230 protein-coding genes, 1 tRNA gene, 6 pseudogenes and 1 riboswitch (1 of these 238 running past the window's edge) are annotated in these 222689 nt (G+C 71.8%); of the genes and pseudogenes, 130 read left to right on the top strand and 107 right to left on the bottom strand.

From position 1 onward, the window contains the following. Both ACFYMM_RS20265 and ACFYMM_RS20260 read left to right on the top strand, forming a co-directional pair. Positions 1-534, top strand: partial view of a sigma-70 family RNA polymerase sigma factor gene (locus ACFYMM_RS20265; protein ID WP_388388350.1) — the 3' portion only. 63 nt of this gene lie to the left of the window's left edge; 534 of the gene's 597 nt are visible here — the last part of the coding sequence; its start codon lies off the left edge, out of view; its stop codon occupies positions 532-534. Further along, positions 531-1964 (top strand): zf-HC2 domain-containing protein, encoded by a 1434-nt coding sequence (locus ACFYMM_RS20260; RefSeq protein ID WP_388388348.1) that lies wholly within the window; start codon positions 531-533, stop codon positions 1962-1964. Before ACFYMM_RS20265 ends, ACFYMM_RS20260 begins: the two co-directional genes overlap by 4 nt. 11 nt (positions 1965-1975) lie before the next feature. Here ACFYMM_RS20260 and purU read toward each other — a convergent pair whose 3' ends face one another. Both purU and ACFYMM_RS20250 read right to left on the bottom strand, forming a co-directional pair. Next, a complete protein-coding gene (purU, locus tag ACFYMM_RS20255; protein ID WP_388388346.1) occupies positions 1976-2857 on the bottom strand; it encodes a formyltetrahydrofolate deformylase in 882 nt (293 codons plus the stop codon). 130 nt (positions 2858-2987) lie between these two features. Then, the gene (locus tag ACFYMM_RS20250) at positions 2988-3488 is read right to left on the bottom strand and encodes a hypothetical protein (protein WP_388388344.1); all 501 of its coding nucleotides are present in this window, start codon (positions 3486-3488) and stop codon (positions 2988-2990) included. Between the two features lie 117 nt (positions 3489-3605). On the opposite strand from ACFYMM_RS20250, the gene ACFYMM_RS20245 reads away from it, so the two are divergent. Next, positions 3606-4916, top strand: coding sequence for an ABC transporter substrate-binding protein (locus tag ACFYMM_RS20245; protein WP_388388341.1), 1311 nt, complete (start codon positions 3606-3608; stop codon positions 4914-4916). Positions 4917-4929: 13 nt separating this feature from the next. Here ACFYMM_RS20245 and ACFYMM_RS20240 read toward each other — a convergent pair whose 3' ends face one another. After that, complete coding sequence (locus tag ACFYMM_RS20240) at positions 4930-6531, bottom strand: hypothetical protein (RefSeq protein ID WP_388388339.1); 1602 nt, start codon at positions 6529-6531, stop codon at positions 4930-4932. Positions 6532-6673: 142 nt separating this feature from the next. Continuing rightward, positions 6674-8059, bottom strand: a complete 1386-nt coding sequence (locus ACFYMM_RS20235; protein ID WP_388388337.1) for a transcriptional regulator — start codon at positions 8057-8059, stop codon at positions 6674-6676. 284 nt (positions 8060-8343) lie between these two features. Between ACFYMM_RS20235 and ACFYMM_RS20230 the strand changes: the two genes are divergently transcribed. From ACFYMM_RS20230 to ACFYMM_RS20220, 3 genes are read left to right on the top strand one after another with little or no spacing between them, the layout of a single operon-like run. Next, a complete protein-coding gene (locus tag ACFYMM_RS20230) occupies positions 8344-9009 on the top strand; it encodes a bifunctional DNA primase/polymerase (protein ID WP_388388335.1) in 666 nt (221 codons plus the stop codon). 34 nt (positions 9010-9043) lie between these two features. Then, positions 9044-9817: an ABC transporter ATP-binding protein gene (locus ACFYMM_RS20225; protein ID WP_388388333.1), complete on the top strand. Its 774-nt coding sequence runs from the start codon at positions 9044-9046 to the stop codon at positions 9815-9817. Further along, on the top strand, positions 9814-11400 hold the full coding sequence (locus ACFYMM_RS20220) for a transporter (protein WP_388388331.1): 1587 nt from the start codon (positions 9814-9816) through the stop codon (positions 11398-11400). The genes ACFYMM_RS20225 and ACFYMM_RS20220 overlap by 4 nt, the downstream gene beginning before the upstream one ends. Positions 11401-11468: 68 nt before the next feature. On the opposite strand, the gene ACFYMM_RS20215 is transcribed toward ACFYMM_RS20220, so the two are convergent. Further along, positions 11469-12569: a citrate synthase 2 gene (locus ACFYMM_RS20215; RefSeq protein WP_388388329.1), complete on the bottom strand. Its 1101-nt coding sequence runs from the start codon at positions 12567-12569 to the stop codon at positions 11469-11471. Between the two features lie 119 nt (positions 12570-12688). Between ACFYMM_RS20215 and pdxH the strand changes: the two genes are divergently transcribed. The 4 genes and pseudogenes from pdxH (at position 12689) to ACFYMM_RS20195 (ending at position 17018) form a co-directional block, all read left to right on the top strand. After that, a complete protein-coding gene (gene pdxH, locus ACFYMM_RS20210; RefSeq protein ID WP_388388327.1) occupies positions 12689-13363 on the top strand; it encodes a pyridoxamine 5'-phosphate oxidase in 675 nt (224 codons plus the stop codon). Positions 13364-13724: 361 nt separating this feature from the next. After that, a complete protein-coding gene (locus tag ACFYMM_RS20205) occupies positions 13725-14876 on the top strand; it encodes a glutathione-independent formaldehyde dehydrogenase (RefSeq protein ID WP_388388324.1) in 1152 nt (383 codons plus the stop codon). 119 nt (positions 14877-14995) lie between these two features. Beyond that, positions 14996-15452 (top strand): annotated as a pseudogene (locus ACFYMM_RS20200) (GNAT family N-acetyltransferase). 132 nt (positions 15453-15584) lie between these two features. Beyond that, positions 15585-17018 (top strand): PAS domain-containing protein, encoded by a 1434-nt coding sequence (locus ACFYMM_RS20195; RefSeq protein ID WP_388388323.1) that lies wholly within the window; start codon positions 15585-15587, stop codon positions 17016-17018. 70 nt (positions 17019-17088) lie between these two features. Here ACFYMM_RS20195 and ACFYMM_RS20190 read toward each other — a convergent pair whose 3' ends face one another. Further along, on the bottom strand, positions 17089-17844 hold the full coding sequence (locus ACFYMM_RS20190) for an SIS domain-containing protein (RefSeq protein ID WP_388388321.1): 756 nt from the start codon (positions 17842-17844) through the stop codon (positions 17089-17091). A 217-nt stretch (positions 17845-18061) separates the two neighbouring features. Between ACFYMM_RS20190 and ACFYMM_RS20185 the strand changes: the two genes are divergently transcribed. Together ACFYMM_RS20185 and ACFYMM_RS20180 are read left to right on the top strand one after the other, a co-directional pair. Beyond that, on the top strand, positions 18062-18754 hold the full coding sequence (locus tag ACFYMM_RS20185) for a metal-dependent transcriptional regulator (protein WP_067315842.1): 693 nt from the start codon (positions 18062-18064) through the stop codon (positions 18752-18754). A 438-nt stretch (positions 18755-19192) separates the two neighbouring features. Continuing rightward, entirely contained in the window at positions 19193-20050 is an 858-nt protein-coding gene (locus ACFYMM_RS20180; protein ID WP_388388319.1) for an alpha/beta fold hydrolase, read from the top strand. Positions 20051-20069: 19 nt separating this feature from the next. On the opposite strand, the gene ACFYMM_RS20175 is transcribed toward ACFYMM_RS20180, so the two are convergent. From ACFYMM_RS20175 to ACFYMM_RS20150, 6 genes and pseudogenes are all read right to left on the bottom strand, one after another. After that, a complete protein-coding gene (locus tag ACFYMM_RS20175) occupies positions 20070-20675 on the bottom strand; it encodes a TetR/AcrR family transcriptional regulator (RefSeq protein WP_388388317.1) in 606 nt (201 codons plus the stop codon). After that, positions 20663-21397 carry an enoyl-CoA hydratase family protein gene (locus ACFYMM_RS20170; protein ID WP_388388315.1) on the bottom strand — a complete coding sequence of 245 codons (735 nt, stop codon included), beginning with the start codon at positions 21395-21397 and terminating at the stop codon, positions 20663-20665. Before ACFYMM_RS20170 ends, ACFYMM_RS20175 begins: the two co-directional genes overlap by 13 nt. Continuing rightward, positions 21394-22323 (bottom strand): annotated as a pseudogene (locus ACFYMM_RS20165) (AMP-binding protein); the annotation flags it as partial. The pseudogene ACFYMM_RS20165 and the gene ACFYMM_RS20170, both read right to left, overlap by 4 nt. Before the next feature lie 97 nt (positions 22324-22420). Further along, positions 22421-24064 (bottom strand): recombinase family protein, encoded by a 1644-nt coding sequence (locus tag ACFYMM_RS20160; protein ID WP_388388313.1) that lies wholly within the window; start codon positions 24062-24064, stop codon positions 22421-22423. Beyond that, positions 24061-24408: a hypothetical protein gene (locus ACFYMM_RS20155; protein WP_388388311.1), complete on the bottom strand. Its 348-nt coding sequence runs from the start codon at positions 24406-24408 to the stop codon at positions 24061-24063. Before ACFYMM_RS20155 ends, ACFYMM_RS20160 begins: the two co-directional genes overlap by 4 nt. Before the next feature lie 33 nt (positions 24409-24441). Then, positions 24442-24891, bottom strand: coding sequence for a helix-turn-helix domain-containing protein (locus ACFYMM_RS20150; protein WP_388388309.1), 450 nt, complete (start codon positions 24889-24891; stop codon positions 24442-24444). Between the two features lie 465 nt (positions 24892-25356). Between ACFYMM_RS20150 and ACFYMM_RS20145 the strand changes: the two genes are divergently transcribed. The 43 genes from ACFYMM_RS20145 to ACFYMM_RS19935 all read left to right on the top strand — a co-directional run bounded on the left by ACFYMM_RS20145 (position 25357) and on the right by ACFYMM_RS19935 (position 58523). Then, complete coding sequence (locus ACFYMM_RS20145) at positions 25357-25551, top strand: hypothetical protein (RefSeq protein WP_388388307.1); 195 nt, start codon at positions 25357-25359, stop codon at positions 25549-25551. 70 nt (positions 25552-25621) lie between these two features. Further along, a complete protein-coding gene (locus tag ACFYMM_RS20140; protein ID WP_388388305.1) occupies positions 25622-26011 on the top strand; it encodes a hypothetical protein in 390 nt (129 codons plus the stop codon). Beyond that, positions 26008-26388, top strand: a complete 381-nt coding sequence (locus ACFYMM_RS20135) for a hypothetical protein (protein WP_388388303.1) — start codon at positions 26008-26010, stop codon at positions 26386-26388. The genes ACFYMM_RS20140 and ACFYMM_RS20135 overlap by 4 nt, the downstream gene beginning before the upstream one ends. After that, positions 26385-27464: an ERF family protein gene (locus tag ACFYMM_RS20130; protein ID WP_388388301.1), complete on the top strand. Its 1080-nt coding sequence runs from the start codon at positions 26385-26387 to the stop codon at positions 27462-27464. Before ACFYMM_RS20135 ends, ACFYMM_RS20130 begins: the two co-directional genes overlap by 4 nt. After that, on the top strand, positions 27461-28102 hold the full coding sequence (locus ACFYMM_RS20125; protein ID WP_388388299.1) for a hypothetical protein: 642 nt from the start codon (positions 27461-27463) through the stop codon (positions 28100-28102). Before ACFYMM_RS20130 ends, ACFYMM_RS20125 begins: the two co-directional genes overlap by 4 nt. Continuing rightward, the gene (locus ACFYMM_RS20120) at positions 28099-28317 is read left to right on the top strand and encodes a hypothetical protein (protein WP_388388297.1); all 219 of its coding nucleotides are present in this window, start codon (positions 28099-28101) and stop codon (positions 28315-28317) included. Before ACFYMM_RS20125 ends, ACFYMM_RS20120 begins: the two co-directional genes overlap by 4 nt. A 71-nt stretch (positions 28318-28388) precedes the next feature. Next, on the top strand, positions 28389-29291 hold the full coding sequence (locus ACFYMM_RS20115) for a hypothetical protein (RefSeq protein ID WP_388388295.1): 903 nt from the start codon (positions 28389-28391) through the stop codon (positions 29289-29291). Beyond that, positions 29288-30010: a cell surface glycoprotein gene (locus ACFYMM_RS20110; protein WP_388388293.1), complete on the top strand. Its 723-nt coding sequence runs from the start codon at positions 29288-29290 to the stop codon at positions 30008-30010. The genes ACFYMM_RS20115 and ACFYMM_RS20110 overlap by 4 nt, the downstream gene beginning before the upstream one ends. Further along, entirely contained in the window at positions 30007-30567 is a 561-nt protein-coding gene (locus ACFYMM_RS20105; protein ID WP_388388291.1) for a hypothetical protein, read from the top strand. The genes ACFYMM_RS20110 and ACFYMM_RS20105 overlap by 4 nt, the downstream gene beginning before the upstream one ends. Continuing rightward, positions 30564-30734: a hypothetical protein gene (locus ACFYMM_RS20100; RefSeq protein ID WP_388388288.1), complete on the top strand. Its 171-nt coding sequence runs from the start codon at positions 30564-30566 to the stop codon at positions 30732-30734. Before ACFYMM_RS20105 ends, ACFYMM_RS20100 begins: the two co-directional genes overlap by 4 nt. Positions 30735-30859: 125 nt before the next feature. After that, a complete protein-coding gene (locus ACFYMM_RS20095) occupies positions 30860-31372 on the top strand; it encodes an HNH endonuclease signature motif containing protein (protein WP_388388286.1) in 513 nt (170 codons plus the stop codon). Next, entirely contained in the window at positions 31372-31899 is a 528-nt protein-coding gene (locus ACFYMM_RS20090) for a single-stranded DNA-binding protein (protein ID WP_388388283.1), read from the top strand. The genes ACFYMM_RS20095 and ACFYMM_RS20090 overlap by 1 nt, the downstream gene beginning before the upstream one ends. 147 nt (positions 31900-32046) lie before the next feature. Beyond that, positions 32047-32772, top strand: a complete 726-nt coding sequence (locus ACFYMM_RS20085) for a hypothetical protein (RefSeq protein WP_388388281.1) — start codon at positions 32047-32049, stop codon at positions 32770-32772. 181 nt (positions 32773-32953) lie between these two features. Then, complete coding sequence (locus ACFYMM_RS20080) at positions 32954-33664, top strand: hypothetical protein (RefSeq protein WP_388388279.1); 711 nt, start codon at positions 32954-32956, stop codon at positions 33662-33664. Next, on the top strand, positions 33661-34467 hold the full coding sequence (locus tag ACFYMM_RS20075; protein WP_388388277.1) for a hypothetical protein: 807 nt from the start codon (positions 33661-33663) through the stop codon (positions 34465-34467). Before ACFYMM_RS20080 ends, ACFYMM_RS20075 begins: the two co-directional genes overlap by 4 nt. A gap of 206 nt (positions 34468-34673) precedes the next feature. After that, positions 34674-35894 (top strand): hypothetical protein, encoded by a 1221-nt coding sequence (locus ACFYMM_RS20070; RefSeq protein WP_388388274.1) that lies wholly within the window; start codon positions 34674-34676, stop codon positions 35892-35894. A gap of 60 nt (positions 35895-35954) precedes the next feature. Then, positions 35955-36413 carry a hypothetical protein gene (locus ACFYMM_RS20065; RefSeq protein WP_388388272.1) on the top strand — a complete coding sequence of 153 codons (459 nt, stop codon included), beginning with the start codon at positions 35955-35957 and terminating at the stop codon, positions 36411-36413. A gap of 85 nt (positions 36414-36498) precedes the next feature. Then, on the top strand, positions 36499-36903 hold the full coding sequence (locus ACFYMM_RS20060) for a hypothetical protein (RefSeq protein ID WP_388388270.1): 405 nt from the start codon (positions 36499-36501) through the stop codon (positions 36901-36903). Positions 36904-37650: 747 nt separating this feature from the next. Continuing rightward, positions 37651-38070 (top strand): hypothetical protein, encoded by a 420-nt coding sequence (locus tag ACFYMM_RS20055; RefSeq protein ID WP_388388267.1) that lies wholly within the window; start codon positions 37651-37653, stop codon positions 38068-38070. Positions 38071-38138: 68 nt separating this feature from the next. Next, a complete protein-coding gene (locus ACFYMM_RS20050; RefSeq protein ID WP_388388265.1) occupies positions 38139-38669 on the top strand; it encodes a helix-turn-helix domain-containing protein in 531 nt (176 codons plus the stop codon). A gap of 4 nt (positions 38670-38673) precedes the next feature. After that, the gene (locus tag ACFYMM_RS20045; RefSeq protein ID WP_388388263.1) at positions 38674-39951 is read left to right on the top strand and encodes a PBSX family phage terminase large subunit; all 1278 of its coding nucleotides are present in this window, start codon (positions 38674-38676) and stop codon (positions 39949-39951) included. Positions 39952-39957: 6 nt separating this feature from the next. Further along, positions 39958-41430: a phage portal protein gene (locus tag ACFYMM_RS20040; protein ID WP_388388261.1), complete on the top strand. Its 1473-nt coding sequence runs from the start codon at positions 39958-39960 to the stop codon at positions 41428-41430. 340 nt (positions 41431-41770) lie between these two features. Next, entirely contained in the window at positions 41771-43996 is a 2226-nt protein-coding gene (locus ACFYMM_RS20035; RefSeq protein WP_388388259.1) for a phage minor capsid protein, read from the top strand. A 2-nt stretch (positions 43997-43998) separates the two neighbouring features. Next, complete coding sequence (locus tag ACFYMM_RS20030) at positions 43999-44178, top strand: Rmf/CrpP fold protein (RefSeq protein ID WP_388388256.1); 180 nt, start codon at positions 43999-44001, stop codon at positions 44176-44178. Between the two features lie 116 nt (positions 44179-44294). Beyond that, a complete protein-coding gene (locus ACFYMM_RS20025) occupies positions 44295-45014 on the top strand; it encodes a hypothetical protein (RefSeq protein ID WP_388388254.1) in 720 nt (239 codons plus the stop codon). Between the two features lie 71 nt (positions 45015-45085). After that, positions 45086-45943 carry a phage head protein gene (locus ACFYMM_RS20020; RefSeq protein ID WP_388388252.1) on the top strand — a complete coding sequence of 286 codons (858 nt, stop codon included), beginning with the start codon at positions 45086-45088 and terminating at the stop codon, positions 45941-45943. A 17-nt stretch (positions 45944-45960) separates the two neighbouring features. Next, positions 45961-46089, top strand: coding sequence for a hypothetical protein (locus ACFYMM_RS20015; protein ID WP_388388250.1), 129 nt, complete (start codon positions 45961-45963; stop codon positions 46087-46089). Positions 46090-46093: 4 nt separating this feature from the next. Further along, on the top strand, positions 46094-46483 hold the full coding sequence (locus ACFYMM_RS20010) for a hypothetical protein (protein ID WP_388388248.1): 390 nt from the start codon (positions 46094-46096) through the stop codon (positions 46481-46483). Then, complete coding sequence (locus ACFYMM_RS20005; RefSeq protein WP_388388246.1) at positions 46480-46797, top strand: hypothetical protein; 318 nt, start codon at positions 46480-46482, stop codon at positions 46795-46797. The genes ACFYMM_RS20010 and ACFYMM_RS20005 overlap by 4 nt, the downstream gene beginning before the upstream one ends. Further along, a complete protein-coding gene (locus ACFYMM_RS20000; RefSeq protein WP_388388244.1) occupies positions 46794-47147 on the top strand; it encodes a hypothetical protein in 354 nt (117 codons plus the stop codon). Before ACFYMM_RS20005 ends, ACFYMM_RS20000 begins: the two co-directional genes overlap by 4 nt. Beyond that, positions 47140-47556 carry a minor capsid protein gene (locus tag ACFYMM_RS19995; RefSeq protein WP_388388242.1) on the top strand — a complete coding sequence of 139 codons (417 nt, stop codon included), beginning with the start codon at positions 47140-47142 and terminating at the stop codon, positions 47554-47556. Before ACFYMM_RS20000 ends, ACFYMM_RS19995 begins: the two co-directional genes overlap by 8 nt. A 13-nt stretch (positions 47557-47569) precedes the next feature. Then, a complete protein-coding gene (locus ACFYMM_RS19990; RefSeq protein ID WP_385992306.1) occupies positions 47570-48040 on the top strand; it encodes a phage tail tube protein in 471 nt (156 codons plus the stop codon). After that, complete coding sequence (locus ACFYMM_RS19985) at positions 48040-48525, top strand: hypothetical protein (RefSeq protein ID WP_062028888.1); 486 nt, start codon at positions 48040-48042, stop codon at positions 48523-48525. The genes ACFYMM_RS19990 and ACFYMM_RS19985 overlap by 1 nt, the downstream gene beginning before the upstream one ends. 71 nt (positions 48526-48596) lie before the next feature. After that, positions 48597-48734 carry a hypothetical protein gene (locus tag ACFYMM_RS19980; protein WP_366711225.1) on the top strand — a complete coding sequence of 46 codons (138 nt, stop codon included), beginning with the start codon at positions 48597-48599 and terminating at the stop codon, positions 48732-48734. A 49-nt stretch (positions 48735-48783) separates the two neighbouring features. After that, the gene (locus ACFYMM_RS19975) at positions 48784-51024 is read left to right on the top strand and encodes a phage tail tape measure protein (protein WP_388388239.1); all 2241 of its coding nucleotides are present in this window, start codon (positions 48784-48786) and stop codon (positions 51022-51024) included. After that, positions 51000-51905: a phage distal tail protein gene (locus ACFYMM_RS19970; RefSeq protein ID WP_388388237.1), complete on the top strand. Its 906-nt coding sequence runs from the start codon at positions 51000-51002 to the stop codon at positions 51903-51905. The genes ACFYMM_RS19975 and ACFYMM_RS19970 overlap by 25 nt, the downstream gene beginning before the upstream one ends. A 13-nt stretch (positions 51906-51918) precedes the next feature. After that, entirely contained in the window at positions 51919-52971 is a 1053-nt protein-coding gene (locus ACFYMM_RS19965; protein ID WP_388388235.1) for a hypothetical protein, read from the top strand. Positions 52972-53310: 339 nt separating this feature from the next. Further along, entirely contained in the window at positions 53311-54429 is a 1119-nt protein-coding gene (locus ACFYMM_RS19960) for a hypothetical protein (protein WP_388388233.1), read from the top strand. After that, positions 54426-55247, top strand: a complete 822-nt coding sequence (locus tag ACFYMM_RS19955; protein ID WP_388388231.1) for a hypothetical protein — start codon at positions 54426-54428, stop codon at positions 55245-55247. Before ACFYMM_RS19960 ends, ACFYMM_RS19955 begins: the two co-directional genes overlap by 4 nt. Before the next feature lies 1 nt (position 55248). After that, positions 55249-56976: a hypothetical protein gene (locus tag ACFYMM_RS19950; protein ID WP_388388229.1), complete on the top strand. Its 1728-nt coding sequence runs from the start codon at positions 55249-55251 to the stop codon at positions 56974-56976. A 71-nt stretch (positions 56977-57047) separates the two neighbouring features. Beyond that, positions 57048-57818, top strand: a complete 771-nt coding sequence (locus tag ACFYMM_RS19945) for an N-acetylmuramoyl-L-alanine amidase (protein WP_388388227.1) — start codon at positions 57048-57050, stop codon at positions 57816-57818. Between the two features lie 100 nt (positions 57819-57918). Next, positions 57919-58182 (top strand): hypothetical protein, encoded by a 264-nt coding sequence (locus ACFYMM_RS19940; RefSeq protein WP_388388225.1) that lies wholly within the window; start codon positions 57919-57921, stop codon positions 58180-58182. Continuing rightward, positions 58179-58523 (top strand): hypothetical protein, encoded by a 345-nt coding sequence (locus ACFYMM_RS19935; protein WP_388388223.1) that lies wholly within the window; start codon positions 58179-58181, stop codon positions 58521-58523. The genes ACFYMM_RS19940 and ACFYMM_RS19935 overlap by 4 nt, the downstream gene beginning before the upstream one ends. Before the next feature lie 60 nt (positions 58524-58583). On the opposite strand, the gene ACFYMM_RS19930 is transcribed toward ACFYMM_RS19935, so the two are convergent. Beyond that, positions 58584-59936, bottom strand: a complete 1353-nt coding sequence (locus ACFYMM_RS19930) for a transcriptional regulator (protein WP_388388222.1) — start codon at positions 59934-59936, stop codon at positions 58584-58586. A gap of 152 nt (positions 59937-60088) precedes the next feature. On the opposite strand from ACFYMM_RS19930, the gene ACFYMM_RS19925 reads away from it, so the two are divergent. The 4 genes from ACFYMM_RS19925 (at position 60089) to ACFYMM_RS19910 (ending at position 62654) form a co-directional block, all read left to right on the top strand. After that, on the top strand, positions 60089-60529 hold the full coding sequence (locus tag ACFYMM_RS19925; protein ID WP_388388220.1) for an ATP-binding protein: 441 nt from the start codon (positions 60089-60091) through the stop codon (positions 60527-60529). Beyond that, positions 60526-61002 (top strand): hypothetical protein, encoded by a 477-nt coding sequence (locus ACFYMM_RS19920; RefSeq protein WP_388388218.1) that lies wholly within the window; start codon positions 60526-60528, stop codon positions 61000-61002. The genes ACFYMM_RS19925 and ACFYMM_RS19920 overlap by 4 nt, the downstream gene beginning before the upstream one ends. 183 nt (positions 61003-61185) lie before the next feature. Beyond that, entirely contained in the window at positions 61186-62301 is a 1116-nt protein-coding gene (locus ACFYMM_RS19915; protein ID WP_388388216.1) for a hypothetical protein, read from the top strand. Then, positions 62298-62654 carry an ASCH domain-containing protein gene (locus ACFYMM_RS19910; RefSeq protein WP_388388214.1) on the top strand — a complete coding sequence of 119 codons (357 nt, stop codon included), beginning with the start codon at positions 62298-62300 and terminating at the stop codon, positions 62652-62654. The genes ACFYMM_RS19915 and ACFYMM_RS19910 overlap by 4 nt, the downstream gene beginning before the upstream one ends. 132 nt (positions 62655-62786) lie before the next feature. On the opposite strand, the pseudogene ACFYMM_RS19905 reads toward ACFYMM_RS19910, so the two are convergent. The 10 genes and pseudogenes from ACFYMM_RS19905 to ACFYMM_RS19860 all read right to left on the bottom strand — a co-directional run. Continuing rightward, a pseudogene (locus tag ACFYMM_RS19905) lies at positions 62787-63464 on the bottom strand (AMP-binding protein); the annotation flags it as partial. 25 nt (positions 63465-63489) lie between these two features. Continuing rightward, positions 63490-64656: an acyl-CoA dehydrogenase family protein gene (locus ACFYMM_RS19900; protein ID WP_388388212.1), complete on the bottom strand. Its 1167-nt coding sequence runs from the start codon at positions 64654-64656 to the stop codon at positions 63490-63492. Further along, positions 64653-66518 carry a biotin carboxylase N-terminal domain-containing protein gene (locus ACFYMM_RS19895; RefSeq protein ID WP_388388210.1) on the bottom strand — a complete coding sequence of 622 codons (1866 nt, stop codon included), beginning with the start codon at positions 66516-66518 and terminating at the stop codon, positions 64653-64655. Before ACFYMM_RS19895 ends, ACFYMM_RS19900 begins: the two co-directional genes overlap by 4 nt. 8 nt (positions 66519-66526) lie before the next feature. Beyond that, a complete protein-coding gene (locus ACFYMM_RS19890) occupies positions 66527-68125 on the bottom strand; it encodes an acyl-CoA carboxylase subunit beta (RefSeq protein WP_388388208.1) in 1599 nt (532 codons plus the stop codon). Beyond that, entirely contained in the window at positions 68122-69831 is a 1710-nt protein-coding gene (locus tag ACFYMM_RS19885; RefSeq protein WP_388388206.1) for an acyclic terpene utilization AtuA family protein, read from the bottom strand. The genes ACFYMM_RS19890 and ACFYMM_RS19885 overlap by 4 nt, the downstream gene beginning before the upstream one ends. Next, positions 69828-70628, bottom strand: a complete 801-nt coding sequence (locus tag ACFYMM_RS19880; protein WP_388388204.1) for a TIGR03084 family metal-binding protein — start codon at positions 70626-70628, stop codon at positions 69828-69830. Before ACFYMM_RS19880 ends, ACFYMM_RS19885 begins: the two co-directional genes overlap by 4 nt. Positions 70629-70679: 51 nt before the next feature. Beyond that, entirely contained in the window at positions 70680-71612 is a 933-nt protein-coding gene (locus tag ACFYMM_RS19875) for a DMT family transporter (protein ID WP_388388202.1), read from the bottom strand. A gap of 40 nt (positions 71613-71652) precedes the next feature. Beyond that, complete coding sequence (locus tag ACFYMM_RS19870; protein ID WP_388388200.1) at positions 71653-73755, bottom strand: ABC transporter ATP-binding protein; 2103 nt, start codon at positions 73753-73755, stop codon at positions 71653-71655. A 101-nt stretch (positions 73756-73856) separates the two neighbouring features. After that, entirely contained in the window at positions 73857-73994 is a 138-nt protein-coding gene (locus tag ACFYMM_RS19865) for a hypothetical protein (RefSeq protein WP_388388198.1), read from the bottom strand. 192 nt (positions 73995-74186) lie between these two features. Continuing rightward, entirely contained in the window at positions 74187-77000 is a 2814-nt protein-coding gene (locus ACFYMM_RS19860) for an FAD-linked oxidase C-terminal domain-containing protein (protein ID WP_388388196.1), read from the bottom strand. A gap of 192 nt (positions 77001-77192) precedes the next feature. On the opposite strand from ACFYMM_RS19860, the gene serC reads away from it, so the two are divergent. Continuing rightward, a complete protein-coding gene (gene serC / locus ACFYMM_RS19855; RefSeq protein ID WP_388388193.1) occupies positions 77193-78311 on the top strand; it encodes a phosphoserine transaminase in 1119 nt (372 codons plus the stop codon). A gap of 66 nt (positions 78312-78377) precedes the next feature. Here the strand turns inward: serC and ACFYMM_RS19850 are convergent, their stop codons facing one another. Together ACFYMM_RS19850 and ACFYMM_RS19845 are read right to left on the bottom strand one after the other, a co-directional pair. Next, on the bottom strand, positions 78378-79940 hold the full coding sequence (locus ACFYMM_RS19850) for a cellulase family glycosylhydrolase (RefSeq protein ID WP_388388191.1): 1563 nt from the start codon (positions 79938-79940) through the stop codon (positions 78378-78380). Positions 79941-80053: 113 nt separating this feature from the next. Further along, the gene (locus tag ACFYMM_RS19845; protein ID WP_388388189.1) at positions 80054-81088 is read right to left on the bottom strand and encodes a WD40 repeat domain-containing protein; all 1035 of its coding nucleotides are present in this window, start codon (positions 81086-81088) and stop codon (positions 80054-80056) included. 95 nt (positions 81089-81183) lie between these two features. On the opposite strand from ACFYMM_RS19845, the gene ACFYMM_RS19840 reads away from it, so the two are divergent. From ACFYMM_RS19840 to ACFYMM_RS19830, 3 genes are all read left to right on the top strand, one after another. Next, the gene (locus ACFYMM_RS19840; RefSeq protein ID WP_388388187.1) at positions 81184-81864 is read left to right on the top strand and encodes a GDSL-type esterase/lipase family protein; all 681 of its coding nucleotides are present in this window, start codon (positions 81184-81186) and stop codon (positions 81862-81864) included. Between the two features lie 64 nt (positions 81865-81928). Beyond that, positions 81929-82522 (top strand): Uma2 family endonuclease, encoded by a 594-nt coding sequence (locus ACFYMM_RS19835; protein ID WP_388388185.1) that lies wholly within the window; start codon positions 81929-81931, stop codon positions 82520-82522. Positions 82523-82580: 58 nt separating this feature from the next. Continuing rightward, complete coding sequence (locus ACFYMM_RS19830; RefSeq protein ID WP_388388183.1) at positions 82581-83573, top strand: aldo/keto reductase; 993 nt, start codon at positions 82581-82583, stop codon at positions 83571-83573. Between the two features lie 145 nt (positions 83574-83718). Here ACFYMM_RS19830 and thpR read toward each other — a convergent pair whose 3' ends face one another. The 3 genes from thpR to ACFYMM_RS19815 all read right to left on the bottom strand — a co-directional run bounded on the left by thpR (position 83719) and on the right by ACFYMM_RS19815 (position 86155). Beyond that, a complete protein-coding gene (gene thpR / locus ACFYMM_RS19825) occupies positions 83719-84291 on the bottom strand; it encodes an RNA 2',3'-cyclic phosphodiesterase (RefSeq protein WP_388388181.1) in 573 nt (190 codons plus the stop codon). A gap of 51 nt (positions 84292-84342) precedes the next feature. Next, a complete protein-coding gene (locus ACFYMM_RS19820; RefSeq protein ID WP_388388179.1) occupies positions 84343-85617 on the bottom strand; it encodes an MFS transporter in 1275 nt (424 codons plus the stop codon). Between the two features lie 100 nt (positions 85618-85717). Next, complete coding sequence (locus ACFYMM_RS19815; protein WP_388388177.1) at positions 85718-86155, bottom strand: MarR family winged helix-turn-helix transcriptional regulator; 438 nt, start codon at positions 86153-86155, stop codon at positions 85718-85720. Between the two features lie 113 nt (positions 86156-86268). Between ACFYMM_RS19815 and ACFYMM_RS19810 the strand changes: the two genes are divergently transcribed. Continuing rightward, positions 86269-86451 carry a ribbon-helix-helix protein, CopG family gene (locus ACFYMM_RS19810; protein ID WP_388388175.1) on the top strand — a complete coding sequence of 61 codons (183 nt, stop codon included), beginning with the start codon at positions 86269-86271 and terminating at the stop codon, positions 86449-86451. A 16-nt stretch (positions 86452-86467) separates the two neighbouring features. On the opposite strand, the gene ACFYMM_RS19805 is transcribed toward ACFYMM_RS19810, so the two are convergent. Further along, complete coding sequence (locus ACFYMM_RS19805) at positions 86468-87919, bottom strand: NCS2 family permease (RefSeq protein WP_388388173.1); 1452 nt, start codon at positions 87917-87919, stop codon at positions 86468-86470. A 152-nt stretch (positions 87920-88071) separates the two neighbouring features. On the opposite strand from ACFYMM_RS19805, the gene ACFYMM_RS19800 reads away from it, so the two are divergent. Then, positions 88072-88332, top strand: a complete 261-nt coding sequence (locus ACFYMM_RS19800; RefSeq protein ID WP_388388170.1) for a DUF2530 domain-containing protein — start codon at positions 88072-88074, stop codon at positions 88330-88332. A 75-nt stretch (positions 88333-88407) separates the two neighbouring features. Continuing rightward, positions 88408-90801 carry an HAD-IC family P-type ATPase gene (locus tag ACFYMM_RS19795; RefSeq protein WP_388388168.1) on the top strand — a complete coding sequence of 798 codons (2394 nt, stop codon included), beginning with the start codon at positions 88408-88410 and terminating at the stop codon, positions 90799-90801. 172 nt (positions 90802-90973) lie between these two features. On the opposite strand, the gene ACFYMM_RS19790 is transcribed toward ACFYMM_RS19795, so the two are convergent. Further along, entirely contained in the window at positions 90974-94105 is a 3132-nt protein-coding gene (locus ACFYMM_RS19790; RefSeq protein ID WP_388388166.1) for a sacsin N-terminal ATP-binding-like domain-containing protein, read from the bottom strand. An 887-nt stretch (positions 94106-94992) separates the two neighbouring features. Beyond that, positions 94993-95919, bottom strand: coding sequence for a DUF3027 domain-containing protein (locus tag ACFYMM_RS19785; RefSeq protein WP_388388164.1), 927 nt, complete (start codon positions 95917-95919; stop codon positions 94993-94995). A gap of 269 nt (positions 95920-96188) precedes the next feature. Between ACFYMM_RS19785 and ACFYMM_RS19780 the strand changes: the two genes are divergently transcribed. The 4 genes from ACFYMM_RS19780 (at position 96189) to ACFYMM_RS19765 (ending at position 99628) form a co-directional block, all read left to right on the top strand. Next, positions 96189-97574: an MFS transporter gene (locus ACFYMM_RS19780; protein WP_388388162.1), complete on the top strand. Its 1386-nt coding sequence runs from the start codon at positions 96189-96191 to the stop codon at positions 97572-97574. A gap of 62 nt (positions 97575-97636) precedes the next feature. After that, the gene (locus ACFYMM_RS19775; protein ID WP_388388160.1) at positions 97637-98110 is read left to right on the top strand and encodes a DUF2771 domain-containing protein; all 474 of its coding nucleotides are present in this window, start codon (positions 97637-97639) and stop codon (positions 98108-98110) included. Then, positions 98080-98790 (top strand): futalosine hydrolase, encoded by a 711-nt coding sequence (locus ACFYMM_RS19770; protein WP_388388158.1) that lies wholly within the window; start codon positions 98080-98082, stop codon positions 98788-98790. The genes ACFYMM_RS19775 and ACFYMM_RS19770 overlap by 31 nt, the downstream gene beginning before the upstream one ends. Then, positions 98780-99628 carry a 1,4-dihydroxy-6-naphthoate synthase gene (locus ACFYMM_RS19765; RefSeq protein ID WP_388388156.1) on the top strand — a complete coding sequence of 283 codons (849 nt, stop codon included), beginning with the start codon at positions 98780-98782 and terminating at the stop codon, positions 99626-99628. The genes ACFYMM_RS19770 and ACFYMM_RS19765 overlap by 11 nt, the downstream gene beginning before the upstream one ends. Positions 99629-99665: 37 nt before the next feature. On the opposite strand, the gene ACFYMM_RS19760 is transcribed toward ACFYMM_RS19765, so the two are convergent. Next, positions 99666-100049, bottom strand: a complete 384-nt coding sequence (locus ACFYMM_RS19760; RefSeq protein WP_388388154.1) for a cold-shock protein — start codon at positions 100047-100049, stop codon at positions 99666-99668. A gap of 175 nt (positions 100050-100224) precedes the next feature. On the opposite strand from ACFYMM_RS19760, the gene ACFYMM_RS19755 reads away from it, so the two are divergent. Next, on the top strand, positions 100225-100473 hold the full coding sequence (locus ACFYMM_RS19755; protein ID WP_388388152.1) for a hypothetical protein: 249 nt from the start codon (positions 100225-100227) through the stop codon (positions 100471-100473). Here the strand turns inward: ACFYMM_RS19755 and ACFYMM_RS19750 are convergent. After that, positions 100452-101090, bottom strand: coding sequence for an HAD family hydrolase (locus ACFYMM_RS19750; protein WP_388388542.1), 639 nt, complete (start codon positions 101088-101090; stop codon positions 100452-100454). The two genes, ACFYMM_RS19755 and ACFYMM_RS19750, sit on opposite strands and share 22 nt — an antisense overlap. A gap of 40 nt (positions 101091-101130) precedes the next feature. Further along, positions 101131-102147, bottom strand: a complete 1017-nt coding sequence (locus ACFYMM_RS19745; RefSeq protein ID WP_388388150.1) for a hypothetical protein — start codon at positions 102145-102147, stop codon at positions 101131-101133. 122 nt (positions 102148-102269) lie between these two features. Here ACFYMM_RS19745 and ACFYMM_RS19740 point away from each other — a divergent pair, with 122 nt between their 5' ends. Both ACFYMM_RS19740 and ACFYMM_RS19735 read left to right on the top strand, forming a co-directional pair. Continuing rightward, positions 102270-104822, top strand: coding sequence for a helicase-associated domain-containing protein (locus ACFYMM_RS19740; protein WP_388388148.1), 2553 nt, complete (start codon positions 102270-102272; stop codon positions 104820-104822). 95 nt (positions 104823-104917) lie between these two features. Then, positions 104918-106561 carry a DNA repair helicase XPB gene (locus tag ACFYMM_RS19735; protein WP_388388147.1) on the top strand — a complete coding sequence of 548 codons (1644 nt, stop codon included), beginning with the start codon at positions 104918-104920 and terminating at the stop codon, positions 106559-106561. Positions 106562-106573: 12 nt separating this feature from the next. Here ACFYMM_RS19735 and ACFYMM_RS19730 read toward each other — a convergent pair whose 3' ends face one another. Further along, positions 106574-106759, bottom strand: coding sequence for a hypothetical protein (locus tag ACFYMM_RS19730; protein WP_388388145.1), 186 nt, complete (start codon positions 106757-106759; stop codon positions 106574-106576). A gap of 281 nt (positions 106760-107040) precedes the next feature. On the opposite strand from ACFYMM_RS19730, the gene ACFYMM_RS19725 reads away from it, so the two are divergent. Beyond that, positions 107041-109104 (top strand): HelD family protein, encoded by a 2064-nt coding sequence (locus ACFYMM_RS19725; protein ID WP_388388143.1) that lies wholly within the window; start codon positions 107041-107043, stop codon positions 109102-109104. A 65-nt stretch (positions 109105-109169) separates the two neighbouring features. On the opposite strand, the gene ACFYMM_RS19720 is transcribed toward ACFYMM_RS19725, so the two are convergent. Both ACFYMM_RS19720 and ACFYMM_RS19715 read right to left on the bottom strand, forming a co-directional pair. Continuing rightward, the gene (locus ACFYMM_RS19720) at positions 109170-109886 is read right to left on the bottom strand and encodes a copper homeostasis protein CutC (protein WP_388388141.1); all 717 of its coding nucleotides are present in this window, start codon (positions 109884-109886) and stop codon (positions 109170-109172) included. Between the two features lie 99 nt (positions 109887-109985). Next, entirely contained in the window at positions 109986-110654 is a 669-nt protein-coding gene (locus tag ACFYMM_RS19715) for a maleylpyruvate isomerase family mycothiol-dependent enzyme (protein ID WP_388388139.1), read from the bottom strand. Positions 110655-110701: 47 nt separating this feature from the next. On the opposite strand from ACFYMM_RS19715, the gene ACFYMM_RS19710 reads away from it, so the two are divergent. Both ACFYMM_RS19710 and ACFYMM_RS19705 read left to right on the top strand, forming a co-directional pair. Then, on the top strand, positions 110702-111346 hold the full coding sequence (locus ACFYMM_RS19710; protein ID WP_388388136.1) for a hypothetical protein: 645 nt from the start codon (positions 110702-110704) through the stop codon (positions 111344-111346). A gap of 28 nt (positions 111347-111374) precedes the next feature. Next, a complete protein-coding gene (locus ACFYMM_RS19705) occupies positions 111375-112463 on the top strand; it encodes a GNAT family N-acetyltransferase (protein WP_388388134.1) in 1089 nt (362 codons plus the stop codon). Here ACFYMM_RS19705 and ACFYMM_RS19700 read toward each other — a convergent pair. Together ACFYMM_RS19700 and ACFYMM_RS19695 are read right to left on the bottom strand one after the other, a co-directional pair. Further along, entirely contained in the window at positions 112433-112732 is a 300-nt protein-coding gene (locus tag ACFYMM_RS19700; protein WP_388388133.1) for a DUF4031 domain-containing protein, read from the bottom strand. The genes ACFYMM_RS19705 and ACFYMM_RS19700 overlap by 31 nt on opposite strands. Beyond that, positions 112729-113112: a hypothetical protein gene (locus ACFYMM_RS19695; RefSeq protein WP_388388131.1), complete on the bottom strand. Its 384-nt coding sequence runs from the start codon at positions 113110-113112 to the stop codon at positions 112729-112731. The genes ACFYMM_RS19700 and ACFYMM_RS19695 overlap by 4 nt, the downstream gene beginning before the upstream one ends. Before the next feature lie 55 nt (positions 113113-113167). On the opposite strand from ACFYMM_RS19695, the gene ACFYMM_RS19690 reads away from it, so the two are divergent. From ACFYMM_RS19690 to ACFYMM_RS19680, 3 genes are read left to right on the top strand one after another with little or no spacing between them, the layout of a single operon-like run. Beyond that, entirely contained in the window at positions 113168-114106 is a 939-nt protein-coding gene (locus ACFYMM_RS19690) for a MurR/RpiR family transcriptional regulator (RefSeq protein ID WP_388388129.1), read from the top strand. 20 nt (positions 114107-114126) lie between these two features. Continuing rightward, on the top strand, positions 114127-115062 hold the full coding sequence (gene murQ / locus ACFYMM_RS19685; protein ID WP_388388127.1) for an N-acetylmuramic acid 6-phosphate etherase: 936 nt from the start codon (positions 114127-114129) through the stop codon (positions 115060-115062). A gap of 16 nt (positions 115063-115078) precedes the next feature. After that, entirely contained in the window at positions 115079-116512 is a 1434-nt protein-coding gene (locus tag ACFYMM_RS19680) for a PTS transporter subunit EIIC (protein WP_388388125.1), read from the top strand. Here the strand turns inward: ACFYMM_RS19680 and ACFYMM_RS19675 are convergent. Beyond that, on the bottom strand, positions 116470-117180 hold the full coding sequence (locus ACFYMM_RS19675; protein WP_388388123.1) for a class I SAM-dependent methyltransferase: 711 nt from the start codon (positions 117178-117180) through the stop codon (positions 116470-116472). The two genes, ACFYMM_RS19680 and ACFYMM_RS19675, sit on opposite strands and share 43 nt — an antisense overlap. A gap of 40 nt (positions 117181-117220) precedes the next feature. Here ACFYMM_RS19675 and ACFYMM_RS19670 point away from each other — a divergent pair, with 40 nt between their 5' ends. Beyond that, positions 117221-117796, top strand: a complete 576-nt coding sequence (locus tag ACFYMM_RS19670; protein WP_388388121.1) for a hypothetical protein — start codon at positions 117221-117223, stop codon at positions 117794-117796. Positions 117797-117812: 16 nt separating this feature from the next. Here ACFYMM_RS19670 and ACFYMM_RS19665 read toward each other — a convergent pair whose 3' ends face one another. Both ACFYMM_RS19665 and ACFYMM_RS19660 read right to left on the bottom strand, forming a co-directional pair. Further along, positions 117813-118937: an NADH:flavin oxidoreductase gene (locus ACFYMM_RS19665; RefSeq protein ID WP_388388119.1), complete on the bottom strand. Its 1125-nt coding sequence runs from the start codon at positions 118935-118937 to the stop codon at positions 117813-117815. A gap of 113 nt (positions 118938-119050) precedes the next feature. Further along, positions 119051-119371, bottom strand: coding sequence for a hypothetical protein (locus ACFYMM_RS19660; protein ID WP_388388117.1), 321 nt, complete (start codon positions 119369-119371; stop codon positions 119051-119053). Between ACFYMM_RS19660 and ACFYMM_RS19655 the strand changes: the two are divergent. Beyond that, positions 119274-119480, top strand: a pseudogene (locus ACFYMM_RS19655) (hypothetical protein); the annotation flags it as partial. The gene ACFYMM_RS19660 and the pseudogene ACFYMM_RS19655 overlap by 98 nt on opposite strands. A 164-nt stretch (positions 119481-119644) precedes the next feature. Here ACFYMM_RS19655 and groL read toward each other — a convergent pair. The 4 genes from groL to thrC all read right to left on the bottom strand — a co-directional run bounded on the left by groL (position 119645) and on the right by thrC (position 123876). Next, on the bottom strand, positions 119645-121267 hold the full coding sequence (groL, locus tag ACFYMM_RS19650; RefSeq protein WP_388388114.1) for a chaperonin GroEL: 1623 nt from the start codon (positions 121265-121267) through the stop codon (positions 119645-119647). Positions 121268-121674: 407 nt separating this feature from the next. Next, a complete protein-coding gene (locus ACFYMM_RS19645) occupies positions 121675-121878 on the bottom strand; it encodes a cold-shock protein (RefSeq protein WP_004929928.1) in 204 nt (67 codons plus the stop codon). Positions 121879-122320: 442 nt separating this feature from the next. Then, the gene (locus ACFYMM_RS19640; protein WP_153543360.1) at positions 122321-122596 is read right to left on the bottom strand and encodes a MoaD/ThiS family protein; all 276 of its coding nucleotides are present in this window, start codon (positions 122594-122596) and stop codon (positions 122321-122323) included. Next, complete coding sequence (gene thrC, locus ACFYMM_RS19635; RefSeq protein WP_388388111.1) at positions 122593-123876, bottom strand: threonine synthase; 1284 nt, start codon at positions 123874-123876, stop codon at positions 122593-122595. The genes ACFYMM_RS19640 and thrC overlap by 4 nt, the downstream gene beginning before the upstream one ends. Before the next feature lie 17 nt (positions 123877-123893). After that, positions 123894-124062, bottom strand: a riboswitch (SAM riboswitch). A 129-nt stretch (positions 124063-124191) separates the two neighbouring features. Between thrC and ACFYMM_RS19630 the strand changes: the two genes are divergently transcribed. Together ACFYMM_RS19630 and ACFYMM_RS19625 are read left to right on the top strand one after the other, a co-directional pair. Then, positions 124192-125136, top strand: coding sequence for a glucosyl-3-phosphoglycerate synthase (locus ACFYMM_RS19630; RefSeq protein ID WP_388388109.1), 945 nt, complete (start codon positions 124192-124194; stop codon positions 125134-125136). Positions 125137-125233: 97 nt separating this feature from the next. Continuing rightward, positions 125234-126676, top strand: coding sequence for a trehalose-6-phosphate synthase (locus ACFYMM_RS19625; RefSeq protein WP_388388107.1), 1443 nt, complete (start codon positions 125234-125236; stop codon positions 126674-126676). Positions 126677-126961: 285 nt separating this feature from the next. Here the strand turns inward: ACFYMM_RS19625 and otsB are convergent, their stop codons facing one another. From otsB to ACFYMM_RS19610, 3 genes are all read right to left on the bottom strand, one after another. After that, on the bottom strand, positions 126962-127828 hold the full coding sequence (gene otsB, locus ACFYMM_RS19620; RefSeq protein WP_388388105.1) for a trehalose-phosphatase: 867 nt from the start codon (positions 127826-127828) through the stop codon (positions 126962-126964). A 72-nt stretch (positions 127829-127900) separates the two neighbouring features. Continuing rightward, on the bottom strand, positions 127901-128134 hold the full coding sequence (locus tag ACFYMM_RS19615) for a DUF3263 domain-containing protein (protein ID WP_388388104.1): 234 nt from the start codon (positions 128132-128134) through the stop codon (positions 127901-127903). A gap of 76 nt (positions 128135-128210) precedes the next feature. Then, the gene (locus ACFYMM_RS19610; protein WP_388388102.1) at positions 128211-129455 is read right to left on the bottom strand and encodes an extracellular solute-binding protein; all 1245 of its coding nucleotides are present in this window, start codon (positions 129453-129455) and stop codon (positions 128211-128213) included. Positions 129456-129584: 129 nt separating this feature from the next. Between ACFYMM_RS19610 and ACFYMM_RS19605 the strand changes: the two genes are divergently transcribed. From ACFYMM_RS19605 to ACFYMM_RS19595, 3 genes are all read left to right on the top strand, one after another. Further along, entirely contained in the window at positions 129585-130556 is a 972-nt protein-coding gene (locus tag ACFYMM_RS19605; RefSeq protein ID WP_388388100.1) for an ROK family protein, read from the top strand. Continuing rightward, complete coding sequence (gene nagA, locus ACFYMM_RS19600; protein WP_388388098.1) at positions 130556-131698, top strand: N-acetylglucosamine-6-phosphate deacetylase; 1143 nt, start codon at positions 130556-130558, stop codon at positions 131696-131698. Before ACFYMM_RS19605 ends, nagA begins: the two co-directional genes overlap by 1 nt. 92 nt (positions 131699-131790) lie before the next feature. After that, positions 131791-132717 carry a 1-phosphofructokinase family hexose kinase gene (locus tag ACFYMM_RS19595; RefSeq protein WP_388388096.1) on the top strand — a complete coding sequence of 309 codons (927 nt, stop codon included), beginning with the start codon at positions 131791-131793 and terminating at the stop codon, positions 132715-132717. 256 nt (positions 132718-132973) lie between these two features. Here the strand turns inward: ACFYMM_RS19595 and ACFYMM_RS19590 are convergent, their stop codons facing one another. Then, on the bottom strand, positions 132974-133924 hold the full coding sequence (locus tag ACFYMM_RS19590) for a carbohydrate-binding protein (RefSeq protein ID WP_388388094.1): 951 nt from the start codon (positions 133922-133924) through the stop codon (positions 132974-132976). 117 nt (positions 133925-134041) lie between these two features. Continuing rightward, positions 134042-135694, bottom strand: coding sequence for a diguanylate cyclase CdgB (cdgB, locus tag ACFYMM_RS19585; protein WP_388388092.1), 1653 nt, complete (start codon positions 135692-135694; stop codon positions 134042-134044). A gap of 375 nt (positions 135695-136069) precedes the next feature. On the opposite strand from cdgB, the gene ACFYMM_RS19580 reads away from it, so the two are divergent. Together ACFYMM_RS19580 and ACFYMM_RS19575 are read left to right on the top strand one after the other, a co-directional pair. Further along, positions 136070-136588, top strand: coding sequence for a flavin reductase family protein (locus ACFYMM_RS19580; protein WP_388388540.1), 519 nt, complete (start codon positions 136070-136072; stop codon positions 136586-136588). Between the two features lie 59 nt (positions 136589-136647). Continuing rightward, positions 136648-137109, top strand: coding sequence for a GNAT family N-acetyltransferase (locus tag ACFYMM_RS19575; RefSeq protein WP_388388090.1), 462 nt, complete (start codon positions 136648-136650; stop codon positions 137107-137109). Here ACFYMM_RS19575 and arfB read toward each other — a convergent pair whose 3' ends face one another. Beyond that, positions 137110-137547 (bottom strand): alternative ribosome rescue aminoacyl-tRNA hydrolase ArfB, encoded by a 438-nt coding sequence (arfB, locus tag ACFYMM_RS19570; protein ID WP_388388088.1) that lies wholly within the window; start codon positions 137545-137547, stop codon positions 137110-137112. A 226-nt stretch (positions 137548-137773) separates the two neighbouring features. Here arfB and ACFYMM_RS19565 point away from each other — a divergent pair, with 226 nt between their 5' ends. Next, positions 137774-138349, top strand: coding sequence for a TerD family protein (locus ACFYMM_RS19565; RefSeq protein ID WP_388388086.1), 576 nt, complete (start codon positions 137774-137776; stop codon positions 138347-138349). 93 nt (positions 138350-138442) lie between these two features. On the opposite strand, the gene ACFYMM_RS19560 is transcribed toward ACFYMM_RS19565, so the two are convergent. After that, complete coding sequence (locus ACFYMM_RS19560) at positions 138443-139861, bottom strand: M1 family metallopeptidase (RefSeq protein WP_388388083.1); 1419 nt, start codon at positions 139859-139861, stop codon at positions 138443-138445. 61 nt (positions 139862-139922) lie between these two features. Here ACFYMM_RS19560 and ACFYMM_RS19555 point away from each other — a divergent pair, with 61 nt between their 5' ends. Beyond that, positions 139923-140423: a hypothetical protein gene (locus ACFYMM_RS19555; RefSeq protein WP_388388081.1), complete on the top strand. Its 501-nt coding sequence runs from the start codon at positions 139923-139925 to the stop codon at positions 140421-140423. Positions 140424-140431: 8 nt separating this feature from the next. Here the strand turns inward: ACFYMM_RS19555 and ACFYMM_RS19550 are convergent, their stop codons facing one another. The 3 genes from ACFYMM_RS19550 to ACFYMM_RS19540 are packed head-to-tail and all read right to left on the bottom strand — an operon-like array spanning position 140432 to position 143223. Next, on the bottom strand, positions 140432-141121 hold the full coding sequence (locus tag ACFYMM_RS19550) for a pentapeptide repeat-containing protein (RefSeq protein ID WP_388388079.1): 690 nt from the start codon (positions 141119-141121) through the stop codon (positions 140432-140434). Positions 141122-141150: 29 nt separating this feature from the next. Continuing rightward, entirely contained in the window at positions 141151-142560 is a 1410-nt protein-coding gene (locus ACFYMM_RS19545) for an NAD(P)/FAD-dependent oxidoreductase (protein ID WP_388388078.1), read from the bottom strand. Positions 142561-142569: 9 nt separating this feature from the next. Then, positions 142570-143223, bottom strand: a complete 654-nt coding sequence (locus ACFYMM_RS19540) for a rhomboid-like protein (protein WP_388388075.1) — start codon at positions 143221-143223, stop codon at positions 142570-142572. 22 nt (positions 143224-143245) lie between these two features. Here ACFYMM_RS19540 and ACFYMM_RS19535 point away from each other — a divergent pair, with 22 nt between their 5' ends. Continuing rightward, complete coding sequence (locus ACFYMM_RS19535; protein WP_388388072.1) at positions 143246-144139, top strand: aminoglycoside phosphotransferase family protein; 894 nt, start codon at positions 143246-143248, stop codon at positions 144137-144139. A 21-nt stretch (positions 144140-144160) separates the two neighbouring features. On the opposite strand, the gene ACFYMM_RS19530 is transcribed toward ACFYMM_RS19535, so the two are convergent. Both ACFYMM_RS19530 and ACFYMM_RS19525 read right to left on the bottom strand, forming a co-directional pair. Beyond that, positions 144161-146080 carry a potassium transporter Kup gene (locus ACFYMM_RS19530; protein WP_388388070.1) on the bottom strand — a complete coding sequence of 640 codons (1920 nt, stop codon included), beginning with the start codon at positions 146078-146080 and terminating at the stop codon, positions 144161-144163. 295 nt (positions 146081-146375) lie between these two features. Beyond that, positions 146376-146451 (bottom strand) — tRNA-Thr (locus tag ACFYMM_RS19525). Positions 146452-146629: 178 nt separating this feature from the next. Here ACFYMM_RS19525 and ACFYMM_RS19520 point away from each other — a divergent pair. The 4 genes from ACFYMM_RS19520 to ACFYMM_RS19505 all read left to right on the top strand — a co-directional run bounded on the left by ACFYMM_RS19520 (position 146630) and on the right by ACFYMM_RS19505 (position 149674). Beyond that, complete coding sequence (locus ACFYMM_RS19520) at positions 146630-146902, top strand: hypothetical protein (RefSeq protein ID WP_388388068.1); 273 nt, start codon at positions 146630-146632, stop codon at positions 146900-146902. Positions 146903-147028: 126 nt separating this feature from the next. Beyond that, positions 147029-148168, top strand: coding sequence for an ABC transporter ATP-binding protein (locus tag ACFYMM_RS19515; RefSeq protein WP_388388065.1), 1140 nt, complete (start codon positions 147029-147031; stop codon positions 148166-148168). 228 nt (positions 148169-148396) lie between these two features. Beyond that, positions 148397-148840, top strand: coding sequence for a hypothetical protein (locus ACFYMM_RS19510; protein ID WP_388388063.1), 444 nt, complete (start codon positions 148397-148399; stop codon positions 148838-148840). Between the two features lie 102 nt (positions 148841-148942). Then, a complete protein-coding gene (locus ACFYMM_RS19505; protein ID WP_388388061.1) occupies positions 148943-149674 on the top strand; it encodes an NDP-sugar synthase in 732 nt (243 codons plus the stop codon). Between the two features lie 277 nt (positions 149675-149951). Here the strand turns inward: ACFYMM_RS19505 and ACFYMM_RS19500 are convergent, their stop codons facing one another. From ACFYMM_RS19500 to ACFYMM_RS19475, 6 genes are all read right to left on the bottom strand, one after another. Beyond that, positions 149952-151559 (bottom strand): DoxX family membrane protein, encoded by a 1608-nt coding sequence (locus ACFYMM_RS19500; protein ID WP_388388058.1) that lies wholly within the window; start codon positions 151557-151559, stop codon positions 149952-149954. Between the two features lie 123 nt (positions 151560-151682). Beyond that, entirely contained in the window at positions 151683-152624 is a 942-nt protein-coding gene (gene rlmB / locus ACFYMM_RS19495) for a 23S rRNA (guanosine(2251)-2'-O)-methyltransferase RlmB (protein ID WP_388388056.1), read from the bottom strand. An 85-nt stretch (positions 152625-152709) separates the two neighbouring features. After that, positions 152710-154113, bottom strand: a complete 1404-nt coding sequence (cysS, locus tag ACFYMM_RS19490) for a cysteine--tRNA ligase (protein WP_388388055.1) — start codon at positions 154111-154113, stop codon at positions 152710-152712. Between the two features lie 152 nt (positions 154114-154265). After that, a complete protein-coding gene (ispF, locus tag ACFYMM_RS19485) occupies positions 154266-154772 on the bottom strand; it encodes a 2-C-methyl-D-erythritol 2,4-cyclodiphosphate synthase (protein ID WP_388388053.1) in 507 nt (168 codons plus the stop codon). Continuing rightward, on the bottom strand, positions 154762-155538 hold the full coding sequence (gene ispD, locus ACFYMM_RS19480; protein WP_388388051.1) for a 2-C-methyl-D-erythritol 4-phosphate cytidylyltransferase: 777 nt from the start codon (positions 155536-155538) through the stop codon (positions 154762-154764). The genes ispF and ispD overlap by 11 nt, the downstream gene beginning before the upstream one ends. Positions 155539-155797: 259 nt before the next feature. Beyond that, positions 155798-156280 (bottom strand): CarD family transcriptional regulator, encoded by a 483-nt coding sequence (locus tag ACFYMM_RS19475; RefSeq protein ID WP_003953493.1) that lies wholly within the window; start codon positions 156278-156280, stop codon positions 155798-155800. Between the two features lie 614 nt (positions 156281-156894). On the opposite strand from ACFYMM_RS19475, the gene ACFYMM_RS19470 reads away from it, so the two are divergent. Then, on the top strand, positions 156895-157581 hold the full coding sequence (locus ACFYMM_RS19470) for a DUF461 domain-containing protein (protein ID WP_388388049.1): 687 nt from the start codon (positions 156895-156897) through the stop codon (positions 157579-157581). A 113-nt stretch (positions 157582-157694) separates the two neighbouring features. Here the strand turns inward: ACFYMM_RS19470 and ACFYMM_RS19465 are convergent, their stop codons facing one another. Both ACFYMM_RS19465 and ACFYMM_RS19460 read right to left on the bottom strand, forming a co-directional pair. After that, the gene (locus tag ACFYMM_RS19465; RefSeq protein WP_010358452.1) at positions 157695-158375 is read right to left on the bottom strand and encodes a response regulator transcription factor; all 681 of its coding nucleotides are present in this window, start codon (positions 158373-158375) and stop codon (positions 157695-157697) included. Beyond that, positions 158372-159676, bottom strand: coding sequence for a sensor histidine kinase (locus tag ACFYMM_RS19460; RefSeq protein WP_388388047.1), 1305 nt, complete (start codon positions 159674-159676; stop codon positions 158372-158374). The genes ACFYMM_RS19465 and ACFYMM_RS19460 overlap by 4 nt, the downstream gene beginning before the upstream one ends. A 213-nt stretch (positions 159677-159889) precedes the next feature. Between ACFYMM_RS19460 and phoU the strand changes: the two genes are divergently transcribed. The 3 genes from phoU (at position 159890) to ACFYMM_RS19445 (ending at position 161195) form a co-directional block, all read left to right on the top strand. Beyond that, positions 159890-160579: a phosphate signaling complex protein PhoU gene (phoU, locus tag ACFYMM_RS19455; RefSeq protein WP_388388044.1), complete on the top strand. Its 690-nt coding sequence runs from the start codon at positions 159890-159892 to the stop codon at positions 160577-160579. Positions 160580-160702: 123 nt separating this feature from the next. Next, positions 160703-160858 carry a hypothetical protein gene (locus tag ACFYMM_RS19450; protein WP_388388042.1) on the top strand — a complete coding sequence of 52 codons (156 nt, stop codon included), beginning with the start codon at positions 160703-160705 and terminating at the stop codon, positions 160856-160858. A gap of 88 nt (positions 160859-160946) precedes the next feature. Continuing rightward, entirely contained in the window at positions 160947-161195 is a 249-nt protein-coding gene (locus tag ACFYMM_RS19445) for an SCO4226 family nickel-binding protein (protein WP_388388040.1), read from the top strand. Positions 161196-161294: 99 nt separating this feature from the next. On the opposite strand, the gene ACFYMM_RS19440 is transcribed toward ACFYMM_RS19445, so the two are convergent. The 5 genes from ACFYMM_RS19440 to ACFYMM_RS19420 all read right to left on the bottom strand — a co-directional run bounded on the left by ACFYMM_RS19440 (position 161295) and on the right by ACFYMM_RS19420 (position 164413). Further along, positions 161295-162494, bottom strand: a complete 1200-nt coding sequence (locus ACFYMM_RS19440; RefSeq protein ID WP_388388037.1) for a flotillin family protein — start codon at positions 162492-162494, stop codon at positions 161295-161297. A 9-nt stretch (positions 162495-162503) separates the two neighbouring features. Further along, positions 162504-162755, bottom strand: a complete 252-nt coding sequence (locus ACFYMM_RS19435) for a hypothetical protein (protein ID WP_388388035.1) — start codon at positions 162753-162755, stop codon at positions 162504-162506. After that, positions 162679-163179 carry a protein kinase gene (locus ACFYMM_RS19430; protein WP_388388033.1) on the bottom strand — a complete coding sequence of 167 codons (501 nt, stop codon included), beginning with the start codon at positions 163177-163179 and terminating at the stop codon, positions 162679-162681. The genes ACFYMM_RS19435 and ACFYMM_RS19430 overlap by 77 nt, the downstream gene beginning before the upstream one ends. 133 nt (positions 163180-163312) lie before the next feature. Continuing rightward, on the bottom strand, positions 163313-163498 hold the full coding sequence (locus ACFYMM_RS19425; protein WP_388388030.1) for a VOC family protein: 186 nt from the start codon (positions 163496-163498) through the stop codon (positions 163313-163315). 153 nt (positions 163499-163651) lie between these two features. Continuing rightward, the gene (locus ACFYMM_RS19420) at positions 163652-164413 is read right to left on the bottom strand and encodes a phosphoglyceromutase (protein WP_388388028.1); all 762 of its coding nucleotides are present in this window, start codon (positions 164411-164413) and stop codon (positions 163652-163654) included. A 342-nt stretch (positions 164414-164755) separates the two neighbouring features. Between ACFYMM_RS19420 and ACFYMM_RS19415 the strand changes: the two genes are divergently transcribed. Together ACFYMM_RS19415 and ACFYMM_RS19410 are read left to right on the top strand one after the other, a co-directional pair. Further along, positions 164756-165625, top strand: a complete 870-nt coding sequence (locus tag ACFYMM_RS19415; protein WP_388388026.1) for a helix-turn-helix domain-containing protein — start codon at positions 164756-164758, stop codon at positions 165623-165625. A 47-nt stretch (positions 165626-165672) separates the two neighbouring features. After that, positions 165673-166266 (top strand): Uma2 family endonuclease, encoded by a 594-nt coding sequence (locus ACFYMM_RS19410; RefSeq protein ID WP_388388024.1) that lies wholly within the window; start codon positions 165673-165675, stop codon positions 166264-166266. Between the two features lie 8 nt (positions 166267-166274). Here the strand turns inward: ACFYMM_RS19410 and ACFYMM_RS19405 are convergent, their stop codons facing one another. Continuing rightward, positions 166275-166718, bottom strand: a complete 444-nt coding sequence (locus ACFYMM_RS19405) for a DUF2000 family protein (RefSeq protein WP_388388022.1) — start codon at positions 166716-166718, stop codon at positions 166275-166277. A gap of 49 nt (positions 166719-166767) precedes the next feature. Here ACFYMM_RS19405 and ACFYMM_RS19400 point away from each other — a divergent pair, with 49 nt between their 5' ends. Continuing rightward, positions 166768-167589, top strand: a complete 822-nt coding sequence (locus tag ACFYMM_RS19400) for an AraC family transcriptional regulator (RefSeq protein WP_388388020.1) — start codon at positions 166768-166770, stop codon at positions 167587-167589. Here the strand turns inward: ACFYMM_RS19400 and ACFYMM_RS19395 are convergent. From ACFYMM_RS19395 to mshA, 3 genes are all read right to left on the bottom strand, one after another. Continuing rightward, complete coding sequence (locus tag ACFYMM_RS19395) at positions 167559-169211, bottom strand: glycosyl hydrolase family 28-related protein (protein WP_388388018.1); 1653 nt, start codon at positions 169209-169211, stop codon at positions 167559-167561. The two genes, ACFYMM_RS19400 and ACFYMM_RS19395, sit on opposite strands and share 31 nt — an antisense overlap. Positions 169212-169342: 131 nt before the next feature. Then, on the bottom strand, positions 169343-169846 hold the full coding sequence (locus ACFYMM_RS19390; RefSeq protein ID WP_388388016.1) for a YbjN domain-containing protein: 504 nt from the start codon (positions 169844-169846) through the stop codon (positions 169343-169345). Next, positions 169839-171176, bottom strand: coding sequence for a D-inositol-3-phosphate glycosyltransferase (gene mshA, locus ACFYMM_RS19385; RefSeq protein WP_388388014.1), 1338 nt, complete (start codon positions 171174-171176; stop codon positions 169839-169841). Before mshA ends, ACFYMM_RS19390 begins: the two co-directional genes overlap by 8 nt. A 210-nt stretch (positions 171177-171386) precedes the next feature. On the opposite strand from mshA, the gene ACFYMM_RS19380 reads away from it, so the two are divergent. From ACFYMM_RS19380 to ACFYMM_RS19370, 3 genes are all read left to right on the top strand, one after another. Next, on the top strand, positions 171387-172199 hold the full coding sequence (locus ACFYMM_RS19380; RefSeq protein ID WP_388388011.1) for a class I SAM-dependent methyltransferase: 813 nt from the start codon (positions 171387-171389) through the stop codon (positions 172197-172199). Positions 172200-172398: 199 nt separating this feature from the next. Beyond that, entirely contained in the window at positions 172399-173484 is a 1086-nt protein-coding gene (locus tag ACFYMM_RS19375; RefSeq protein WP_388388009.1) for an NlpC/P60 family protein, read from the top strand. A gap of 301 nt (positions 173485-173785) precedes the next feature. Continuing rightward, positions 173786-175090 (top strand): SpoIIE family protein phosphatase, encoded by a 1305-nt coding sequence (locus tag ACFYMM_RS19370; protein ID WP_388388007.1) that lies wholly within the window; start codon positions 173786-173788, stop codon positions 175088-175090. 40 nt (positions 175091-175130) lie between these two features. Here the strand turns inward: ACFYMM_RS19370 and ACFYMM_RS19365 are convergent, their stop codons facing one another. The 4 genes from ACFYMM_RS19365 to ACFYMM_RS19350 all read right to left on the bottom strand — a co-directional run bounded on the left by ACFYMM_RS19365 (position 175131) and on the right by ACFYMM_RS19350 (position 178490). Further along, positions 175131-175478 carry a DUF2516 family protein gene (locus ACFYMM_RS19365; RefSeq protein WP_388388005.1) on the bottom strand — a complete coding sequence of 116 codons (348 nt, stop codon included), beginning with the start codon at positions 175476-175478 and terminating at the stop codon, positions 175131-175133. A 122-nt stretch (positions 175479-175600) separates the two neighbouring features. Then, positions 175601-176209, bottom strand: a complete 609-nt coding sequence (locus ACFYMM_RS19360) for a hypothetical protein (protein WP_388388003.1) — start codon at positions 176207-176209, stop codon at positions 175601-175603. Between the two features lie 85 nt (positions 176210-176294). Next, positions 176295-176816 (bottom strand): helix-turn-helix domain-containing protein, encoded by a 522-nt coding sequence (locus ACFYMM_RS19355; RefSeq protein WP_388388001.1) that lies wholly within the window; start codon positions 176814-176816, stop codon positions 176295-176297. 90 nt (positions 176817-176906) lie between these two features. Then, positions 176907-178490 carry a protein kinase gene (locus tag ACFYMM_RS19350; protein WP_388387999.1) on the bottom strand — a complete coding sequence of 528 codons (1584 nt, stop codon included), beginning with the start codon at positions 178488-178490 and terminating at the stop codon, positions 176907-176909. 142 nt (positions 178491-178632) lie between these two features. Here ACFYMM_RS19350 and ACFYMM_RS19345 point away from each other — a divergent pair, with 142 nt between their 5' ends. Continuing rightward, entirely contained in the window at positions 178633-179136 is a 504-nt protein-coding gene (locus tag ACFYMM_RS19345; RefSeq protein ID WP_388387997.1) for a DUF3592 domain-containing protein, read from the top strand. Between the two features lie 48 nt (positions 179137-179184). Here ACFYMM_RS19345 and ACFYMM_RS19340 read toward each other — a convergent pair whose 3' ends face one another. Beyond that, complete coding sequence (locus ACFYMM_RS19340; protein WP_388387995.1) at positions 179185-180015, bottom strand: hypothetical protein; 831 nt, start codon at positions 180013-180015, stop codon at positions 179185-179187. Positions 180016-180165: 150 nt separating this feature from the next. On the opposite strand from ACFYMM_RS19340, the gene ACFYMM_RS19335 reads away from it, so the two are divergent. Next, positions 180166-181023, top strand: coding sequence for an alpha/beta fold hydrolase (locus ACFYMM_RS19335; RefSeq protein ID WP_388387993.1), 858 nt, complete (start codon positions 180166-180168; stop codon positions 181021-181023). Between the two features lie 16 nt (positions 181024-181039). On the opposite strand, the pseudogene ACFYMM_RS19330 reads toward ACFYMM_RS19335, so the two are convergent. Continuing rightward, positions 181040-181273: pseudogene (locus ACFYMM_RS19330) on the bottom strand (ArsR/SmtB family transcription factor); the annotation flags it as partial. On the opposite strand from ACFYMM_RS19330, the pseudogene ACFYMM_RS19325 reads away from it, so the two are divergent. Further along, a pseudogene (locus tag ACFYMM_RS19325) lies at positions 181268-181801 on the top strand (MFS transporter); the annotation flags it as partial. The pseudogenes ACFYMM_RS19330 and ACFYMM_RS19325 sit on opposite strands and share 6 nt — an antisense overlap. A 14-nt stretch (positions 181802-181815) precedes the next feature. Here the strand turns inward: ACFYMM_RS19325 and ACFYMM_RS19320 are convergent. The 5 genes from ACFYMM_RS19320 to ACFYMM_RS19300 all read right to left on the bottom strand — a co-directional run bounded on the left by ACFYMM_RS19320 (position 181816) and on the right by ACFYMM_RS19300 (position 188710). Beyond that, positions 181816-183891 carry an NAD(+) synthase gene (locus tag ACFYMM_RS19320; RefSeq protein ID WP_388387990.1) on the bottom strand — a complete coding sequence of 692 codons (2076 nt, stop codon included), beginning with the start codon at positions 183889-183891 and terminating at the stop codon, positions 181816-181818. 28 nt (positions 183892-183919) lie between these two features. Next, entirely contained in the window at positions 183920-184543 is a 624-nt protein-coding gene (locus ACFYMM_RS19315) for an RraA family protein (protein WP_388387988.1), read from the bottom strand. A gap of 49 nt (positions 184544-184592) precedes the next feature. Next, positions 184593-186851 carry an aminoglycoside phosphotransferase family protein gene (locus ACFYMM_RS19310; protein ID WP_388387985.1) on the bottom strand — a complete coding sequence of 753 codons (2259 nt, stop codon included), beginning with the start codon at positions 186849-186851 and terminating at the stop codon, positions 184593-184595. 204 nt (positions 186852-187055) lie between these two features. After that, positions 187056-187772: an HAD family hydrolase gene (locus ACFYMM_RS19305; protein WP_388388538.1), complete on the bottom strand. Its 717-nt coding sequence runs from the start codon at positions 187770-187772 to the stop codon at positions 187056-187058. A 56-nt stretch (positions 187773-187828) separates the two neighbouring features. Then, a complete protein-coding gene (locus ACFYMM_RS19300) occupies positions 187829-188710 on the bottom strand; it encodes a winged helix-turn-helix domain-containing protein (RefSeq protein ID WP_388387983.1) in 882 nt (293 codons plus the stop codon). 148 nt (positions 188711-188858) lie between these two features. Between ACFYMM_RS19300 and ACFYMM_RS19295 the strand changes: the two genes are divergently transcribed. Beyond that, positions 188859-189047, top strand: a complete 189-nt coding sequence (locus tag ACFYMM_RS19295; RefSeq protein WP_388387981.1) for a hypothetical protein — start codon at positions 188859-188861, stop codon at positions 189045-189047. Here the strand turns inward: ACFYMM_RS19295 and ACFYMM_RS19290 are convergent. From ACFYMM_RS19290 to ACFYMM_RS19280, 3 genes are all read right to left on the bottom strand, one after another. Further along, the gene (locus tag ACFYMM_RS19290) at positions 189042-189881 is read right to left on the bottom strand and encodes a winged helix-turn-helix domain-containing protein (protein WP_388387979.1); all 840 of its coding nucleotides are present in this window, start codon (positions 189879-189881) and stop codon (positions 189042-189044) included. The genes ACFYMM_RS19295 and ACFYMM_RS19290 overlap by 6 nt on opposite strands. Before the next feature lie 385 nt (positions 189882-190266). Beyond that, a complete protein-coding gene (locus tag ACFYMM_RS19285; protein WP_388387977.1) occupies positions 190267-191502 on the bottom strand; it encodes a GNAT family N-acetyltransferase in 1236 nt (411 codons plus the stop codon). A gap of 81 nt (positions 191503-191583) precedes the next feature. Continuing rightward, positions 191584-192201 carry an aerial mycelium formation protein gene (locus ACFYMM_RS19280; protein ID WP_388387975.1) on the bottom strand — a complete coding sequence of 206 codons (618 nt, stop codon included), beginning with the start codon at positions 192199-192201 and terminating at the stop codon, positions 191584-191586. Positions 192202-192398: 197 nt separating this feature from the next. On the opposite strand from ACFYMM_RS19280, the gene dtd reads away from it, so the two are divergent. Next, positions 192399-192824 carry a D-aminoacyl-tRNA deacylase gene (gene dtd, locus ACFYMM_RS19275; RefSeq protein ID WP_388388536.1) on the top strand — a complete coding sequence of 142 codons (426 nt, stop codon included), beginning with the start codon at positions 192399-192401 and terminating at the stop codon, positions 192822-192824. Positions 192825-192839: 15 nt separating this feature from the next. Here the strand turns inward: dtd and ACFYMM_RS19270 are convergent, their stop codons facing one another. The 8 genes from ACFYMM_RS19270 to ACFYMM_RS19235 form a co-directional block, all read right to left on the bottom strand. Then, on the bottom strand, positions 192840-193805 hold the full coding sequence (locus ACFYMM_RS19270; RefSeq protein WP_388387973.1) for a YgfZ/GcvT domain-containing protein: 966 nt from the start codon (positions 193803-193805) through the stop codon (positions 192840-192842). 10 nt (positions 193806-193815) lie between these two features. Next, complete coding sequence (locus tag ACFYMM_RS19265) at positions 193816-194253, bottom strand: Fur family transcriptional regulator (protein WP_388387971.1); 438 nt, start codon at positions 194251-194253, stop codon at positions 193816-193818. A gap of 32 nt (positions 194254-194285) precedes the next feature. Further along, positions 194286-194861: an FABP family protein gene (locus ACFYMM_RS19260; protein WP_388387969.1), complete on the bottom strand. Its 576-nt coding sequence runs from the start codon at positions 194859-194861 to the stop codon at positions 194286-194288. A gap of 235 nt (positions 194862-195096) precedes the next feature. Beyond that, on the bottom strand, positions 195097-195945 hold the full coding sequence (locus ACFYMM_RS19255; protein WP_388387967.1) for a hypothetical protein: 849 nt from the start codon (positions 195943-195945) through the stop codon (positions 195097-195099). Further along, positions 195942-196691, bottom strand: coding sequence for a hypothetical protein (locus tag ACFYMM_RS19250; RefSeq protein WP_388387965.1), 750 nt, complete (start codon positions 196689-196691; stop codon positions 195942-195944). The genes ACFYMM_RS19255 and ACFYMM_RS19250 overlap by 4 nt, the downstream gene beginning before the upstream one ends. Continuing rightward, complete coding sequence (locus tag ACFYMM_RS19245; RefSeq protein WP_388387963.1) at positions 196688-197404, bottom strand: hypothetical protein; 717 nt, start codon at positions 197402-197404, stop codon at positions 196688-196690. Before ACFYMM_RS19245 ends, ACFYMM_RS19250 begins: the two co-directional genes overlap by 4 nt. Positions 197405-197444: 40 nt before the next feature. Continuing rightward, positions 197445-197714, bottom strand: coding sequence for a DUF397 domain-containing protein (locus tag ACFYMM_RS19240; protein ID WP_388387961.1), 270 nt, complete (start codon positions 197712-197714; stop codon positions 197445-197447). Further along, on the bottom strand, positions 197696-198538 hold the full coding sequence (locus tag ACFYMM_RS19235; RefSeq protein ID WP_388387959.1) for a helix-turn-helix domain-containing protein: 843 nt from the start codon (positions 198536-198538) through the stop codon (positions 197696-197698). The genes ACFYMM_RS19240 and ACFYMM_RS19235 overlap by 19 nt, the downstream gene beginning before the upstream one ends. Before the next feature lie 177 nt (positions 198539-198715). Between ACFYMM_RS19235 and ACFYMM_RS19230 the strand changes: the two genes are divergently transcribed. Together ACFYMM_RS19230 and ACFYMM_RS19225 are read left to right on the top strand one after the other, a co-directional pair. Further along, positions 198716-198901 (top strand): hypothetical protein, encoded by a 186-nt coding sequence (locus ACFYMM_RS19230; protein ID WP_388387957.1) that lies wholly within the window; start codon positions 198716-198718, stop codon positions 198899-198901. A 160-nt stretch (positions 198902-199061) separates the two neighbouring features. Beyond that, positions 199062-199424, top strand: coding sequence for a DsrE family protein (locus ACFYMM_RS19225; RefSeq protein ID WP_388387955.1), 363 nt, complete (start codon positions 199062-199064; stop codon positions 199422-199424). A gap of 32 nt (positions 199425-199456) precedes the next feature. Here ACFYMM_RS19225 and ACFYMM_RS19220 read toward each other — a convergent pair whose 3' ends face one another. From ACFYMM_RS19220 to ACFYMM_RS19185, 8 genes are all read right to left on the bottom strand, one after another. Then, positions 199457-199711, bottom strand: a complete 255-nt coding sequence (locus tag ACFYMM_RS19220; protein WP_388387953.1) for a DUF3099 domain-containing protein — start codon at positions 199709-199711, stop codon at positions 199457-199459. 101 nt (positions 199712-199812) lie between these two features. Further along, the gene (locus ACFYMM_RS19215) at positions 199813-200100 is read right to left on the bottom strand and encodes a DUF1416 domain-containing protein (RefSeq protein ID WP_067049055.1); all 288 of its coding nucleotides are present in this window, start codon (positions 200098-200100) and stop codon (positions 199813-199815) included. 58 nt (positions 200101-200158) lie between these two features. Beyond that, the gene (locus ACFYMM_RS19210; RefSeq protein ID WP_388387951.1) at positions 200159-201004 is read right to left on the bottom strand and encodes a sulfurtransferase; all 846 of its coding nucleotides are present in this window, start codon (positions 201002-201004) and stop codon (positions 200159-200161) included. A gap of 125 nt (positions 201005-201129) precedes the next feature. Further along, a complete protein-coding gene (locus ACFYMM_RS19205) occupies positions 201130-201210 on the bottom strand; it encodes an Ms5788A family Cys-rich leader peptide (RefSeq protein ID WP_350751515.1) in 81 nt (26 codons plus the stop codon). Positions 201211-201410: 200 nt separating this feature from the next. Beyond that, positions 201411-202148, bottom strand: a complete 738-nt coding sequence (locus ACFYMM_RS19200) for a DUF2993 domain-containing protein (RefSeq protein WP_388387949.1) — start codon at positions 202146-202148, stop codon at positions 201411-201413. A gap of 340 nt (positions 202149-202488) precedes the next feature. Next, the gene (locus ACFYMM_RS19195) at positions 202489-203688 is read right to left on the bottom strand and encodes a hypothetical protein (RefSeq protein WP_388387947.1); all 1200 of its coding nucleotides are present in this window, start codon (positions 203686-203688) and stop codon (positions 202489-202491) included. 2 nt (positions 203689-203690) lie between these two features. Beyond that, on the bottom strand, positions 203691-203945 hold the full coding sequence (locus ACFYMM_RS19190; protein WP_388387945.1) for a MoaD/ThiS family protein: 255 nt from the start codon (positions 203943-203945) through the stop codon (positions 203691-203693). Positions 203946-203982: 37 nt separating this feature from the next. After that, positions 203983-204831, bottom strand: a complete 849-nt coding sequence (locus ACFYMM_RS19185; RefSeq protein ID WP_388387944.1) for an alpha/beta hydrolase family protein — start codon at positions 204829-204831, stop codon at positions 203983-203985. Positions 204832-205002: 171 nt separating this feature from the next. Between ACFYMM_RS19185 and ACFYMM_RS19180 the strand changes: the two genes are divergently transcribed. The 14 genes from ACFYMM_RS19180 (at position 205003) to ACFYMM_RS19115 (ending at position 219013) form a co-directional block, all read left to right on the top strand. Continuing rightward, positions 205003-205782 carry a winged-helix domain-containing protein gene (locus ACFYMM_RS19180; RefSeq protein WP_388387942.1) on the top strand — a complete coding sequence of 260 codons (780 nt, stop codon included), beginning with the start codon at positions 205003-205005 and terminating at the stop codon, positions 205780-205782. A 97-nt stretch (positions 205783-205879) separates the two neighbouring features. Then, entirely contained in the window at positions 205880-206902 is a 1023-nt protein-coding gene (locus ACFYMM_RS19175; RefSeq protein WP_388387940.1) for a LacI family DNA-binding transcriptional regulator, read from the top strand. A gap of 122 nt (positions 206903-207024) precedes the next feature. Beyond that, entirely contained in the window at positions 207025-208107 is a 1083-nt protein-coding gene (locus ACFYMM_RS19170) for a S1C family serine protease (protein ID WP_388387938.1), read from the top strand. Between the two features lie 25 nt (positions 208108-208132). Next, positions 208133-208387, top strand: coding sequence for a hypothetical protein (locus ACFYMM_RS19165; RefSeq protein ID WP_388387936.1), 255 nt, complete (start codon positions 208133-208135; stop codon positions 208385-208387). Between the two features lie 109 nt (positions 208388-208496). Then, on the top strand, positions 208497-209234 hold the full coding sequence (locus ACFYMM_RS19160) for a response regulator transcription factor (RefSeq protein ID WP_388387933.1): 738 nt from the start codon (positions 208497-208499) through the stop codon (positions 209232-209234). Next, the gene (locus ACFYMM_RS19155; RefSeq protein ID WP_388387930.1) at positions 209231-210706 is read left to right on the top strand and encodes an ATP-binding protein; all 1476 of its coding nucleotides are present in this window, start codon (positions 209231-209233) and stop codon (positions 210704-210706) included. Before ACFYMM_RS19160 ends, ACFYMM_RS19155 begins: the two co-directional genes overlap by 4 nt. A gap of 102 nt (positions 210707-210808) precedes the next feature. Next, positions 210809-211540: a PH domain-containing protein gene (locus tag ACFYMM_RS19150; RefSeq protein ID WP_388387928.1), complete on the top strand. Its 732-nt coding sequence runs from the start codon at positions 210809-210811 to the stop codon at positions 211538-211540. A gap of 52 nt (positions 211541-211592) precedes the next feature. Then, positions 211593-212519 (top strand): mycothiol synthase, encoded by a 927-nt coding sequence (gene mshD, locus ACFYMM_RS19145; protein ID WP_388387925.1) that lies wholly within the window; start codon positions 211593-211595, stop codon positions 212517-212519. Between the two features lie 92 nt (positions 212520-212611). Beyond that, positions 212612-213043, top strand: a complete 432-nt coding sequence (locus ACFYMM_RS19140) for a GntR family transcriptional regulator (RefSeq protein ID WP_388388534.1) — start codon at positions 212612-212614, stop codon at positions 213041-213043. Beyond that, a complete protein-coding gene (locus ACFYMM_RS19135; RefSeq protein ID WP_388387922.1) occupies positions 213043-213939 on the top strand; it encodes an ABC transporter ATP-binding protein in 897 nt (298 codons plus the stop codon). The genes ACFYMM_RS19140 and ACFYMM_RS19135 overlap by 1 nt, the downstream gene beginning before the upstream one ends. Then, a complete protein-coding gene (locus ACFYMM_RS19130) occupies positions 213936-214976 on the top strand; it encodes an ABC transporter permease (RefSeq protein WP_388387919.1) in 1041 nt (346 codons plus the stop codon). Before ACFYMM_RS19135 ends, ACFYMM_RS19130 begins: the two co-directional genes overlap by 4 nt. 174 nt (positions 214977-215150) lie before the next feature. Continuing rightward, positions 215151-217505, top strand: coding sequence for an RNA degradosome polyphosphate kinase (locus ACFYMM_RS19125; RefSeq protein ID WP_388387916.1), 2355 nt, complete (start codon positions 215151-215153; stop codon positions 217503-217505). Beyond that, a complete protein-coding gene (locus tag ACFYMM_RS19120) occupies positions 217486-218580 on the top strand; it encodes a CHAD domain-containing protein (RefSeq protein WP_388387913.1) in 1095 nt (364 codons plus the stop codon). Before ACFYMM_RS19125 ends, ACFYMM_RS19120 begins: the two co-directional genes overlap by 20 nt. Before the next feature lie 19 nt (positions 218581-218599). Next, a complete protein-coding gene (locus ACFYMM_RS19115) occupies positions 218600-219013 on the top strand; it encodes an NUDIX hydrolase (RefSeq protein ID WP_388387911.1) in 414 nt (137 codons plus the stop codon). A gap of 44 nt (positions 219014-219057) precedes the next feature. Here ACFYMM_RS19115 and ACFYMM_RS19110 read toward each other — a convergent pair whose 3' ends face one another. Beyond that, positions 219058-219231 (bottom strand): hypothetical protein, encoded by a 174-nt coding sequence (locus tag ACFYMM_RS19110; RefSeq protein WP_388387909.1) that lies wholly within the window; start codon positions 219229-219231, stop codon positions 219058-219060. Between the two features lie 138 nt (positions 219232-219369). Between ACFYMM_RS19110 and ACFYMM_RS19105 the strand changes: the two genes are divergently transcribed. Continuing rightward, positions 219370-220215, top strand: coding sequence for a hypothetical protein (locus ACFYMM_RS19105; RefSeq protein WP_388387907.1), 846 nt, complete (start codon positions 219370-219372; stop codon positions 220213-220215). 67 nt (positions 220216-220282) lie between these two features. Beyond that, the gene (locus ACFYMM_RS19100; RefSeq protein WP_388387905.1) at positions 220283-220453 is read left to right on the top strand and encodes a hypothetical protein; all 171 of its coding nucleotides are present in this window, start codon (positions 220283-220285) and stop codon (positions 220451-220453) included. Positions 220454-220459: 6 nt separating this feature from the next. Here ACFYMM_RS19100 and ACFYMM_RS19095 read toward each other — a convergent pair whose 3' ends face one another. After that, the gene (locus ACFYMM_RS19095) at positions 220460-220765 is read right to left on the bottom strand and encodes a metal-sensitive transcriptional regulator (RefSeq protein ID WP_388387903.1); all 306 of its coding nucleotides are present in this window, start codon (positions 220763-220765) and stop codon (positions 220460-220462) included. A gap of 206 nt (positions 220766-220971) precedes the next feature. Here ACFYMM_RS19095 and ACFYMM_RS19090 point away from each other — a divergent pair, with 206 nt between their 5' ends. Together ACFYMM_RS19090 and ACFYMM_RS19085 are read left to right on the top strand one after the other, a co-directional pair. Next, positions 220972-221592 carry a DUF47 domain-containing protein gene (locus ACFYMM_RS19090; protein WP_009326469.1) on the top strand — a complete coding sequence of 207 codons (621 nt, stop codon included), beginning with the start codon at positions 220972-220974 and terminating at the stop codon, positions 221590-221592. A 7-nt stretch (positions 221593-221599) separates the two neighbouring features. Next, entirely contained in the window at positions 221600-222598 is a 999-nt protein-coding gene (locus ACFYMM_RS19085) for an anion permease (RefSeq protein WP_388387900.1), read from the top strand. Positions 222599-222689 lie beyond the last annotated feature (91 nt).

Here is a 222689-nt window from a genome sequence, read left to right as displayed (position 1 = left end):
GAAGCCGCTGCCCTCGGCGAGCTGTATGACCGGTTCGCTTCGCTCGTGCACGGTCTTGCTCACCGCGTGCTCGGAGATGAGCGCGCCGCCGACGGCATCACCCGCGATGTCTTCGCCCACGTCTGGGAACACCCCGACGCCTACGACCCCCGGCAGGGCCCCCTGCGCTCCTGGGTCGCCGCCCTGACCCACCGGCTCGCCGTGCAGCGGCTGCGCACCGAGGAGACCGCCGCGCTCACCCGGGGCGGGAGCGAGACCGCCGAGGAGTTCCCGGAGGACTTCAGGGAGGCCCTGGAGCGCAAGGTGCGGCACGCCTCCGTCGCCGCCCGCGCGGACTACATCGTCCACTCCATGCCGGCCCCGCTGCGCGCCGCCCTCGAACTGGCCTACTTCCAGCGCCGCGACTACCGCCAGACCGCCGCCGACCTCGGCGTCACCGAGGACGAGGCCCGCCGCCGGCTCCGCCTCGGTCTGCAACTGCTGTCCACCGCCCACGACGCGGGGACACCACCGGGATACGGAGGTGCGGTGTGAGCGGGGCGGGGCGCTTCGAGGCACACGACGAGCCCGACAAACCGGACGAGTGGGAGCAGTGGGAGGATTCCGAGGGGACGGGGGCCAACGAGGCCTACGGCGACCCGGGCGCCGCTGACGCCGACCGTGACGGTGCCGGTGGCGCCGACAGTGGCGGTGGCGGTGGCGGTGATCGTCCCGGTGGTGAGGGCGACGGACCCGGCCACGGCCGGCGGCCGCGCATACCGATGCCGCGTGTCTCCGTCGAGGACACCGGGCGCCCGCTGCCGGAACCGACCGAACCGGCGGCCACCGCCCCGGTGCCGCTGGAGCTGCCGCACGACGTGCTGAGAGCCCTGCTCGGGGCGTGGGCGCTGGCCGCCTGCTCGGCGGCGGAGACGGCGGCCGTCGAGGAGCACCTCGGCACCTGCGGCGCGTGCGCCGACGAGGCGCTGCGGCTGCGCGAGGCGGTCGGCCTGCTGCACCAGTCCGAGAGCCTCGACCTCGACCCGGCGCTGCGCACCCGCGTCCTGGAGAGCTGCCTGGAGCGCCGGCCGCCGAGCATCCCGGTGCCCGGCTGGGCGGCCCCCTACGACGCCGAGGCCGCGCGGCTGGACGCGCTGCTGCAGGACATAGGGGACTCCGAGTGGCACGCGCCCGTGCGGCTGCGGTGGTTCGCGGCCGACGCGGCGACGAGCCGTCGTACGACCGTGGCCGGGGTGATCGCGCACCTGCTGTCGGTCGACGGGCTGGTCGCGGTGGCGCTGGGCCTGGACGACCCGCTGGCCGAGGCGGTGGAGGGGTCCGGGGACATCCCGGTCGGACCGGCCGCGCGCACCGAGGCGTACTGGCGGGCCTCCCACTTCCCGCCGAACCGCTCGGTGCGGGCGCCCTGGCGGGAGCAGACCCACCACCTCGTGCGGACCGTGTCCTTCACGGGCGGCGGCGCGGGCCGCCGGACGGTGTCGTACGGCGACTTCGAACTGCCCTTGCAGGACGCCCTGCTCGACCGGGCCTTCGAGTGCTGGGTGCACGCGGAGGACATCGCCGACGCGGTGGACTACCCGTACGAGCCGCCCGCGCCCCGGCATCTGAACCGGATGATCGACCTGGCGGCGCGGATGCTGCCGAAGGTGCTGGCCGTGCGGCGGCGCACGGGGTTGTCCGCTCCCGGCCGCACCCCGCACCTGGCCGTGGCGGGCGCGCCGGGCCGCAGCCTGCGGCTGGAGATCGAGGGCCTGGGCGGCGGGGAGTGGCTGATCCCCCTGGACTCACCGGCCGCGGTGGGCTCCGCCGACCACGAGGTGGCCCACATCGCCCTGGACGGGGTGGAGTTCTGCCGCCTGGCCGCGGGGCACGTCTCTCCCCAGGAGGCCGCGGCCGGTCAGGTCGGGGACCGGGAGGCGATCAGGGACGTCCTGTTCGCGGCGGCGTCCCTGAGCCGGATGTAGGGGGCCGGGACCTACGCGAAGACCACCGTGCGGCGCCCGTTCAGCAGGATGCGGCGCTCCGCGTGCCACTTGACGGCCCGCGCCAGCGCCTGGCACTCCACGTCGCGGCCGATCGCCACCAGCTGGTCCGGGGTCACGCCGTGCCCGACCCGCTCGACCTCCTGCTCGATGATCGGACCCTCGTCGAGGTCGGCGGTCACGTAGTGCGCCGTCGCCCCGATCAGCTTCACCCCACGGGCGTGCGCCTGGTGGTACGGCTTGGCGCCCTTGAAGCTCGGCAGGAAGGAGTGGTGGATGTTGATGATCCGCCCGCTGAGCTGCTTGCACAGGTCGTCGGAGAGGACCTGCATGTAGCGGGCCAGCACGACCAGCTCGACGTTCTGCTCGCGCACCAGGTCCAGCAGCCGCGCCTCCGCCTGGGCCTTGGTGTCCTTCGTCACCGGGATGTGGTGGAAGGGGATGTTGTACGAGCCCACCAGCTCGGCGAAGTCCGTGTGGTTGGAGACCACCGCCGCGATCTCCACCGGCAGCGCCCCGATGCTCGACCGGAACAGCAGGTCGTTCAGGCAGTGCCCGAACTTGCTGACCATCAGCACGATGCGCATCTTGTCGTCGGCCCGGTTGATCTGCCAGTCCATCTGGAAGGAGTCACCGATCGCCGCGAAGCTCGCCCGCAGCTTGTCCACGGTCACCGAGGCGTCCGCCGAGAAGTGGACGCGCATGAAGAACAGCCCCGTGTCGTGGTCGCCGAACTGCTGGCTGTCCTCGATGTTGCAGCCCGTCATGAACAGGTAGCTCGACACGGCGTGCACGATGCCCTGCTTGTCCGGGCAGGCGAGGGTGAGGACGTACTGGTCGGCCGGGGCCGCGGCTCGGGGGGACTGCTCGCTCATGCACCACAGGGTCTCACGTCCGGCCACCCCACCGGGCTGCCGTCCGCCACCCGGACCGCACCCCGCGACCAGGCCCGGAGGAGTCCCGGAGGAGTCCGGAGCGCGCCTCGATCGACCGCCTGTCGCCGCGCTAGGCCGCCCTGGTCATGATCCGGAGCACCTCGAGGGTCCGCGGTGGTGCCTCGGGGTCGTCGCCGTCGCTCACCGCGAGGCGCAGATGCGCGTCCCGGGCCGCCCGCACCGCCTCCGGCCACGCCTGGTGGTCGAGGTAGGCGGAGACCGGCGCGTCAGGACCGACCTGGTGCACGATCCGCAGCACCCGCAGCACGGCGGTGTCGACCAGCGCCGCCTCCTGCGAGTCGCGGAATATCGTGCCGACGTACTTCTCGGCGGACCAGTTGTCCAGCCAGGTGTCCTCGACCAGCCGGTACACGGCGTCCGTGACGTCGCCGTACCCGTCCACGCCCGCCAGCCACACGTCTCGCTGGAAGTCCGGATCGGAGAGCATGTGCAGCGCCGAGCGCACGTTGCTGCGCCAGCGCCACCACGGCATGTCGTTCAGGGGCATGCCGCCCATGGTGGAGGAGCGACGGCCGCGACGGGAAGAGTTCTCCGAACCTTGCACGGTCATCGATCGTACGTTCCTTTCCACAGGAGCCTCACCGGCCCCCGTAATTCACCTGTGTGTCACCCTTTGTTGACCGATGGTCACCGTCGGGTTAGTGGTGTGAGGGAATCGTGCGTGTCCATGACCGGCAGGCGACGCACCCGCAGCCCCTTCCTCTCCCACCTCTCCCGGCCCGTCAGAGCCACCGCGCTGTCCGCGGCCGCCCTGACCGCGTGTGCGTCGCTGACCGCAGGATGCGGGGTCGTCCCCGGTACCGCGGGGAGCTCCGGGGACGCCACGGTCAAGGTCATGACGTGGGCGCCGCAGGACACCTCCGCCACCAACAAGCCCGGGATGCCCGCGATGGCCCGCGCCTACGCCCGCTGGGTCAACGCCCACGGCGGCATCGCCGGCCGCAAACTGCAGGTCCTGACCTGCAACGACCACAACGACAGCGTGGGTGCCGCGAAGTGCGCCCGGTACGCGGCGGACGAGGACGTCGTCGCGGTCGTCGGCTCCTACAGCCAGTTCGGCGACTCCTTCCTCGCCCCGCTGGAGGGCTCCGGCATCCCCTACATCGGCGGCTACGGCGTCACCAACGACGAGTTCACCAGCGCCATGTCCTACCCGGTCAACGGCGGCCAGCCGGCCCTGCTGGCCGGCCTCGGCAGGGCCCTCGCGGACAGCTGCGGGCCCGTGTCCCTGGTCCGCCCCGACTCCATCGCCGGCGACGAACTGCCCCAGCTGCTCGATTCCGGGCTGAAGGCGGGCCGGCACGCGCCGGCGGACGACCAGCTCGCGGCCGAGGACGCCACCGAGTACGAAGCCCAGTCGCAGCGGGCGCTGCGGTCCGCGACCAGGAGCGCGGCGAGGAAGGGGTGCGTGGTGCCCGCCCTCGGGGACCGCACCGACACCTTCATGGACTCATTCCGGCGGGCCCGCGCCGACTACCGGCCGGTACGCACCGCGACCGTGCTCGGCAGCGTCGACCAGTCGGTGATCAACGAGACGGGCGGGGCGTCGGGGCCGTACGAGGGGGCCTACATCACCGGCTGGTACCCGGTGGCCTCCGACCCGCGCTGGGACCCGATGAAGAAGGTGATCAACGAGGAGGCGTTCGGCGACAACAGCATCGACCCCGCGGACGCCGGAGTGCAGACCACGTGGATCGCCTACACCGTGCTGCGGGCCGTCCTGGAGAAGATCGGCGGCGGCGAGACGAGCGCCGACACCGTACGGCACACCCTCGACGGCGGCCTGGCGGTCTCCACCGGCGGCCTCACCCCGACCCTGCGCTGGCCCTACCAGGGCAAGCTGGCCTCGGTCGGCTTCTCCCGGCTGGTCAACGCCGACGTGACCCTCCAGGTGGTCCAGGACGGCCGGCTCGTGGCGGCGCGCCGGGACGGGCGGGCCGACATGACGGACACACTGGTGAACGCGGACCTCAGCTGAGGCCCGCGCCCCTTCACAGCTGGGTGGGCTGGCGCTGGGTCAGGCCGTACTTCTGCGCGATCGTGTTCCACAGCGCTGCCGCCTTCACCTTCTGCTGGCTGGCGGTGCCGCTCTCCCGGTCGCCGGCCGCGGCCTGCCCGGTGTTGCGGGCGTGGCCCTTGCGGCAGCCCTTCTTGCCGCCGACCTGGTCGGCCCAGGCCGCGTAGTGGTTGTCGGCCGCCGCCGACGCCCGCCACGCGCCGTTCAGGGCCGCCGTCAGCTGCGCGTTGGCCGGGAGCTGGTCGACGGAGAGCTGCGCGAGCCGGGTGACCAGGTCATTGCGCTGCTTGGCGGCGTCGCGCAGGTCGGAGGCGGCCTGGCCGAGGTTGTCGCACTGCCTCACGCCGGCCACCGCGGCGATCACCGAGGCACGGCTGCTGCCGCTGTCGGCGAGCAGTTTGTCCAGCTCCACGGCCTGCTGCCGGGCGGGGTCGCCGGCGGCGGACTGGCCCTTCTGGGCGGCCGACGCCGAGGCGGCGACGGTCTTGTCGCCGCCGCTCTTGCCCCCGCCTCCCCCGCCGAGCATCGCGCCGGCGCCCACCCCGAGGACGACGATGCCGACGCCGACGGCGGCGATCAGCGGCACCCGCGAGCCGGTACGGCCGCCGCGACCGCGTCCGGTGTCCTCGTCGTTGTCGTGCACGGGCCGGACGTACGACGGCTGCGGCTGCTGGGGGTGCTGCGGTTGCGGCGGCTGCGGGAAGCGCGGCATCTGCTGGGTGGAGGCGGCCGGAGCCTCGCCCCCGCCGGTGCGGAAGAGGTTGTCGAACTCGGCGGGCGGCTGCCGCTCACCGCCCTGCGCGAGGTACTGCGTGGCCTCGGCGTCCGGGTGGGCCGCGGCGGCCTGCCGGGGCACCGGGCGCCCGAGGTACCGGGTCTCCTCGCCGAAACCGGCCCCGGCGGTCCCGCCCCCGGGGACCTCGGGAGGCAACGCCCCGGGCGCGACGGGCGGTATGTACTGGGTGGCCCCCTCGTCGACGGAGCCCGGCGCCGCCGGTATCGGCGGCAGATACTGCGTGGCCCCCTCGTCGGCCCCTCCGGCCGGCACCGGGGGCAGGTACTGGGTCGCCCCCTCGGCCGCCGGCACGGCGCCGGAGCCGTACGGGGGCAGCGGGGCGGCACCGGAGCCATAGGCGTCGCCCTGGGCGGGGTTCTGGCCGCCGGCGCCGGGGCCGTGACCCTGGGTGCCGTACGCGGGAGCCCGACCGTCGGCCGCGTGGCCGGGCTGCTGGGGCGCGGGGCCGTACTCCGGCCGGCCGTCGGCGCCGTAGCCCTGGGCCGCCGGGGTGCCCTCCGCGGGGAGGGGGCCCGCGGCGTTCCAGGCGGGGGGCTCCTGATGCGGGGGGTCCCACTCCTGGGAGGCGGCCGGGGGCCAGGGCTGCTGGGCGGGGCCGGGGCCCCACGGCTGGCCCCAGGCCTGGCCCTCGGCGGGGGCGGGGGCCGGGGCGGGCGGGGAGACGGGTACGGGTCCGCCCGTCATACCCGGCAGCAGCGGCTCGCCTCCGTCGGAGGGCAGCACGATGCCTTCGCGCGCGGGCCGCGCCGAGGGCTCCTCGCCGTGTCCACTCTGCGTCACCGGGACTCCTACGAATGGGGGACCTTCGGAATCGTCGGCTCACGCTACCGGGTCCCCCGAGCCAGGTGCCACGCAGCTCAGGGCCGGACCTCCTTCCCTGTGACCGCGGTAACAAAACCGCCCGGTGCCGCGCTGTACATGCTCAGGCCGCCTGCTGAAGGTCGAGGCGCGCCCCGAACTCCCGTACCACCGACTCCTCCCGGAAGGGTTCCAGGCGCTGCTGGAAGTCCTCCAGATACTCGGCACCCCGGTTGGAGCGCACGCTCTCCAGCAGCTCGACCGCCCTGGTACCGGTGGCGCAGGCCTGCTCGATCTCGCGCTGCTGCACCTGGGCCGTGGCGAGCAGCACATAGCCGATGGCCCGCCGCCGGGCCCGGCTCTCCGGATGGCCGGCCAGCGACTGTTCCGCGCACCGGGCCGCCGCGTCGCCCTGCCCCAGGTCGCGGTGGCAGTGCGCCAGCTCGTCGGCCAGGTAGGCCTCGTCGAAGTGCGCGATCCACGCCGGGTCGTCCCCACGGGCGGCGTCCGCCGACTCCATCGCCGCGAGCGCCCGCCCGCCGGCGGCCTGCGCCGCCCGCCCGTCGCCGAGCAGGGCGTGCCCACGGGCCTCGGCCGCGTGGAACATCGCCTCCGCGCGCGGCGTGACCCGCCCCCGCGCCCCCTCCTGCGCGGCCCGCGCCAACTGCGCGATCTCCCGCGGGTTTCCGAGCTGCGCGGCCAGGTGGCTCATGGACGCGGCGAGCACATAACCGCCGTACCCGCGGTCACCGGCCGCCTGCGCCAGCCGCAGCGACTGGATGTAGTAGCGCTGGGCCAGCCCTGGTTGCCCGGTGTCGACGGCCATGTACCCGGCCAGCTCGGTCAGTCGGGCGACGGCGGCGAACAGGTCGCGGCCGACGGCCTCCCGGTACGACCCCGCCAGCAGCCCGGAGACGACGCTGTTGAGGTAGTGGACGACGACCGGGCGCACGTGCCCGCTGCCGTACTGGTGGTCGAGGTCGGTCAGCGCCTGGGTCATCGCGCGTACGGCCGCCACGTCGGACGGTCCGACGCGCGGGCCCGCCTGCCGTGACACCTGTGCGTCCGGCGCCGAGATCAGCCAGTCGCGGCTCGGCTCGACCAGCGCGGACGCTGCGACGGACGAGCCGGACAGGAAGTCCCGCCGGCCCACGTCGCTGCGCCACAGCTCGCAGACCTGCTCGATGGCCCCCAGTACCGTCGGCGAGAACTGGAGGCCGACCCCCGAGGCGAGGTTCTTGCCGTTGGCCATGCCGATCTCGTCGATCGTGACCGTACGGCCCAGCTTGCGCCCGAGCGCCTCCGCGATGATCGCCGGCGCCCGGCCCCGCGGCTGCTGTCCCCGCAGCCACCGGGCCACGGACGTCTTGTCGTAGCGCAGGTCGAGGCCGTGCTCGGCGCCGCACATGTTGACGCGGCGGGCGAGCCCGGCGTTCGAGCAACCCGCTTCCTGGATGAGCGCCTGCAGCCGTTCGTTCGGCTGCCGCGCGACGAGAGGCCTTGCGGCCATGGGCACTACCCCCTGCGAATCCCAGAAGCGAAAAGATCCGGCCGTGAAGATCAATGCCCCGCGTCCATGCCCAGAATGCACGTCATGCGAGACATGTTGAGGATTGCCGGGGTAACGGCAGAGGCCACCCCGAGACGTGGCTACCCACCACACGTCTCGGTTCCTCCCGCGCGCCCCCGCACATGCATCCATGCGCCCCGGGTGAGGAATCGATGCTCCTCCCGCGCGCGCGACGGCCGGGCCCAGAGCCGTAACCCAAGGTGAGTGCGGGAGTTGAGAGGAACGTGGAAGAGACGATCGCGGGCACCGAAGAGACTCAGATGGCCGGTCAGATTCCCAAGCAGCGCGGGGAATCGCTGCTGGAGACAGCCGTGCGGTACGCCGAGGAACGCCACTGGGACGTGTTCCCGGGCACCTGGCTGGAGGCCGTCGACGGGGTGCAGCGCTGCTCGTGCGCCGATGCCGCCTGCCCCGCGCCGGGTGCGCACCCCGCGCGCCCCGACTGGGCGACGCAGGCGACCGGCAGCGCGACCGTCGCGCGCCGGATGTGGCAGAAGCAGCCGACGGCGTCGATCCTGCTGCCGACCGGGCGGACCTTCGACGCGCTGTCCGTCCCGGAGACCGCCGGGTTCCTGGCGCTCGCCCGGATGGAGCGGATGGAGCTGACGCTGGGGCCGGTGACGCTCACCCCGGACCGGCGGATGCACTTCTTCGTGCTGCCGGGGGCTTCGGTGAAGGTTCCCGAACTGGTGCGCAAGCTCGGCTGGTCGTTGTCCTCGCTCGATCTCGCGCCGCTGGGCGAGGGGAGTTACGTGGCGGCACCTCCGACGCGGTTCGGGTCCCGGGGCGCCGTGCAGTGGGCCTGCCGGCCGACCCCGGCCAACCGGTGGCTGCCGGACGCCGAGGAACTGATCTCGCCACTCGCCTACGCGTGCGGCCGGGATCGGTGAGCCGCGGCCGTTGCCGCGGTCGTAGTGTTCTCGCATGACCGAAGCTGTGCGCGTACGGGGGCTGTGGAAGCGGTTCGGACAACAGGTGGCGGTTGCCGGGATCGATCTCGATCTGCCCGCCGGGAAGTTCATCGGGCTGGTCGGGCCCAACGGGGCCGGGAAGACCACCACTTTGTCCATGGTGACCGGGCTGCTGCGGCCCGACCAGGGCCGCGTCGAGATCGCCGGGCACGACGTCTGGCAGGACCCGGTGGCCGTCAAGGGACGGATCGGCGTGCTGCCCGAGGGGCTCAGGCTCTTCGAGCGGCTGTCGGGGCGTGAACTGCTGGGGTATTCCGGGCGCTTGCGGGGGCTGCCCGGGCCCGAGGTGGACAAGCGGACCGCCCAACTGCTGGACGTCCTCGACCTGGCCGGGTCCCAGCACAAGCTGGTCGTCGACTACTCGACCGGCATGCGCAAGAAGATAGGGCTCGCGGCGGCCCTCCTGCACAACCCCGAAGTCCTCTTCCTGGACGAGCCGTTCGAGGGGGTGGACCCCGTGTCCGCCCAGACCATCCGGGGCGTCCTGGAGCGGTACACGGCCTCCGGCGCCACGGTCGTCTTCTCCTCCCACGTCATGGAACTCGTCGAGTCGCTGTGCGACTGGGTGGCCGTACTGGCCGCCGGCCGCATCCGGGCGACCGGCACCCTCGCCGAGGTGCGCGGGGAACACCCCACCCTTCAGGGCGCCTTCCTGGATCTGGTGGGCGCGCGCGGCCGCGACGCCGGCTCCGACCTGGACTGGCTGGGTGGCGGGGCCGCCCGATGACCGGCCTGACCTCCACCGTCGTACGGCTGAAGCTGTCACTGCTGCGGGGCGGGCTGCGGCAGTCGGCGGGCCGCCGGGCCGCGTTCGTCGCCTCGGCGGTCGTCGCGCTGCTCTTCGGCGCCTCGCAACTGCTGGGCCTGCTCCTGCTGCGCGGCCACGCGCACGCCGACGCCGTCGCCCTCCTCGCCGTCGCCGTCCTCGCCCTCGGCTGGGCCGTGATGCCGCTGTTCTTCCCGTCCGGCGACGAGACGCTGGACCCGACCCGGCTGGTGATGCTGCCGCTGCGGCCCCGCCCGCTGGTGCGCGCCCTGCTCGCCGCCTCCCTGGTCGGCATCGGCCCCCTCTTCACCCTGCTGGTGCTCGCCGGCTGCACGCTGTCGGTGGCGCACGGGGCGGCCGGATACGCCGTCGCGGTCGTCGCCGCCCTCCTGTCGCTGCTGGTCTGCGTGGCGCTCGCGCGGGCCGTCGCCGCCGCCAACGTCCGGCTGCTGACCAGCCGCAAGGGCCGCGACCTGGCCGTACTGAGCGGGCTGGTCGTCGCCATCGGCGCACAGCTGGTCAACTTCGCCGCGCAGCACCTGGGTTCGGCCGGGCTGGGCCGGCTGGAACCGGTGGCGGACGTGCTGCGCTGGCTGCCGCCGTCGTCGGCGGTGGGCGCCGTCCACGCGGCGAGCCAGGGCGAGTACGGCCGCGCGACCGCGCAGCTCCTGCTGTCGCTCTCCGCCCTGGTGCTGCTGATCACCCTGTGGGCGGGCAGTCTGACCCGACTGATGACCTCGCCCGACGGCTCCACCCTCCAGGCCGCCGAGCCCGGCCCCCGGCGGCGCTCCTCGACCGGACTCGGGCGCCTGCTGCCGCAAGGGCGCACGGGCACGGTCATGGAGCGCAGCCTGCGCTACATCTGGCGCGATCCCAAGACCAAGGCCGCCTGGGTGACCTCGCTTGCCGTCGGACTGATCGTGCCGGTGCTCAACGCCGTGCAGGGCACCGGGTCGATCTACTTCGCCTGCTTCGCGTCCGGGTTGCTCGGCATCCAGATGTACAACCAGTTCGGGCAGGACACCTCCGCGTTCTGGATGGTCGCGATGACCGTCTCCTCGCCCCGCGACGCCTACACCGAGCTGCGCGGGCGGGCCCTGGCCCTGCTGCTGATCACCCTGCCGTACGCCACGCTCGTGACCGTGCTGACCACCGCGCTGCTGGGCGCCTGGGCCCGGCTGCCGCAGGTCCTCGGTCTTTCCCTCGCCCTGCTCGGGGCGATGCTGGCGACCGGCGCGTGGTCCTCGGCGAGGTTCCCGTACTCCATCCCCCAGGAGGGCCACAGGAACGTGGCCCCCGGGCAGGTGGGCCTGGCCTGGATCGGGATCTTCGGCGGCATGTTCTCGGCCGCCCTGCTGTGCGCCCCCGTCATCGCGCTCACGATCTGGCTGAACACGAGCGCGGGCGGCGACGCGTGGACCTGGGTGCTGCTGCCGGTGGGGGCGGTGTACGGGGCGGCCGTCACCCTGGCGGGCCTGCGCCTGGCCGCGCCCCGGACGTCGGCCCGCCTGCCGGAGATCCTGGCGGCGGTGAGCAAGGGCTGAGGGACCGTTCCGGCGGCGGGTCCCCAGGGCCCCTCGACGACAGGGCCCAGGTCCTTGACGTCAGGGAACTAGTGGGCGATGTCCCCGTAGCCCTCGATCTGCTGCGGGCCGCGGGCCTCCGGTCCCACGTAGCGGGCGGACGGGCGCACCAGCCTGCCCGTCCGCTTCTGCTCCAGGATGTGCGCCGACCAGCCGGCGGTCCGCGCGCAGGTGAACATCGAGGTGAACATGTGCGCCGGGACCTCCGCGAAGTCCAGCATGATCGCCGCCCAGAACTCGACGTTGGTGGCGAGCACCCGGTCCGGACGCCGGTTGTGCAGCTCCTCCAGGGCAGCCTTCTCCAGCGCCTCCGCGATCTCGAAGCGGGGTGCGCCCAGCTCGCGGGCGGTGCGGCGCAGCACGCGCGCGCGGGGGTCCTCGGCCCGGTACACCCGGTGCCCGAAGCCCATCAGCCGCTCGCCCCGGTCCAGGGCGCGTTTGACGTACCCGGCCGCGTCGCCGGTCCGCTCGATCTCCTCGATCATGTGCAGCACCCGCGAGGGGGCACCGCCGTGCAGCGGGCCCGACATGGCGCCCACCGCGCCGGACAGCGCGGCGGCGACGTCCGCGCCGGTGGAGGCGATGACGCGGGCCGTGAAGGTGGAGGCGTTCATGCCGTGCTCGGCGGCGGAGGTCCAGTAGGCGTCCACGGCGGCGACGTGCTTGGGGTCGGGCTCGCCCCGCCACCGGATCATGAACCGCTCGACCACCGAGTGCGCCTTGTCGATCTCCTGCTGCGGCACCATCGGCAGGGCCTGGCCGCGCGCCGACTGGGCGACGTAGGACAGGGCCATCACGGCGGCGCGGGCGAGGTCGTCGCGGGCCTGCCGCTCGTCGATGTCGAGCAGCGGCTTGAGGCCCCACACGGGCGCGAGCATGGCGAGCGCCGACTGTACGTCCACCCGGATGTCACCCGAGTGCACCGGGATCGGGAACGGCTCGGCCGGCGGCAGTCCGGGGTTGAAGGCACCGTCGACGAGCAGCCCCCAGACGTTCCCGAAGGAGACGTGCCCGACCAGTTCCTCGATGTCGACGCCCCGGTACCGCAGGGCGCCGCCCTCCTTGTCCGGTTCGGCGATCTCCGTCTCGAACGCGACGACTCCTTCGAGCCCAGGGACGAATTCGGACATCGGGCGGCTCCTACGGAAGTGTGCGGCGGAACGGAACCAGCACGATATCCCTGAGTGCCATCCATGGGGAGGCTTACGACACTCAGTGCCACGCGCGTTCGATACGGCAGGATGGCCGCGTGACCGACCGTGACCCGATCCTCGATCCCGCCGCCATGCGCAAGCAGTACCGAGCCGAGGGCCTCGCCGAGCAGGACCTCGCCGCACATCCGATGGACCAGTTCACCCGCTGGTTCGAACAGGCCGCGCAGGCCGCCGTACACGGCACGATCTACGAACCCAACGCGATGGTGGTCTCCACCGCGGACGCCGAGGGCCGCCCCAGCTCCCGCACGGTCCTGATGAAGGCGTACGACACCGACGGCTTCGTCTTCTACACCAACTACGACTCCCGCAAGGCCCGCGACCTGGCCGTGAACCCGTATGTCTCGGTGCTCTTCCCCTGGCACCCGATCGCCCGCCAGGTCGTGGTCACCGGCACCGCCGGCCGCACCGGCCGCGACGAGACCGCCGCCTACTTCCGCACCCGCCCGCACGGCTCCCAGCTCGGCTCCTGGGCCAGCGCCCAGTCCTCGGTGATCTCCTCGCGCGCCGACCTCGACGCCTCCTACGCCGACCTGGTCGCCCGCTACCCGGAGGACGAACAGGTCCCGGTGCCGCCGCACTGGGGCGGCTTCCGGATCGTGCCGGAGACGGTCGAGTTCTGGCAGGGCCGCCAGAACCGCCTGCACGACCGGCTGCGGTACGTGGCCCGGGCCGACGGGTCCTGGAAGGTGGAGCGGCTCAGCCCGTGACGGCGCTCACCCCTGAGAACGCAGACGACCCGCGAACTCGGGTCCCTCCGCCTGGCGGCGGGGGAGCCGGCCGGACGTACCGGCGAGTTCGCGGGTCGGGTGACTGCGTTGGATTCGGCCGGCTGCGTGTGTCTGGCACACGCCGGTCCGGCACCGCACATCGTGTGGTGGCAGGCCGCTAGCCCGCAGCCACCTCGCGCGTCCGGGTTTCACTCATGTACCCGATCACCTCCTTTCTCACGTAGGAGTCACCTTAGGAAGCCGCCCGCCAGGGTTCAAGGGATTTTCGGAGGGCGGAGGTTGCAGCGCCTGCCGCATGGGCGTTCCCTGGAAGTAACCACTGGTCACGGAGGTGATCCAGGTGAAAGCAGTCGTTTACGAAAAGCCGTTCAGCGTCACCGTCAGGGACGTCGACGATCCACAGATCCAGCACCCGAACGACGTGCTGGTACGCGTCACCTCGACCGCGATCTGCGGGTCCGACCTGCACATGTACGAGGGCCGCACGGCAGCCGAGTCGGGCATCGTGTTCGGCCACGAGAACCTCGGCATAGTCGAGGAGGTCGGCGCCGGTGTGACCTCCCTGTCCCAGGGCGACCGGGTGGTCATGCCGTTCAACGTCGCCTGCGGGTTCTGCAAGAACTGTCTCGCCGGGAAGACCGGCTTCTGTCTGACCGTGAACCCGGGCTTCGCGGGCGGTGCCTACGGCTATGTGGCCATGGGGCCGTACAAGGGCGGCCAGGCGGAGCTGCTGCGGGTGCCCTTCGCGGACTTCAACTGTCTGAAGCTGCCGCCGGGCGAGGAGTTCGAGACCGATTTCGTCCTGCTGGCCGACATCTTCCCGACCGGCTACCACGGATGCGAACTGGCCCAGGTGTCCCCCGGTGAGAGCGTGGCCGTGTACGGTGCCGGACCGGTCGGGCTGATGGCCGCGTACTCCGCGATGCTGCGCGGTGCGGCGAAGGTGTTCTCCGTGGACCGGGTGCCCGAACGGCTCGCCAAGGCGGAGGAGATCGGAGTCATCCCGATCGACTTCACCAAGGGTGACCCGGCCGAGCAGATCAAGGAGCAGACCGGAGGTGAGGGCACCGACAAGGGCGTCGACGCCGTCGGCTACCAGGCCCAGGCCCACGACGCCAGCCACGAGGAGCCCGCGATCGTCCTCAACGAACTCGTCGAGACCGTGCGGCCGACGGGCATGCTGGGCGTACCGGGCCTGTACGTGCCGTCCGACCCCGGCGGCCCCGACGAGCACGCCAAGCACGGCCAACTGCTGGTTTCCATCGGCCGGATGTTCGAGAAGGGCCAGCAGATGGGCACCGGTCAGTGCAACGTCAAGCGGTACAACCGCCAGCTGCGCGACATGATCATCGCCAGGCGGGCCAAGCCCAGTTTCGTGGTCTCCCACGAACTGCCGCTGGACGAGGCACCGAGCGCCTACGAGAAGTTCGACAAGCGCATCGAGGGCTACACCAAGGTCGTACTCCATCCCGGACACGCGCTGGCGGCGTAAGGCAGCCGATGGCGGCGTGAGGAGCTGCCCACACCGGTGTCCGGCCGCCGCCGGCGTGCCGGACACCGGTTCGCGATACCGGTTTGACGGGGGCGGGCGGGCGGTTGTTCGCTGCCGGGATGACCGATCTTCGTACAGCCGTCGTCGACGGGGACGTCATGCTCGAACAGTGGCGGTACGTGCACAACGCCGTCGTGCCGCCCGCCGCCATGTCACCCGACGAGGCCCGGCAGCGGCTGGAGCGCGGTTACCGGCTGGAGAACGCGTACGCGGGGGACGTTCTCGTGGGGTGCTCCACCGTGCGGCCGCCGGTCCGGGACGGCGGGGACCTCGTGGCCACCGTCATCGCCCGGGTGCTGTCCGAGCACCGGGGGCGGGGGTTCGGTGCGGCTCTGTACGCCAACGGGCTCGCCCACGCGCGCGTGCGGGGCGGGCGTGATCGAGACGTGCGTGCTGGCGGTGAACGAGGACGGACTGCGGTTCGCCGGGCGGTGCGGGTTCGTGGAGGTCGACCGGTATGTACTGGACGGGGAGAACGACGTGTGGGTGGATCTGCGGCTCACCCCCACTGCCTGACGTTCAATTCCTTCAAACTTGCGGGAACACGGTGTGTGCTGCGTCACGTTCGAGTTGAATGAAGAGCAGTGATGAAGAGCAGTGAGCGAATCGACGCGCCGTAACCGCGGACGCAGCCTGCAGGGGGTCCAGGTGAGTGCTTCCCGGCGTAGTGGGACCACCGACGAGCTGGGGCCCGACGAGCCAGAGCCGGACGGCTCGGTGTCGGGTGCCCCGGAGGACTCGAGCGGTGGCTCCGACCTGCTCGCGGCGCTGCTGGACGGGATGGACGCCGCCCTGTGCGCCTTCGACGCGGACGGTGTCGTCACCCACTGGAACCGGGAGGCCGAGCGGATCCTCGGCTGGACCGCGGCCGAGGCCGTGGGCCGGCACGGCTTCGCCGGGTGGGCGGTGCGCAGCGCCGACGCCGAGGAGGTGGAGGGACGGCTGCTGTCCGCCATGCACGCGCCGGGGCGGCAGGTGCACGAGTTCGCGCTCGTGACGAAGGACGGCGGGCGGGTCCTCGTGCGCACCCAGTCCGCCGCCGTACGCGGTCCGGACGGGAAGCCCGCCGGTGTGTACTGCGCCTTCAGCGAGGTGCACGCGCAGATCGACCTGGAGCGGTCCATCGCGCTCAGCGAGGCGCTGTTCGACGACGCGACCTGGGGTGTCGTGCTGGTCGACGCCGATCTGCGGCCCGCCGTGGTGAACGCGCACGCGGCCCGGGCGCTCGGCATCGGGCGTACGTCCGTGCTGGGTCGGCCGCTCGGGGAACTGCTCGCCCAGGGCGTGGAGGAGCTGGAGGCGGCGCTCACGCATGTGCTGGCCGAGGGCGCGCCGCCCGCGCCGGCCGAGATGTGGGTCAGCGTCCGTACCCCGGAGGGCGAGCGGCGGCGGTGCTGGCGCAGCTGGTTCCTGCGGCTGGCCTCACCGCTCGCGGAGGAGCCCGTGCCGCTCGGGGTGAGCTGGATGTTCCAGGACGTGACCGAGGCCAAGCAGGGGGAGCAGGAGGCGTCGCTGCTGCGGTTCAGGGCCAATCAGCTGCACCGGGCCGCGCGGGCCGCCGCGGAGTGCGAGGACCCGGTGGAGGCGGCGACCGTGCACCTGGACTTCGCGCTGGCCGGGTTCGCCGACCACGCGCTGATCGACCGGGTGCGGGTGGCGGCCGAGGGACCGGAAGGGGCGGTGGGAACGGACGCCGGGCCCGTGCGGCTGGTGCGGATCGCCGCCACCCCCTCGGGAGCGCCGGGGCCCAGCCTGCTCGGCGGCGCGGCCGGTTTTCCGCTGCGGTACGAGGAGGGGCATCCGGCGCTGCAGTGCGTCGAGCGGGCCGGGAGCGTGCGGGCGGACGCCGGGTCCGTGTCGGCGGAGCGGGCGCGCGAGTGGGCGCTGTCCCGGCAGTGGCCGGGCGAGTGCGTGCACGCGCTGTGCGCGGTGCTGCGCAGCCGGGGGCGGACGCTGGGGGTGGTGACCTTCCTTCGAGGCGCCGGGCGCAGCCGGTTCGAGCGGTCCGACGCGGCGTACGCGGAGGACGTGGCGATGCGGATCGCGACGCTGCTGGACCTGGCAGGGGCCTGCCGGAGGTAGCCGGGGCCTGCCGGCCGAGCCACCCCCGCACCTGCCGACAGAGCCGGGACCTGCCGGCCGTGGCCGGGGCCTACCGGCGGTAGAAGATCCGGTCCCCGTACTCCGCCATGATCCGCCGGTTCCACTCGTGGCCCCCGTCCACGTTCCCCGACCGCAGCAGCGGGGGCTCGATGCCCCGTTCGGCGAGGGTGGCGGCCGTGGTGGCCATGACCGCCTGGAGGAGGGCCGTGGTGACGACGGTGGAGGCGGGGGCGAAGGGGGCCGGGATGGTGTCGTGGGCGAGTTCCGCGTCGCCGACGGCGATCCGGGAGTCGAGTACGACGTCGCAGTGGCCCTTGAGGAAGGTGCCCGAGGAGTGCCGGGACGTCGTCTGCGACGCGTAGGCCACCGAGGTCACGCCGATGACCTTGACGCCGAGGGCGCGGGCGCCCAGCGCCATCTCGACGGGCAGGGCGTTGCGGCCGGAGAGGGAGATGATCACCAGGGCGTCCCCGGCCCGCAGCACCGAGGTGTCCAGCACCGCGCCCGCGAGCCCGTCGACGCGCTCCAGGGCGGAGCCGAGGGTCGCGGGGACGACGTCGACGCCCATCACGCCCGGGACGGCGAGCAGGTTCATCAGGGCGAGGCCGCCCGCTCGGTAGACGACGTCCTGGGCGGCGAGCGAGGAGTGCCCGGCGCCGAAGGCGAACAGCCGGCCGCCGGCGGCGACGGTGTCGGCGAGCAGGGCGCCGGCCGCCGCGATCCCGTCCGCCTCCCCGTCGCGGACCTGTCGCAGCAGCCCGATGGCGGCGTCGAAGAACTGGTGGGCCGGCGTGCCGTCACTCATGGGGTGCCCCTTCGCAGCGTCCATGTCGCGGATCACCGTGCGGTCTGGACCATCGCCCTGTCAATACGGCCTCGGCCCTCGCTCCCGGGGGCCACTCGTGACCGCCTCGTTTCCGCCGAGCGGCACGGTTGTCGGTGGTATGCGTCAGAATTGGTTCAGGGCCAGCGCACGCGCCGGTGAGCTATGAGCTTCCGGCAGAAGCAATCGAGGGGCACGTATGTCCGGACTGATCGACACCACGGAGATGTATCTCCGCACCATCCTCGAGCTCGAAGAGGAAGGCGTGGTCCCCATGCGCGCCCGTATCGCGGAGCGGCTCGACCAGAGCGGGCCGACGGTGAGCCAGACGGTGGCGCGCATGGAGCGCGACGGTCTGGTGTCCGTGGCCAGCGACCGGCACCTGGAGCTGACCGACGAGGGCCGCCGGCTGGCCACCCGCGTGATGCGCAAGCACCGGCTCGCCGAGTGCCTGCTCGTCGACGTGATCGGGCTGGAGTGGGAGCAGGTGCACGCCGAGGCGTGTCGCTGGGAGCACGTGATGAGCGAGGCCGTGGAGCGGCGCGTGCTGGAGCTGCTGCGCCACCCGACCGAGTCGCCGTACGGCAACCCGATCCCGGGCCTCGAGGAGCTGGGCGAGAAGGACGGCGCCGACCCGTTCCTCGACGAGAGCATGGTCTCGCTGGCCGACCTGGACCCGGGTTCGGACGGCAAGACGGTCGTCGTCCGCCGTATCGGCGAGCCCATCCAGACGGACGCGCAGCTGATGTACACGCTGCGGCGCGCGGGTGTGCAGCCCGGTTCGGTGGTGAGTGTCACCGAGTCGGCCGGCGGGGTGCTGGTCGGCAGCGGCGGGGAGGCGGCCGAGCTGGAGGCGGACGTCGCCTCCCATGTGTTCGTCGCCAAGCGCTGAGCCGGCCGGCCAGCCGTTCTCGGACGCCCCGTCAGTTCGCGCCGTCGAAAGCGTGATTCAGTGCGCGGAATCGCAGCGCCCGGAGCGCTCGGCGTGCGAGGCTGGCGCGTGGGGCATATGACCTGAGGGGGTCGGGAGGATGTGCCGACGACGGGGCCGAAGATCTGGAGAGGGCCCCGGCACCTTGCGGTGCCGGGGCCTGTCCTCCCCTGTGCTGACCCGGAGCCCCGAGCTCTCAGGGTCATCCCCTCGGACCGGTTTCCCCGACCGGTCCGCCCCCCGTCAGAAGGAATCCCCTCGCCGAGGACGATCATTCCTTGAGCGGTGTCACTCGAATGAGGGGTGTTGCCCGCAGAGGCAGCAGTTTCGAATAGGCATTCGATAATCTCTCATCTCTACAGCGGTACGAGGCACGTGGAGCAGGGGGGTGCCAAGCTCATGGCACGGCGCATCGACGTGAGGGGAGCGGGCGGCGTACGCCTGGCCGCCTGGGAGTACGCGGACCCTCCCAAGAAGGACCGGGAGAGCGAACCCGGCGTGCTCTTACTGCACGGCCTCATGGGCCGCGCCTCGCACTGGGCCGCCACCGCCCGCTGGCTCTTCGAGCGGCACCGCGCCGTCGCGCTCGACCAGCGGGGACACGGCCAGAGCGACAAGCCCCCACGGGCCGCCTTCACCCGCGAGGCCTACGTCGAGGACGCCGAGGCCGCCCTGGAGCAGCTCGGTCTCGCCCCGGCCGTCCTCATCGGTCACGCCATGGGCGCCCTGACCGCCTGGCAGCTGGCCGCGAAACGTCCCGACCTGGTGCGCGGCCTGGTCATCTCCGACATGCGGGCCTCCGCCCTCGGCGCCGCCTCGCAGCGCGAGTGGGCCGACTGGTTCGAGTCCTGGCCCGCCCCCTTCGCCACCCTCGCCGACGTCCGCAAGTGGTTCGGCGAGGACGATCCCTGGGTGGAGCGCCCCAATCCGGCCCGGGGCGCGTTCTACGCCGAGGTCATGCAGGAGTCCGCCGACGGCTGGCGGCCCGTCTTCGACCCCGGGCAGATGCTCAAGTCCCGCGAGACATGGGTGTACGACGCCCACTGGGAGGAGCTGGCCCAGGTCCAGTGCCCCACGCTGGTCGTCCGCGGCCTGGACGGGGAGCTGGGGCGGGCGGAGGCGCAGGAGATGGTGCGGGTGCTGCCGCTCGGCGAGTACGCGGAGGTGGTCGACGCCGGCCATCTGGTGCACTACGACCAGCCGGTGGCCTGGCGGGGGGCCGTGGAGCCGTTCCTCGAATCGGTGCGGGTGGGCTGAAGACCCGCTGAGGCGGCGGTCAGCCGAGCGCCTCGTCCAGCAGGGCCGTCCACTGGGCCACCACCCGCTCCCGCCGTCCGCGGTCGTCGGTGAGCAGGTTGGCCAGCCCGAGGCCGCGGGCCATGTCGAGGAGGCCCTGGACCGTCTCCCGCACGCCCGGCCGGGACTCGTCCGCGCCGAGCAGCTCGACCGCGATCCGGTGCGTCTCGCGGCCGACGTGCGCCTCCAGCTCGGTCACGCGCGGGCGCAGCTGGTCCTCGTTGGAGGCGGCGACCCACAGGTGGAGGGCGGCGCGGAAGAGGGGGCCGGTGTAGAGGGCGACGAGGGCGGAGACGACGGCCAGGCGGTCGGCGGGGCCGTCGGGGAAGAGGGCCCGCAGGGCCGTGGAGCGTTCCTCGGCGACGTACTCGACGGCGGCCGTGAAGAGGTCCTCCCGGGTGGGGAAGTGGTGCTGGGCGGCGCCCCGGGAGACGCCGGCGCGTTCGGCGACGACGGCGACCGTGGAGCCCGCCCAGCCGTGTTCGGCCAGGCAGGCCACGGCGGCCTCCAGGAGCCGCTGCCGGGTGGCGCGGCTGCGGTCCTGCTTGGGTACGCGGTCGCGTTCCGCCGTACTCACACCACCCACGCCGCATCCCGTCGTTCGAGGAAGGCCGTCATCCCCTCCCGGGCCTGGGCGGAGGAGAACAGCCGGGCCGAGAGCGCGGTCAGGTCCGCCGCGTCCCGGTCGAATGTCTCCAGCACCCTAGCCGTGAGCAGCTGTTTCGTCTCGGCGAGGGCCTGGGGTGCGGATCTGCGCAGTCCGTCGAGGATGGGCGCGAGGGCCTCGTCGACGTCGTCGGCGGTGACCGTGAGGAGTCCGAGGCGGACCGCCTCGGCGGCGTCGAAGCGTTCGCCGGTGAGGTAGTAGCGGGCCAGGGCGCGCGGGTCGGCGCGCGGCAGCACCGGCAGGGAGATCACCGCGGGTGCCACCCCGATCCGTACCTCGGTGAAGGCGAAGGTGCTCCCGGTGGTGGCGGCGGCGATGTCGCAGGCGGCGAGCAGACCGAGGCCGCCCGCGCGGACGTGCCCGGTGACCCGCGCCAGGACGGGTTTGCGCAGCTCGACGATCTGCCGCAGCAGCCCGACCACGGCGTCGGGGTGGGGCGGGTCCAACAGGTCGGCGCCGGCGCAGAAGGTGCTGCCGGTGTGGGTGAGGACGACGGCGCGTACGCCGGTGTCCTCGGCGCAGTCGCTGAGGGCGTCGGTGAGTTCGCCGACGAGCGCGGCCGACAGGGCGTTGCGGGTGTCGGTGGAGTCGAGGCTGAGGATTTCGACGGCACGCGCGCGCGTGCGTCCGACCGACGTCACGACGCCTCCCCGGGTCGCGTGGAGTCGCGCAGCTGCCGACGCAGGATCTTGCCGGAGGCGGCCCGGGGGACCGCTGCGGCGAAGGTGACGCGGCGGACCCGCTTGTAGGGGGCTACGCGTTCGGCGACGTACATCATCACCTCGTTCTCGGAGAGGCCGGTCGCGTCGGGCTGGCGGACCACATGGGCGTGCGGGATCTCGTTGCCGTTCTCGTCACGGGTGCCGACGACGGCGGCGTCCGCTATTCCGGGGTGGGTCAGCAGCAGCGCCTCCAGTTCGGCGGGGGCCACCTGGAAGCCCTTGTACTTGATGAGTTCCTTCACCCGGTCGACGACGTACAGCCAGCCCTCGGCGTCGACGTGTCCGACGTCCCCGGTGTGCAGCCAGCCGTCGGCGTCGATCATGGCGGCGGTGGCGTCGGGCCGGCCCAGGTAGCCCTTCATCACCTGGGGGCCGCGGATGAGGATCTCCCCCGGGTCGCCGGTTCCCAGGTCCTTGTCCGGGTCGTCGAGGGAGACGATCCGCATCTCGGTGCCGGCGATGAGCTTGCCGACCGTCCCGGCGGGTGCCCGGTGCATGGCGTCCAGCGGGACGACGTGGGTGCCGGGCGAGAGTTCCGTCATGCCGTAGGCCTGGGCGACCGGGGGCAGGCCCAGGCGCCGGGAGCAGGCGGCGGCGAGGCGGGCGTCCAGGGGTGCGGCGGCGCTCATGACGTACGTCAGGCTGGACAGGTCGTAGCGGGCGACCGCCGGGTGCTTGGCGAGGGCGAGCACGATCGGCGGGGCGACGTACAGGCCGGTGATGCGGTGGTTCTCGATGGCCGCGAGGAACGTCTCCAGGTCGAAGCGGGGCAGGACGACGACGGTGGCGCCCTGTCTGAGGGGCGCGTTCATCAGCGCGGTCAGGCCGTAGATGTGGGACACCGGCTCTAAATGACTCACGTTGCCCCCTCGGCGAGTAGGTGCTCAGAGGGTCCCAGTAGGCACAGAACAAATCAAGCGTGCTTGCATGCTTTCGGGCTGATCAGCCGACGGCCCAGGGGTCCGGCTCCCACACCGGGTGAAACTCGTAGGACAGTTCGAGGCGCCATTTTGCGCCCTGGTCGCTCTTGCGCGAGTGCACAACCATGCGCCGCAAGAGGCGCCGCAAAATCGCGTTTCGTCCGAGGGCGTCGAGGGTTTCCCACTCCTCAATGAGTCCGACGACCAGGGGCCGGAACTCCTCACGGGTGGGGGTGTCCTCGACCTTGGCGAGCGACTGCAAGTGCTTGACCAACTCGCCCTTCTTGTCGAGGAACTGGTCGCGCACTCTGGCGAACGTGTCGGCCGGGTACTTCTCCGGGTCCATGGCGTTCTCGGTCACGAGTCGGTCGAGGGCGGCCTCGACCTTCTTCAACTCGGTCTCGGTGCGTACCCGCTCGGCGAGGATGCGGGCGCGGGGGTTTTCCGGCGCGGTCCGCTGTCCGGGGACGGACGGCGCGGTGTCGACGCCGTCGGCCGCGTTGTCGGCAAGCCACTTCAAGACCTCGGCCTCGGCCGCATCCCGCCGGACGTAGAGGCCGCCTTCGCACTCGCTGTTTCCCTTGTTCTTGTGGTTCAGGCACACGAACGAGTGGCCGTTGATCCAACCTCCTTTTCCGTCGCGGCCGGCGCGGGCGACGGCCGTTCCTCGACAGTTGCCGTGCCGCATGATGCCTGTGGTCGGGTACGTGGCGCGGCGGGCCCGCGGCGCGGTGCGGCGGGTCTCCTCGCGGTGCTCCTGATACTGCTTCCATTCGGCGGCCGTGATGATCGGGGGGTGTGCCCCGGGGAGGTAGCGGGCGCCGTCGCCCTTGCAGCGCTCAAAGTGCGTGATGCCGTACCCGCACTTGCACTTGGGGTCGTGGGAGCGCAGCAAACCGGCCGCGAACCCGCTGTCGAGGTAGCGTTTCACGGTGTTGGTGGCCCATCGGTTGCCGCGGTTGGTGCGGACGCCGATTTCGTCGTTGAGCCAATGGGCGATCTGCGCGAACCCCTCAAGTTCCATCTTGCGCGCGTACATCTCTTCGGCGATGGAGGCGTGATCCGGGTGGAGTTCGTACCGCTCCGTTTGGAGGCGGATTCCCCCCGGCGCGGTGGCGTCGGGCACGCGTCGCGGGAACCAGATGTAGCCGAACCGTGCGCGCCCTGTCGCGGGCAATTTGGCGGCGAGTCGGTGTTCGTGGGTTTCACGCCACTGCTCGCCGGCGCGGTTGCTCTCGAAGTTGCCGAACGCGAAAATCATCTCGCGTTGCAGCTCGCCGACGGCGGTTCCGGCGTCGACCGGTTCCGTTGCCGATTCCAGTTGTCCGCCCGCGGCTTCGAGTCGGGCGAGCCACATTGCGTTACCGGTCCGGTTGCGACCGAACCGGCTGAATCGCCAGACGACGACGCCGCGTGCCTCGCCGGCCTCGACGCGCTCGACACACTTCACGATCTTGCGCCGGAAGTGTCGGCCGGACTCGTCGAGGTCCTCCACCCAATCGACGATCCGGGCGCCGCGGCGGGCCGCCCACTGTTCGATGGCGGTCCGCTGCAATTCGGGGCTGATCTTCTCCTCTCGCCAGAGTGATACGCGGATGTACGCGAGCCACGGCTCACCGTTGGCCGGTAAGCCGTGGAACGTGTCGGGTACTTCTAGAAGGGTCACTGTGCCTTCCGTTCGGGTTGGCTCCTGTGGTGCGGGCGCAGTGTGATCACGTTGCCCGCGACCTGCTCGTCGTGGTCGGCGCGGTTGCCACCGCGGGGCGAGGGAACGTCGAGCAGGCCGCGCGCGACGTGGTCGAGGGCGCGGACGTAGCCGGCGCGGTCGGCGTCGGCGAGCTGGTCGGCCGAGACGCGCTGAGACTTGTAAATGGTGCGGACGACGAGCAGGGGTACGGCGGCGAGCACTAAGAACAGCCCTGCTTGCCAGAGGTAGTCGTTGCTTCCGAGTAGTCCAATGACGCCGGTGGACAGCCCCACCATGAGTAGGGAGATTGCGAGAACGGGCATGTACCGGTGCGTCACTGCTTTGCCTCCGTGCGGTTAGTTCTCGGCGACGTTTCCCCCGCCGTTCTCGGCGCGTTGTTTGCGCAGGGTCTCGGTCATGGACACGAACAGCTCGACTTTCTGGGGGTCGGTGATCCCCAGTTCTTCGGCTGCTGCCTCCGGTGTCAGTGGGTCGGTCCGCGGGCCCTGTTGGCGGATCGCTTGCAGTACGTCGCGGGTGAGGATGCCCGCGGCGACTAGCACCTCGGCCAATGGCAGGCCGAGCGTGCCGGCGATGGCTTCGAGAACGCGTGATTCTGGCGCCCCTTGGCCTCGCAACATGCGGCTGACGGACGCTTGCGCGATGCCTGAATCTCGTGCGAAGCGGGTTTGCCCGCCGCCCCTAGGTCGCAGGTCATAGCCAGCGCGTTCTAGCTGCTCCTTCAGCCATGCGGCGAATTCTTCGGGCGTCGCCCGGTCGTTCCCTGGTTGGTTCGTTCGTTCCATGGATGGAACATAGCGCGCGCGGAGCGCCGCGGCCACGCGATCGATTGAAGCCGTCCGGAACACACGTTTTTGCCACGGTTCACCCCCCTGAGCTGTGGCAACGCTCTCGAACAGGTGACCGATTCTTGTCTGGCATATGCCGCGTGTCAACGCGCTTTGGAAGATCCGTCTCCGCATGCATATGCCGTTCCGAACGCTCGTCCATCGTGTTAGCGTTCCATCCATGGATGGAACGAACCATCCACGGAAGGACGATGCCCGTATGTACGACCGCGCTGCACTGGTCGCCGCCGCCCGCGAGGCAGGGGACCGCACTCCGTCAGACACGGCACGCCGGTTGAAGGTTGCCCGTAATACCGCATGGCGACTGTGGAACGGACACACCGCCCCAAGTGCCGTAGTAGCCGCGGCTGTCGAGGAGCACTACGGCGTTTCCACTGGCCAGCTCGTCAAGCGGGCCGCCGCATGAACGGCCCCGTGATCCCCCGCGAGCAGGCTTTCGCCGACGCCCGTCAAGCCCTCGACGCCGCCCGGATACGCCGGGACCGCGACCGCGCCGCCGGCCGACTCGCCCCCGACGTCGAACTGATCTTGCGCCGACTCGAACGGAAGCAGCGCGCCAACCAGGCGCCCACCGTCGAGCACCGCGTCGCCGCCTGAACACGCGAAAGGGCCGCCCGGATGCGACCCGGACGGCCCCTCTCGAACGACACCCCGAAAGGCACCGATCATGAACACCCCCAAGGGTACCGACAACCGCGCCCCCCGCGCCGCCCACGCGATCAAGGGCGCCGCCGCCGCCCGCCGCCGCGACCAGTTCGTCGAGGTCATCGCCCGACAGCTCGACCAGATCGCCCCGGGCACCATCCGTGTGCGCGTCGTCCCTGTCACCCGCGACGGCCGCCGCCGCACGTGGGTCGTCCTCGACTCCGCGAACGGTCCCGTCGGTGCCGACCGCGAGGCCCACCGCGCCGCCTACGGCCTGCTCACCCGGGCGTTCCCGGCCGCCAACTGGAACGTCGCCCGCACGTACGACGCCCGGACCGGCGAACTCACCGCCGACGAGCCCACCGCGCCGGCCGAGCTCGGCCTCGACACCACCCCGGAGGCCCGCCAGTGATCCGCCCCCAGCTCAGCGCCGACGGCCTCGCCGTCCGTCTCCCGCTCGCCGAGCACGTCGACCCCCTGCTCGACGAACTGGCCCTCGCGTACGCCCAGGACCCCGACGCCGTCGGTCGCCTGCTCGCCGCCCACGCCGCGAGCGTCGTCGCCCTCGACCACGCGATGTGCAGCGAAGACGCCACCGACTACGGCCGCGCCATGCGCGCCGCCGAGGCCGACGCCACCCGCGAGGCCCTGCTCGACGACTGCCCGGCCGCCGTCGCCGTCGACCCCCTGCTCGCCCCCGACGACGCGATCACCCTCGCCGGCCGCATCACCCGGGCCGCCGCCCACATTCGCCACCGCACCACCCCGAAGGGAACCGCGCACCAGTGACCGTCACCGCCCTGCCCCTGCCCCTGCCCCACACCCCGGCCGTACCGACGCCCGCGGCACCGGTCGCGGCACCGATCTACCAGCCCGCCCCGGCCGGCACCCCCGACGGCACGCCCCGCGTGTTCGCTGCGATCGCCGCCGTCATGCGCGACGTGATGCCCGTCGCCAAGGACAAGGAGAACCAGCAGCAGCGCTACAAGTTCCGCGGAGTCGACGACGCTATGTCGGCCATGGCCGGCCCGATGCGTGCGCACGGCCTGTTCATCCTGCCGAGCATCGCCGCCCACCACGCCGAGCGCCGCGGCGAGAAGATGACACACGTCAACATCACCATGCGGTATCACGTCTACGGGCCCGCGGGTGACTGCCTCACCGCCGAAGTGCCGGGCGAGGCGAGCGACTTCGCCGACAAGGCCACGAACAAGGCCCAGTCCGCAGCACTCAAGTACCTGTTGTTCACCCTGTTCATGATCCCCGTGGACGGCCGCAGCATCGACGACGGCGACCGCGACCACCCCGTCGAGCCGCCGGCCGAGCACCGCGCCGAACGCCAGCAGCGCAACCAGCAGCGCGCGCAGCAGCGCCAGCAGCGCGGGCAGCAGCCGCGCCGCAGCAACCGCGCCGAACCGGGCCCGTGGGAGAACCAGGGCCCGCAGCAAGGCGACGGCCTGTCGCCCCAGGCCCGGCAGTTGCTCGCCGCCGCTCAGGCCGCCACCTCGCCCGAGGTGTTCGCCGAGGTGCGCGACCGCGCCGCGAAGTCCGGCGCCCCGGCCGAGTTCCTGGCCCGCCTCGACCGTATCGACGCCGAGAAGCGCCAGGCCGCCCAGCAGGGGCAGCAGGGCGCCCAGCAGGCCCCACCACAGGGCGAGCAGGCCGCGCCGCCGTCGAGCCCGCCCAAGAACCCGGAGGCCGCCGCCGCGGAGGCCGAGAACGCGCTCAGGCTCGCCGCCTCACGCGCGAACCTCCCCACCCTCGACGCCGACTTCGAGCGCGTGCACGGCATCCCGATCGCCCAGGCCCCGGCCGCCCAGCTCGACGCGTTCCGCGCCGTGATCGAGAACGGGGCCGCCCGATGACCGAGCAGCCCACCCCCGAGCAAACCGAGAGCAAGCCGAGCGCGCCCGACCCGCTCGCCGTCCGCGACGCCGTGACCCGACAGGCCGTACTCGGCGCCCTGCTCGACGAGGTCAAGAGCGCATACAAGGACGCCAAGACCAAGGCCGACGACCTACTCGACAAGGCGTACAGGGCCGGCGGCACGACGAAGATCGACGCCATGCTCCCCGACGGGACGAAGGTCGGTTCGTCGTCTCGGCAGGGGGGTGAGCGCGAGGCCCAGGTCGTCGACGCCGAGGCGTTCCGCGCATGGGTGCGTGACCACTACCCGACCGAACATGTCGTCGAGTTCGTGCCCGCTCAGGTACTCACCAGCGTGCGCCCCGGTTTCGCCGGCAAGGTACTTGCCGAGGCGACCGCCGCCGGTACCGCGAAGTACGTCGACCCCGGCACGGGCGAGGTGCACGACGTGCCCGGGGTCGAGTTGAAGCCGTCGAGGGCCGCCTCGCACCGGCTCACCTACACCCGAGGCAGCAAGGCCCAGCCGACCGACGGCCGCGCCCTGGTCGCCGCCGCGTGGCGAGCCGGCGCCCTGGTCGAGCATCTGCCCGCCCTCGCCCCGGCCGCGCCGCAGGCCGCCGGGAGTGACGCCGCGTGACCCGCGACAAGGTCGCGCAGAAGATCGCCGAACGCTTCCCGGACGTGCCCGGACAGCTCGCCGTCGACGTCCCGGCCGGCGAGGACAAGCCGCCGAACGTGTGCGACTACGGCAACCCCCGATGCGGAGCCGTACCCGTCCGCTTCTACGCGAACGGCTGGTTCTGTGACGACCACCCCGCCGGCCGCGCCGCGCGCGCCCGCACGACCCAGTGATCAGCCCCGGGGCGAGGAGACGACCGCGCCCTCGCCCCGGGCGCCCCACCCCCGACAGGAGCGACACCCCCGTGACCCTCGACGCCATGGATTGGGTGTGGACCCGTGCGAAGTCGCGTGGGAACGCCCGCCTAGTCCTGCTCGCCGTCGCCGACGCCACCACCGGGCCGGACGCAACCGCCCGCATGGGTACGGCCGAGTTCATGCGCCGGCTCGCCGCGTCCCGCTCGACGACGCGAGCCGCCGTCGACGCCGCCCTCGCCAGTGGCGAACTGGTCGAGGACGAGCCCGCCCAGGGCAGCCGCGCAACCCGGTACAAGATCCCCGGGGCCGTCGGGTACGTCCGTACCCACCGCGCTACCGGGCCGGATTCCGGCCCCGTAGCCGAGACGACCCCCGGGCCGGAATCCGGCCCCCTCCCCGCTACCGGGCCGAATCTCGGCCCCTCTACCGGGCCGGAGTCCGGTCCCCCCGCCGATATCCCCGACACCCTGTTTGGGACCGAGATTCGGCCCCCTATGGGACCGGATTTCGGCCCCCATCACTCACCCATAGAGGGAGTGAGTGAAGGAGTGAGGGAGCGCGGGCGCGAGGTCGCAGTGATCCCGGAGTTCGCCCGCCCCCTGGTCGACCAGATCACGGCCGCCCAGATCTACCCCGCGTGGACCCTCGCCCCGGCCGAGTGGGTCATCGTTCACGCCCTGATCAAGCGATCCGGCGCCGACATGCTCGCCGCCGCCGCCGTACAGGCTGCCCAGCGCGCCCGTAACGGCGTCGCGCACTCCCGGTACTTCCTGCGGGCGTGGCAGGCCCTACCGCCGGCCCCCGCGCCCGGCACCGTTCCGGCCGCCGCCCCTCCCGCCCCCGCCCGCTCGAACGTCGTCCCGTTCCCGGCCGCCGGCGGAGTCGGCCGCGTCGCCCAGTCCGCCGACTACCTCGCCCAAGCCCTCGCCGCCATGGAGGCCCAGCCGTGACCCCCCGCGAAGTCGCCGCCCTGCTCGCCTACGTCGTGAAGCTCGACCCGCGCCTCGCCCTCGACGACGCCACGGCCGCGACCGACCGACTTGCCCAGTGGTGCGACCTGCTCAGCGACGTGCCAGCGACCGCCCACGGGTGGGACGCCGCCCGCGTCGCCCGCGACCACATCGCACGCAGCCCGTACCGGATTCAGCCGTCGGACGTGTCCCGGCCGTGGCACACCCACAAGGCCGACGCCATGTCCCGACACGTGGGCACGTTCGAGCCGACGGCACACCCCGAGGTCGACCCCGACGACCAGTTCGGAAACGCCTACGTCGCCGCCCTGCGCTCCGAACGCCTCGCCATCGCGTCCGGACACCAGGCGCCGACCTCGCACCGCGCCCTCACCGCGGGCCCGGCCGCCGCCGAGGTCGAGCGCCGCCTCGCCGCACTCGGCGAGTACATGCCGCCCACCGTCGCGCAGGCCCTCGCCCAGTACCGGCCGCAGCGCGCCGAGCGCGAACGCCTCGCCCGCGCCGACGCCCCCGACCCGCTCACCGTGGCGTGCACGTGGTGCAGCGCCCCGGAGGGCGAGCCGTGCCGTGGCCGCGCCATCAACCCCCGTAACCAGCAGACCCGTTACCGCGCGAGCAGCAAGCCGCACCCGTGCCGCGTCGAGGACGCGACCGCCGCGCACCTCGCCCGCCGCAACCGCCAGGAGGCACACGCATGAGCCCGACCCCCAAGAGCGCCCGTACGCACCGCCGCAAGGCCGTGTCCGGCGACCGGACGAAGAACGTCACGTCGTGGCGCGTCGAGGCCAGTTGGGACCACCGGCCGAACGATCCGGTCGTGATCCGGACGTCGGACAAGAAGCGGGCCCGTCGGGCAGCGACCGAACTCGCCGACAAGGGCGCATACGTGATCTTCCAGGAGCACGAGGGTTGGGACCGGTGGCGCACCGTGCGCGAAGTCGACGGCGCCGCCCAGCTCGCCGAGCGCGCCGCCGAGCAGCAGCTCGCCGCCGCCGGCCACCCGCCGACCCCGTCCGCGTACCGGCCGGACGCCGAAGACCGTCACCGCACGTGGCTCGCATGGATGAGCGCCCGCGCCGAGGCCGACCGCCGCACCGCCGAGAAGGCCGCCCGCGACCAGGCCGAGACCGACGCCCGCCGCCGACGCCTCGCCGCGGAGGCCCGCCGGCACGCCCGCGCCCTCATGTCGCCGCCGGCGATCGTCCGCCCGGAGAACCGGCAGCGCGCCCGGCACATCACCGGGGCGCAGCGATGACCCCCGCCGCCCTCGCCGTCATACGGGCCGCCCTCGAAGACGCGACCACACGGGAACTACTCACCCGCCCCGGCAGCGCCGCCGTACGCGTCGCCCGGACCCTCGAAGACGCCGGATGGATCATCGCCCCCATCCCCGACGAGAACGGCCCCCACGGGGCCGCGTAGCCCCTGTGCCAGGGGTGGAACTGAAAGGCCAAGGGCCACCCCTGTGCGCTATCTTCCATCCATGGATGGTTCAATCCATCCAAGCAAGAACAGGCGCACCCTTAGATCCCGACGGAGGTACATCCATGAGCCGCCCCACAGCAGCCGAACGATTCGGCGCCAAGACGGCCACCGGACCAACCCCCGCCGGCCTCGACACTCCCTGTCGCCTGTGGCCCGAGAACGCCCTCGACCGCGACGGCTACGGCCGTTTCTGGATTGACGGCCGGTACGTCCCGGCCCACCGCTACGGCTACGAGCAGGCCCGCGGACCCATACCGGCCGGCCTCGAACTCGACCACCTGTGCAGCGTCCGCCGATGCGTCGCCGACGACCACCTCGAACCCGTCGACCACCGGACCAACGTCCTGCGCTCGACCGGCCCGTCGGCCGTCAACGCCCGCCGCAAACGGTGCGTGAACGACCACGACCTCACCGACCCCGCAGTCGTCCACATCAGCTACCCCCCGTCGCACCCCAACGGCATGCGCAAGTGCCGTGCATGCGCCCGCGACCGCGCCCGACGCCCCCGCGAGCAACAGCTCGCCCCCGTCGCCCAACTCCCCACCGTCACCCAGCCCGAGAGGACCGCCGCGTAATGGCAGGCGAAACCGTCATCACCTTCACCGGCAACGTGGTTGCCGACCCCGAACTCAGGTTCACCCCGTCCGGGGCGCCCGTCGCGAACTTCCGCGTGGCCAACACCCCCCGCACCTTCCAGCGCGACACCAACGAGTGGAAGGACGGCGACCCCGTATTCCTCAGCGTGTCCGTGTGGCGCCAACAGGCCGAGAACGTCGCCGAGTCCATCAAGCGCGGCGACCGCGTGATCATCGTGGGCCGCCTCACACAGCGCCAGTACGAAAAGGACGGCGAGCGCCGTTCGTCGTACGAGATCCAGGCCGACGAGGTCGCCCCCTCGCTGCGCAGCGCCACCGCCGCCGTGACCAAGAACAGCCAGAACGGCGCCCAGAACGGCCAGCAGTACCGCCAGCAGGGACAGAGCCAGGGATACGGCCAGCAGGCCGGACAGCAGGCGTACGGAGCACAGCAGAGCGACCCGTGGGCCAACGGCCAGTCCACCGCAGGCCAATGGGGGTCAGCAGTGAACGAGCCCCCGTTCTGACGTCCTCGCCGCGACCGGTCGCGGGCCCGCCCACGCGCGCGCAACGCGCAGTGGTTCACCGCCAACGCCGTGAAATCAGCGTTCGTCCGTGCACTTCCGGGCGACCGCGAACACCGACAACCGACTCATGAGACGGAGCTACGCCCCATGACCCGCATTCCCGACGCCGTCGCCGTCGCCTCGCTCGAAACGCACCGCCTGATCGTCGCCGTCCCGAACGAGGGGCCCGCCGAAATCTCGTGCAACCTCCCCCGTCCGGTCGCCGCGTCCGTACTGCGCCAACTCGCCGACGGCCTCGACAGCCCGGCCGGCCGTTGCGAGACCGCCCTCGCCACCGGCCACCCGTGCCCCGTGCACGACGCGCCCGCCTCACTGTCCGAGGCCATGCTCGCCGCGGGGGCCGGCGCCGCCGAGGCGTTCGCCCGCGGGATACGGCAGGCGCAGCGCCCGGCCGGCCTCGACGCCCTGCTCGACCACCTCGCCGCCGCCATGGCCGACGAGCAGCAGGCCGCCGAGGAGCCGCCCGCGCTCACCGTCGAGGACGTGCGCGACGCCCTCGCGTTCAACGCCGGTGACCGCGACCAGGTACTCGCCACGCTCCGCGACGTCCTGCTCGACACCACCGCGACGCGCACACCCGAGCAGGCCCTCGCCGCCGCCCGAATCCTGCTCACCGCGCACGCCCGCCAGCTCGCCGCCCTGGTCGAGGCGCACCACACCGCCACCCGTGCCCGATGGGGACTGTCCCGCTCGACCCGCGGCCTGCTCACCGGATACGAGGGCGCCCGGAAGATCGTCACCGCGTACGCCGACGGCCTCGCCGACGAGCAGGCCCTCGCCGAGGGCGCAGCGAACGAGCAGGCCCCCGCGTGACCCCGGCCCGGACGTGCAGGGCGTGCCGGCGCCCCCTCGCTGCGCCCTCGCCCGACGGCTACGGCCCGAAGTGCCGGCGCAAGCACCAGCCGCCCGCCGTCCGGGCCCGTCGACCACGGCGACCGCGCCGCGCCCCGATCGAACAGCCCACCCTCGACGACGCACAGGAGCAGCAGCACCCATGAGCCCCCGCCCCCAGCAGCGCGCCCCCAAGGGCCACAGCCGCGACCGTGCCGACCGGCGGGCCGTCGTCGACGTCCTGCTCGCCCGCGCACAGCGAGGCGTACTCTCCGCCGCCGAGGGCGCCCTACTCGCCGAGCACGTACGCGAGGAACAGCGCCTCGCCGACGAGCCGGCCCGCGCCGAGCAGCAGCTCGCCCCCGTCGAGGCCACCCTCGCCGAGGTACGCCGCCGGCACCGCGGGGCGTGCGAGCGCGTCGACCAGTTGCTCGCCGTCCTCGCCCGCGTCCGCAACGCCCAGTCCCTCGGCGACGCCCTCGCCGCCGTCGCCGAACACGACGGCATGTCACCGGCCGCCGCCCGCATACACGCCCGCATTCTCGACCGCGCCGACTCGACCGACGCCCGCCTCGCCGAGCAGCAGCGCGAGCACGACATAGCCCTCGCCACCGCCCGCCGTAACACCGTGGCCGCCGCCGCGGAGGCCAGGGAGCAGCGACACCGGGCCGACCGGTACCGGACCGCATGGACCGCCGCCCGCCGCGACCGCCGCGCCGACCGCGCCGCCATGGCCGCAGAACTCCCCGCCGTCCAGGCCGGACAGCGCGCCCTCGCCGTCGCCGACGAGCTGTTCGTCGCCGGCCGCGCCCCGGCCGAGCGCGACGCCGGCCGCCGCATCCTCGCCGTCGTCAAGGAGAACACCCGCCCGTGAATGTCACCGCCCAGCCCACGACCGACCGGGGCCAGCAGGCCGCCGACGACCTCGCCGCCGTCCGCGAGCAGTGGGGCGACCTGCTCGCCGCGATATCCGAGCCCCCGCGGCCGGCTGCATGGATGCCGTACGAGCGCCGCGGATTCCTCGACCAGGTCGCCGCCGAGGACCGCGCCAGCGACGAGCCGACCGTCGGCCGTCTGCCCCTGGTCGTGCGCGAGCACCCAGCGCCGGCGAACTTGCGCGCCCTCGACGCCGCCCTCGCCGTCGAGCGCGACGTGTTCGACATGTGCGACGCCGTCGCCGAGCGCGTACAGCGCGCCGTCGACCGCGACGACGCTCGACTGTGGACCCTGCCCACCGTGCGGGCCGCGGAGTGGAGGCACGACGCCGACCGGATCGTCGACCGCATCGGTTCCCGCGCGCACGGACTGCATTGGGCATGCGTCTACCTCGCCGGCCGCGCCCTGTCCGAGCCCGACGGCGAGCTGTTCCGGATCACGCCCGCGCCCCTGCTCGACCAGATCGTCGCCATGGCCCGCGGCGCGCGTCGCAGCGTCGAGGCCGCGCTCGGCCGCGAGGGACGGACGCTCACGCTCGACGACCCGTGCCCGTTCTGCAAGGGCGGACGGATCGTCGTGCACAACGGCGGAGGAGACCCGCGGGCCGCCGTAGCGACCTGCTCGACGGGCCCCGTGTGCCCGGCACCTGTGGACACCGAACGGGGCCGTAGGGCGTGGCGAGGCGCCGACCTGGTCGCGTTGTGGGTCGCGATCAACTCCGGGCGCACCGTGGCCTGTTGAGGCCGGCGCACGGTCGTACACGCCCCCGGGGAGCGCTCGGCCCCGGGGGCGTAGCCATGCCCGATCACGGTTCCGTAACGCTTGCTGCAACTGTTGCTGTAACCATTGCTGCAACGCCTACTGTTGGCATTCCTGACGGGTTCTCACCCCGACAGGAACGCCGGCCCTCACCCGGCACCCACACCAGCGACCAAGGGAGCGACCCCATGGCCACCGTCACGATTCCCGGCGCCCTCGCCGACTACCTCACCGACCAGTTCATCAGCGACGACGAGACCTGCGACGCCCTCGACGCCGCCCGCCGCGGACGCGGCCGAACGCTGGTCATCGAGCCGACCAGCACGCGCGTACTGCACGTCATCAGCCGGCACGCCGAGCACATTCTCAGCATCCCCCGCGCCTACACCCGCGCCACGCGCGACGCCGCCCGCCTGTGGATCACCCGCGCCGGCCACTCGCCGGCCGTCATGGTTCACCACTTCGACAGCACCGGCAGCGCGTACAACCAGACGCAGTGCCGCGAAGACATCCGCGACGGCGACGTTCTGGTCGTCGAGGCCGAGCGCGTCGTCGGTTTCCTCCGTAGCGCGTGGCCGGCCGCCATCACCGCGGCGCACGGCGAGCTGCACACGATCGAGGGCGACCCGCGCACCGTCGACGACGGCCTGTACGTCGCCAGCATCGAGGCCGCCGAGAAGATCGCCGGCGAGCACGGTTTCACCCTCGCTGAGCAGCAGCTCGCCCCCGTCGAGGACGACGAAGCGCTGTACGCCTCGCAGCTTGTCACGGAGGCCGACGCCGACGCCGGCACGTGGCGGGGCGAGTGGATCGGCCAGCAGGCCGACGACGCCCTGTTCGCCGTCGAGCTGCCCGCGGAACAGGGCGCCCTGTTCGACGACCGCGCCACGGAGCCGTCCGCCGTCGAGGTCGAGCCCCCGGCCGTTGTGCCCAACTGCCCGCCCGAGGTCACCCGCGCATCCGTCGACGCCTACCTCGCCCGCGAGTACCCCGCCCTGTTCGCCCCCGAGCAGCCCCAGCCCCTCGCGCTCCCACCCGTGCAGATGTGGGCCGTAACGCACCGCGTCGTGATCCGTGGCGAGTGGCAAGGGCTGATCATGTGCGGACTCGGATACCGCGAAGCCCTCGACCGCGCCGACGTGCTGCGCTACACGGGCAGCAAGGCCGTTGAGGTCGTACCGTGCGAGCACGGCCCCCACGCCCACCGCGACGCCCAGCTCGCCGCACGCTGCGAGGGGTGCGGGTACCAGATCCCCACCGGTACCCAGTGGCACGACGCGTGCCGGCCCCGGCCGCGCCCGACCCCGCTCGACCGCGCCCGCCGCGCCGCGGAGATCACCGCCCAGTTCGACCGCACCCTCGACGCGTCCGCCTCCGTCGACGCCCTCGACGGCGAGCCCCCGTTCTGACCCGACCCCGACCGGCCCGCCCTCGACCGAGGGCGGGCCCCGACCCGACAGGGAGCACCGATGGACCAGCAGCCGAACGGCAACGAGCAGGGCACCGAGGGCGAGCCCGCGACCGCCAGCGACCGCCTGGTCGCCGACATGCTCGGCCTGTTCAACAAGTACGAGCGCGAGACGGCCGCCGCCCGCGCCGCCAAGGGTGACACCAACCCGTACGACCTCGCCCCCTACGAGGACGTGCACAGCCTCACCAACGAGTACGAAGCGGCCCGCGCCAGCAAGGACCCCGCCGCCCTCGACCAGTTCCTCGACAACCTCGCCGAAGACTTCCACCTCGACGACGTTCGCGCCCTACGCACGGCCACCACCGCCGTGCAGGCCGCCATGGGCCGGATCGCCCTCACCGCGCGCGAGAAGGGCATGAGTCCCGACGCGATCGCCGCCGAGACCGGATACACCGCGAGCCGGATCACTCAGTTCATCCGCGAGGAGAAGCAGCGCCGCGCCGCCGGCGACCAGTAGGCCCGCACACGAAAGCGGGCCCGCCCGGTTCCTCACAAACCGTATGGGCGGGCCCTCACCACCAGAGAAGGAGCGACCCGACCCGATGGCTACCCCGCAGCGTACCCAGCGCCGAGCCCAGCCGATCGCCGGCACCCGACCGACCGTCCGCCTCGACGAGCAGTTCGCCCGAGACCTCGCCGTCCTTATGGAGACCGGCGACGATCTAACGACTGCCATGCGGACCGCCGTCGGCATCGTGGCGAATATCTACCGGACCGCGTGGCACCACCAGGTGACGCCCGTCGGCACCGCGCCGACGCTCGGCGCATACAAGTTCGTCGAGAAGCCGCCGACCGTCGGCCCCGACTCTCTGCCGCAGGTCGACCACAACGGCCCCATGTGGACGCCCAGCAGCAGGCAGACCAGCAGTGATGACGCCCGTCGGCAGCAGCAGCCGCCCCGGCCGCCGCAGCGTCAGCAGGCCGGCCGACAGCCCGTCCGCCCGTAGCCGACACACCGGCAGCAGCAGCGCGCCCCGCCCGATCGTCGGCGGGCGGGGCGTGCCGTCAGGAGTCGAGGGCCCACTCAGCAGACTTCCCGCCGGCAGGCAGGGGCACCAGCCAACGGCACCAAGCCACCGAGCACCGCACAGACGACAGCGAGTTGTGGCGGGTTGAGCAGGGGCGCAGTGACCGCCATGACGATCACGACCACGATGAGGACTGCCGACGAACCGGGGCGCCGACGACGCTGAGACAAGGAACCATCAGCGGAAGTACAGAACTTGGGCACGAGCTTCCTTTCGGAACGAGAAAAGAGGAGTCGGCCGACACCCAGGAGCAAGACGCTCTGCACCCAATGATGCGCAGCCTTTCGCCCTCTTTCAGCTGTTTGCAGCGGAACGACGAAGCTGTCAACATCGGCGCCCCAACTCTGCTACACCAACGACTTGCACCCCTCTGACCTGGTACGCAGCGCGCGCCCACTCTCCTGGCGCTACTTAGCCGGCGTCGTATGCGACGGGCAGAACATCAATGAGAGGGGCACACGGTGGAGGGATTCGCTACAAGTTGCGCCGTGACCTTTCCGTGACCTATTGTTGGCCGCGTCTTCGGCGTGCCCGCACACGGACGCCCTACTTCGAACGCCCTGCCGCTCCCCCCAGCGGCGGGGCGTTCGCATGCCCCCTGCAACCATCGCCACGGGTCACACGTCCCTCTTACGTAACGCTTACCAACCCGTGGGGGGACAACCCGTGAAGCACCGCGCCACCGCCTTAACCCTGGCCACCGTCGCCACCCTCGCAGCGCTCACCGCGTGCAGCAGCAGCGATGACGACGCCACGGCGAAGAAGTCGACGCCGCCGGCCGCGCCCGAATCCGTGAGCGCCAGCGACGCCGCCGCCGCTCTGCATAACGCCGGCATTCCGGCGAAGCCGACCGGACAGGCGCGCACCGACCTACTTGCCGCACTGCGCAAGATCAGTCCCGCCCTGGTCGCGGACGAAGGCGACGCAATCGACAACAGCCGCAACCAGTGCTCTGCCATCAACGGCAAAGCCGCCAAGCTCGATTGGTCCGCACAGCAGCGATTCGGCACCAGCTCGCACGAGGTAAGCGACGCCGAAGCGAAGCAGATCAACGCCGCGTTGACGACCTTCTGTAAGACCGCCTGAACCAACCCTCGACGGCCCGGCACACCCCCATGTGTCGGGCCGTCGGCACGCCCGCGGGAGGTGACCCCGTGGGACGCCCCATCGACGACAACGACCGCCGCCGCGTGCGCGAGCTGCACGCCGCAGGCAAGTCCCGCAACGACATCGCCCGCGAGATCCGGCGCAGCCCGTCGACCGTTTCGAAGATCGCCGCCGCGTGTGAGCCGCCGTTGTCGTTCGACCGCGCCGCCGAGGTGGCCGCCGCGACAGCCGTCCGTACCGCCGACCTCGCCGCGCGCCGCGCCGCCCTCGCCCTCGCCCTACAGGACGACGCCGAGCGCCTACGCATGCAGCTCTGGCAGCCGGCCGTACACGGCGAGTTCGCCGGCAAAGAGGGGCACTGGCAACACGTCAACCTCGACCAGCCGCGATTCGTCGACCAACGCCAGATCATCGCGTCTGTACAGAGCGCCGTCGGCACCTCGCTACGCCTCGCCCCGGCCGAGGGTGGAGAGAACGCCGAGCAGGTGCGTTCGATGCTCGGAGTGCTCGGCGAGGCACTGACGCAGGCCGCCACCGACGACCAGGCCCACGACGACGGGGGCGCCGCCGGGGGGTGAGCCTGTGCTCGACCTCGACCGGTTGCCCCTGTCCCGTAAGCAGCTCCGCAGCATCGGACAGGCGACCGCCCGTATCAACCTGTGGCACGGGTCCGTCAGGTCCGGGAAGACCATCGCGTCGCTACTGGCGTTCGTGATCGCCGTTGCCACGGCCGGACCGTCCGGCCTGATCATCGTGGTCGGTCGGTCGTTGCAGACGATCGAGCGCAACGTGTTGGAGCCCCTACAGGACCGCGCGTTGTTCGGCCCCCTCGCCCGGCACGTCGTGCACACCCGCGGGGCGACCACGGCAACGATCCTGGGGCGCACCGTCCACCTGATCGGCGCCGCGGACGCCCGCGCCGAGGGCCGGCTACGTGGCCTTACCGCCCAGCTCGCTTACGTCGACGAGGCAACCCTGTTGCCCGAGGCGTTTTGGACCCAGCTACTCGCCAGGCTGAGCGTTCCGGGCGCCCGCCTGTACGCCACGACGAACCCTGACTCGCCGCGCCACTGGTTGAAGGTCGGATACCTCGACCGCATAGCCGAGTTGGACATGCGGGCGTGGCATTTCAAGCTCGCCGACAATCCGTCCCTGTCGCCCGAGTACGTCGCAGCGCTCGCCGCCGAGTACACCGGCCTGTGGCGGAAGCGCATGATCGAGGGCGCATGGGTCGTCGCCGAGGGCGCCATCTACAGCGAGTGGGACGAAGACCGGCACGTCGTCGACACCCTGCCCACGATGCGCCGCCACTGGTTGGGGATCGACTACGGCACGACGAACCCGTTCTCGGCCGTCCTGCTCGGCATGGGCGACGACGACCGCCTGTACGCCGTGGCCGAGTGGCGATTCGACTCCCGCAGCGCGCAACGGTCCATGACCGACGCCCAGTACAGCGCCGCCGTCCGGACGTGGCTCGCCGACTACCGGCCGCCCGGAGCGTCGGCCGGCACAGGCAAGGGAGTCACGCCCGAGTGGACGTTCGTCGACCCGTCGGCGAAGTCGTTCTCAACTCAGCTTTGGCACGACGACCACACGGGCGTAGCGCGCGCCGACAACACCGTCGCCGACGGCATCCGGTCCGTGGCCGCCCTGCTCGCCGCCGACCTGCTGTTCGTGCACCGGTCGTGCGACGGCCTGCTCGGCGAGTTGCCCGGTTACTCATGGGACCCCAAGGCGAGCGAGCGCGGCGAGGACGCCCCTTTGAAACAGGACGACCACTCAGTCGACGCACTGCGCTACGCGATCCACTCGACCGCCCACGAGTGGCGGCACCTGTTGACCACGCCCACCAGGAGGTGAGCCCCGATGGCACTGCCCGACAACGGCGCAGCGTGGCCGCCCCCGCAGTGGGCCCCGTACTACGCCGAGATGCGCACCGATGACGCCTGGTACTCCGGGGACCGTCGCCGGATCGCCCGCGAGTGCGGCGAGGAGGAGCACACCACGCCGAACCGCCGGGGTCCGTGGAACAGGCGCCGCGAACAGCCGCGCCGGCCGCGGCACCGGCTGCACGTGCCGTTGCCGTCCGATATCGCCGCGACGTCCGCCGACCTACTGTTCGGCGACATGCCGACGATCAAGGTCGCGGACCGCGCCACACAGGAACGCCTCGACGCCCTGGTCGATGAAGGCCAGTTGCAGCAGATCTTGCACGGGGGCGCCGAGCAGGGTTCGGCCCTGTCCGGCGTCTACCTCCGTTCCACGTGGGACCGCGACCTACTCGACCGGCCGATCCTGTCTGTCGTGCAGCCCGACAACGTCGCCCCCGAGTTCCGATGGGGCATGCTGCGCGCCGCTACCCTGTGGCGGGATCTCCCCGGCTCGACCGCCTCGACGATCCTGCGCCACGTCGAGCGGCACGAGGTCGGGCGCATCCTGCACGGCCTGTACGTGGGCACCCCCGACAACATCGGGCGAGCCGTCCCCCTGTCCGAGCACCCCGAAACGGCCGACCTGGTCGCCAGTCTCGGCGAGGACGGGGTAAGCGTCGCAACGGGCATCCGCGATCTGACGATCAGCTACGTGCCGAACATCGGGCCCAACCGGCTGCACCGGTCGAGCCCCATCGGGCGTAGCGACTTCCAAGGCATCCGCGACCTGTTCGTCTCGCTTGACGACGTGTGGACGTCATGGATGCGCGACATCCGCCTCGCCCGCGCGCGGCTGATCGTCCCTGACGGTTACCTCCGGGACTACGGCCCCGGCATGGGCGCAGGGTTCGACGACGACCGCGAGGTCTGGCACTCGCTGCGCATGCCGCCCACCGAAGGCAACGGCATCACCCTGAACCAGTTCGAAATCAGGGTCGAGGAGCACCAGCGCAGCGCCGAAGCACTCATGCGGCAGGCCGCCCAGTCCGCTGGGTACAGCGCGCAGTCGTTCGGCCTCGACGGCGGAGGCCAGCCGATCACCGCGACCGAGGTCGACAGCCGCGACGCCCGATCCATGGTGACCCGGAAGAAGAAAACCGGGTATTGGCGCAACCCCCTCGCGCACAGCCTGCACGTTCAATTGCAGCTCGACGCCGTGCACTTCGGGCAGCGCATCACGCCCGAGCGCCCGCGCGTCGTGTTCGGCGACGGCGTCGCCGAGTCCGAGCAGAACACCGCAACCACGCTCGAACTACTCCAGCGCGCCGGGGCCGTGTCGACCGCGACCAAGGTTCGATGGCTGCACCCCGAGTGGGAAGACGACCAGGTCGACGGCGAGGTCGCCGCGATTCTTCGCGAGACCGGCGCCGCCGACATGGCCGACCCTGGAGGGACCTACCCCCTGTAAAAGCTACTCAACGCGGAAGATGATGCAGAGCAAGCGCTCGGCGCGGTCGCGCACTTCGGGATCAGGGTGCGCCATGGCCAGCATGAGGAGGCTTACGAGAACCGCGCTGATGAGTGAGGGCCCGCTTAGGGCCAGTTCGTAATTCATATCTGGGAAATTACAGGCCCCAGGAACCCTGAGGAACCCCGAAATTATGGCCTAGGCCATTCTCCTACGCGCCAACGATAAGAGTCGCATTTCGCGCACGGGAAGTAAATGTTCCCAGGTCACGCGGATAGCTTTCCGTAGATCCATCGGGAAAATATTTCTTCGGGGGTGGGTAGTGCCTATTCACCCGGGCATGGTCGAGGATCTGGCCTCGACGACGCGCGACCTGTACGCCGGCGCCGAGGAGCGGCTGTTGGGCATCATCGCCCGCCAGCTCGCCGCCGGCCTCGAAGCGCCCGGGTGGGTCGAGGCCAAGCTCGCCGCCGTGCAGCAGGTGCGCCGCAGCGCACAGGCCGTCGTCGACGAGTTGGCCAAGGCGACCAGCCTCGACGTGTTCGACGCGGTCGCCGAGGCGTACAACATCGGGCACCGGTCCGCGGTCGCCGAACTCGGCGCCCTGTCCGACGACGCCCGCCGCCTGGTCGACGACCGCATACCGAATGCGCAGGCCATCGACCGCCTCGCCCAAGAAGCCGTCGACGTCGTCACCGAGACGCACCGCGGCATCCTGCGGGCCGTCGTCGACACGTTCCGGGCCGTCGTCTCCCGCGTCGCCGCAACGCCTCTACTCGGCACCGGCACCCGCCGACAGGCCGTGCAAGACGCATTGCGGCAATTCGCCGACGCCGGTATCCGGGCGTTCGTCGACAAGGCCGGCCGCCGCTGGTCGCTCCCGTCGTACGCCGAGATGGCCGTACGGACGGCGACCGCGCGGGCCGCGACCGAAGCGCACATGCGCACGCTCGCCGAGCACGGCGTCGACCTGGTCGTCGTCTCCAACTCGCCGCGCGAGTGCCCGCTCTGCCGACCGTGGGAGCGGCAGGTGTTGACGATCGGTGGCCCGTCCGGGCCGCGGACGGTCGAGGTCGAGCACGCCGTCGAGGACGGCCGCATGGTCCGTGTGGACGTCGCCGGAAGCCTCGACGAAGCGCGCGCCCGGGGGCTGCAACACCCCAACTGCCGGCACAGCGTGTCCGCGTACACCCCGGGACTGACCACGGTGGAGGACGCCGAGCCGGACCCGGACGGGTACGAGGCCGGACAGCGACAGCGCGCCATCGAGCGGAACATACGCAAGTGGAAGCGCCGCGAGGCCGTCGCCACCACCCCGGCCGAGAAGCGCGCCGCCGCCGCCAAGGTCCGGGCGTGGCAAGGCAACATGCGCCAACACCTCGCCGACCACCCCGACTTGCGCCGACTCAGGCACCGCGAGCAGGAAGGAGCGGGAAACCTCCCCGCCTCGCCCCGCCCGCCCGCGCCCGACCAGGTCGAGCGCGCCCGCGTGTGGTCCGGCGACGATCGCACATTGCGCGAGATGGACGACGACCAGCTCGCCGCCGCCCTGCGCACGCCGCTCGACGACCGCGCCCGCCGCCGGATCGAGGCCGAGGCCGACCGCCGCGACACCGAGGCCCTGCTCGGCCGCGCCGCCCCCGGCGGACGCCTGGCCGACGACCTGCTCGGCCTGTCCGACGACGACCTCGCCCGCGTGTGGTCCCACGTCGACGACCGCGACCGCGTGCGGATCATGGCGGAGACCGACCGACGCGACCGCGCCGGCCGCCTCCCCGACGTCCGGCCCGACCTGGTCGGCCTGTCCGACGACCAGCTCGCCGCCCGCTACCGCGCCGCCGGCGACGGCCCCGAGGGCGCAGCAATCGCCGCGGAGGCCGCGCGCCGCGACCTGCTCGGCCGCCTGTTCCCCAGCGGTCGCCTGCTCGACGACCTCGCCGCCGCCGGCGACGACGACCTCGCATGGGCCATGCAGTACGCCGACGAGCGCGAACTGTTGCGCATCGCCGGCGAGATGGACCGCCGCGACCGCATCGAGCTACCGCAGCCGGCCACGACCGGAAACGCCGTCGACGACCTGCTCGCCGACCGCGACGCCCTCGCCGAGACCATGGGCGAGCGCACCCCCGACCCGGACGCATGGGGCGCCCTCGACGACACCCCGCCGCCCGCCGCCGACGCCGGATTCTGGGACGACCTGAAACGGGCCGCCGCCCGCCTGTACCGGGACGACGGCGAAGACCAGGACGAGCGGCACAAGATCACCCGCCGCGAGGCCCGCGCCCTGTACGACGAGTACGTGTATCGGCAGTACCTCGCCGCCGAGGACGCCTGTAACGGCTACCTGCTCAACAAGAAGGCGCAGGCCGCCGGCCACAACCCCGCAACCCTGTTCAGCGGGCCGGCCCGTATCGCGCACGCCCGCGCATCGGACGAGCTGAAAGAGTGGTGGGCCGAACACGGGCGCCTCACACAGGCCGAGTTCATCGAGCAAGTGACCGGCAAGGCCCAGCGATGGGCCGAGGGCGCCCGACACAACGAGTCCGACCAGCAGAACAAGAGGTGACCATGGGCGCGCGCGAGGACATCGTGAAAGCCACGCAGGAAGGCCGTACGGCCGGCCAGCAGGGCGACCCACCGACCGCGTGCCCGTACCCCGGAACGTCGACCCTACGGACCGCGTGGATACGCGGATACGCCCGCGCACGGCCCGTCGCCGACGAGGTCGACCAGGACGTCGCCGACTAACTGAACACCGAGCACCACCCCAAGGGGGCCCGCCAGGAGCGGGCCCCCTTTCCGTTTGCCCGCATCCGGCCGGACGCCAGGCGCAACCGGCCCCGGACACCGTCCCAGGAGGACCCGTGTCGACTCCCACCCCCGCCGCCCCGACCGCCCCGCAGAACGCCCCCCAGGGCGCCCCGCAGGCGCCCCAGGCACCGCAGACACCCCAGCAGCCGCAGGCACCCCAGACGCCCGCGCAGACCCCGCAGCAGCCGGCGCCGCAGACCCCGGCCGCGCCGGGGGGCGAGCCGCAGGACGTCGCCTCGCTTCCCGATTGGGCCCAGAAGCTCATCAGGGACACCCGCGCCGAAGCCGCGGACTACCGCACCCGCGCCCAGGCCGCCCAGCCCCAGCAGCCGGCCGCCCCCGCGCCCGTTCCGCAGCAGCCGGCACCGCCGGCCGAGGGCGACGTCGCCCGACTCCCGCAGTGGGCACAGCGCGTCGTGACCGACGGACAGGGCGCAGCGCAGCAGCTCGCTTTGCAGACGGCCGTGATCGCCGCCGCCCCGGCCGCGGGCGCCGACGTCTCCCGCCTGCTCGACTCGCAGGCCGCCATGCGCGCACTCGCCGCCATCAACCCGGCCGACCCCGCCGCGGTGAAGCAGGCGATCGAGGGAGTGCTCGCCACTCACCAGCACCTCGCCGCGGTCCCGCAGACCGCGCCGAAGGGTGGCGCCGACTTCGGCACCCCGGGCCCCGGAGCCGTCACGGCCGAGCAGTTCGCCGCCATGTCGTACGCCGAGCGCGTCGACCTCCACCAGTCCGACCCCGAGACGTACCGGCGCCTCGCCGGTTCCTGACCCGTCCGGCGACCGCGCCGGGCCCCCAACCGCCCGGCGACCGCGCCGGAGAGAGTGAGCACTGACTACCCATGGCCAAGACCACCAGTGCAGCGATGATCGTCCCCGAGGTCTGGGGCGACATGGCGCAGGCCGCATTCGTCGGGAAGGTCCGCGTCGGCGGATCGGCCGCCGTCGTCGAGGACAACACCCTTGAGGGCGCCCCCGGCGAGGAGATCGAGTTTCCGAAGTGGGGTGCGCTCGGCGACCTCGACGAACTCACCGAATCCACGCCCATGACCCCCGTGGCCATGTCGACCAGCTCGGCGAAGGCCGTGATCAAGGAGGTCGGTAAGGCCGTCGAGATCACCGACAAGGCCAAGTTGGTCAGTCTCGGCGACCCGGAGGCCGAGGCCCGCCGGCAGTTCGGCGTACTGGCCGCGCGCAAGGTCGACGCCGACCTGATCACCCAGGCGCAGGCCGACGAGACCGCGCTCGGCGGAGCGAACCCGCTCAAGTTCACCGCGGGCGCCGGCGTCACCAAGTTCTCTTGGCTCGGCGCCATGGTCCCCACGATCGCCACGTTCGGCGACGAGTGGGAGCCGGACGACTTCGCCGGCCTGTACCTGAACAGCGCGCAGTACGCCGACGCCCTCGCCGACGCGCAGTTCGTCGACGCCGCCAAGCTCGGCAACGGCGCGTCCGCCGCGGTGACCGGCAGCATCGGCCGTATCGGTGGCGTGTCCGTCTTCCTGACGAACCGCGTCGCCGCGGGCAAGTTCCTGCTCATGAAGCGGGGCGCGCTCGGCCTGCTCTACAAGCGCCGGCCGCTGGTCGAGTCCGACCGCGACATCCTCGCGCGCTCCACCGTCGTGACCACGACCCTGCACTACGCCGTCAAGCGGCTGGACGACAAGGGCATCGCCGTCGGCACCCTCGCCGCCCAGTAAGGAAGGAGGGCGCCGCCGTGATGCTGCGCCGCTACCACAAGCCGCCGGACGACGATCCGGACGGCACACAGACCGAGCCCGACGCCCCGCAGGCAGACAAGCCCGCGGGGCGTTCGCGTTCCCAGACCAAGAAGAAGGAGGAGTAACACCGTGCCCCGGATCTACGCGACGCCCGAGCAACTGAGCGCGTGGACCGGGCAGCCGGCACCGGACGGCGCCGAGCGCCTGCTCGCCCGCGCCTCCGAAGACGTCGAGGACGCCCTGTTGTGCGCCGCGTACGCCACGGACGCGGCCGGAATGCCAACCGACCCGGCCGTCGTCCTGGCCCTCGCCGACGCCACATGCGCACAGGTCGAGTACCAGCTCGCCACCGGCGACGACGGCACCGGAGCGGCCGGCCGATGGGGCAGCGTCTCTATCGGCCCCGTGTCGCTCGGCGACCGCCGGGACGCCCCGGCCGCCGTCGGCGACCTCGACCTCGCCCCCCGCGCGCAGCGCGCGCTACGCCGCGCCGGCCTGCTCCCGGGGGTGATCTGGTGAGGGTCCCCGCCTACCTGCTCCGCCACCGGGTCACCGTCGAGCCGTATCTCGGCGACGGCGCGTACGGCCCGCAGTACGGCCCGCCCGTCACCAACGTGCCCGCCCTGGTCGCCGCCGCCAACCGCATGCAGCGCGCCGCCGACGGCCGCGAAGTGCTCAGCACGACCACCGTGATCACCGCGCCGGACCTGAACTGTCCGCCCGGGTCACGGCTCACCCTGCCCGGCGGACGCACGACCACGGCGATCACCACAGCCGACCACAGCGCACCGGGCCTACCGGTACCCGCCTGTACGGAGGTGAGTTGCGAGTGACCGCCCGCGCCCGCCTCACATGGAACAGCGCCGCCGCCATACGCGGCACCCGACAGGGAGCGATCCGCGGCCTACGGCTCGCCGCCGAGCACGTGCTCGAACGCGCCCGCGCCCGCGTCCCGATCGAAGAGGGCACCCTCGAACGATCCGGCGTCGCGTCCGTCGACGAGACGTCCCTGACGGCCGGCGTCAGCTTTGACCAGCCGTACGCCGTCCGCCAGCACGAGGACATGACCCTTCGGCACGACGCCGGCCGCAGCGCGAAGTACCTCGAAGGCCCCTTGCAGGAAGAGGCCGGCACGGTCGAGGAGATCATCGCCGCGCAGGTGCGGAGGTCGCTCCGTGGCTGACCTGCTCGACGGCCTCGCCCGGTATCTGCACGGCCGCGACCTGCTCACCTACGACCCGGCCGGCCTCGCCGGCGACACGTTCGTCGAGACGATGCCGCCCACCCCCGACCAGGCCGTCGCCCTCGCCCTGTACGACGGCGCCCCACCGCAGGCCCGCGACGACGCCGACACCCCCCGCCTACAAGTGCGCGTCCGCGGCACCGCCGACCCCCGCGTCTCCCGCGCCCGCTGTACGGCCCTGTACCGCGCGCTGCACGGCCTCGCCGGCGTCGAGCTACCCGACGGCACTCACTTGATCCTCGCCGCAGCCCGCGGCACCCCGGCCCCGATGGGGACCGACAGCACCGGCCGACACGAGCACGTCGTGAATTTCGATCTTGACGTGTCCGGCCCCACCGACACCCCGTAAGGAGGCCCGCCCCATGGCAGGCAGCAGCAGGCCGATTGACGCTCGCGGCTGGATTTTCCAGGTCGAGGACGCCAACGCCACAGAGGAAACGTGGCTTCCGATCGCCGGACTGACCACGTTCACGCACAACCCCGGCGAGAACGAGGAGACGGCCGACACCACGGCGTTTGACTCCGAAGGCCATTACGAACAGGACGTGATGCAGAGGGGCGCCACCCTCGAACTGGAAGGTCAGTTCCGCATCGACAAGACGACCAAGGCCCAGGACGCCGGACAGGCGTACGTCGACGCCGAATGGTCCCAGCGTCTCGGAATCGAGTCACGGAACATGGTCCGGTGGCGGCACGAGACACAGACCAAGTGGGTCGTGTGGGAGGCCACCGTCACGCCCGGCGAGCAGGGCGGAGGCACCAACGAGAAGACCAGTTGGTCGGCGACCATCACCAGGTGTGGCGCCCCGACGTCCGCGGCGGTGGCCGGCTGATGACGACCGACACCACGGCGTACGACGACGACCTCGACGAGCAGGCGCCCGCCGCCGGCGACCCCGCCGACTTCGACGCGTTCTTCGCCGAGCAGGACACCAGCCGGCCCCGCGAGTCGTTCACCCTGTACGGCACCCGCTACGTACTGCCCGACTCTCTGCCCCTGATGTTCACGCTTCAGGCCGAGCGCGTGCAGGACAGCAACGACCCCAACGACGTGCGCAAGATGCTGGGGACGCTGTTCGGGGGCGACACCCTCGACACGTGGGCCGAGCACGGCATGACCGACCGACAGTTCGGAATCGTGCTGATCTACTCGGCCGCCAACGTGCGCACCCCCGGCAGCGTGACCATGCAGCGCGCCGCCGAGCTGCACGACGAGCAGGAGCGCGCCCGCGCCGCGGGAAAAGCCCCGGCGCCGAACCGAGCGGCGCGCAGGGCGAAGCCGAAGAACGGGAAGCGGCGGAGTTCTGGCAAGCGGTAATCCGCCATTGGCTCGCCATCGAGGGCGACCTGTCCCGCGAACACCAGGTGCGGCCGGCGGAGTTGGCCGCCATGTCCACCCGCCGGTTCGTCGCCCTGGTCGGCGCCCTGTCCCCTGACTCGCGTTTCGCGCGCGCATGGCGCCGCACACCGCGCCGCGCCGACTCGCCCGAGGACATAGCCCGGATCACGGGCCTACCGGCCCAGTAGCACCCGCACGCCCGGCACCACGGCCGGCACCACCCAAGGAGGTGAGGCCGTGGCGTTGACCGTGGGCGAACTGCTCGCCACGATCACCGTTGACGAGTCCGGCGTCGATGCCGGACTCTCCCGCGCCGAGCAGGCCGTACGCGCGGCCGGGACGACCATCGCATCGGACGCCGACCGCGCCGGCCGCCAGGCCGGGACCGCGCTCGGCGACGGACTCACCCAGGGCGCCGACGGCCGGATCAGGAACGCCCGCGGGCAGTTCGCCCAGGCCGGCGCCGACATCGGCGAGGCGACGGGCGGAAGTCTCCGGGAACGCCTGTCGGACAGCCTGAAAGTCGGCCTCGCCGGTATCGGCGTAGCCGCGGGCGCCCTGCTCATGACTGGCTTTGGCCAGGCCCTCGAACAGGGGCAGATCACCGGCAAACTCGGCGCCCAGCTCGGCGCGACGCCGGCGGAGGCCAAGAAGTACGGCGAGATAGCCGGCGCCATGTACGCCGACGCCGTCACCGAGGATTTCCAGGGTGCGGCCGACGCGATATCGGCGACCATGCGCGCGGGTATCGCACCGCCGGACGCGACCAATGCGCAGATTCAGAGCATCGCAACGAAGGTCAGCGACCTTGCGTCAACGTTCGAACTGGATCTCGGCCAGACCGCGAATGCGGTCGGGCAGATGCTCAAGACTGGACTTGCGAAGAACGGCACGGAGGCCCTTGACGTACTGACCAAGGGTCTGCAAAACATGGGCCCGCGGGCCGACGATATCGCCGACACTTTCAACGAGTATTCGACGATTTTCCGGAACATCGGACTTGACGCGACTACGGCCACGGGCCTTATGTCGCAGGGTCTCAAGGCCGGCGCGAGGGATACCGACGTCGTCGCGGATTCCCTGAAAGAGTTCCTGCTTACCGTGCAGGGTGGCGGGCCGGAAGTCGACAAGGCTTTCGCGTCCATCGGCCTGAATGGCAAGGAAATGCAGGCCGCCTTTACAGAGGGTGGCCCGAAGGCATCGGCCGCACTGGACAAGATCTTTGACTCTATGCGGCAGATCAAGGACCCTGCCGAACGCAACGCCCTAGCCGTGGCGCTTTTCAAGACCAAGTCCGAGGACATGCAGGCAGCGCTGTACGCGCTGGACCCGTCCAAGGCCGTCGACACGTTGGGGCAGGTCGGGGGCGCCGCCGGGAAGATGGGCGACAGCCTGCGGGACAACGCCGGCGTCAAGATCGAGGCGTTCAAGCGGGGCGCCATGCAGACGCTTACCGAGTTCATCGGTAACACCGTCCTGCCTGTCCTTACCTCGCTGTTCTCATTCGTGAGCGAGCACTCAGGGGTTTTTACAGCCCTCGCCGCGATCATCGCCGCAGTTGTCATTCCAGTGATTACCGCGCTCGGCATTCAGTCGCTCATTGCGGGCGCACAGATGGCGCAAGCGTGGATCGTCGCCATGGGTCCGATCGGATGGGTCGGCCTCGCGATAGCCGCCCTGGTCGTCCTGATCATCGCCTATTGGGACGACATCAAGAAATGGACGCTAGCCCTTTGGGACTGGTTCGTCGATAAAATCGTGTGGGCCAAGGATGCCGCGGTTAACGCGTTCCTGAACTTCACACTTATCGGCCTCCTGATCAAGCACTGGTCGACCATCAGATCAGGCGCCATAGCCGGATGGAACGCCGTTGTAAATTGGGTCAAGGGAATTCCCGGAATGCTGTATAACGCATTCCTTCGATGGACTCTTCTCGGCCTGATCATCAGCCATTGGCAGAACATCAAAACCGCCACGGTCAACAAGGCCGGCGAAATGGTGACGTGGGTCCGCGGCCTGCCCCAGCGGATCTCTAACGGCATCGGGTCCCTCAAACAGTTGTTGTACGGCAAGGGAACCGACGTCGTGCGCGGCCTGTGGAACGGCATCCGGTCCATGGGTTCCTGGCTCAAATCCACGTTGATCAGTTGGGCAAAGGACCTGATTCCGGGCCCGATTGCAAAGGCACTCGGCATTCACAGCCCGAGCCGCGTCATGGCTCGCAGCGTGGGCCGCTGGATTCCCGCGGGCGTCGTCAAGGGCATCCGGGCCGGACAGGGCGCCCTCGACCGCGTCATGTCCAACCTGGTCACCCCGCCCGCCGTCCCCCAGTTCGCCGGCGCCACCGTCGGCGCCTACGGCTCGCCGTATGCGTCATCGGGCGCGACTGTCCACGTCGAGCACTGGCACGCCGCCGAGAACGGCACCCCCGACGACAACGCGAAGGCCCTCGCATGGCTCGCGAAGGCAAGGGGGTGACCGTGGCGGCAGGAGACCAGGTCACCCGGCCGGGGCACGTGCAGTACGGCGACCTACTGCTCGGCCCCGGCACCCCCTACCGGTGGCGCTCCATCACCGGATGGGAAGACCTTCCCGCCCTCGACTCCGGGACCGTGGCGCGCGCGGACGCGCACGGCGCGTTCCCGGGCCGGCTGCTCGCGCAGGCCCGCACGATCACCCTCGACGGCATGGTCGTCCGGGCCCCGCGGGCGACGATCGGCGCCACCGTCGCCACCCTCAACGCCGGCACGGTGCCAGTCGAGGACGAGCGCCCGTTCGTCGCATGGCTCGACGAGCGCGGGCCCCTGCTCGCGTACGCCCGCGCCACCCGCCGCGCCGTCCCCGCCGGCCCCGGATACCGGCTCGGCACCATCACGGGCGCAGCGCTGGAGTTCCAAGCCACCGACCCGCGCCGCTACGAACTGACCGAGCGCAGCGTGTCGGCAACCCTGCCCATGTCCGAACCGGGCCTGTCGTGGCCGCTCGCGTGGCCCCTGGCGTTCGGCACTCCGGGCAGTACGGGCGCCCTGTCGACGCTGAATGCCGGCGACGCCGAGACACACCCGGTCGTGGAGTTCCGGGGCCCGATGACCCTGCCCGCCTTGACGAACCTCACCACGGGCGACGTGATCGAGTACGACCTCCCCCTCGCGGCCGGCGACGTGCTCAGCGTCGACACCCTCGCCGGGACGGTCGTCCTCAACGGCACCGCCTCGCGGATCTACACCGCGACCTCGCGCTCAGTGCCCGAGCAGACGTTCACGCTCGCCCCCGGCACCGCATCCCTCATCTTCCGCGCCGCGCCCGGCAGTTCGCCGACCGCGACGGCGACCGTGCGCTATCGCTCGGCCTACTGGTAAGGAGACCCCGCCTGTGTCCGTGCGTTCCGCATGGCTGCTGCCCCTCACGCAGACCCGAGAAGACACCCGCCTCTCGCCCACGGGCACGTTCGCGCCCGAGTCGGAGATACGCACCCGCGACGGCGTGATCGCCGGCGGGAACCCGTTCGCCGCCACGGGCGCGGGCGCGATGTCCCTACAGATCGGCGTCGGTCGCGCCCTGGTCCAGGGCACCGACGCCCAGGGCGCCTATCCGATCGCCCTCGACGCGCCCGAGGTCGTCACCTTCACCGACGGAAACGCACAGTTCGCCCGCGTGGACACGGTGGCGCTGCGCGTGTACGACCAACTGTTCGACACCAACGGGCAGAACCTCGCCCGTATCGAGGTGTTCATCGGCAATCCGGCCTCACCCCCCGTCGCCCCGACCCTGCCCGCGGCCTGTCTGCGCCTGTGGGACGTGACCGTTCCCGCGGGCGCCTCCGCGGGCGTGGGCGGTATCAACTGGTCGAGCGCCCTCGCCGACCGGCGCCGCTTCACCACCAGTTACGGCGGAATCATCCCCCAGGGGTACGGAACCAACTTCGCCGGCGCCTACAACGGCCAGTACCGCGACAACGGCAGCGGACTGGACCGCTGGAACGCCGTGGCCGGCGCGTGGCAGGCATACCCACCGACGCCGACCCGGCCCCTCAGCACGAAGCAGGTCACGGCCGCGCCGCTCAACACGACCGGCGCGTACGTCGACTTCACCGCCGCAGCGTGGCCGCGTATCGCCTTCACCGTGCCCCCGTCCGGGGCCGTGTTCGTCACCATCAGCGGGCAGGTATGCAACCGCTCGACCTCGGCCTCAACCGCGTGGATGACGTGGCGGGCGACCGGCGCCTACACCGAGGCGCACGGCGCGTTGAACGGCCTGTCAGGGCAGGCAAGCCGTGTGATCGCCTCGCGGCGCGTCTACCGCGACGGCCTCACCCCCGGCGGACAGGTGACCCTCATTCCGGGGTGGAACATCAGCAGCAACGCTGGCAGCGCCTCGGATGTGTTCGTGCAAGACGGACAGCTGACGGTCGAGTTGGTGCCGTAGACGTTTACTGACCATTGCCGCCCCCTATCGCGCGGTACAGAGCCGCCAAGGCGGCACACACACCCACGCTCCCCACGAACGTGATTCCACCTCGTTGAAGAACTTCAGGCCAGCTCGCTCCTGTCGACCACAGCCCCCACGCGACGACAACCGCGATCAGGGCAGCCGAGACCACCACGAGGCCAACCGCCAGCAAGCAAACAGCCGTTGAGTTACGCATTTCTCGTGCTCCACTGCTCGGAATGGGCATTCGCCCGGACCGTACCTCTAACAGCTCAGAGACCGACCAGTTCCAGTCCAAATGGCCAACCCACCCAGTCCAATTGGACGGAAAGAGAAATGTCCGTGCCGATCCTTTCCCCTCCGGCGCCGTACCGCCTCCTACTGTGCGATCTGCGCTCCGACCAACTGCTCGACGCCCTGCCCGTGCAGGGCGTCGCCCTCGACGACTACATCGGCAAGACCGGCCGGTTGACAGGCACCGTGCCGATTCCCAACCGCGCCATTGCCGAGCGGGCCCGCCGGGCGATCGTGCCGGGCCGAACAGCCGTGTGGGTCGAGCGGGGGCGCGAGATCTGGTGGGGCGGCATCCTGTGGACGCTCGCCCTCGCCTCCGATTCCCGCGGGTCTCTCGGCGCGCAGATCCAGGCCGGCGGGTGGGAGTCCTACCTGTACCGCCGGCTGTTGTTCGACACGCAGACCGCCGAGCAGGTCGACCAACTCGACATTGCCCGCGGCCTGGTCGACTACGTACAGAACACCCCCGGCGGGAACATCGAGATCACCTACGACACCGACATATCCGGCGTACAGCGCGACCGCGAGTACCTGCGTTACGACCTGCACAGCATCGGCGACCTGCTCGACGACCTCGCCGCGGCCGAGAACGGGTTCGAATGGCGCATCGCGTCGTTCCGGGACACCGACGGCCGCAGGGTCAAGCGGCTGCAACTCGGACACCCCATCATCCGCGCGGGCGCGTCCGAGATCGTGCTCGACCACCCCGGACCGGTCCTCACCTACACATGGCCCGTTGACGCCACGGCCAAAGCCAATGCGTGGCAGTCCCGCGGCGCGTCCGTGAACAGGAACCAGGCCGTCGAGTCCTACCCGCTCACCTCGCCCGTGCTGGTCGACGACGCCGATATCGCCGCCGGTTGGCCCCGCCTCGACGGATCGAGCGATTACACCACCGTCGAGGTACAGGCCACCCTCGACGGCCACGCCCGAGCCGACTGGACGGCCGCCCGCAATCCCGTGCAGATACCCGAGGTCGAGGTGTTGCTCGGCGGGAACATCACGCCCGCCCTGCTCGGCGCAACGATCCGCCTCCGCATCCGCGATCTATGGCACCCGACCGCGCTCGACGCCCTGTACCGCGTCGTCGGCCTGTCCATCAACCCACCCGAGCGAGGCCGCCCCGAGACGGCCAAGCTGTACTTGGAGGTGCCCCAGTGACCTACGTCCCCCAGGACGTACTAGACCGACTGTCGGCCCTCGAACGCGAGGTGCGGCAGCTCCGCGGCCGGGCACAAATGCGCCCCGCCCTTAACCAGATTCTCAACGGCGACGTACGGATCGGCGAGGGTGGCCGGCTGATCGCAGAGGCCCCGAACGGCAACACGATCTTCATGACCGGCGAGACCTCTCAAGGAGACTGGGCCGTCGGCATCGCCCGCCCCACCGATGGCACGGCCGCCCTTACCGTCGGAGACGAGAACAACGATTCTGGCGCCGGCCAAATGATCCGGATATGGAACCGGGACACCGGCGACCGGAACGTGATCCTGATGGATGACGCGTTCAGCGAGCGGTTCCTCGGTCGCCCGTGGATGCCCATTGGCCTGTACCCGACCGCGCGCCAGTCCTACACCGGCACCGCTTACGACACCGCATGGTGGGGCGCCAGCCCGGCACACAACGCCGTCGCCGTCATCGTCGTGTTCACGTACGCCGGAACCGGTGGCGGACAGGTCAAGGTCACGGCCACCCCGTCCGGCGACACCGCGCGGACGCTCGCCGAGTACGACGTCGCCGCGAACACATGGACACAGCGCACGATCGAGGTCCCCCTCGACCGCGTCGAGCTGCTGCAAACCGTCGTGTGGGACGTCAGCCACCGCGCCAAGACCAGCGGGCAGAACGTCGAGACCCGCCTGTACCGCGCCTACACCCGGAACACGTTCACCGCCGACGAGGCGCCCGCCGTGCCTGTACGTACCGCGGCCCGCGCCGCCGCCGCCGGCATCAGCGCCCCGCCCGACGAGGAGGTGTGACGTGCTGCCCGAGGGAATCCCCACAGTCCTGGTGACCGGCCGTTTCCTGTTCCCCGACGGCCGCCCCCTGTCCGGGCAGATCAGTTTCCGCGCCCCGTCCCTGATCACGTTCGGCGCGTACGACGTGATCCTCGGTGGACCGGTCGTTGTCCCCCTCGACGCCACGGGCGCGTTCGAGGTCGAGCTACCGGCCACCGACGCCCCCGGCATGAACCCGAGCGACTGGTCGTACCAGGTCGCCGAACAGCTCGCCGGCGTCGCCGTCAACCGCGTCTATCAGATCCTCTTGCCCGCCGCGACGCCCGCCGTCGACCTCGCCGACATCGCGCCGACCGACCCGACGACCCCGACCTACGTTGCCGTACGCGGCGACTCCGCGTACGAGGTCGCCGTGAAACAGGGGTTCGTCGGCACGGTCGCGCAGTGGCTCGCGTCCCTGGTCGGTCCGCGCGGGGCGCAGGGCGCCACAGGAGCGACCGGCGCCACGGGAGCGACCGGCCCGCAGGGACCGCAGGGCACCCAGGGACCGACCGGCGCACCGGGCGTTGTCCAGTCCGTCAACGGCAAGTCTCAGGCCGCCGTCGTGCTCGCCGCCGCCGACGTCGGAGCCGTCGCCAACAACGGCGGATACAGCCGCATGGACGGCACGTTGCACGTTGTCTACGCCGGCACCCAAGCCGACGTATTCAAGGCGTCGGACGCGACACAGTCGAAGTACACCGCCGTCAACAAGAACGCCGAGCTCATCAGCAACACGGCCGCTACGTTCGCCGACGTGCGAGTCGGGGGCACGGGCGCCACGTTCGGCGGAGGCACCGGCGGCATCCTCGCGTTCGCCAACGCCACCACGCCGCCCACGGCCAACCCCGCCGGCGCGCTCATGTGGGCCGAGGGTGGCGCGCTGAAAGTACGGCAGTCTGACGGAACCGTATTCACCGTCGGCACCGGAGGAGGCACCGCGCCGGTTACCTCCGTCAACACCAAGACCGGCGACGTTGTGCTCGCCGCGGCCGACGTCGGAGCCGAAGCCGCCGGTACGGCCGTCACCCTCAGCACCGCGCAGACGATCAGCGGAGCAAAGACGTTCAGCGCCGTACCGTCGAGCAGCGTCGCCCCGACCACCGCGAACCACCTCGCCCGGAAAAGCTACGTGGACGCCGCAGCGTTCGCCGGCGAGTGGTCGCCCGCCGACCACGGCCTCGCCGCATGGGCATTCGACCCCGCCCTCGCCGTATCGACCGGCCTCTATCCGGGGTCGGGACCGATGCGGGTAACGGCCGTCATCCTGCGCCAGACGACGACGATCAACCGAATCGTGTGGTTCGCCACCGGATACGCCGGCGGCCTGCAAACGGGATCGTGGGCCGCCCTCTACAACAGCGCCGGAACCCGCGTTGCCGCGACCGGCGACATGTCCACCGCGACCTACGAGCCGCCGGAGGAGCACGACGCCGGGGGCGGCACCATATCGAGCCCGCTCACGGCCGCCTACTCCGCCGCGGCCGGCATCTATTACGTGGTGTGGCGCATGGTCTACAACACGACCACGCAGGACGGGCCCATGTTGCTCGCCGCGGAGAGTGGCGCCGGCGCCCCGCCCAACCAGTTCGGTTACACCATGGTTCGCCGCTTCGGCGTCTACTCGACCGGCGTCGCCGCCGCCCCCGCCACGATCACCGTGACCTCGATGGAGAACGGCGCAAACCGCTTTTGGGTCGGCCTCGCGTAGATCGCCGCCCCCCTTCCACCACACGCCCGCGCACACCGCGCCGGGCGTTTTTTCATGTCTGGAGATTCCCCATGGCACGTATGCCCGGCGCCGAGTGGCGCCCGATCGCCGTCAACTACACCGACAACGGACAGGCCGAGGTGCGGGGCGTCGTCGTCCACATCATGGCCGGCACGTTCGAGGGCACCGACTCATGGTTCCGCAACAGCAAGGCCCGAGCGTCCAGCCACTTCGGCACCAGCAAGACCGGCCGACTCCGCCAGTGGGTCGACACGGCCGACCGCGCATGGGCGCAGGCCGGCGGTAACACGGCGTGGCTGTCCGTCGAGAACGAAGGGCAGGGGGGCGACACGCTCACCGACGCCCAGCTCGACCGCGTCGCCGAGGTACTGGCGTGGGCGCACGAGAAGTACGGCGTACCGCTCCAGGTGACGAACTCCCCGTCGGGCAAGGGTCTCGGGTATCACGCGATGGGCGGTAGCGCGTGGGGTGGTCACACGTCGTGCCCCGGCTCGCGGATCGTCGCCCAGCTCGCCGAGATCGTCGCCCGCGCGAAGAAGCTCGCCGGCGAGCCGGCCGCGTACACGCCGCCCGAGTTCCCGGCCGGCCTCGCCCCGAACAAGGCCAAGCCGAGCGCGAAGCCGCTTCAGCGCGCGTTGAAGGCCGCCGGATTCCTGGCGAAGTCGGTCGCGGAGGCCGACAACTACGGCCCGCAGACTCAGGCCGCCGTCGCCAAGTTCCACGACGCGCACCCGACGTACCGCGCCGCGGGCAAGAGCTACGACCCCGCCATCGGTCCGAAGGGGTGGGCCGCCCTGCACCGCCTCGCCTACGACAAGTAGGCCCCGCCGCGGCCCGGCCGCCGTGGCAAAACATCGCACCCCGCCCGCCCCGTCGGCACCGCGCCGCGGGGCGGGCCCCACATGAACAGGAGCCCCCCCCATGCAGTCGAAGAACACGCGCGCCGTCCGTACCGCGCTCCAGACGTTCGCCGCCGTTGTCGCGGTCGTGCCCGCGCTCGCCGCGGTCGTCGCCGATTCCGGCGACCTCGCCGTCGCCGCTCCGTGGCTGGTCGGCGCCGCCGCCACGGCCGCCGCGGTCGCCGGCGTCATCGCTCGCGCCATGGCCTCGCCCGTCGTCGAGGCCCTGCTCGACCGGTTCGGTCTCGGCCTGGTCGACGACGCCGAGGAGCCCACCGCGCCGTGACGACCCAGCCCTCGCCGTCCGATCCGGCCGCGGTCGCGCTGGAACTCGAACGCATCCGGAGGACGATCGAGGTCGGGTTCACCCGCACCGACGGCGCCCTCGCCCTGCTTGTTCAGCGCCACGACCAGACCGACGAAGCGATCAAGGAACACACCCGTCGCATCGACAACCACGACGGCCGCCTCGACACCGTCGAGCGCGGCGAAACCGAGCGCCAGAAGCGCAACGACGCACGGCTCGACGCCCTCGAACAAGCCCGCTGGCCGCTCCCGTCCGTGGCCGCCCTGGTCGCCCTGGTCGGCCTCGCCCTGTCCCTCTGGACGTTCGCCACCCACTCATGAGCAACGCCCCCCGCACGGCCAACTCCGGCCGTTGCGGGGGGCGTTCTGCCGTTCCGCCGCCTACGCTGCGGCGACCAGATCGCGGGCCCGTTCGTTGAAGTCGGCGACGAGCCGATGCCGGCCGAACGGCTGCATGCGCTTCTGTAGGTCTTGCACCGCCTCGACCGCGCGCGACGACTTCACCTGTCCCGACAGCTTGAGCGTCCGAATACCCGCGGAGTACGCGGCCTCAAGATCACGTCGTTGCAGATGAGACACGGCAAGCGCAGCTTGCGACATCGCGCCCCGGCGGGCCCGCTTCTGCATCTGCGCGTGACCGATGGACCGGCGGGCGTGTTCCTCCGCCGCCTCAGCCTCGCCCAGGTCGCGGAAGGTGTTCGCGTGCTCCCCATGCAGATAGGCCGGATCGATGAACGCCGCCCAGTCCGGTTCCTGGTCGAGGTCGACCCGCTCGTACGCCCGTTCCGACTGCACGACGGCATGCGCAGCCGCCGACTTCTCGCCGAGCAGCGCGAGCGCCCGCGCTTCAAGGCACCACAGGTCAGCCAGGCACGCCGCCGACGTGGCCCTCGCCAGCCCTTGACGGCCCGCCTGTGCCAGACGCCGCCCCTCGCTTGGGTCCCCGAGCAGCGTTGCTTGATCGGCCATCCCCGCGAGTACATGCGCGCCAAGGGCCGGATTCCGCGACTCCTCGGCAAGGCGTAGCGACTGGATCAAGTAGCGCTGCGCGATGCTGTGTTCGCCGTTGTCGTAGGCCATCCAGCCGAGTAGGTACGTCTGTTCCGCCGCCGCCTCGCACAGCGCGCGGCGCACGTCTTCACTGTGGGCGCGACGCAACAGCGGGTAGACATGGGCGTTCATGTAGTCGGCCAGCACCAGCCGGCCCGACCCTCCGCCCTGGAAGATGTCCATGCGCTGAAAGGTCGTGAACATGTTCTTCACCGCGGTTACGTCCTCAAGGCGTACCCGCGGGCCCGGTTCGGGTTCCTGATCGAGCGTGTTCAACAGCCAGTCCCGCGAGGGCCCGACCCCCGCGACGGCCGCAAACGGCGCGGCTGCAAGGAACTTTCGTCGGTCCACGTCAGCTCTCCCCAGGTCTGCGACGACTTCCACCGTAGCCGCGTAAGAGGAGTTGTACATGAGCGCAGCATCGGCCGACCCTGTGTCGCCGAACCCAAGATCGTAGGTCGTGACCCGGAATCCGAAGTGATCCGAAAACACAGCGGCGATGATGTCGGGCAGAGGGGCGCGCGGCTTTTCACCTTGGAGCCAGCACCGAACACGCGTCACATCAGGTGAAATCTGCGGCTGTTTCCACTGGATCGCCTTGGATTTCACGCGCCGCGCCAACTCCCCGCGGCTCATCTTCGACCGGTCCAGCCATTGCGTGAGCTTGTCGTTCGGCGCCTTCATCCTCAGCCCTTCTGCGACGGGGGGTAGCGGAAACGACACCCTTCGACACCCCCCTCGACGGTACCCCCGTTCTCCCCGCGCGTGTTGCCTAGTTCGAGGAACCATCCGGTCCGCGAACCGGGCCGCGACAGTCCACCCGTAAGGGGAGACGCATGATCGAACGACGGCGGGACACGGCGCCCGCCTGCTGCGCCCCTCCCATGGGCCCGCCCTCCGTCCTGTTGCTGGAAGGCGAGCCCAAATCAGCCAGTGCGGCACGCGAGTTCGTGCGCGAGTTCATCCGGCATCACGTCCCGGACGCGTCCGAGGACTACGTCGAAACGGTCGTCTTGGTGGCGTGCGAGATGGTCACCAACTCGATCCGGTACGGCACAGAGCCCGGCGACTCGTTGCGGCTCACGCTCGACGCCGACCACGTCCGCACCAGAGTGGAGGTACAAGACCCTGTGAGACGCCGACCACAACCCCGCCCAGAGTCCAGCAAACGCGACCGTGGGCGCGGCCTGATCATCCTCGACGCCTTATGCCTTGAGTGGGGCGTCGACGACGCCCCACTCGGCAAAACCGTGTGGGCGGAGGTGAAGGCATCATGACTTCACCGAGCCTGGACAGTCCCCCCGGTCCTGGATTCGTCGCCAGCGTGGCCGCCGCTACAGGCATCCACCGCCGGGGAAACTTCGCCCTCGCCCAGTTGCTCATCACCCACCCTGGACCGCGCCGCCAGGGCGAGACAACCGCGACAGTCGAAGGCGGCATGTGGCAACTCGCAACCGCGCTGCGCCTCGGCCCGGGTGATCAGGACCCGCCTGTGATCGGCGCACAACTCATGATCAGCCAAGGGCGCGTTGCACTGGACTACGGGCACGACCAATACGTCATGACGATCCCTCAGCCCTCGCAGGACTGGTTAGCACTGGTCACGGTGGGGGCTGCGTGCCGCATCTGCCTGGTTGTCGCCCCCCTTGCACTGGCCGCCGACCAAGCCGAGACAGACGCGCACATCCGCACCAGTCTCGCCCACGGTCAGCTCATGTGGGGGACCACGTTCGCCCGTCGGCGGTTCTGACCAACCACGACGGACGGGCCGCCCCGAGGTGGATTGGACCCCGGGCCGACCCGCTAGGGCCGAGCGTACAAGGCGCCGCGGTCGGCACACCGCCGACCGCGGCGCCGCTCGGCCCTGTCCCGGTCAAAGCACACCCGCCGCGACCGCGGCGCAGTCCTGCCCATCGATTGAGGGGAAGACAGGGTGACCACGTACCCCGTATCACCGAACACGGTCCTAGCGAACGCCCTCAGCCACGCTGAGGACGTCCTCACGCCCCGAGTCATCGCCGCCGCGGCCGAGCGCGTCGTGTTCGTCGTGGGGACCCAGATCAACGGGGCCCCGCACATCGGTACCTCTCTCGTGCAGTCCCTCACGTTCGCCACCGCGGCCCGTATCCGGGACAAGTTCGCCGTACCCACCGAGGTCCAGTTCGGCGCGCTCGACAACGCGCCGTACGCCATCGTCACCGATCAGGAGACCGGCCACCGCTACCAGCGGGCATACGCGCACGCCCTCGGCGAACAGGGCATCGCCGACCAGGTCGACACGCTGTACCGCCCCCTGTTCGCAGCCCTGTCCGAGCGGCTACGCGTCCCGTACTCCGTCGAGACCTACAGCCAGCAGCAGGCCGGCGAGCACTTTCGCCGTACGTGGCTGCGCGTGCTGCCGCGCATGGACGCCGCCCGATGGTGGCTCGCGCCGTCCTCCGGTACAGCACACCTCCGCGTTCCCTGCCCGCGGCCCGGGTGCGGGTGGGCCGAGAAGTACGCCCAGCGCACGCACGTCCAGCACGTCGACGCGGAACGGGCGACAGTCTCGGCCGTCTGCCTGCACCACGGCGACTACGAGGTCACCATCGACCCAACCGGCGAGGGGTACCTCGACCTCGCCACGCTCTACCGGAACCTGATCAAGGAACTCGCCGTCACCAGCACGCACGGCACCCTGTACGTGATGGTCAAGGGCGGCGACTGGGTGTTCGGCTCACACCTGGTCGACGGCGCCTTACAAGCCGTCGGCCTCACCCCCGGGCAACTGCCCGCCCGCCTCTTCTGCCCGCAGATCGTCAGCGACACCGGAGCCAAGCTGTCCAAGTCCCTCATTCGGGAAGGGCGCGCACCCTTGCCCGACGGCGCCGCCCCTTGGATGCTCGACACCCGGGACTGGCCCGGATCGTTACCCGAGTACGTCGACCGACTGCTCAACATGACCGAGGTCGTGCTGTCCGACCCCCGACACTTCTTCCGCTCGTACTCCGCCGGCGAACTCAACCGGATGATGACCACACCAGCACCTAGGAGCGTTCCCGCCCCATGACGGACACCGCCGCTCGCGTCCGCGAGCTGAACCTCTACCGGCGATACTTCGACCTGGTCGCCGCCGGCGAGAAGACGACCGAAGTACGGGTGAAATACCCGCACCTCGCCGACCTCGCCGCGGGTGACGTGATCCGATTCCGGATCAAGGGGACCGACGAGACGTGCGACGTGCGCGTACGAGAGGTCACCGAGTACCCCGATTTCGAGGCCCTGCTCGACGGCGAGGGACCGGCGAACGTCAACCCCACGGCAACCCGCGAGGAACAGCTCGCCAACATCCGCACCATCTACCCGCCCGAAAAGGAAGCGCTCGGCGCCCTCGCAATCAAGATCGAACTACTCGCACCCTGACGGCCGCGCCGCTCCTGCTCCCCCTCGGGGGCTGCGCGGCTCGGCGGACGGACGACGGCCCCGGTACCTACCGTGAGGTACCGGGGCCGTTCTCTGCCCGCATGACCTGCATGTTCCTTGCTGTCATTTAGAGCCACTGTCGTGGAAGAAGGGCAGGACGGCGAGGATGCGGTCGCCGGGGCCGGTGGGGACGGCGGGTTCCAGCTGGGCGAGGTTGGTGGCGATCTGCCGGTGGGTGAGCATCACGCCCTTGGGGACGCCGGTGGTGCCGGAGGAGTACGGCAGCGCGGCGACGTCCTCGGCCGGGTCGATGCCGACGGACGGTTCCGGCGCGGTGGAGGCGAGCAGGTCGGCCAGCGAGCGGTGTCCGGTGGCACTGTCGCACACGAAGATCTCCCGTATCCCGCCGGAGAGTTCGGCGGCCCGGCGGGCGGCCTCCAGCAGCGGACCGACGGTGACGATCCAGCGGGCGGCGCAGTCGCGCAGCTGCTTGGCGAACTCCTCCGGTGTGGCGAGCGGGTGCACGGTGGTGACGGTGGCACCCGCGCGGGTGGCGGCGTAGAACGCGGTCGGGAAGGCGATGGTGTTCGGGCTGTGCAGGGCGAGGACGTCACCCTTGGTGATGCCCGCGTCGGCGAACGCGGCGGCCAGGCGCCGGTGGAACCGGTCCACCTGCCGGTACGTGAGGGTGGTGCCGTCCGTGCCGTCGATCAGCGCGGGCCGGTCGCCGAACTCGGCCGCCCGGCCCAGCACGGCCTCGTGGATGGGCAGTTCTACGGGCACGACGGCTGCGTACTCGCTGCGGAACACGGTTCCTCCTCGCGCGGGACGCCGGTCAGTACGACTTGGGCAGGCCCAGGGTCTGGTGGGAGACGTAGTTCAGAATCATCTCCCGGCTCACCGGGGCGATACGAGCCACCCGCGCGGCCGTTATCAGGGAGGCGAGGCCGAACTCGCGCGTGAGGCCGTTGCCGCCCAGGGTGTGCACGGCCTGGTCGACGGCCCGCACACAGGCCTCCCCGGCCGCGTACTTGGCCATGTTGGCGGCCTCGCCCGCGCCCGTGTCGTCCCCCGCGTCGTACAGGTGGGCCGCCTTCTGCGTCATCAGCCGGGCCAGTTCGAGGTCGATGTGCGCCTGGGCGAGGGGATGGGCGATGGCCTGGTGGGCGCCGATCGGGGCCTGCCACACGGTGCGGTCCCGGGCGTACTCGACGGCGCGGCGCAGGGCGTAGCGTCCCATGCCGATGGCGAACGCGGCCGTCATGATCCGCTCCGGGTTGAGTCCCGCGAAGAGCTGCAGCAGGCCCGCGTCCTCGTCGCCCACGAGCGCGTCGGCGGGCAGCCGTACGTCGTCCAGGACCAGCTCGAACTGCTTCTCGGCGGCGCTGAGTTCCATGTCGATGGGGCTGCGCCGGAAGCCCGGGGCGTCGGTCGGGACGATGAACAGGCAGGGCTTGAGGCGTCCGGTGCGGGCGTCCTCGGTGCGGCCGACGACGAGGACCGCGTCCGCCATGTCCACGCCGGAGACGAACACCTTGCGTCCGGTGAGCAGCCAGTCCCCGCTGCCCGGGTCGCGGCGGGCGGTGGTGGTGATGCGGTGGGAGTTGGAGCCGGCGTCGGGCTCGGTGATGCCGAAGGCCATGGTGCGGGTGCCGTCGGCGATGCCGGGGAGCCAGGTCCGTCGCTGGTCCTCGGTGCCGAAGCGGGCGATGACGGTTCCGCAGATGGCCGGGGAGACGACGAGCATGAGGAGGGGGGAGCCGGCGGCGCCGAGTTCCTCCAGGACGATGGCGAGTTCGGTGATGCCGCCTCCTCCGCCGCCGTGCTCCTCGGGCAGGTTGACGCCGAGGTAGCCGAGTTTCGCGGCCTCCGACCAGAGTTCGGCGGGATGGGCTCCCTCGGCGACGACGCGGGTGATGTAGTCGCGGCCGTAGCGCCTGCCGAGGGCGGACACCGCCGCCCTCAGCGCCTTGTGTTCGTCGGTCTCGATGACGGGGCTCATGAGGCTCCTTGCTCCTGGGAAGGGGTTTCCTGCACGACCGCGAGCAACGTGCCCGGCTCCACCTGCCGGCCGGGGGTGACGTGCAGGGCGCTGAGCAGCCCCGTCACCGGTGCGGTGATCCGGTGCTGCATCTTCATCGCCTCCAGCCAGATCAGGGGCTCCCCGGCGCGTACGGCGGCTCCCTCGGCCAGGTGCTCGGCGATGCGGACGACCGTGCCGGGCATGGGCGCCAGGAGTGAGCCGGGGGCGTGCTGGACGGCGGGGGCTGGGAAGCGGGGCAGGGCGGTGAGGGAGGTGGAGTTGACGTGGACCTGGTCGCCGTAGCGGGCCACCTCGAAGGTGCGGCGCAGGCCGTCCGCTTCGAGGACGACCCGGCGCGGGTCGGCGTGCACGACCCGGACCCCGTCGGCCGCGAGGCCCTCCCGGGTGTGCCGGTAGTGCACCTCGTGCTCCTCGCCCGCCATCAGGTAGCGCTTGGTCTGCGGCTGGGAGGGCAGGTTGCGCCAGCCGCCGAACCGGGAGCGGCCGTGCGCGTCGGCGAGGGCGGCGGCGAGCGGGGCGTACGGGTCACCGGCGGGCGTGGTCAGGTCGGCGAGGTGGCGGTCGTAGAAGCCGGTGTCCATACGGGCCGCCTGGAACTCCTCGTGCCGCAGCGAGCGGACGAGCAGGTCGCGGTTGGTGACCGGGCCGTGGATCGCCGCCGCCTCCAGGGCGCCCGCGAGCCTGCGGACGGCCTCCGCGCGCGTGGGCGCGTGGGCGACCACCTTGGCGAGCATCGGGTCGTAGTGGACGCCGATGGAGTCGCCGTCGGCGTAGCCGGTGTCCAGGCGGACCCCGGACGGTACGGCGAGGCGGTGCAGGACGCCGGTCTGCGGGGCCCAGTCACAGGCGGGGTCCTCGGCGTAGAGGCGTGCCTCGATCGCGTGGCCCCGCGCGGGCGGCGGCCCGGACGGCAGGGGGTGGCCCTCGGCGATCCGGATCTGTTCGGCGACCAGGTCGAGGCCGAACACGGCCTCGGTGACGGGGTGTTCCACCTGGAGGCGGGTGTTCATCTCCAGGAAGTGGGGCGTGCCGTCGGCGACGAGGAACTCGACGGTGCCGGCCCCCACGTAGTCGACGGCGCGCGCGGCGCGTACGGCCATCGCGTACAGCTCATCGATGAGTTCGGATTCCAAACCCGGTGCGGGGGCCTCCTCGACGACCTTCTGGTGGCGGCGCTGGAGCGAGCAGTCGCGGGTGCCCAGCGGCCAGACCGTGCCGTGCGCGTCGGCGAGGATCTGCACCTCGACGTGCCGGCCGCGCTCGACATAGGGCTCGACGAACACCTCGCCGTCCCCGAAGGCGCTCGCGGCCTCGGCCCGCGCCGCCTCCAGCGCGCCGTCCAGCTCCTCGATCCGGCGCACGATCCGCATCCCGCGCCCGCCACCGCCCGCCGCCGCCTTCACCAGCACCGGCAGATCGGCCTCGGTGACCTCGGCGAGGGGCGCGACGCCCATCAGCTCCTTGGCGCGCGTCTTGGACGCCATGGCCTCGATGGCCTGCGGCGACGGGCCGATCCACACCAGGCCCGCGTCCAGGACGGCGCGCGCGAATCCGGCGTTCTCGGACAGGAAGCCGTACCCGGGGTGCACGGCGTCCGCCCCCGCCGCCACCGCCGCCTTCACCACCAGTTCGCCGCGCAGATACGTCTCGGCGGGCGCCGCGCCCGGCAGCCGTACCGCCGTGTCGGCCACGCGCGCGTGCAGGGCGTCCTCGTCGGCGTCCGAGTGCACGGCGACCGTCCGGATCCCCAGCTCGCCGCAGGTCCGGAAGATCCGGCAGGCGATCTCGCCCCGGCCCGCGACCAGTACTGTCGAAATCACGTGATCCCTCACATCCGGAAGACGCCGAAGCCACCGCGCGCACCCTCGTAGGGCGCCGTGTGGATGGCGGACAGGCACAGGCCGAGGACGGTGCGGGTGTCGCGCGGGTCGATGACGCCGTCGTCGTACAGCCGCCCGGACAGGAACATCGGCAGCGACTCGGACTCGATCTGCCGCTCCACCATCGCGCGCAGCGCCGCGTCCGCGTCCTCGTCGTAGGGCTGCCCCTTCGCGGCGGCCGACTGGCGGGCGACGATCGACAGCACGCCGGCGAGCTGCTGCGGGCCCATGACGGCCGACTTGGCGCCGGGCCAGGCGAACAGGAAGCGAGGGTCGTAGGCGCGCCCGCACATCCCGTAGTGCCCGGCGCCGTAGGACGCCCCCATGAGGACGGAGAGGTGCGGGACCCGCGAGTTGGACACCGCGTTGATCATCATCGCGCCGTGCTTGATGATCCCGCCCTGCTCGTACTCCCGGCCGACCATGTAGCCGGTGGTGTTGTGCAGGAAGAGCAGCGGGATGTCGCGCTGGTTGGCGAGCTGGATGAACTGGGCCGCCTTCTGCGACTCCTCGCTGAACAGCACGCCCCGGGCGTTGGCGAGGATGCCGACCGGGTAGCCGTGCAGGGCCGCCCAGCCGGTCACGAGGCTCGTCCCGTACAGCGGCTTGAACTCGTCGAAGTCGGAGGCGTCGACGATCCGTGCGACGACCTCGCGCGGGTCGAACGGGGTCCTCAGGTCGCCGGGGACGATCCCGAGCAGTTCCTCGGGGTCGTACCTGGGCGGCTCGGCCGGCCCGGGGTCGGGGTACGCCTTGCGGTGGTTGAGGCGGGCGACCACGCGCCGGGCCTGCCGCAGCGCGTCCCGCTCGTCGACGGCGAAGTAGTCCGCGAGCCCCGACACGCGCGCGTGCATCTGCGCGCCGCCCAGGGACTCGTCGTCGCTCTCCTCCCCGGTGGCCATCCTCACCAGCGGCGGGCCGCCGAGGAACACCTTCGCCCGCTCCTTGACCATGATCACGTGGTCGGACATGCCGGGGATGTACGCGCCCCCGGCCGTGGAGTTCCCGAAGACCACGGCGACGGTCGGGACGCCGGCCGCCGAGAGCCGGGTCAGGTCCCGGAACACGGCGCCCCCGGGGATGAAGATCTCCTTCTGGGAGGGCAGGTCGGCGCCCCCGGACTCGACGAGGCTGATGCAGGGCAGCCGGTTGGCGAGCGCGATGTCGTTGGCCCTGAGGGCCTTCTTCAGGCTCCACGGGTTGCTGGCGCCGCCGCGCACGGTCGGATCGTTGGCAGTGATCAGACACTCGACACCCTCGACGACCCCGATCCCGGTGACCAGGGAGGCCCCGACCGCGTACTCGCTGCCCCAGGCGGCCAGCGGGGACAGCTCGAGGAACGGCGTGTCCGGGTCGAGCAGCAGCTCGACGCGCTCGCGGGCGAGGAGTTTGCCGCGCTGCCGGTGCCGGGCGACGTACTTCTCCCCGCCGCCGGCCAGCGCCTTGGCGTGTTCGGCGTCGAGGTCGGCGAGCTTGCCGAGCATGGCCTCGCGGTTGCTCGCGCAGTCCGGGCCGTCGAGGTCCAGGGCGGAGCTGATGACCGTCACAGGAGGGCCTCCGGAATGTCCAGGTGGCGGGAGCGCAGCCATTCGCCGAGGGCCTTGGCCTGCGGATCGAAGCGGTGCCGGGCGGCGACGCCCGCGCCGAGGATGCCCTCGACGACGAAGTTGAGGGCACACAGGTTGGGCAGCACGTGCCGGGTGACGGGCAGGTCGCGGCTCTCGGGGATCAGTTCCCGGAAACGGTCGACGGTCAGCTCGTGCACCAGCCACCGCCAGGCCTGCTCCGACCGCACCCACACCCCGACGTTGGCGTTCGGGCCCTTGTCCCCGCTGCGGGCACCGGCGACCAGACCGAGCGGGACACGGCGGGTGGGGCCGCCCGGCGTGAGCGGGGGCGGGAGCGGCGGCTCCGGTGGATCCTCGGGCAGGGCGGTGGTGTCCCCGGCGGTGGTGTCCCCGGGCGGCGCGATCGGGACCCGGCGGCCGTCGTGGAGGACCGCCACGTGGTCGACGGCGCCCTGGGGGACGTAGACGTCCTCGAACACCCCGTAGGGGGCGCCCTCCCCCGGTGGGGCCAGCACATGGAAGCCGGGGTAGCTGGCGAGCGCCAGCTCGACGGCGGCCCCGCTCAGGGCTCGCCCGACGGTCCGCTGGTCCGGGTCGCGTACGACGAGCCGCAGCAGCGCGCCGGCGGTCTCCTCGGTCTCGGCGTCGGGCCGGTCGCCACGGACCAGCTCCCAGCGGACCTCGCGCGGCGGCGACTTCGCGAGCGCGTCGGTCATCTGCTCCCGCACCAGGGCGGCCTTCGCCTCGACGTCGAGGCCGGTGAGGACGAAGACGACCTCGTTGCGGAAGCCGCCCAGCCGGTTGCGGCCGACCTTGAGGGTCGCGGGCGGGGCCTCGCCGCGCACGCCCTCGACCCGTACCCGGTCGGGCCCGTCCCGGCCGATCCGTACGGTGTCCAGCCGTGCGGTGACATCGGGCCCCGGGTAGCGGGCCCCGCCGGTCTCGTACAGCAGCTGGGCGGTGACCGTGCCCACGTCGACGAAACCGCCGGTGCCGGGGTGTTTGGTGATGACACAGCTGCCGTCGGCATGGATCTCGGCGATCGGGAAGCCGGGCCGGCGGACGTCGCCCTCGCGGAAGAACGCGTAGTTGCCGCCGGTGGCCTGGGCCCCGCACTCCAGCACGTGCCCGGCCACGACGGCGCCCGCGAGCCGGTCGTACTCCCCCGGCCGCCAGCCGAAGTGGGCGGCGGCGGGCCCGGTGACCAGGGCCGCGTCGGTCACCCGCCCGGTGACCACGATGTCGGCCCCGGCCCGCAGGCACTCGGCGATGCCGGATCCGCCGAGGTAGGCGTGGGCGGCGAGGCTACCGGGGTGGGCGGCGGTGAGGTCGTCGCCCTCGACATGGGCGACCCCGACCGGGATGCCGAGCCGTGCGGCCAGCTTCCGTACGGCTTCGGCGAGGCCGGCCGGGTTGAGGCCACCGGCGTTGGTGACGATCCGCACCCCCCGCTCCCGGACGAGGCCGAGACAGTCCTCGATCTGGCGCAGGAAGGTGCGGGCGTACCCGGCGGAGGGGTCCTTCAGACGGTCCCGGCCCAGGATGAGCATGGTCAGTTCGGCGAGGTAGTCACCGGTGAGGACGTCCACCTCGCCGCCGGTCAGCATCTCGCGCAGGGCGTCGAAGCGGTCGCCGTAGAAGCCGGAGAAGTTGCCGACGCGCAGGGGGTCCGACGGGGGCGTCACCGGCCGGACTCCCGGGCCGGGCGTCCGGTGCCGGGCGGGCCGGCGAAGGCCTGGGCGATGTCGAGCCAGCGGTCGGCGTCGGGGCCGGTCGCCGCCAGGGCGAGGTCGGCGCGGTGCGCGCGCTGGGTGACGAGGAGGCAGAAGTCGAGGGCGGGGCCGGTGACGCGCTGGGGGGCGTCGGACGGTCCGTAGGCCCACAGCTCACCGGAGGGCGCGCGCACCTCGACGCGGAACTCCCCCTCCGGAACGCTCAGTCCGCGCACACCGAAGGCGAAGTCCCTGGCCCGCACCCCGATGCGCACCACATGCCGGAGCCGGCCGGTGGGTACGCGGACCACACCCAGGGTGTCCGCGACGTCCTGGCCGTGGGCCCAGGTCTCCATGAGGCGCCCGGTGGCCATGGAGGCGGCCGACATGGGTGGCCCGAACCAGGCGAACCTGCTGCCCTGGGGCGCTGTCCGCAGGGCCTCGTCGAGCGCGGCCCGCCCCTGCCGCCACCGGGCCAGCAGCTCGGCGGGCGGGATCCGGGCGCCCTCCTCGGCCGCTTCGTCGACGAAGGAGTCCGGCGCCGCGAGCGCCTTCCCCAGCACCTCGCGGAAACCGTCCCCGTCCGTCAGGGCGAGCAGGGCGGCGCGGTCCGTCCAGTGCAGATGGGCGATCTGGTGGGCGATGGTCCAGCGGGGCGCGGGGGTCGGGAGCGCCCAGCGCTCCGCGTCCAACTCGGCCACCAATCGGTCGAGTTCCGCGCTTTCCGCGCGAAGGTCGTGGAAGACGAGCGTCGGCGTCGGCTCAGACATGGGGGGAGCATGGCAGCGCCGAAAGAAACAATCAAGCGTGCTTGCATGGATTTACCGACGCACCTGGGTGCGCACCGCTCCGATGCTCGCCGCGACGACCAGGGCGATGGCGGCGGTCTGCGGGACGGACAGGGACTGGCCGAGGATCAGGAGGCCCGCCGTGGCCGCGACGGCCGGCTCCAGGCTCATCAGGACGGCGAAGCTGGAGGCGGGCAGCCGGCGCAGGGCGAGCAGTTCGAGGGTGTAGGGCAGGACCGAGGACAGCAGGGCCACGGACGAGCCCAGCGCGATCGTCACGGGGTCCAGGAGCCTGGTGCCCGCCTCCGCGACGCCCAGCGGGAGGAACAGCAGCGCCGCGACCGCCATCGCCAGCGCCAGGCCGTCCGCCTGCGGGAAGCGGCGGCCCGTACGGGCGCTGAAGACGATGTACGCCGCCCACATCGCCCCCGCTCCCACGGCGAAGGCGACGCCCGTGGGGTCGAGGCCGTCGAAGCCCCCGCCGCCCAGGAGGAAGACGCCGGCCAGCGCCAGGCCCGCCCAGAGCACGTTGACCGCCCGGCGGGAGGTGAGGACGGACAGGGTCAGCGGGCCGAGGACCTCCAGGGTGACCGCGGGGCCCAGCGGGATGCGGGCCACGGCCTCGTAGAAGAGGCCGTTCATCGCGCCCATGGTGATGCCGAAGGCGATCACCGTGCCCCAGTCGGTGCGGGAGTGCCCGCGCAGCCGGGGCCGGCACACCAGCAGCAGCACGACGGCCGCCGCGAGCAGTCGGAGCGTCACCACGCCCAGCGCGCCGGCCCTCGGCATCAGGGTCACCGCGAGGGCCCCGCCGAACTGCACCGAGATCCCGCCCGCCAGCACCAGTCCCACCGGCCCGAGCGAGCCGAAACGGCCCGGGGTGCGCGGCGGGCGCGGGACACGGGGGACACGGCGGATGCGGGGTGTACGCGACGGCGCGGGCGGGGTGGTGCTGGCGGTGCTCACTGGCGGTCCCGGAGGCTGCTCGATCAGAGATCGTGATCGTCTACCACGATGTACTTTCGAGTCCAGGGTAATGGACTTCACCCTCGTGGCACAGGGGACGGCCGTCGGCGGGCGCGGGCTGCACCCAGGCCGCGGCGGCCGCCTGCGCGGCGACGGCGGCAGGAGCGGTGTATCCGTTGAAGCTGTCGTAGCCGTACTGCGGCTGGGCCGGTGTGCGGGTCTGCGGCTGCGCCTGGACGCCGTACTCCCGCGCGTACGCCCCCTGCCCGGTCTCGAAGGACAACGGCATCCGCAGTTCGCCCGTGTCCATCACCGCGTTGTTCTGCGAGCGGTGCAGCCGGGAGTACGCGCCGCCCCGTGCGAGCAGCTCCTCGTGGCGGCCGGTCTCGACGATGCGGCCGCGGTCGACGACCAGGATGCGGTCGGCGTCCGGGGCGAGGTTGAGGTCGTGGGTGATCATGATGGTCGTACGGCCCGCCATCAGGCGGCGCAGCGGCTTCACCACCCGGCGGGCGGCCATCGAGTCCAGGCCCGTCGTCGGCTCGTCCAGCACCAGGACCGGTGCGTCGCGCAGGATCGCCCGGGCTATCGCGAGGCGCTGCAGCTGGCCGCCGGACAGACGGGCCGAGTGGGGGTCGACCCTGGTGTCGTAGCCGTCGGGGAGACGGACGATGAACTCGTGCGCGTCGGCCGCCCGCGCCGCCTCCTCGATCGCCCGGTCGCCGGCGCCGGGCCGTCCGCAGGCGATGTTGGCGCGGACGGTGTCGTGCAGGACCAGGGTCTCCTGCGGGAGCAGGGTCACATACCCGCGCAGCCGGGACAGCGGCAGGTCGCGCAGCGGCACGCCGTCAAGGAGCAGCTCGCCGGCGTCCGGGTCGTAGAAGCGGAGGAGGAGCTTGGACACCGTGGACTTGCCGGCTCCGCTCGGCCCGGTGACGATCACCAGTTCGCCGGGGCTGACCGTGAAGGAGAAGTCCCGCAACGCCGGCTTGCCGGTGCCGGGGTAGCCGAAGGAGACGTTCCGCACCTCGATCGCGCCGTCCGGGCGGCCCGTGTCCACCGGCCGCCCGGGATCGGTGACCGAGGGCCGCGCGTCCAGGATCTCGATGAGGCGTTCGGCGCCCGCGGTGGCCGCGGTGACGGTCAGGCCGAGCTGGGCCAGGCCGCGCACGGGCGGGTAGAGGTAGCCGAGGAACGCGGCGAAGGCGAGGAGTTGGCCGAGTGTCATACGGCTGGTGGAGATCTCCCAGGCGCCGATGCCGATCACGGCGAGCACACAGACCGTCTCGATGACCTGGACGAGCTGTTCGTAGGCCTCGTTCAGCCGGGTGGACCGCACCGAGGCGCGGAACCAGGCGTTCGCCTCCTCCCCCAGGCGCCGGCGTTCCGCGTCACGGCGGTCGTAGGCCTGGGTGAGGACGATGTTGCCCAGCGACTCCTCGACCACCGACGTGATCGCTCCGTCGGCGGCCCGGCCCTCGCGGGAGACGTCCTTGATGGAGCCGGAGAAGCGGCGGGCGGCCAGCCAGAAGAGGGGCGCGAGGACGAAGGTGGCGGCGGCCAGGTCCCAGCGCAGCCAGAACGTGGCGGCCGCGTAGAACAGGGCGGAGAACGCCGCCGAGGCGGCGCCGACCAGCCCGGACACGACCATCGTCTCGATCGCCTCGACGTCGCCGGTCAGCCGGGAGAGCAGATCGCCCTGGCGGTGGCGCTGGAAGAAGTGGGGCGGCAGTTGCTGCACATGGTCGAAGACGTGCTCGCGCAGCCGCATCACGAAGCGTTCGGTCGCCCACGCGGCAAGGGAGTTGCCCGCGTACGCGACCAGCGCGCCGACCACCGCGACGCCCAGCCATTGCGCGGCCGGGGACCAGAACGCCGCGAGTGAGCCCTGCTTCAGGGCGTGGTCGGTGAGGTCTCCGAAGAGCAGGATGGCCTCGGTCTCGGCCAGCGCGGCCACGACCGTGCACACCCAGACGGCCAGCAGCCACCGGCGCAAACCTCTGGTCAGCGGCCAGAAACGACGGAAGGCGGTGCGTGCGGGAATGGTGGGGGTCTCCTCGAAGTCCTCGAATCCCTCGGAAGCCCCGAAGGCTCCGGAGTCGCCGTATTCGTTTTCCCCGGAACTGCCTTCACCCATACCCATTTCGCATTCCCTCCGCTTCCCGTTCCTCGGTGCTCTTTGATTCGGGAATTCGGGAAGAGGGCCGACGGTGCACCATCGACCCCCTTTCCCTCAGCGCTGGATCAGTGGCCGGGGCCGTGGCCGGGCAGCGGCTTCGGCAGCGGCTTGTGCGCGTGCTTCTTCGGCTTCGCCGGGGGTGGCGGGGGAAGCTGCTTCGACTTGGGCTTCGGGGGCAGCGGGGCAAGCTTCTTGAAGCTCATTCCGACTCCTAGTTTTTCGCAGTTCTGTGGTTCTCAGTTCCGTGTCCGAGAATTCCGCGTCCGGCTCTCGATATCCAAGAACTTACACGCTCCCCGCACCCCCGAACGGCAAAAATGGCAAAGGGCCGCTGTGAATACCTTTGGAAATCCTGGGAGTTGGTTGAGCGAGCTGCTCGCGGGAGATCGGTCACTTCACGCCCCCTCCTTCTCCAGTGCCCGGGCCAGTACCTCCGCCAGGTGTCGGCCGCGTACGCCGGCCAGTTGCTCCAGTTGGGTTCTGCAGGAGAAGCCGTCCGCCAGGACCACCGTTCCCTCGGCCGCCTCCCGTACCGATGGCAGCAGCTGTTCCTCCGCGCAGGCCGTCGACACCTCGAAGTGGCCCCGCTCGAAGCCGAAGTTGCCCGCGAGGCCGCAGCAGCCGCCGCTCAGTTCGCCGGTGAGGCCCGCCGCCGCTCGCAGCCCTCGGTCGGCCGCGTCGCCCAGGACCGCGTGCTGGTGGCAGTGGGTCTGGCCGACGACCGGGCGGTCCAGGGCGGGCGGCCGCCAGTCGGGGGCGTGCCGCTCCAGTGCCTCGGCGAAGGTCAGCACCGCCGACGCCAGCCGGGCCGCGCGCGGATCCCCGTGCAGCAGCTCCGGCAGGTCCGCGCGCAGGGCCGCCGCACAGCTCGGTTCCAGGACGACGACCGGGGCGCCGGTGCGCAGGGCCGGTTCCATCAGGTCGAGGGTGCGGCGCATGACCGCACGGGCCCGGTCGAGCTGGCCGGTGGAGACATAGGTGAGGCCGCAGCACACCCCGCCCCGCAAGGGCGGTGCCGGTGGCAGCGCCACCCGCAGTCCGGCCGTCTCCAGCACCCGCACGGCCGCCCGGCCCACCGAGGGTGACAGATGCTCGGTGAAGGTGTCGGGCCACAGGACGACCAGGTCCCCGGTTGCGGCCCCGGTTGCGGCCCGCCGGTGCCCGCGCCACCAGCGGCTGAACGTCTCCCTGGGCAGCCGGGGCAGCTCCCGCTCGGCCGCGATCCCGCCGAGCCGTTTCGCCGCCGGCGCCAGGGGCCGTACCGCCGCGAGGGCGTTGACCAGCCAGGCGGTGCGCGTGCCGGACACCCAGCGCAGCCACACCGGCAGCCATCCCATCGTGTAGTGGGCGGCCGGACGGCGCCGCCCCCCGTAGTGGTGGTGCAGGAACTCCGCCTTGTAGGTGGCCATGTCGACGCCGACCGGGCAGTCGGAGCGGCAGCCCTTGCAGGACAGGCACAGGTCGAGGGCGTCCCTGACCTCCGTCGAACGCCAGCCGTCCGTCACCACCTCGCCCGCGAGCATCTCGTGCAGCAGCCGCGCCCGCCCGCGCGTGGAGTGCCGCTCCTCACCGGTCGCCCGGAACGAGGGGCACATGACGGCGGGGCCGGCCGCCGTCGTCGTACGGCACTTGGCGACGCCCACGCAGCGGCGGACGGCCGCCGGGAAGTCGCCGCCGTCGGCCGGGTAGCCGAAGGCCACGTCGACGGGCTCGCGCGGGAGCACCGAGAAGCGGAGACCGGTGTCGAGGGGCGCGGGGCGGACCAGCATGCCGGGGTTGAGCAGGTCGTCGGGGTCCCAGACGGCCTTGGCGCGCTCGAAGAGGGCGACCAGTTCGGCGCCGTACATCCGGGGCAGCAGTTCGGCGCGGGCCTGCCCGTCCCCGTGCTCCCCCGACAGCGAGCCGCCGTGCGCCACCACCAGGTCGGCCAGCTCCTCGGAGAAGCGGCGGAACCGTCCGACGCCCGCCTCGGTGAGGAGGTCGAAGTCGATGCGGACGTGGATGCAGCCGTCCCCGAAGTGGCCGTACGGCGTGCCGCGCAGTCCGTGGGTGGTGAGCAGCGACCGGAAGTCCCGCAGATAGGCGCCGAGCCGGGCGGGCGGCACCGCGCAGTCCTCCCAGCCGGGCCAGGCCTCGGAGCCGTCGGGCAACCGGGTCGCCGTACCGCTCGCGTCCTCGCGGACGCGCCACAGGGCCCGCTGGGCGGCCTCCTCGGTCACCACCAGGGAGTCGACGACGTCGGCCGCGCGGACGATCGCCTCCGCACGCGCGCGTGCCTCACCCGCCGACTCCCCTCCGGTCTCGACGAACAGCCAGGCCCCGCCCCTGGGCAGTCCCGCCGGGGAGGGCACCAGGTCGGCCGCCATGCCCTCCACCGTCAGCGGACCGAACGCCAGCAGTCCCGCGGCGGCCCCGGCGGCCGCGCTCTCGTCGCCGTATCCCAGCACGGCCACGGCCCGCGCGCGTGGCGCCTCGACCAGACGCACCACCGCCTCCGTCAGCACGCCCAGGGTGCCCTCCGAGCTGCAGAAGGAGCGGGCGACGTCGGCGCCCTTCTCGGGGAGCAGCGCGTCCAGCGCGTACCCGGAGATCCGGCGGGGCAGCTCCGGGAAGCCGGTGCGCAGGCGCGCCAAATCACCCTCGACCAGGGCGCGCAGGCCGTCCGGCGCGCCGGCCCAGTCCCGCCCGAGCCGCAGCCGCTGCCCGCGCGCGGTGACGACGGCCAGCTCCCGCACACTGTCCGCCGTGGTCCCCCAGGCGACCGAGTGCGAGCCGCAGGAGTTGTTGCCGATCATCCCGCCGAGGGTGCACCGGCTGTGCGTGGAGGGGTCCGGGCCGAAGCGCAGGCCGTGCGGGGCGGCGGCCTCCTGGAGCCGGTCCAGGACAAGACCCGGCTGGACGACGGCCGTACGGGTGGCCGGATCCAGCTCCAGCAGCCGGGCCATGTGCCGGGTGAAGTCCAGGACGACACCCGTGCCGGTCGCCTGTCCCGCGATCGAGGTGCCCCCGCCGCGCGCCACCACCGGCACCCCGCGCGCACGGCACACCTCCAGCACCGCGGCCACGTCCTCGGCGTCTCTCGGGGCCACCACCCCGAGCGGCACCCGCCGGTAATTGGACGCGTCCATGGTGACCAGCGCCCGGGAGGTGACGTCGAACCCGACCTCGCCCCGGACGGCCGCACGCAGCTCCGCCGCCAGATCCGTCATGCGTCCCAGAATGCCCGACGGCCACGGAGAGTGACGAAAGTTTTCCACAGATCAGCCGTGATGGTCTTACAACCTCACAAATCCATGACCGCTTGGGTGACCACACCAGGAGCCCGTCCATGGCCTGGAAGAGTCGTCTCATCGAACGGACATGGTTCCGTCCGGTTTCGTATAGGAGATACCCTCCGGCTCGTGGCCGATATCGAGATCCCCGCTGACATCAAGCCCGCCGACGGACGCTTCGGCGCGGGCCCCTCCAAGGTACGCACCGAGGCGCTGGACGCCCTCGCCGCGACCGGCAGCTCCCTGCTCGGCACCTCCCACCGCCAGGCCCCGGTCAAGAACCTCGTCGGCCAGGTCCGCGAAGGCATCAGCTCCCTCTTCTCCCTCCCGGACGGCTACGAGGTCATCCTCGGCAACGGCGGCTCCACCGCCTTCTGGGACGTCGCCACCCACGGTCTGATCGAGAACAGGTCCCAGCACCTGAACTTCGGCGAGTTCTCCTCCAAGTTCGCCAAGGCGGCCAAGCTCGCCCCCTGGCTGGCCGAACCCACCGTCATCGCCGCCGACCCCGGCACCCACCCCGAGCCGCGGGCCGAGGCCGGCGTCGACGTCTACGCCTTCACGCACAACGAGACCTCCACCGGTGTCGCCATGCCGATCAAGCGCGTGGCCGGTGCCGACGAGGGCGCCCTGGTCCTCGTCGACGCCACGTCCGGCGCCGGCGGCCTCCCGGTCGACGTCTCCGAGACCGACGTCTACTACTTCGCCCCGCAGAAGTCCTTCGCCTCCGACGGCGGCCTGTGGATCGGCGTCTTCTCGCCGGCCGCGATCGAGCGCGCCGAGCGCGTCCACGCGTCCGGCCGCCACGTCCCGGAGTTCTTCAGCCTCCCCACGGCGATCGACAACTCACGCAAGAACCAGACGTACAACACCCCGGCCCTCGCCACCCTCTTCCTGCTCAACCAGCAGCTGGAGTGGCTCAACGGCCAGGGCGGCCTGAGCTGGTCCACCGCGCGCACGAAGGACTCCTCGACCCGCCTGTACAGCTGGGCGGAGGAGTCGAAGTACGCCACCCCGTTCGTCTCCGACCCGGCCAAGCGCTCCCAGGTCATCGGCACCATCGACTTCTCCGACGAGGTCGACGCGGCGGCCGTCGCCAAGGTGCTGCGCGCCAACGGCATCGTCGACACCGAGCCCTACCGCAAGCTCGGCCGCAACCAGCTGCGCATCGCGATGTTCCCGGCGATCGACCCGGCGGACGTCGAGGCGCTGACGAAGTGCGTCGACTACGTGATCGAGAAGCTGTAGCCCGTCGGGACACGACGACGAGGGCGCCCGTTGCACGTGCACCGGGCGCCCTTCCTCATGCCCTCCTCACGTCGCCGTGCAGCTCAGGCTCGGCACGCTCCCGCCGCCCGGGGCTCCGCCGAAGCCGAAGCTCGTCGAAGCGCCCGCCGCCACGGCCCCGTTCTGAGCGGCGTTCACGGCTGTCACCGTCGCCCCGCTCTGGGTGTACGTGGCGTTCCACATGTTCGACACCTGCTGCGACCCGTTCCAGGTCCAGGTCACCTTCCAGGAGGTCAGCGCCGTGGTGCCGGTGTTCGTCACCTTCACGTCGGCGTTGAAACCGCCGCCCCAGTCGCTGGTGACGGTGTAGGCGGCGGCGCAGGCGGCCGTGCTCCCGCCACCGCCGCCCCCGCCGTTCCCCCCGCCGCCCGTGCCCGGGAACAACGGCGCCTTGATGCTCGCCAGATACCCGTCCTTCACGGTGTCCACGGTGGTCCAGTCGTCCTTCAGGATCCCGCCGGTGTCGCCGGAGTTGGGGTTCCAGGACCAGAAGGTCCAGGAGAAGCTGTCGGCGCCGTACGTCGACGTGGGCCGGAGGTAGCTCACCAGGGCGGCCAGCCACTTCTGGTCGACGGCCGACTGGAGGGTGGTGCCGAACTCGCCCACCCACACGGGCGCGATGTTCTGCTTGAACAGGTAGCCCCAGTACTTGTCCCAGACACCCGGCATGTTGGCCGGGAACGACGGATCGCTGAACCAGCTCTGCTGGGCGACGCTGGTGGCGTAGTCGTGGGCGGAGTACACCACCCGGTCGGCCACGCTCAGCTGCACGGGGTACTGGCCGGCGCCCATGAGGTTGCCGCCCCACCAGCCCGAGACGCCGTTGTACGACTGCACGCCCTCGACGAAGATCAACAGGGCCGGGTTCACGGAGAGTACGGCGTTGCCCGCGCGCTGGGCCGCGAGGCGCCAGTCGGTGGCCTGGTCGCCGCAGCCCCAGCAGGCCGGATCGTGCGGCTCGTTGTGCAGGTCGATGCCGATGACGGTGGAGTCGCCCTGGTAGCGGGTCGCCAGCGACTTGAGGTCGGCGATCCAGGTCGACTCGGGAACGGACGCGGTGTACCAGAGCGCGGACTGGCCGCCGGAGTCCGGGCGGTGCCGGTCGAGGATGACCTTCAGGCCGTCCTGGCCGGCGTACGCCACGATCCTGTCCATCACCTGGAGCGAGTTCAGGCCCTGGAGATCGGTGTTCTTGCCGCTGGAGAAGTCGATGCTGTTGGGGACGGTGCCGCTCTTGAAGATGTCGTCGCTGTAGGGCAGGCGGATGGTGTTGTACCCCAGCGACCTCATCTGGTCGATCATGCTTTTGTAGTCGCGGGACCAGAGGCCGTGCACGACGTGGTTGGCGGTCTCGAAGCCGAACCAGTTGATCCCGGCGATACGCACCGGCTGCCCGGCCGCGTCGAGGATCTGCCGGCCGCTGGTGTGCCAGTAACCGGCCCCGGCGGCGGTGGAAGCGGCGGGTACGGCGGTGGGGGCATGGGTGGCGGTCGGGGCGGCGGTGGCCGCGTGTGCGGTGTACGTGCCGGCCAGGGGCAGGAGGAGCGCGGCGGCGGCAGCACACAGCGCTCTTCGCAAGCTGCGGAACATGTGCCTGTTCCTCTCGGGGAGGCGCGGCCCCGGAACGGATGGGAGCGCTCCCATTCACCGCGCACCACCCAGAGAACCCATACACCATGACCACGTCAAGACATCGCGCTCGCTCAGGACTCGCGCCGCGACCGTCGCGACCGCCTCAGCCGCCCCAGCCCGAGGAGGACGAGGGCGCCGAGGGCGACCGCGACGGCGCCGGCCTTGACGCCGCCGCCGATGGAGCCGACGGGCCCGCTGCCCGACGCCGGACTCCCGTGCGCCGGGGGGGAGTCGGCGGACGAGGAGGACGCCCCGCGGGGCGCGTCCTGGGCCTGGACCGGACTGTCCTTGCCCTCACTGCCGTACAGCAGCCTGGTCCCGTCGAGGGAGTACGTGACGGACTCGCCCTGCTGCTGCAGCGGCACGTCGAGCCGGCCCCCGCGTCTGATCCTCCCGCCGTTCCAGTCGTAGTAGATGCCGCCGAAGTAGCCGCGCACGGCGAGCCGGCGGCCGTCGGGCGAGAGGGCGGCGTCGGTGGCCCAGAGGTCGACGGTGGCGACGGGCCGGAAGATGTTGGTGCCCGAAGTGGAGAGCCTGGACGGTCCCTCGAAGAGGTGGCCGCCGTTCTCGTTCTTGTCGATGATGTAGACGCGCCCGGTCTTCGGATGGACGATCAGCGACTCGGCGTTGCGGGGGCCGTCGGAGTACTTGACGACGTACTGCGTGGCCCGGACGGTCTGGTCCTTCAGCACCTTGGGCTCGGGCAGCCGGTAGATCCAGACGTAGGGCCAGGTGCCGCCCAGGTTGTCCCCGATGTCCCCCACGTAGATCTGGTTGCCGGGTCCGATGGAGATGGCCTCGACGTCACGCGGGGTGCCGATGCCGCTCAGGGTGACGGTGGCGACCGTCTTTCCGGTCCGGCTGTCCACGGCGTAGATGTACGGCCCGTCGCCGCTGTCGTTGTGCGTCCAGTAGACGCCGGGGTGCAGGTGCGAGGCGGCGAGGCCGCTGGACTCGGCGATGCGCGGATCCTTGATCGTGAAGCTCTGGGCGCCCCCGCCGTCGGAGGCGGCGGCGACGGAGACGGAGGCCGAGGCGGGGAGGGCCAGGGCGCCCATGAGCAGCACTCCGGTGACTCCGGCGCGGAGGGCGGGGGATCGACGCATGGCCCAAGCGTGCCATCCCCCGGGCGTGTTCGGACGTGCCGGGTGGTGGCGGGCCTCACACCCCGTCGGCCGCCGTGATCGTCCATCATGAGCGGATGCTCAGGTTCATGCCCGTAGGTGACTCCATGACGATCGGGAGCGCGGGTGAACACACCTGGCGTCACCGGCTGTGGCAGCACCTGTCCGCCACCTACGACGGCCCGTTCACGTTCGTCGGCCCGCGCGAGGCGCTGTACGAGAAGGCGACGGACAGCGCGACCTCGTACGAGTACGCCGATCCCGGCTTCCCGCGCGGCCATCTGGCCGGCTGGGGCGAGGGCTGGGTGCACATGGCCCCGCTCATCGGCGAGGCGGTACGGGGGCACCGGGCGGACGTGCTGCTGGTGTCCCTGGGCCTGATCGACCTGGGCTTCTACACGAGCGCGGAGCAGACGGCGGAGAACGTACGGGAGTTCGTGGCCGCGGCGAGGCAGGCTCGGGCGCACGTCCGGATGGTCTTCCTGCCGGTGATCCACAATGTGCGGGCGCGGGAGAACGCGTCCTTCGCCGAACAGGTGTCCCGTTTCAACGAGCTGCTGGCGAAGACGGTGTCCGACCTGGACGAGCCGGCCTCGCCGCTGCTGCTGGCCTCGGTCCCCGAGTCGTGGGACATCGACACCGACACGTACGACGGCACCCACCCCGACGCGAGCGGCGAGCGGAAGCTGGCGGGGGCGTTCGCGCGGGCGATGTGGCAGGGGTGGGGGGTCGGCGGAGATCCCGACCTGTCCTGGTGACCGTGCGTATCGTTGTACCGCGCGGCTGCACCTGTCCGTGGGGCAGCCAAGGAGGAGCGCCACGATGACCGTCCTTGAAGACAGGATCGAGATGGCCGACGCCGACGCGAACACCGAGCGCTTGGACGAGTGGTTCGAGCGGCTTGAGCGGATGCCCGTCCCCGAGGGGTACAGGGTCGAGATCGTCGGGGGCAACGTCCATATGACGCCGCAGCGGGACACTCACTGGATCATCATCCGCCGAATCGTGCGGGCGCTGGAGGACAAGTTCGGGCTGGATGTCAAAGCCTTCTCGGACGTCCGGATCGACTTCCCAGGCCATGAGAACGGCTTCTGCCCGGACGTCGCCCTGCTCAAGGACTCGGCGAAGAAGGACGACACAGGCCGCTGGCGGTACCAGGACGTCGAGTTCGTCGCCGAGGTCATCTCCCAGGGCACCGCCGCCAACGACTACGGTCCGAAGAGGATCGCCTACGCGGAGGCCGAGGTCCCCCTCTACGTCATCGCCGACCCCTACCAGGGCCGGTGCCACGTCTACACCGACCCCAAGGACGGCGACTACGCCGACCCGGTGAAGGTGGACTTCGGCACCGACGTCGACCTGACCGGCACGGTGGTCGACCTCGTCCTCAACACGGAGAACTTTCCACGCGACTGACCGCCCGCCTCCAACTGCCCTTGCATAGAGCGCACTCCAAGCCGTTGGCTAGGTGGTCATGAAGTACACGCAGCTCGGACGCACCGGACTCAAGGTCAGCCGACTCGTCCTCGGCACCATGAACTTCGGCCCCCAGACCGACGAAGCCGACAGCCACGCGATCATGGACGCGGCGCTCGGCGCCGGCATCAACTTCTTCGACACCGCCAACGTCTACGGGTGGGGTGAGAACAAGGGCCGTACCGAGACCATCATCGGGAACTGGTTCACCAAGGGCGGCGACCGGCGCGACAAGGTCGTGCTCGCCACCAAGGTGTACGGGAACATGGCCCCCGAGGGCGACCCCTGGCCCAACCACGACAAGCTCTCCGCGCTGAACATCCGGCGCGCGGTCGACGCCAGTCTCCAGCGGCTGCGGACCGACCACATCGACGTCTACCAGTTCCACCACATCGACCGGAACACCCCCTTCGAGGAGATCTGGCAGGCGATCGACGTCCTCGTGCAGCAGGGCAAGATCCTCTACGCCGGGTCCAGCAACTTCCCCGGCTACAAGATCGCCCAGGCCAACGAGGTCGCCGCCCGGCGCGGCGGCACCATCGGGCTGGTCAGCGAGCAGTGCCTGTACAACCTCGCCGAGCGTCGTGCCGAGATGGAGGTCATCCCGGCCGCGCAGGAGTACGGGCTCGGGGTCATCCCCTGGTCGCCGCTGCACGGTGGTCTGCTCGGCGGCGTGATCAAGAAGGAGGTCGAGGGCGGGCGCCGGGCCGGTGGCCGGGCCGCCGACTCCCTCGCCAACAGCAGCATCCGCGCCCAGATCCAGGCCTACGAGGACCTGCTCGACAAACACGGCGTCGAGCCCGGCGAGGCCGCCCTGGCCTGGCTGCTCACCCGGCCCGGCGTGACCGGTCCGATCGTCGGTCCGCGCACCGCCGAACAGCTCGACTCGGCGCTCAGGGCCGTGGAGCTGGAGCTGAGCGAGGAGCTGCTGGCCGGCCTTGACGAGGTCTTCCCGGGGCCGGGCCCCTCTCCGGAGGCCTTCGCCTGGTAACCGGCCGACGCCGGCCACGCGACGGCGCGGCGGCGGTCCACGGCGCAGCTACCTGCCGACCGCCGCCACCGCCACCACCACGAACAACAGCACGAGCACACCGGCCATGATCCGGTTCCGGGTTTTCGGGTCCACGTGGTCGAGCCTAACCGGCGTCGGCGAGCGGCCAGCGGGCGACCGCCTCGTAACGGGGCTGCTCGCCGGGAACGCCCGATGCAGGAAGGTTGCTGCGCACCAGCACCAGCTCCGTCACCGTCCAGGTGCGGCCGGCGAAGGCGCGCAGCACGTCCACGTACGGCCGGGTGTCCACGGTGTCCCGGCTCCTGGCCACCGTCAGGTGGGCCTTGTACCGCCGGTGCTCCCCCATCGGCACCCCGGCCTTCCGGGCCGCCGCCTCCGCCCGGTCGGCCAGCAGCCGCAACGGCTCCACCCCTGTCCCGGCCCCCGCCCACAGGGCGCGGCCGTGGCCGAACTGGCCGCCGCCGGCCATCGCCAGCGGGAAGGCGGCGCTGCGGCGGGCCGCCCGCTCCAGCCGGTCCGAGAGGTCCGGTACGACCTCCTGCGCCACCTCGCCGTAGAAGGCGAGGGTGAAGTGCCAGCCGGGGCGGCCGGTCCAGCGCAGGCCGTCGGCACCGGGCAGCCGCTTCAACCGGCCGACCACCTCGGCGAGCTCATCGGCGGCATCCTCCGGGGGCAGCACGGCGGCGAAGAGTCTCATGCGCACCAGACTGCCATCGGGGCGCCGCCGTCGGTCCGGCGGCTCAGCGGCTCAGGCCGCCGTGGCCAGCTGCTCCCGCTGCTCGCGCGGCACGAACCGCACCCGCGGATGCCCGTGGTGCCAGCTCACCGACAGCCGCAGGCCGCCGATCCTGGCCAGGGCCAGGCCTATGGTGACGGCCGCGGCGGCCGATATGACGCCGCCGAGGGCGAAGCCGACCTGGGGGCCGTAGGTGTCGGTGATCCAGCCGACGATCGGCGCGCCCAGCGGCGTACCCCCCATGAAGACCATCATGAACAGGGCCATCACCCGGCCGCGCATGGCGGGGTCGGTGGACATCTGGACGGTGGTGTTGGCGGTGACGTTGACCGTCAGGCCGAAGATCCCGATCGGGACCATGAGCAGCGCGAACAGCCAGTACGACGGTGCCAGCGCGGCGACGATCTCCAGGGTGCCGAAGGCCGCCGCGGCCGCGATCAGCACCCGCAGACGGGCCGTGCCGCGGCGGGCCGCGAGCAGGGCGCCGACCAGGGAGCCGACGGCCATCAGGGTGTTGAAGAGGCTGTAGGCGCCGGCGCCCGCGTGGAAGACGTTGTCCGCGTAGGCCGAGAGCCAGACGGGGAAGTTGAAGCCGAAGGTGCCGATGAAGCCGACCAGGACGATCGGCCAGATCAGGTCCGGGCGGCCGGCGACGTAGCGCAGGCCTTCGCGGAGCTGGCCCTTGCCTCTCGGCGCGCGCTGGGCGACGTGCAGCTCGCGCGCCCGCATCAGCAGCAGGCCGGCGATGGGCGCGACGAAGGACAGGCCGTTGAAGAGGAACGCCCAGCCGGTGCCGACACCGGTGATCAGGACGCCCGCGACGGCGGGGCCGACCAGACGGGCGGACTGGAAGTTCGCCGAGTTCAGGCTGACCGCGTTCTGCAGCTGCTCCGGGCCGACCATCTCGGAGACGAAGGACTGGCGGGCCGGGTTGTCGACGACCGTGGCGAGGCCTACGGCGAAGGCGGCGACGTAGACGTGCCAGACCTGGACCTGGCCGGTCAGGGTCAGCGCGGCGAGCGCCAGGCCGGTGAGGGCCATCGAGGTCTGCGTGACCAGCAGTGTGGGGCGCCTGGGCAGACGGTCGACGAGGACGCCGCCGTACAGGCCGAACAGCAGCATCGGCAGGAACTGCAGGGCCGTCGTGATGCCGACGGCCGCGGAGGAGCCGGTGAGGCTGAGCACCAGCCAGTCCTGGGCGATGCGCTGCATCCAGGTGCCGGTGTTGGAGACGACCTGGCCGATGAAGAACAGGCGGTAGTTCCGGATCCTCAGGGAGCTGAACATCGAGGATCTGCGGGGGCCAGGGGGGGTAGGAGTGGTCGGTGCGGGGGCGGAAGCTGCTCCGGATCCCGTACTCAAAAGGGTTCGCCTCCTCAGGACGTGCTTACAGGTGTGCGAGCTTTTCCAGCACGGGGGCGGCGGCGCGCAGGGCGGCCCACTCGTCCTCGTCGAGGCCCTCGACCAGGCCGGCCAGGAACGCGTTGCGTTTGCGGCGGCTCTCCTCGAGCATCGCCTCGGCCTGCTCGGTCCTGGTGACGACCTTCTGGCGCCGGTCCTCGGGGTGCGGCTCCAGACGGACCAGTCCCTTGCCTTCGAGCAGCGCGACGATGCGGGTCATCGAGGGCGGCTGGACGTGCTCCTTGCGGGCGAGTTCGCCCGGGGTGGCCTGTCCGCAGCGGGACAGCGTGCCCAGGACCGACATCTCGGTCGGGCTCAGCGACTCGTCGACCCGTTGGTGCTTGAGCCGACGGGAGAGCCGCATCACGGCGGAGCGCAGGGAGTTCACGGCGGCGGCATCGTCGCCATGGGTAAGGTCCGGCATGTTCTTTAGAGTAACTCATTACTCTCGCTAAACAAAACCGATATCACCCGTATGAGTGAGACAACTCCGGAAAGTGACGCACGGGGGCGACGGATGTGGCGAACCTCGTAACCATGGCGACCAGCGTGCTCAGCCTGCGGATGGACGGGGAGCTGCTCGAACGGCTCCGGCACCGTGCGGCCAAAAGGGGGATGAGCGTCCAGGACTATGTGGTCCGGACGCTCGTCCGGGACGACTTCGACGAGCGGTTCCAGGCCGCCGTCGAGGAGACGGAGCGGTTCTACGGGGTCACGTGAGCGCTCGCGCGAGGGCTCACGTGAGGCCCAGGGCCGGCATCAGGTAGTAGAACGCGAAGACCGCCGACACCACGTACATCGGGACCGGGATCTCGCGGCCCCGGCCGGCGGCCAGGCGCAGGACCACGAAGGTGATGAAGCCCATGCCGATCCCGTTCGTGATCGAGTAGGTGAACGGCATCATCAGCATCGTCACGAAGGCCGGGACCGCGATGGTGTGGTCGGCCCAGTCGATCTCCTTGACGGAGTTGGACAGGATCAGGAAGCCGACCACGACCAGGGCCGGGGTGGCCGCCTGGGACGGGACCATCGTGGCGACCGGGGTGAGGAAAAGGGCCACCGCGAACAGGGCGCCCGTGACGACGTTGGCGAAGCCCGTGCGGGCGCCCTCGCCGACGCCCGCCGTGGACTCCACGAAGGCGGTGGTGGCCGAGGAGGAGCTGGCGCCACCCGCGGCGACCGCGATGCCGTCGACGAAGAGGACCTTGTTGATGCCCGGCATGTAGCCCTCGGCGTCCGTCAGCTTGGCCTCGTCGCTGATGCCCATGATCGTGCCCATGGCGTCGAAGAAGCAGGACAGCAGGACCGTGAAGACGAAGAGGACCCCGGTCAGGATGCCGACCTTGGAGAAGCCGCCGAACAGGCTGACCTTGCCGATCAGGCCGAAGTCGGGGGAGGCGACCGGGTTGCCGGGCCACTTCGGGACGGTCAGGCCCCAGGAGGGGATGGTGGCGACGGAGTTGAGCACCAGCGCGAGGACCGTCATCCCGACGATGGAGATCAGGATCGCGCCGGAGACCTTGCGCACGATCAGGACGAACGTGAGCAGCGTGCCCAGGACGAAGACCAGCACCGGCCAGCCGTTGAGGTGACCGTTGCCGCCGAGCTGGAGCGGGACGGTGGTCTGGGCGATGTCCGGGATCCGGGTGACGAAGCCGGAGTCGACGAGTCCGATCAGCATGATGAACAGGCCGATACCGATGGAGATGGCCTTGCGCAGGCCGTAGGGCACGGCGTTCATCACGCGCTCGCGCAGCCCGGTCGCCACCAGCAGCATCACCACGAAGCCGGCCAGGACGACCATGCCCATGGCGTCCGGCCAGGACATCCGCGGCGCCAGCTGAAGCGCGACGACGGTGTTCACGCCGAGCCCGGCGGCCAGCGCGATCGGGACGTTGCCGATGACACCCATCAGCAGCGTGGTGAAGGCGGCGGTGACGGCCGTGGCCGTGACCAGCTGGCCGTGGTCGAGGTGGTGCCCGTACATGTCCTTCGCGCTGCCGAGGATGATCGGGTTCAGCACGATGATGTAGGCCATCGCGAAGAAGGTGGCGAAGCCGCCCCGGATCTCGCGGGCGAGGGTGCTGCCCCGCTCGGAGATCTTGAAGTAGCGGTCGAGGGCGCCGAAGACGGGCGCCTGGCCCGGCTGCTGCGGGGCGGGGACCTTGGCGGGGGCCGAGGTGGACATGCGGGACCTTTCATCACCAGCGGACGTCCCCCGAGCCCGGTTGGTGTTTCCTACGAAGAGAAGCGGCCAAAGACAAACGGTTTCAGTATGAACATATGACCGTCGTTCCGCCATCTCCGCGCGTAGAACGGGCTACCTCGTAAGCTGTCCCCATGGCGAAGTGGACCCCCAAGCACGAGGCGCCGGAGCCCCTGGAGGGCCCCGTGGTCGCGACCATCACCGGCGGCACGATCGTGTGGTTCGTCCTCTTCCTGGTCCAGCTCCCGTTCTACGGCTGGTTCGACGACCACGGACACACCTGGTGGCTGTGGACCTGTCTGGCCGGCGGCGGACTCGGCCTGATCGGCGTCTACTACGTCCGCAGGCGGGACGCGGCCATCAAGCGCGCGGCGGCCCGTACAACCAGCGCATGAGGCATCTCCGCCCCAGGTCGGATCTTTCGCCCACTCGGCAGGTGAAGCGGTAAATCGGCACGTACCGTCGGATGCATGACGCACCTCGACGCGGGCGCCGAGCTCGACCCTGTGCACCCGGTACCGTTCCCGGCCCCGGTGCGGGGTCTGACCTCGGCCCAGGTCGCCGAGCGTCTGGCGAACGGCCAGGTCAACGACGTGCCCGTGCGCAGCAGCCGCTCGCTGGCCGAGATCGTCCGCGCGAACGTCGTCACCCGGTTCAACGCCATCATCGGCGTGCTCTGGCTGGTCATGCTGGTCGTCGCGCCGATCCAGGACAGCCTCTTCGGGTTCGTGATCCTCGCCAACACCGGCATCGGCATCGTGCAGGAGTGGCGGGCGAAACAGACCCTCGACTCGCTCGCGGTGATCGGGGAGGCCCGGCCGACCGTCCGCCGTGACGGGGTCGCCACCGAGGTCGCCACCCATGAGATCGTCCTCGACGACCTCATGGAGATAGGCCCCGGTGACAAGGTCGTCGTCGACGGGGTCTGCGCCGAGGCGGACGGGCTGGAGATCGACGAGTCGCTGCTCACCGGTGAGGCCGACCCGGTCGTCAAACGCCCCGGCGACCAGGTGATGTCCGGCAGCTTCGTCGTCGCGGGCAGCGGCGCCTTCACCGCCACCAGGGTCGGCCGCGAGGCCTATGCCGCCCAGCTCGCCGAGGAGGCCTCCCGGTTCACCCTCGTCCACTCCGAGCTGCGCACCGGCATCTCCACCATCCTCAAGTACGTCACCTGGATGATGGTCCCGGCCGCGATCGGTCTGGTCCTCACCCAGCTGGTGGTCAAGAACAACGGCCTGAAGGACGCCGTCGCCCGCACCGTCGGCGGGATCGTCCCGATGGTCCCGGAGGGGCTGGTCCTGCTCACCTCCGTCGCCTTCGCCATCGGGGTCATCCGGCTCGGCCGGCAGCAGTGCCTGGTCCAGGAACTCCCCGCCATCGAGGGACTCGCCCGCATCGACACCGTCTGCCTGGACAAGACCGGCACGCTCACCGAGGGCGGCATGGACGTCACCGGGCTGCGGGCCCTCGACGGCAGTGACGAGAGTTACGTCCGCAAGGTGCTCGGCGCCCTCGGCGAGTCCGACCCCCGCCCCAACGCCTCCCTCCAGGCCATCGTCGACGCCTACCCGGACAGCGAGGACTGGCGCTGCGTCGAGTCGCTGCCCTTCTCCTCCGCCCGCAAGTACAGCGGTGCCGCCTTCAGCGAGGGCGACGGCGAGACCAGCACCTGGCTGCTCGGGGCGCCCGACGTGCTCCTCTCCCCCGGCCACCCCGCCCTGGCCGAAACCGATCGCCTCAACGAGGAGGGGCTGCGGGTCCTGCTGCTCGCCCGCGCCACCCGCGACCTCGACGACCCGGAGGTGGCCGACAGCGCCCGGCCCACCGCCCTCGTCGTCCTGGAGCAGCGGCTGCGCCCGGACGCCGCCGACACCCTGCGCTACTTCGCCGAGCAGGACGTGCGCGCGAAGGTGATCTCCGGGGACAACGCGGTCTCGGTCGGTGTGGTCGCCGCCAAGCTGGGCCTGTCCGGCAAGGCCGTGGACGCGCGCCGGCTGCCCGCCGGGCGGGAGGAGATGGCGGACGCGCTCGACGAGGCGACCGTCTTCGGCCGGGTCAGCCCGCAGCAGAAGCGGGACATGGTCGGCGCGCTCCAGTCGCGCGGGCACACGGTCGCGATGACCGGCGACGGCGTGAACGACGTCCTCGCCCTGAAGGACGCCGACATCGGGGTCTCGATGGGCTCGGGCTCGGAGGCGACCCGGGCGGTGGCGCAGATCGTGCTGCTGAACAACAGCTTCGCGACGCTGCCGTCGGTGGTCGCGGAGGGCCGCCGGGTCATCGGCAACATCACGCGGGTGGCGACGCTGTTCCTGGTGAAGACGGTCTACTCGGTGCTGCTGGCGGTGCTGGTGGTGTGCTCGGGGGTCGAATACCCCTTCCTGCCCCGGCATCTGACCCTGCTCTCCACCCTCACGATCGGCATCCCGGCGTTCTTCCTGGCCCTGGCCCCCAACAAGGAGCGGGCGCGTCCGCACTTCGTGCGCCGGGTGATGCGGTACTCCGTCCCGGGCGGGGTGGTGGCCGGGGTGGCGACCTTCGTGACGTACCTGGTGGCCCGGCACTACTACGTCGGCGCCGGGTCGCTGGACGCGGAGACCAGCGCGGCCACCCTGACGCTCTTCCTGGTGTCGATGTGGGTGCTGGCGATCGTCGCCCGGCCCTACACCTGGTGGCGCCTGGTGCTGGTGGCCTCGATGGGCGTGGCCTTCGTGCTCGTCCTGGCCGTGCCGTCGCTGCAGGGCTTCTTCGCGCTGCGGCTGGTGGGGGTGGCCATGCCGTGGACGGCGGTGGGGGTGGCCGTGGTCGCGGCGGTCGTCCTGGAGTTCCTGTGGAAGTGGGTCGACCGCCGCTTTCCCGTATAGCACTCGGCTTCGGCCGGGAGCGAAGGCGGCGTTTCGACTGCGGGACCGTCGTGGCCGGTCGCGCAGTTCCCCGCGCCCCTTTCGGAGCGCGGGAGTGACAACCCGGGGCTACCGCACGTCGACGTGGTCACCGGTGGCGCTGACCGCCGGGGTCGTCCGTCGACTCGGGTGATCAGTCGAACCAGCGGTCCCGCGCCAACTCCTCGGTCCGCGACGGGTCCTCCAGCAGCGCCGCCACCTCGAAGCGGCGCGGCCACTGCCCGGCCGCCCAGGCCAGCCCCGCGGCGACACCCTCCAGGGTGGCCGCGTGCAGGGCCCCGTCGCCGGTGAGCCGCCAGTCGATCTCCACGCCGTCGACCGTCAGTTCCTCGTGCTCGACATAGGTGTCCGGGGTGCGCGGCCCGAGCAGCACCCGCACCGACTCGGGTACGTCGTGCTCGGCGCCCTCGGACGTCACCTCTCCGGTCACCGACTCGCTCAGCCGCCGCACCTGGAACAACTCGGCCAGCTCGGCGGCCCGGGACGGCCGGACCGGCAGCAGCGGCACCCCGGCGGTGAAGGGCAGCAGGTCGGGCGAGTCGACGACCACGGCGTCGGCCGCGTCCACCACCGTCACCCGTCCGTCGAGCACGGCCCGCAGCTCGTCCGGCAGGGTCACCCGCTCGGGATCCAGATAAGCCAACGCGCTGTAGAGCCCGTGCAGTTGGGCTGCGGTGACCGGCCGCTCCGGGTCGGCGAGCCGGTCCAGCAGCTCGGCGGCGCCGCCGGGCTCGTCGAGCAGCGCGGCGACGGAGGTGCGCACCCCGAGCGCCTTGAGCACCTGCTCGTCCTCGAAGCCGGTGGCGTCGGCCTCGTCGTACAGGCCGCGCAGCAGCGGGTCGCCGCCGGCCGCCAGCAGACCCGCCGGGCGGCGGCCGTCGAGCACCGGGTGGCCGCGCAGCCACCAGGCGGTGTACGGCCGTACGACCTCGTGGGTGCCGTCGGGGAGCAGGATCCGGACCGGCTGGGTGAGGGCGTCACGCAGCGGCGGGCGGGCGAGCAGGGCGAGGGCCTGCGGCCACTGGTCGTCGTCGACGAGGTCGAGGTCGCGGACGGCGACCAGCTCGGTGGCGACGGGCGGTACCGGGGAGTCGGGGAAGCGGTCGAGGATGTCCTCGCACCAGACGTCGACGGCGTCGAGCAGCCCCGCGTCGTCGGGCTCGGCGAAGTCACCGTCCCGGGGCTCCAGTTCGTCCGGGTCGAGGACGACGTCCGTGGCGCGGACGAGGGCGAAGTCGGCCAGCACCCCGCAGGCGGCCAGCGGCTGCCGCCCCCACCTGTCGGCCAGCTCGCCGTCCACCTCGGCCAGTTCACCCTCCCGGATGACCTGGGCGAAGGGGCTGCCGGGGAGGACCAGTTCACCGGCGGGGGCGAGTTCGCCGTCCTCGTCGGGCAGGGCGAGGGCGCCGAGCCAGGGCTCGTCACCGGGTTCCAGGCCGGCGTCCCGGACCAGCGCGAGGACCGTGTCCGCCAGCTCCTCGGCGTCCGGGGCGTCCTCCTCCCAGGCCACGGTGCCCTCGTCGTCCAGGGAAGCGGCGACGGCGGCCCGCACCTGCGGGGTGGTGAGCACGGCGCGCGGGGTCGCGGGCAGCGCGCCCAGCTTCTCCAGGAGCGGATGGGCGGCGTCCTGGTGGGCGACCTTGAGCCCGAGCCGGGCCAGGATCCGGGGGTCGAGGGACGCGGCGTCCGGGGCGGGCAGCAGCACCTGCCGCGGCCCGATGGTCGTACGGCCGTCGGCGAGCGGCACGGGCAGACCGGACAGCCGGTCCGGGTCGACGCCGGCGAGGCTGTCGTACAGCCGCCACCACCAGTCGGGGTCCTTCTCCAGTCCGGCCAGCCGGTCGACGGCGTCGGCGAGCGGGATCCGGGCGACGCCGAGGGTGCGCAGTTCGGTGCGGCGTTCGAGGCCGGCCGGGAGGAGGGTGGGCAGCACCTCGGCGAGGACCCGCACGGTGTCGGCGCCGGCGCCCTCGACGACCTCGGCGTCCCGGGGGCGCAGCGCCTGAGGCAGACCGTCCTCGTCCTGCGCCCCGGCGGGCGGGGCGGCGGGCGGCAGGAAGGCGGTGCGCGGCAGCCGCTCCAGGACGGCCCGGCGCAGGGCGCCGTCCAGCTCGCCCTTGCCCAGCGGTCCGGGCACCAGGCCGATGGCCCCCTCGGTCACCGGCCGCCAGTCGGCGAGGAGTTCGGCGTACGCGTCCGCGGCGCGCTGCACCAGGAAGTCGGTGAGCGGTCCGGGTGCCGCGTGCCGCCGCGTGGAGTCGAGCGGGAAGGAGGCGATGAGCAGGGCGGGAACACCGAGCGGCTCGTCGCTGGGGGTGGGGGCGTGCAGGACGGGGCTGGTGCGGGGGCGGGCGGGCGCGTCGTCGTCGCCCACCGGGACGGCCCAGGTGAGCGACCAGTGGGGCCGCAGCCGCTCCTCCACCGGGCGGTCGGCGAGCAGGTCCGGGGTGAGCGGCCCGTGCGCCCCGGCGGTACGCCACCGGGTCGTACCGTCCCGCGAGTCCTCCACGACCGTGCAGGCGCCGTCGGTGCGGCGGCGCAGCGTGCGGGGGGCGTCGCCGTTGACCTCGACGACGACTTCCGCGAGGCCGGGCAGGGCGAGCAGCAGGGCGTCGTCGACCGCGTGGAGCAGGCGCTCGGCGAGATCGGTGGCGGCGGTGTCGCGCAGCGGAAGCACGACGACGGTGTCGTACGGGTCCGGGGCACTGCCCTCGGCGGCGAACGGCAGGCGCAGGAGGGGCACGTGCCCGTCGCGGCGGCGGACCTCGTCGCCCAGCCCCGGGCTGTGGCGGGCGGTGTCGGCGGCCAGCTCACGGGCCTCCGGCAGGGACCAGCGGACGCCGCCGTGGCGGCCGAGTACCGCGGGCTCGTCGGTGACGGCCAGCACGGCGGCGAATCCGACGCCGAAGCGGCCGACGGCGCCCTCGGTGGTGTCCCGCTTGGCGGAGGCGCGCAGGGTGGAGAGGGACTCGACACCGGCCGCGTCGAGGGGGGCGCCGGTGTTGGCGGCGGCCAGGACTCCGTCGCGCAGGGTGAGGCGGAGGCGGCCGGGGACGTGGGCACGGGCGGCGGCGTCGGCGGCGTTCTGGGCCAGTTCGACGACGAGCCGGTCCCGGTAGCCGCCGAGGACCAGGTCCTCCTCGGCGTTGGCGTCCTCACGGAAGCGGGCGGGGCTGGTGGCCCAGGCGTCGAGGACCCCCCGGCGCAGACGAGCGGTGCCGAAGGGGTCGGCTCCCTCGGCGGCCGGGCGCACGAACTTGCTCACGTTCACTCTCCTCATCGACGTGAGGACGAAGGTACCGCTCGTGAGCGATCAGCGTTCGACGGCGTAGGCGAGTACCCCGGGCCCCGTTCCGAGCACCCCATTCCGAACGCCCCGCTCGGGAGTCCCATACTGCGAGTGCCTGACTGCGGGAGCCCCGTCCGAGCACCCCGCGCCGAGTGCCCCGCGCGGAGTCCCAGACTGCGGGTGCCTCACTGCGAGTGCCCCGTCCGAGCGCCCGGCTGCGAATCCCCGACTGCGAGCGCCCGGCTGCGAATCCCCGACTGCGGGTCCCCGACTGCAGGTCCCCGCTGCGAGTGCCCCGCGCGGAGTCCCAGACTGCGGGTGCCTCACTGCGAGTGCCCCGTCCGAGCGCCCCGCGCCGAGTGCCCCGTCCGAGCGCCCCGCGCCGAGTGCCCCGTCCGAGCACCCCGCGCCGAGTGCCCCGCGCGGAGTCCCAGACTACGGGTGCCCCGTCCGAGCGCCCGGCTGCGAGTGCCCCACTGCGGGTGCCCGACTGCGGATACCCGCTGCGAGTGCCCCGCGCGGAGTCCCAGACTGCGGGTGCCTCACTGCGAGTGCCCCGCGCCGAGCGCCCGGCTGCGAGTGCCCCACTGCGAGTGCCCGACTGCGGGTACCTCCTCCGAGTGCCCGACGCGGGTCCCCAGGCCAAGTGCCCGATCCCAGTACCCAGCCCCGGCTGCGGGTGCCCGACTGCGGGTCCCCGCTGCGAGCGCCCCGCCCGAGCGCCCGACCGCGAGTGCCCGCCCCAACTGCCCGCCTGCGGGTAGCTGCTCCGAGTGCCCGGCGCGGGTCCCCAGGCCAAGTGGCCGATCCCAGTGCCCGGCCCCGGCTGCGGGTGCCTCCGAGTGCCCGGCCGCGCGTGCCCGCTAGGAGTGTCCCAGTTCCGCAGTTTCCTCGTCGCCCGCGTCCGGGACCGAACCGGAGTCCGGGGACGGGCGGAGCGGGAAGGGGTCCACCCTCGTCTCGTCGATCACCGGCGGGGCGGGCTGGGGCGGCTTCGGCATGACCGCCGCCTCCGAGTGGCCCCCGCAGCCGTAGGCCAGGGAGACCACCCGGCCGTCCGCCGGCGAGAACTCGTTGGCGCAGACGCCGAAGGCCTGGCCGAGGGAGCCGCCGATGCGGGTGAGGAAGCCGCAGCTGACGCAGGCGGCGGGGGCGGCCTGCGCCATGGGGGTCTTGGGGCCGAACGCCTCCTCCCAGCGGTCGGCGGCGATGTGCAGGCCGTAGCGGGACAGGACGCGGGCGCGGCGCAGGCCCAGTTCCTCCGCGACGGAGGCGATCGAACCCCGGGCGGGGACCACCGGCTGTACGGCCGGGGCGCCCGGGGTGACCTCGGCGTCCTCGGCCTCGGCCAGCTCGGCCATCTCCGCGGAGACCGGGGAGTCCACCGGGGGCTCCTCCCCGCCGGTGTAGCCGGGCTCCAGGCGCAGGTCCTCCTGGTCGGTGGGCAGGAGGTCGCCGGGACCCATGTCGCCGGGGCGCAGGCGCTCGCTCCACGGCACCCACTCGGGGGCGAGGAGGGCGTCGGGGCCGGGGAGGAGGACCACCTCGTCCAGCGTCACGATCTTCGCGCGGGAGGCGCGAGCCACGGTGGCCGCCCAGCGCCAGCCGCGGTAGCCCAGCTCCTTGCACTCGAAGAAGTGCGTGACGACGCGGTCGCCCTCCGACACCAGGCCGACGTGTTCGCCGACCACGCCGGGTGCGGCGGCCTCCTCGGCTGCGGCTCGGGCGAGGTCGACTGCCTCGGCGCACAGGCGGTCGGGGGTGCGGCTTCGCGTGGTCGCTGCGCTCACAGGTATCGCTTCTCTCCTACGCCGTCTCAACGAGTGCGCCGGCCTCCGGCGGCGGAGCGGACGGAGCGGACCTGTGGGCCGCATCGACGTCCGCGTCCGATCGCGATCGGGCGCACCTCTTCCATCCATTCTGCGGGATGGCTGAGATACGCACGCTACCTGCTCGCGTGCGCTCGGCCTACACCGACGGGAGTTTCCCCTCCGCTCCCGCCGACTCGCTTGGCTTCAAACCGCACTATCGGCTGCCTTCTCGGGGCACTATGAACCACGTGGCAGCCGCACGGACGACCGAGGGCGCCGCCCGAGTCGGCGGCGCCTTCCGCGCGGTCGGCCGGGCCCTGCACTTCCCGGTGACCGGTACGGCGCGCGGCATCCGCAGGGCCACGCACGCGCACGGGGCGGGCGAGTCGGGGCTGGGCAAGCTGATCGAGCTGCACGCGGTGAACGGTGCCGGGGACGTCATGGTCACCGTCGCCCTCGCCTCGACCGTCTTCTTCTCGGTGCCGACCGACGAGGCCCGTGGGCGCGTCGCGCTGTATCTCGCGATCACCATGGCGCCCTTCACCGTCCTCGCGCCGGTGATCGGGCCGCTGCTGGACCGGCTGCCGCACGGCCGCCGCGCGGCGATGGCGGCGGCCATGCTGGCCCGTGCGCTGCTCGCGCTGATCATCTCGGGGGCGGTGGCGAGCGGGAGCCTGGAGCTGTATCCGGCGGCGCTGGGCGTGCTGGTGGCGTCGAAGGCGTACGGGGTGGTCCGCAGCGCCGTGGTGCCCCGGCTGCTGCCGCCGGCCTTCTCGCTGGTGAAGGCGAACTCACGGGTGACCCTGGCCGGGCTGCTGGCCACCGGTGTGGCCGCGCCGATCGGGGCGGGGCTGCACGCCGTGGGCGATCCCTGGCCGCTCTACGGCGCCTTCGTGATCTTCGTGGCGGGGACGTTCCTGTCCTTCTCGCTGCCGAGGAAGGTCGACTCCGCCAAGGGCGAGGACGTGGCGCTGCTCGCGGCCGACGGGGCGCATCTGCACGGCCCGCACCGCAAGCAGCAGCAGGCCAAGCGGCCGGGGCTGCGCACGGTCGGCCCGGCCGTCACGCACGCCCTCGGCGCCAACGCGGCGCTGCGCTGTCTGTCCGGCTTCCTGATCTTCTTCCTCGCCTTCCTGCTGCGCGAGCACCCGCTGACCGGCGAGAGCGCGGCGGTGTCGCTGGGGATAGTGGGTGTCTCGGCGGGCGCGGGCAACGCGCTCGGCACGGCGGTCGGGGCCTGGCTGCGGTCCCGCGCGCCGGAGATCATCATCGTGACGGTGGTGGCGGTGGTGCTGGGTACGGCCATGGTGGCGGCCGTGTTCTTCGGCGCGTTCCTGGTGGCGTGTCTGGCGGCGGTCGCCGGGTTCGCGCAGGCCCTGGCCAAGCTGTGCCTGGACGCGCTGATCCAGCGGGACGTGCCGGAACTGGTGCGCACCTCGGCGTTCGCCCGCTCGGAGACGCTGCTCCAGATGGCCTGGGTGTTCGGCGGGGCGGTCGGCATCGTGATGCCGCTCAACGGCACGCTGGGCCTGGGTGTGGCCGCCGCGCTGGTGGCCGCGGGCTGGCTGGGGACCCTGCGCGGGCTGCTCGGCTCGGCCCGGCAGGGTGCCCGGACGCGGGCGCGAGTGGCGTAACGAACCGGGCACGCCGCACCCCGCGTGGGGAGCGGGCCCGGGCTGCCCGATAGCCTTCGGCCATGACCACGATGCAATCCGCTGTGCGACGCCGCCGCGCCGTCGCCGCCGCCGGCGCCGTTTCCGCCGGACTGCTGCTGCTCTCGGCCTGCGACAAGCCGACGCCGATCGCGACGATCACCGTCGGTACCAGCTCGGTCAACTCCGAGGCCACCTGCTACAACGACGGCAACGCCCTGGACACGGCCTCGCTGGCGAAGTGCATCAAGAACCCCGACATCAAGTCGATCAAGGTGGACACGGAGGAGACGGTCCGTTTCGGCGTCGACCCGAAGATCGCCGACAGCGGCTGGACGATCCTGATGAACGGTCAGCCGCTGACCGACTCCAGCAAGAAGACGTACCGCACGATCCCCGGCAGCGTGTTCTTCAACGCGCAGTACGGCGCGCAGGGCGACACGACCACGGTCGCCCTCAAGATGGGCGACAAGACGGTCAAGGGCCTGTGGTCCTTCAAGCTGAAGAAGGCCGCCTGACCACGTCCCCGGTACGGGTGCTGGTCGCCACCGCGGTTCCGGTCGAACGGGACGCGGTGGCGGAGGCGTTCACGGCCGGCGCCGCGGTGACGGCCGACATACTGGCCGTCGGGGTCGGGCCGGCCCTGGCCGCCGCCTCCACGGCGACCGCCCTCACCACCGCCGCCCTCACGGGCACCCCCTACGACCTCGTCGTCTCCGCGGGGATCGCCGGTGGCTTCCTTCCCGGCGCGCCGCTCGGCTCGCTCGTCGTCGCCGACGAGATCACCGCCGCCGACCTGGGCGCCGAGACGCCCGACGGCTTCCTCCCGGTCACCGAACTGGGCTTCGGGACGGTCACCCATCGTCCACCGGAATCACTCGTACGAGCCGTGGCCGACGCGACCGGGGCCCGCCCCGGGACCGTACTCACGGTGTCCACCGTTACCGGCACGGCCGCCCGCGCCGCCGACCTGCTCGCCCGCCACCCCCGGGCCCTCGCCGAGGCCATGGAGGGTTTCGGGGTGGCCGAGGCGGCCGCCGCGCACGGCGTGCCCGTGCTGGAGATCCGCGCGGTCTCCAATCCGGTGGGCCCGCGCGACCGCGCCGCCTGGCGCATCGGCGACGCCCTCGCGGCCCTCGCCGAGGGCTTCGGGAAGCTTGCGCCCACCCTGGAGAGTTGGAACCGACATGACCACTGAGCCGCTGCGGATCGCGTACTCCCCCTGCCCCAACGACACGTTCGTCTTCGACGCCCTGGCCCACGGCCGGGTGCCCGGGGCGCCCGCGCTGGACGTCACCTTCGCCGACATCGACATCACCAACGGCATGGCCGAGCGCGGCGAGTTCGACGTACTGAAGGTGTCGTACGCGGTGCTGCCGTACGTCCTCGGCGAGTACACCCTGCTGCCCTGCGGGGGCGCGCTGGGCCGGGGCTGCGGGCCGCTGGTCCTCACCCGGGAGCCGGGGGCGGACCTCACGGGCCGTACGGTCGCGGTGCCGAGCGAGCGGTCGACGGCGTATCTGCTGTTCCGGCTGTGGGCGGCCGACACGCTGCCCGGCGGGGTCGGCGAGATCGTGGTCATGCCGTTCCACGAGATCATGCCGGCCGTGCGGGACGGCAAGGTCGACGCGGGCCTGGTCATCCACGAGGCGCGCTTCACGTACCAGAACTACGGTCTGCACAAGCTGGCCGACATGGGCGAGCACTGGGAGCGCACGACGGGCCTGCCGATCCCGCTGGGCGCGATCATCGCCAAGCGGGCGCTGGGGGCGGACACGCTGCGGCTGCTCGCGGCTTCCATCCGGACGTCCGTCCACGCGGCCTGGGACGACCCCGAGGCCTCGCGCCCGTATGTCATGGAGCACGCCCAGGAGATGGACCCGTCCGTGGCCGACCAGCACATCGGTCTGTACGTGAACGAGTTCACCTCGGACCTCGGCGAGGACGGGTACGCGGCGGTGCGGGGCCTGCTCACACGTGCGGCGGCCGAGGGGCTGGTACCGCCCCTCGGCCCGGACGCGCTGAGTTTTTCCTGATCCGGAGGATCTGGATGATCTGGATGATCTGGACGAGCTAGACGTCGAGCTGGTCGGCGACCGCGCGCAGCAGGCCCGCGATCTTCTTGCCGGAGGTCTTTTCCGGGTAACGGCCCTTCTCCAGCATCGGGGTGATGTTCTCCAGGACGGTCGTCAGGTCCTGGACGATGGAGGCCAGCTCGTCCGGCTTCTTGCGCGTGGCGGCCGCGACCGAGGGCGTGGGGTCGAGCAGGATCACGGAGAGTGCCTGGTCACCGCGCTGCCCGGCGACCACGCCGAACTCCACGCGCTGTCCCGGCTTGAGGACGTCGACTCCGTCGGGGAGGACCGAGGAATGGACGAAGACGTCACCGCCGTCGTCGCGGGAGAGAAAGCCGAAGCCCTTCTCGCCGTTGAACCACTTGACCTTGCCGGTGGGCATGTCTGTCCTCGTCCTCGTACTCGTCGGAAAGTTGCTCGGAAAACAGCTCTGGAACGGCTCTTGATAGCACTCGGGCGGGTCGACCGTGACCCGCCGGTACCAAGGCTAATGGTCTTCACGCGGGTGACAAGACGTCACCCGGTTGTTCCTTCGCGCTGGGAACTACCCTGGTCCGGTGCGTGACAAAACCCAAACGAATTCCGCCGGCCCCGGTGACGGACTGATCCGTGCCGGCGCCGTCCTGTTCTTCATCGGTGCGGTGGCCACACTCGTCACCGTGGCCCCGCTGTTCCTCGGCGCGAAACCATTTCCCGCCTACATGTACGGCCTGTGCATGCTGATGGGCGTCGGCTTCCTCGTGGCGGGCGCGGGAGTGCTGCGGTCGGTGGCCGCGGGGCGTCGTCAGGCGCGCGGGGCCCGGTAGGCATCCAGCCAGAGCGGGAACGCCAAGAGGTCGTCCAGGACGACGTCCGCGCCCGCGGCGCGCAGTTCTTCCGATGCGCAGGGGCCGGTGGCGACGGCCACGGAGAGCGCTCCGGCGACGCGTGCTCCCCGTACGTCCCCCGTGTGGTCGCCGACGTAGACGCTCGCGCCGTGCTCGCGCAGGGCCTCGGCCTTCTGCTCGGCCCACAGGTCGCCTATGACCGCGTCGGGCTCGATGCCGAGGTGGCTCAGGTGCAGCTCGGCGTTGGGCTCGTACTTGGCGGTGACCACGATCGCGCGCCCGCCGGCCTCCCGTACCGCGGCTATCGCCTCGCGGGCGCCGGGCATCGCGGGGGTCGCGGCGATGGCGAACGCCGGGTACATCTCCCGGTACAGGTCGCTCATCGGCGCGATCCGCTCGGCCGGGAACCAGTTGACCAGCTCCTCGGCGAGCGGTGGCCCGAGCCGGGTGACCGCCAGATCGGCGTCGATGTACGTCCCCGTCCGCTCCGACAGCGCCTGGTAGCAGGCGCGGATGCCGGGACGGGAGTCGATCAGGGTCATGTCGAGGTCGAAGCCGACGGTCAGGGCGGGTGGGGAGACGGTCATGGGGGCCATTCTGCCCGGGGCCCGGCGGCCGATACCGGCGGCCACGGGGTCAGCGCTGTCGTTGTGAGCGCCAGACCAGGTAGAGGGCCGAGGAGATCGCGGCGCCCCGGACGACCCAGGGCCAGGTCTGGGTGAGGGCGTCGTTCATGTGGCCCTGGGCGATGGGGGTGCCCCAGCGGCCGTCGTCGCGGCCCCACAGCCAGGCCAGGCCGGCGGCGACCGCCAGTCCGGGCAGGCCCATCACGGCCCACTTGGTCTCCGCCGGGGTCAGGCGCCGGGAGCCGTAGGCGATGACCCAGCCGAGGAGCAGCGCGAACCAGTTCCCCAGCACCGCCCCCACGACCAGGGCGGCGGCGGCCAGCAGCAGGAGGGGGTTGGTCCAGCCGGAGGCGGGGCGGGGGGCGGTCCGGGGGCGCGGCCGGCGCAGGAGACCCCGGCGGCGGGGGGCGGCGGGGACCGCGTCGGGGTCCGTGGCGGCTTCCACCGGGTGCCGGGGGTCCCTCGCGTCCCCCTCGGGCTCCGCCTTCTCCGTCCCGGTCTCGTTCCGCGGGGGGCGCTGGAGCAGTTCGGGGATCTCCACGCCGCCGACGAACCCCGGCACGCTGTCGCCGACGCCGAAGGGGCTGCTGTCCACCCGCCACCAGTCGGGCTGGGTGGCGCTGTCCCCGAGTTCGTGCGTGCTCGCCAGGTGGGGCGGGGAAGGGACGTCCCCGGGCGCGGGGGGCGGGTCGGCGGGGCGGGGGCGCGGTACGACCTTGCGCAGCCCCTTCGGGCGGTCCACGGTCTTCGGCTCGCGCTGCGCCGGCACCGCGGCGGGCGGCGGCTGCGGCCCCTGCCCGGTGCCGCCGGCCGCCGCGACGACCTCGTCCGGGGTGCCCAGCCGGGCCAGGATGCGGCGCACGGCGGCGGGACTGTCGACGGTGGCCTTGGCGCGGCTGCGGTCGATCTCGTTGCGCAGCTCCGACACCAGGCGCATGCGCACGGCCGACGACAGCTGCCGCTGGTGGGCCACGTCACCGACGCGGCTCAGATACTCGAAGACGACCTGGTCGCTCTCGATCCCCACGAAGTCCCTCCGGGGGTCTGGCGGTTGAAACCCCGTGGTCGAAGGTACCGGAAGGACGGGAACGGCAGCCGGGGGCCGCCGCTCCCGGGCCCCCGCCGCACCCACCCGCTACCGTTGGCGGGATGAGCACCGAGGACAGGCCAGCGGCCCCCCGCTCCCTCGCGGAAGCGCTCCGCGCCAGGGACGACGCCTCCCTGGCCGCACTCCTGCGCAGTCGCCCCGACCTCATCACCCCGGTCCCCACCGATCTCACCCAGCTCGCCACCCGGGCCGGCACCCGGGCCTCGGTGCTGCGCGCCCTGGAGCGCCTGGACCGCTTCGCCCTGCAGACCGCCGAGGCCCTGGCCGTGGCCCCGGAACCGGCGACGTACCCGGCCCTCCTGGGGCTGATGGCCGGTGACGCCGGTGGTCCCGCCATCGCCGCCGCCCTCCCCCGCGCCCTGGCCACCCTGCGCGAACAGGCCCTGGTGTGGGGCGACGACGAGCGGCTACGGCTCGTCCGCACCGCCCGCGAGCTGCTCACGCCCGCCCCGCAACACCCCTCCCCGACCGGTCTGGGCCCGTCCGTGCAGGAGGCCACCGCGGGCATGTCGCCGGGCCGGATCCAGGAGATCGTCGCCACGGCCGGGCTGCCCTCCACTCATGACTCGGTCTCCGCGGTGGCCGCGCTCACCGCTCTGTTCAGGGACCGGACCGCCATGGCCGCGCTGCTCGGCGGGGCGCCGGCCGAGTCGCGGGAGGTGCTCTCCCGGCTCGTGTGGGGGCCGCCGTACGGGCAGGTCACCGCCGACCCCGCCGCCCATCTGCGCTGGCTGCTCGACCGCGGTCTGCTGCTGCCGACCGCGCCCGGCACGGTCGTACTGCCCCGGGAGGTCGCCCTGCACCTGCGCGCGGGCCGTGCGCACCGCGAGCCGGAGCCCCTGCCGCCCGCCGTGGAGCCGGCCGCGGCGCACCGTCCACAGGTGGTGGACGCGACGGCGGCCGGGCAGGCGTACACCGCGCTGGCCACCGTCGAGGAGCTGCTGAAGGACTGGGACGAGGGCGGTCCGGCCGTGCTGCGGGCCGGCGGGCTGAGCGTGCGGGACCTGAAGCGGACCGCCGTCGCCCTGGACGTGCCGGAGCCGGTCGCCGCGTTCTGGGTGGAACTGGCCTACGCGGCGGGCCTGCTCGCCTCCGACGGCGAGGCAGACGAGCGGTACGCCGCCACCCCCGCCTACGACGAGTGGCTGGAGCGGCCCCCGGCCGAGCGCTGGGCGCGGCTGGTGGAGGCGTGGCTGCCGGCCACCCGGACGTCGGGGCTGGTCGGCGGGCGGGACGCGAAGGAGCGGGCGCTGTCGGCGCTGGGGCCGGGGCTGGACCGTTCCGCCGCGCCGGAGGTACGGCACCGGGTCCTGACCCTGCTGGCCGGGCTGCCGGAGGGGGCCGCGCCGTCGCCCGGTTCCGTCCTGGCCCGGCTGCGCTGGGAACGTCCGCTGCGCGGCCCCCAGACGGATGACGACCTGCGCTCCCGGCTCGCCCGCTGGACCCTGTCGGAGGCGGAACTGCTCGGTGTGACGGGACGCGGAGCACTGTCCACACACGGCCGCGCACTCCTGGGAGCGCCCCCGGGCCCGGTCCCGGGCACCCAGGGCACAGGCTCGTCGGCCACCGCTGCCGAGGACGGCCCCGGTGACAAGCTGCCCGTCCACCACCGCCCCGTGGCCCCGCCGGAGCCCCTGGCCCCGCCCGAGCAGGCCGTCGCCGCGGCCGCCGCCGCCCGGCTGCTCGCGCCGCTGCTCCCGGAGCCGCTCGACGAGGTGCTGCTCCAGGCCGACCTGACGGCGGTGGCCCCCGGCCCGCTGCGGCGCCCGCTCGCCGAGGTGCTGGGGGTGCTCGCGGACGTCGAGTCGAAGGGCGGCGCGACGGTCTACCGCTTCACGCCCGCCTCGGTACGGCGCGCCCTGGACGCCGGCCGCAGCGCCTCCGACCTGCACGCCTTCCTCACCGCCCACTCCCGCACCCCGGTCCCGCAGCCGCTCGCGTACCTGATCGACGACGTGGCCCGCAGACACGGTCATCTGCGGGTGGGCGCCGCGTCGGCGTACGTCCGCTGCGACGACGACGCCCTGCTGAACGAGATCCTCGCCGACAAGCGGGCCGTCGCCCTGCGCCTGCGCCGCCTGGCCCCGACGGTGCTGGCCGCGCAGGCCGACCCCGGGACCCTGCTGGAGGGCCTGCGCGCGATGGGCTACGCGCCCGCCGCGGAGTCCGCCGAGGGCGATGTGCTGATCACCCGTGCCCTCGCCCACCGCACCCCGCCCCGCACGGCCCCCGCACCGGTCCCGGACGGCCCGCCGCCGCCGGACAGCACGCTGCTGGCCGCGGCGATCCGCGCCATCCGCGCGGGCGACCTGGCGGCCACCGCCCCGCGCAAGCAGACCGGCACCCCGGCGCCGGGCGGCGACCTGCCGCGCACCAGCTCCGCCGAGACCCTCGCCACCATGCAGGCGGCGGTCCTGACCGGCGAGGCCGTGTGGATCGGCTACGTCAACGCCGAGGGCACCGCGAGCCAGCGCGTCATCGCCCCCATCCGCGTCGAGGGCGGATTCGTGACGGCGTACGACCACACGGCGGACGAGGTACGGACGTATCCGCTGCACCGGGTGACCGGGGTGGCGGAGCTGGCGGAGGACTGACCGTCCCGCCCACGCCCGGCGGTCGGCTCTCCGGCCCTGATCATCCGCTGATGAGGCACACTGGACGTTTGGCCACGCGGAAGGGATGTGCGTACGTGAATGGTCCGCTGATCGTACAGTCCGACAAGACCCTGCTCCTGGAAGTCGACCACGAGCGGGCCGACGACTGCCGTAGGGCCATCGCGCCGTTCGCCGAGCTGGAGCGGGCGCCGGAGCACATCCACACCTACCGTGTGACGCCGCTGGGGCTGTGGAACGCGCGGGCGGCGGGGCACGACGCCGAGCAGGTCGTGGACGCGCTGGTGGAGTACAGCCGCTATCCGGTACCGCACGCGCTGCTCGTGGACATCGCCGAGACGATGGACCGGTACGGGCGGCTGACCCTCAGCAAGCACCCGGCGCACGGGCTGGTGCTGACCACGACCGACCGGCCGGTGCTGGAGGAGGTCCTGAAGTCCAAGCGGATCGCCCCGCTGGTCGGCGCCCGGATCGACCCGGACACCGTCGCCGTGCACCCCTCCGAGCGCGGGCAGATCAAGCAGACGCTGCTGAAGCTGGGCTGGCCGGCCGAGGACCTCGCCGGGTACGTCGACGGCGAGGCGCATCCCATCGAACTGGCCGAGGACGGCTGGGCGCTGCGGCCGTACCAGAAGCAGGCGGTGGAGAACTTCTGGCACGGCGGGAGCGGAGTGGTCGTCCTGCCCTGCGGTGCCGGCAAGACGCTGGTCGGGGCCGGGGCGATGGCGCAGGCCAAGTCGACCACGCTGATCCTCGTCACCAACACCGTCTCGGCCCGGCAGTGGAAGCACGAGCTGGTGCGCCGGACCTCGCTGACCGAGGACGAGATCGGCGAGTACAGCGGTACGCGCAAGGAGATCCGGCCGGTCACCATCGCGACGTACCAGGTGCTGACGACGAGACGGAAGGGCGTCTACCCGCATCTGGAACTCTTCGACTCCCGGGACTGGGGGCTCATCCTCTACGACGAGGTGCACCTGCTGCCGGCGCCCGTCTTCAAGTTCACCGCCGATCTGCAGGCGCGGCGGCGGCTGGGGCTGACGGCGACGCTGGTGCGCGAGGACGGCCGCGAGTCGGACGTGTTCTCGCTGATCGGCCCGAAGCGGTTCGACGCGCCGTGGAAGGAGATCGAGGCGCAGGGGTACATCGCGCCCGCCGACTGCGTCGAGGTCCGGGTCAATCTGACCGACTCCGAGCGGCTGGCGTACGCGACCGCCGAGACGGAGGAGAAGTACCGGTTCTGCGCGACCACCGCGACCAAGCGGAAGGTGACGGAGGCGATCGTCCGCCGTTTCGCCGGGCAGCAGATCCTCGTCATCGGGCAGTACATCGACCAGCTCGACGAGCTGGGCGAGCATCTGAACGCGCCGGTGATCAAGGGTGAGACGTCCAACGCGCAGCGGGAGAAGCTCTTCGACGCCTTCCGGGAGGGCGAGATCAGCGTGCTGGTGGTGTCGAAGGTGGCGAACTTCTCGATCGACCTGCCCGAGGCCACGGTCGCCATCCAGGTGTCCGGAACGTTCGGCTCCCGCCAGGAGGAGGCGCAGCGGCTGGGCCGGGTGCTCCGCCCGAAGGCCGACGGCCACCAGGCCCACTTCTACTCGGTGGTGGCGAGGGACACGATCGACCAGGACTTCGCCGCGCACCGCCAGCGCTTCCTCGCCGAACAGGGCTACGCCTACCGGATCGTGGACGCGGACGACCTGTTGACGGAGAGCTGAGAGCCGGCGGGGTCACTTGCGGCGTATGCCCGTTTCCTCGCCGTACTCACCGAGGACCACGACGCTGAACGCCGCACCGAGGAACACCTTGACGGCGCGCACGGCGTCGCCCAGGAAGTGGTGGTGGGGGCCGTCGACGGCGGTGGCTCCGGAGCCCGGAGGACGTACAGGACCAGAAGTGAAGGTTGCTGCGCTCATGCCTCCATGGTGCAACTTGGGGCATAAAGCGGGCATCGGTCTGCGGAGCCAATCTCCGGCGTCCTCCTGTCCACCCAGGGTTGGACCCCGGCCCCCTACCCAGGTCTACCGAGGCCCCTAGGGGCCGGGCCGCGACCGGCGCCGTAAATGCGTTGGCATTCCCCGCTGTCCGCTCACTAAAATCTCCGCCCTTGCCCGCCTCCCCGCAGGGAGTGCCGCCGCCCGGACGGAAACCGGCCGGTCCCCGCAGCCGTAGCAGACCAGATTCCGGAGGCACTTCCTTGTCCACGCCCGTCGAGGACCCGCTCGCCCGCGAACGCTCCCACCTCTCCGCCTCCCGCTCCGCCCTGCGTGCCATGCGCCAGGACGTGGAGTCGCTCGACATCCGCGACGTCACCGCGAACTGGGTGAACGCGGAGGTGCTCGCCCGCCAGATCGACGAGCGGATCAAGGCGCTGGCCGACCTGAGCGACACCCCGCTGTTCTTCGGCCGCCTCGACTATCTGCACGCTCCCGGTTCGGAGCGGGCCGAGGGCGCCGAGGGCGAGCGGTTCTACATCGGACGCCGGCATGTGCACGACGGCGAGGGCGACCCGATGGTCATCGACTGGCGCGCGCCGGTCTCGCAGCCGTTCTACCGGGCGTCCCGGAAGGACCCGATGGACGTCGGGCTGCGCCGCCGCTTCGGCTACACCGGCGGCGACCTCACCGCCTACGAGGACGAGCGGCTCTCCGACCCGGCCGACGCGCCGGAGTCCGGCACCACCAGCAAGCTGCTCCAGCGGGAGATCGAGCGTCCGCGTGTCGGCCCGATGCGCGACATCGTGGCCACCATCCAGCCCGAGCAGGACGAGATCGTCCGCAGCGGGCTCGGCGGCACGGTCTGCGTGCAGGGCGGCCCCGGTACCGGGAAGACCGCCGTCGGCCTGCACCGGGTCGCCTATCTGCTGTACGCCCACCGCGAGCGGCTGGCCCGCACCGGCACGCTGGTCATCGGGCCGAACCGGTCCTTCCTGCACTACATCGAGCAGGTCCTGCCGGCGCTGGGCGAGTTGTCCGTCCAGCAGGCCACCGTCGACGACCTGGTGGCCCACGTGGAGGTGCGCGGCACGGACGAGGCGGCGGCCGCGGTCGTCAAGGGTGACGCGCGGATGGCGGAGGTCCTCAGGCGGGCCCTGTACGCGCAGGTGACCATGCCGGCCGAGCCGGTCGTGGTGGTGCGCGGCTCCCGGCGCTGGCGGGTCCCGGCGTACGAACTGGAGAAGATCGTCAGGGAGTTGCTGGCCCGCGACATGCGGTACGGCGCCGCCCGCGAGGCCCTGCCGCAGCGCATCGCGCACGCCGTGCTGGTGCAGATGGAGCGGGCCGGGGAGGCCCCGGACGACCGCGTGCAGGACGCGGTGGCCCGCAACAGCGCGGTGAAGGCGGCGGTGAAGGGTGTCTGGCCGGTCGTCGAACCGGCGAAGCTGGTGCTGCGGCTGCTGACCGACGCGGACTTCCTCGCCGAACACGCCGGGGGGATCCTCGACGAGGACGAGCAGAAGACGATCCTGTGGGCCAGGCCGGTGCGGAGCGTGAAGTCGGCCAAGTGGTCTCCCGCCGACGCCGTGCTGATCGACGAGGCGAACGATCTCGTCCAGCGCACGCACTCGCTCGGACATGTCGTCCTCGACGAGGCGCAGGACCTGTCGCCGATGCAGTACCGGGCCGTGGGGCGCCGGTGCACCACCGGGAGCGCGACCGTGCTGGGGGACCTGGCGCAGGGCACCACGCCGTGGGCGACACGGAGCTGGGACGAGGCGCTGGGGCATCTCGGCAAGTCGGAGGGGGTCGTCGAGGAGCTGACGGCCGGTTTCCGGGTGCCCACGGATGTGATCGCGTACGCGTCGCGGCTGCTGCCGCACATCGCGCCCGGGCTCACCCCGGTCGCCTCCGTGCGGGAGAATCCGGGGTTCTTCGAGGTGCGTACGGTCGCGGGGGCGGGGGTCGCGGGGGCGGGGGAAGTCGTCGCCGCGTGCGAGGAGTTGCTGCGCAACGAGGGGTCCGTCGGGCTGATCGCCGCCGACGCGCGGGTGCCCGCTCTCGCGGAGGAGCTGGCGGCGGAGGGGATCGGCTGCCTCGCGCCCGGCGAGGAGACCACCGTCGAGACCCGGCTGACCTTGGTCCCGGCTTCCCTGGCCAAGGGCCTGGAGTACGACTACGTGGTCCTGGACGAGCCGCAGGCCGTGGTGGACGGCGAACCGGACGAGCGCACGGGCCTGCGACGCCTGTACGTCTCCCTCACCCGCGCGGTGTCGGGCCTGATCGTGACCCACACGGCCCCGCTGCCGCGGCAGCTGGGCTGACCGGGACGAGCGGAACAGGTGGGCCCCTCGCCCCGCCCGCCCTCCCTTACCCTGTCGGCGGCGCGTCACCCTGTCGGCGGCGCGTCCCCGTCCAGCACCGCCCGCCACTCCTCCACTGCGGGTGCCGAGACCGGGGCTAGCCAACCCCGGGGGCGGGCCGCGCCGCCGATGTGGAAGCCGTTGACGCCGGCCGCCGTCAGGGCGGGGACGTGGTCGAGGCGCAGGCCCCCGCCCACCAGGATCGTCTGCTCGTACCCCGGATCGCCGCGCCGGGCCGCCTCCGCGAGGAGCGTGGGCAGGCCGTCGTCCACCCCGGCCGGGGAGCCCGCCGTGAGGTAGGTGTCCAGGCCGGGCAGGTCCGCGAGCTGTTTGCGCAGGGCGTCGCGGTCGGCGGCGCGGTCGATCGCGCGGTGGAAGGTCCACCGGCAGCCGTCCAGTACGGCGGTGATCCGCTCCACCGCGTCCAGGTCCACCCCGCCCTGCTCGTCGAGGAACCCCAGCACGAACTGGTCGGCGCCCGCCCCCCGCAGCTCCCCGGCCGCCCGCACCAGCCGGTCCACGCCGGACGGGCCGCCCGCCCCGAAGCCGTCGGTGAGCCGCAGCATCACACGCAGGTCGAGGTCGACGGCGGCGCGGATCCGGGCGAAGGTGGCGGCCGACGGGGTCAGTCCGTCGGCCGCCATCTCGGTGACCAGTTCGAGACGGTCCGCGCCTCCGGCCTGGGCGGCGACCGCGTCCTCGGCGTCGAGGGCGATCACCTCCAGGACCGCACGCGTGCTCATGCTCATGGGACCCCTTCCGTCGGTGCTCCCGGACTGGCTACAGGTCTAGTCCAATCTCAGGGTACGCGGGGAAGGGACCGGGCCGCGAGATCGCCCCCCTCAGCCGAAGATGTTCAGCTCCTCCTCCCGCGCCCCCGCCAGTTCGTAGCGCGCCCCCGCCAGCGGGCGCCCCGAGTACAGCCGGACGAGCGTGGCCGCGTCCCCGATGAAACGCGCCGGAGTCCGCGTCCCGTCCTCCGCCCCCAGCCGCAGCGGCTCGTCCACGTCGTCGAGGTCCGCGTGCAGCGGCAGCTGCCCCTTCTCGTGGGTCGCCCGGGCCAGCAGGGCGAGCGCGTACGGCAGCCCGGCCCCGGTGTAGGCGCCCGGCACGCCGAAGGTCTCGCGCACGTCACCGGCGTGCACCCACTCCCCCAGCGCCACCCGGTCCAGCACCCCGCCCGCCTTGGCGATCACCGGCCCGGCCTCGGTCATCCCCCGCTCCAGCTCGTCGACGATCCGCGCGTTCGTCCACCCGGCGCGCTCGGCTATGTCCCGGTCGTTCGACTCGGGCGAGAACACCCCCTCCTCGAAACGGCTCTCCACCACCCGGATCAGCGCCGCCGAACAGTGCGCCAGCACATCCCGCACCGTCCAGCCCGGACACGCGGCCGTGGGCAGCGCGAAGTCCGCCTCGCTCCTCGCCCGCAGCAGCGGCACGAGGGCGTCCCGCTCGGTGGTCAGCAGCAGCCCCGGCAGCTCGGGGTCCCGTGGTTCCCGTACGTCAGTCATGGACTCCACGCTAGGGGGCGGCCGGCCCTCGGCGGGAGAATGGGCGCATGGCCGATCTCGACGCGCTGCGCACCCGTTGGCTCCACACGCTGCTCTCGGCCCGCGAGGGCGCGTGTCATCCCGACCCGTACCGGTACGCCGACGAGCTGCTGCGCCGCTGGCAGGAGCCGCAACGCCACTACCACACGCTCACGCACCTCAGCGCGGTCCTCGACCACGTCGACGTGCTGGAGAAGTACGCGGACGACCCGGACGTCGTACGCCTGGCCGCCTGGTTCCACGACGCCGTCTACCTGCCCGAGCGTTCGACCAACGAGGAGCGTTCCGCCCGGCTCGCCGAGCGCGCCCTGTCCGAGGCCGGGGTCCCCGGGGAGAAGACCGCCGAGGTCGCCCGGCTGGTCCGGCTCACCGTCACCCACGACCCGGCCGACAGCGACCGCGACGGCCAGGTGCTGTGCGACGCCGACCTGGCCATCCTGGCCGCGCCCCCGTCGGCGTACGCGGCCTACACCGCCGCCGTCCGCGAGGAGTACCACTTCGTGCCGAGCGACGCCTTCCGCACCGGCCGGGCGGCGGTCCTGCGTCAACTCCTCGACCTGCCCCGCCTCTTCCGCACCCCGCACGGCCGGGCCGAATGGGAGGCCACGGCCCGCTACAACCTCGCCGCCGAGCTGGAAATGCTGTCGACCTGAGCGGCCGGGGCCGCCTAGTGTGCGGCTCATGCGTGCCATGGGCGGGGACCAGGTGGAAGAGGCCGTCGCGAGCTGCGTCGCGGCACTGCGGCCGGCGGCGGACCGGGACTGGACGGAGGTGAAGGCCTCGGGCCTGGACTGGAGCGTCCACACGACGGCCCTCCACATCGCCGACGACCTCGTCGCGTACGCCGCCAACCTCGCGGGCGGCGCGCGGGACGACTACGTCCCCTTCGAGATCAGGCTCGACGACGGCACGGACAACGCCGGTCTGCTGCACGTGATCGAGGCGACCGGCGCGCTGCTCGCCGCCGCCGTCCGCACCGCCCCCCGCGAGGCCCGCGCCTTCCATCCCTATCCCTTCCGCAGCGCCGACCGCGAGGGCTTCGCCGCGATGGGCATCGCCGAGGTGCTGCTGCACACGCACGACATCGCACGGGCCCTCGGCCTCGCCTACGAGCCGTCCGAGGAACTGGCCGATTCGGTGCTGGCCTGGCTCTTCCCGCACGTCCAGCCCGGCCCGGCCCCCTGGCCGACCCTGCTGTGGGCCACCGGTCGCGGCGAACTGCCCGGCCGCGCCCGGGTCACCGACTGGCGCTGGCGCAACAACCTGGTCATCCCCGGCGAACGCGTCAGCCTCGTCGGCATCCGCCCGGCCGCCGCCCGCGATCTGCGCCTGGGCGGCGACGGCGGCTTCGAGTGGCTGGACGGCGGCCCCTACGAGGGCACCCGCGACGCCACGAACTTCATGGTCAAGGCGTACGAAGCGGGCACGCACCGCCCCGAGTTCGGCGTGTTCGCCCTGGTACGGCGCGAGGACGGCCGGGCGATCGGCGGCATGGGCTTCCACGGCGCGCCGGACGAGGAGGGCCGGGCCGAGATCGGGTACGACCTCGTCGAGGGCGCCCGGGGCCAGGGCTACGCCACCGAGGCGCTGCGCACGCTGTCGCGGTGGGCGCTGGCACGCGACGACGTACAAGCGCTGTTCGCGACCGTCGACAAGGACAACCTCGCCTCCCAGGCCGTGGTCACCCGCGCCGGATTCGTTCAGGTGAGCGAGGACAGTGAGCAGGGCGAGGAGTTGGCCTATGAACTACGCGGACCCGGCGGGGTCTGATCCGGCCGCGTTCGCCCCTTGCGGCGGCGCAGCCCCGCCTTGTGCAGCAGCCGCACCACCTCGCGGCTGCTGACCTGCACCGCCCCGGCGGCCACCGCTTCGGCGTACCGGTGCTCGGGAAGGTCGTAGTGGTCCCGCTCGAAGGCCCGTGGGGGCACGCCCAACGCGGCGGCGAAGCGGTGCAGTTCGTCGTACGACACATCGCTGACCAGGTGGGACCACAGCCGCCCGTGGCCGGGCCAGGTCGGCGGGTCGATGTACAGGGTCACGAGGGAGGTGTCCCGCCGCCGGCCGCGCCCAGCCTGCCGACCGGCGCCACCCTCACGCCCGCCTTGTGGCACACCCAGTGCGGATCCGGGCCCAGTTCCGGCTCGACGTCCAGCGCGTGCGGGTCGCCCGTGCCGCACACCGGGCACAGCGGCCAGCGGCCGTACCGCTCCAGCAGCGCGTCCTGCACGTCCTGCGCCACCAGTCCGGCGACGAACGCGGCACCCTCCGGCCACTGCTCCACCCACCAGCGCCGCTGTACGACCGAGTCCTCCACCAGCGAGACGACGTCCGCCTCGGCGACCTCGCCCGCGACCAGGTCGGCGAGTACGAGGGCGCGTGCCGCGTGCAGGGCCTGCTCCAAGGGGCTGACGGGATCCATGCCCCCATTGTGCGCACTCTTGACCGCCGCACCGAACCGAAAATATCTTTCACACGTGCCCCAGGACGTGAAGGAAACTTTCCCCGACCGGGGACGAGGGCCGGGTACGGCCCCGCCGGCCCCCACCGCCCTCGCCGCCAAGGTGCGCACCCTCGCGCCGTCCATGACCCGCTCCATGCGGCGCGTCGCCGAAGCCGTCGCCGGCGACCCGGCGGCCTGCGCCGCCCTCACCGTCACCGGCCTGGCCGAACGCACCGGCACCAGCGAGGCCACCGTGGTGCGCACCGCCCGGCTGCTGGGCTATCCCGGCTACCGCGACCTGCGCCTGGCCCTGGCCGGCCTCGCCGCCCATCTGCAGTCCGGCCGGGCCCCCGCCATCACCACCGACATAGCCGTCGACGACCCGATCGCCGACGTCGTCGCCAAACTCGCCCACGAGGAGCGGCAGACCCTCGCCGACACGGCCGCCGGACTCGACACCGGGCAACTGGACGCGGCCGTCACCGCGCTGGCGGGCGCCCGCCGCACCGACGTGTACGGCATCGGCGCCTCCGGTCTGGTCGCCCAGGACCTCACCCAGAAGCTGCTGCGGATAGGGCTCATAGCCCACGCGCACGGCGATCCGCACCTCGCCGTGACCAACGCGGTCCAACTGCGGGCCGGTGACGTGGCGATCGCGATCACGCACTCCGGGACGACCGGGGACGTCATCGAGCCGCTGCGGGCCGCCTTCGAGCGCGGGGCGACGACCGTCGCGATCACCGGGCGACCGGGCGCGCCGGTGACGCAGTACGCCGACCACGTGCTGACCACGTCCACCTCCCGGGAGAGCGAGCTGCGGCCCGCCGCGATGTCGTCCAGGACCAGTCAACTGCTCATAGTCGACTGCTTGTTCGTGGGTGTGGCGCAGCGGACGTACGCATCGGCCGCACCCGCGCTGGCGGCCTCGTACGAGGCGCTGGCCCACCGGCACCGGAGTTCCCCCCGCACCTAGGGAAGAGAGAGCGTCCCGCGATGATCCACCCGTCCGAACCCCGTGACCTGCGCGCCGAGTTGGAGTCCCTGACCACCGAGGCGTTCCGGCCCGAGCTGGCCGGGATCGACCGGTTGCCCACCCTGGACATCGCCCGCCTGATGAACGGCGAGGACAGCGGCGTTCCCGCCGCCGTCGCCGCGCAGCTGCCCCGGATCGCCGCCGCCGTCGACGCCGTGGCCGAGCGGATGGCGCGCGGCGGCCGGCTCGTCTACGCCGGGGCGGGCACCGCCGGACGGCTCGGCGTGCTGGACGCCTCCGAGTGCCCGCCCACCTTCAACACCGATCCCGCCCGGGTCGTCGGCCTGATCGCGGGCGGACCACGGGCCGTGGTCACCTCCGTCGAGGGCGCCGAGGACTCCGCGGAGCTGGCCCGCGCGGACCTCGACGAGCTGGCGCTCACCCCCGAGGACACGGTGGTCGGCGTCTCCGCCTCCGGCCGCACCCCGTACGCCGTCGGCGCCGTGCGGCACGCCCGCTCCCTGGGCGCCCTCACCATCGGGCTGGCGTGCAACGCGGACAGTGCCCTGGCGGCCGCCGCCGACCACGGCATCGAGGTCGTCGTCGGCCCCGAGCTGCTCACCGGCTCCACCCGGCTGAAGGCGGGTACGGCGCAGAAGCTGGTCCTCAACATGCTGTCGACGATCACGATGATCCGTCTGGGCAAGACCTTCGGGAACCTGATGGTCGACGTGCGCGCCTCCAACGACAAGCTGCGCGCCCGCTCCCGCCGTATCGTCGCGCTGGCCACCGGCGCCCCCGACGAGGAGATCGAGAAGGCGCTGACGGAGACGGGCGGGGAGGTGAAGAACGCCATCCTGACGGTCCTGGCCGGCGTCGACGGCCCGACGGCCGCCCGCCTTCTGGAGGAGTCCGGCGGCCATCTGCGTGCCGCGCTGGCGATCGCGGGCGGCTGACCCGCACGCTCGGGGGGTGCACCCCACCTCGTACGACACCGCCGCCGCGATCCTCGCCCGCCTGGGCGGCCCCGCGAACGTCACGACCGTCGCCCACTGCCTGACCCGGCTGCGGCTGCGGGTGACGGATCCGGCGGCCGTCGACGAGGAGGGGCTGCGGGCGGTGCCGGGAGTGCTGGGGGTGGTGAGCGCGGACGACGGTTCGTACCAGATCGTGCTGGGGCCGGCGGTGGTGGCCGCTGTCACGGCGGAGGTGGAGGAGCTGGTGGCGGCCGGGAACCCCGCCGACCGGCTCGCCGCGCGCGGGGCCGAGCTGCGGGAGCAGCTGCGGCGGCGCAACGCCACGCCCCTGAAGGCGGCCCTGCGGCGGCTGGCCGACGTGTTCGTGCCGCTCATCCCGGCGCTGATCGGCTGCGGCATCCTCGCGGGACTGGGCGGGCTGCTGGCCAACACCGGACTGCTGCCGGGCCTGGCTCCCGCCCTGACCGCCCTCTCCTCCGCCTTCATGGCGCTGATCGCGGTGTTCGTCGGGCACAACACGGCGAAGGAGTTCGGCGGCACGCCGGTGCTGGGCGGAGCGGTGGCGGCCGTCGTCGTGTATCCGGGCGTGGCGAAGGTCACGGCGTTCGGGGTGCATCTGGCGCCCGGGCAGGGCGGGGTGCTCGGCGCGCTCGCGGCGGCCCTGCTGGCGACGCGGGTGGAACGGTGGTGCCGGGGCCGGGTGCCCGGGGCGCTGGACGTCCTGGTCACCCCGGCCGTGACCGTCCTCGTCCCCGGCCTGGTCACGCTCTACGGCCTCATGTACGCGGCCGGTGTGGTGTCCTCGGCCATCGGCACGGGGGCCGACCGGCTGCTGGCGACCACGGGCGCCGTCGCCGGACTGGTCCTCGGCGGCCTGTTCCTGCCACTGGTCATGCTGGGCCTGCACCAGGCCCTGATCCCCATCCACACCACCCTCATCCAGCAGCAGGGCTACACCGTCCTGCTGCCGCTGCTGGCGATGGCGGGCGCGGGCCAGGTGGGCGCGGCACTCGCGGTGTACGCCCGCGTGCGCCACGACACCTCCCTGCGCTCCCTGCTCACGACGATCAGGTCGGCGCTCCCGGCGGGCCTGCTGGGCGTGGGCGAACCGCTGATCTACGGCGTCTCGCTCCCCCTGGGCCGACCGTTCCTGACGGCCTGCGCGGGCGGCGCGGCGGGCGGGGCGTTCGTCGGTTTCTTCGCGATGCTGGGCGACCGGGTCGGGGCGACGGCGATCGGTCCTTCCGGCTGGGCCCTGTTCCCCCTGCTGGCCGGGAACCGGGGCCTGCTCCCGACGGCGGCCATCTACGGCGGCGGTCTGCTCACCGGGTACGCGGTGGGCTTCCTGGCGACGTACCTGTTCGGCTTCGACCGAGGCGGCCCCGTTCAGCCGGCCTCCGCGACGGGGGCGCGCCAGACGAGTGTGTAACGCCAGAACAGCCGCCGCCGGAGCCGGGCGCCGGGCAGGATGCGGCGGGCCCCGGCGGCGATCTGGGCGAAGGTCATCTCCGGGGCGCGGGTGGCGGCGGTCATCGACACGGGCCGCGTCTGTCCCGGCGCGGTGTCGGCCCGGCCCCGGTTCTTCGCCCATCCCACGAGGAGGTTGAGGGGCAGCGAGAGGTGGCTGAGCAACTGGTCGAGCGGCGCGTCCTCCCGCGCGCATCCGACGACGACCAAAGTGCCGCCGGGGGCGAGTTCCTCGCGGAAACGGGTGAGCGAGTCGGCGAAGGGGAGGTGGTGGAGCACGGCGAGGCAGGTGATGAGGTCGTGGGGGCCGGCGGGGAGCCGGTGGGGGGCGTCGGCGACGGAGTAGACGGTTCGCCCTCCAGGACCCGCCTCTTCGGCCTGCTCGGCCCGCTCGGCCTGCTCGATGATCCGGGCGTCGGAGTCGATGCCGTGGACCTCGACGGCACCCGGCCGGGAGGCCAGCAGCCGGACGAGGTCACCGCTGCCGCAGCCCACGTCCAGCGCCCTGCCCAGGGGCCGCCGCGGCAACTGCCGTATCAGCCAGCCGTGGTAGTGGGCGTTGTGGTCCCAGGGGTGCGCGGCGTTGAAGCGGTTCATGGCCCGGATCAGCCGGGGCGGCAATGCGGTCATGAGGGCACTCCACCACACGACGCCCTGCGACACTCGTCCCATGAACCACGCCCAGCTCACCGCCCTCGGACGTGCCCTCCGCCTTGTCGGCGAGCACGGGGAGGCCCTGACCTCGGACACCCCGGACGCCCGGCTGCACGAGGTCAGGGCCGATCTGCGCCGCGCCCTCGACCTGCTGGACGAGAGCGTCACCAGCGGCACGGTCACCACGCGCTGCGCCGAGCACCCGAACGGACCGGTGGACGAGAGCGCCCCCGACCTGTGCCTGCTGTGCGAGACCCGGCGGCGGGCCGCCCGGCGCTCGGAGTACGGGGGCGGACGGCCTCCGGCGGCCGACGAAGCCGTATCGGCCACGCCCTCCCGTTACGGTGTCCGCGCCGACCGCCCGCGGCCCCAGCAGCGGTGGCTGCCGGAGCTGTGGAACGGGCGGGAGTGGCAGCTGTGCGGTACGCCCAGGCGGGACCGGCGGGAGGCCGAGCTGTATCTCGCCGCCCAGCGGCGCGGCTCCCGGCCGGCGATGGCGTACCGGCTGGTGCACGAGTTCACCGACTACGAGGTGCTGCGGGTGTGGGGCACGCCCGTGCAGGTCGACATCGAGCCGATGGGCAACCTGTGAGCGCGCCCGCCCGGCCTCAGCTCAGCGTCTTGAGCGCGTCCGCGCTGTAGGGCGCCAGCTCGTCGACGCGGCCCTCGAGGACCTTCGCCGCCCACTCCGGGTCCTGGAGCAGGGCCCGGCCCACGGCCACCATGTCGAACTCGTCGCGCTCCATGCGGTCCAGCAGGTTGTCCAGGCTGCCGACCGGCGCGCCCTCGCCCTGGAAGGCCTTGATGAAGTCGCCGTCGAGGCCGACCGAGCCGACGCTGATGACCTGCTTGCCGGTGATCTTCTTCGTCCAGCCCGCGAGGTTGAGGTCGGAGCCGTCGAACTCCGGGATCCAGTAGCGGCGCGTGGAGGCGTGGAAGGCGTCCACACCGGCGGCCGCGATCGGGGCGAGGACGGCCTCCAGCTCCTCGGGGGTCTCGGCGAGCCGGGCGTCGTACGCCTCCTGCTTCCACTGCGAGTAGCGGAAGATCACGGGGAACTCCGCGGAGACCCTCTCGCGGACGGCCGCGACGATCTCCGCCGCGAACTTCGTGCGGGCCACCGGGTCGCCGCCGTACTCGTCCGTACGACGGTTGGTGCCCGCCCACAGGAACTGGTCGACGAGGTAGCCGTGGGCGCCGTGGATCTCGACGCCGTCGAAGCCGATGCGCTCCGCGTCGGCGGCGGCCTGCGCGAACGCGCCGATGACGTCGTCCAGGTCCTGCCGGGTCATCTCCTTGGCGTCGGCGGTGCCGTTGACGCGCAGGCCCGAGGGGCCGACGGAGGGGGCGTCCGGGTAGGGCTGCTGGCCCTGGTTGCGGACGGTGCCGATGTGCCACAGCTGCGGGACGATGGTGCCGCCCGCCTCGTGCACCGCCTCGGCGGCCTTCTGCCAGCCGGTGAGCTGCTCCTCGCCGTGGAACCGGGGAACGCGGTCGCTCGACCCGGCCGAGTCGTGGCCGACGTACGTGCCCTCGGTGACGATCAGACCGACGCCGGCGGCGGCGCGGCGGGCGTAGTACGACAGCACGTCCTCGCCGGGGACGCCGCCCGGGGAGAACATTCGCGTCATCGGGGCCATGGCGATCCGGTTCGGGACGGTCAGGCCGTTGATCGTGGTCGGCCGGGAGAGGATCTGGGCCGCGCGGGAGGCGGGGGACGTGCTGCTGCTCACGTGGGGGCTCCTTCGAACCGTTGTAAACCTTGTAAACCGTCAGGTATGTGCATACGCATTGTTGCACCTCCTGAAGGAACCGAGGGTGGCGGACCGTGTATTCCCCAACACACCTACTTCCGGATGCGGGCCTCCCGGTTCAGCTGCCGCACCCGCTCCCTCAGCACCTCCCCCGGCGGCGCGGACTCGGCCGCCTCAGCCGGACAGTCGTCCCCCCTCGCCCGAAGAGCCGCCGCCAGCCGCGAGGCCACGCCCAGGTTGCAGCGGCCCAGGTCGGCCAGGGCGTACGGCTCCCCGTGCGAGCCGGTCCAGGGATCGACGCGGAGCGAGGGAAGGATGATGCCGACGCCGTGCCGGGCTGCGCGCAGCTGCTCCACGGCTTCCTCGGTCGTGCGGGCCTTCTCCCAACGGTTGTTCGTGAGCGGGTCGTTCATCGGGCAGCTGGAGGCGGCTACGCGGCGGACGCAGCCGGAGATCGCGGCAATGCTGGACGAAGTCCTGGTTACAGGGGGCTTCTTCAGGCGGAACTGCAAGGAGAGTGCTGTACCGGCCGGATGAAACCAACGTCACGGTTCATGTGCTGAAAGTCGGCCGCAGTACCTGACCACGGACGTTGCTCGCCGACGATCCGAAACGCCCGAGGGCGGCACCCCCCGTCGAACAGGGGATGCCGCCCTCGGTCAGGACGTTGATCAACCAGAGGTCGATCAGAAGTCCATGTCACCGCCCGGCATGCCGCCCGGAGCGGCCGCCGCGGCCTTCTCCGGCTTGTCGGCGATGACGGCCTCGGTGGTGAGGAACAGCGCGGCGATGGACGCGGCGTTCTGCAGCGCGGAACGCGTCACCTTCGCCGGGTCGATGATGCCCTCGGCGACCAGGTCGACGTACTCACCGGTCGCGGCGTTCAGGCCGTGGCCCGGGGTCAGGTTGCGCACCTTCTCCACCACGACACCGCCCTCGAGGCCGGCGTTGACGGCGATCTGCTTCAGCGGAGCCTCGAGCGCGAGCTTGACGGCGGCCGCACCGGTCGCCTCGTCACCCTCCAGCTCCAGCTTCTCGAAGACACCGGAGGCCTGCAGCAGGGCCACGCCACCACCGGCGACGATGCCCTCCTCGACGGCCGCCTTGGCGTTGCGCACGGCGTCCTCGATGCGGTGCTTGCGCTCCTTCAGCTCCACCTCGGTGGCGGCACCGGCCTTGATGACGGCCACGCCGCCCGCGAGCTTCGCCAGGCGCTCCTGGAGCTTCTCGCGGTCGTAGTCCGAGTCGCTGTTCTCGATCTCGGCACGGATCTGGTTGACCCGGCCGGCGACCTGGTCGGCGGAGCCGGCGCCGTCGACAATGGTGGTCTCGTCCTTGGTGATGACGACCTTGCGGGCGCGGCCCAGGAGGTCCAGGGTCGCGTTCTCCAGCTTGAGGCCGACCTCCTCGGAGATGACCTCGCCACCGGTGAGGATGGCGATGTCGCCGAGCATGGCCTTGCGGCGGTCACCGAAGCCCGGGGCCTTGACGGCGACGGACTTGAAGGTGCCGCGGATCTTGTTGACGACCAGGGTCGACAGGGCCTCGCCCTCGACGTCCTCGGCGATGATCAGCAGCGGCTTGCCCGACTGCATGACCTTCTCCAGGAGCGGGAGCAGGTCCTTGACGGAGCCGATCTTGGAGTTGGCGATCAGGATGTACGGGTCGTCGAGGGACGCCTCCATACGCTCCATGTCGGTGGCGAAGTACGCCGAGATGTAGCCCTTGTCGAAGCGCATACCCTCGGTGAGCTCCAGCTCCAGACCGAAGGTCTGGGACTCCTCGACGGTGATGACGCCTTCCTTGCCGACCTTGTCCATGGCCTCGGCGATCAGCTCGCCGATCTGGGTGTCGGCGGCGGAGATGGAGGCCGTGGAGGCGATCTGCTCCTTGGTCTCGACGTCCTTCGCCTGCTCCAGCAGGGCGGCGGAGACGGCCTCGACGGCCTTCTCGATACCGCGCTTGAGGGCCATCGGGTTGGCGCCGGCGGCTACGTTGCGCAGACCCTCCTTGACCAGGGCCTGGGCGAGAACGGTCGCGGTGGTCGTACCGTCACCGGCGACGTCGTCCGTCTTCTTGGCGACTTCCTTGACCAGCTCGGCGCCGATCTTCTCGTACGGGTCCTCGAGCTCGATCTCCTTGGCGATGGAGACACCATCGTTGGTGATCGTGGGGGCGCCCCACTTCTTCTCGAGGACGACGTTGCGGCCCTTGGGGCCGAGCGTCACCTTCACGGCGTCCGCGAGCTGGTTCATGCCGCGCTCGAGGCCGCGCCGCGCCTCCTCGTCGAACGCGATGATCTTGGCCATGTGAAGTGGTCCCTCCAGGACTGGGGGTGATTCCTTCGGACCGCGCCCGCGCCCGCGACGGACGGCTCGCCGACCCGTGGGTTCCTTGCCCCACCCGGCCTGCGGGCCTCACCGACCCGGTCCTTCTTTGTCACTCTCACCTTCAGAGTGCTAACGCCAATGATTAGCACTCGGCATGCCCGAGTGCAAGGTGCGCCCGCGTAGCGGGCTCGTTTGGGGGTGGTGGTCGGGTGACGGGCGGGCACAAGCGCCTCCCGGGTATCGGGCGGGGCGCACGGGGGGCACGGCACCCCGGGAGCGGTGCGAGGAGAGGGCCGGCGGCGGACGCGTGCGGGGAGAGGCCGGCTGCGGACATGACGGAGGACCCGCCCCCTACCAGGAACGGGTCCTCCGATGTGTGTGAACGTTCAGGCGCTGAGGCGGACCATGTCGGCCTGCGGGCCCTTCTGGCCCTGCGAGATCTCGAACTCCACCCGCTGGCCCTCTTCAAGGGTGCGATAGCCGTCCATCTGAATGGCGCTGTAATGGACGAAGACGTCCGCACCACCGTCGACCGCGATGAAGCCGTACCCCTTCTCCGCGTTGAACCACTTGACGGTGCCCTGAGCCATGCCTAACTCCCCTATTACTGGCCCTTGCACAGATCCACACTTCGCGGATCCGGGTCAGACCTCACCCCCCATGGGTCGGGGGCGTGCGCCGGAACGCGTCGACCGCGGCTGAATGTATCTGTCCAACTGCCGTCTGCAACAGGTCAATCGGACGAGAATTCTGGAAGGGCACGGTCCGGAATGTGGCGACAATTCCCAGGAAGGGAGGGCAAGTCGGGCCGGGCAAAGGGCACGAAAGCCGCCAACCACCCACACACTTTGGCTACTTCTTGCCGGACGCGCGGCAAGAATCCAGGGCTTCCGACCTGCGGACCGCCACCGTGTTCCCCAACTGTACCGCGCTCAACCACACAGAATTGCCCCCTCCACTTCTCACCGGGAGGGGGCAATTCGATGAACAGGCGGTAATAGGTGTTACCAAGGGTAATGTGCGGTCATTCGGTCAGCCGCCGGCGACGGCCGGAATGATGGAGACGCCCGCACCCTCCGGCGTCGCGGTCTCCAGCCCCTGCTCGAAACGCACGTCGTCGTCATTGACGTACACGTTCACGAACCGGCGCAGCTTGCCCTGGTCGTCCAGAACGCGCGCGGCGATCCCGGTGTGGTTCTTCTCCAGGTCGGCGATGACCTCGGCGAGGGTGGCACCCTCGGCGGCGACCTCGGCCTGCCCACCGGTGTAGGTGCGCAGGATGGTGGGGATGCGGACGGTCACACTCATGCGAGGCCAGCCTCTCGGAAGGAGTCCAGGTTGGGGCGGATCGTCGCGGTGAGGCCGGTGTCGGCCACCGCGTCGAGGGTCTTGAGGCCGTCGCCGGTGTTCAGGACGACCGTGGTCAGGGCGGGGTCGAGGACGCCGTTCTCGATCAGCTTCTTCGTCACGCCGACCGTGACCCCGCCGGCGGTCTCCGCGAAGATGCCCTCGGTCCGGGCCAGCAGCCTGATCGCGTCGACGATCTGCTCGTCGTTCACGTCCTCCACCGCGCCGGCCGTGCGACGGGCGATGTCGAGGACGTAGGGGCCGTCCGCCGGGTTGCCGATCGCCAGCGACTTGGCGATCGTGTCCGGCTTCTGCGGGCGGACCACGTCGTGCCCCGCCTTGTACGCAGTCGACACCGGCGAGCAGCCCTCGGCCTGCGCGCCGAAGATCTTGTACGGCCTGTCCTCGACCAGCCCGAGCCTGATCAGCTCCTGCAGACCCTTGTCGATCTTCGTGAGCTGGGAACCGGAGGCGATCGGGACCACGATCTGGTCCGGCAGCCGCCAGCCGAGCTGCTCGCAGATCTCGTACGCCAGCGTCTTGGAGCCCTCGGCGTAGTACGGCCGCAGGTTGACGTTGACGAAGCCCCAGCCCTCGCCGGCCGGGTCGCCGATCAGCTCGGAGCAGAAGCGGTTCACGTCGTCGTAGTTGCCCTCGATGCCGACGAGGTCGCCGCCGTAGACCGCGGCCATGACGATCTTGCCCTGCTCCAGGTCGTGCGGGATGAACACGCAGGAGCGCAGGCCGGCGCGGGCCGCCGCGGCGCCCACCGCACCGGCCAGGTTGCCGGTCGAGGAGCAGCTCAGCGTGGTGAACCCGAAGGCGCGGGCGGCCTCCAGCGCCTGGGCGACGACCCGGTCCTTGAAGGAGTGCGTCGGGTTCCCGGAGTCGTCCTTCACGTACAGCCCGCCGGTGACACCCAGCTCGCGCGCCAGGTTGTCGGCCTGGACGAGCTTGGTCCAGCCGGGGTTGATGTTGGGCTTGGTCGCCACGTCGGCGGGGACGGGCAGCAGCGGGGCGTAACGCCAGATGTTCGCGGGCCCGGACTCGATGCGCCGCCGCAGCTCTTCGGTGTCGTAGCCCGAGAAGTCGTAGGCGATCTCCAGCGGACCGAAACACTCCTCGCAGGCGAAGACCGGTCCGAGGGGCACGCGGTGACCGCACTCGCGACAGCTGAGCGCGGCGGCCGGGCCGAGGTCTACGGTGGGATTGCTGGAGCTTGCAACTGTCTGCACAGCCATGGAGGCGAGGCCCTTTCTCCTCATCTTCCTCGCGACGCATCTCGTCGCGAGACGGATTTGGCACCTTCCCTAGCCGGGAGCCTCGCGGATCGGTCGGCTGTGGTCGCACAGCGATCGACACGAGTGCCGGCTGGAGGGTTGCCGGGGCTTCATCGGGCCGTGTCCCTCTGCCCCTCTGGATGAGCTGTATGCGGTTGTGGGCGGGGGCGACCCTGACATGCGATGGTCACCCGCGTTGTCCAAGACTGTAACCGAAGGCCAGGACAGTTGAGATAGTCGTCCGAACCGCGAGACAACAGTGAGGAGCCGCACACTGTGCTGGAAGAAGTCGAGCGCTGGCTGGCCACCCACTCCTGGTCCGTGTCCGATCGTCCCCCGCACCAGATCCTCGCCGCGAAGCAGCGCACGGGCCAGTCGGTGTCCGTCGTGCTGCCCGCGCTCAACGAGGAGGAGACGGTCGGCGACATCGTCGCGGTGATCCGTCATGACCTCATGCAGCAGATGCCGCTCGTCGACGAGATCGTCGTCGTCGACTCCGGCTCCACCGACCGCACCTCCGAGGTGGCCGCGTCGGCCGGCGCCCGGGTGGTCCACCGCGACGCGATCCTGCCGCGCGTTCCGGCCGTTCCCGGCAAGGGCGAGGTGCTGTGGCGCTCGCTCCTGGTCACCGGCGGGGACATCGTCTGTTTCGTCGACGCCGATCTGCGGGAGTTCTCCTCCGACTTCGTCTCCGGGATCGTCGGCCCGCTGCTGACCGATCCCGGGGTGGATCTGGTCAAGGCGATGTACGACCGTCCGCTCGGCACCGCGGCCGGCCAGGGCGGCCGGGTGACCGAGCTGGTGGCGCGCCCGCTGCTGAACCTGCACTGGCCGCAGCTGGCCGGTTTCGTGCAGCCGCTGGGCGGTGAGTACGCGGCCCGCCGCTCGCTGCTCGAACAGCTGCCGTTCCCGGTCGGGTACGGCGTGGAGCTGGGCATGCTGGTGGACGCGCTGCACCTGGTGGGGCTCGATGCCCTGGCCCAGGTGGACGTCGGGGTGCGCAGGCACCGGCACCAGGACGGGCGGGCGCTGGGCCGGATGGCGGCGGCGATCTACCGCACGGCGCAGCTGAGGCTGGCCCGCGGGCACCTGGTGCGGCCCTCGCTGACCCAGTTCGAGCGGGGGCAGGAGGGCTTCGAGCCGCGCACCTACCCGGTGGACACGGAGGAGCGTCCGCCGATGGCGGAGATCGCGGAGTACGCGGCCCGGAAGGTGGCGTGAGCCCCGCTCGGGGACCGCTGAAGAACGGCCGTATACGGACCCCGCGCGGGGCGAGCCGTACGTTTGAGCGTTTACCTGCCCGGCTAGGTTGAGGCGTATGGCTTCCACGCACGGTGCTGAGGTGCTGGTCGCGTCCAATCGCGGCCCGGTTTCGTACGAGGTTCGGCCCGACGGCGGGGCCGGCTCGCTGCACGCCAAGCGCGGCGGCGGCGGGCTGGTCTCGGGTCTGTCGGCCATCGGGCCGGACGCGAACGCGGTGTGGGTGTGCGCCGCGCTGGGCGACGCGGACCGGGAGGCGGTGCGGCGCGCCGAGGGCGGGCTGCTGCCGGCCGAGGACACCGGCGGGCAGCGGGTGCGGATGCTGGACATCGACGCCGGTGTCTTCTCGGACGCGTACAACGGCATCGCCAACTCGGTCCTGTGGTTCGTCCACCACATGCTCTACCAGACCCCGCTGGAGCCGGTCTTCGACGCGGAGTTCCGGCGCCGGTGGGCGTCGTACCAGGCCTACAACCGGGCCTTCGCCGAGGCGCTGGCCGAGGAGGCGGCCGACGGCGCGGCGGTGGTGATCCAGGACTACCACCTGGCCCTGGCCCCCCGGATGCTCCGCGAACTCCGCCCCGACCTGCGCATCGGTCACTTCTCGCACACCCCGTGGGCCCCGCCGGACTACTTCCGGCTGCTCCCGGACGACATCGCGGCGGAGCTGCTGGGCGGGATCCTGGGCGCGGACCGGGCGGCGTTCCTGACCCGGCGCTGGGCGGACGCGTTCCGGGACTGCTGTCACGCCGTCCTGGGCAGCCCCGGCATCCCGGCCGGCACCCGCGTCGGCGTGCACGGTCTGGGCGCCGACGCGGACTTCCTGCGGGAGCGGGCGCACCGGCCGGACGTGACCGAGCGGATGGCGGCGCTGCGGGAGGAGATCGGCGAGGGGCGCCGGACGATCGTGCGGGTGGACCGCACCGAGCTGTCGAAGAACATCGTGCGCGGGCTGCTGGCGTACCGGCAGCTGCTGGACGACCACCCGGAGTGGCGCGAGCGGGTGGTGCACGTGGCGTTCGCCTACCCGTCCCGGCAGGATCTGGCCGTGTACCGCGACTACACGGCCGAGGTGCGGCGGGTGGCCGACGACATCAACGCGAGCTATGGCACCGAGGGCTGGACGCCGGTCGTCCTGCACGTCAAGGACGACTTCGCCCGCTCGCTGGCCGCCTACCGGCTGGCGGACGTGGCGCTGGTCAACCCGATCCGCGACGGCATGAACCTGGTCGCCAAGGAGGTCCCGGTCGTCTCGGACGAGGGCTGCGCGCTGGTGCTGTCCCGGGAGGCGGGGGCGTTCGAGGAGCTGGGCGAGGACGCGCTGACCGTCAACCCGTACGACATCCAGGGCACGGCGACCGCCCTGCACCAGGCGCTCACCATGCCGGCCCACGAGCGGGCGGAACGCGCGAAGCGGCTGTCCGCGGCGGCGACCGCGCTGCCCCCGGCCCAGTGGTTCCTGGACCAACTGCACGCCCTGGACGAGAACCGACCCGGCTGAGCCCCCCTTGGCCTGGCCGGGGTGCGGCTTCGGCCTGGCCGGGGTGCGGCTTCGGCCTGACCGGGGTGCGGCTTCGGCCTGGCCGGGGTGCGGCTTCGGCCTGGCCGGGGTGCGGCTTCCGCCCAGCCGGACGCGGCCTCAGCCCAGGTGGGCGAGGCTTCCGCCCAGGCGGGCGAGGCTTCCGCTCAGCCGGACGCGGCTTCAACCCGGCCGGGTGCGGCCTCAGCCCAGCCGGGTGCGGCCTCAGCCCAGCCGGGTGCGGCTTCCGCCCAGGCGGACGCGGCCTCAGCCCAGGCGGGTGGCGAGGGCCCGTAGCAGGTGGACGACTCCGGCCGGGCCGTCCACCACCAGGTCCGCGCGTTCCGCCAGTTCGGTGACCTCGGTGCTGCCGCTGCACACCAGCAGGCCGGGGACGCCGTCGGAGCGGAGTTTGTCGACGGCGGCGAAGGCGGGGAGGTCGCCGAGGTCGTCACCGGCGTAGAGGACGCACTCGGCGCCGGTGCCGCGGATGTAGTCCAGGAGGGCGACGCCCTTGTCCATGCCTGGCGGGCGCAGTTCCAGGACCATCCGGCCGGGCTCGACGATCAGGCCGTGGCGGGTGGCGAGGTCGGCGAGGGGGGCGCGCAGGGCCTCGAAGGCCGCCTGGGGGTCCTCGGCCCGGCGGGTGTGGACGGCGACGGCCCGGCCCTTCTCCTCGATCCAGGTGCCGCGCCAGGCGCCGATGCGGTCGAGGAAGCCGGGCAGCTCCGCGCGGACCGCGGTGACCCCGGGGTGCGGGGCGGGGGCGCTGACGGTGCCGGTGACGGCGTCCCAGCGTTCGGCGCCGTAGTGGCCGAGCACGGTGAGGTGCTCCAGGCCGGGAACGCCCGCGAAGCCGCCGTGGCGCACCGCGACCCCGGCCGGGCGGCCGGTGATCACGGCGACGGCGGCCACCTTCGGGGCGAGGGCGGCCAGCGCGGGGACGGCTTCGGGGTGGGCGCGGGCCTGGTCGGGGTCGGCGACGATCGGCGCCAGCGTGCCGTCGAAGTCCAGGCCGATCACGGCGGCGCGGGGGCGGTCGAGCAGTGCGCGCAGTCCGTCCCGGCCGGCCGGTGTCACCGGGGTCGGCAGCGGGTCCACGGGGTCGGTCGAGTCCGTCGTCTGGATGCCCATACGGCGACCCTATCCACCGGGGGCCGGGAGCACGCATGGCTCATGGGTGGCACACCGGCGCACAACGGCGGCTCAGCGTTCCGTACGGCGCGTCTGTCTGACCCGGCGCAGGCGGTTCACCGTCACCGGGTCGTGCGCGAGGGCCCGCTCGTCGTCCAGCAGGGCGTTGAGCAGCTGGTAGTAGCGCACCGGGGCCAGGCCCAGTTCCTCGCGTATCGCCCGCTCCTTGGCGCCGGGGCCGGGAAAGCCCCGGCGCTCCAGGGCGAGGATGGCCTGTTCGCGGCTGCCCAGTTCGTGCCGGTCCATGGAGAAGACCGTAACGCCCGGCACTGACATCGATGCCGTCGCGCGCTCGGCCCTCCCCGCTCGGCCCTCCGCGCGGTCAGCCCTTGGCGGTGCTGTCCGCCGTGGCGGCCAGGGTCTGGAGCCGGGTCAGCACGGCGGCGGGGCTCGCGCCGGGGGCGACCGCCTGGCCGATGTCCTGCTTCACGGCCGCGCTGACCGCCGCCCACGAGGTCTTGCCGACGGGATACAGCTCGGAGGTCGGCAGCTGGTCGAGGAAGGCGTGCAGGTCCTTGTCCCGGGCCGCCTGGCTCATGGTGTTGGAGGCGGAGCCGGTGACCGGCAGCAGTCCGTACTCGCGGGAGAAGGCGAGGACGTTCTTCTCGCTGTAGACGTAGTCGAGGAAGTCGCCGATCTGCTGGGCGTGCCCGTTCTGCTTGAAGGCGGTCATCCAGTCGGCGACGCCCATCGCGGTGGCCTTGCCGCTGCGCCCCGGCATCGGCACCATCCCGAACTTCACGCCCTTCTTGGCGGCCTGCTGGATCAGCGTGGGATGCCCGTTGAGCATGCCGACCTGGCCGTCGGCGAACGCGGCGAACGCGGTGGCCCGGTTGAGCTTGCCGGGGGCGACGGGGCCGGTCAGCCCCTTGCCGACCAGCTGGTCCTTCAGCCAGGTGAACGTCTCGATGTTCTGCGGGGAGTCGATCGTGTACGTGCCGACGTCGTCGGTGTAGCCGTTGCCGCCGCTCAGCAGCCACTGCATGGTCTCGGCCTGGGCCTCCTCGGGGCCCAGCGGCAGCGCGTAGGGGTACTTCACGCCCCTCGCCCTGAGCGCCTCGGCGTCGGAGGCCAGCTCGGACCAGGTGGCGGGCGGGTTGATGCCGGCCTGGGCGAAGAGGGTCTTGTTGTAGAACAGGACGCGCGTGGAGGCGGCGAAGGGTATGCCGTACTGCGTGTGGTTCCACTGGCCGGCGTCGGCGAGCGGGGAGAGGAGGTCGGCCTGGGTGCGGATGGAGAGCACGTCGGAGGCCGCGTACAGCTTGCCGGCGGCCGCGTAGTCCGCGTACGCGCCGATCTGCGCCAGGTCGGGCGCCTTGCCGGCGTCCACCATCTCCTTGACCTTGCGGTCGACGTCGTTCCAGGAGTAGACGCTGACCTGGACCTTCACCCCGGAGTGCTGGGCCTCGTAGGACTTGGCCAGCTGGTCCCAGTACTTCTGCGAGCTGTTGGCCGGGGAGTCCCCGTAGTCGGCCGCGACCAGTCTGAGGGTCATGTCGGACGATCCCGTGCTCCCGCAGCCGCCGAGGACCGCCGGCATGCCCAGTGCGGACACCACCGCGATCATTCCTGCCCTACGCCGACCCACCGTAATGCCCCAACTCTGCTGTCTCGTCGTTCAATATGTGGCCCCATAAGGTCTACACCACGTGAGTGGACTAGACCTCTTGAGGGTCGGAGGGTCACACTAGGGCCCGTGAGACATGTCATCGCCCTGGACGTGGGCGGTACCGGAATGAAGGCGGCCCTCGTCGGCGACGACGGCGCCCTGCTGCACCGCGCCCGCCGCGCGACCGGCCGCGAGCACGGCCCCGACGCCGTGGTCGAGGGCATCCTCGGCTTCGCCGCCGAGCTGCGCGCCCACGGCGTCGAGCACTTCGGCGAACCGGCCGCCGCGGCCGGCGTCGCGGTCCCCGGCATCGTCGACGAGAAGCGCGGCACCGCCGTCTACGCGGCCAACCTCGGCTGGCGGGACGTACCGCTGCGCGCCCTGCTCGCCGACCGGCTCGGCGTCCCGGTGGCCCTCGGGCACGACGTGCGGACCGGCGGGCTGGCGGAGGGCCGCATCGGCGCGGGCCGGGGCGCCGACCGGTTCCTGTTCGTGGCGCTGGGCACCGGGATCGCGGGCGCGATCGGTCTGGACGGGCGGGTGGAGTCGGGCGCCCACGGCTTCGCGGGCGAGATCGGCCACGTCGTCGTACGGCCCCGGGGCGTGCCCTGTCCGTGCGGGCAGCGCGGCTGCCTGGAGCGGTACGGCTCCGCCGCCGCCGTCGGCGAGGCATGGGCGGCGGCCTCGGGGGACCCGGAGGCGGACGCCGCGGGCTGCGCGAAGGCCGTCACGTCCGGTGACCCGAACGCCGTCCGGATCTGGCACGAGGCGGTGGACGCGCTGGCCGACGGGATGGTCACCGCGCTCACCCTGCTGGACCCGCGCACGCTCATCATCGGTGGCGGCCTGGCCGAGGCCGGGGAAGTGTTGTTCACACCGCTGCGGGACGCCGTCCGGCGGCGGGTGACCTTCCAGAAGCTGCCGTCCCTGGTCCCGGCCGCCCTCGGTGACACGGCGGGCTGCCTGGGCGCGGGCCTGCTGGCCCAGGACCTGCTGACGACGGCCACGGCGGCTGCCGCGGCTCCCACGACCGCCACGACTGCGGAGGTAAGCAACTGATGGCCGACGAGCGGGTTCTCACCGGTGCCCAAGTGGTACTGCCCACCGGGGTGGTGCAGGGCGGACGCGTGATCGTCGAGGGTACGACGATCGCGAGCGCCGCCCGCCCGGACGCCGAGGTCATCGACGTAAGCGGCCACTGGCTGGTCCCCGGCTTCGTGGACCTGCACAACCACGGCGGCGGCGGGGCCTCCTTCTCGGGCACCGAGGACGAGGTGCTGACGGCCCTGCACACCCACCGTCGGCACGGCACGACCACCCTCGTCGCCTCCACCGTCACCGACGAGATGGACTTCCTGGTCCGCCAGGCCGGGCTGCTGTCGGAGCTGGCCGAACAGGGCGACGTCGCCGGCATCCACTTCGAGGGACCGTTCATCTCACCGTGCCGCAAGGGCGCCCACGCCGAGGAGCTGCTGCGCGACCCGGACCCGGCGGAGGTGCGCAAGCTGATCGAGGCGGCCCGCGGACAGGCCAGGATGGTCACCCTGGCCACCGAACTGCCCGGCGGCATCGACTCCGTACGGCTGCTCGCGGAGCAGGGCGTGATCGCGGCGGTCGGGCACACGGACGCGACGTACGAGCAGACGGCCGCGGCCATCGACGCGGGCGCCACCGTCGCCACCCACCTCTTCAACGCGATGCCCGCCCTCGGGCACCGCTCCCCCGGCCCCGTCGCCGCCCTGCTGGAGGACGAGCGGGTCACGGTCGAGCTGATCAACGACGGCACCCATCTGCACCCGGCCGCGCTGGAGCTGGCGTTCCGTCACGCGGGCGCCGGGCGGGTGGCCTTCATCACGGACGCGATGGACGCGGCCGGCATCGGCGACGGCCGCTACATGCTGGGCCCGCTGGAGGTGGAGGTCAGCGAGGGCGTGGCCCGGCTGGTGCACGGCGGCTCGATCGCGGGCTCCACGCTGACCCTGGACCGCGCCTTCAAACGGGCGGTGACGGTCGACGGGCTGAGCGTCGAGGACACGGTGGCGGCCCTGTCGGCCAACCCGGCCCGGCTGCTGGGCGTGGACGACTCCATCGGCTCCCTGGAGCCCGGCAAGAAGGCGGACCTGGTGCTGCTGGACGAGAACTTCGACGTCAAGGGTGTGATGCGGCACGGGGAATGGGTGGTGGCGCCCCAACTGGCCTGATCCGTCCCCCTGGGCCGGTCGTCGTCTCTTTGACATGATCGGCCCCGGAAATCGGAAGCCACGCGTCAGCGTCCGAGGGGAGGTCGGCCCGGGTGATCCTCACGGTCACACTCAACACCGCTCTCGACATCACCTATCGCGTACGGTCCCTGCGGCCGCACGCCTCCCACCGCGTCTCGGACGTCCTCGAACGGCCGGGCGGCAAGGGCCTGAACGTGGCCCGGGTGCTGGCGGCCCTCGGCCACGAGGTGACGGCCGCCGGGTTCGCGGGCGGCGCCACCGGCCGGACGGTGCGCGACCGGCTGACGGACACCCCCAGGGTGCGGGACGCGCTGACACCGGTCGCCGGGCCGACCCGGCGCACGATAGCCGTGGTGGACGAACTGACCGGTGACACGACTCAGTTGAACGAACCGGGCCCCCAGGTCACGCCGGCCGAGTGGGCCGCCTTCCAGGAGCGGTACGCCGAACTCCTGGACGGCGCCTCGGCGGTGGCGCTGTGCGGCAGCCTGCCGCCGGGGGTTCCGGTGGGGGCGTACGCGGGGCTGATACGGGCGGCGCGCACCGTCGGCGTCCCCGTCCTCCTCGACACCAGCGGGGAGGCGCTGCGGCGCGGGGTGGCGGCCCGCCCCGACATCGTCAAGCCGAACGCCGGGGAACTGGCCGAGCTGACGGGCTCGCACGACCCGGCACGGGCCACCGAGGACGCGCGCAGGCGCGGGGCCCGGGCCGTGGTCGCCTCCCTGGGGGCGGAGGGCCTGCTGGCGGTCACTCCGCAGGGCCGCTGGCACGCCGCCCCGCCCGCCCGGGTCCACGGCAACCCGGCCGGAGCGGGTGACTCGGCGGTCGCGGGCCTGCTGTCGGGGCTGGTGGAGCGGCTGCCGTGGCCGGACCGGCTGGCCCGGGCGGTCGCCTTGTCGGCGGCGACCGTACGGGCGCCCGCCGCCGGGGAGTTCGACCGGGGGACGTACGAGCAGCTGGCCGGACGTGTGCCCGTCACCTTCAGCCGCGTCGCCTGATCCCCCCAGCCGTTTGGCCGGCCTAGTGCCGCGGCAGGCAACGTTTGCCCGTCAAGGAGCGGCGTCCGGTGCGTGCTCTGGGGGTCCCCCCGGCCGGAGGCTGGGGGAGTGCCGGCCGGAAGGCCTCGTACTGGACGTACTTGGACTTTCGTCCGGCGCGGCGAAGGGGGTCCCCCCGCCCGAGGCGGCGAAGCCGGTTCGAGGGCGGGGGCGCGTGCCGGGCGTCGCGACGGGGCGAACGCTGCCTGTTGCGGCACTAGCTGTCCCGCTTGACCTGGCCCTTCTTCAGCCAGAACTGGTCCAGCAGCACATTGCACTTGTCGCCGGCCTGGCAGGACAGCGAGATGGTGTTCGGGCCCTTCTTCAGGGTCGGCCAGGCGTAGGTCTCCATCCAGGCCTGCGCGGGGTCGTGGATGCCCGCGAAGTTACGCAGATTGAGCTTGCTGCCGTACGTCTTGCCGTTGATGGTGAGCGTCATCGACTGGTCGTCACCAGGGTTGTTGAACCGGGCGAAGAGGGTGTACGTCCCGTCGTCGGGGATGTCGTTCACCGTCCAGGTCACCGAGGCGCCGACCTGGTTCAGCCCGCCCACGTAGGTGCCGCCCGCGCCCTGCGCGCCGGTGACGCCCGTGGCCGGGGCCGCGCCGCCCGCCAGCTGGACGGACTTGTCCGCGGCGTCGACCTTGGGCAGCTCGCCGGCGTTCGCCGGGTTGCTGCCCGACGGGCTCGGGGAGGCGTTCTGCGACTGGGACGGAGAACTGCCCGCCGTGCCGCCGGACTTCTTGCCCGAGTCACCGTTGAGCATGGCCACGCTGATGCCGATGACGACCGCGGCGACCACCGCAATCGCGCCGATCAGCAGGCCCTTGGTGTTCGGACCGCGCCGACCGCCGCCACCGCTGCCCTGCGCGGGCTGCCGGCCGGTGGGCGGCGCGCCGCCGGGCAGGGTCTCCGGGGCCTGGTAGTAGGCGTTCGGCTGGGTGTACGTCCCCGGCTGCTGGGGGACGGTCGACTGCTGGCCGTAGGGCGCCTGCTGCTGGCCGTACTGACGCTCGCCGACGGCACGCACCCGGCTGACCGCGTTCGGGTAGCCGTAGCCACCGGAGCCGGACGGCGGCTGGGCACCTCTGGCCTGGCCGTCGGCGTACAGATAGCCGAACGGGTCGTCGTCCTCGGGCGTGCTCGCGCCGTTGTTGCCGGGCGTCATCCCTTGCTACTCCTCAGCGGTACGGGCAGATGCGGTACAGGTACGGAATACCGAGCCTACCCGCTCTCGCTGGCCCAAACGGGTGACTCCGACCGCATCAACTCACTGACCTGCGGATCATCCCGCGCGGCGATGCTGTTTGGGACGAGATCGTTTCTCGACGTACATCCGTTCGTCAGCGGATTTCAGCACCTCGTCCGCGGTCATGCCGCAGTGGGCCCACCCGATGCCGAAGCTGGCGCCCACCCGGACGGCCCGGCCCTCGGCCCGGATCGGCTGGATGATCTCGTTGCGCAGGCGTACGGCCAGGTCCTGGGCGTCGGCCTGGCCGAGGCCGTCGGCGAGGATCACGAACTCGTCGCCGCCGAGCCGGGCCACCGTGTCCCCGTCGCGCACCGCGCGCGAGAGCCTGCGGGCGACCTCGATGAGGACGGCGTCGCCCGCGTTGTGCCCGAAGCGGTCGTTGATCGACTTGAAGCCGTCGAGGTCGCAGAAGAGCACCGCGAGCCCCTTGGTGCCGTCGTCGCGGTCGTTCTCGGGGGCGGCGGTGTGCACATGGTGGTCGTAGCCTTCGTACGACTCCGCGCCCGAGGCGAAGTCGAAACCGTGGCCGTTGGCGTCGAAGGCGGGGTGGCCGTAGGCCGCGTCCAGGGAGTCCAGCCCGCCGGCGTGCGCCGGGCGCGGGCAGATCCGGGCCGACAGGCGTGAGCGCAGCTCGGCGGAGTTCGGCAGGCCGGTGAGAGAGTCGTGGGAGGCGCGGTGGGCGAGCTGCAGCTCGCGGCGCTTGCGCTCCTCTATGTCCTCCACGTGGGTGAGCAGGAAGCGTGGGCCGTCGGCGGCGTCGGCGACGACGGAGTTGCGCAGCGAGACCCACACGTAGGTGCCGTCGCGGCGGCCGAGGCGCAGTTCCGCGCGCCCGCCCTCCGCCGAGGTCCTGAGCAGCGTGCCGATGTCCTCGGGGTGCACCAGGTCGGAGAAGGCGTAGCGGCGCATCGCGGAGGCCGGGCGGCCGAGCAGCCGGCAGAGCGCGTCGTTGGAGCGCAGTATGCGCCCGTGCTGGTCGCCGCCCATCTCGGCGATGGCCATGCCGGAGGGGGCGTACTCGAACGCCTGCCTAAAGCTTTCCTCGCTGGCCCTGAGCGCCTGCTGCTCGCGCTCCAGGCGGACCAGGGCGCGCTGCATGTTGGCCCGCAGCCGGGCGTTGCTGATGGCGATGGCGGCCTGGAAGGCGTACATCTGCAGCGCCTCGCGCCCCCAGGCGCCCGGGTGCCGGCCGTTGCGCGGGCGGTCCACGGAGAGCACGCCGAGGAGTTCACCGCAGGCACCGCCGGGCGCGCCGGGGGTGTACATCGGCGCGAAGAGCCGGTCGGAGGGGTGCCACTCGTCCTCGAAGCGGGGCGCGGGCCCGTCGGTGTACCACTGCGGGACGTCGTCGTCGTCGAGCACCCAGCCCTCGGTGTGCGGTATGAACCGCAGGTCACCCCAGGCCTCGCCCATGTTCAGCCGCCGGTCCCAGGAGGCGCGGGAGCCGACCCGGCCGGTGATCAGGGCCTCGGCGGCGGAGTTCCCGGCGAAGGCGGCGACGACGAGGTCTCCGTCGGGGCGCACGAGGTTCACGCACGCCATCTCGTACCCGAGGGCGTGTACGACGCCGTCGGCGACCGTCTGCAGTGTGTCCGCCAGGCTGCGTGCCGTGTTCATGTCGGCCATGACCTGGTGCAGCTGCCGGAGGGACGCAAGACGGACATACGGCTCCGACTCGGTCTCCATGCTCGCCCTCCCCCCGAGACCTCGCAGCGAATCAAGGGTTCTCTTCGGCTTCCCAGCCACTGAATCACAGCGCGCTGCCCACTCGGTACACAGGGTCAACAATTCCTGCCTCTTGTGACTCAAGTCACAGGGGAACGTGAACAATTGAGTGGAGTTTCTGCGTTTTTCCCGTGCGCTTACTGAACGCAGGCTTTGTGGTCCTTCAGTGGGGTCCTTCCGCGGTCCTTCCGCGGTCCTTCTGCGGTCCTTCTGTGGTCCTAGGACCCGCCTCGGCCGAAGGCCCGATGCGGCCCGGCCGGTTGCGAGATTAGCGTTTCCGGCGTGCTGAAGACTCCCGCCCTCACCGCCACCGCCGCCACCGGGCATGCTGAGGGGGTGAGCAACGACGAGTTCCGGGCCGCGATGTCCCGGCTGGCCGCCGGCGTGGTGCTGGTGACCGCGCAGGAACCGCCGCTCGACCCCGACGACCCCGGGGCACCGGCCGGGGAGGACGTCGGCATGACCGCGACCGCCTTCCTCTCGGTCTCCCTCGACCCGCCGCTGGTGCTGGTCAGCCTGCGGGAGGGCTCCCGCATGGACGATCTGCTCGACGAACAGCCGCTGTGGGCGGTGTCCGTCCTGACCGAGAGCCAGCGCCACATCGCAGGCCGCTTCGCCATGAAGGGGCGCATCAGCGACCGGCTGCTGTTCGAGGACATCGCCCACGCGCGCGGGGAGGCCTCCGGGGCCCCGCTGGTGGGCGGCGCGCTGGCGACGCTGGAGTGCCGGACCGAGCAGCGGGTGGCGGCCGGGGACCACACGCTGGTGATCGGCCGGGTGCTGACCGCGCGGGTGCCGAGCGCGGAGGGCGGCCCGCTGCTGTATTTCCGGGGCCGTTACCGTCAGTTGGGATAGCGGGCCGCCGTCCGGGAATTCCGTGGCGCCTTTGTGAAGGGCGTGTCTAAGGTGCCCGGATGACACCCCGTCTCGAAGAAGTGACCCCAGGGAATTTCGACGCCGCGCTCGCCATTCGGGTCCGGCCCGACCAGGAGCACGCGGTCTCCCCCGTGGTCAACTCCCTGGCCGAGGCGTACGTCCACCCCGCCGGCGTCGCCTGGCCCCGGCTGATCGTCGACGACGGCCGTCCGGTGGGCTTCCTGATGGCCTTCCTCGACATCGACTGGCACGGCGACGGCAGCGTGCGCCGCTCCGGCCTGTGGCGGCTGAACATCGCGGCCGGGGAACAGGGCCGCGGCTACGGCCGCTTCGCGGTGGAGGCGGTCGGCACGAAGATCCGCCGCCGCGGCGGCAAGGACCTCTACGTCACCTGGCACCCGGGACCGACCGGCCCGGAGGGCTTCTACCTGGGCCTCGGCTTCCGCACGACGGGCGAGACGAGCGGGGACCAGACGGTGGGGGTGCTGGAGCTGGGGTGACTACACCCAGCCTCGGCCCGTGCGGCCGCGTTTCGTCTCCGCACGCTGCTTCTTCTCCCGCAGGCGCCGCTCGTTGATCCCGCGCGGGATGCGGGTGGGGCGGCGCGGCTTGGGCGGGGGCGCGGTCGCCTCGGCGAGGAGGGCCGCGAGGCGTACGGCGGCGGTCTCGCGGTTGCGCCACTGGGACCGGTGCTCGGAGGACCGTACGGTCACGACCCCGTCGACGAGCCGGCCGGCCAGCCGCTCCAGCGCCCGCTCCTTCCACACCTGGGGCAGGGCCTCGGTGTTCGCCAGGTCGAAGCGCAGCTCCACCTGCGAGTCGCTGGTGTTCACATGCTGTCCGCCGGGCCCCGAGGAACGCGAGAAACGCCAGTTCAGCTCCGGCTCGGGCAGGGAGACGGAACCGCGGATGACGTAAGGACCGGACATGACGTCCATGTTCCCGCCTCCGTCCGGTCCACGTCACTCGAATTAGCGAGCATCGAGTCGGCGGTCATCGGGTCGGCGGTCATCGGGTCGGCGGTCATCGGGTCGGCGGCTTCGAGGTTGGTAAAAAAGGTAAAGGAATCTGGAACCATGGGCGGGCCCCCGGCGTTCTCCCCGATGACGGTAGCTTCAAGCGCGCACACCTGGCGCACACGTACTTCAGGAAGGGACTCCCAACATGGCTGTAAGCCTGTCCAAGGGTGGCAACGTCTCGCTCACCAAGGAGGCTCCGGGCCTGACCGCCGTCACCGTGGGCCTCGGCTGGGACGTCCGCACCACCACCGGCACGGACTTCGACCTCGACGCCTCCGCGATCGCGGTCAACGGGCAGGGCAAGGTCTACTCGGACGCCCACTTCGTCTTCTTCAACAACAAGCAGACCCCGGACAGCTCCATCGTCCACACCGGTGACAACCGCACCGGCGAGGGCGAGGGCGACGACGAGTCCATCAACGTCAACCTCGCGGCCCTCCCCGCCGACATCGACAAGATCGTCTTCCCGGTCTCCATCTACGACGCGGACAACCGCGGCCAGAACTTCGGCCAGGTCCGCAACGCCTACATCCGCATCGTCAACCAGGCCGGCGGCACCGAGATCGCCCGCTACGACCTCTCCGAGGACGCCGCCACGGAGACCGCCATGGTCTTCGGCGAGCTGTACCGCAACGGCGCCGAGTGGAAGTTCCGCGCGGTCGGCCAGGGCTACGCGTCCGGCCTGGTCGGCATCGCCCAGGACTTCGGCGTCAACGTCTGACGGACGGACACCGTACGACGTCCCGCGGGGCCTTCTGGCCGTGCCCCGCGGGACGCGGCCGGAACGCTCGGCGGAAGCCCTGACGGGCCGTCCTCACGGACGCGCCGGCTTGCCGTCCCCGTACAGCCAGTCCTTCCAGATCTCGCCGAAGTCCTTGCCGGGCGCCATCTTCTCCACGTAGGCCGTGAACTCGGCGGTGTCCACGGTGCCGTGGCGGTGGGCCGCCGCCCAGCCCTGGACGATGGCGTGGAACCGGTCGTCGCCGACCGTCTGACGGATCTTGTGCAGGACCATCGCGCCGCGCTCGTAGACCGGGTGGTCGGAGATGTGCGCGGCGCCGCTCGGCTTCGCCGGCGGAAAGGCCCAGATGGAGTTCGGATCGTCGAGGCCGTAGGTGCCGTCGTAGAGCGCGGTGAAGGTCTGCTGGCAGGTGTCGCCGCCGTGGTCCTCCTCCCACAGCCACTCGGCGTACGTCGCGAACCCCTCGTTGAGCCACATGTCCTGCCAGGACCGGGGTGTGGCGGAGTCGCCGTACCACTCGTGGGCCAGTTCGTGGACGAGGGTCCCGGTCTCGGGGGCGCCGGGGAAGACGGGGCGGTTCTGGGTCTCCAGGGCGTAGCCGGCGTCGTCCGGGCGGTCGACGATCGCGCCGGTGGAGGAGAAGGGGTAGGGGCCGAAGTTGTCCTCCTCCCACTGGATGATCCCGGGCAGCTTCGCCAGCACCTCCTGGCTCGCCTTGGACTGCGTGGGGTCGACGGCGATGTAGACGGGCAGGCCGTGCGGGCCGGTCGTGCGGGTGATGTCGAAGTGGCCGATGGCGACCGTGGCGAGGTAGCTCGCCATCGGCTCGGCCGTGTGCCAGGAGAACGTCGTACGGTCGCCCTTCGTCGTCTCGCTCCGCAACTCTCCGTTGGAGACGGCCTGCAGGCCCTTCGGCACGGTCACCGTGATGTCGTACGACGCCTTGTCGGAGGGGTGGTCGTTGCCGGGGAACCAGGCCATGGAGCCGACGGGCTCACCGAGGGCGAGGGCGCCGTCGGCGGTGGGCAGCCAGCCCTCCTTGGAGCCGTCGGGGTCGGTGAGGGTCTGCGGGGTGCCGGAGTAGCGGACCGTGGTCGAGAAGGTCCCGCCCCTGGCCAGGTCGTCGTGGGGGCGGACGGTCAGTTCCTGGCCGGCGCGGTTCCAGCGGGCCCGGCTGCCGTCCACGGACACCGACTCGACGCGCAGGCCCGCGAAGTCGAGGTCGAAGGCGGACAGGGCCCGGGTGGCGCGGGCGGTGATCACCGCCTGGCCGGTGAGGTGACGGCCGCCGGGGTCGTAGGACAGGGTGAGGGCGTAGTGGGTGACGTGGTAGCCGCCGTTGCCGGCCTTCGGGAAGTACGGGTCGCGCACGCCGGAGCCGCCCGGGGTGCCGTGGACGCCGATGCCGGCGCCGCACGCGCCGAGGGCCAGGGGCAGCGTGAGCGCGAGAAGGGCGGCGGCCCCCGGGGCAGGGCGCACGGATCGGGACATGACAGCGATCTTATGAGCGGTCGGTGCCTGAGCGTGGTGTTCGCCGTGACACCATCTCCCCGTGCTCGACATCGGCTACGCCCTCTCCAACCGCTTCCCGGACCCGCCCCAGACCGACTACCGCCGCGCCGACGTCCGCGCGCTGCGGCACGACCTGTTCTGCGGGGACGTCTACCTCGCCGACACCAAGGCGGACCGGGAGCTGTCCACAGCCTGGGGATGGGTGCCGGTGCTCGACTTCGCCTGGGCGCTGTGCGACATCGCCGAGCAGCTGGACCGGGACCCGGCCGGCTCCCGCGCCTCCCGCCCCCAGCACGCGGAACTCGACTTCACCGAGTCCACCGACCGCATGCTCTTCGAGCGCCGCTTCGGATGGGTGGACATCGAGTCCGACTGGATGCCGGCCGAGGAGCCCCCGCTCACCTTCTCCCACGCCGAACTCCGCCGCGAAGCACGGGACTTCCTGCACGACCTGATCGCCGACCTCACCGACCTCCACGAGGACCTGTCGGAGAACCCGGCGATCTGGACCCTCCAGGCCCGCTTTCCCCGCGTCCGGTAGCCAAGCCCTCAGTCCCGCACCCGGATCCCCATCCCGGCTGCCAGCACCGGTGCCAGATCCAGCAGCTGCCCCGTGCTGATCACCGCCCCCGCCAGCCGCTCCACCCCACGGGCGATCTCCAGCGAGGCGACCCCGCGCAGGTCCACGTCCGTCATCGTCACGCCCGTGAAGTCCACCCCCTTCAACACGCAGTCGGTGAACTCGACGCGCTCCAGGCGGGCGCCGCCGAAGTCGGGCTCGTTCAGGACGCAGCCCTCGAAGACCACGTCGCGGACCCTGGCCGTGCGGAGATTGAGATAGTCGATCTTGCCGCCGCGGATCAGGACCCGTTCCAGGACCGCCCCGTGCAGTTGCGTACCGCCCAGGCGGGGGTCGACCAGTTCGACGTCACGGAGCGTCGCCCCGGACAGATCCGTGCCCACGCCCCGTATCCCCGACCACACCGAGTCCAGCACACGCGCATGGCTCAGCCGGGTCTCGTCGAAGGCGCAGCCCCGCACCGCACAGTCCAGGAAGCGGGCACCCCCGCCGTCCTGGCCGGCGAAGTCCGCCTCCACGAACTCCAGCCCGTCGTAGTCCCCGTCCGGCTCCAGCTCGCCGGCCCGCCAGGGCCCCAGCGGCGGCAGCCGCACCTCCGGACGCCGCGCCGCCTTCACCCCGGCCGTCCCGGCCCCCTCAGCAGTCCTCTTGCTCGCCATGCCTCCATCGTGCACCCCACCACTGACAGTCAGTGCCGCCCGGCCACCCGGTCCGCCCACCGCGCCAGGTGCGAGGACTCCCCGCTCGGACGCAGACGTTCACGCCGGTCGGCGGTGCGGTAGGTGGCGTACATCGCCTGCACGCCCAGCCAGCGCAGCGGCTCCGGTTCCCACTTGCGGACCTTGTGGTTCACCCACGGCAGGTCGGTCAGCTCCGTCCGGCCGCCGTGCCCGGAGTCCAGCTGGACCAGATCGCGCAGGGTACGGCCCGCCAGGTTCGTGGTGGCCACGCCCGAACCGACGTAACCACCCGCCCAGCCCAGCCCCGTCGAACGGTCCAGCGTGACCGTCGCGCACCAGTCACGCGGCACCCCAAGCACCCCGGACCACGCGTGCTCGACCCGCACACCCGCCAGCGCCGGGAAGAACCGCACCAGGATCTCCCGCAGCGCCTCCACCGTCGCCTCCTGCGTCCGCCCGTCGTTGTCCGTCCGCGACCCGAACCGGTACGGCACCCCCCGCCCGCCGAGCGCGATCCGCCCGTCTGCGGTCCGCTGGGCGTACATGTAGGCGTGCGCCATGTCCCCCAGCGTCTCCCGCCCCTCCCAGCCGATCGCCGCCCACTGCTCGTCCGTGAGAGGTTCGGTCGCGATCATCGAGGAGTTCATCGGCAGCCAGGTACGCCGCTGGCCCTTGAGGCTCGCCGTGAAACCCTCCGTGCACCGCAGCACGTACGACGCCCGGACCGTGCCGTACGGGGTCACCGCGTGCCCGGGCCGGATCTCCGTCACCGGCGTCGACTCGTGGATCGTCACCCCCAGGGCCTCGACGGCCGCCGCCAGCCCCTTCACCAGCTTCACCGGGTGCAGCCGGGCCCCGTGCGGTGTCCAGGCCGAACCGACCGCGTCCGCCACGCGGATCCGCTCGGCCGTGCGCCGGGCGCCGTACAGCTCGCGGTCCTTCTCGCCGTACGACAGCTCGTGCTCGTGGAAGGCCCTCAGCCGCGCCAGCTGCGCCGGAGTGGTGGCCACCTCCAGGACCCCGCCCTTGTGCACACCGGCGTCGATGCCCTCCGCCTCGGCGACGGCCACCACCTCGTCGACGGTGTCGTTCATCGCCTTCTGCAGCCGTACGGCCGCCTCCCGGCCGTGCAGCCTCGCGTACCGGTCCCGGCCCGCGACGCCGTTGTACAGCCAGCCGCCGTTGCGGCCCGAGGCCCCGTAGCCGCAGAACTTCTGCTCCAGGACGGTGATCCGGAGGAAGGGGGCCGACTTCTTCAGGTAGTACGCGGTCCACAACCCCGTGTACCCGCCACCGACGATCACGACATCGGCGGACGCGTCACCGGACAGCGGCTCCCGGGCCACCGGAATACCGTCGTCCGCGTACCAGAAGGAGATGCCGCCGTTGACGACGACGCTGCTGGGCAAGCTGCTCATGCGCGGACGTTAACCCCTCCGGCCCACCAGTGTCTCCTTCGGATTCCACACTTTTCCGCGCCCTCTGACCAGCGGAAAACACCCGAGACCGATCAGCACGGACACGAAGTGCCCCAGGTCGGTGAAGGTCGCCCCGCTCGTCAACGGCAACCCGAAGACCACCAGCAGCGCCACCAGATACAGGTACCGCCACGGCCACGCGACCCGGTAGACCAGCACCCCCGTCACCCCCGCCAGCGCGTAACTCACCCCGACGTCCAGGGTGTTGACCGCCGAGTACGGGGCGATCCCGTCCCGGATCGCCTTCAGCAGCGCCCCCTCGCTGATCAGTGTCGCCAGCACGTGCGCCGCCCCACACACCGCCAGCCAGCGCGCCGTACCCAGCCAGCGCTCCGCCTGCGCGTGGAAGACCGTGTACAGGAACGCGTACGGCAGCCAGGGCCCCCCGTCGATCCACATCGCGCTCGCCACCAGCACCCGCAGCGGGTTCTTCGACAGTTCGTGGATGTTCGTCGACCGCTGCCTCAGGAAGTGCGTCTCGAACTGCGGCGACATGTGGTGCAGGGCGACGGTCGTCACGAACAGGATGCCCAGCCAGACATAGGTGCCCGGGGCACTGCGGACGTACGCCCACACCCTGTGCAGGCCCCGGTCAATGCGCATGAGGCGATTCACCCACGTAAGTATGGTCGGCCCCGTGATCGACATCCCGAGCGGACTTGCGGCGGCGCAGGAGAAGTACAACGGAGAGGCCGGACGCGCCTTCGTCGCCCGGTTGCCGGACCTGGCGGAAGGCTTCCTCTCCCGGTGGGACCTACGGCTCGACGGGCCCGCCCGGCACGGCGTGGCAGCCCTCGTCCTCCCGGTCCGCCGCGCCGACGAGAGCGCCGCCGTGCTGAAACTCCAGCTCCCCGACGAGGAGACCGAGGGCGAACCGGTGGCCCTGCGCGCCTGGGACGGCGACGGCGCGGTACGCCTCCTCGGCCACGACCCGGCCACCGGCACGATGCTCCTGGAACGCCTCGACGCGACCCGGACCCTCGCCCGCCTCCCCGACACCCGCGAGGCGGTCCTGGTCGTCGCCCGCCTGCTGAACCGCCTGACGGCGACCACGGCCCCGGCGGGGCTCCGCCGCCTCACCGACCTGGCCCGGGCGATGCCGGAGCGCACCCCGGCGGCCCTGGCCCGCATCCCGGACCCGTCGGACCGACGGCTGCTCGCCGACTGCGCGGCCGCCGTACGCGAGGTCGCCGACGACGCTCCCGCCGACCGCCTCGTGCACTGGGACCTCCACTTCGACAACGTCCTCGCCGCCGACCGCGCCCCCTGGCTGGCCATCGACCCCAAGCCCCTGGCCGGGGACCCGGGCTTCGACCTCTGGCCGGCCCTGGTCAACCGCTTCGACGCGACGGAGGTCCGGTGGCGGTTCGACGCGATGACCGAGGTCCTCGGACTGGACCGCGCCCGCGCCCGGGCCTGGACCCTGGGGCGCCTGCTGCAGAACGCCCTCTGGGACACCGGGAACGACCGGCCGCCGGACCCGCGCCACCTGGAGACCGGACGACGACTGCGCGCGTGAGCCCGGGCGCGGGAGCGCGCCTCACACCTCGATGTGCGAGCCCATGATGACGGTGCGGTCGCGGGGGAGGCCGAAGTACTCGGCCGCGTCGGCCGTGATGTAGGAGGTGGCGATGAACAGCCGCTTGCGCCAGGGAGCCATCGTGGCTGACTTGCCGCGCCGCAGGTCGATCTTCGACAGGAAGTAGGAGGCCTGGTCGAGGTCCAGCGGCCCTTCGGTCCGGGCCGGCGGGAGCGCGGCCAGGGTGCTGGGCACGTCCGGTGTCTCCATGTAGCCGAACCGGGCGGTGACGTGGATGATCCCGTCGTCGGTGTAGCCGAGGTCGTCGACGGTGATCCGCCGGTCGTCCGGCACGCGGGGCACGGGCTCGGTCTCCAGGGACAGGATCACGACCTGGTCGTGGCGTACGTGGTTGTGCTCGACGTTGGCCCGCATGGCGAGGGGCGCGGTCTGCTTGCCCCGGTTGAGGAAGACCGCCGTGCCCGGGATCCGGCGGGTGGGCACCTTCCCGGAGCGCAGGTCGTCGATGAACTCGGGCAGCGGCCCCTCCAGCCGTGCCCGCTCCGCGGTGACGATCTCGCGGCCGCGCTGCCAGGTCGTCATGACCGTGAACGCGGTGACGCCGATCAGCAGCGGCAGCCACGCGCCGTGGACGAACTTGGTCATGTTGGCCGCCAGGAACAGCAGGTCCACGAAGAGCAGCACACCCGCTCCGATGGCGACCAGCCACTTGGGCGTGCCCCATTTCGCCCGGGCGACGTAGAAGAACAGCAGAGTGGTGATGGTGATGGTGCCGGTGACCGCCATGCCGAACGCGAAGGCCAGCGCGGCGGAGCTGCGGAAGGCGAAGACCAGGGTGAGGACCGAGACCATCAGCAGCCAGTTGATCCACGGCACGTAGATCTGGCCGATGGTGGATTCGGACGTGTGCGCGATCCGCAGCCTCGGCAGATAGCCGAGCTGGGCGGCCTGGGAGGTGACCGAGTACGCGCCGGTGATCACGGCCTGCGAGGCGATCACCGTGGCCGCCGTGGCCAGTACGACCATCGGCAGCCGCCCCCAGCCGGGTGTGAGCAGGAAGAACGGGCTGCTGACGTTGTGCGGACCGGCGAGGATCAGCGCGCCCTGCCCGAAGTAGCTCAGGACGCAGGCGGGGAAGACGAGGAACAGCCAGGCCCGGGTGATCGCCCGGCGGCCGAAGTGCCCCATGTCGGCGTACAGCGCCTCGGCGCCGGTGACCGCGAGCACGACCGCCGCCAGGGCGAAGAACGCGGTGCCGAAGTGGCCGAACAGGAAGCCCAGGGCGTAGGTGGGGGACAGCGCCCTGAGGATGGCCGGGTGGTCGGCGATGCCGGCGACACCGCAGGCGCCGATGGCCGCGAACCAGACGATCATGACCGGCCCGAACACCCGGCCCACCGCCGCGGTGCCCCGGCGCTGCACCAGGAACAGCAGCACGATGATCACCGCGGTGACGGGAACGACGGCGGTGTCCAGCGAGGGCTGCACGACCTTGAGCCCCTCGACCGCCGACAGCACCGAGATCGCCGGGGTGATCATGCTGTCGCCGAAGAACAGCGACGCGCCGAAGATGCCCAGCGCGGACAGTACGGCGGCGGTCCGTCCGCCCGCTCGCGAGCCCCACCGCCGTACCAGGGTGATCAGCGCCATGATGCCGCCCTCACCGTCATGGTCGGCGCGCATCGCCAGCAGTACGTAGGTGACCAGCACGATGATCACCACCGACCAGAACACCAGCGACACCACGCCGTACACGTTCTGCGCGCTGACCGGCACCGGATGGGGGTCGCTCGGGTCGAAGACGGTCTGGAGGGTGTACAGCGGGCTGGTCCCGATGTCACCGAAGACCACGCCGAGGGCACCGATCACCAGCGCGAGGCGTGCGTCGTCCGTCCCGGTCCCCGGCCGGCGATCGTCCATGGCGGTCCTCCTCACGGGCTGCTGCGCCGCGGACCGGCGCACCGGAACGGACAATAGCGATCACCAGCGCGAATACCGGTAGTGGGTCTCCTGTTTTGGCGGCACCTTGGCTCAGGCCCGCTGTTTGGTCCGTGACGGTCACTGGAGGATCCCGCGATCACGGAGCCGCCGGATGCGGGGGGATCCGCAGGCCAGCCGGGCCCGTGACGCATCCGCTCACGCGAACGGCCCCGGACGCGGAGTCCGAGGCCGAGCAAGCCGCCTGGGAGAAACCACAGGTCAAGCGAGTCTGCAGAGCCCCCTGTCGGATTCGAACCGACGACCTGCTGTTTACAAGACAGCCGCTCTGGGCCGGACTGAGCTAAGGAGGCATCGCGCACTACAACGCCATGCGCGAAGGGCGGCTCCACTCTACACAGAGCGCGTTCCGCGGAGCCATGACGTTCTCCACTCCCAGGCGAGTTCGCAAACTTTGAGTAACTGATCGTGCACCCGTTCGTTGATCGATCTGACGTGCTGTTGCGAAGATCGGATCACCCGAGGGGGGACATGAGCGAGTCGACGGAGAAGCCGAAGGCGGTGCACGGCCAAGAGGCCGAGCGCATCAACCGCGAGGCCCTGGGCATCGGCGACCGCCGGAAGCATCACGTACGCGCGGCGACGCCGCTCAGGGCCCACGTCGCGCAGCCGGGCACGCATCATCGTCCCCACCGCTTCCGCTTCCACCCGACCGAGGAGCAGGCAGAGCAGTTGCATTGGAGCAAGGTCAAAAGTGCGGTGCTCTGCCTCTTCGAAAGTTTCCGCGAAGTTCACACCCCTTGACCTACTGACAGACCAGTGAATGCCAGGTACCGTCCTGACCCAGTTCGCTCATGTGGACTACACCAACCACCTTCCTACAACGGATCGTCCGGCACGTTCCTGCCGGTAGAAGGGGGCCCATTCACCATGGCCACTGTCTCGTTCGACAAGGCGACCCGGATCTACCCGGGTTCCACCAAGCCCGCCGTCGACGCGCTGGAGATCGACATCGAGGACGGCGAGTTCCTCGTCCTGGTCGGCCCCTCCGGCTGCGGCAAGTCCACCTCGCTCCGCATGCTCGCGGGGCTCGAGGACGTGAACGCCGGCGCCATCCGCATCGGTGACCGCGACGTCACGCACCTGCCGCCGAAGGACCGGGACATCGCCATGGTGTTCCAGAACTACGCGCTCTACCCGCACATGACCGTCGCCGACAACATGGGCTTCGCGCTCAAGATCGCCGGCGTCAACAAGGCGGAGATCCGGCAGAAGGTCGAGGAGGCCGCGAAGATCCTCGACCTGACCGAGTACCTGGACCGCAAGCCGAAGGCGCTCTCCGGTGGTCAGCGCCAGCGTGTCGCGATGGGCCGCGCGATCGTGCGTGAGCCGCAGGTGTTCCTCATGGACGAGCCGCTGTCCAACCTGGACGCCAAGCTCCGTGTGTCGACGCGTACGCAGATCGCGTCGCTGCAGCGCCGTCTCGGCATCACCACCGTCTACGTCACCCACGACCAGGTCGAGGCCATGACGATGGGCGACCGGGTGGCCGTGCTCAAGGACGGTCTGCTCCAGCAGGTCGACTCGCCCAGGAACATGTACGACCGGCCCGCCAACCTCTTCGTCGCCGGCTTCATCGGCTCGCCGGCCATGAACCTGGTCGAGGTGCCGATCACCGACGGCGGTGTGAAGTTCGGCAACAGTGTCGTGCCGGTCAACCGGGACGCGCTGAAGGCCGCCTCCGACAAGGGCGACCGCACGGTCACGGTCGGCGTCCGGCCCGAGCACTTCGACGTCGTCGAGCACGGTGGCGGTGCTGCCGCCGCCTCCCTGTCCAAGGACACCGAGGACGCCCCGGCCGGTCTCGCGGTCTCCGTGAACGTCGTCGAGGAGCTGGGCGCCGACGGTTACGTCTACGGCAGCGCCCAGGTCGGGGACGAGCTCAAGGACCTGGTCGTCCGCGTCAGCGGCCGCGCGGTCCCCGAGAAGGGCGCCACGCTGCACGTCGTGCCGCGTCCGGGCGAGACCCACGTGTTCTCGACCTCCACCGGCGAGCGTCTCTCCGACTGATCTCGCACCGCCCCGCGCAAACCCCCATCCCGGGTGAAATCACCCAGGTTGACGAAGAAGGCCCCGCGACCTGCCGCGGGGCTTTTTTCGTCGCCCGTGAATACCCCGGCAGAAGGGTGTATTTCGACCGGCGTACGTCAACCCCCTACCCAAAAAGTGGCCCTCTCCCATCCCCCGAACCGGTGACTAAATGTCGCCAAATCATTACCGCACGCTACCCTCACACGCGTGAAGCACTCCACCACCCAACAGACGCGAAGCGGCCACCGGGGCCCTGCCCGCCGGATCGGCCGCACCCTCGCCCTCGTCCTGCCCGTCGTCCTGGTGCTCTCGGGGACCCTCGCGGTCACCCGGGTCAACTGGACGGGGAGCCCGGCCAGCTCGGTGCTCACCGCCTCGGACGTCTCCACCAGGGATCTCGGCCGTGCCCCGCAGGACGTGCTGCGCGACCAGCTGGTCACCGAGCTGCAGGACAAGAACCCCGGGCAGGTCCTCACCCACCTCCAGCAGGCCGTCAACGGCCACCCCGCGCTGGCGCGGCACTGCACGTCCATCGCCCGTGCCCTGGGCAAGGCCGCGGTGCGCAGGTACGGCGTCTCGCGCGCGCAGTCGTACGCCCGCCCGGTGTGCGACACCTCCTTCGCCTCTGGCGTGCTGGCCGGACGCGGCTGAGCGGGCCCGCCGGGGCGAATCCCGGTTGGGAAGTTGGTAACGGCTCCATAAGGAGGCGGTCGCGCGCGAAAGTCGTGAGCTGGGCGCACGTACAGTTCGGTCATGACCCATCCGAGCGCCGCGTTGCGCCCCACTCAAGCCGTGGTCCTGGCCGGTGGCCAGGGCTCTCGGCTGCGCCCGTACACCGACGACCGGCCCAAGCCGATGGTCGAGATCCCCGGCACGGGCACTCCGATCATCGGCCACCAGCTGACCTGGCTCGCCGAGGAGGGCGTGACGGACGTGGTGGTCTCCTGCGGCCACCTCGCCGAAGTTCTGCAGAAGTGGCTGGACTCGGCCGATCTGCCGGTGTCCGTCACCACGGTCGTGGAGACCGAGCCCCTCGGCCGCGGTGGCGGCCTGAAGTACGCCGCCGCGCATCTGCCCCGCCCCGACCAGCCCTGGTTCGCCACCAACGGCGACATCTGGACCCGCTTCTCGCTGCGTGACATGGCCGACTTCCACACCGAGCGGGACGCGGTGGCGACCCTGGCGCTGGCCCGGCCGCGCATTCCGTGGGGGGCCGTGCAGACGGACGGCTTCGGGCACATCACGGACTTCATCGAGGCACCGCCGTCCACCTTCGAGATCAACGCGGGTGTGTACGTCTTCTCGTCCGAGTTCGCCGCCCTGCTCCCCGACCGGGGCGACCACGAGCGGACGACGTTCCCGGGGCTGGCGCGTGAGCGGCGGCTGGCCGGGTTCACGATCCCGCAGGGCGCGTACTGGCGGGCGATCGACACGGCCAAGGACCTGACCGAGGCGGCGAAGGAACTGGCGGCGCTCGGACGCTGACGCCGCGTCCGGGCGCCGGTTCGGCCGCCGGACGGGAAAGGGGCCCCGCACCACAGGTGCGGGGCCCCTTTCCGTGGTCGGTGGGCTAGTGCTGTGACCGGAAAGGTTTGCCGAGAAGCTCGCGGCGTCCGGTGCGGTGCATCGCAAGGCGGAGCGTCGCCCGCGTACTGGATGTACTCGGGTGATGCGACAACGCGGCGTGGGGGTACCCCCGGCCGAAGGCTGGGGGAGTGCCGTGCCGGGCGTCGCGAGCCGGTGAACCTTTCCGGTCGCAGCACTAGCCGAGCAGGCCGCCCACGAGGCCCGGCTGGCCGGACGAGGACGAGCCGCCGCCGCTGCCGCCCGTCGAGCCGGTCGGGGCGCCGCCGGTGGGGCCCGCTGTGGTCGGGGACTGGCCGGTGGGGGTGGTGTGGCGGGGCGGGGCCTGGCCCGTGGTGCCCTGGGTCTGGCTCGGGGTGGTGGTCGTACCGGAGGAGTGGGCCGCGCCCGGTGTGGTCGCGGGACCGGAGGGGCCGGCGCTGCCGGTCGTGGCGCCGCCGCGGGGCGGGGTGGAGGCGGCCGGGGTGTGCCGGTGCCGGGTGCCGGGGGTGCCGGGCAGCGGGGTGCCGGGCAGGTTGTTGCGCGGGGCCTCGCCGGGGCCGGGGACGATCACACGGCTGGAGTCGCGGACGGCACCGCCGAGCAGCGAGCCGATCAGGAGGGTGAGGCCGACGGAGACGGCGGTGACGAGGGCGCCGCGGCGCAGCACGTAGCTGCGCAGTTCCCAGATGTCGGAGCGGGGGCCGAGAGTGCGCCAGGCGTTGCCTGCGAGGCGGCCGTCGACGGAGTAGACGGGGGCGCCGGCGATGATCAGCGGGGACCAGGCGGCGAGGTAGATGATGTCGGGGGCGTCGTAGGCGGGGACGGTCTTCCAGCTGACCGTGACGATGAGCGCGGCGGACAGCAGCGCGCCGAAGACGGCGGCGACCCGCTGCCAGCAGCCGAGGACCGTCAGGACGCCGACGACGACCTGCGCGAAGGCGATGACCAGTCCGGAGCCGACGGGGTGCTGGAGGGCGAACTGGCGCAGTGGCTCGGCGACTTCCCACGGGTGCAGGGTGTTGAGCCACTTGACCATGGAGCCGCGCTTGCCGCCGTCGAAGTAGACGGGGTCGCAGAGCTTGCCCATGCCGGCGTAGATGGAGATGAAGCCGAGGAAGACGCGGAGCGGGAGGAGGACCACGCCCAGGTTCATCCGGCGGCCCGGGAAGTAGGCGTGCCGGGCCGGATCGTCGCCGTTGCGCCTGGCCGAGGGGTCGGTGATGACCTCGTCGGGCTCGTCGAAGTCCTCGAACTCCTGGTCGGGGTAGGCGGGTTCGTCGTAGGCGCTGCCGACGGTGCGCATATGGGGCAGGAGCCGGGTCCCGCCGGCGCCGGGGGTGCGCTGGTGTCCCACGAGCGGGGTGTCGGCGGTGTGACCGAGGTCGTCGTAGCCGTCGTCGTAACCGGTGTCGTCGACGCGGGGGATGACCTGGGTGGCGCCAGCCTCGGCGGGTTCGTCGGCGTGGCGGACGCTGCCGCCCCGCACCGCCTGGAGGAGCCGGTGGGCGCCGGTGTCGTCGGGGGCGGACCGGCCGCTCCAGACGACGGGACGGCGGCGGCCGGGGGCCGCCCCCGCCGTGCCGACGACCGGGATGCGGGCGGTGTCCTCGGTGGCGCTCAGGTGACGGGCGATGCGGGGCGACTGGGTCCGCCGTGTCGAGGCGCCCAGCTGCACGCGGAAGCTCGCGTGGCTGACGATGACCTGCGCCGGATCGCTCGGCACCTTCACCATGCTCAGCGCGGGAGCGTCGTCGTATCCCGACGGGCCGTCCCCCGTGGGTGTGCGGGGTGTTCTGGTGTCCACGCTGATGTAACCGAGCGACGTGGTGTTAGGACACTGCCTTGACGCGTCGGATGTGTCCGGACCGCGTCAAGGATGTCCTGGACGCCGGAATTACCCCGCACAGGTGAATGGGCGCACGGCTGTTCAGGAGCGGCGACGGGCCGCCTCGTAGAGGACGATGCCCGCCGCGACACCGGCGTTGAGCGACTCGGCACCGCCCGGCATCGGGATCCGCACCCGGTGGTCGCAGGTTTCGCCGACCAGCCGGGACAGGCCCTTGCCCTCGCTGCCGACGACGATGACGACGGGACCGTCCAGGGCCGCCAGGTCGCCGAGTTCGGCTTCTCCGTCGGCGGCGAGGCCGACGACCGTGATGCCCGCCTTCTTGTACGACTCCAGGGCGCGCGTCAGGTTGGTGGCGCGGGCGACGGGCGTACGGGCGGCCGTACCGGCGGAGGTCTTCCAGGCGCCGGCGGTCATGCCGGCCGCGCGGCGCTCGGGGACGAGGACGCCGTGGCCGCCGAAGGCGGAGACGGAGCGGACGACGGCGCCGAGGTTGCGCGGGTCGGTCACGCCGTCCAGCGCCACGATCAGCGGGTCCTCGCCGTCGTCGTACGCGGCCTGGGCGAGGTCCTCGGGGTGGGCGTACTCGTACGGCGGGACCTGGAGGACCAGACCCTGGTGGTTGAGCCCGTTGGTCATGCGGTCCAGCTCGGGGCGCGGGGCCTCCATGAGGTTGATGCCGCCGCGCTCGGCGGCGAGCTGGAGTGCCTCGCGGACGCGCTCGTCGTTGTCGATGAACTGCTGGACGTAGAGGGTGCTCGCGGGCACGCCCTCGCGCAGCGCCTCGACGACCGGGTTGCGGCCGACGACCAGCTCGCTGGACGACCTGCCGCCGCGGCCGCGGGGCGTGGGACGGCGTACGGCCTGCTTCGCCTTGGCGTTGGCGACGCGGTTCTTCTTGTGGCCCTTGCGCATCTCGGCGGGCGGGGTGGGCCCCTTGCCCTCGAGACCCTTGCGCCGCTGGCCACCACTGCCGACCTGCGCGCCCTTCTTGCCGGACATGCGGCGGTTGTTAGTGGCCATGACCTACCTGTCTTCGTGAAGCGTGCGTGCGTACGTATGCAGTGTGCCGCCCGGAGAGCCGAGCGGCACACTTGATCAAGCGGGCTCAGCGGGGGCCGAGGCTCCAGCGGGGGCCCTGCGGACCGTCCTCGATGGTGAGGCCGGACTGGTTGAGCTGGTCGCGGATGGCGTCCGCGGTGGCCCAGTCCTTTCGGGAACGGGCCGCCTCCCGCTGGTCGAGGACGAGTCGTACCAGGCTGTCGACGACGCCGTGGAGGTCCTCGCCCCGGTCGGCGCTGTCGCCGGCCCACTGGGCGTCGAGCGGGTCGAGGCCGAGGACGCCGAGCATGGCCCGTACCTCGGCGAGGCGGGCGACGGCGGCTTCCTTGTCGTCGGCGGCGAGGGCGGAGTTGCCCTGCCGGACGGTGGTGTGCACGACGGCGAGTGCCTGCGGGACGCCCAGGTCGTCGTCCATGGCCTCGGCGAAGGCGGGCGGGACCTCGGCGGCGGGTTCGACGACTCCCCCGGCCTTCTCCACCACGCGCTGCACGAATCCCTCGATCCGCGCGAACGCCGACTCGGCCTCGCGCAGGGCCTCTTCGCTGTACTCGATCATCGACCGGTAGTGCGGGGTGCCCAGGTAGTAGCGCAGCACGATGGGCCGCCACTGCTTGACCATCTCGGAGACGAGCACCGAGTTGCCCAGCGACTTGGACATCTTGTCGCCGGCCATGGTGACCCAGGCGTTGTGCACCCAGTACTGGGCGAAGTCGTCGCCGTAGGCCTTGGCCTGGGCGATCTCGTTCTCGTGGTGCGGGAAGATGAGGTCGAGGCCGCCGCCGTGGATGTCGAAGGCGGTGCCGAGGTATTTGTGCGCCATGGCCGAGCACTCCAGGTGCCAGCCGGGGCGGCCGGGCCCCCACGGGGTGGGCCAGGTCGGCTCGCCGGGCTTGGCGGCCTTCCACATGGCGAAGTCACGCGGGTCGCGCTTGCCGGTCTCGCCCGTTCCGGAGGGCTGCAGCAGGCTGTCCAGCTCCTGCCGGGACAGTTCCAGGTAGGCGGGGTAGGAGCGCACGTCGAAGTAGACGTTGCCGTCCGCCTCGTAGGCGTGGCCGCGTTCGATGAGGCCCTGCATCATCTCGACCATCTCGGGCACGTGGCCGGTGGCGCGCGGTTCGTACGTCGGCGGCAGGCATCCGAGGGTGCGGTAGCCGTTGTTGAAGGCGCGCTCGTTCTCGTAGCCGATGGACCACCAGGGGCGGCCCTGTTCGGCCGCCTTGGCGATGATCTTGTCGTCGATGTCGGTGACGTTCCGGACGAAGGTCACCTCGTAGCCGCGGTGGGCGAACCAGCGGCGCATGATGTCGAAGTTCAGGCCCGAGCGGATGTGACCGATGTGCGGTGCCGCCTGCACGGTGGCGCCACAGAGGTAGATCGAGACACAACCCGGCGTGAGCGGGGTGAAGTCACGGATCTGCCGGGCGCTGGTGTCGTACAGGCGAATGGTCACCACTCCAGGGTAGTGGGCCGGACATAGTGCATTGCACCGGTCTTACAACATCTGGGCCCGGCCGTCGGGCCGTCGGCCCGGCGCGGCCCGGTGCTTTCGCTTCGGTGCCGTCGGTTCCGTGCCGCCGGCTCGGTGCCGTCAGTTCGGTGCCGTCAGTTCGGTGCCGGGGCGGCCGTTCGCGCGACCAGTGCGGTGGCCACCGCCATCAGTCCCTCGCCGCGGCCGGGGAAGCCGAGGCCGTCGGTGGTGGCGCCGGACACGGACACCGGTGCTCCGGCGGCCGCCGAGAGGATCTTCTGGGCCTCCTCGCGGCGCTTGCCGATCTTCGGCCGGGGGCCGACGACCTGGACGGCGATGTTCCCGATGACGAAGCCGGCCGCGCGCACGATCCGCGCAGCCTCGGTCAGCAGGGTGACCCCGGAGGCGCCGGACCATTCGGGGCGTCCGGTGCCGAAGTGCTGCCCCAGGTCGCCGAGTCCGGCGGCGGAGAAGAGGGCGTTGCAGGCGGCGTGGGCGACGACGTCGGCGTCGGAGTGGCCGGCCAGGCCGGGGCCCTGGTCGTCCCATCTCAGGCCGGCGCACCACAGTTCGCGGCCGTCCTCGAAGGCGTGGATGTCGGTGCCGATGCCGACCTGCGGGAGCAGCGGTTCAGAAGCCATCGTTCAGCCTCCGGCGGGCCAGGACGGCCTCGGCGAGGACCAGGTCCAGGGGGCGGGTGACCTTGAAGGCCTCCTCGTGACCGAGGACGGCCACGACGGTGAGGCCGAGCCGCTCGACCATGCCGGCGTCGTCGGTGACGTCGTCGGTGACCGTCTCGTGCGCGCGGACGAGGGTGGCGCGGTCGAAACCCTGGGGGGTCTGGACGGCGCGCAGCCGGGCGCGCTCGGGGGTGGACACGACCGGCTCGGGGTCGCCGGGCGTGGTGGCGGGCTCGACCTCCTTGACGGTGTCGGCGAGCGGCAGCGCGGGGACCACGGCGGGGGCGCCGTCGCGTACGGCCTCGATGACGGCGTCGACCGTGTCCACGGGGACGAGGGGGCGGGCGGCGTCGTGGACGAGGACGACGCCGTACTCGGGCGGGAGGGCGTCGAGGCCGAGCTTGACCGACTCCTGGCGGCTGTCCCCGCCGGGGACGACCAGGAAGTCGGTGCTCCCCCGGCCGCCGCCGGGTGTGCCGCCGGGCAGCGCGTACGCGTCGAGCAGGGACTTGACCTCGGCGGCGCCGTCGGGCGGGGCGACGACGATCACCAGGGAGACCGCGCGGGACGCGGCGAGCGCGCGGACCGCGTGGATGAGCATGGGTGTGCCGCTCAGCGCGCGGAGCGCCTTGGGGGCGCCCGGACCGAGGCGTACGCCCCGGCCGGCGGCCGGAATCACGGCGGCGACGGGCGTCGGCGCGAGCGAAGGGCGCGAATCGTCAGACATCGGTTCCTGTCAGGTTTGTGTGCTCGGCCTATCTGGGTATGGCCTGGGAAGTGCCGGGCGCGACGCCTTGACCGGACCCTTCCGTGACCCTGGTCGAGCCTGCTGCCCGGGCCCGGCACGCCAAGTATCGGGCCTCATGCCAGATCCGGGAACGAACATGCCGCAGCGCCCGGCGACAGGTGAGTGTCATCGGGCACCGCGGCATTTCAGTGTGCTGCCTGCGTGCTGAGAGCAGAGGGTGTGGCCTGCCGACCGCGCGTCAGGACGCGAGGACCTCGTCGAGCAGGGCCTCGGCCTTGTCCTCGTTCGTGTTCTCCGCGAGCGCCAGCTCGCTCACCAGAATCTGGCGGGCCTTGGCGAGCATGCGCTTCTCACCGGCGGAGAGTCCACGCTCGCGCTCACGACGCCACAGGTCACGCACTACTTCCGCGACCTTGATGACATCGCCGGAGGCGAGCTTCTCCAGGTTTGCCTTGTATCGACGCGACCAGTTCGTGGGCTCCTCGGCGTACGGCGCGCGCAGCACCTCGAAGACCCGGTCCAGCCCGTCCTGACCGACCACATCACGTACGCCGACGAACTCCGCATTGTCCGCTGGCACACGTACCGTCAGGTCACCCTGGGCGACCTTCAGCACCAAGTAGGTCTTGTCCACGCCTTTGATCTGGCGAGTTTCGATGGCCTCGATCAGCGCGGCCCCGTGATGGGGATAGACCACGGTGTCGCCAACCTTGAACGTCATGTGACAGGTACCCCTTCCGTGGCTATCCAGGGTAACACGGAAACTGCGGGTTCTGAATGGCGTTTTCGCAGGTCAGGGCATATCTCGGGGCTTGACAACAGCGACAGGAACGTGCTTCGGAAGGTCGGCGGAAGCAGGTATTCGCAGGTCGGAGCGGCTCTCCGGGCAGGGTGAAACGCGCCCGTCACGTACCGTCGGAGGCTCTTCCAAGTGGCCGAACATCCCGATTTGTCCAGTTCCAGGTGTGCGACTTCCGCTACTCCGTTCGGTGGGCGGAGTCGGGTCCGCGCCGTTTCCGGAATTGATCACGAGCGTCCGACTGAGCGGTACGTGATCAATTCCGGGGTGCCCGCGCATTCCTTCACGGAAATTTTGCGGGCGGTCTTGCGGGCGGTCTTGCGGCCTCGTTATGTGAATGGCGTACGAGCGCCGGCCAATGTGACCCGGGAGTCACTCGTGAGTGCCGGGGTACCCCCTGCAGGAGGGAAGCCCGGCGCTTGGGGGAGGGTCGGGTGCGGCGCCTCGGGAACGGCTCGGTAACCTGAGCGCGCTGACAGACACTTAGGGCGGCTTTATAAGGAGGTCGCCCCTGCGTTCAAGGAGTTGCCGCCGCCGTGAGCAGCAGCCTTCGACGCGGCGCCCTCGCCGCCTCCGCCATCGCCTTCTCGATCGCCTCGCTCGCCGCCTGCGGCGCCGGAAACGACTCCCAGACGCTGCAGATCAAGCCGGACAACGCGGCGATCACGGCCGGGACCATCAAGATCCAGAACGCGGTCGTCATCACCCAGCCCGACCTGCAGTCGAACGGTCCGGCCGTGATCTCCGCCACCCTGTTCAACTCCGGCAAGACCGACGAGACCCTCCAGTCGATCACCGTCGACGCCACCGGCAAGAGCGCCCAGCTGACGGCGGCCAAGGGCGGCAGCCTCACCGTCCCGGCCCACGGCTCGCTGGTGCTCGGCGGCCGGAACAACGCCTCCGCGGTGCTCTCCAGCAGCCGCGACGCGGTCCAGGACGGCAACGCGCAGAAGATCACCTTCACCCTCAGCCAGACCGGTGCGGTGAGCCTGCGCGCCTTCGTCGTCCCGGCCGAGAGCTACTTCACCAAGTGGGGCCCGAGCGAGATCCCGTCGCCCTCCGCCTCCGCCTCCGTGTCGGCCTCCGGCGTCCCGGGCGCCAAGCCGTCGCACGCCCCGAAGAAGCCGGGGAAGGGCTCCACGGCCTCCGCCACGGCGACCGCGCCCACCGGCACGGCCGCGACCCCGAGCGACTCCGCGTCGCAGTCGGCGGCGGGCCGCTGACCCGGCGGCCCGGACTGTCGTACTCACGCGTCGGTCTCACGCGTCGGTCTCACGCACGGTGAAGGGCGGCACCCCGGCCGGGGTGCCGCCCTTCACCGGCGCTCGCTCGCGGCCTACGGCTCGAACTTGTAGCCGAGCCCCCGCACCGTCACCAGGTAGCGCGGGGCGCCCGGGTCCGGCTCGATCTTGGCGCGCAGCCGCTTGACGTGGACGTCGAGGGTCTTGGTGTCGCCCACGTAGTCGGCGCCCCAGACCCGGTCGATGAGCTGCATACGGGTCAGGACCCGGCCGGCGTTGCGCAGCAGCATCTCCAGCAGGTCGAACTCCTTGAGGGGAAGGTCGACCTTGGAGCCGGACACCGTCACCACGTGACGGTCGACGTCCATGCGGACCGGACCCGCCTCCAGCGCCGCCGGGGTGACCTCCTCCGGCTCGCCGCGCCGGCGCAGCACGGCCCGGATGCGGGCGACCAGCTCACGCGAGGAGAAGGGCTTGGTGACGTAGTCGTCCGCCCCTATCTCCAGGCCGACGACCTTGTCGATCTCGCTGTCCTTGGCGGTGACCATGATCACGGGGACGTTGGACCGGCCGCGCAGCTGACGGCAGACCTCCGTGCCGGGCAGGCCCGGCAGCATCAGGTCGAGCAGGACGAGGTCGGCGCCGTTGCGCTCGAACTCGTCGAGGCCGTCGGGCCCGGTGGCCGCGACGGCGACCTCGAAGCCCTCCTTGCGGAGCATGTAGGACAGGGCGTCGGAGAAGGACTCCTCGTCCTCGACGACGAGCACTCGGGTCACGGAAGGACCTCCGGGGCGGGAAGCGGTTCGTACGGGGATGACTCGGTGGGACGCCCGGCCTCTTCGTCGAGGTCGGGGTGCTGCTGGGCGCGGTCGCGGGCCGCACCCGCCTCCGGCAGCCGCAGAGTGAAGGTGGAGCCCTGGCCTTCGGCGCTCCACACCGTGACCTCCCCGCCGTGCGAGGCGGCCACGTGCTTGACGATGGCGAGACCGAGGCCGGTGCCGCCGGTGGCCCGGGAACGGGCCGGGTCGACGCGGTAGAAGCGCTCGAAGACGCGCTCCTTGTCCTTTTCCGAGATGCCGATGCCCTGGTCGGTGACGGCCAGCTCGATCAGGTCGCCGCCCGGCGCGCCGACCCGGCGGGCGGCTATGCCGACGCGGGTGCGGGCGGGGCTGTAGTTCACGGCGTTCTCGACCAGGTTGCCGAGGGCGGCGGCGAGCTGTCCGCGGTTGCCCCAGACGTGCAGGTCGGCGGTGCCGCCCGCCCGTCGCCCGCCACCACCCTGATCGGGCCCTTCGGGCGCCCATACGTTCGAGGCCATGGTGATCTGCTTGGCGCCCGCCTGGTGCCGGCAGCGGTCGATGGCCTCGGCCACCAGCTCGTCCACCCGGACGGGTTCGGCGTCCTCCAGCGGGTCGTCGTTCTGCACCCGCGAGAGGTCGATCAGCTCCTGGACCAGATTGGTCAGCCGGGTCGCCTCGATCTGCATACGGCCGGCGAAGCGCTCTACGGCCTCGGGGTCGTCGGAGGCGTCCATGACGGCCTCGGAGAGCAGGGAGAGCGCGCCGACCGGTGTCTTCAGCTCATGGCTGACGTTCGCGACGAAGTCACGTCGTACGGCCTCGATGCGGCGGGCCTCGGTGAGGTCCTCGACGAGGAGCAGCACGAGCCGGGAGCCGAGCGGCGCCACGCGCGCGGACACGGCGAGGGCCTCCCCGCGTCCGGTGCCTCTCCTCGGCAGGTCCAGCTCGACCTGCCGTATCTCCCCGTCCCGTCTGGTGTCGCGGGCCATCTGCAGCATGGGTTCGACGGAGAGCTTGCCGCCCCGCACCAGCCCGAGGGCGTAGGCGGCGGAGCTGGCCTTGACGACGGCGTCGGCCTCGTCGAGGACGACGGCGGAGGAGCGCAGCACCGAGAGGACGGTGTCGACGCCGGGCGGGAGTACGGGATCGGTATGCAAGGAAGTCCTGGTCGGTCGCTTCTGGTCGCGTTCGCTCCAGCGGAACGCCAGCATGGCGATGACACCGGTGAGCACCCCGGCGATCGCTGCCGCTGCGGCGACCGCCGCGTTCACGTCCATGCGTCCAGGTTAGGCATGGGGTACGACATGACCACAGCCGTCGGGGTGCGACCTCGAACACTCGTCGCCCAGAGTTCACCTTGGAGCCAGTGATGGTTCATTTGGGGTGGCAGAAACGGACGCGTAGGGACCCGAACGTGGGAGCGTGGGGTTCGCACCGCTGGTTGCGCCACGTTTTGCCGAAGCACAGCACACGTACGAGAGGGAACCCTGATGCGGGACGCGTACCACGAGGAACTGGACTCGATCGGCGACGGTCTGGTGGAGATGGCCCGGCTCGTCGGGTCGGCGATCGGGCGCGCCACGACGGCCATCCTCGACTCCGACCTCAAGCTGGCCGAGAGTGTCATCGAGGCGGACCAGAAGGTCGACGAGCTGCAGCACGAGCTGGAGGCACGGGCGATAGCGCTGCTGGCGCGCCAGCAGCCGGTGGCCACGGATCTGCGGATCGTCGTCACCTCCCTGCGCATGTCGGCCGACCTGGAGCGCTCCGGCGACCTCGCCCAGCACGTGGCGAAGCTCGCCCGGCTGCGTTTCCCGAACCGGGCGGTCCCGCACGACCTGCACGCGACCATCCTGGAGATGGGCCAGCTCGCGCAGCGCCTGATGGCGAAGGCCGCCGAGGTGATCGTCACGAAGGACGTCGACCTGGCCCTCCAGCTGGAGCAGGACGACGACGAGATGGACCTGCTGCACCGCACCCTGTTCCAGCACCTGATCGACGACCGCTGGAAGCACGGCATCGAGACCGCGGTCGACGTCACCCTGCTCGGCCGCTACTACGAGCGCTACGCCGACCACGCCGTGGCCGTCGCCAAGCGCGTCGTCTACCTGGTGACGGGCGAACACGCGGACGACCTCCAGACGGACATCCACCCGGCTACGGGGGCGGAGGGCGCGTAGCCCTGCCGGGCACAGCCCTGCCGGGGCGAGCGCCTCCGTGCGCCGTCGGTGCGCCGTTGAGGAGGTCGCCGTAGCGGGCATGGGATGGGCGAAGGCACCCGGCCCCAGCCTCTGGGAGGAACCATGGCCGAATCCCCCAGCACCACGCCCGACCCCACGCGGCAGCTCGACACCGACCAGCCCACCGAGATCACGAGCCTTCCGCTCGTCGGCGCCTGCGGCTGCGGCTCCGGCTGCGGCTGCGGCTGCCAGGCGGGCAACCCCTGCCAGTGCGGCTGACCGCCGCGACGGCGCTTCCTCGTCCGTGCTGCGCCCCGTCCGCCAGGAGCGCAGCATGGCTGTGTAGAGGGAGAAGGAGGTGGCACCCATGGCCAAGTTCATGGACGTCCATCACGGCATGACGGGCATCACCGCCGACCAGCTGCAACAGGCGCACCAGGCCGACATCGCCATAGAGAAGGAAGAGGGCGTCCACTTCGAGACCGCCTGGGCGGACCCCGACTCCGGAACGGTCTACTGCCTCTCGGAGGCACCCTCGGCCGAAGCGGTCCAGCGCGTCCACGAACGCGCGGGGCACAAGGCGGACGAGATCCATCCGGTACCGCTGGTGATCTGACCTGCGACAGAAGCCCCCGGCCTTCGGCGTACGCCGCGCACGGGGGCTTCGTCACGTCCGGGCTTCGTCACGTCCGGCTTCGTCACGTCCGGGCTTCGTCTAGTCGAGGCCTACGGGGCCGTCGTTCGACTTCTTCTCCTTGCTGGACGGCAACTGGATCAGGGCGCTGCCGCCGTTGCCGCCGCCGTCGCGGTCCTCGGAACGGCGGTTGTCGGAGTCCTGGCCGCCCAGGTTCTGCCGGACCGAGTCGAGGATCGTCAGGCCCTGGGACACCAGACCGGCGGCGATCTCACCGAGACCGTCCGCGCCGTTCAGGACGTTGACGTTGGCGCCGGCCAGACCACCCGCCGCCTCCTTCACGATCTGCGGGAGCTGGTCGATCAGCATCCGGTCGAGCGCGACCCGGTCGTAGGAGGCCGCGGCCTCCGCCTGGATCTTCATGCGCTGCGCCTCGGCCGCGGCGAGGATCCTGACCCGCTCGGCCTCGGCCTCGGCGGGCTTCACGACCTCCGCCACCAGCTGCTGCTGGCGCAGCTTGGCCTGGCGCTGGGCCAGTTCCGTCTGGGCGGCGAGCACCTCCTGCTGGGCGTGGGCCTGGGCCAGCGGGCCGGCCTGGGCGGCCTCGGCCTGGGCGCGGTCCACCTCGGCCGAGTACTCGGCCTTGACGACGGCCGTCTGCCGGGCGTACTCGGCCTGCTTACGGGCCGCCGCCTGCTCCGCCTCGACCGCGGCCTGGGTGGCCTGCGCCTGGGCGATCTGTGCCTGCCGCTGGATGGCGGCCTTGTGCGGGGCGGACATGGCCTCGATGTAACCGACGTCGCCGTCGTCGATCGACTGGATCTGGAGCGAGTCCACGATCAGGCCGATCTTCGCCATCTCGACCTTCGACGTGTCGAGGACCTCCGCGGCGAGCTTCTGCCGCTCGGTGACGATCTCCTCGACCGTCATCGAGCCGATGATGGCGCGCAGGTGACCGGCGAAGATCCGGCCGGTCAGCACCGACATCTGGTCCTGGTCGGAGAGGAAGCGCTGGCCGGCGTTGATGATGCTCTCGTGGTCGTTGCCGACCTTGAAGGCGATGACGGCGCGGACGTGGAGGGCGATGCCCTGCTTGGTCACGCAGGTCTCGGTGACCTCGGCCTCGCACATCGACAGGGTGAGGAAACGGGTCTTTCGGAAGATCGGGAGCACGAACTTGCCGTGCCCCGTCACCACTCGGAACGGCGCTCCCCCCAGGCCCCGCCGCCCGCCCGAGATCAACATCGCCTCGTCGGGGGCGGGAACGCGGTATCCGAACATGCTTACTCCTCAGTCGGCGCCGGCGGTGTCGCCGCCGAGCGCGTCCAATGGATCCACCCACTCGATGACGCCGACCTCGCGGCATCCACGTGATTCGATCACGAGCACTGTCACACCCGTGGGCAGGGGATCCTCGGACCAGGCGAGGAAGGTCTCGGACCCGCCTCTGACCCGTACCAGCACCTCACCGGGGCCGGCGGAGCCGCGCGTACCGATGAGCACCTTCCCCGTACAGCCGATCACGGCCTCGTCCTGCGGCATCACCGGCCGTCCTCCTCGTCCGAGCCCCCAGTAGTCCGACGATAGACCTACCGGGGGCAAGGGCCCAACGGGCGGGGGGAATAGGCGCGGGCTCAGCGTCCGAGGTGCCGCAGCACGGCCCGGCTGTGTACTCCGCGGTTCCGGCGGCCTGGGTGGGCGCGGTGAGGGTGGTGCCGGTGCCGGAACGGGCGATGCCGAAGTCGATCAGGTAGACGAAGGGCGTGCCGCTGTGGCCCTGCCCCGGGCCGTGCCCCTTGCTGAGCAGGATGTTCGACGGCTTGACGTCCCGATGGGTCACGTGGGCCCCGTGGGCGGCGTCGAGCGCGTCGGCGACCTGCGCGAGGATGTCCGTCGTCTGCGACAGCGTCAACGGGCCCCGGTCGCGCAGCCTGCTGCGCAGATCCTCACCCTCGACCAACCGCATGTGATCGGAGCCTCCCAGCTCCGGTGTGCCGCAGGTATGCCAGTTCTACGTCGGCGGACCCGCCCCGTCGCGGAGGCGGCGCCCTCGGCGGGCCTGCCGGAAGTTCGTCCCCAAGGGCGTGGGGCGGTCCTTTTCACCCGGTGGACGAGCTGTCCGAGGTGCTCGACGGATCCATCCACATCACCTGCCGGCCGTGGCCGTCGAGGTCGAAGAAGCTGCGCGAGTACATGAAGCCGTGGTCCTCGGGGCCGCCCGCCTCGGAGCCGCCCGCGGCCAGCGCGGCCTCGGCGATCGTGTCGACCTCAAGGTGTACGCGCACCTCATGCCAAGTAGCCGGGATCGTGCCCGGAAGGCTCTCGGGCAGGCTCTCCGGCCACAAGGCTCGGGGGCCTGTGGGCCCACAGTGGGCCCAGGCCATGAAAATGCCTCCCGCCCGCGCCGTATGCGCAGGTGGGAGGCATGATCACGGAACCTACTTCTTCTTGCCCTGGTTCTTGACCGCCTCGATCGCCGCCGCCGCTGCCTCCGGGTCGAGGTACGTGCCGCCGGGGGTGAGGGGCTTGAAGTCGGCGTCGAGTTCGTAGGACAGGGGGATGCCCGTCGGGATGTTCAGGCCCGCGATGTCCGCGTCCGAGATGCCGTCCAGGTGCTTGACCAGGGCGCGGAGGCTGTTGCCGTGGGCGGCGACGAGGACCGTGCGGCCGGCCAGGAGGTCCGGGACGATGCCGTCGTACCAGTACGGGAGCATGCGGACGACGACGTCCTTCAGGCACTCCGTGCGGGGGCGCAGCTCCGGGGGGATGGAGGAGTAGCGGGGGTCGTCCGACTGGGAGAACTCCGTGCCGTCCTCGAGCGGCGGCGGCGGGGTGTCGTACGAGCGGCGCCACAGCATGAACTGCTCCTCGCCGAACTCCGCGAGGGTCTGCGCCTTGTCCTTGCCCTGCAGGGCGCCGTAGTGGCGCTCGTTCAGCCGCCAGCTGCGGTGGACCGGGATCCAGTGGCGGTCCGCCGACTCCAGCGCGAGCTGCGCCGTGCGGATCGCTCGCTTCTGGAGGGACGTGTGGACCACGTCGGGGAGCAGGCCGGCGTCCTTGAGCAGCTCACCGCCGCGGACCGCCTCCTTCTCGCCCTTCTCGTTCAGGTTGACGTCCACCCAGCCGGTGAACAGGTTCTTCGCGTTCCACTCGCTCTCGCCGTGGCGGAGGAGGATCAGCTTGTACGGTGCGTCGGCCATGCCCCAGAGCGTAATCCACGCATTCGCCCCCCAGGAGGGCCGCCCATCAGCCGGACAGTCCGGGCCGAGGCCGGCCTGCCGGGGCCGGAACCCGGTTCCCCGTGCTCCGGAGGAAGGGGCGCTCTTCTCCAAGGACCACGACGGGGAAAGGACCCGGCCAAGCCCCACCCCTGCCGCCCGTGGCACGGGCTCACCCTGGCGGGTGAACATCGCCAACTCGGCTGGACTGCGGCCCCATTGGCTGCCCTACTCTCGGCGCAACACGACCGCAAACGCGACGGCCCCCGCCCGGGCTGCAATCCCAGGGCGAGGGCCTGACCACCGAGGAAGCGGACCTTCCTGATGGATACGCAGCACCCTAGCGCGCCCTCGCGCCCCCAGTCCGGGCATACCGGCAAAGACCACCCCCACTCCGGCGGCCTCACCCACGACAACACCCGCCACACCAACCGCTTCACGGTGATCGGCAACCACCTCACCCAGCACGCGGAACTGACACTCCTGGCGATCGGTCTCGCCTGCCACATCCAGTCGCTGCCGAAAGGCGCCCGCGTCGACATCAAGACCCTCGCCGTCCGCTTCCCCGAGGGCGCGACCCGTATCGCCGCCGCCCTGCGCGAACTGGAGGCCCACGGCTACCTCCGCCGCGTCCGCGAGCGCGCCCCCGGCGGCCGGATCGTCACCCGTACGATCTCCTGCAACCAGCCGGGAGTCCGCCGTAGCGACCACCCGCCGCTACGGCCGCCGCGCCCGACGCCGGCGAAGAGGCACCCGGCCGGCAAGAACGCCCTCCCCGCCGTCCCCCAGCCGGTCTGCCCCGCCCCCGCCCTTCTCCACCAGGCCGCCGACCTCCTCGCCGGCCTCCGCCGCCAAGACCAACGTCTGCTGCTCTCCACCTGCGACATCGCGCATCTGGCCCCCGGCATCGCCGCCTGGCTGGAGCGGGACGTGAGCCCCGCGGTCCTGCGGCACGCCCTCACCGCCGATCTGCCACCTGATCCCCTGAGCCGCCCGGCAGCCCTGCTGGCCCACCGGCTCACCGCCCGGCTGCCTCCCCCACCGCCGTTCCGGGCCCCCGCCCCGCCGCCGCCCGTCCGGCATCCGTTCCAGACCTGTGACGGCTGTGACCGACCCTTCCGCTCCCCCGCTCCCGGCCGCTGCCGCGACTGCCGGTCCGATCTCCCGGAGGCCGCCGGAGCCCGCCTAGCATGAACGTGACGATCCTTGCCCCTGGGCACAGACGACGAGGAGCGAGCGCCATGACCATCGCCCCGGAGAACGCGCGGCAGGGCGCCTCACACCTGTACCGGGCCATGCGGGACTTCGTTCAGTCCGCGGACGACAACCTCCCCGGCAAGTTCGAGATCACCAGGGAAGGGATCGTCCTCGACATGATGTCGCCCATGAGGCCGCACGAACTCACCGTGCTGCGCGTCCGCAAACGCCTGGAAAAGGCGATGCCGGACGAGATCGTGGCGCACACCGGGGAGCCCGACGTGGAGGACGAACCCGAGGGGATCATGCGCCGTCCGGATGTGATGGTGATCGCCGAGGCGGAGATGGAAGGAGAGGGGTCCTTCGACCCCCGGTCGCTCGTCGCCGCCGTAGAGGTCGTCTCCCGCTCCAACCCGGACAACGACTGGGTGAGCAAGACCCGCGACTACCCCCTGATGGGCGTCCCTGTCTACGCGATCTTCGACCCCCGCACCGGCACCGGCACCGTCCTCACCGACATCCACGCCACTCCGGACGGTCCCCGCTACGCCAGCCGCAAGGACTTCGTCTACGGCGAGGACGTCACCATCGGCGACTGGACGATCCCGACGGACAACCTGCCGGTGTACGAGGACTGAGGCGTGCTTCACGGATGCATGCGCGCCCCCTTGGTGACCTTGTCGACCGCGTTCCTCGGGCCGTAGACCGCCAGGCCCACCAGGTCCAGTTCGCCCGTTCCCACGGCTCGTACGGCGGCGCGGTTGTCGCGGTCGTTGCCCGTGGTGAACAGGTCGGACGTGAAGACCGACCTGGGCAGGGCGCGGGACAGGGCCCGGGCGTGGGCGGCGGTCAGTGCTTCCTTCGTACCCTCGAGCACCAGGACCGGCTGGCGGAACATCGGCAGGTACGGCACCCCGTCCGCGTCCTCGTAGGGCTCGCCGATCACCTCGGGAACCGTCGGCCCGAGCCCGCTCACCAGGAACGCGGTCACGTTCAGCCGCTGCCACGGCTCCAGGTCCTCCCGCAGCAGGACCGTGATCTTGGTGTCGAAGCGGATCGGTTCCGTGTTCATGTCGCTCATGTCGCTCATGCGTCGAGACTGGCGGCCGGTCCACGGCGTCGTCTTGTACGTTCTTTGCATGGCCGCTCAGCGCCCCCAGCGGGAGGTCTCCGCCTGGCGCCCCCGGATCCCCGGTGTCGTGGAGGTCTTCCACGCCCATTTCACCGGGTACGCCTACCCCATGCACGTGCACGAGGCGTGGACGCTGCTCATCGTCGACGACGGGGCCGTACGGTACGACCTCGACCGGCATGAGCACGGCACCCCGCACGACACCGTGTCCCTGCTGCCGCCGCACGTCCCGCACAACGGCTCCCCCGCCACCTCGCAGGGCTTTCGCAAACGGGTCCTGTACCTCGACAGTTCGGTGCTCGGGGAGGACCTCATCGGGGCCGCCGTCGACGGGCCCGACCTGCGGGATCCGGTGCTGCGCCGGCGGGTCGGCCAGGTGCACGGCGCGCTCGCCCGCCCCGGTGACGAGCTGGAGGCCGAGAGCCGGCTGACGCTCGTCGGCGAACGCCTCCGGGAGCATCTGCGGGACCGGCCCCGGGGCGCCGCCGAGGTCCGCCGCGCGGACCCGGCGCTCGCCCGTCGGCTGCGCGAACTCCTCGACGAACACGTCAACCGGGGGCTCGGTCTCCGGGAGGCGGCCCGGCTGCTGCACGCCCACCCCGCCCACCTGGTACGGGCGTTCAGCGGGGCGTACGGCATCGCACCGCACCAGTACCTGATGTCCCGCCGTGTCGGCCGCGCCCGGCGGCTGCTGCTGGCGGGGCGGCCGCCGTCCGAGGTGGCCTCGGCGACGGGCTTCTACGACCAGGCCCATCTCACCCGGCACTTCGGGCGGCTGGTGGGTGTGACGCCGGGGCGCTACCAGTCGAGTGCGCGCTGGGCCTCGTAGAGATTGGCCGGGCGGACCACGTCCGTCGTGGGATACAGCTCCAGTCGGGTGTGCAGGTCGCCGGTGAAGTCCGGGACGTCGGTCTGGTCGAAGTCGGTGACCGCGTCGAGGCCGACGGTGGCGGAGTACGGGGCGAGTGCGTCGAGCCTCATCAGGCCCGCCCGGCCGTTGGTCACCCGGATGTTCCAGTGGGTGAAGCGGGCACCGAAGAGGGGGCCCGCGTTGGCGTCGCCGCCGTGGCGGCCGTTGTTGTTCACCGTGATGTCGGTGCGGACGTCGGCGAAGGGCAGCCCGCGGTGCGAGTCGAAGGTGCCCATCTGCAGTTCGCCGCGCGACCAGACGTTGTACGAGGACAGGCCCTCGACGTTGATGCCGTGCAGTTGGGTGTCGGGCGGGGCCGGGACGGTGCGCTGTTCGATCGCGAAGTCCTCGATCAGGTTGTCGTGGGAGCCCTCGCGGCAGAAGTAGGGGTGGTGTTCGCCCCGGCCGCCGACCCTGGTGCGGCGCAGTGTGCAGGAGGAGGCGGCGACCAGTCCGAAGCCGTTGTCGACGTTGCGGACGGTGACGTCGTCCAGCCAGCAGTCGTACGCGCACTGCAGGACGACCCCGTTGTAGCCCTTGTCGAGGAGGTGCGGGGACTGCGGGGTCTCCATCACGTCCAGGGTGAGGCCCTCCACTCCGGAGCCGGTCAGTTCCGTTGCGTGGGTGGTGAGTTGGGGGTTCCATTCGGGGCGCAGGTCCAGCGGGAGGGGGCGTTCCAGGGTGACCGTGCGGCCCCGGACGTGCGCGATGCGGACGGGCCATTCGTAGGGGACGTAGGAGAGCAGTTTCGTCTTGTCGTCCCAGTAGTACGCCGCCGGGCCGGGGCCGCCGCCCGCCATGTGCTGCAGCAGGGTGTGGGCGCTGTCGTCGCCCACCCGGAGGAGGACGAGGGCGCCGGGGCGCAGCCGGGAGGGGTCGGTGACGGTCACCGTCCAGTCGCCCTGCCGGGCCGGTCCGACGGCCGTGAGGGGCGCCCACTCGTCCCGCTTGTTGCCCGTCCAGCCCTCGAACGGCCAGGCCCGCGCCCTGATGGCGGTGACCAGCGAGTCCCAGCGGGCCCTCGGCGCCAGCCAGATCAGTCCGCCCGCCCAGGACCAGGCCGACTTGGTGCCGCCGTAGCGGGAGCCGTAGACGCCGATGAGTTCGGTGAGGTTCTTCGTCGCGTACAGGGTCGTACGGCCGCTGCCGGCGCCGCGCAGGACGACGTTCGAGTCGGCGACGCGGATCAGGCCGTCGATGCGGAAGGTGCCGGGCGGAATGGTGACCGTGCCGCCGCCGGCCCGTCCGGCGGCGGCGAGGGCACGGTTGATCGCGGGGGCGCAGTCGGTGGTGCCGTCCGCCACGGCGCCGAAGTCGGTGACGTCGGCGACGACGGGGCGGCGGGGGAAGCGGGGTGTTCCGGCCCGGTATCCGGCGCGGCCGACGTAGGGGATCTGCGGGTGGGTGAACGGGGTGCGGGTGAACTCGCGCCAGAGGGTGGGGACTTCGCCCGGCGCGGCGGGGCTGTGCAGGACGGGGACCGCCGCCGCGGCCAGTGCGCCGCCGAGCAGGGTTCGTCTGGAGAGATACGCGTTGCCCATGTCCGTACGTCCTCCATGCGGCTCTTTCATGGATGTGAACGACGTTCAGAAGTGCGTTGGCGGCGAGCATGCCACGGGGCCCCGCTGCGGGGAAAGAGGGCGGTACCAAGTCAGTCGTAGGGCGTACTGAGTCAGTCGGTAGGACGCTGGGTCAGGTTGCTGAACGCGTCCAGGTTCCGTGTGGACTCCCCGCGCGCCACCCGCCACGCGTACTCCTTGCGGATCGCGGAGGCGAAGCCCAGCTCCAGCAGGGTGTTGAAGGCGCCGTCCGCCGCCTCCAGGACCTGGCCGAGGAGGCGGTCGATCTCGTCGGCGGTGACGGAGGCGAGGGACAGACGGGCGGTGACGTAGACGTCGCCGAGGCGGTCGACGGCGTAACCGACGCCGTACAGCTTGAGGTTGCGCTCCAGCAGCCAGCGGTGGACGCCCGCCTCGTTCTCGTCGGGGTGGCGGATCACGAAGGCGTTGAGGGAGAGGGAGTGGCGGCCCACGAGGAAGGAGACGGTCGTGGACAGCTTGCGAGTGCCGGGGAGCTTGACGACGTAGGTGCCCGGCTCGGGGCTCTCCCACTCCAGTTCGGCGTCCTCGAAGACGCCCTCCAGGACCTGGGCGGCGGCCCTCTGCGCATCAGCCATGGTGGGAGCGTACGCGACGGCGGTGGGCCTGGGCCGCGGCCGTGTACACGTCGGCTGTGGCGGCGGCCGCCGCGTCCCAGCCGAAGGAGCGGGCGTGCCCGGCGGCGGCGGCTCCCATGCTCTCGGCCAGGGACGGTTCGTCGGCGAAGCGGGCGAGCACGCGCGCGTAGTCGGCCGGGTCGTGGCCGCGCACCAGGAATCCGGTGCCGCCGTCGCGTACGGCGACCGGGAGACCGCCGACCGAGGCCGCGAGCACCGGCGTACCGGCCGCCTGGGCCTCTATGGCGACCAGGCCGAAGGACTCGCTGTAGGACGGCATGACGAGCACGGAGGCGGCCCGGAACCAGTCCGCGAGCTGCTCCTGGCCGACCGGCGGACGGAACCGTACGACATCGGCGACGCCCAGCCGGGCGGCGAGCTTCTGCAGGCCCTCGGGCTTGGCGAGACCGCTGCCGCTGGGGCCGCCGACGACGGGTACGACGATCTTCGACCGCAGCTCCGGGCGCTCGGCGAGCAGTACGGCGACGGCGCGCAGCAGCACGTCCGGCGCCTTGAGCGGCTGGATGCGGCCCGCGAACAGCGGGATCAGGGCGTCTTGCGGCAGGCCCAGGCGGGCGCGGGCGGCGGCGCGGCCGTCGGCCGGGCGGAAGCGGTCGAGGTTCACTCCGGGGTGGACGACGGCCAGCTTGGCCGGGTCGGCCGCGTAGTGCCGTACCAATTCCTCCGACTCCTCGGCGGTGTTGGCGATGAGCCGGTCCGCCGCCGCGACGATCTGGGTCTCGCCGATGACGCGGGCGGCGGGCTCGGGGGTGTCGCCGTCGGCCAGGTTGGCGTTCTTGACCTTGGCCATGGTGTGCATGGCGTGCACCAGGGGGACGCCCCAGCGCTGGGCGGCGAGCCAGCCGACGTGGCCGGAGAGCCAGTAGTGGGAGTGGACCAGGTCGTAGTAGCCGGGGCGGTGGCCGGCCCAGGCCTGCATCACGCCGTGGGTGAAGGCGCAGAGCTGGGCCGGGAGTTCTTCCTTGGCCAGGCCCTCGTAGGGGCCGGCGTCGACGTGCCGGACGAGGACGCCGGGGGCGAGGTCGACGCTGGGCGGGAGGCCGCCGGAGGTGGCCCGGGTGAAGATCTCGACCTCGATGTTGATCGCGGCGAGACGCTGGGCCAGCTCGACGATGTACACGTTCATGCCGCCGGCGTCGCCCGTGCCGGGCTGGTGCAGCGGAGAGGTGTGCACGGAGAGCATGGCGACGCGGCGGGGCCTGCGGGACAGCCTGAGCCGCGAGGGGGCCGCCGGAGAGCGACGCCCGAGCCTGCTGACGTACTGGCTCACGTGGCGTTCCTCCTTGCTGCGGGCATGCCGTTCGGAGGACGTGGGGCGCCCTCCAAGGGGGTGCAACAGCGCGGGGGTACGCCGTCATTTCCCGCGCACGCGACTTTACCCAATCATGACCATCGGTGGCTCGATCACGCATGCCCTCGCACGCGTGACCTCGTCCGCATATCGCCGTACGCATATCGCCGTACGCATATCCTCGTACGCATGACAGCCCGCGCCGTGTCCCGCCCGCTGGGAAACGTGACGCGCGGGACCACCAACCCCAACCGACTGCGCCGCATGGACCGCTGGATCGCGCACGCGCACGGCGGTGAGCTGCGGCGGGCGGCCGAGCCGGTGGCCGTCGACCTCGGTTACGGGGCCGCCCCGTGGACCGCCGTCGAACTGCTCGGCCGGCTCCGCACCGTCGCGCCCCGCGCGCGGGTGGTGGGCGTCGAGATCGAACCGGCCCGGGTCGCGGGCGCGCGGCCGTACGAACGGGACGGGCTGGCCTTCCGGCACGGCGGCTTCGAGATCCCCGTGACAGGGCGCCCGGCGCTCATCAGAGCGGCCAATGTGCTGCGGCAGTACGACGAGGACCAGGTCGCCGCCGTCTGGGAACGGCTGTGCGCCCGGCTCGCCCCGGCCGGGGGCGCCTCGCGCGGAGGGCTGCTGGTCGAGGGGACCTGCGACGAGATCGGGCGGCGGCACGTATGGGTGGCGCTCGGCCCCGAGGGGCCGCGCACGGTCACCTTCGCGACCCGGCTGGGTTCCCTGGAGCGGCCCTCGGACCTCGCCGAGCGGCTGCCCAAGGCGCTGATCCACCGCAACGTGCCCGGCGAGCCGGTGCACGCCTTCCTGCGCGACTTCGACCGCGCCTGGGCCGCCGCCGCGCCCTACGCCTCCTACGGCGCCCGCCAGCGCTGGATGCGGTCGGTGCGGGACCTGGCGGCGGACTGGCCGGTCACGGACTCGCCGACGCGCTGGCGACAGGGGGAAGTGACGGTGCGGTGGGAGGCGTTGGCGCCCCTGCGCTGACGTCGGCACGACCGTGCCGGGCCGCGGGAACGATCTCCGTGAGTCGTTCGTCACAAAGGCGGGGAGATCGTCATGCCGGGGAGGGGGGCAGGGGAGGGACCATCACGGGCGTTGCCTCTGTCGCTTTGCGGCGCGCCGTGGCACGATCCCCCGGGCGTTCGTAAGTTACTGACGGTAAATCAGCTTTGGGGGCAGAGGTATGGGGACCGGCAAGCGCGTCCTGCTCACGGCCGCCGTGACCGTGGTCTGCGCGGTCACCCTACTGGCGGCACCCGGCACGGCCTTCGCGAACTCCGCGCGGGCGGCCACGCCGACGCCCTCCTCATCGCCGTCGGCGACTCCCGCTCCCACCGAGGACCTTGAGAAGGTCCGCGAGAAACTCGACCGGCTCTACCACGACGCGGCCGTCGCCACCGACGCATACGACGCGGCCGAGGAGCAGACCAGGAAGCAGTCCGCCGAGATCGTCGAGCTGGCCAAGAAGATCGTCGCGGGCCGGCAGAAGCTGGACAGGCTGAAGGACCAGGCCGGGGCCGCCGCCCGCGCCCAGTACCGCGACGGGGGGCTGCCGCCCGCCGCCCAGTTCATGCTGAGCGACGACCCCGCGCAGTTCCTCGACGGCGCGGGCCGCCTGCTGGAGGGACAGCGGGCGACCAGGAACCTGATCACCGAAATGACCCGGACCCAGCAGGACTTGCAGCAGTACGCCGACGACGCCTCCACGCAGTGGCAGAAGCTGGACGCGAACCGGAAGGCCAAGGCCGCCGCGAAGAAGAAGATCACACAGCAGATCGCCGCCGCCGAGAAGCTCCAGTCCCAGTTGCAGAAGAAGGAGCAGGAGCGGCTGGCCGCTCTGGAGCAGCAGGCCGCCTACCAGGCACAGACCGCCTGGCTGGACACCGGCATCCTCAAGGAGATCAACGGCAAGGCGTCCGAGCAGGGCAAGAAGGCGGTCGAGTTCGCCACCAAGCAGCTGGGCAAGCCGTACGTGTGGGGTGCCGAGGGCCCGGAGTCGTACGACTGCTCGGGCCTGACCTCCCAGGCCTGGGCCAGCGCCGGCCACCCCATCCCGCGCACCTCGCAGGAGCAGTGGAAGCAGCTCAAGCACGTCGACGTCAAGGACATGCGCCCCGGCGACCTGATCATCTACTTCGACGACGCCAGCCATGTCGCGATGTACATCGGCGACGGCGCGATCATCCAGGCCCCGCGCCCCGGCCGCACGGTGACGATCGCGGGCGCGGGCGAGATGCCGATCCTCGGGGTGGTACGCCCGGACGCCTGAGGACGTCCGAGCACGCCTGGGCCCCGCACTCCGGGACGCCCCGCGTGTGACCCACCGCATGTGACCCAGCGCACCGCCAACCACCCGCCAAACCAGGGCAGGGCGTGACCTTCGTCATCCCCGCGCCCATACCGGCCTGTCCAACTGCGGTACGTATCGCGGCATATGACAGGGGTCTGCACGTGAGCGACGCGGCTCACACCATTCCGTTGCGGTGGCCAGTACCGCTATGGTCCCTGCTCGGGTGGGTCGAGGTCCCTCGCCCCGCCAGCCCTCGGGGGGAGGGAAGGAACCCAACACGATGCCCGTACCCATACCGCGGCAGAGAGCGATCCCGGCCGCGGAGAGTGGTCAGGCGCAGGCCGCCTCCGCAGTCGGCGGCCACCTCAAGGAAGAGGCCCACCGCAAGGAGGCCGCCGCGAACACCGCGAACGGCGCCACTCTCACCCTGCTGCTGATCGAGGACGATCCGGCCGGCTCGCCGATCGTGCCCGAGTTGCTGGACTCGACCGGCAACCCGGCACGCGTCCGCACCGCCCGCAACCTCACCGAGGCCGCGCGGCTGCTCACCGACGACGTCCACTGCATCCTGCTGGACCTGGCGCTGCCCGCCCCCGGCGGACACGACGACGCCGACGAGCTGGCCGTACTCAAGCACGTGCTGGAGCTGGCGCCCCGGCACGCCGTGCTCGCGCTGACCGCCTCCGGCGACGCCGAGCGCGGCGCCGAGGCCGTGCGGGTGGGAGCACAGGACTACCTCTTCCGGGACGAACTGGACGGCCGGCTGCTCAGCCGCGCCATCCGGTACGCCGTCGAGCGCAAGCGGTCCGACACCGCCGAGCGCAAGCTCGCCGAGGGCCGGCTGCGCGCGCAGGAGAACCGGCGCCTGGAGCGGGGCCTGCTGCCCACGCCGCTGCTGGAGGGCTCCTCGCTGCGGTTCGCCGCCCGCTACCGCCCGGGCCGCTCGCGCGCCCTGCTCGGCGGCGACTTCTACGACACCGTGCGCACGCCCGACGGCACCGTGCACGCCATGATCGGTGACGTCTGCGGCCACGGCCCGGACGAGGCCGCGCTCGGCGTGGAGCTGCGCATCGCCTGGCGGGCGCTGACCCTGGCCGGGCTGTGCGGCGACGAGCTGCTGGGCACGCTGCAGGAGGTCCTGGAGCACGAGCGCGGCGACGACGAGATCTTCGCGACCCTGTGCACGGTGGACATCGCCCCGGACGGCCGTCGCGCGGGCCTGTGCCTGGCCGGCCACCCGTCCCCGCTGCTGGCCCGCCCCGGCCGTCCCGCGCAGCTGCTGCCGTACGAGAACAACGGCCCCGCGCTCGGTCTGCTGCCCGGCGCCCGGTGGCCGCGGATGCAGGTGGAGCTGGGGTCCGAGTGGAGCCTGATGCTCTACACCGACGGTCTGATCGAGGGCCGCGTCGGCCGGGGCAAGGAGCGCCTGGGCCAGGACGGCATGGTGGAGATGGTCCGCCGCCAGCTGGCGGAGGGACTGCGCGGCGAGAACCTGCTGCGCGCCGCCGTCAGCGAGGTCCGTGACCTCAACGGCGGCGAGCTGACGGACGACGTGGCGGTGGTCCTGCTGGACCGGGTGCCGTAAGCCCCCTGTGGCCGGGGGCCCACTCCCGATGGCCGGGGGCTCAGCGGCCGCCGTTGTACGGGCCGTACGGTCCGTCGCTGCTGCTGCCGCGGCGGCGGCCCCAGCCACCACCGCCGCCGGAGACCTGCCGGACGGCCGGGCGCACGTCCACCAGGTAGACGATGGTCGCGACCAGTCCGGCGATGGGCAGGATGGACAGGATCGAGAACAGGAAGCTGACCACCAGCGCGATGCCGAGGATGATCAGCCAGAAGACCTTGTTCTGCTTGTCGGCCGCGCGGAAGGCGTCCTCGCGCCGCACCGCGGCGTCGATCAGCGCGAACGCGGCCAGGGCCATCAGGACGATCTTCAGCAGTCCCATGAACCCCGCGAAGCCCAACATCAGCATGCTGCTGTCACCGCCCGTTTCCGCCGGTCGCCCGTTGTCTGTGCCGGTCCCTACCCGGCCACCGTACCCGTAACAACGGGCCGGGCACCCACGGAGTGCCCGGCCCGTCGAAGCGCTGCCCCTTACTTGCCGGGCGGCGGGGTCTTCTTCGCCGGGGTGGCCTTGCGGGGGGCCGGGGCCTTCTTGGCCACGGGCTTCTTCGCGAAGCCGGCCTCCGCCTTGGGCTCGGTCGGCGCCGGCTCCTCCTTGACCGCGACCGGCTCGGTCTTCGGCTCGCCCTTGGGCTCGACCGCGATGGCGAGGTCCTCGATCTCCTCGGCGGCCTCGCCGCGCCAGGTCCGCACGGTCTGCTCGCCGTGCTCGGCGACCTTCTCGTAGGTCTCACGTGCCTTGACGGCGTATTCGGCGGCGACGCCGACACCGCGCAGGGCGAGGTCCTGGGCGGACTCGCCGAGCTTCTTCAGGTCGCCGTCGAGGGAGCCGAAGAACTCGCTGACCTTGGCCTGCAGGGTCTCCTGCGCCTCCTTGGCCCGGGCGGAGGCCTTCTCCTGCACGACCTTGGGGTCGGTGTTGCGTACGGCGTCGATACGGGCCGGGGCCTCGGCACGCAGCTGCTCGACCAGACCGGGCACCTTCTTCGCCTGCTGGAGGGCCAGGTCGGCGGTGCCGGCGGCGAAGTAGAGCGGAGTCGGGTCGCTGAGGGTCTTGCGCAGGTCGTCGGTGATGGCCATGGTGATGGTCCTCCCGGATTCACGTTCGGCTGAGGGTTTTGTGGTCCGCGGCGCGGCGGCGGTTGGCTGGCTTCTCAGGTACGGCTCAACCAGCCGTCCGCCGCGGACTGCTGTCGGCATCGGCATCGGCGTCGGCATCGTCGGGCAGACGGTCGGCCGTGCGGGTGCCGCGCACGGCACTGTCGGCGGCGTCGGCGCCCCCGTGACCGTCCACGTCCCCGTCGCGGGAACTGTCGTCGTCCGCCGTCTCCCCGATCCCGAACCCGTTCTCTTTCCTGAAGGACTCGTAGATCTGGAGCAGCACCTGCTTCTGCCGCTCGTTGAGGGTGGGATCGGCGAGGATCACCGCCCGGGTCTCCACCTCGTCCCGGTCCCGTTCGGCGTCGAGGATGCCCGCGCGGACGTACAGCGTCTCGGCGGAGATCCGCAGCGCCTTGGCGACCTGCTGGAGCACCTCCGCGCTCGGCTTGCGCAGCCCGCGCTCGATCTGGCTCAGGTACGGGTTGGACACCCCGGCGGCGTCGGCGAGCTGCCGCAGGGACAGCTGCGCGGTGCGCCGCTGTTCGCGCAGATACTCACCGAGATTGCCGACGTTGAGCGATGCCATGCCTCCACCTTGCCCCACCTCCGCTAACTTTTGCAAGCACCTGCTTGCAAGAGTGTCGCGCGTCTCTCCCGGCTTCCTCCGAAGATCCGGTCAGGAGCCGGTTACGGGGATGTCCTTGAGGACCAGGTCGCGTCCCGCGGGCCAGTAGAAGTCGTGCAGGGTGATGGTGACGTGGGTGGCCCGGGGGTCGGTGTCCCAGAACACCTGCACCAGTCGGCTGCGCTGCCGCGCCGGCGGTTCGCTGTCCCCGGAGCTCGCGAGGGGGTCGGCGTCCAGGACCGTGCCGCTGCCCGGGTCGCTGACGCGGTAGGTCATGTGGGAGAACTCGTCGGCGCTGCCGCGCTCGAGATCTGCGGTGATGGTCAGCGAGGGGCGCGGGTCGGGCACCCACTCGCTGGTGGTGCGGGACACGGATTCCACGGTGTAGGTCCAGCCGTATCCCGACACCTTCCACGGGCCCCGGCCAGGAGCCTGCCGCGCGGCCTGCCCGGAGTGCGCGGTCCGGCCGGTCTGCCCGGCCTGTGCGGAGTGCGTGGGCTGCGCCGAGTGGCTGGGCTGCGGGGACTGCGCGGTCGGCGACTGAGACCGCGCCGAGCGGCCGGAACCGCCCGGCGCGGGCCAGAAGACGTAGGACAGGACCGCGAGCAGCGCGAGGACCGCGCAGCCGCCGGCGATCGCGTAGCCGTTGGTGCGCCGCCGCCGGGTGGGGGCCGGTGAGGAGCGCTGCGGAAGCTCGCGTGTCGCGGCGGCCGGCGCGAGACGGGTGACGCCCCCGGTGGGGGAACCACCTGCCGCACGGTCATCTCCTGAGACGGGCTCGGCCCGGTAGGGGGCGCCGTGTTCGACGGCGGCGAGGGCGCGGTCGGCGGCGGCGGCGTCCGGGCGCCGCGCCGGATCCTTGGCGAGCATGGCCGTCAGCAGCGGAGCGAGCGGCCCGCAGTGCCGGGGAGGCGGCAGTGGCTCGTCGAGGATGGCGGCGAGGGTGGACAGCGTGCCCGAGCGGCGCAGCGGGTGGCGGCCTTCGAGTGCGACGTAGAGCGTCATGGCCAGGGACCACAGGTCGGAGGCGGGGCCGCCCTCGTGGCCGCGTATTCGCTCGGGCGCCATGTACTCGGGGGAGCCGATCAGCGAGCCGGCCGCGGTCAGCGCCGTGGCGTCGTGCAGGGTCGCGATGCCGAAATCGGTGAGTACGGGTGTGCCGTCGGCGCGCAGCAGGATGTTGCCGGGTTTGACGTCGCGGTGCTGGATGCCGCCGGCGTGGGCGGCGCGCAGGGCCGCGAGCACGCCGCGCCCGATCCGCGCGGCCTCCGGCACGCCGAGCGGGCCGGAGGCCAGCCGGTCGGCGAGGCTGCCGCCGTGGACCAGTTCCATCACCAGGTAGGGATGCGGGTACTCGGCGGTGTCGATGATGTGGTGGATCGTCACCACGTTGGGGTGCTGGAGGCGGGCCAGGGCCCGCGCCTCGCGCAGCACCCGCTCGCGCATCGTGCGGGCGCCCTCGGGGTCCGCGGCGGCGGTCGCCGGATCGGCGGGGCGGACTTCCTTCAGCGCCACCTCCCGGTCCAGGGCGGTGTCGTACGCCCGCCAGACCACTCCCATGCCCCCGCCGCCGAGCCGCTGCAACGGCTCGAAACGGCCGTCGATCAGCTCCCGTTGTGCCCCTCCACGATTCATGGCGGTCATCGTAGGGCCCGTCGGCGCAACGCCCTTTGGTTACGGGCCTGTTGGCGACCGACTTGATGGATCTTGGAACCGCGCGGATGCCGGCGGCATCTTCCCCTGCGGACATCCGGTCGCGGGGGCGGGCGGAGCATGGATGGGGGACGGCGTGCCTGTTTCTGCTGGTGTGGGCTCATTCGGCGTGGTGTTCGGTGTCGTCGGGCTGCTTTTCGCCTCGATCGGGGTGGCCGGGGGCGTGCGCCTCGTGCGGCGCAGGGCGATGGTCCACCGCGTGCTCACCAAGGGGCTGGTGGCTGAGGGCCTGGTCCTGGAAACCTACCTGTCGGTCCATGGCCGGCAGCATGTGACCACCTCGCGGCGCGCGATCATCGCTTTCCGGACGGCCGACGGTGCGGAACACCGGATCTACGCCTCTCCCCGCCGCCCGCTCCTGGCGGGAGATCGGGTCCTGGTGCGCTACCTGCCCGAGGCGCCGGAGCGGGCGGTGACCGCGGATGCCGCCTCCGGTGGATCGTCCGCGCTGATGTTGCTGCCGTTGGCGTTCCTCGGGGTGTTCGTGATCATCGGGCTGTTCTTCGCGGCGACGGGCTTCGGCATGGCCCACTTCGGGTTCGCCGGCTCCGCGTCCCCTGCCCCGTGAGAGGTGCTCTCGCAGGGGCGGCCGGGTAGCGGCGCTCGGCGATCTTTTTCAGTCCACGTCCCAGTCGTCGGGGTCCACCCATCCGATCAACGAGAGCTCCAGGCCGGTGAGCATGGACACCGTAAAGGCCGCCGGTGAAACGGCCAGTGTGCCGACCAGTACCGACAGGAAGCCGTGCACATGGAAGTCCAGTCCCCACCACTGCGAGACCCAGTACGTCAGCCAGAACACCGGAAGCGACGAAGCGGTGGTCACCGCTATGGCCGTCATCAGTGAATTCGGCAGCCACGCCACCAGGGCGACCGACGCCATCAGCAGCGCATAGATCGCGGCGACCTGCACAGAGGTGAGGATCTGGTGTCCCGTGCCGCCGGAAAGGGAGATCCCGTCGCTGATCCAGGCGGCCACCCACAGACAGAGGACGGTGGCGACAACCATCAGGCGGACGAACTCGACCAGCGCCGACGCGGGACGACGTGGACCTGTTCGAGACCTGCCGTCGGTGCTCCACCACCCGATCCCCTTGAGTCCGATCGCGGTCAACGAGAGCACTATGAGGGTCACCGGCGAAACGGCCAGTGTGCCGATCACCACCGCCTCGAAGCCGTGCACGTGGAAGCCCAGTCCCCACCAGTGCGAGAGCCGGTACGTCAGCCAGAACACCAGAAGCGACAGACCGGCGGTGACCCAGAACGGCTCCGACACCACCGCCACCGGACTGGCCAACGCCATCAACACCACGTAGATCACGGCGACCAGCAACGCGGTGAGGATCTGGTGTCCCGTGCCGCCGGAAAAGCTGACGCCGTCGCTGATCCAGGCGGCCACCCACATACAGAGGCCGGTGAAGAGAGCCAGCCCGAGGACGGCCACCAGCACCGCCGCTGCCAACAGAAGAATCATGGCGTGATCATGACGATGTGTGTGAGGCTCGTGAAGATCTGCGGGACTGCTGTTACCGGCGTGCTACAGCACTGTCGCATGCCCGCGGCTCTTGCCTCCGAAGATCGTTCCGTTGGAGGCTGAGGCATGCGGAATCTGCCGACCTTCGTTCTCGTCCACGGGGCCTTCGCGAACTCGTTCTCGTTCGCGCCCCTGCAGGCCCGGCTCGCCCTGCTCGGGCATCGCTCGGCCGCGGTCGACCTTCCGGGGCACGGATTCGAGGCGACCTTCCCGACGGCCTACCAGGCGCCCCAGGATCTCGACGCCCTCGCCGTGGAACCGGGGAATATCAAGGGAGTCACGCTCGCGGACAACGCCGCCCGCGTGATCGAAGTCCTCGAGCGGGCCAAGCGGAACGGGCCCACCGTCCTCGTCGCCCACAGCCGGGGCGGCATCACGGCCACCGCCGTCGCCAACGCCCGGCCCGAGCTGATCGACCGGCTCGTCTACGTCTCCGCCTGGTGCCCCGTCGACCTGCCCGTGGGCGACTACTACGCCCAGCCCGAGATGGCGGACGTCGACGCGGGAGCCTTCGCCGCCACGCTCGTCGGGAACCCGGCCGAACTCGGCCTGCTCCGGACCAACTTCCGTACCGCCGACCCGGCGTCGCTCGCCGCGTTCAAGCGGGCGTTCGGCGCCGACCTCACCGACGACGAGTTCCGGACCTTCCTGAACACCTTCCAGCCCGACGAGAACCTGGACGTCGGTACCGCCGCCGACCGGGCGCAGGCCGCCACCTGGGGCCGGATCCCCAGGACCTACGTACGCCTGGCCGACGACACCAGCATTCCGCCCGCCGCCCAGGACCGCATGATCCGCGAAGCCGACGCGCTCACCCCCGACAACCCCTTCGACGTCCGGACACTCGCGGGAAGCCACCTGCGCTGGCTCGTCCACCCGGAGGCCGCCGCCGGACTGCTCGCCGCCCTCGCGGCGACGCACTGACCGGCACGCCGAGCCGTCACAGGGCCCTCGACGCCTCCACGAGCACCTCCCCGGCCGCCGTCCGCACGTACAGCACCGACCGCCCGGCGCGGCGGCGCTCCACCAGCCCCGCGTCCAGCAGCACCCGCAGATGGCGGCCCACCGACCCCAGCCCCTGCCCGGTCACGGCGACCAGCTGGGTCGTGCTCATGGACGTACCGAGCAGCACCAGCAGCGCGGCCCGCGCGGTCCCGAGGAGCGCCCCCTGGGGCTGTGGGTGCCCAACGGCCTGATCGTCGGCAGCGATTCGCTCTACGTCTCCTACGCGCCCCGGGCCGCCGGCACGCTGTACGCGTGCGGGGCGCTGGGCATGTTCGTGGGCGACATGGCGGTGGGCCGCCTGGTGCCGCCCGCCGTGCGCCCCCGTCTCGCCACCCCGCTGCGTCTGCTGCTGGCGGTGCCCTACCTGTTCTTCGTGCTGCGGCCGTCCGTGGCGCTGTCGGCCGTGGCCGCCGCCCTCGCCTCCGTGGGGTTCGCCGCGAGCCTGGTGCTGCAGGAACGCCTGCTGTCCCTCACCCCGGACGACCTCGCGGGCCAGGCCCTCGGTCTGCACTTCGTCGGGATGTCCGGCATGCAGGGCGTCTGCGCGGCCGTGGCGGGCGCGGTGGCCCAACTGACCTCCCCAGCCGTCGCGATGACACTGATGGCGGCCGGATCGGTCACCGTGACCCTGGCCCTCGCGGCGGCTCACCTCGTGGCGGAGCAGCCGCGGGGAGCCACCTTGAGGGCTGAGGGGTAGCGGCCCGTCGCCGGCTACTCGCCGCCCCCCGCCACCTCCCAGCGGGCCAGGTCGCGCAGCCAGGTGCGGGCCGTGGTGTCCGAGGGGGCGCGCCAGTCGCCGCGCGGGGAGAGGGAACCGCCCGCCAGGACCTTCGGTCCGTTCGGCATGGCCGAGCGCTTGAACTGGGCGAAGCCGAAGAAGCGGCGGCAGAAGTACTCCAGCCAGTGCCAGATCTCCGGCAGGTCGTACGCCACCCGCTCGTCCTCGGGGAAGCCGGGCGGCCAGTCCCCGGCGTCCGGGGCGCTCCAGGCGTGCCAGGCCAGGAAACCGATCTTGGACGGCCGGAAGCCGTAGCGCAGGACGTGGAAGAGGGTGAAGTCGTGCAGCGCGTACGGGCCGATCTTGGATTCGGTGGACTGGAGCTCCTCGCCCGGCACCAGCTCGGGGCTGATCTCCGTGTCGAGGATCGCGGCCAGCGTCGCGTTGGTGTCCGCGTCGAACTGGCCGCTGGTGATCACCCAGCGGATGAGGTGCTGGATGAGCGTCTTCGGCACGCCGGAGTTGACGTTGTAGTGGCTCATCTGGTCGCCGACGCCGTAGGTGCACCAGCCCAGCGCCAGCTCGGAGAGGTCGCCGGTGCCGAGGACGATGCCGCCGCGCTGGTTGGCCAGCCGGAACAGGTAGTCGGTGCGCAGGCCGGCCTGCACGTTCTCGAAGGTGACGTCGTACACCGGTTCACCGGCGGAGAACGGGTGACCCATCTCCTTCAGCATGAGCCGGGCGGTCGGGGTGATGTCCAGTTCGGCGGCGGTGACGCCGAGCGAGCGCATCAGCTTGTGGGCGTTGCCCTTGGTGTGCTCGCCGGTGGCGAACCCGGGCAGGGTGAAGGCGAGGATGTCGCTGCGCGGGCGGCCCGCGCGGTCCATGGCCTTGGCGGCGACGATCAGCGCGTGGGTGGAGTCGAGACCGCCCGACACCCCGATGACGACCTTCGGGCCGCCGATCGCCGCGAGCCGCTTCTGCAGGCCGGCGACCTGGATGTTGTAGGCCTCGTAGCAGTCCTGGGCGAGGCGGGCGGGGTCGGCCGGGACGAACGGGAAGCGTTCGAGTCGGCGGCGCAGCCCCAGGTCGGTGGCGGGCGGGTCGAGCCGGAACGACACCTGCCGGTACCCGCCGGTGCGCGCCGCGTGGGTACGGCGGTTGTCGTCGAAGGTGCCCATCCGCTGCCGCTCCTGACGCAGCAGGTCGAGATCGATGTCGGCGACCGCGTGCCGCTCGTCCTGCGGGAACCGGTCGGTCTCGGCCAGCAGCACACCGTTCTCGTAGATCATGGTCTGGCCGTCCCAGGACAGGTCGGTGGTCGACTCGCCCAGGCCGGCCGCCGCGTAGACGTAGGCGGCGAGGCAGCGCGAGGACGCCGAACGGCACAGCAGTTTGCGGTCCTCCGCGCGCCCGACCGTGATCGGGCTGCCCGAGAGGTTGACCAGGACGGTGGCTCCGGCCAGCGCCGCCTCCGCGCTCGGCGGCACCGGCACCCACATGTCCTCGCAGATCTCGGCGTGCAGCACCAGGCCGGGGACGTCCTCGGCCGCGAAGAGCAGGTCGGTGCCGAACGGCACGCTCGCGCCGCCGATCAGGATCGTCCCGCCGCGCTCGTCGTCGCCGGCGGCGATCTGCCGCTTCTCGTAGAACTCGCGGTAGTTCGGCAGGTAGGACTTGGGCGCGACGCCGAGGATCCGCCCGCGGTGCACGAGGACCGCGCAGTTGTAGATCCGGTGGCGGTGGCGCAGCGGGGCACCGACGACGAGCACCGGCAGCAGATCGGCCGAGCCGGACACCACGTCCGCCAGCGCCGCCTCGACCTCGTCCAGCAGCGCGTCCTGCAGCAGCAGGTCCTCGATCGAGTAGCCGGCCAGGCAGAGTTCGGGGAACACGGCGACGGCCACGCCCTCGTCCGCGCACCGGCGCGCCTGCCCGAGGACCGCCTCGGCGTTGGCGTGCGGCTCGGCGATGGCGGCGTGGCCGGTGCACGCGGCGACCCGCGCGAAGCCGTGCTGATAGATCGACCGGAAGTTGTCCGCGATCGGTGCCCTGTCGATGTTGACCATGTCAAGCACGGTACGACACGGGGTGTGGTCAGTGCTCGAAGCCCTGTGCGGTGAGGATCCCGTCGATCCGGGCCCGGTGCGCCCTCTCCCAGTCGTCGAGGCTCTCCTCGGCCTCCTCGGCCGCCTTGGCGCGGGCGGCGGCCAGGATCTCGGTGCGGCGGGCGGCCGGGACCACGACGACTCCCTCCTCGTCGGCCACCACCACGTCCTGCGCGGACACCCGCACCCCGCCGCAGCGCACCGTCTGGTTCAGCGGCCGTACGGCCTTCTTGGCGCCCGGGATCGGGACGACGCCCCGCGCGAACACCGGGAAGGCCATCTCGCGCACCTCGGCGAGGTCGCGGATCAGCCCGTCGGCGACCAGGCCGGCGATGCCGCGGCGCCGGGCGACGGCGCAGACGTTGCCCCCGGCCAGCGCGTAGTCGAGGTCCCCGGACTCCACGACGAGCACCGTGCCGGGCGCGGCGCGGTGGATGGCCGCGTGCAGCATCAGGTTGTCCCCCGGCGGACAGGAGACGGTGAAGGCCGGCCCGGCGAGACGCGGGACGGGCCCCCACAGCGGCCGTATCCCGATGTCCATGACCCGCGCACGGCCCAGCAGATCGGCGAGCGTGGTGGAGGGGACGTCCTGGAAGTCACCGGTGTCAGTCATGTGGGGCACGGTAGAACGCGGGCGGCCCGCCGTGCACCACGTACTTCCGTCAGCGGCCGGCCGGCCCCGCCAGCGCACGGGTCAGGAGGGGGTTCGCGCCGTGCCGGCGGGGCGTGAGGCCGAGGGAGGCGGTGGCCCCCGCCAGGGTCATCGCGTACGAGTCCACCGCCCGCCGTACGTTGGGGGCGTCCAGGCTCGCCCCGGTGGCCAGCCGGTCGAGGTCGACGTAGGCGGAGCGGACGATCTCGATCCACCGGTAGACCCCCCAGTCCCGCTGCCAGCCGCGGGTGAACCGGGGCTCCAGGGCCTGCTCCCAGCGGCGGAACATCCGGGCGCGGATCTCCGGCCGGATGGGGGTGAGGTGCATGTGCCTGACGAGGTCGTAGAGCGGGTCGCCGACCAGCGCCATCTCCCAGTCGATCAGGGTGAGGGCCAGGGAGTCGCCGCGCCGGACCAGGTTCCAGGGGTTGAGGTCGCCGTGCAGCAGGGCGGGCTCGCGCCGGGCGACCCGGTGGCGGGCGAGGATCTCGCGCAGCCGGGCCGCGTCGGGCAGCCCGAGGAAGCGGGCCAGCTGCTGGGACTCCTTGGGCAGGCCGGCCACCAGTGCCACCAGCTGGTCGCTGAGGAAGCCGTAGAAGTCCGGTTCGCCCGCCACCGGGTCCAGGAGGCTGTGGTCGACCCGGGTCAGGGCGGCCAGCTGGTCGACGAGCCCGTCCGCCTCGTGCGGACGCAGGCCGTCCACCGGGTGGTCGGGCCTGCGGTCGGGGTCGGGCGGCCCCTCGTAGGTGTGGATGGCGAACCGGTCGCCGGAGTACGTCCGGATGTGCGCGAGGTCCTTGGAGTGGCTCTCCCCCAGGGCCAGGATCCGGGGCACCGCCACCGCCTCCCGGGAGCGCTCGATCGCCCCGAGTACGGCGTGCTCGCTGAGGAAGCTGCGCTCGCGCCGGCACACGCCCGCCACCTTGCGCCTCACCACCACCGGGAAGGCGGTGCCGGGCACCCGGATCACCGAGTTGAGATGCGCGGTGCCCTTGAACACGCGCCCGGCCGGGGCGGCACCCTCCAGGACCAGCGCGTCGCCGACGGCGGAGTGCGGGAAGTCGGGGTGTTCCGGCAGGCGCGGGTCCGGCGTCCAGTCGATGGCGCGGACGGCCACCGCGCCCACCGTGGCGCCCACCGCCGCGCCGCCGCCCCGCGCGGAGGCCCGCCAGCGGAACAGGGTCCGCTCGATCTCCCCCTCCCCCGGCACATGGGTCAGCCGCAGCGGCTCGGCGGCGGCCAGCAGCGCGCGGTGCACGGCGGCCGTCGCCTCGTCCAGGCGTTTCTGGTCGAAGGCCTCCTCCAGCGACCGGGCGGCCCGCATCACGTCGGGATACACGGACTGCGCCCGTTCGAAGGCCAGATAGTGCCGCAGGTCCCGGCCCACGCCGTTGACGGCGGCCGGCCGCACCCGCCGCATCGCCTCCGCCCACGCCTCGACGACCTCGTCCCACTGGTACGCCGGATAGCGGGTGCGTACCAGGTGCACGGCGAGGTCGTGCAACGGGTCGCCGTAACTGGCCAGTTCCCAGTCCACGCAGATCAGGGGCGGATCACCGGCGTACGACATGACGAGGTTGTCGCGGTGCAGGTCGCCGTGGAGCAGGCTGTACGGCCGCCGGGCCATCGGCGGGGTGCGCTCGGCCAGCCGGAGCAGGGCGTCCTCGGGGACCCCGAGGGCCGTGAAAAGGCCGCCGAATCGGTGCCAGTTGGGGCGGCGGACCTGGCTGTCGGCGAGCTGGGCCAGGGTGCGCAGAAAGCCCTGGGAGTCGGTGTGGTTGCCCGGCCAGGCGGGCGGCAGCGGCGGCAGGGCGACGCCGCGCACCTGGGCCGTCTGGGCGAGCTGGCCGGCCAGCGCCCTCATGAGCAGACCGTCGACGGGTTTGCCGGGGGCGCAGACGCTGGAGAGCGTGACTCCCTCCACATAGCTGTGGATGGCGAAGCCGTCGCCCTCGGCCAGGCACTCCGGCACGTTCGGCAGCACGCCCCGCACGGCCCGCAGGATGGCCGCCTCGCTCTGCCAGGTGCGGATCACCACGGGCAGCACGTCGGCCCGCCGGACCCGGACGGTCACCATCGTTCCGGCCGGCCGCCCGAGCCGGTGGGCCATGGGCTCGTCCAGCGGCAGCACGTAGTTGCGGTTGTGGAAGCCACCGCTCGCCTGTCCCTCGGCGACCGCGCGGGCCAGGAACGCCTCGACGACGGCGTTCGTCCGGACTCTGCCGGCGCGCTCCCCGGTCGCAACACGGGGAACAGGCGGTGCGCCCACGGGCCGCTCCGGATCGATCGCGCGGAAAGGGACGGGAGGGAACAGCAGGAAAAAGCTATTCCCAGGTGATAGCCGGCACGACCAGAGGCCCAGTCGAGTAGCCCATCGGGTGGTGTGCCACTCAGCTGTGCCAGGGCGGCCAAGGCTGGCTCTTTCGCCATCCCTTACGCATGGAAACGAGCGGTTGCTCAGGTTTGCCGCATGCTAGCGCAGGGTACGCGCGATCCGCAGCAGCGGCTCCAGGGACCGTACGACGTGGTCCGCGCCGGCCTCGCGCAGGATCTTCTCCTTCCTTTCGTGACGCGCGTAGCCGAGGAAGGGAACGCGGGCCTCCCGCGCGGCCGCGAGGTCGGAGGGCGAGTCGCCGATCATCAGGGCGGCGGCGGGCGCCGCGCCCATCGCGTTCAGGGCGCGGTTGAGGCAGTGCGGGTCGGGCTTGAGGTGGTGCAGGTCCTCGGTGCGGCCGTAGATGTGCGGGGCGAAGCAGGCCGTGAGGCCGCGGCCGGCGAGGTAGGCGCGGACCACCCGCGGGGAGTTGTTCGTCGCGACGGCCAGCCGGGCGCCGACGGCCGTCCAGGTGTGTATCAGGGGGTCGGCGTAGGCCGTGGGCATCGCCGTGCGCGCGGCTCTCAGCTCCTCCTGGGTGAGACGTTCCTCCAGCTCGGCGACCAGGTCGCTGCCCGGGTGCCGGCGGTCCACGGCGCGCAGCACGACCTGCGGGTCGGGCGACTGGCGCTCCTCGTCGGCGAGCAGCCCGTGCAGGCCCCGCCCCGCCAGCCACTCCACCAGGTCGTCGGCCACGCGTTCGGCCGTGTGCCGTGCGAACAGGCGGCACATCGGCCCGTCGAAGTCCCAGAGCACGACCCGGACATCTTCGATCAGTTTTCGTAGCTCTTCGGTGTCGTACGCGTTCTCTTCCATCACTGGTTCGACCGGTTCGGTCGCCGCCTGCCCGGTATGCGTCGCATCAGAAGTCACTAGGAGAGTGTCAGGTCAGTGGTGATGGTTGCCCAGAGGGCGTCGAACCACTTCTGCGATTGCTCCACGAACGCCGCGTCCCGGTGCCCGGCCCGCTTCTCGAAGGAGAACAGGAGCGACTCGGAACCGAGGGTGTCCCACATGTCCAGTGTCCCGCTCTCGGTGGACTCCTCGCGTCGCGCGACCATGTAGTACGCGAAGAGCGCCTCCACGCCGTTGAGCAGGTACAGCTTGGTCGGCGGGGTGAACGGCAGCGCGCGGAAGGTGACCTGCACCTCGATGTCGTGCGTGGAGCGCAGCGCCTGGAGGTTGTACTGCAGCACCTGGCCCTGGGCGTTGCGCATGGCGAGCCAGCGCTGGTGCACCGGGTCGTCCTCGCCGTGCGACTCGACCGAGACCGGGAAGGCGAGGTTGATGTCCCGGGAGGGCAGCAGGATGCGGGCGTCGATGCGCTCGGGGCGGATCCGGCCCTCGTGGATCAGCCGGAGCGGCTCGCCGAGGGCCGGGATCAGGCTCTGCGCGGTCAGACAGGCCGCGTCGATACGGACGTGCGACGCGGAGAAGGCCGCGGTCAGCCGGGGGGCGAGGCCGACCATGGTCGGCTGGGGCTTCTCGTCCCGGACGGGCGGCGGCTCGGCGACGCGCGGCGGACTGCCCTTGGTGACGTCGGCGAGCCGCCCCTCGTCCTGAAGGATCCGCAGGGCCTGGCGCACGGCACCGCGCTCCACGTGGAACTCCTCGGCCAGCTCGGCCTGGGTGGGCAGCCGCTCGCCCGGCTTCAGATCGCCCCCGAGGATGCGTTCCCGCAGGGTGCCGGCGATCTCCTGGGGCGTGAGTCTTCCGCTGCCGTTCACTGCCACGTTCTCCTGGGTCACGACCAAACGCTACAACTTTGATCCATCTGACGGGAGTTGCTTGAAAGTTGTTTATGGATAGGTGCCAAGTGGGGACAACTTAAGCATAGTTGGTTGCCAACTTCTCCAAGTTGGCGGAAGTTCTGCTTCCTGGCAGCCAGAAGGGGGAATCACCGTGCCTGCCCTCGCTCTCCTCTCCGCCGTCTTCGTCGTCGGCTTCGAACAGCTCGTCCAGTGGAAGTACGGTGCCACTGGCATTGTCGGCCTGCTGATGCTCACCGTGGGCGTCAAGGCCAAGAGCCCGGCCGTCAGCTCCGCCGGGGCCGTGCTGCTCGCGGTGCTGGTCGCCGGCCCGGTGCTATGACGTCAGCTGCAGTTCCGAACTGATCGTCTGCCACAGCGCGTTGAACCACAGATGGGACTGTTCCACGAACGTCGTGTCCCGCAGCCCGGCACCCTGGTCGAAGGCGAACAGCATCGACCGGGTGCCGTCCGCGTCGTACATCTCCAGCGGCGCGTGGTCGATCTCCCGCTCCCGGCGCTTGAGCGTGTAGTACGCGAACAGCGCCTCCGCGCCGTTGAGCAGGTACAGCTTGACCGGCGGGGTGAAGGGCAGGGCCCGGAAGGAGACCCGCACGTCGATGCCGTGCGTGGCCCGCAGCGCCAGCAGGTTGTGCCGCAGCACCTGGCCCTGGGCGTTGCGCTGGGCCAGCCAGCGCGCGTGCAGCAGCTCGGTGTCGGCGGCGTCCACCGCGGCCGGGAAGGCCAGTTCGATGTCCCGGCTGGGCAGCAGCACCCGGACGTCGATCTTGGCCGGTTTCAGCCGTCCGGCGTGGATCTGGCGCAGCGGTTCGCCGATCGCGAGATTGAGCGAGACCGAGGTCAGGCAGAGGGCCTCTATCTCGACGTGCGGGGCCGCGAAGGCCGCCGCGATCCGGGGGGCGAGGCCCACCATCGTGGGCTGCGGAGGCGCGGCCGGGCCGGCCGCGAGCCGGGGCGGACCGGGGTCCGGGGCCACCGTGGCCGGGCTGCCCTTCGTCACGTTGGTGAGCAGGTGCTCGGACTGCAGGATGCGCAGTGCCTCGCGTACGGCCCCGCGCTCGACGCCGAACTCGTCCGCCAGCCTCGCCTGGGTGGGCATGCGCTGACCCGGCCTGAGCACCCCGGACCTGATCCGGGTGCGCAGTTCGTCGGCCACCTCGCGATGTGACTTCCGTGACCGCTGTGTCCTCTTCCGCTCACTGGCGGAGACGTGTTCCGGGTCCACGGAAAAACACTACAACTTCTCGCCATCTTGCGGCAGTTCACGGAAAGGTGGTTATGAGCCGCTTCCAAGCGGAGATAAGTAGAGTGAAGTTGGTAGCCAACTTGAGCAACATGGTCAAGCTTCCCAGTGGTTGGCCGGTCGGGCTCCCTTCCGGAGGGGAGCCGGGAGCCCGAGCAGGGGACGGCCACCGGAGCGCACAGTCACAACTGAACACCGTCAACTGAACATCGACATGGCACAGCCACAACTCAACAGCTCGCTACGGATGATTCAGCACAGTCAGTCGACCAGCAGTCCAATGTGACGGGAAGGAGCCTCAGAAAATGTCCGGGCACCACGGCCGCCCGGACGTGCGCAGCAGGGCGTCGGCCTCCCGGGCGGCGCCCGCTCGTTCTTCCTGGACCAGGCCGAGGGCCGCGAGCCGGGTCAGCGACTCGTCACCGAGCCACACCCGGCCCAGTTCCCCGACGCCCAGCGTGAGATCGGCGCTCCGGGTCGTCGGCGCGCAGGACGCCCCCTCGGCCGAGGCCTCCAGCCGGAACCGGCCGCCGGTCAGACCGTCCCGGTCCACGACCTCCAGCACCAGGCCCCCGGCGGCGTCGTACGTCCGCGCCTCAAGGGCCCGTACGACGTCCAGGATCCGCACCCACAGCCAGTCCGCGTGGGTGGTGACGCGGGCCGCGCGCGGGTCCGGGAGGAAGAAGGGCAGCAGGTCGTCGGGGGCCCGGTGGCCGCTCTTGACGCTGGTGATCCAGTCGATCGAGCACAGGAAGTGCCACAGCGCGCGCTCGGCCTCGGGGGTCGAGGCGATCAGCCACTTCACGGTGGCGGTGTTGTGCGGCTGCTTGTGGTGCCAGTTGTCGTCCGAGGCGTACGACACCAGGCCCTGCACCTCACCGGAGGCGGAGCGGTAGGTGGCGAAGTAGGGCTCGGTCCGTTCGTCGTAGAAGCGCACGGCGCCCGTGACCACCTGCCACCACAGCGGGTCGCGGCTGACCACGCCCGGCCGGACGCGCCGGAGCTTCTCGTGCAGCTCGGGGCCGATCTTCCGGACCTCCGCGCCCTCCAGCAGGTCGATCCGGCCGCCGTCCCCTGGACCGGACCAGCGCGGGTCCAGGCCGGTGCGGGGGACCTCGACGGTCCACTCGGTGGTCCAGGTGGCCGGGCCGAAGCCGTAGCGGCCGTAGATCGGGTACTCGGCGGCGATCAGGGTGGCCACCACGTCGCCCCGCTCCTTCGCGGCGGCGAGGTCCCGGTTCATCATGCGGGTGAGCAGGCCCCGGCGGCGGTGGGTGGGGGTGACGGTGACGTTGGATATGGCGTCCGCGGGGACGGCGGCGCCACCCACCGCGGTGATCTCCTGGGTGAAGGAACGGAAGGTGGCCACACACCGGTCGCCGTCGAAGGCGCCGAGGAGCCGGCCGGGGACGAACTGTCTGCGGCGGGCCTCCAGTTCCTCCGGCGAGAGGACCGGCTCACGCAGGAAACCGGTGCTCAGCGCGCGGTGCCAGTCCTCGAAATCGGCCTCGGTGACAGCTCGTACGTCGGTCATGGAGTCACCGTAGGCGCGCGCCCCGCACCTGTCGCGGCTATTTTCCGGAGCACCGCGCCCGCGCCCACCGCGCCCGTCGCATCACATGAGCAGGTCGTCCACCTGGGCCTCGCCCTCCCGGTAGCGGCGGGTGATCTCCCCGCTGCAGTCGTCGGCCGTGCGCTGCAGTCGCTGGCGGCGCCGGGACACCTCCCGCTCGTACCCCACCAGGCGGCCCATGGCGGCGCCCAGTTCGAGGTCGGTGCGGGCCTGCAGATCGGACAGCTCGACCTCGGCGAGCATGTCGGCGGCCAGCCGCCGGTACTCCTCGTTGTGCGGGGTGCCGAGCGTGACATGGCGGGCCGACGATCGGTGCCGGGCCGGGGCGTCCGTGAGGATCTCCGGAAGCCGCTCGACCACGGAGGCGTCCCCCGGAGCCCCCTCGACCAGGACGGCCGCCGGGCCGCGCCGGGCCAACTCCGCCCGCAGGATGTCGATCCGGCCCTGCAGCAGCCGGCGTACGTAACTCAGGTCTGCCTCGTCGCGCTGCGCGTCCCGGCGCAGGACGCGCAGCTCGGGCAGGCTCAGCCCGCCCAGTCCGGCCTCCTGCTCCTTCTCCCGCTCCTGCTCCGGCGGCTGCGTGGGCAGCGTCGGGCTGTCGCTGCGCTGGATCGGCGGCCGGTGCGTTCCCAGCAGCCCCTCGGTGCTCGATGTGCTCATGTGCCTCTACCGTCCCCTCGACCGGCGTGTGGAAAGCATCGTGCCACCCCAAGTGGCCGCTATGTGACCGAGTGCCCCCGAACAGCCCCAGTTGGGGGCTTAAGGATCATTAATGGTCCCCTTGGCGGTCGCCCCGATGGCCCCTGCGGCAACAGGCGGTCGCGGGGGCGGCAGGAGGGCCGGGCATCATGGTTCGTATGCGTGCGGTGGTGCAGAGGGTGGATGGTGCGAGTGTCGTCGTGGACGGGGAGACCGTCGGGGCGATCGAGGGTGAGGGGCTGTGCGTCCTGGTCGGGGTGACGCATGAGGACACCAAGGAGAAGGCGACCCAACTGGCCCGCAAGCTCTGGTCGATCCGGATGCTGGACGAGGAGCGGTCGTGCAGTGACGTCGACGCCCCGCTCCTCGTGATCAGCCAGTTCACCCTCTACGGGGACGCCCGCAAGGGCCGCCGTCCCACCTGGAACGCGGCGGCCCCCGGCGATGTGGCCGAGCCCCTGGTCGACGAGGTGGTGGCCCAGCTGCGCGCGCTGGGGGCCACGGTCGCGACGGGCCGGTTCGGCGCGAAGATGCGGGTGTCGCTGACGAACGACGGCCCCTTCACGGTGCTCCTGGAGATGTAGGGCCCGTTACGGCCCCTACGGCTCGACCACGGTCTCCTGGGCCGCCGCCGTGTCCCCCGCCACCAGGCGGGCGTCCACCGGTACGTTCCGCTTGACCAGGGCCAGGGCGACCGGGCCCAGCTCGTGGTGGCGTGCGGAGGTCGTGATGAAGCCGATCCTGCGGCCGTCGGGGCCCTCGTCGGCGAGGTGGATCTCGGTGCCGTGGACCGGCAGGTGGACGTCACTGCCGTCCAGGTGCAGGAAGACCAGCCGGCGGGGCGGCTTGCCCAGGTTCTGCACCCGGGCGACCGTCTCCTGCCCCCGGTAGCAGCCCTTCTGCAGATGCACGGCGGTGCCGATCCAGCCCAGCTCGTGCGGAATGGTGCGGTGGTCGGTCTCGAAGCCGAGGCGCGGGCGGTGCTGCTCGACGCGCAGCGCCTCGTAGGCGAGGAGACCGGCGGCGGGGCCCGTCTTCTCCGCGTACGACTCCAGGTCGGCGCGGGGCAGGAACAGATCACGGCCGTACGCCGTCTCGCGCGCGACGACGCCTTCCGGCACCTCGGCGATCGAACCCGCCGGCAGGTGCACCACCGCGAACTCCGCCGTACGGTCGGCGACCTCGACCCGGTAGAAGAACTTCATCGACTCCAGGTAGGCGAGCAGCGCCTCCTGGGTGCCGGGCTCGACATGGGCCCAGACGGTCGCCCCGTCGTCGACGAGGTACAGCGCGTGCTCGATGTGGCCGTGCGCGGACAGGATCAGCGCCTCGGCGGCCTGGCCGGCCGGCAGGTCGCTGACGTGCTGGGTGAGCAGCAGGTGCAGCCAGCTCAGCCGGTCCTCGCCGGTCACGGTGACGACACCGCGATGGGACAGGTCCACGAATCCGGTGCCGTCGGCGAGGGCGCGCTGCTCGCGGAACAGGTCGCCGTAGTGGGCGGCGACGCCTTCGTCCACGCCCTCGGCGGGGACGGCGCCGGGCAGGGACAGCAGGGGACTCTTCATGGGCACAAGCCTACGACGTGGTATTTGAAGCCTTGAGGGAACAGGCCTCGCAGCGGCCGAAGATCGCGAAGTGCTTCATGTCCGTCTCGAAGCCGAACTCCCGCCGGAGCTTGGCGGTGAACTCGGCGGCCACCGACACATCGGCCTCGATCACGTTCTCGCAGTCCCGGCACACGAGGTGGATGTGGTGGTGACGGTCGGCCAGGTGGTAGGTGGGCGCACCGTGGCCGAGGTGGGCGTGGCTGACCAGCCCCAGCTCCTCCAGCAGCTCCAGGGTCCGGTACACCGTGGAGATGTTGACCCCCGACGCCGTCTTCTTCACTTCCGTGAGAATGGCGTCGGGGGTCGCGTGCTCCAGGGTGTCCACGGCTTCGAGCACGAGTTGCCGCTGCGGCGTCAGCCGGTAGCCGCGCTGCCTGAGGTCACTCTTCCAGTCGGTGCTCACCACACCCGCAAGTCTAGGACCACCGGGCGCGGGGCCTACTTGAAGAACGCGATCCCGTCGTCCGGGAGGTCCTTCGGCAGGGCCTTCGCCCAGCGTTCGACCTCCTCCGGGGTGACGACCTTCTTCAGGTGCGCCGACATGTAGGGGCGCAGCTCGACCTCGGGGGTCTGCTTCTCGCCGACCCACATCAGGTCGCTCTTGACGTAGCCGTACAGCCGCTTGCCACCGGTGTACGGGGCGGAGGCGGCGGTCCGCGCGACGGCGTCCGTGACCAGGTCGATCTGCGGCTTCTTGTCGGCCATCTCGCCGTACCAGATCTCGATCACGCCGTCGTCGCGGGTCATCGTGACCTCGACCTTGCGGTCGGCGTCGATGCGCCAGAAGCCGGACTCCGACTCCAGCGGGCGGACCTTGTTCCCGTCGTTGTCCAGCACCCAGGTGTGGGAGCGGTACTCGAGGAAGTCCCTTCCGTCGTGGGAGAAGGTGACCTCCTGCCCGAAGTTGCACTTCTCCGAGCCGGGAAAGTCGTGCACGCCCGCACCCGCCCATTTGCCGAGCAGGAAGGCGAGCGGGACAAGGTCCTTGTGGAGGTCGGACGGGATCTCGATCATGAGGTCGGCAGTTCCTTGATGGGGGTCAGCGCTGGCCCTGGTACAGCTTCTTCACGGTCAGCCCGGCGAAGGCGAGGACGCCGACGCAGACCAGGACCAGCAGGGTTTCGAAGAACATCTCCACGGGTGCTCCTTGAGCGAAGGTGGGCGTGACACAGAGCCGGTGCCCAGCTTACGCGGCCGGGCTCCGGCTCTCTTTTCCAGGTAGGCCGTCGGGGCCCCGGCTCTCGCGGCCTCAGTCGAGCAGCTCCCGCTGCAGGACCACGGTCTGCTGGAACGGGATCTCCTTCGCGTCGCCCTTGCGGGACTGCACGACTACTCCGATGACGTCACCGGAGTAGAGGTAGGCCTGCTTGACCTGCTCGGCGCCGTACGGCTTCTGTTCGACGTACGCGTTCTGCAGGCTGTGCCCCGAGGTGGTGGCGGCCGTGGGGAACGAGTCGTCCATCTTGTTCGTGGGTGCCCCGCGCAGGGCGTGGGTGGGCTCGTCGTAACCGGCGAACTCGTCCTCCTGCACCTCGCCTGCGATCAGGCCGGTCTCGAACTGGAGGAGGTAGATCCGGGTCCGGGTGCCGTCCGGCATGGTCCAGCCGCGCCCGGCGATGTGCCGGAGGCCGTGGTTGGTCAGCTCGCCCTGGAGGGCGTCCCGGTCGTCGTCGGTCGCGTACTCCGCGAGGAACACCTGCGGCTTCACCCATCCGTGGTCGCCGGCGAGCGCCGGATCGGGCTTGGCGCCCTTTGGCGCGGGCAGCACCAGTTCGCGCAGGTCGGCGTAGTGGACGAAAGCCGCGTTGCGGTCGGCGAACGGGGCCGGGCTCCCGGCGGGCAGCGGCGGCCGGACGATCTGCGGGTAGTCCCAGCGACCGTCCGCGCGGGTGGCGAGGCCGGGCAGGTCGGTGCGGTCCATCAGCGTGATGCCGTACGCCGTCGACGTGCCGACCGCCGCGAAGACCACGGCGGCCGTGGTCCAGCGCAGGACGGTCCGCAGGACCCGGCGGTCCCCGGGCGCGGGAAGGGGCGCCGTGCCGGGCAGCGGCGGCCGGTCGTCCACGGCATCGGGCACGGGAGTCTGCTGCTCGGTCATACGGCCTTCCCCGGGTCCTTGATGCGGTCGAGCTGTCTGCCGATGAGGAGGGCGACGGCGTTGGTGCCGAGCGGGTGCTGCCCGGAGGCGTTGACGGTGACCAGGACGTCACCCACGTAGGCGGAGCAGACCATGCGGTCGAGCTTCGCGTCGGCCTTCGTGGGCGTCAGGAAGCAGGCGGCGTTCTCGTACCCCTTGATCGCCGGGCCCTTGGAAAAGATCCGGGACCCGGCGAGGAACTCGTTCTGGGTGGTCGAAAGGGAGCGTACGGAGGCGCTGTTCTCCATCCGCACCAGTTCGAAGCTGATCGTCAGGGCGCGATCGTTGGTGTCGTAGCGGTCGAGCGCCGCGTAGCTGCGCACCGCCATGCCCTTGATCCGCTCCTTGTCGATCAACTCCGTCACCTTCCGCAGGGCCTGCGGCGGCAGGTCGCGGATCTCCTGCTTGCTCAGGGCGGTGGCCTCGCGCCCGCTGAGCGCGGCATCGGAGCCGAACTCGCCGATGTCCGGCCCCCGGCCGTACCCGATCGTCCCACTGTCGTACGGCAGCAGCAGCGCGCGCAGCCCCGAAGGGTCCTTGCTTGCCTGGCCGTCCTGGCCCTTCGCGTCGGCCTTGGGGAAGTTCCAGACGGGCTTCCCGGCATCCCGGTCGGCACCGGCGACGCGCACGGCGGTGAACCCGACCCCGCCGACGACCGCGACGGCCAGCAGCCCGGCCCCGATCATCCGGCCCGTTCGCTCGTTCACAGCCGGCCCACCTGTCGCTTCGCCAGTTCCATGATCTTCTCCTGGGGGACCGGCTTGGTGTCGGTGATCCAGATCTCCATCTCGATGTCACCGCGCGAGGCCGTCGCCTCGTCCGTGTACTCCGGCAGATAGCCGCTCTTGGTCTTGGGCGTGTGGTGCACGTACGCCATGCCGTCGCCCGTGCCGGGTATGGACCGGCTGCTGGTGTCCGGCTGCCGGCCGGCCCAGTCCTGCTGCTGCAGCACGGCCTCGGCGGCGGCCGGCTTCGACACCTGGCGGTACTGGACGAGCCGTATGTCGACCACGTACGTGCCGTCGATCCGCCAACCGGCTTCGGCGGCCCGCCGGAACTCGCTCTCCAGCTCGTGGCCGAAGGCCCGGTCCGGCTCCTCGAAGGTGTCCGCGTAGTCGGCCAGGTCCATCCAGCCGTCCGCGCTCACGAAGTCGGTGTCCCGTGCGTCCCCCGGTCGCTTCAGCAGCAGCTTGCGCAGGTCGCCGTCCGTCTTCACCCGGCGGTCCTGCGCCGCGGACAGGGGCTCGACATCGCCCTTCGCCTGGCGGACGACAGGCTGCGACAGGGAGGCCAACTTCGTCGGCGGGCGACCGACCTGGACGAGATATCCGGTGCAGGTGCCCGCGACGACGCCCAGGACGGCGGCCCCGGTGATCAGCGCGGTGGTCCGCCCGCGGCGCGATCTCTCAGAATCTTCCACTTCACGACAGACTCATGGCATGCGCATGAAGTTGTACGCCTCAGCGTTTGACTTCGTCGATGAAGGCCGCCCAGGCTGCGGCCGCGAAGAGGAGGGGGGTGCGGGTGGTGTCCTTGCTGTCCCGGACGGGGACGAGGGGGAGGTTTTGGGCGACCTCCACGCACTCACCGCCGCTGGTGTTGCTGTAGCTGCTCCTGCGCCAGGCGGCGACGCTCAGGAAGTCGTCGGAGACCTCGATGCAGTTGCCGCCGTCCGAGTTGCTGTAGCTGCTCTTGCGCCAGGTCACGCCGCTCAGGTCGATGGCTCGCACCGCACTTCCTCCAACATCCGCAGGATGAACTTGCGCGACTCTGCCGGTGGCAGCGCCAGGTCACGCATCGCATCGTACCTACGCTGCAGCAGCTCAACAGAGGTGTTTTCTTCGACCAGTTCGCCGCGCAAGTCGTTCTCGGAATATGCGACCGTGCGACCGTCCAGCAGCCGCAGAAACATCACAGCGGTGTTCATCAGGCCGTGGAGGCCCGCGCTGAACGGCAGCACCTGGAGGGTGATGTTCGGGCGCTCGGCGGCCTCCGCCAAGTGCTCCAGCTGTTCCCGCCACGCCCGCTCGTCGCGCAGCGACGTACGCAGCACGGCCTCGGAGAGGATCACACGGAACAGCGGCGGGTCGTCGCTCTCCAGCAACTGCTGTCGCCCTAGGCGCGCCTCGACCTGCTGGTCCAGTTCAGGGCCCTTGATCCAGCCCACGGCAAGCGCCTCGCGTGCGTACCCGGCCGTCTGCAGAAGGCCCGGCGGTGCGCTCACGGCGTAGTGCCACAGGCTGATCGCCTCGGCCTCCAGCGCCATGTACCTCCGGTACTGCTCCATGAACTGGGTCGGATCGACCACCGCCAGCTCCCACAGGGTCATCAGCAGCGGCTGTGTCCCGTAGTACTGGTCCAGCGCCTCCACGACCTCGGGGCCGCCCAGCGTTCGCCCGCTCTCCAGCTTGCTGAACTGCGACGAGTCCCATCCGACCTCTTTCGCGAGGTCCCGCAGGCTCAGGCCCCGCTCGCTCCTCAGACGCCGTAGCTCCTCGGTGAACCGCCTCCTCGGCTCCTGGCTGCGCCCCGTGATCACCAGTCTCTGCGGCATCCCACCCCTTCCCCACCGCTGTTGAATTTGTTGAATTTGGCGGCCCCACTGTTGAAGTTGGCCCTCTCAACAGCCCGAACGCCTCTTCCGTGCGCCATGCTCGTAAGCGTCCGAACACGCAGCGTAGTGCCACGCTCGCGCTGCGCACAGGCGTTCCCCGAAAGGAGCGGAAGCACCATGACCCCGACATCAGAGCCCATGGAGAACGAGCTGAGCAGGCCGCCCCGGCCCGTCCCGGGCTGCGGCACGTGCACGGAGCTGGCCGGGCGGCGGGAGGTCGCGCGGGCGGAGTACGACCGCAGCGCCGAGACCGACGTGAACGTGATGTTCCGCCAGCACCAGCGACGGGAGCACCGCGCATGAGGACCACCGGTCTGCCCTACGAGGAGTGCAAGCGGCAGCAACGATTGCGACGACGCCAGCGACAGCACGGGCCCCACGACCGGAGGCCCCCGCAGCCCGCGTACGCGCTTCCGCCGTTCCGTCCGCTCGCGGCCCACGTCGGCACGGCTACGCTTCCCGCATGGCGAAGAAGCTGGTGATCAAGGTGACGGCGGGGGCCGACGCCCCCGAGCGTTGCTCTCAGGCGTTCACGGTGGCGGCGGTGGCCGTGGCCAGCGGGGTCGAGGTCTCGCTGTGGCTGACCGGGGAGTCGTCCTGGTTCGCGCTGCCGGGGCGGGCGGCCGAGTTCGAGCTGCCGCACGCCGCGCCGCTGCCCGACCTGATCGACTCCGTCCTCGCGGCCGGCCGGGTCACGCTGTGCACGCAGTGCGCGGCACGGCGGGAGATCACCGAGAAGGACGTCATCGAGGGCGTACGGATCGCGGGCGCGCAGGTCTTCGTACAGGAGGCCATGGGGGACGGGACGCAGGCGCTCGTCTACTGAAGATCTGCTGAAGGCCTACTGAAAAGCCCTGATCAGCGGCGTTTGCCGTCCAGTTCGTCCCACCACTCGTCGGACTTCGGGTCGCCGGAGGGGTCGTCCCACCAGCGGTCCTCCGGGCCGCGCCGGTTGGCGATCATCGCCGCGACCGGCGGGATGACCATGGCCACCACACACAGCCCGACCGCCGCGGGGACGGACCAGATGCGTACGACTCCCCAGGCCAGGACGAAGAGCGTGATGCACGTCCCCATCATGGCGAAGTACGTGTGACGTCGCCGTGCGTACATGACTCCAGGGTAATTCCACCGGCGTGTTCCGGGTATGGCGAAGGGCCGCGCCCTGAGGTGTCCAACCCGGGGGCGCGGCCCTTCGGCCGTCGAGGGTGCGGTCAGATCGCGATCGCGACCTCCGCGAGGCCGCCCTGCTGGGCGACGACCGTACGGTCCGCGGTACCGCCCGGGACGAGGGCGCGCACGGTCCAGGTGCCCTCGGCCGCGTAGAAGCGGAACTGTCCGGTGGCGGAGGTGGGGACCTCCGCGGTGAACTCGCCGGTCGAGTCCAGCAGACGGACGTAGCCCGTCACCGGCTCGCCGTCGCGGGTCACCTGGCCCTGGATCGTGGTCTCACCGGGCTTGATCGTCGAGGCGTCCGGGCCGCCGGCCTTCGCTCCACACATGTCTTTCTCCACAGGGGTCTGACCGGAAGGAAGGCCGGTCGGGACGGGATTGCTTCGCTTACTTGTTGGCGCCGAGCTCGATCGGGACGCCGACGAGGCTGCCGTACTCGGTCCAGGAGCCGTCGTAGTTCTTGACGTTCTCCACGCCGAGCAGCTCGTGCAGGACGAACCAGGTCAGGGCCGAACGCTCACCGATGCGGCAGTAGGCGATCGTGTCCTTGGCCAGGTCGACGTTCTCCTCCGCGTACAGCTCCTTCAGCTCGTCGTCCGACTTGAAGGTGCCGTCGTCGTTGGCGTTCTTCGACCACGGGATGTTGCGGGCGGACGGGACGTGGCCCGGACGCTGCGACTGCTCCTGCGGCAGGTGCGCGGGGGCGAGCAGCTTGCCCGAGAACTCGTCGGGCGAACGCACGTCCACCAGGTTCTGCGAGCCGATCGCCGCCACGACGTCGTCGCGGAAGGCGCGGATCGCGGTGTTCTGCGGCTTGGCCTTGTAGTCGGTGGTCGCGCGCTCGGGGACCTCGGTGCCGTCGACCAGCTCGCGGGCGTCCAGCTCCCACTTCTTGCGGCCGCCGTCGAGGAGCTTGACGTTCTCGTGGCCGTACAGCTTGAAGTACCAGTAGGCGTAGGACGCGAACCAGTTGTTGTTGCCGCCGTAGAGGACCACCAGCGTGTCGTTGGCGATGCCCTTCTTCGACAGGAGCTTCTCGAAGCCCTCCTGGTCGATGAAGTCGCGGCGGACCGGGTCCTGGAGGTCCTTGGTCCAGTCGATGCGGATCGCGTTCTTGATGTGGTTCTTCTCGTAGGCGGACGTGTCCTCGTCCACCTCCACGATGGCGATGTCCGAGTCGTCCAGGTGCTCCTGGACCCAGTCGGCGTCTACGAGGACGTCGCTGCGGCTCATGCTCTTTCTCCTCCGGGGCAGTTGCGGCGGGGCGTGCGAGTGCGAGGGTGCGCGCGGTCCCGGGTGCCGGGTGGCGCACGAATACCCTGGTCAGGGCGGCTGGAATGCGGAAGGGAGACTTCCGCTCAGAAGGGGCGACAGAGCATGGCGGCAACGCGGCACAGGTCCACTGCCCGCCGCTTCGTGAGATCCGCCTGTCGCTTCATGGCCTCGATCGTAGGGACGGACAGCGGGGCGTGTCACCGGGGTGTCGCATGGTGAGATGCGATCGTCCGCCATGCGAGACGAGAAGAGCGCCCGTGCCGTTGCCGTACGGCTTCCGGGCGCTCCTCATGGATCTCGTCTCTGCGCTACGGACGGCGGCGTCTCACCTTTCGGACGTCTGCCTCTCGCAACGCTGTCCGTCCTACCCCGCCAGCCGGACGTCCGAACCCTTCACGCTGATCTCGACGCCGTCCTTCGCGGCCTGCACCTTGTCCAGCTTGATGCCGCCGGGCAGCCGGTCTATGGCCTGCTGGAAGTCGGTGATCTGGCGGATGCGGCCGTCGGCGAGGGAGACACCGCCGAGCTTGGGCAGGGCGTCGGCGTGCACCCTGACCCGGTCGTTCTGCACGGTGACCGAGCTGAGCACATAGACCGGGGCGGGCAGCTTGGCGCCGAGGACGGTGGCCTCCACCGCGACCTTGATCTTGCCGTCGCCGCCGTCGGTGAGGCCGACGACCTGGGCCGTGACGCCCGGGGCGACCCGGGTCGGCTCGGACTTGGCGGTCTTCAGCAGTTCGGCGTACGAGATGGTCGCGGTGCCGGTGGCCGTGGCGGCGGTGGCGGAGCTGTAGTCGCCGGAGAAGGAGACGCCCTTCATGTCGGCCTTCAGGTCGTCGATACGGATCGTCTTGCCGGTCGTGCCGGTGGACGCCTCGTAGTCCTGGATGCCGACCTGGACGTCGTCCAGGGAGCCGCCCGCGACCTGGGTGAGGAACGGGAAGCCCTTGATGTTCACGTCCGGGGTCGCGGTGAGGTTCTCCGTGGACTTCAGCTTGTCCGCGGCCTTGCTCTCCGCGAAGTGGACGGCGACCCGGTCCGCGATCACGAAGAGCCCGCCCAGGATCACGACGAGGATCAGGATTATTCGCAGGGCGCGCATGATGGTGGGTTCCCCCGGTCGGCATCGGTGTACGGCACGGCTGGCTACGCCACGGTAACCCTGCGGGGCCCGGCGGACGGGAATTTGTCGATCACCTGTGACGCGAACGGCACCCTCCTCGCCACACGACTCGCGTGACCGCAGCTCCCCAGGGGCGCGGGGAACTGCGCGACCAGCCCCCACCGGCCCGCGGCCGAAAGCGAACCCCACGCGTGAACGCAACGCCCGCAGCCATACCACTCGCGTGACCGCAGCTCCCCAGGGGCGCGGGGAACTGCGCGACCAGCCCCCACCGGCCCGCGGCCGAAAGCGAACCACAGACCCCCGCCCAACCCGGCGGCTAGCCCAACGCCCGGCCCAGTACCCACACCACCGGTGCCGCCGCCGACAGGGGCAGCGCGACGCCCGCCGTGAAGTGGACGAAGCGGGACGGGTAGTCGTAGCTCGCGACCCGGTGCCCGACGAGGGCGCAGCCCCCCGCCGCCGCGCCGAGCAGCGCGCCCTTCGTGCCCAGACCCGTCATGCCGCCCACCGCGATGCCCGCGCCGGCCGCCGCCAGGAGGGCGACGACCACCGAGGCGGGGGTCGGCAGCGGGAGGGCGCGGGCCAGTACGGCCACCGCCACCGCCGCCGCGCCCACCGACGCCGCGTGCGCCGCCGCGCCCAGGTACCCGGTGGCCACCACGGTCAGGGCCGACGAGACGACCGTCGCCATCAGGCCGTACATCCGCTCGTCGGCGGAGGCGTGCGAGCGCAGTTGGAGGACCAGGGAGAGCAGGACCCACACGCCCAGCGGGCCCAGGATCGCGACGGGCGCGTCACCCCGTCCCGCCGCCAGCACCGCCACGTCCGCCGTGAGCCCGCCGGCGAAGGCGAGCGCGATGCCCTGCCGGGCCGGCCACATGCCGTTCAGCCGGAACCAGCCGGCCGCCGTGACGGCCTGCAGCACCACCAGCGGGACGACGAGCGCGTACGACCCCACGGCCGCCGTGACCGCGAGCAGCAGCCCCAGCACCGCGGTGAGCGCGGCCGGCTGCATCCCGGGCTCGATGACCGGCGAACGGCCCTCCAGCCGGGCCCGCTGGGCGTCGGTGATCCGGGCGTTCCCGGCGATGGTGGCGGGGCCGTAGCCGGTGGCGGGTTCGGACTCGGGCGCCGGTTCCGCCACCGGTGCCTGCGCGGGCCGCTGGTAGCTCTGGGCGACCTGGTACGCCTGCTGCGCCTGATGCGCCGCCTCCGCCGCCGGCACGGACGCGTGCGTCTGCGTCTCCCAGGTCTGTCCCTGCCACTGCTGCGTGTACTGCTGCTGGTGGTCGTGGCCGGGGTCGTTGTCGTAGCCGGGCTGGGGGTACTGGTCCGGGCGGCCGTGCTGCGGGGGCTGCCACGCCTGCTGCTGAGCGGGGTCGTAGGCGTTGTACGGGCCGTTGTACTGACCGTTGTGGCCCGCGTACGGGTTTTCGTACGGGTTTTCGGACGGGTCGTCGTACTGGCCCTCGTACCGGTTTTCGTACGGGCCGCCCTCGTACGGCTGATTCGTCATGCTCACCCTCCTGCGAACGGCGGGAGCACCTCGACCGTGCCGCCCTCGGCCAGCCGTACCGTCTCATGCGCGCGGGTCCCGACCGGGTCACCGTCGATGAGGAAGGAGCAACGCCGCAGCACACGCGCGAGTTCACCGGGGTGTCGCTCGCGCACCGCGTCGAGCGCCCCGGCGAGCGTGGCCGCGTCGTACGGTTCCTCGGCGACCCCGGCGGCGGCCTTCGCGGCGGCCCAGTAGCGCACCGTGACCTTGGGCATCTGGTTCCTCGATCGAAGAGAGACGGACGGTGCCAGGCTAGCCCGCCCGGGACACCACCCAGTCCCCGATCCGGGCCAGCAGGGCGTCCTCGGCCGCGTTCTCGGCGTGGCCCATGCCCGGCTCCAGCCAGAGTTCGCCGTGGTCACCGGCGGCCGCGGCGAGCATCCGGGGGTGGTCGAGGGGGAAGTAGCCGTCCCGGTCGCCGTGGACGATGAGCAGCGGGGTGGGCGCGATCCGCGGGACCGCCTCGACCGGGGACAGCGGCACCGGGTTCCAGTCCCGGTGGTGGATGCGGGTGCGCAGCCCGTAGCGGCCGACCAGGCGGCCCTCGGGGCGGGTGACCAGCCAGTGCAGGCGGCGCATGGGGGCCGTACCCCGGTAGTACCAGCGGGCCGGGGCGCTGACGAAGACCACCGCGTCCGTGCCGCCCTCGTACAGCGCCGCGTGCCGGAGCACCACCGAGCCGCCCATGGAGAAGCCGACGGTGGCCACGCGCGCGTGCCCGAGGGCGCGGGCCCACTCCACGGCCGCCGCCAGGTCGAGCACCTCCTGGTCGCCGACCGTGGACCGGCCGCCGGAGGCCCCGTGGCCCCGGAAGGAGAAGGTGACGACCGCGCCGTAACGGGCGAGGACGCCCGCCACCCTTCGCACATGCGGCCGGTCCGCATCGCCGGTGAAGCCGTGGGCGACGACGAACGCAGGACGACGGGCCGGTGGACGGGAGGAGTCGTATACGACCGTGCCCGGGTTGTATACGGAATCGATCGTCACACCGTCGGCCGTGCGCAGAAACGTCCGAAAAGGCACGTCTCGACCCCTCGTACTAGTCTCAGAGTTTGGACGATCGATGGAACGTGCCCCATGACCTGCCGGACCGTTGCTCATGTCGGCTATTCTGCTGGGCAGAGGACTCGGGCAGCGAAGCCCCCGGGTCCTTTTGTGCTTTCGGAAGCGTTGTATACGAAGCGGGAAACCGCAGGTGTACGGGGCCTTCGGGATCGCAGCGCAGTTCCGCACCGCACACGTCCTCGCAGGGACCGAGGAGGAACCAGACGTATGAGTTCTCTGCTGCTCCTGACCAACGCCCTCCAGCCGTCGACGGAGGTGCTCCCCGCTCTCGGCCTGCTGCTGCACAACGTACGCGTGGCCCCGGCCGAGGGGCCCGCGCTCGTCGACACCCCGGGTGCCGACGTCATCCTCATCGACGGGCGCCGTGACCTCCCGCAGGTGCGCAGCCTGTGCCAGCTGCTGCGCTCCACGGGCCCGGGCTGTCCGCTCGTGCTGGTGGTGACCGAGGGCGGCCTGGCCGCCGTCACCGCCGACTGGGGCATCGACGACGTCCTGCTCGACACCGCCGGTCCGGCGGAAGTCGAGGCACGGCTCCGGCTGGCCATGGGGCGCCAGCAGATCGTCAACGACGACTCCCCCATGGAGATCCGCAACGGCGACCTGTCGGTGGACGAGGCGACCTACTCGGCCAAGCTCAAGGGCCGGGTCCTCGACCTCACCTTCAAGGAGTTCGAGCTGCTGAAGTACCTCGCGCAGCACCCGGGCCGCGTCTTCACCCGCGCCCAGCTGCTGCAGGAGGTCTGGGGTTACGACTACTTCGGCGGCACCCGCACGGTCGACGTGCACGTACGGCGGCTGCGCGCCAAGCTGGGCCCCGAGCACGAGTCGCTGATCGGGACCGTCCGGAACGTCGGTTATCGATTCGTTACCCCCGAGAAGGCCGAGCGGGGCGGCGAGGACGCCAGGAACAAGGCCGACCGGGCAAAGGCGGAGGATGCGGACAACTCGGCCGCGCTGGACGCCGCCGAGGTCCCCGCGGAGGCTTAGCGGGCCGCCGGGCGGGGCATTCGAACCGAACAGCCGGCGAACAGCCGCGCTCCGATACGCCCTGCCCAGAGCCGGTCTCTCCGCGTAGACTCCGCGCGTGGCCAAGGTGACTCGGGATGATGTGGCGCGGCTGGCGGGGACTTCCACCGCCGTGGTCAGCTATGTCATCAACAACGGACCCCGGCCGGTCGCCCCGGCCACGCGCGAGCGTGTCCTCGCGGCGATCAAGGAACTGGGGTACCGGCCGGACCGGGTCGCCCAGGCGATGGCCTCGCGCCGCACCGACCTGATAGGCCTGATCATCCCGGACGCCCGCCAGCCCTTCTTCGGCGAGATGGCGCACGCGGTCGAGCAGGCCGCCTCCGAGCGCGGAAAGATGGTGCTGGTCGGCAACACCGACTACGTCTCCGAACGCGAGGTTCACTACCTGCGCGCCTTCCTGGGCATGCGGGTCTCCGGCCTGATCCTCGTCTCCCACGCGCTCAACGACCAGGCCGCCGCCGAGATCGAGGCCTGGGACGCCCGGGTGGTGCTGCTGCACGAGCGCCCGGAGGCCATCGACGACGTCGCCGTGACCACGGACGACATGGGCGGCGCCCAGCTCGCCGTACGCCACCTGCTGGAGCACGGCTACGCATACGTGGCCTGTATGGGCGGCACCGCCGAGACCCCCTCCGTCGGCGACCCGGTCTCCGACCACGTCGAGGGCTGGCGGCGCGCCATGGCCGAGGCGGGCCTGTCCACCGAGGGCCGGCTCTTCGAGGCGCCGTACAACCGCTACGACGCCTACCGCGTGGCCCTGGAGGTCCTCTCCGGCCCCGACCGGCCGCCCGCCGTCTTCTGCTCCACCGACGACCAGGCGATCGGTCTGCTGCGGGCCGCGCGCGAGCTGCGCATCGACGTGCCCGGGGAGCTGGCGGTGGCCGGCTTCGACGACATCAAGGAGGCGGCCCTGACCGACCCGCCCCTGACCACGATCGCGACCGACCGCCCGGCGATGGCCCGCGCGGCGGTGGACCTCGTGCTGGACGACGGGCTGCGGGTGGCCGGGTCCCGGCGCGAGCGGCTGAAGACGTTTCCGTCGCGACTGGTGGCGCGCAGGTCCTGCGGCTGTCGATGAACGGCGGCTGAGAGCCCCGGCGAATCGGCGAGAGGCGTCTTTACATCGGACGAACGAGCTTCTGCCGGGCTTCTCAGCAAGCACTCAGGAAGCTCTCATGGTCGCGGGACAAGCTAGGTGTCATGACCGAGAGCTTCCGCCGCAGCGGCGAGTACGAGAACCCCCAGGGCGACGCCTTCCAGGGCGGCGCGTACCCCCAGCAGCACGCCTCCGCTCCCGTGAACCCGGTGAGCCCCGAGTGGCCGCCCCCGCCGTCGTTCCAGCCCGAGCAGCCCGCGCAGACCGCGCAGCCGGCCGGCGGACACGGCGGACACGCCGGTGGCAAGAAGCGCCCCCGGGGACCGATGGCCCTGCTGGCGGCGGTGGCGATGGTCGCGGCTGCGGTGGGCGGCGGCACGGCGTACGCGTTCCAGGAGCTGGCCGGCAAGGACTCCGTCGCCACCTCCTCCACCACCACGAACGTGGTGCCCTCCAGCAAGAAGGGCGATGTCGCAGCGATCGCCGCGGCGGTCAGCCCGAGCGTGGTCGAGATCAACGCGACCCTGGACAACGGCTCGTCCACCGGCTCCGGCGTGATCATCACCAGCAACGGCGAGATCATCACCAACAACCACGTCATCGCGGGCGCCACCTCGGTCAAGGTGCGCACCAGCGACGGCAGGTCCTACACGGCGCGGGTCGTCGGCACCGACAGCTCCAAGGACCTCGCCCTCATCAAGCTGCAGAACGCCTCCGGCCTGAAGGCGGCGGCCCTCGGCAACTCCTCCGGCGTCCAGGTCGGCGACACGGTCGTGGCGATCGGCTCCCCCGAGGGCCTGGCCGGGACCGTCACCAGCGGCATCGTCTCCGCCCTCAACCGTGACGTGACCGTCTCCACGGACGAGAGCCAGAGCCAGGGCCAGGGCCAGGGCGGCGGCGACCAGTGGCCGTTCCAGTTCGGCGGCCGCCAGTTCAACGGCGACACCGGCTCCTCCACGACGACGTACAAGGCGATCCAGACCGACGCGTCGCTGAACCCCGGCAACTCCGGCGGAGCCCTGATCGACGCGGGCGGCAACATCATCGGCATCAACTCCGCGATGTACTCGTCGAGTCAGCAGGCCTCCTCGTCCTCGGACGCGGGCAGCATCGGACTCGGCTTCGCGATCCCCGTCAACACCGTCAAGTCCGACCTGGCCAAGCTGCGGTCGGGCGCCACCGGCTGAAAGCCTCCTAGCGAGGGAGTACGTCATGATCCAGCAGGCCGTCCGACAGGCCGTCGAGATCCGACCGGTCATCCAGCAGGTCCGGCACCCGGTGGCCGACACCGGCCCGGCCCGCGTCGCCCTGGCCCTCCAGGTGGCGTACGACCTCCACGCCCCCGTACCGCCGCCGCGCGCGCCGGAGGTCACGGCGCCCGAGATGATGGGCCTGAGAGTGGCGGCCGGTGCCCGTCCGCACCGCCACAAGGTGCCGCTGAAGCGACTCAACCCGGCCCTGGGCTGACCCCGGCCCCGGGCGGCCCCCGGCCCGGCCGTGCTCCCCGGCGGCCCGGAGTCGTGCGAGGCTGAGCATCCCACCCACCACCCACCGCACCCCGAGGAAACCGCGAGCGATGAGCCCCGCCGAAGGCGACCGTGACACCCAGCGCATCCTGATCGTCGACGACGAGCCGGCGGTGCGCGAGGCACTCCAGCGCAGCCTCGCCTTCGAGGGGTACGACACCGAGGTGGCGGTCGACGGCGTGGACGCCCTGGAGAAGGCGACCGCCTACCGGCCCGACCTGGTCGTCCTGGACATCCAGATGCCGCGTATGGACGGCCTCACCGCCGCCCGCCGGATCCGCGGCGCCGGCGAGACGACCCCCATCCTCATGCTCACGGCCCGCGACACGGTCGGCGACCGGGTGACGGGGCTGGACGCCGGTGCCGACGACTACCTGGTCAAGCCGTTCGAGCTGGACGAACTCTTCGCCCGCGTCCGGGCCCTGCTGCGGCGCAGCTCGTACGCCGCCGCCAGGGCCGCCGGTGCCGTCCAGGACGACGAGGCGCTGACCTTCGCCGACCTGCGCATGGACCTGGCGACCCGGGAGGTGACGCGGGGCAGCCGGCAGGTAGAGCTGACCCGCACGGAGTTCACGCTGCTGGAGATGTTCCTGGCCCACCCGCGCCAGGTGCTCACCCGGGAGCAGATCCTGAAGGCGGTGTGGGGCTTCGACTTCGAGCCCTCGTCGAACTCGCTGGACGTGTACGTCATGTACCTGCGCCGCAAGACCGAGGCGGGCGGCGAGCCGCGCCTGGTCCACACGGTGCGCGGGGTGGGGTACGTGCTGCGGCAGGGCGGCGCGGAATGAACCGGGTCGTCCGCCGGTTCCGCGCCCTGCCGATCCGGGCGAGACTGTCCATGCTGGTCGCGGCGGCGGTGGCGTTCGCGGTGGCGGCGGTGTCGGTCACCTGCTGGTTCATCGTGCAGGGGAAACTGTACGAGCAGCTGGACAGCGAGCTGAAGCAGTCGGCGGGCAAGCCGGTGGGGCTGAACCAGGCGGCCGCCCTGCTGGCCGCCTGCCCGCAGGAGCCGGCGCCCGCGAACGACTCGGACTTCGGCGGGTTCCGGGGACGGGACTCGTACTACACCCAGCTCGTCAAGGCCGACGGCACGGTCTGCGTCTCGTCGACGTCGGCCGGCGCGGTGAAGTCGACCCCGGACGACACCACCGTCGTGAAGAACGCGGCGAGCGGCGAGGGCATCTACCGCAACGGCACGGACTCCGGCGGGCACGACGTCCGTGTCCTCACCGTCCCCCTCATGGTCAACGAGGGCATCGGTTCCATGCGCCGGCTCTACCCCGGCGCCGCCCTCACCACCGCCGTCCCCCTCAGGAGCACCCAGAAGACCCTCAACGACCTTGCCCTCGTCCTGCTGCTCGTCTCGGGCGTCGGAGTCCTCGGCGCGGGTGCGGCCGGCCTGGCGATCGCCCGGGCCGGTCTGCGCCCGGTCGACGAGCTGACCGAGGTCGTCGAGCACGTGGCCCGCACCGAGGACCTGGCGGTCACCATCCCGGTGGACGAGGACCGCGAGGACGAGGTCGCCCGGCTGTCCCGGTCCTTCAACTCGATGACCGCCGCCCTGGCCAGCTCGCGCGAACTGCAGCAGCAGCTCATCGCCGACGCCGGCCACGAACTGCGCACACCGCTGACGTCGTTGCGGACGAACATCGAACTCCTCACCCGCAGCGAGGAGACCGGCCGCCCCCTCCCCCCGGCCGACCGCAAGGCCCTGCTCGCCTCGGTGAAGGCGCAGATGACGGAACTGGCGTCGCTGATCGGCGACCTGCAGGAACTGTCCCGCGCGGAGAGCCAGCGGGGCGAGCGCGTCCAGGTGGTGCCGCTCCAGGACATCGTCGAGGCCGCCCTGCGCCGGGCCCGGCTGCGCGGCCCGGAGCTGACGATCACCGCGGACCTCGAACCCTGGTACGTCCGGGCGGAGCCCACGGCCCTGGAGCGGGCGATCGTCAACGTCCTCGACAACGCGGTGAAGTTCAGCCCCGAGGGCGGCACGGTCGACGTCCTCCTCGACCACGGCGTCCTGACCGTACGCGACCACGGCCCCGGCATCCCCGCCGACGAACTCCCGCACGTCTTCGACCGCTTCTGGCGCTCCCCCAGCGCCCGCGCGCTGCCCGGCTCGGGCCTCGGCCTGTCGATCGTGGCGCGTACGGTCCGGCAGGCGGGCGGCGAGGTGACCCTGGCGCGCGCCGAGGGCGGCGGCACGGTGGCGACGGTACGGCTGCCGGGGGCGCCCACGGCTCCGCCGGAGCTGCCGTGACAGCGGGCGACAGGACGCCGACCCCCTCCTGACCCCCACGGCGGCGAGTCGTACCCTCTCTCCAGCCGCGCACCCCTTCGGTGCGCGCGGGGAGGGGCTTCGATGGACGACGGCGCGGGTGCGGGCGGGCTGTTGCGGGAGTACCGCAGGGAACGGGGATGGCCCAGGCGGTCCGTGGTGCTGATGGTGGTCATCGTGGGCAACGCCGTGCTGCAGACGGTCCGTACCCACGACGACATGCCTTTCTGGTGGGCGCCCGTGGTCGTGGGCTCCGTCCTGGTGGTCGGCGTCCGGCGCGGCCTGTACGAGTGGCGGGCGCGCACCTGGGTGACCACCGGGGGGATCAGCCGGCGCGGGGCGGTACGGTCGCGCGCCTGGGCCTGGTCCGACATCTACGACGTCCGGGTCGAGGAGAACCCCGTCAGCGACCCGTTCAACGGCGCTCCCCGCCGGCCCGCCTTCCTGTACGACCGCGAAGGCCGCCGCTTCCTGCTCCCGCACCTCGACGAGTGGCAGCTGCCCGACCCCTGCGCCGAGGTCGCCGCCCTGCGCGGGGCCGCCCGGCAGCACGGCATGGCCGCTGAGCGGCGGCCCGAGGTCGAGGAGCGGATCCTGCGCCGGGCGGGGCGGCGCAAGGGCTGGCAGTGGGCGGGCGTCGGGGCGGCCCTGGTCCTGGGCGCCATGATCGTGGCCACGGTCGCGGAGGCGGCCCTCGGGGCACCGGCGCACCTGTTCCTGCTGCTCCTGGTGGTGCCGCTGGCCGCCTTCGGTGTGCTGGGCGCCCTGCTGAGCCGGTACTGGGCCGCCCGCGCGCTGCGGCTGCCGCCCCGGTGACGGCTCCGCCGCGTACGCCACTTCGCCGGAAGGCCGCCGTACCCTCTTACGCATGACCAGCGACGACACGGTGAGGCCCTTCCCGTCCCGCTCCATCGAGACCTACTCCGAACTCGCCCCGGACCAGGCCGAGGCCGTGCTGGGGCTGCTCGCCGAGGCCGCCCAGGTCGACGGGCAGCAACCGGTGTCCGAGCAGGGGCGCCTGCAGCTGCGCGGGGGCCCCCGCGCCGGCGTCTCGCATCTGCTGCTGACCCTCGGCGGCGAACTCGTCGGCTACGCGCAGCTGGAGGACACCGACCCGGTGGAGGCACCGGCCGCCGAACTGGTCGTCCACCCGGCGCACCGCGGTCACGGGCACGGCCGGGCGCTGGGCGCGGCGCTGCTGGGCGCCTCCGGCAAGCGGCTGCGGGTGTGGGCGCACGGCGGCCACTCCGCCGCCCGGCATCTCGCCCAGGTCCTTGGCCTGACCCTGTTCCGGGAACTGCGCCAGATGCGACGGTCGTTGGGGGACCTGGAGCTGCCCGACCCGAAGCTGCCGCAGGACGTGAGCGTCCGCACCTTCGTGCCCGGCAAGGACGACTCGGCCTGGCTCGCGGTGAACGCCGCCGCGTTCGCCCACCATCCCGAGCAGGGCTCGCTGACCCAGCGCGACCTCGACGACCGCAAGGCCGAACCGTGGTTCGACCCGGCCGGCTTCTTCCTCGCCGAGCGGGACGGCGAACTGGTCGGGTTCCACTGGACCAAGGTGCACGCGGCCGAGGAGCGCGGTGAGGTGTACGTCCTCGGGGTCGCGCCCGGTGTCCAGGGCGGCGGCCTCGGCAAGGCGCTGACCACGATCGGGCTGCGTCATCTGGCGGGCCTCGGGCTGCCGACGGCGATGCTGTACGTCGACGCGGACAACAAGGCGGCGGTGACGGTGTACGAGCGGCTGGGCTTCGAGACCCATGAGACGGACCTGATGTACCGCACGGAAACGTGACTCAGGAGCGCACAAGGGGCGGTCGTCTTGACGGCCGCCCCTCTTTTGCAGCACCCTTTCACTACTCAATTAGTGAAAGGGTGGTTGTAGTCGTGGTCGAGTACCGCATCGACCGGCACAACGGGGTCGCCACCTACGTCCAGATCGTGCAGCAGACCAAACAGGCCCTCCGCCTGGGCCTGCTGCGTCCCGGTGACAAGCTTCCGACGGCCCGCGAGGTCGTCGAGATCACCGCCATCAACCCCAACACCGTCCTCAAGGCCTACCGCGAACTCGAACGCGAGGGGCTGGTCGAGGCCCGGCGCGGCCTCGGCACGTTCGTGCGCCGGACGCTGGGCTCCGCCGCCGCCGACTCCCCCATGCGGGCGGAGCTGGAGGCGTGGGCGCAGCGGGCCCGCAGCGCGGGGATGGACCGGGACGACGTGGCCGCCCTCTTCACCGCCGTACTCGAACAGCACTTCGCCGACCGCGTCCCGGACGAGGCCGCCGGGCGCTTCGGGCAGCAACTCCAGGGAGACCAGTGATGACCGACACCGCAGCGGCCATGGAGACGGCCGCGCTCGGCAAGCGCTTCGGGCGCCGGGGAGGCTGGGCGCTGCGCGACTGCGCCTTCCGGCTGCCCGCAGGACGCGTCTGCGCCGTCGTCGGACCCAACGGCGCCGGCAAGTCCACGCTGATGGCCCTCGCCGCGGGCCTGCTCGCACCCACCGAGGGCACGATCACCGTCCTCGGCACCTCCCCGGCCGCGGCCCGCGCCCGCGTCGGCTTCGTCGCCCAGAACAAGCCGCTGTACCCGCAGCTGACGGTCGCCGAGACGCTGCGCATGGGCGCCGACCTGAACCCGGAGCGCTGGGACGCGGACGAGGCCGAGCGGATCGTCGCCGGCGGCGAGCTGGACCCGAAGTCCAGGATCCGGACGCTCTCCGGCGGCCAGCGCACCCGCGTCGCGCTCGCCCTGGCCCTCGGCAAACGGCCCGAACTGCTGTTCCTCGACGAACCGATGGCCGACCTCGACCCGCTGGCCCGGCACGAACTGATGGGCGTCCTGATGGGCCAGGCCGCCCGGCACGGCACGACGATCGCGATGTCCTCGCACGTGGTGGCCGAACTGGAGGACTCCTGCGACCACCTGCTGCTGGTCGGCGACGGCCGGATCCGGCTGGCCGGCGAGATCGACGACCTGCTGGCCGCGCACAGCCGCGTGGTGACCGCCGCCGACTCCGCGGACCTCACCGCCCACACCGTCATCGACTCCCGCGTCACCGGCCGCCAGCTCACCGCGCTCATCCGGCCGACGGCACCGGTGCCCGCCGAGTGGCGCGCCACCACCCCGACGCTGGAGGAGCTGGTCCTGTCCTACCTGCGCAATCCCCAGGCCGCCGCCCTCACGCAGACCGACCGTCGGGAGACGACCGTATGACCACCGTGCACACCCCCGCGCCGTCCGCCGCCCCCTCGTTCGCGGCCCCCGCCGCGCCCCGCCTGGTGCGCTGGCTGCTGCGGCTGCACCGCCCCGCGCTGATCGTGTGGGCCGTGCTGGTCGTCGTCGGCGCCGCCGTGCTGCTGTGGTTGCGCGGTCCGCTCACCGATGCCGCCGCGACCGCCTGGCAGCAGTACGACCGGTGCACGGGCGCGGGACCCTGCGGGTACGACCAGGCCGCGATCATCCGCTACAAGGACGTCTACAGCTGGAGCACCTCCGCGCTCTTCGCCCTGCCCTTCGTGGTCGCCGCGTGGGCCGGCGCCTCGCTGATCGGACGCGAGCTGGAGAGCGGCACCGCACAGCTGGCCTGGACCCAGGGCGCCTCCCCGGCCCGCTGGCTCGCCGCCAAGCTCGCCGTGCCGGCCGCGCTGATCACCGCCGGCACCGGACTGCTCGTCGTCCTGCACCGGCTGGCCTGGTCGGCGGCCGAGGGCCGGATCGACACGGCCAAGAGCTGGTACGACACCTGGACCTACGCGACGAACGGCCCCGTCCTGGTCGCCCTCGCCCTGGCCGGCCTCGCCGTCGGCGCCCTCGCGGGCCTCCTCCAGCGCCTCGCCCTGCCCGCGCTCGCCGCCTCGTTCGTCGTCACCGGCGCACTGTGGGACGCCCTGGCCTGGGTGCTGCCGTACCTGTGGCCGCCGGTCACCCGCACCAGCAGCCTCACGGCGGGCCCGGCCGGCTCCGGCATCGACGTCGATCACGGCCTGGTCACCGCCGGCGGCGCGCACACGGCCGTACCCGACTGCGGCACCGACATCGGCGGCTACCAGGGCTGCCCGGCCGCCTACGACAAGCTCCACGCCGTCGGCTTCTACCACCGCTTCCACCCCGAGTCCCACTTCTGGCCCCTGCAACTCGTGGAGGCCGGCCTGCTCCTCGCGGTCGCCGCGCTGCTGGTCCTGGCCACGTTCCGCCTGCTCAGGCACCGCACCGCCGCCGTCGGCCGACTCGGCCGGCGACCCGCCGCATGACCCTCCACCGGTGAGACCGCCGGCCGGCACCGCACCCGCCGGCCGGCGCTCCCGCGTCGGCGGGCCGGACACCGCGTACGCGGACGCACACGGAGGTGCGGGAGCCGCCCTCCGATAGCCCGCACGCCATGTCGCCGTAACCACCGGTTCAGACAAACTTGCGACGCTCAGCCAATGAAGCCCGCCGTGCCAGAGCCTTCGCCGCCCCCCGAGGCGTCCGCGGGGAACGGGGCCGTGACGCTCCCACCCGCACGTTCCGACGCGCCCGTTTCGCCCCTGGCGCGGAAGAATGGGTTCATGAGTCAGCCAGACACCGAGGCCCAGGTCCTGCACGCACAGCCCTCCGTGGGTTCCATAGCCGCACACCGCCCGCACACCGTGGCCGCCGTGGTCTCCGACCTGGAGCCCGACATCGATGCCGACCTCGACGCGTACGAGGAGTCGCCGTACGACGGGCCCCAGCTGCCGCAGGGCCGCTTCCTGGACCGGGAGCGCAGCTGGCTCGCCTTCAACGAGCGGGTCCTGGAGCTGGCCGAGGACCCGAACACCCCGCTCCTCGAACGGGCCAACTTCCTGGCGATCTTCGCCAGCAACCTCGACGAGTTCTTCATGGTCCGGGTGGCCGGCCTGAAGCGCCGTATCGCCACCGGTGTCGCCACCCGCTCCGCCTCCGGCCTGCAGCCGCGCGAGGTGCTGGAGATGATCTGGGCCCGCTCCCGCGAGCTGATGGCCCGGCACGCCGCCTGCTACCACGAGGACGTCGCCCCCGCGCTGGCGGAGGAGGGCATCCACCTGGTCCGCTGGAACGAGCTGACCGAGAAGGAGCAGGCACGTCTCTTCACGCTCTTCCGGCACCAGATCTTCCCGGTCCTGACCCCGCTGGCCGTGGACCCCGCGCACCCCTTCCCGTACATCTCCGGCCTCTCCCTGAACCTGGCCGTCGTCGTACGCAACCCGGTCAGCGGCCACCGGCACTTCGCCCGCGTGAAGGTGCCCCCGCTGCTGTCCCGCTTCCTCGAGGCCACGCCCGGCCGGTACGTCCCGCTGGAGGACGTCATCGCCGCGCACCTGGAGGAGCTGTTCCCGGGCATGGAGGTGCTGGAGCACCACGCCTTCCGGCTCACCCGCAATGAGGACCTGGAGGTCGAGGAGGACGACGCCGAGAACCTGCTCCAGGCACTGGAGAAGGAACTCATGCGCCGCCGCTTCGGGCCGCCGGTGCGCCTGGAGGTGGAGGAGTCCATCGACCGCGAGGTGCTGGACCTCCTGGTGCGCGAGCTGAAGATCAGCGAGGCGGAGGTGTACCCGCTGCCCGGCCCGCTGGACCTGACCGGCCTGTTCCGGATCCACAGCATCGACCGCCCGGAGCTGAAGTACCCGAAGTTCGTGGCCGGCACCCACCGTGACCTGGCCGAGGTGGAGTCGGCGTCCGCCCCCGACATCTTCGCCGCGCTGCGCAGCCGTGACGTGCTGCTGCACCACCCCTACGACTCCTTCTCCACCTCCGTGCAGGCCTTCCTGGAGCAGGCGGCGGGCGACCCGGACGTCCTCGCGATCAAGCAGACCCTGTACCGGACCTCGGGCGACTCCCCGATAGTCGACGCGCTCATCGACGCGGCCGAGTCCGGCAAGCAGGTCCTCGTCCTGGTCGAGATCAAGGCCCGCTTCGACGAGCACGCCAACATCAAGTGGGCCCGCAAGCTGGAGGAGGCCGGCTGCCACGTCGTCTACGGCCTGGTCGGCCTGAAGACGCACTGCAAGCTGTCCCTCGTCGTCCGCCAGGAGGGCGAGACGCTACGGCGCTACAGCCACGTCGGCACCGGGAACTACCACCCGAAGACGGCCCGGCTCTACGAGGACCTCGGCCTGCTCACCGCCGACCCCCAGGTCGGCGCGGACCTGTCCGACCTGTTCAACCGCCTGTCCGGCTACTCCCGCCGGGAGACCTACCGCCGGCTGCTGGTGGCCCCCAAGTCCCTGCGCGACGGACTGGTCTCGCGGATCGACAAGGAGGTCCAGCACCACCGCGCCGGACGTCCCGCGTTCGTCCGCATCAAGGTCAACTCGATGGTGGACGAGGCCGTCATCGACGCCTGCTACCGGGCCTCCCAGGCGGGCGTGCAGGTGGACGTGTGGGTGCGCGGCATCTGCGCGGTGCGCCCCGGGGTGCCGGGCCTGTCGGAGAACATCAAGGTCCGCTCGATCCTCGGCCGCTTCCTGGAGCACTCCCGGGTGTTCGCCTTCGGCAACGGCGGCGAGCCCGAGGTGTGGATCGGCAGCGCCGACATGATGCACCGCAACCTCGACCGCCGGATCGAGGCCCTGGTCCGGGTCATCGACCCCGGGCACCGGGCGGCCCTGAACCGACTGCTCGACACCGGTATGTCCGACGCCACCGCGTCCTGGCACCTCGGCCCGGACGGCGAGTGGATCCGGCACGCGACCGACGCGGACGGACAGCCCCTGCGCAACGTCCAGGAGATGCTCATAGACGCCCGGAGGCGCCGGCGTGGCACAGCAACACCTTGACCCGACGGACCACCCCACGGCCGGGGTGACGACGGGGGAGGCCCTCGGCGGCTATCTGCGCGCCCAGGCCACGGAGTTCCTCCGCGCGCTGCGGCTGCACCGGGAGTCCGGCGGCAGCGGCGGGGGCGCCCCCGCGCGGGCGTACCCGGGCGCGGGAGAGGGCGGCGCGGAGGAGTCCGGCGGCGCGGCCCGCGCCCTGCGCCGCTCGGCCCGCCGCATCAGCGGCAGCCTGCACACCTTCCGCCCGCTGCTGGACACCGCCTGGTCGGAGGAGATCCGCCCGGAACTGGCCTGGCTGTCGGGCACCTTGGGCCTGGAGCACGCCTACGAGGCCCGGCTGGAGCGGCTGTTGCTGGCGCTGCACCGGTTGTCGGGGTCCACGGCGGTGCCCGCCCAGGCGGTGGGCGCGGCCGTGGGCGGCGGCCCCGCCCCCGGTGCCGCACCGGAGCGCGGCAACCTCACCGTGGGTGCGGCCAAGGCCGGCGCCCTGCTCGACCGCCAGCTCACCCTCGCCCGCACCCGGGCCCACTCCACCGCCCTGCAGGCCCTCGGCTCGTCCCGCTTCCACGCCGTCGCGGACAAGATCGCCTTACTGGCCAGTGAGGTTCCTCTCACCCCCGCCGCCCCCACCACCGACCTGCGGCCGCTGGCCGGCGCGGCCGGGGAACGCCTCACCGACGCCGTCGCCGCCCTCCCCCTGGTCACCGCCGGCCACCCCTACAACGCGGAGGCCCTGGTCCACGGCCTGTCCCCGGACCCGTCCCCGCACCCGCAGGACACCCCCTGGCACCAGGTCCGCCTCCTGCTGCGCCTGCACCGCTACGCCCGCGAGGTCCTGCACGGCCCGGAGAGCCCCGTGGACGTGCGCCTCCTGGCGGCGGGCCAGGCCCTCGACCGGCACCGCGACGCCTCGGAGGCGGCGGGCGCGGCCGCGCAGGCGGCCCGCACCCCGCGCATCGCCCCGGCGACGGCGTACGCCCTCGGTGTGCTCCACGCCGACCAGCGGCACGAGGTCGAGGCGGCCCGGTTCGCCTTCCAGCAGTCCTGGCAGAAGCAGACGGTCGGCGCACCCTGACCCCTTCCGAGGAGGCCGCGTGAACGACACCACGGTCCAGGCGGCGGGCTGCGTCCTGTGGCGCCGCTCGCCGGTCACCGGCGACCTGGAGATCTGTCTGGTCCACCGCCCCAAATACGACGACTGGTCCCACCCGAAGGGCAAGCTCAAGCCCGGCGAGGACGCGTTGGGCGGGGCGCTGCGGGAGGTGGCGGAGGAGACCGGCCACACCGCCGTGCCCGGCGTCGAACTGCCCACGCTGCGCTATCCGGCGGGCGGCCGCCCCAAGCAGGTGCGTTACTGGGCGGCCGAGGCCGTGTCGGGTCGCTTCGCGCCGAACGCCGAGGTGGACCGGATCCTTTGGCTCCCCCCGGCCGAGGCCCGCGTCCGGCTGACCCAGCCCCGCGACCGGGATCTGGTGGACGCCCTGGTGCGGCCGCGCGAACACCGGTAGCAGGGCCGCGAACAGCCGTGCCGGTCCCGGACCCCCGCGGCCGCCTACGGCGCCGCGGAGTGCCCCTCCGCGTCCGTTCTCGCCTGGCTGCGCGCCCGTCTGGCCGGACCGCGCCAGCCGCAGGAGCAGCGGGCCACGCAGAAGCGGCCCTGTTCGCTCGTCGTCGTGAGGTGTTCCTGCCCGTGCCGGGCCCGGTCGGGGCCGTCCTGCTGCGCCACGCCGACAACGTTACCCACCCGAAGTAAAGGGCTCGTCTGTGCCCGCCCAGGCGCCGGGAGCGCGTGACGGTGCCCCTTACCCGTCGTTAACCGGGAAGACAGGGGGCCCGTGACGGACGTACCGGCTGGGGGTAGGCGATGGATCGGCGGCAGCACAGGCGGGTGGGCGGGACGGTCTTCGCGGTGGGGGTCTTGGCGGGTCTCGGGATGTGCTGCACGGGATGTGCGGGCAGCGGGGCCGCCGCCGAGGACGGGAACGGCGCGGGCGATCCGGTCACCGCCCTGCACCGCGCCGCCGACACACTGCGCGCGACCGGCAGTTCGAAGGCCACCACGTCGATGGAGATGGCCACCGGCGGCACCCGCGTCACCATCCGCGGCCAGGGCGTGTACGACTACCGCAAGCGGCTCGGACAGCTGACCGTCGTCCTGCCGCAGGATCCGGCGGGCGCCTCCGAGCACCGCCCGATCACCGAACTCCTCGCCCCGGGCGCCCTGTTCATGAAGAACCGCGGCGCCGGGGTGCCCTCCGACAAATGGGTGCGCGTGGAGAGCGCCGGCCTGTCCGACGGCAACCTGGTCACCGGCGGCGCGACCGACCCGTACACCGCCGCCGAACTGCTGCGCGGAACGCGCGCCGCGAGCTACGTCGGGCGGACCGAGGTCGGCGGGATCGCGGTGCGGCACTACCGGGGCACGGCGGATCTGAACAGCGCGGCCAGGGCCGCCTCGGCGGGCGACCGGGCCGCGCTGGCGGCGGCGGCGAAAGGGTTCGCCACGGCCGAGGTTCCGTTCGACGCCTACCTCGACGACCAGGGGCGCATCCGCAAGCTGCGGCAGCGGTTCTCCTTCGTCAACGGCCTGCAGAAGGCCGCCGTGGCGGTCGCCTCGACGACGCTGCTGTACGACTTCGGCGCCCCCGTCGACGTACGACTGCCGCTCGGGAAGGACATCTACGCGGGCCGGATCGCCGAAAACAACTAGCCCTTCCGTGCCATGCGCGGTGTGTAGAGCGCTGCCTACTCTAGGAAGTAACGGCAGAGAAGAGGTGATGCGCGTGGCTCGGGTCGGCGGTACGGCGGTTCAGGACCACGTGGCCCTCGCCGAGATCGAGCTGTGCGGAGAGCTGATCATCGCGGCCTCGGCCGCCGAGGACCGGCTCAGCCTGGAGAGCATCGACGAGGTGCTGCGGGTGGCCGAGGAGCGCGGCCCCGGCGACTGAATCCGGTCAGGTGCGCAGCAGGCGTCCGATCGCCCTCGTCGCCTCCTCCACCTTCGCGTCGACCTCCGCCCCGCCCTGGAGGGCCGCGTCCGCGACGCAGTGCCGCAGATGCTCCTCCAGCAGCTGCAGGGCGAAGGACTGCAGCGCCTTGGTGGAGGCGGAGACCTGGGTGAGTATGTCGATGCAGTACGTGTCCTCGTCGACCATGCGCTGCAGGCCCCTGATCTGGCCCTCGATCCGGCGCAGCCGCTTGAGGTGCTCGTCCTTCTGCTTGTGGTAGCCGTGCGTGGCGCCGGCCTCGGTCGTCGTCATCGCGGGCCTCCCTTTCGGAACGAGCTTGTGACATATACCCCTGGTGGGTATATGGTAGCCAACTTTGCCGGGTATACGGGCCTTGCCATGCCCCCGTGCTGATCACTGTCGTCGATGGGCGACACTGGGGGACGGCCCGATAGCCGTGGCCGGATGATGCGCCTAGCATCAGCCTGACCGAAACCGAAGCACCCCAAGGACCCCACGTGCGCTTTCGTCTGACCCCCAGGGAGACGAGCTTCTACGACATGTTCGCCGCCTCCGCGGACAACATCGTCACGGGCTCGAAGCTCCTGATGGAACTGCTCGGGGCGGACGCTTCCGCCCGGGCCGAGATCGCGGAGCGTATGCGGGCAGCGGAACACGCAGGTGACGACGCCACGCACGCGATCTTCCACCAGCTGAACTCCTCCTTCATCACGCCCTTCGACCGGGAGGACATCTACAGCCTCGCGTCGTCCCTCGACGACATCATGGACTTCATGGAGGAGGCCGTCGACCTGGTCGTCCTCTACAACGTCGAGGAACTGCCCAAGGGCGTCGAGCAGCAGATCGAGGTGCTCGCGCGGGCGGCGGAGCTGACCGCCGAGGCGATGCCGAACCTGCGCACCATGGACAACCTCACCGAGTACTGGATCGAGGTCAACCGGCTGGAGAACCAGGCCGACCAGATCCACCGCAAGCTGCTCGCCCACCTCTTCAACGGCAAGTACGACGCGATCGAGGTGCTGAAGCTCAAGCAGATCGTGGATGTGCTGGAGGAGGCGGCGGACGCGTTCGAGCACGTGGCGAACACGGTGGAGACCATCGCCGTCAAGGAGTCCTGAGGCGTCGATGGGCACCTTCGCTCTGATCGTGACCATCGCGGTCGCGCTCTTCTTCACGTACACGAACGGTTTTCACGACTCGGCGAACGCGATCGCCACGTCCGTGTCGACGCGGGCGCTCACGCCCCGGGCGGCGCTGGCGATGGCCGCAGTCATGAACATGGCCGGCGCCTTCCTCGGCAACGGGGTCGCCAAGACGGTCAGTGAGGGCCTGATCCAGACACCGGACGGCTCGAAGGGGATGGGGATCCTCTTCGCGGCGCTGATCGGCGCGATCGTCTGGAACCTGACCACCTGGTACTTCGGCCTGCCCTCGTCGTCCTCGCACGCCCTGTTCGGCGGTCTGGTGGGCGCGGCGCTGGCGGGCGGCATCACGGTGCTCTGGAACGGCGTACTCGACAAGATCGTCATCCCCATGTTCCTGTCGCCGGTGGTCGGTCTGATCGTCGGCTACGTGGTCATGACGCTGATCATGTGGATCTTCCGCCGGTCCAACCCGCACAAGGCCAAGCGGGGCTTCAGGATCGCCCAGACGGTGTCGGCGGCCGGCATGGCCCTGGGCCACGGTCTGCAGGACGCGCAGAAGACCATGGGTGTCGTGGTGATGGCCCTGGTCATCTCGGGCCACCAGACCTACAGCGACCCGATCCCGGCGTGGGTCAAGATCGTCTGCGCGCTGATGCTGTCCCTGGGGACGTACGCGGGCGGCTGGCGCATCATGCGCACCCTCGGCCGCAAGATCATCGAGCTGGACCCGCCGCAGGGCTTCGCGGCGGAGACCACCGGCGCGTCGATCATGTTCGTCACGGCGTACCTGTTCAAGGCGCCGATCTCCACGACCCATGTGATCACCTCGGCGATCATGGGCGTCGGCGCGACGAAGCGGGTGAACGCGGTGCGCTGGGGCGTGGCCAAGAACATCGTGCTGGGCTGGTTCATCACCATGCCGGCCGCGGCCCTGGTCGCCGCGCTGGCCTTCGGGGTCCTGAAGGTGACGGTGCTCTAGTGCTGGATTCCTCTTTCTCGGGGTATATATCCAGGTGGCGGGGTGTTTCGGGTGCTCGGGGGCGGGTGCGGGACGGTGGTGTTACGGGCAC

Source organism: Streptomyces sp. NPDC006739 (assembly GCF_042869815.1).
In the GTDB taxonomy this organism is placed as follows: domain Bacteria; phylum Actinomycetota; class Actinomycetes; order Streptomycetales; family Streptomycetaceae; genus Streptomyces.
Note: the sequence above shows the minus strand (reverse complement) of the source record. Positions and strands in the feature narration are given on the sequence as shown.

Coding starts and splice junctions, on each gene's coding strand:
- ACFYMM_RS19535 (WP_388388072.1), top strand. CDS start 143,246: ATGGTCGGCCCCGTGATCGACATCCCGAGCGGACTTGCGGCGGCGCAG.
- ACFYMM_RS19255 (WP_388387967.1), bottom strand. CDS start 195,945: ATGACCGAGCAGCAGACTCCCGTGCCCGATGCCGTGGACGACCGGCCG.
- ACFYMM_RS19460 (WP_388388047.1), bottom strand. CDS start 159,676: ATGGACGTGAACGCGGCGGTCGCCGCAGCGGCAGCGATCGCCGGGGTG.
- ACFYMM_RS20070 (WP_388388274.1), top strand. CDS start 34,674: ATGGCCACCGTCACGATTCCCGGCGCCCTCGCCGACTACCTCACCGAC.
- ACFYMM_RS19545 (WP_388388078.1), bottom strand. CDS start 142,560: ATGAGCAGCTTGCCCAGCAGCGTCGTCGTCAACGGCGGCATCTCCTTC.
- ACFYMM_RS20095 (WP_388388286.1), top strand. CDS start 30,860: ATGAGCCGCCCCACAGCAGCCGAACGATTCGGCGCCAAGACGGCCACC.
- ACFYMM_RS19200 (WP_388387949.1), bottom strand. CDS start 202,148: ATGCGCGCCCTGCGAATAATCCTGATCCTCGTCGTGATCCTGGGCGGG.
- ACFYMM_RS19410 (WP_388388024.1), top strand. CDS start 165,673: ATGACCATCGCCCCGGAGAACGCGCGGCAGGGCGCCTCACACCTGTAC.
- ACFYMM_RS20180 (WP_388388319.1), top strand. CDS start 19,193: ATGGCACGGCGCATCGACGTGAGGGGAGCGGGCGGCGTACGCCTGGCC.
- ACFYMM_RS19380 (WP_388388011.1), top strand. CDS start 171,387: ATGACAGCCCGCGCCGTGTCCCGCCCGCTGGGAAACGTGACGCGCGGG.
- ACFYMM_RS19125 (WP_388387916.1), top strand. CDS start 215,151: ATGAAGCCCGCCGTGCCAGAGCCTTCGCCGCCCCCCGAGGCGTCCGCG.
- groL (WP_388388114.1), bottom strand. CDS start 121,267: ATGGCCAAGATCATCGCGTTCGACGAGGAGGCGCGGCGCGGCCTCGAG.
- ACFYMM_RS19715 (WP_388388139.1), bottom strand. CDS start 110,654: ATGACTGACGTACGGGAACCACGGGACCCCGAGCTGCCGGGGCTGCTG.
- ACFYMM_RS19910 (WP_388388214.1), top strand. CDS start 62,298: ATGACGGACACCGCCGCTCGCGTCCGCGAGCTGAACCTCTACCGGCGA.
- ACFYMM_RS19450 (WP_388388042.1), top strand. CDS start 160,703: ATGGCCGAATCCCCCAGCACCACGCCCGACCCCACGCGGCAGCTCGAC.
- ACFYMM_RS19820 (WP_388388179.1), bottom strand. CDS start 85,617: ATGTTCAGCTCCCTGAGGATCCGGAACTACCGCCTGTTCTTCATCGGC.
- ACFYMM_RS19840 (WP_388388187.1), top strand. CDS start 81,184: ATGCTCAGGTTCATGCCCGTAGGTGACTCCATGACGATCGGGAGCGCG.
- ACFYMM_RS19710 (WP_388388136.1), top strand. CDS start 110,702: ATGGCCGATCTCGACGCGCTGCGCACCCGTTGGCTCCACACGCTGCTC.
- thrC (WP_388388111.1), bottom strand. CDS start 123,876: ATGGCTGTGCAGACAGTTGCAAGCTCCAGCAATCCCACCGTAGACCTC.
- ACFYMM_RS20040 (WP_388388261.1), top strand. CDS start 39,958: ATGGCACTGCCCGACAACGGCGCAGCGTGGCCGCCCCCGCAGTGGGCC.
- ACFYMM_RS20190 (WP_388388321.1), bottom strand. CDS start 17,844: ATGAGTGACGGCACGCCGGCCCACCAGTTCTTCGACGCCGCCATCGGG.
- ACFYMM_RS19805 (WP_388388173.1), bottom strand. CDS start 87,919: ATGTCCACCTCGGCCCCCGCCAAGGTCCCCGCCCCGCAGCAGCCGGGC.
- thpR (WP_388388181.1), bottom strand. CDS start 84,291: ATGAGACTCTTCGCCGCCGTGCTGCCCCCGGAGGATGCCGCCGATGAG.
- ACFYMM_RS20185 (WP_067315842.1), top strand. CDS start 18,062: ATGTCCGGACTGATCGACACCACGGAGATGTATCTCCGCACCATCCTC.
- ACFYMM_RS20030 (WP_388388256.1), top strand. CDS start 43,999: ATGGGCGCGCGCGAGGACATCGTGAAAGCCACGCAGGAAGGCCGTACG.
- ACFYMM_RS19830 (WP_388388183.1), top strand. CDS start 82,581: ATGAAGTACACGCAGCTCGGACGCACCGGACTCAAGGTCAGCCGACTC.
- arfB (WP_388388088.1), bottom strand. CDS start 137,547: ATGGACGTCATGTCCGGTCCTTACGTCATCCGCGGTTCCGTCTCCCTG.
- ACFYMM_RS19730 (WP_388388145.1), bottom strand. CDS start 106,759: ATGAGCGCAGCAACCTTCACTTCTGGTCCTGTACGTCCTCCGGGCTCC.
- ACFYMM_RS20220 (WP_388388331.1), top strand. CDS start 9,814: ATGACCGGCCTGACCTCCACCGTCGTACGGCTGAAGCTGTCACTGCTG.
- ACFYMM_RS19560 (WP_388388083.1), bottom strand. CDS start 139,861: ATGTCCCGATCCGTGCGCCCTGCCCCGGGGGCCGCCGCCCTTCTCGCG.
- ACFYMM_RS19980 (WP_366711225.1), top strand. CDS start 48,597: ATGTCCACCCGCCGGTTCGTCGCCCTGGTCGGCGCCCTGTCCCCTGAC.
- ACFYMM_RS19850 (WP_388388191.1), bottom strand. CDS start 79,940: ATGTTCCGCAGCTTGCGAAGAGCGCTGTGTGCTGCCGCCGCCGCGCTC.
- ACFYMM_RS19315 (WP_388387988.1), bottom strand. CDS start 184,543: ATGACTGACACCGGTGACTTCCAGGACGTCCCCTCCACCACGCTCGCC.
- ACFYMM_RS19415 (WP_388388026.1), top strand. CDS start 164,756: ATGGATACGCAGCACCCTAGCGCGCCCTCGCGCCCCCAGTCCGGGCAT.
- ACFYMM_RS20250 (WP_388388344.1), bottom strand. CDS start 3,488: ATGACCGTGCAAGGTTCGGAGAACTCTTCCCGTCGCGGCCGTCGCTCC.
- mshD (WP_388387925.1), top strand. CDS start 211,593: ATGACCAGCGACGACACGGTGAGGCCCTTCCCGTCCCGCTCCATCGAG.
- ACFYMM_RS19230 (WP_388387957.1), top strand. CDS start 198,716: ATGACCCCGACATCAGAGCCCATGGAGAACGAGCTGAGCAGGCCGCCC.
- ACFYMM_RS20215 (WP_388388329.1), bottom strand. CDS start 12,569: ATGTCCGAATTCGTCCCTGGGCTCGAAGGAGTCGTCGCGTTCGAGACG.
- ACFYMM_RS20100 (WP_388388288.1), top strand. CDS start 30,564: ATGACCCCCGCCGCCCTCGCCGTCATACGGGCCGCCCTCGAAGACGCG.
- ACFYMM_RS20105 (WP_388388291.1), top strand. CDS start 30,007: ATGAGCCCGACCCCCAAGAGCGCCCGTACGCACCGCCGCAAGGCCGTG.
- ACFYMM_RS19190 (WP_388387945.1), bottom strand. CDS start 203,945: ATGCCCAAGGTCACGGTGCGCTACTGGGCCGCCGCGAAGGCCGCCGCC.
- ACFYMM_RS20125 (WP_388388299.1), top strand. CDS start 27,461: ATGACCGAGCAGCCCACCCCCGAGCAAACCGAGAGCAAGCCGAGCGCG.
- ACFYMM_RS19760 (WP_388388154.1), bottom strand. CDS start 100,049: ATGCCCACCGGCAAGGTCAAGTGGTTCAACGGCGAGAAGGGCTTCGGC.
- ACFYMM_RS19395 (WP_388388018.1), bottom strand. CDS start 169,211: ATGGGCAACGCGTATCTCTCCAGACGAACCCTGCTCGGCGGCGCACTG.
- ACFYMM_RS19970 (WP_388388237.1), top strand. CDS start 51,000: ATGGCTCGCGAAGGCAAGGGGGTGACCGTGGCGGCAGGAGACCAGGTC.
- ACFYMM_RS20080 (WP_388388279.1), top strand. CDS start 32,954: ATGAGCCCCCGCCCCCAGCAGCGCGCCCCCAAGGGCCACAGCCGCGAC.
- ACFYMM_RS19900 (WP_388388212.1), bottom strand. CDS start 64,656: ATGAGCCCCGTCATCGAGACCGACGAACACAAGGCGCTGAGGGCGGCG.
- ACFYMM_RS19205 (WP_350751515.1), bottom strand. CDS start 201,210: ATGAAGCGACAGGCGGATCTCACGAAGCGGCGGGCAGTGGACCTGTGC.
- purU (WP_388388346.1), bottom strand. CDS start 2,857: ATGAGCGAGCAGTCCCCCCGAGCCGCGGCCCCGGCCGACCAGTACGTC.
- ACFYMM_RS19795 (WP_388388168.1), top strand. CDS start 88,408: ATGACGCACCTCGACGCGGGCGCCGAGCTCGACCCTGTGCACCCGGTA.
- otsB (WP_388388105.1), bottom strand. CDS start 127,828: ATGGGCATCCAGACGACGGACTCGACCGACCCCGTGGACCCGCTGCCG.
- ACFYMM_RS19400 (WP_388388020.1), top strand. CDS start 166,768: ATGGCCGCTCAGCGCCCCCAGCGGGAGGTCTCCGCCTGGCGCCCCCGG.
- ACFYMM_RS19285 (WP_388387977.1), bottom strand. CDS start 191,502: ATGACCGACGTACGAGCTGTCACCGAGGCCGATTTCGAGGACTGGCAC.
- ispF (WP_388388053.1), bottom strand. CDS start 154,772: ATGGCTTCTGAACCGCTGCTCCCGCAGGTCGGCATCGGCACCGACATC.
- ACFYMM_RS19350 (WP_388387999.1), bottom strand. CDS start 178,490: ATGAATCGTGGAGGGGCACAACGGGAGCTGATCGACGGCCGTTTCGAG.
- ACFYMM_RS20060 (WP_388388270.1), top strand. CDS start 36,499: ATGGCTACCCCGCAGCGTACCCAGCGCCGAGCCCAGCCGATCGCCGGC.
- ACFYMM_RS20150 (WP_388388309.1), bottom strand. CDS start 24,891: ATGGAACGAACGAACCAACCAGGGAACGACCGGGCGACGCCCGAAGAA.
- ACFYMM_RS20245 (WP_388388341.1), top strand. CDS start 3,606: ATGACCGGCAGGCGACGCACCCGCAGCCCCTTCCTCTCCCACCTCTCC.
- ACFYMM_RS19800 (WP_388388170.1), top strand. CDS start 88,072: ATGGCGAAGTGGACCCCCAAGCACGAGGCGCCGGAGCCCCTGGAGGGC.
- ACFYMM_RS19565 (WP_388388086.1), top strand. CDS start 137,774: ATGGCTGTAAGCCTGTCCAAGGGTGGCAACGTCTCGCTCACCAAGGAG.
- ACFYMM_RS20140 (WP_388388305.1), top strand. CDS start 25,622: ATGAACACCCCCAAGGGTACCGACAACCGCGCCCCCCGCGCCGCCCAC.
- murQ (WP_388388127.1), top strand. CDS start 114,127: ATGATCCACCCGTCCGAACCCCGTGACCTGCGCGCCGAGTTGGAGTCC.
- ACFYMM_RS19210 (WP_388387951.1), bottom strand. CDS start 201,004: ATGAGCCGCAGCGACGTCCTCGTAGACGCCGACTGGGTCCAGGAGCAC.
- ACFYMM_RS19220 (WP_388387953.1), bottom strand. CDS start 199,711: ATGTACGCACGGCGACGTCACACGTACTTCGCCATGATGGGGACGTGC.
- ACFYMM_RS19925 (WP_388388220.1), top strand. CDS start 60,089: ATGATCGAACGACGGCGGGACACGGCGCCCGCCTGCTGCGCCCCTCCC.
- ACFYMM_RS19180 (WP_388387942.1), top strand. CDS start 205,003: ATGAGTTCTCTGCTGCTCCTGACCAACGCCCTCCAGCCGTCGACGGAG.
- ACFYMM_RS19815 (WP_388388177.1), bottom strand. CDS start 86,155: ATGCCGGACCTTACCCATGGCGACGATGCCGCCGCCGTGAACTCCCTG.
- ACFYMM_RS19550 (WP_388388079.1), bottom strand. CDS start 141,121: ATGGCGAGCAAGAGGACTGCTGAGGGGGCCGGGACGGCCGGGGTGAAG.
- ACFYMM_RS19435 (WP_388388035.1), bottom strand. CDS start 162,755: ATGCCGCAGGACGAGGCCGTGATCGGCTGTACGGGGAAGGTGCTCATC.
- ACFYMM_RS19865 (WP_388388198.1), bottom strand. CDS start 73,994: ATGAGCTTCAAGAAGCTTGCCCCGCTGCCCCCGAAGCCCAAGTCGAAG.
- ACFYMM_RS19695 (WP_388388131.1), bottom strand. CDS start 113,112: ATGGATCCCGTCAGCCCCTTGGAGCAGGCCCTGCACGCGGCACGCGCC.
- ACFYMM_RS19860 (WP_388388196.1), bottom strand. CDS start 77,000: ATGACGGATCTGGCGGCGGAGCTGCGTGCGGCCGTCCGGGGCGAGGTC.
- ACFYMM_RS19540 (WP_388388075.1), bottom strand. CDS start 143,223: ATGCGCATTGACCGGGGCCTGCACAGGGTGTGGGCGTACGTCCGCAGT.
- ACFYMM_RS19100 (WP_388387905.1), top strand. CDS start 220,283: ATGCGCGTGGCTCGGGTCGGCGGTACGGCGGTTCAGGACCACGTGGCC.
- ACFYMM_RS19610 (WP_388388102.1), bottom strand. CDS start 129,455: ATGATCGCGGTGGTGTCCGCACTGGGCATGCCGGCGGTCCTCGGCGGC.
- ACFYMM_RS19130 (WP_388387919.1), top strand. CDS start 213,936: ATGACCACCGTGCACACCCCCGCGCCGTCCGCCGCCCCCTCGTTCGCG.
- ACFYMM_RS19945 (WP_388388227.1), top strand. CDS start 57,048: ATGGCACGTATGCCCGGCGCCGAGTGGCGCCCGATCGCCGTCAACTAC.
- ACFYMM_RS19985 (WP_062028888.1), top strand. CDS start 48,040: ATGACGACCGACACCACGGCGTACGACGACGACCTCGACGAGCAGGCG.
- ACFYMM_RS20085 (WP_388388281.1), top strand. CDS start 32,047: ATGACCCGCATTCCCGACGCCGTCGCCGTCGCCTCGCTCGAAACGCAC.
- ACFYMM_RS19155 (WP_388387930.1), top strand. CDS start 209,231: ATGAACCGGGTCGTCCGCCGGTTCCGCGCCCTGCCGATCCGGGCGAGA.
- ACFYMM_RS19280 (WP_388387975.1), bottom strand. CDS start 192,201: ATGAGCACATCGAGCACCGAGGGGCTGCTGGGAACGCACCGGCCGCCG.
- rlmB (WP_388388056.1), bottom strand. CDS start 152,624: ATGGCCACTAACAACCGCCGCATGTCCGGCAAGAAGGGCGCGCAGGTC.
- ACFYMM_RS19520 (WP_388388068.1), top strand. CDS start 146,630: ATGAGCGAGTCGACGGAGAAGCCGAAGGCGGTGCACGGCCAAGAGGCC.
- ACFYMM_RS20155 (WP_388388311.1), bottom strand. CDS start 24,408: ATGCCCGTTCTCGCAATCTCCCTACTCATGGTGGGGCTGTCCACCGGC.
- ACFYMM_RS20145 (WP_388388307.1), top strand. CDS start 25,357: ATGAACGGCCCCGTGATCCCCCGCGAGCAGGCTTTCGCCGACGCCCGT.
- ACFYMM_RS19765 (WP_388388156.1), top strand. CDS start 98,780: ATGACCACTGAGCCGCTGCGGATCGCGTACTCCCCCTGCCCCAACGAC.
- ACFYMM_RS19225 (WP_388387955.1), top strand. CDS start 199,062: ATGGCGAAGAAGCTGGTGATCAAGGTGACGGCGGGGGCCGACGCCCCC.
- ACFYMM_RS19640 (WP_153543360.1), bottom strand. CDS start 122,596: ATGAGTGTGACCGTCCGCATCCCCACCATCCTGCGCACCTACACCGGT.
- ACFYMM_RS19615 (WP_388388104.1), bottom strand. CDS start 128,134: ATGGACCGGCACGAACTGGGCAGCCGCGAACAGGCCATCCTCGCCCTG.
- ACFYMM_RS19345 (WP_388387997.1), top strand. CDS start 178,633: ATGGGGGACGGCGTGCCTGTTTCTGCTGGTGTGGGCTCATTCGGCGTG.
- ACFYMM_RS19355 (WP_388388001.1), bottom strand. CDS start 176,816: ATGGCATCGCTCAACGTCGGCAATCTCGGTGAGTATCTGCGCGAACAG.
- ACFYMM_RS19740 (WP_388388148.1), top strand. CDS start 102,270: ATGAGCACCGAGGACAGGCCAGCGGCCCCCCGCTCCCTCGCGGAAGCG.
- ACFYMM_RS19505 (WP_388388061.1), top strand. CDS start 148,943: ATGACCCATCCGAGCGCCGCGTTGCGCCCCACTCAAGCCGTGGTCCTG.
- ACFYMM_RS19920 (WP_388388218.1), top strand. CDS start 60,526: ATGACTTCACCGAGCCTGGACAGTCCCCCCGGTCCTGGATTCGTCGCC.
- ACFYMM_RS19405 (WP_388388022.1), bottom strand. CDS start 166,718: ATGAGCGACATGAGCGACATGAACACGGAACCGATCCGCTTCGACACC.
- ACFYMM_RS20235 (WP_388388337.1), bottom strand. CDS start 8,059: ATGGCCGCAAGGCCTCTCGTCGCGCGGCAGCCGAACGAACGGCTGCAG.
- ACFYMM_RS19670 (WP_388388121.1), top strand. CDS start 117,221: ATGAACCACGCCCAGCTCACCGCCCTCGGACGTGCCCTCCGCCTTGTC.
- ACFYMM_RS19195 (WP_388387947.1), bottom strand. CDS start 203,688: ATGACGAATCAGCCGTACGAGGGCGGCCCGTACGAAAACCGGTACGAG.
- ACFYMM_RS19085 (WP_388387900.1), top strand. CDS start 221,600: ATGGGCACCTTCGCTCTGATCGTGACCATCGCGGTCGCGCTCTTCTTC.
- ACFYMM_RS19235 (WP_388387959.1), bottom strand. CDS start 198,538: ATGCCGCAGAGACTGGTGATCACGGGGCGCAGCCAGGAGCCGAGGAGG.
- ACFYMM_RS19360 (WP_388388003.1), bottom strand. CDS start 176,209: ATGGCCATCACCGACGACCTGCGCAAGACCCTCAGCGACCCGACTCCG.
- dtd (WP_388388536.1), top strand. CDS start 192,399: ATGCGTGCGGTGGTGCAGAGGGTGGATGGTGCGAGTGTCGTCGTGGAC.
- ACFYMM_RS19375 (WP_388388009.1), top strand. CDS start 172,399: ATGGGGACCGGCAAGCGCGTCCTGCTCACGGCCGCCGTGACCGTGGTC.
- ACFYMM_RS19645 (WP_004929928.1), bottom strand. CDS start 121,878: ATGGCTCAGGGCACCGTCAAGTGGTTCAACGCGGAGAAGGGGTACGGC.
- ACFYMM_RS19675 (WP_388388123.1), bottom strand. CDS start 117,180: ATGACCGCATTGCCGCCCCGGCTGATCCGGGCCATGAACCGCTTCAAC.
- ACFYMM_RS20065 (WP_388388272.1), top strand. CDS start 35,955: ATGGACCAGCAGCCGAACGGCAACGAGCAGGGCACCGAGGGCGAGCCC.
- ACFYMM_RS19705 (WP_388388134.1), top strand. CDS start 111,375: ATGCGTGCCATGGGCGGGGACCAGGTGGAAGAGGCCGTCGCGAGCTGC.
- ACFYMM_RS19720 (WP_388388141.1), bottom strand. CDS start 109,886: ATGAGCACGCGTGCGGTCCTGGAGGTGATCGCCCTCGACGCCGAGGAC.
- ACFYMM_RS19430 (WP_388388033.1), bottom strand. CDS start 163,179: ATGCGGTTGGTCGAGGGTGAGGATCTGCGCAGCAGGCTGCGCGACCGG.
- ACFYMM_RS19940 (WP_388388225.1), top strand. CDS start 57,919: ATGCAGTCGAAGAACACGCGCGCCGTCCGTACCGCGCTCCAGACGTTC.
- ACFYMM_RS19390 (WP_388388016.1), bottom strand. CDS start 169,846: ATGGCTGATGCGCAGAGGGCCGCCGCCCAGGTCCTGGAGGGCGTCTTC.
- ACFYMM_RS19370 (WP_388388007.1), top strand. CDS start 173,786: ATGCCCGTACCCATACCGCGGCAGAGAGCGATCCCGGCCGCGGAGAGT.
- ACFYMM_RS19150 (WP_388387928.1), top strand. CDS start 210,809: ATGGACGACGGCGCGGGTGCGGGCGGGCTGTTGCGGGAGTACCGCAGG.
- ACFYMM_RS19335 (WP_388387993.1), top strand. CDS start 180,166: ATGCGGAATCTGCCGACCTTCGTTCTCGTCCACGGGGCCTTCGCGAAC.
- ACFYMM_RS19170 (WP_388387938.1), top strand. CDS start 207,025: ATGACCGAGAGCTTCCGCCGCAGCGGCGAGTACGAGAACCCCCAGGGC.
- ACFYMM_RS19530 (WP_388388070.1), bottom strand. CDS start 146,080: ATGGACGATCGCCGGCCGGGGACCGGGACGGACGACGCACGCCTCGCG.
- ACFYMM_RS19215 (WP_067049055.1), bottom strand. CDS start 200,100: ATGTGTGGAGCGAAGGCCGGCGGCCCGGACGCCTCGACGATCAAGCCC.
- ACFYMM_RS19930 (WP_388388222.1), bottom strand. CDS start 59,936: ATGAAGGCGCCGAACGACAAGCTCACGCAATGGCTGGACCGGTCGAAG.
- ACFYMM_RS19880 (WP_388388204.1), bottom strand. CDS start 70,628: ATGTCTGAGCCGACGCCGACGCTCGTCTTCCACGACCTTCGCGCGGAA.
- ACFYMM_RS20225 (WP_388388333.1), top strand. CDS start 9,044: ATGACCGAAGCTGTGCGCGTACGGGGGCTGTGGAAGCGGTTCGGACAA.
- ACFYMM_RS19845 (WP_388388189.1), bottom strand. CDS start 81,088: ATGCGTCGATCCCCCGCCCTCCGCGCCGGAGTCACCGGAGTGCTGCTC.
- ACFYMM_RS19590 (WP_388388094.1), bottom strand. CDS start 133,924: ATGACGCCCGGCAACAACGGCGCGAGCACGCCCGAGGACGACGACCCG.
- ACFYMM_RS19305 (WP_388388538.1), bottom strand. CDS start 187,772: ATGGAAGAGAACGCGTACGACACCGAAGAGCTACGAAAACTGATCGAA.
- ACFYMM_RS20090 (WP_388388283.1), top strand. CDS start 31,372: ATGGCAGGCGAAACCGTCATCACCTTCACCGGCAACGTGGTTGCCGAC.
- ACFYMM_RS19095 (WP_388387903.1), bottom strand. CDS start 220,765: ATGACGACGACCGAGGCCGGCGCCACGCACGGCTACCACAAGCAGAAG.
- ACFYMM_RS19165 (WP_388387936.1), top strand. CDS start 208,133: ATGATCCAGCAGGCCGTCCGACAGGCCGTCGAGATCCGACCGGTCATC.
- ACFYMM_RS19475 (WP_003953493.1), bottom strand. CDS start 156,280: ATGACGTTCAAGGTTGGCGACACCGTGGTCTATCCCCATCACGGGGCC.
- ACFYMM_RS19750 (WP_388388542.1), bottom strand. CDS start 101,090: ATGGCCCCCATGACCGTCTCCCCACCCGCCCTGACCGTCGGCTTCGAC.
- ACFYMM_RS19160 (WP_388387933.1), top strand. CDS start 208,497: ATGAGCCCCGCCGAAGGCGACCGTGACACCCAGCGCATCCTGATCGTC.
- ACFYMM_RS19775 (WP_388388160.1), top strand. CDS start 97,637: ATGACCACGATGCAATCCGCTGTGCGACGCCGCCGCGCCGTCGCCGCC.
- nagA (WP_388388098.1), top strand. CDS start 130,556: ATGGCCGACGAGCGGGTTCTCACCGGTGCCCAAGTGGTACTGCCCACC.
- ACFYMM_RS19445 (WP_388388040.1), top strand. CDS start 160,947: ATGGCCAAGTTCATGGACGTCCATCACGGCATGACGGGCATCACCGCC.
- phoU (WP_388388044.1), top strand. CDS start 159,890: ATGCGGGACGCGTACCACGAGGAACTGGACTCGATCGGCGACGGTCTG.
- ispD (WP_388388051.1), bottom strand. CDS start 155,538: ATGTCTGACGATTCGCGCCCTTCGCTCGCGCCGACGCCCGTCGCCGCC.
- ACFYMM_RS19990 (WP_385992306.1), top strand. CDS start 47,570: ATGGCAGGCAGCAGCAGGCCGATTGACGCTCGCGGCTGGATTTTCCAG.
- ACFYMM_RS19365 (WP_388388005.1), bottom strand. CDS start 175,478: ATGCTGATGTTGGGCTTCGCGGGGTTCATGGGACTGCTGAAGATCGTC.
- ACFYMM_RS19270 (WP_388387973.1), bottom strand. CDS start 193,805: ATGAAGAGTCCCCTGCTGTCCCTGCCCGGCGCCGTCCCCGCCGAGGGC.
- ACFYMM_RS19420 (WP_388388028.1), bottom strand. CDS start 164,413: ATGGCCGACGCACCGTACAAGCTGATCCTCCTCCGCCACGGCGAGAGC.
- ACFYMM_RS19135 (WP_388387922.1), top strand. CDS start 213,043: ATGACCGACACCGCAGCGGCCATGGAGACGGCCGCGCTCGGCAAGCGC.
- ACFYMM_RS19105 (WP_388387907.1), top strand. CDS start 219,370: ATGGATCGGCGGCAGCACAGGCGGGTGGGCGGGACGGTCTTCGCGGTG.
- ACFYMM_RS19870 (WP_388388200.1), bottom strand. CDS start 73,755: ATGGGTATGGGTGAAGGCAGTTCCGGGGAAAACGAATACGGCGACTCC.
- ACFYMM_RS19185 (WP_388387944.1), bottom strand. CDS start 204,831: ATGAGCAACGGTCCGGCAGGTCATGGGGCACGTTCCATCGATCGTCCA.
- ACFYMM_RS20020 (WP_388388252.1), top strand. CDS start 45,086: ATGGCCAAGACCACCAGTGCAGCGATGATCGTCCCCGAGGTCTGGGGC.
- ACFYMM_RS19575 (WP_388388090.1), top strand. CDS start 136,648: ATGACACCCCGTCTCGAAGAAGTGACCCCAGGGAATTTCGACGCCGCG.
- ACFYMM_RS19960 (WP_388388233.1), top strand. CDS start 53,311: ATGTCCGTGCCGATCCTTTCCCCTCCGGCGCCGTACCGCCTCCTACTG.
- ACFYMM_RS19320 (WP_388387990.1), bottom strand. CDS start 183,891: ATGGTCAACATCGACAGGGCACCGATCGCGGACAACTTCCGGTCGATC.
- cdgB (WP_388388092.1), bottom strand. CDS start 135,694: ATGGAGACCGAGTCGGAGCCGTATGTCCGTCTTGCGTCCCTCCGGCAG.
- ACFYMM_RS19440 (WP_388388037.1), bottom strand. CDS start 162,494: ATGTTCGGATACCGCGTTCCCGCCCCCGACGAGGCGATGTTGATCTCG.
- ACFYMM_RS20035 (WP_388388259.1), top strand. CDS start 41,771: ATGGTCGAGGATCTGGCCTCGACGACGCGCGACCTGTACGCCGGCGCC.
- ACFYMM_RS19660 (WP_388388117.1), bottom strand. CDS start 119,371: ATGAACGACCCGCTCACGAACAACCGTTGGGAGAAGGCCCGCACGACC.
- ACFYMM_RS19515 (WP_388388065.1), top strand. CDS start 147,029: ATGGCCACTGTCTCGTTCGACAAGGCGACCCGGATCTACCCGGGTTCC.
- ACFYMM_RS19260 (WP_388387969.1), bottom strand. CDS start 194,861: ATGATCGAGATCCCGTCCGACCTCCACAAGGACCTTGTCCCGCTCGCC.
- ACFYMM_RS19835 (WP_388388185.1), top strand. CDS start 81,929: ATGACCGTCCTTGAAGACAGGATCGAGATGGCCGACGCCGACGCGAAC.
- ACFYMM_RS19625 (WP_388388107.1), top strand. CDS start 125,234: ATGGCTTCCACGCACGGTGCTGAGGTGCTGGTCGCGTCCAATCGCGGC.
- ACFYMM_RS19810 (WP_388388175.1), top strand. CDS start 86,269: ATGGCGACCAGCGTGCTCAGCCTGCGGATGGACGGGGAGCTGCTCGAA.